At 40.4% G+C, this 230,686-nt stretch carries 174 protein-coding genes, 4 tRNA genes and 1 riboswitch (2 of these 179 cut by a window edge); of the genes, 81 read left to right on the forward strand and 97 right to left on the reverse strand.

Annotation, left to right across the window (positions count from 1 at the left end):
* The 3 genes in view from araA to K2F45_RS24960 are tightly spaced (at most 42 nt apart) and all read right to left on the reverse strand, a layout consistent with a single transcriptional unit that may run on beyond the window.
* Positions 1–187: the beginning of an L-arabinose isomerase gene (gene araA / locus K2F45_RS24950; protein WP_248932617.1), read on the reverse strand. The gene continues 1,316 nt to the left of window position 1, outside the view; 187 of the gene's 1,503 nt are visible here — the first part of the coding sequence; the start codon lies at positions 185–187; the stop codon falls past the left edge of the window.
* Positions 188–229: 42 nt separating this feature from the next.
* Positions 230–922: an L-ribulose-5-phosphate 4-epimerase gene (locus tag K2F45_RS24955; protein WP_088163099.1), complete on the reverse strand. Its 693-nt coding sequence runs from the start codon at positions 920–922 to the stop codon at positions 230–232.
* A 17-nt stretch (positions 923–939) separates the two neighbouring features.
* Complete coding sequence (locus K2F45_RS24960; RefSeq protein ID WP_248932618.1) at positions 940–2,628, reverse strand: ribulokinase; 1,689 nt, start codon at positions 2,626–2,628, stop codon at positions 940–942.
* 330 nt (positions 2,629–2,958) lie between these two features.
* Here K2F45_RS24960 and K2F45_RS24965 point away from each other — a divergent pair, with 330 nt between their 5' ends.
* The 17 genes from K2F45_RS24965 (at position 2,959) to K2F45_RS25045 (ending at position 22,232) form a co-directional block, all read left to right on the forward strand.
* On the forward strand, positions 2,959–3,666 hold the full coding sequence (locus tag K2F45_RS24965; protein ID WP_237241856.1) for an NUDIX hydrolase: 708 nt from the start codon (positions 2,959–2,961) through the stop codon (positions 3,664–3,666).
* Positions 3,667–3,813: 147 nt separating this feature from the next.
* Complete coding sequence (locus K2F45_RS24970) at positions 3,814–4,464, forward strand: hypothetical protein (RefSeq protein WP_075994360.1); 651 nt, start codon at positions 3,814–3,816, stop codon at positions 4,462–4,464.
* Positions 4,465–4,830: 366 nt separating this feature from the next.
* The gene (atpD, locus tag K2F45_RS24975; RefSeq protein ID WP_075994361.1) at positions 4,831–6,333 is read left to right on the forward strand and encodes a F0F1 ATP synthase subunit beta; all 1,503 of its coding nucleotides are present in this window, start codon (positions 4,831–4,833) and stop codon (positions 6,331–6,333) included.
* A 21-nt stretch (positions 6,334–6,354) separates the two neighbouring features.
* A complete protein-coding gene (gene atpC / locus K2F45_RS24980; protein ID WP_075994362.1) occupies positions 6,355–6,603 on the forward strand; it encodes an ATP synthase F1 subunit epsilon in 249 nt (82 codons plus the stop codon).
* Between the two features lie 398 nt (positions 6,604–7,001).
* Entirely contained in the window at positions 7,002–7,892 is an 891-nt protein-coding gene (locus K2F45_RS24985; RefSeq protein WP_075994363.1) for a branched-chain amino acid transaminase, read from the forward strand.
* Positions 7,876–9,576 carry a dihydroxy-acid dehydratase gene (gene ilvD, locus K2F45_RS24990; RefSeq protein WP_075994364.1) on the forward strand — a complete coding sequence of 567 codons (1,701 nt, stop codon included), beginning with the start codon at positions 7,876–7,878 and terminating at the stop codon, positions 9,574–9,576. Before K2F45_RS24985 ends, ilvD begins: the two co-directional genes overlap by 17 nt.
* A 118-nt stretch (positions 9,577–9,694) precedes the next feature.
* A complete protein-coding gene (gene ilvB, locus K2F45_RS24995; protein ID WP_075994365.1) occupies positions 9,695–11,437 on the forward strand; it encodes a biosynthetic-type acetolactate synthase large subunit in 1,743 nt (580 codons plus the stop codon).
* Positions 11,438–11,445: 8 nt separating this feature from the next.
* Positions 11,446–12,036, forward strand: a complete 591-nt coding sequence (ilvN, locus tag K2F45_RS25000; RefSeq protein WP_070570155.1) for an acetolactate synthase small subunit — start codon at positions 11,446–11,448, stop codon at positions 12,034–12,036.
* A 14-nt stretch (positions 12,037–12,050) separates the two neighbouring features.
* A complete protein-coding gene (locus K2F45_RS25005; protein WP_172840740.1) occupies positions 12,051–12,515 on the forward strand; it encodes a DinB family protein in 465 nt (154 codons plus the stop codon).
* A gap of 45 nt (positions 12,516–12,560) precedes the next feature.
* Entirely contained in the window at positions 12,561–14,042 is a 1,482-nt protein-coding gene (ilvC, locus tag K2F45_RS25010; RefSeq protein WP_075994367.1) for a ketol-acid reductoisomerase, read from the forward strand.
* Between the two features lie 134 nt (positions 14,043–14,176).
* Entirely contained in the window at positions 14,177–15,574 is a 1,398-nt protein-coding gene (gene leuC / locus K2F45_RS25015) for a 3-isopropylmalate dehydratase large subunit (protein WP_075994368.1), read from the forward strand.
* Positions 15,575–15,584: 10 nt separating this feature from the next.
* The gene (gene leuD, locus K2F45_RS25020; RefSeq protein ID WP_075994369.1) at positions 15,585–16,175 is read left to right on the forward strand and encodes a 3-isopropylmalate dehydratase small subunit; all 591 of its coding nucleotides are present in this window, start codon (positions 15,585–15,587) and stop codon (positions 16,173–16,175) included.
* Complete coding sequence (locus K2F45_RS25025) at positions 16,169–17,647, forward strand: ATP-binding cassette domain-containing protein (protein ID WP_075994370.1); 1,479 nt, start codon at positions 16,169–16,171, stop codon at positions 17,645–17,647. Before leuD ends, K2F45_RS25025 begins: the two co-directional genes overlap by 7 nt.
* A gap of 177 nt (positions 17,648–17,824) precedes the next feature.
* Positions 17,825–18,898: a 3-isopropylmalate dehydrogenase gene (leuB, locus tag K2F45_RS25030; protein ID WP_248932619.1), complete on the forward strand. Its 1,074-nt coding sequence runs from the start codon at positions 17,825–17,827 to the stop codon at positions 18,896–18,898.
* Positions 18,899–18,939: 41 nt separating this feature from the next.
* On the forward strand, positions 18,940–20,103 hold the full coding sequence (locus tag K2F45_RS25035) for a 2-isopropylmalate synthase (protein WP_120335010.1): 1,164 nt from the start codon (positions 18,940–18,942) through the stop codon (positions 20,101–20,103).
* A gap of 212 nt (positions 20,104–20,315) precedes the next feature.
* Positions 20,316–21,563, forward strand: a complete 1,248-nt coding sequence (ilvA, locus tag K2F45_RS25040) for a threonine ammonia-lyase IlvA (protein WP_075994373.1) — start codon at positions 20,316–20,318, stop codon at positions 21,561–21,563.
* Between the two features lie 153 nt (positions 21,564–21,716).
* Positions 21,717–22,232 (forward strand): DUF2911 domain-containing protein, encoded by a 516-nt coding sequence (locus K2F45_RS25045; protein ID WP_075994374.1) that lies wholly within the window; start codon positions 21,717–21,719, stop codon positions 22,230–22,232.
* A 125-nt stretch (positions 22,233–22,357) separates the two neighbouring features.
* On the opposite strand, the gene K2F45_RS25050 is transcribed toward K2F45_RS25045, so the two are convergent.
* The 9 genes from K2F45_RS25050 to K2F45_RS25090 form a co-directional block, all read right to left on the reverse strand.
* On the reverse strand, positions 22,358–24,241 hold the full coding sequence (locus K2F45_RS25050; protein ID WP_248932620.1) for a sodium:solute symporter family protein: 1,884 nt from the start codon (positions 24,239–24,241) through the stop codon (positions 22,358–22,360).
* Positions 24,242–24,283: 42 nt separating this feature from the next.
* A complete protein-coding gene (locus K2F45_RS25055) occupies positions 24,284–25,183 on the reverse strand; it encodes an endonuclease/exonuclease/phosphatase family protein (protein WP_248932621.1) in 900 nt (299 codons plus the stop codon).
* A 138-nt stretch (positions 25,184–25,321) separates the two neighbouring features.
* Complete coding sequence (locus K2F45_RS25060) at positions 25,322–26,515, reverse strand: glycoside hydrolase family 130 protein (RefSeq protein WP_248932622.1); 1,194 nt, start codon at positions 26,513–26,515, stop codon at positions 25,322–25,324.
* Between the two features lie 31 nt (positions 26,516–26,546).
* Positions 26,547–28,367, reverse strand: coding sequence for an aryl-sulfate sulfotransferase (locus K2F45_RS25065; protein ID WP_248932623.1), 1,821 nt, complete (start codon positions 28,365–28,367; stop codon positions 26,547–26,549).
* A gap of 121 nt (positions 28,368–28,488) precedes the next feature.
* Positions 28,489–28,968: a cupredoxin domain-containing protein gene (locus K2F45_RS25070; RefSeq protein WP_248932624.1), complete on the reverse strand. Its 480-nt coding sequence runs from the start codon at positions 28,966–28,968 to the stop codon at positions 28,489–28,491.
* A gap of 61 nt (positions 28,969–29,029) precedes the next feature.
* Entirely contained in the window at positions 29,030–30,652 is a 1,623-nt protein-coding gene (locus tag K2F45_RS25075) for a RagB/SusD family nutrient uptake outer membrane protein (RefSeq protein ID WP_075994378.1), read from the reverse strand.
* 41 nt (positions 30,653–30,693) lie between these two features.
* On the reverse strand, positions 30,694–33,711 hold the full coding sequence (locus K2F45_RS25080) for a SusC/RagA family TonB-linked outer membrane protein (RefSeq protein WP_248932625.1): 3,018 nt from the start codon (positions 33,709–33,711) through the stop codon (positions 30,694–30,696).
* Between the two features lie 477 nt (positions 33,712–34,188).
* Positions 34,189–35,058 (reverse strand): AraC family transcriptional regulator, encoded by an 870-nt coding sequence (locus tag K2F45_RS25085; RefSeq protein ID WP_075994380.1) that lies wholly within the window; start codon positions 35,056–35,058, stop codon positions 34,189–34,191.
* 243 nt (positions 35,059–35,301) lie between these two features.
* Positions 35,302–37,704, reverse strand: a complete 2,403-nt coding sequence (locus K2F45_RS25090) for a S9 family peptidase (RefSeq protein WP_248932626.1) — start codon at positions 37,702–37,704, stop codon at positions 35,302–35,304.
* A 461-nt stretch (positions 37,705–38,165) separates the two neighbouring features.
* Between K2F45_RS25090 and K2F45_RS25095 the strand changes: the two genes are divergently transcribed.
* The 4 genes from K2F45_RS25095 to nrdF all read left to right on the forward strand — a co-directional run bounded on the left by K2F45_RS25095 (position 38,166) and on the right by nrdF (position 42,025).
* Complete coding sequence (locus K2F45_RS25095; protein ID WP_046673718.1) at positions 38,166–38,399, forward strand: thioredoxin family protein; 234 nt, start codon at positions 38,166–38,168, stop codon at positions 38,397–38,399.
* 34 nt (positions 38,400–38,433) lie between these two features.
* Positions 38,434–38,841, forward strand: coding sequence for a class Ib ribonucleoside-diphosphate reductase assembly flavoprotein NrdI (nrdI, locus tag K2F45_RS25100; protein ID WP_053003630.1), 408 nt, complete (start codon positions 38,434–38,436; stop codon positions 38,839–38,841).
* Entirely contained in the window at positions 38,801–40,906 is a 2,106-nt protein-coding gene (nrdE, locus tag K2F45_RS25105) for a class 1b ribonucleoside-diphosphate reductase subunit alpha (RefSeq protein WP_046673717.1), read from the forward strand. Before nrdI ends, nrdE begins: the two co-directional genes overlap by 41 nt.
* Before the next feature lie 132 nt (positions 40,907–41,038).
* Positions 41,039–42,025, forward strand: coding sequence for a class 1b ribonucleoside-diphosphate reductase subunit beta (gene nrdF, locus K2F45_RS25110; RefSeq protein ID WP_070570180.1), 987 nt, complete (start codon positions 41,039–41,041; stop codon positions 42,023–42,025).
* Positions 42,026–42,094: 69 nt separating this feature from the next.
* On the opposite strand, the gene K2F45_RS25115 is transcribed toward nrdF, so the two are convergent.
* The 10 genes from K2F45_RS25115 to K2F45_RS25160 form a co-directional block, all read right to left on the reverse strand.
* Positions 42,095–42,988 (reverse strand): alkaline phosphatase family protein, encoded by an 894-nt coding sequence (locus K2F45_RS25115; RefSeq protein WP_075994382.1) that lies wholly within the window; start codon positions 42,986–42,988, stop codon positions 42,095–42,097.
* Between the two features lie 386 nt (positions 42,989–43,374).
* Entirely contained in the window at positions 43,375–44,541 is a 1,167-nt protein-coding gene (locus K2F45_RS25120; RefSeq protein ID WP_248932627.1) for a glycoside hydrolase family 76 protein, read from the reverse strand.
* A gap of 55 nt (positions 44,542–44,596) precedes the next feature.
* Positions 44,597–46,243 carry a RagB/SusD family nutrient uptake outer membrane protein gene (locus K2F45_RS25125; RefSeq protein ID WP_248932628.1) on the reverse strand — a complete coding sequence of 549 codons (1,647 nt, stop codon included), beginning with the start codon at positions 46,241–46,243 and terminating at the stop codon, positions 44,597–44,599.
* An 11-nt stretch (positions 46,244–46,254) separates the two neighbouring features.
* Positions 46,255–49,311, reverse strand: coding sequence for a SusC/RagA family TonB-linked outer membrane protein (locus tag K2F45_RS25130; RefSeq protein ID WP_248932629.1), 3,057 nt, complete (start codon positions 49,309–49,311; stop codon positions 46,255–46,257).
* A gap of 482 nt (positions 49,312–49,793) precedes the next feature.
* On the reverse strand, positions 49,794–51,356 hold the full coding sequence (locus K2F45_RS25135) for a RagB/SusD family nutrient uptake outer membrane protein (protein ID WP_075994384.1): 1,563 nt from the start codon (positions 51,354–51,356) through the stop codon (positions 49,794–49,796).
* 18 nt (positions 51,357–51,374) lie between these two features.
* Positions 51,375–54,521, reverse strand: a complete 3,147-nt coding sequence (locus K2F45_RS25140; protein ID WP_075994385.1) for a SusC/RagA family TonB-linked outer membrane protein — start codon at positions 54,519–54,521, stop codon at positions 51,375–51,377.
* Between the two features lie 437 nt (positions 54,522–54,958).
* Positions 54,959–56,674 (reverse strand): GMC oxidoreductase, encoded by a 1,716-nt coding sequence (locus tag K2F45_RS25145; RefSeq protein ID WP_075994386.1) that lies wholly within the window; start codon positions 56,672–56,674, stop codon positions 54,959–54,961.
* Positions 56,675–56,681: 7 nt separating this feature from the next.
* Positions 56,682–57,170, reverse strand: coding sequence for a gluconate 2-dehydrogenase subunit 3 family protein (locus K2F45_RS25150; RefSeq protein ID WP_070570191.1), 489 nt, complete (start codon positions 57,168–57,170; stop codon positions 56,682–56,684).
* Positions 57,171–57,257: 87 nt separating this feature from the next.
* Entirely contained in the window at positions 57,258–57,917 is a 660-nt protein-coding gene (locus tag K2F45_RS25155) for an HAD family hydrolase (protein WP_248932630.1), read from the reverse strand.
* A gap of 36 nt (positions 57,918–57,953) precedes the next feature.
* The gene (locus tag K2F45_RS25160; protein ID WP_248932631.1) at positions 57,954–58,589 is read right to left on the reverse strand and encodes a DUF6266 family protein; all 636 of its coding nucleotides are present in this window, start codon (positions 58,587–58,589) and stop codon (positions 57,954–57,956) included.
* A 482-nt stretch (positions 58,590–59,071) separates the two neighbouring features.
* Here K2F45_RS25160 and K2F45_RS25165 point away from each other — a divergent pair, with 482 nt between their 5' ends.
* The 4 genes from K2F45_RS25165 to K2F45_RS25180 all read left to right on the forward strand — a co-directional run bounded on the left by K2F45_RS25165 (position 59,072) and on the right by K2F45_RS25180 (position 63,490).
* On the forward strand, positions 59,072–59,683 hold the full coding sequence (locus K2F45_RS25165) for a fumarylacetoacetate hydrolase family protein (protein WP_075994389.1): 612 nt from the start codon (positions 59,072–59,074) through the stop codon (positions 59,681–59,683).
* Positions 59,684–59,696: 13 nt separating this feature from the next.
* Positions 59,697–61,421, forward strand: coding sequence for a M23 family metallopeptidase (locus tag K2F45_RS25170; protein WP_248932632.1), 1,725 nt, complete (start codon positions 59,697–59,699; stop codon positions 61,419–61,421).
* Positions 61,422–61,495: 74 nt separating this feature from the next.
* Positions 61,496–61,957, forward strand: coding sequence for a thioredoxin-dependent thiol peroxidase (gene bcp, locus K2F45_RS25175; protein WP_075994391.1), 462 nt, complete (start codon positions 61,496–61,498; stop codon positions 61,955–61,957).
* 63 nt (positions 61,958–62,020) lie between these two features.
* Positions 62,021–63,490, forward strand: a complete 1,470-nt coding sequence (locus tag K2F45_RS25180; protein WP_075994392.1) for a glycine--tRNA ligase — start codon at positions 62,021–62,023, stop codon at positions 63,488–63,490.
* A 92-nt stretch (positions 63,491–63,582) separates the two neighbouring features.
* Here the strand turns inward: K2F45_RS25180 and K2F45_RS25185 are convergent, their stop codons facing one another.
* The 6 genes from K2F45_RS25185 to K2F45_RS25210 all read right to left on the reverse strand — a co-directional run bounded on the left by K2F45_RS25185 (position 63,583) and on the right by K2F45_RS25210 (position 73,361).
* Positions 63,583–65,022, reverse strand: a complete 1,440-nt coding sequence (locus K2F45_RS25185) for a hypothetical protein (protein ID WP_248932633.1) — start codon at positions 65,020–65,022, stop codon at positions 63,583–63,585.
* Between the two features lie 76 nt (positions 65,023–65,098).
* Positions 65,099–66,817, reverse strand: a complete 1,719-nt coding sequence (locus K2F45_RS25190; protein ID WP_248932634.1) for a M64 family metallopeptidase — start codon at positions 66,815–66,817, stop codon at positions 65,099–65,101.
* A gap of 216 nt (positions 66,818–67,033) precedes the next feature.
* Positions 67,034–67,894, reverse strand: coding sequence for a helix-turn-helix domain-containing protein (locus K2F45_RS25195; protein ID WP_070570223.1), 861 nt, complete (start codon positions 67,892–67,894; stop codon positions 67,034–67,036).
* Between the two features lie 65 nt (positions 67,895–67,959).
* Positions 67,960–69,162, reverse strand: coding sequence for a DUF4369 domain-containing protein (locus K2F45_RS25200; RefSeq protein ID WP_248932635.1), 1,203 nt, complete (start codon positions 69,160–69,162; stop codon positions 67,960–67,962).
* Entirely contained in the window at positions 69,149–71,488 is a 2,340-nt protein-coding gene (locus K2F45_RS25205; RefSeq protein WP_248932636.1) for a glycoside hydrolase family 95 protein, read from the reverse strand. The genes K2F45_RS25200 and K2F45_RS25205 overlap by 14 nt, the downstream gene beginning before the upstream one ends.
* Positions 71,478–73,361 (reverse strand): alpha-L-fucosidase, encoded by a 1,884-nt coding sequence (locus tag K2F45_RS25210; RefSeq protein ID WP_248932637.1) that lies wholly within the window; start codon positions 73,359–73,361, stop codon positions 71,478–71,480. Before K2F45_RS25210 ends, K2F45_RS25205 begins: the two co-directional genes overlap by 11 nt.
* A 592-nt stretch (positions 73,362–73,953) precedes the next feature.
* On the opposite strand from K2F45_RS25210, the gene K2F45_RS25215 reads away from it, so the two are divergent.
* On the forward strand, positions 73,954–74,442 hold the full coding sequence (locus tag K2F45_RS25215; protein ID WP_075994997.1) for an META domain-containing protein: 489 nt from the start codon (positions 73,954–73,956) through the stop codon (positions 74,440–74,442).
* 145 nt (positions 74,443–74,587) lie between these two features.
* On the opposite strand, the gene K2F45_RS25220 is transcribed toward K2F45_RS25215, so the two are convergent.
* Positions 74,588–75,175: a hypothetical protein gene (locus K2F45_RS25220; RefSeq protein WP_248932638.1), complete on the reverse strand. Its 588-nt coding sequence runs from the start codon at positions 75,173–75,175 to the stop codon at positions 74,588–74,590.
* A gap of 223 nt (positions 75,176–75,398) precedes the next feature.
* On the opposite strand from K2F45_RS25220, the gene K2F45_RS25225 reads away from it, so the two are divergent.
* Entirely contained in the window at positions 75,399–76,571 is a 1,173-nt protein-coding gene (locus tag K2F45_RS25225; RefSeq protein WP_075994398.1) for a trans-sulfuration enzyme family protein, read from the forward strand.
* Positions 76,572–76,642: 71 nt separating this feature from the next.
* On the opposite strand, the gene tpx is transcribed toward K2F45_RS25225, so the two are convergent.
* A complete protein-coding gene (tpx, locus tag K2F45_RS25230; RefSeq protein WP_075994399.1) occupies positions 76,643–77,143 on the reverse strand; it encodes a thiol peroxidase in 501 nt (166 codons plus the stop codon).
* Between the two features lie 148 nt (positions 77,144–77,291).
* Between tpx and K2F45_RS25235 the strand changes: the two genes are divergently transcribed.
* From K2F45_RS25235 to K2F45_RS25245, 3 genes are all read left to right on the forward strand, one after another.
* The gene (locus K2F45_RS25235; RefSeq protein ID WP_075994400.1) at positions 77,292–78,518 is read left to right on the forward strand and encodes an OmpP1/FadL family transporter; all 1,227 of its coding nucleotides are present in this window, start codon (positions 77,292–77,294) and stop codon (positions 78,516–78,518) included.
* A 22-nt stretch (positions 78,519–78,540) separates the two neighbouring features.
* A complete protein-coding gene (locus K2F45_RS25240; RefSeq protein WP_075994401.1) occupies positions 78,541–79,851 on the forward strand; it encodes an SGNH/GDSL hydrolase family protein in 1,311 nt (436 codons plus the stop codon).
* A gap of 170 nt (positions 79,852–80,021) precedes the next feature.
* Positions 80,022–80,438, forward strand: coding sequence for an OsmC family protein (locus K2F45_RS25245; RefSeq protein ID WP_070570243.1), 417 nt, complete (start codon positions 80,022–80,024; stop codon positions 80,436–80,438).
* Positions 80,439–80,576: 138 nt separating this feature from the next.
* On the opposite strand, the gene K2F45_RS25250 is transcribed toward K2F45_RS25245, so the two are convergent.
* Positions 80,577–82,949 carry an outer membrane beta-barrel family protein gene (locus K2F45_RS25250; protein ID WP_248932639.1) on the reverse strand — a complete coding sequence of 791 codons (2,373 nt, stop codon included), beginning with the start codon at positions 82,947–82,949 and terminating at the stop codon, positions 80,577–80,579.
* Positions 82,950–83,188: 239 nt separating this feature from the next.
* Here K2F45_RS25250 and K2F45_RS25255 point away from each other — a divergent pair, with 239 nt between their 5' ends.
* Together K2F45_RS25255 and K2F45_RS25260 are read left to right on the forward strand one after the other, a co-directional pair.
* Positions 83,189–84,532 carry a sensor histidine kinase gene (locus K2F45_RS25255; protein WP_075994403.1) on the forward strand — a complete coding sequence of 448 codons (1,344 nt, stop codon included), beginning with the start codon at positions 83,189–83,191 and terminating at the stop codon, positions 84,530–84,532.
* Positions 84,533–84,615: 83 nt separating this feature from the next.
* Positions 84,616–85,290, forward strand: coding sequence for a response regulator transcription factor (locus K2F45_RS25260; RefSeq protein ID WP_248932640.1), 675 nt, complete (start codon positions 84,616–84,618; stop codon positions 85,288–85,290).
* A 3-nt stretch (positions 85,291–85,293) separates the two neighbouring features.
* Here K2F45_RS25260 and K2F45_RS25265 read toward each other — a convergent pair whose 3' ends face one another.
* Positions 85,294–86,349: a DUF2157 domain-containing protein gene (locus tag K2F45_RS25265; protein ID WP_070570250.1), complete on the reverse strand. Its 1,056-nt coding sequence runs from the start codon at positions 86,347–86,349 to the stop codon at positions 85,294–85,296.
* A 157-nt stretch (positions 86,350–86,506) separates the two neighbouring features.
* Between K2F45_RS25265 and uvrA the strand changes: the two genes are divergently transcribed.
* The 5 genes from uvrA to K2F45_RS25290 all read left to right on the forward strand — a co-directional run bounded on the left by uvrA (position 86,507) and on the right by K2F45_RS25290 (position 94,233).
* Positions 86,507–89,347, forward strand: coding sequence for an excinuclease ABC subunit UvrA (gene uvrA / locus K2F45_RS25270; RefSeq protein ID WP_159727395.1), 2,841 nt, complete (start codon positions 86,507–86,509; stop codon positions 89,345–89,347).
* Between the two features lie 302 nt (positions 89,348–89,649).
* Positions 89,650–91,536 carry a DNA mismatch repair endonuclease MutL gene (mutL, locus tag K2F45_RS25275; RefSeq protein ID WP_120335051.1) on the forward strand — a complete coding sequence of 629 codons (1,887 nt, stop codon included), beginning with the start codon at positions 89,650–89,652 and terminating at the stop codon, positions 91,534–91,536.
* 12 nt (positions 91,537–91,548) lie between these two features.
* Entirely contained in the window at positions 91,549–92,235 is a 687-nt protein-coding gene (locus K2F45_RS25280) for a rhomboid family intramembrane serine protease (protein ID WP_248932641.1), read from the forward strand.
* Between the two features lie 11 nt (positions 92,236–92,246).
* Complete coding sequence (locus K2F45_RS25285; protein WP_248932642.1) at positions 92,247–93,125, forward strand: rhomboid family intramembrane serine protease; 879 nt, start codon at positions 92,247–92,249, stop codon at positions 93,123–93,125.
* Positions 93,070–94,233 carry an endonuclease/exonuclease/phosphatase family protein gene (locus tag K2F45_RS25290; RefSeq protein ID WP_248932643.1) on the forward strand — a complete coding sequence of 388 codons (1,164 nt, stop codon included), beginning with the start codon at positions 93,070–93,072 and terminating at the stop codon, positions 94,231–94,233. Before K2F45_RS25285 ends, K2F45_RS25290 begins: the two co-directional genes overlap by 56 nt.
* Here K2F45_RS25290 and K2F45_RS25295 read toward each other — a convergent pair.
* Positions 94,223–95,833, reverse strand: coding sequence for a S41 family peptidase (locus K2F45_RS25295; RefSeq protein ID WP_075994410.1), 1,611 nt, complete (start codon positions 95,831–95,833; stop codon positions 94,223–94,225). The two genes, K2F45_RS25290 and K2F45_RS25295, sit on opposite strands and share 11 nt — an antisense overlap.
* 311 nt (positions 95,834–96,144) lie before the next feature.
* On the opposite strand from K2F45_RS25295, the gene K2F45_RS25300 reads away from it, so the two are divergent.
* The 5 genes from K2F45_RS25300 to K2F45_RS25320 all read left to right on the forward strand — a co-directional run bounded on the left by K2F45_RS25300 (position 96,145) and on the right by K2F45_RS25320 (position 101,014).
* A complete protein-coding gene (locus tag K2F45_RS25300; protein ID WP_248932644.1) occupies positions 96,145–96,714 on the forward strand; it encodes a hypothetical protein in 570 nt (189 codons plus the stop codon).
* A 130-nt stretch (positions 96,715–96,844) separates the two neighbouring features.
* The gene (gene fumC, locus K2F45_RS25305) at positions 96,845–98,242 is read left to right on the forward strand and encodes a class II fumarate hydratase (protein ID WP_248932645.1); all 1,398 of its coding nucleotides are present in this window, start codon (positions 96,845–96,847) and stop codon (positions 98,240–98,242) included.
* A 105-nt stretch (positions 98,243–98,347) separates the two neighbouring features.
* On the forward strand, positions 98,348–98,779 hold the full coding sequence (locus K2F45_RS25310) for a fumarate hydratase (RefSeq protein ID WP_248932646.1): 432 nt from the start codon (positions 98,348–98,350) through the stop codon (positions 98,777–98,779).
* Between the two features lie 63 nt (positions 98,780–98,842).
* A complete protein-coding gene (locus tag K2F45_RS25315; protein ID WP_248932647.1) occupies positions 98,843–99,997 on the forward strand; it encodes an MFS transporter in 1,155 nt (384 codons plus the stop codon).
* Positions 99,998–100,012: 15 nt separating this feature from the next.
* A complete protein-coding gene (locus K2F45_RS25320; RefSeq protein WP_248932648.1) occupies positions 100,013–101,014 on the forward strand; it encodes an acyltransferase in 1,002 nt (333 codons plus the stop codon).
* A 21-nt stretch (positions 101,015–101,035) separates the two neighbouring features.
* Here K2F45_RS25320 and K2F45_RS25325 read toward each other — a convergent pair whose 3' ends face one another.
* A complete protein-coding gene (locus K2F45_RS25325) occupies positions 101,036–101,500 on the reverse strand; it encodes a copper resistance protein NlpE (RefSeq protein ID WP_248932649.1) in 465 nt (154 codons plus the stop codon).
* A 195-nt stretch (positions 101,501–101,695) separates the two neighbouring features.
* Positions 101,696–102,070 (reverse strand): DUF3127 domain-containing protein, encoded by a 375-nt coding sequence (locus K2F45_RS25330; protein ID WP_075994416.1) that lies wholly within the window; start codon positions 102,068–102,070, stop codon positions 101,696–101,698.
* Positions 102,071–102,147: 77 nt separating this feature from the next.
* Between K2F45_RS25330 and K2F45_RS25335 the strand changes: the two genes are divergently transcribed.
* The 7 genes from K2F45_RS25335 to K2F45_RS25365 all read left to right on the forward strand — a co-directional run bounded on the left by K2F45_RS25335 (position 102,148) and on the right by K2F45_RS25365 (position 109,177).
* A complete protein-coding gene (locus K2F45_RS25335; protein WP_248933814.1) occupies positions 102,148–103,326 on the forward strand; it encodes a THUMP domain-containing class I SAM-dependent RNA methyltransferase in 1,179 nt (392 codons plus the stop codon).
* Positions 103,319–103,966, forward strand: a complete 648-nt coding sequence (locus K2F45_RS25340) for an HD domain-containing protein (RefSeq protein WP_248932650.1) — start codon at positions 103,319–103,321, stop codon at positions 103,964–103,966. The genes K2F45_RS25335 and K2F45_RS25340 overlap by 8 nt, the downstream gene beginning before the upstream one ends.
* A gap of 265 nt (positions 103,967–104,231) precedes the next feature.
* Entirely contained in the window at positions 104,232–104,999 is a 768-nt protein-coding gene (locus K2F45_RS25345; protein ID WP_088163159.1) for a glycerophosphodiester phosphodiesterase, read from the forward strand.
* A 102-nt stretch (positions 105,000–105,101) separates the two neighbouring features.
* Positions 105,102–105,938: an endonuclease/exonuclease/phosphatase family protein gene (locus K2F45_RS25350; RefSeq protein WP_248932651.1), complete on the forward strand. Its 837-nt coding sequence runs from the start codon at positions 105,102–105,104 to the stop codon at positions 105,936–105,938.
* A 229-nt stretch (positions 105,939–106,167) separates the two neighbouring features.
* Positions 106,168–106,986 carry a DUF4197 domain-containing protein gene (locus K2F45_RS25355; RefSeq protein WP_240199704.1) on the forward strand — a complete coding sequence of 273 codons (819 nt, stop codon included), beginning with the start codon at positions 106,168–106,170 and terminating at the stop codon, positions 106,984–106,986.
* Positions 106,987–107,333: 347 nt separating this feature from the next.
* Entirely contained in the window at positions 107,334–108,596 is a 1,263-nt protein-coding gene (gene pepT, locus K2F45_RS25360) for a peptidase T (RefSeq protein ID WP_248932652.1), read from the forward strand.
* Between the two features lie 17 nt (positions 108,597–108,613).
* Entirely contained in the window at positions 108,614–109,177 is a 564-nt protein-coding gene (locus K2F45_RS25365; RefSeq protein ID WP_075994422.1) for a nitroreductase family protein, read from the forward strand.
* Positions 109,178–109,246: 69 nt separating this feature from the next.
* Here the strand turns inward: K2F45_RS25365 and K2F45_RS25370 are convergent, their stop codons facing one another.
* The 9 genes from K2F45_RS25370 to K2F45_RS25410 all read right to left on the reverse strand — a co-directional run bounded on the left by K2F45_RS25370 (position 109,247) and on the right by K2F45_RS25410 (position 121,727).
* Positions 109,247–109,954: a hypothetical protein gene (locus tag K2F45_RS25370; protein WP_075994423.1), complete on the reverse strand. Its 708-nt coding sequence runs from the start codon at positions 109,952–109,954 to the stop codon at positions 109,247–109,249.
* Positions 109,944–110,492, reverse strand: coding sequence for an RNA polymerase sigma factor (locus tag K2F45_RS25375; protein ID WP_248932653.1), 549 nt, complete (start codon positions 110,490–110,492; stop codon positions 109,944–109,946). Before K2F45_RS25375 ends, K2F45_RS25370 begins: the two co-directional genes overlap by 11 nt.
* A gap of 144 nt (positions 110,493–110,636) precedes the next feature.
* Complete coding sequence (locus tag K2F45_RS25380; RefSeq protein WP_075995000.1) at positions 110,637–113,234, reverse strand: TonB-dependent receptor; 2,598 nt, start codon at positions 113,232–113,234, stop codon at positions 110,637–110,639.
* 772 nt (positions 113,235–114,006) lie between these two features.
* On the reverse strand, positions 114,007–115,263 hold the full coding sequence (locus tag K2F45_RS25385; RefSeq protein WP_075995001.1) for a YeiH family protein: 1,257 nt from the start codon (positions 115,261–115,263) through the stop codon (positions 114,007–114,009).
* Between the two features lie 122 nt (positions 115,264–115,385).
* The gene (locus K2F45_RS25390) at positions 115,386–117,164 is read right to left on the reverse strand and encodes an acyl-CoA dehydrogenase family protein (RefSeq protein ID WP_075994425.1); all 1,779 of its coding nucleotides are present in this window, start codon (positions 117,162–117,164) and stop codon (positions 115,386–115,388) included.
* A 54-nt stretch (positions 117,165–117,218) separates the two neighbouring features.
* A complete protein-coding gene (locus K2F45_RS25395; protein ID WP_075994426.1) occupies positions 117,219–117,578 on the reverse strand; it encodes a four helix bundle protein in 360 nt (119 codons plus the stop codon).
* A 35-nt stretch (positions 117,579–117,613) separates the two neighbouring features.
* Complete coding sequence (locus K2F45_RS25400; protein WP_075994427.1) at positions 117,614–118,786, reverse strand: acetyl-CoA C-acyltransferase; 1,173 nt, start codon at positions 118,784–118,786, stop codon at positions 117,614–117,616.
* Positions 118,787–118,816: 30 nt separating this feature from the next.
* Positions 118,817–121,246, reverse strand: a complete 2,430-nt coding sequence (locus K2F45_RS25405; protein ID WP_075994428.1) for a 3-hydroxyacyl-CoA dehydrogenase/enoyl-CoA hydratase family protein — start codon at positions 121,244–121,246, stop codon at positions 118,817–118,819.
* Between the two features lie 40 nt (positions 121,247–121,286).
* The gene (locus K2F45_RS25410; RefSeq protein ID WP_075995002.1) at positions 121,287–121,727 is read right to left on the reverse strand and encodes a MarR family winged helix-turn-helix transcriptional regulator; all 441 of its coding nucleotides are present in this window, start codon (positions 121,725–121,727) and stop codon (positions 121,287–121,289) included.
* 276 nt (positions 121,728–122,003) lie between these two features.
* On the opposite strand from K2F45_RS25410, the gene K2F45_RS25415 reads away from it, so the two are divergent.
* On the forward strand, positions 122,004–122,966 hold the full coding sequence (locus K2F45_RS25415) for an isopenicillin N synthase family dioxygenase (protein ID WP_248932654.1): 963 nt from the start codon (positions 122,004–122,006) through the stop codon (positions 122,964–122,966).
* A gap of 89 nt (positions 122,967–123,055) precedes the next feature.
* Here K2F45_RS25415 and K2F45_RS25420 read toward each other — a convergent pair whose 3' ends face one another.
* The 6 genes from K2F45_RS25420 to K2F45_RS25445 form a co-directional block, all read right to left on the reverse strand.
* Positions 123,056–123,811 carry a porin family protein gene (locus K2F45_RS25420; protein ID WP_248932655.1) on the reverse strand — a complete coding sequence of 252 codons (756 nt, stop codon included), beginning with the start codon at positions 123,809–123,811 and terminating at the stop codon, positions 123,056–123,058.
* A 5-nt stretch (positions 123,812–123,816) separates the two neighbouring features.
* Positions 123,817–125,013 carry a PCMD domain-containing protein gene (locus tag K2F45_RS25425; protein ID WP_248932656.1) on the reverse strand — a complete coding sequence of 399 codons (1,197 nt, stop codon included), beginning with the start codon at positions 125,011–125,013 and terminating at the stop codon, positions 123,817–123,819.
* Positions 125,014–125,179: 166 nt separating this feature from the next.
* On the reverse strand, positions 125,180–125,542 hold the full coding sequence (locus tag K2F45_RS25430; RefSeq protein ID WP_075994431.1) for an MmcQ/YjbR family DNA-binding protein: 363 nt from the start codon (positions 125,540–125,542) through the stop codon (positions 125,180–125,182).
* A gap of 447 nt (positions 125,543–125,989) precedes the next feature.
* Positions 125,990–126,970 carry an IS3 family transposase gene (locus K2F45_RS25435; protein WP_157698357.1) on the reverse strand — a complete coding sequence of 327 codons (981 nt, stop codon included), beginning with the start codon at positions 126,968–126,970 and terminating at the stop codon, positions 125,990–125,992.
* Positions 126,967–127,344 (reverse strand): hypothetical protein, encoded by a 378-nt coding sequence (locus tag K2F45_RS25440; RefSeq protein WP_075993755.1) that lies wholly within the window; start codon positions 127,342–127,344, stop codon positions 126,967–126,969. Before K2F45_RS25440 ends, K2F45_RS25435 begins: the two co-directional genes overlap by 4 nt.
* A gap of 203 nt (positions 127,345–127,547) precedes the next feature.
* Entirely contained in the window at positions 127,548–128,102 is a 555-nt protein-coding gene (locus tag K2F45_RS25445; RefSeq protein ID WP_248932657.1) for a thioredoxin family protein, read from the reverse strand.
* Between the two features lie 227 nt (positions 128,103–128,329).
* On the opposite strand from K2F45_RS25445, the gene K2F45_RS25450 reads away from it, so the two are divergent.
* The 3 genes from K2F45_RS25450 (at position 128,330) to dnaK (ending at position 133,931) form a co-directional block, all read left to right on the forward strand.
* The gene (locus K2F45_RS25450) at positions 128,330–131,017 is read left to right on the forward strand and encodes a TonB-dependent receptor (protein WP_248932658.1); all 2,688 of its coding nucleotides are present in this window, start codon (positions 128,330–128,332) and stop codon (positions 131,015–131,017) included.
* Positions 131,010–131,894: a GLPGLI family protein gene (locus tag K2F45_RS25455; protein WP_248932659.1), complete on the forward strand. Its 885-nt coding sequence runs from the start codon at positions 131,010–131,012 to the stop codon at positions 131,892–131,894. Before K2F45_RS25450 ends, K2F45_RS25455 begins: the two co-directional genes overlap by 8 nt.
* A 132-nt stretch (positions 131,895–132,026) precedes the next feature.
* On the forward strand, positions 132,027–133,931 hold the full coding sequence (dnaK, locus tag K2F45_RS25460; protein ID WP_075994436.1) for a molecular chaperone DnaK: 1,905 nt from the start codon (positions 132,027–132,029) through the stop codon (positions 133,929–133,931).
* A gap of 111 nt (positions 133,932–134,042) precedes the next feature.
* Here dnaK and K2F45_RS25465 read toward each other — a convergent pair whose 3' ends face one another.
* From K2F45_RS25465 to K2F45_RS25475, 3 genes are all read right to left on the reverse strand, one after another.
* A complete protein-coding gene (locus K2F45_RS25465) occupies positions 134,043–134,726 on the reverse strand; it encodes a TIGR02117 family protein (RefSeq protein WP_075994437.1) in 684 nt (227 codons plus the stop codon).
* A 98-nt stretch (positions 134,727–134,824) separates the two neighbouring features.
* The gene (locus K2F45_RS25470; protein ID WP_075994438.1) at positions 134,825–135,736 is read right to left on the reverse strand and encodes a sugar phosphate nucleotidyltransferase; all 912 of its coding nucleotides are present in this window, start codon (positions 135,734–135,736) and stop codon (positions 134,825–134,827) included.
* A 134-nt stretch (positions 135,737–135,870) separates the two neighbouring features.
* On the reverse strand, positions 135,871–137,412 hold the full coding sequence (locus K2F45_RS25475; protein ID WP_248932660.1) for a helicase HerA-like domain-containing protein: 1,542 nt from the start codon (positions 137,410–137,412) through the stop codon (positions 135,871–135,873).
* A gap of 168 nt (positions 137,413–137,580) precedes the next feature.
* Between K2F45_RS25475 and K2F45_RS25480 the strand changes: the two genes are divergently transcribed.
* The 5 genes from K2F45_RS25480 (at position 137,581) to K2F45_RS25500 (ending at position 143,532) form a co-directional block, all read left to right on the forward strand.
* The gene (locus K2F45_RS25480) at positions 137,581–137,916 is read left to right on the forward strand and encodes a hypothetical protein (RefSeq protein WP_232475633.1); all 336 of its coding nucleotides are present in this window, start codon (positions 137,581–137,583) and stop codon (positions 137,914–137,916) included.
* A 240-nt stretch (positions 137,917–138,156) separates the two neighbouring features.
* A complete protein-coding gene (locus K2F45_RS25485; protein WP_248932661.1) occupies positions 138,157–139,701 on the forward strand; it encodes a SulP family inorganic anion transporter in 1,545 nt (514 codons plus the stop codon).
* A 209-nt stretch (positions 139,702–139,910) separates the two neighbouring features.
* Positions 139,911–140,558 (forward strand): carbonic anhydrase, encoded by a 648-nt coding sequence (locus K2F45_RS25490; protein WP_075994442.1) that lies wholly within the window; start codon positions 139,911–139,913, stop codon positions 140,556–140,558.
* Positions 140,559–140,736: 178 nt separating this feature from the next.
* A complete protein-coding gene (locus K2F45_RS25495; RefSeq protein ID WP_172840742.1) occupies positions 140,737–142,407 on the forward strand; it encodes a glutamine--tRNA ligase/YqeY domain fusion protein in 1,671 nt (556 codons plus the stop codon).
* Positions 142,408–142,866: 459 nt separating this feature from the next.
* Positions 142,867–143,532 (forward strand): OmpW/AlkL family protein, encoded by a 666-nt coding sequence (locus K2F45_RS25500; protein WP_248932662.1) that lies wholly within the window; start codon positions 142,867–142,869, stop codon positions 143,530–143,532.
* Positions 143,533–143,678: 146 nt separating this feature from the next.
* Here K2F45_RS25500 and K2F45_RS25505 read toward each other — a convergent pair whose 3' ends face one another.
* The 5 genes from K2F45_RS25505 to K2F45_RS25525 form a co-directional block, all read right to left on the reverse strand.
* A complete protein-coding gene (locus K2F45_RS25505) occupies positions 143,679–146,708 on the reverse strand; it encodes a glycosyltransferase family 117 protein (RefSeq protein ID WP_248932663.1) in 3,030 nt (1,009 codons plus the stop codon).
* 249 nt (positions 146,709–146,957) lie between these two features.
* Positions 146,958–147,914: a methylenetetrahydrofolate reductase gene (locus K2F45_RS25510; protein ID WP_248932664.1), complete on the reverse strand. Its 957-nt coding sequence runs from the start codon at positions 147,912–147,914 to the stop codon at positions 146,958–146,960.
* A gap of 70 nt (positions 147,915–147,984) precedes the next feature.
* Positions 147,985–148,087: riboswitch (SAM riboswitch) on the reverse strand.
* 218 nt (positions 148,088–148,305) lie between these two features.
* Positions 148,306–149,157: a hypothetical protein gene (locus tag K2F45_RS25515; RefSeq protein ID WP_248932665.1), complete on the reverse strand. Its 852-nt coding sequence runs from the start codon at positions 149,155–149,157 to the stop codon at positions 148,306–148,308.
* A 103-nt stretch (positions 149,158–149,260) separates the two neighbouring features.
* Positions 149,261–149,785: a ribosome maturation factor RimM gene (gene rimM, locus K2F45_RS25520; protein WP_075994448.1), complete on the reverse strand. Its 525-nt coding sequence runs from the start codon at positions 149,783–149,785 to the stop codon at positions 149,261–149,263.
* Between the two features lie 119 nt (positions 149,786–149,904).
* Positions 149,905–150,426 carry a 30S ribosomal protein S16 gene (locus K2F45_RS25525; RefSeq protein WP_075994449.1) on the reverse strand — a complete coding sequence of 174 codons (522 nt, stop codon included), beginning with the start codon at positions 150,424–150,426 and terminating at the stop codon, positions 149,905–149,907.
* Positions 150,427–150,786: 360 nt separating this feature from the next.
* Here K2F45_RS25525 and K2F45_RS25530 point away from each other — a divergent pair, with 360 nt between their 5' ends.
* On the forward strand, positions 150,787–154,137 hold the full coding sequence (locus K2F45_RS25530) for a UvrD-helicase domain-containing protein (RefSeq protein WP_248932666.1): 3,351 nt from the start codon (positions 150,787–150,789) through the stop codon (positions 154,135–154,137).
* Between the two features lie 7 nt (positions 154,138–154,144).
* A complete protein-coding gene (locus tag K2F45_RS25535; protein ID WP_248932667.1) occupies positions 154,145–157,024 on the forward strand; it encodes a PD-(D/E)XK nuclease family protein in 2,880 nt (959 codons plus the stop codon).
* Between the two features lie 92 nt (positions 157,025–157,116).
* Here the strand turns inward: K2F45_RS25535 and K2F45_RS25540 are convergent, their stop codons facing one another.
* The 3 genes from K2F45_RS25540 to K2F45_RS25550 all read right to left on the reverse strand — a co-directional run bounded on the left by K2F45_RS25540 (position 157,117) and on the right by K2F45_RS25550 (position 160,174).
* The gene (locus tag K2F45_RS25540) at positions 157,117–157,986 is read right to left on the reverse strand and encodes a cupin-like domain-containing protein (RefSeq protein WP_075994452.1); all 870 of its coding nucleotides are present in this window, start codon (positions 157,984–157,986) and stop codon (positions 157,117–157,119) included.
* 431 nt (positions 157,987–158,417) lie between these two features.
* Positions 158,418–159,188: a uroporphyrinogen-III synthase gene (locus K2F45_RS25545; protein WP_075994453.1), complete on the reverse strand. Its 771-nt coding sequence runs from the start codon at positions 159,186–159,188 to the stop codon at positions 158,418–158,420.
* Positions 159,189–159,199: 11 nt separating this feature from the next.
* Positions 159,200–160,174 carry a DUF4271 domain-containing protein gene (locus K2F45_RS25550; RefSeq protein WP_145329025.1) on the reverse strand — a complete coding sequence of 325 codons (975 nt, stop codon included), beginning with the start codon at positions 160,172–160,174 and terminating at the stop codon, positions 159,200–159,202.
* A gap of 123 nt (positions 160,175–160,297) precedes the next feature.
* Between K2F45_RS25550 and K2F45_RS25555 the strand changes: the two genes are divergently transcribed.
* Complete coding sequence (locus K2F45_RS25555; protein ID WP_075995004.1) at positions 160,298–160,861, forward strand: DNA-3-methyladenine glycosylase I; 564 nt, start codon at positions 160,298–160,300, stop codon at positions 160,859–160,861.
* A gap of 105 nt (positions 160,862–160,966) precedes the next feature.
* The gene (locus tag K2F45_RS25560) at positions 160,967–161,464 is read left to right on the forward strand and encodes a hypothetical protein (RefSeq protein ID WP_075994456.1); all 498 of its coding nucleotides are present in this window, start codon (positions 160,967–160,969) and stop codon (positions 161,462–161,464) included.
* A gap of 44 nt (positions 161,465–161,508) precedes the next feature.
* Here K2F45_RS25560 and hpt read toward each other — a convergent pair whose 3' ends face one another.
* Both hpt and K2F45_RS25570 read right to left on the reverse strand, forming a co-directional pair.
* Positions 161,509–162,048 (reverse strand): hypoxanthine phosphoribosyltransferase, encoded by a 540-nt coding sequence (hpt, locus tag K2F45_RS25565; protein ID WP_075994457.1) that lies wholly within the window; start codon positions 162,046–162,048, stop codon positions 161,509–161,511.
* Positions 162,049–162,075: 27 nt separating this feature from the next.
* The gene (locus K2F45_RS25570) at positions 162,076–164,250 is read right to left on the reverse strand and encodes a transglycosylase domain-containing protein (RefSeq protein ID WP_248932668.1); all 2,175 of its coding nucleotides are present in this window, start codon (positions 164,248–164,250) and stop codon (positions 162,076–162,078) included.
* Positions 164,251–164,544: 294 nt separating this feature from the next.
* Here K2F45_RS25570 and K2F45_RS25575 point away from each other — a divergent pair, with 294 nt between their 5' ends.
* Positions 164,545–165,609 carry an Mrp/NBP35 family ATP-binding protein gene (locus K2F45_RS25575; RefSeq protein ID WP_075994459.1) on the forward strand — a complete coding sequence of 355 codons (1,065 nt, stop codon included), beginning with the start codon at positions 164,545–164,547 and terminating at the stop codon, positions 165,607–165,609.
* A gap of 85 nt (positions 165,610–165,694) precedes the next feature.
* On the opposite strand, the gene K2F45_RS25580 is transcribed toward K2F45_RS25575, so the two are convergent.
* The 5 genes from K2F45_RS25580 to K2F45_RS25600 form a co-directional block, all read right to left on the reverse strand.
* Positions 165,695–166,462, reverse strand: coding sequence for an exodeoxyribonuclease III (locus tag K2F45_RS25580; protein WP_075994460.1), 768 nt, complete (start codon positions 166,460–166,462; stop codon positions 165,695–165,697).
* A 73-nt stretch (positions 166,463–166,535) separates the two neighbouring features.
* A complete protein-coding gene (locus tag K2F45_RS25585) occupies positions 166,536–167,294 on the reverse strand; it encodes a peptidylprolyl isomerase (protein ID WP_088163194.1) in 759 nt (252 codons plus the stop codon).
* Positions 167,295–167,352: 58 nt separating this feature from the next.
* Complete coding sequence (locus K2F45_RS25590; protein ID WP_075994462.1) at positions 167,353–167,700, reverse strand: hypothetical protein; 348 nt, start codon at positions 167,698–167,700, stop codon at positions 167,353–167,355.
* Positions 167,701–167,771: 71 nt separating this feature from the next.
* Entirely contained in the window at positions 167,772–168,218 is a 447-nt protein-coding gene (locus tag K2F45_RS25595; protein WP_075994463.1) for a low molecular weight protein-tyrosine-phosphatase, read from the reverse strand.
* Between the two features lie 511 nt (positions 168,219–168,729).
* A complete protein-coding gene (locus K2F45_RS25600; protein WP_075994464.1) occupies positions 168,730–170,283 on the reverse strand; it encodes a Do family serine endopeptidase in 1,554 nt (517 codons plus the stop codon).
* 230 nt (positions 170,284–170,513) lie between these two features.
* Here K2F45_RS25600 and dapF point away from each other — a divergent pair, with 230 nt between their 5' ends.
* Together dapF and K2F45_RS25610 are read left to right on the forward strand one after the other, a co-directional pair.
* On the forward strand, positions 170,514–171,293 hold the full coding sequence (dapF, locus tag K2F45_RS25605; protein WP_248932669.1) for a diaminopimelate epimerase: 780 nt from the start codon (positions 170,514–170,516) through the stop codon (positions 171,291–171,293).
* Positions 171,294–171,545: 252 nt separating this feature from the next.
* A complete protein-coding gene (locus K2F45_RS25610) occupies positions 171,546–174,431 on the forward strand; it encodes a DEAD/DEAH box helicase (RefSeq protein WP_248932670.1) in 2,886 nt (961 codons plus the stop codon).
* Between the two features lie 9 nt (positions 174,432–174,440).
* Here K2F45_RS25610 and K2F45_RS25615 read toward each other — a convergent pair whose 3' ends face one another.
* On the reverse strand, positions 174,441–175,250 hold the full coding sequence (locus K2F45_RS25615; protein ID WP_075994467.1) for an AraC family transcriptional regulator: 810 nt from the start codon (positions 175,248–175,250) through the stop codon (positions 174,441–174,443).
* Positions 175,251–175,623: 373 nt separating this feature from the next.
* Here K2F45_RS25615 and K2F45_RS25620 point away from each other — a divergent pair, with 373 nt between their 5' ends.
* Positions 175,624–176,673 (forward strand): HlyD family secretion protein, encoded by a 1,050-nt coding sequence (locus K2F45_RS25620; RefSeq protein ID WP_248932671.1) that lies wholly within the window; start codon positions 175,624–175,626, stop codon positions 176,671–176,673.
* Positions 176,674–176,679: 6 nt separating this feature from the next.
* Complete coding sequence (locus K2F45_RS25625) at positions 176,680–178,257, forward strand: MFS transporter (RefSeq protein ID WP_248932672.1); 1,578 nt, start codon at positions 176,680–176,682, stop codon at positions 178,255–178,257.
* 223 nt (positions 178,258–178,480) lie between these two features.
* Here the strand turns inward: K2F45_RS25625 and gltX are convergent, their stop codons facing one another.
* Positions 178,481–180,001, reverse strand: coding sequence for a glutamate--tRNA ligase (gene gltX, locus K2F45_RS25630; RefSeq protein ID WP_248932673.1), 1,521 nt, complete (start codon positions 179,999–180,001; stop codon positions 178,481–178,483).
* A 121-nt stretch (positions 180,002–180,122) separates the two neighbouring features.
* Between gltX and K2F45_RS25635 the strand changes: the two genes are divergently transcribed.
* The 5 genes from K2F45_RS25635 (at position 180,123) to K2F45_RS25655 (ending at position 184,951) form a co-directional block, all read left to right on the forward strand.
* Positions 180,123–181,352 (forward strand): sensor histidine kinase, encoded by a 1,230-nt coding sequence (locus tag K2F45_RS25635; protein ID WP_075994471.1) that lies wholly within the window; start codon positions 180,123–180,125, stop codon positions 181,350–181,352.
* Positions 181,333–181,881: a DinB family protein gene (locus K2F45_RS25640; RefSeq protein ID WP_088163202.1), complete on the forward strand. Its 549-nt coding sequence runs from the start codon at positions 181,333–181,335 to the stop codon at positions 181,879–181,881. Before K2F45_RS25635 ends, K2F45_RS25640 begins: the two co-directional genes overlap by 20 nt.
* On the forward strand, positions 181,847–182,272 hold the full coding sequence (locus tag K2F45_RS25645) for a hotdog fold thioesterase (RefSeq protein ID WP_046673622.1): 426 nt from the start codon (positions 181,847–181,849) through the stop codon (positions 182,270–182,272). Before K2F45_RS25640 ends, K2F45_RS25645 begins: the two co-directional genes overlap by 35 nt.
* A gap of 302 nt (positions 182,273–182,574) precedes the next feature.
* Positions 182,575–183,867, forward strand: coding sequence for a glucose/galactose MFS transporter (gluP, locus tag K2F45_RS25650; RefSeq protein ID WP_075994474.1), 1,293 nt, complete (start codon positions 182,575–182,577; stop codon positions 183,865–183,867).
* A 238-nt stretch (positions 183,868–184,105) separates the two neighbouring features.
* A complete protein-coding gene (locus K2F45_RS25655; RefSeq protein WP_248932674.1) occupies positions 184,106–184,951 on the forward strand; it encodes a DUF2911 domain-containing protein in 846 nt (281 codons plus the stop codon).
* Between the two features lie 88 nt (positions 184,952–185,039).
* On the opposite strand, the gene cdaA is transcribed toward K2F45_RS25655, so the two are convergent.
* Entirely contained in the window at positions 185,040–185,834 is a 795-nt protein-coding gene (cdaA, locus tag K2F45_RS25660; protein WP_046672648.1) for a diadenylate cyclase CdaA, read from the reverse strand.
* A gap of 60 nt (positions 185,835–185,894) precedes the next feature.
* Between cdaA and K2F45_RS25665 the strand changes: the two genes are divergently transcribed.
* Complete coding sequence (locus K2F45_RS25665) at positions 185,895–186,611, forward strand: pyridoxine 5'-phosphate synthase (RefSeq protein ID WP_046672649.1); 717 nt, start codon at positions 185,895–185,897, stop codon at positions 186,609–186,611.
* Positions 186,612–186,763: 152 nt separating this feature from the next.
* Here K2F45_RS25665 and lepB read toward each other — a convergent pair whose 3' ends face one another.
* From lepB to K2F45_RS25690, 5 genes are all read right to left on the reverse strand, one after another.
* On the reverse strand, positions 186,764–188,332 hold the full coding sequence (gene lepB / locus K2F45_RS25670; RefSeq protein ID WP_248932675.1) for a signal peptidase I: 1,569 nt from the start codon (positions 188,330–188,332) through the stop codon (positions 186,764–186,766).
* Positions 188,333–188,348: 16 nt separating this feature from the next.
* Positions 188,349–189,092, reverse strand: a complete 744-nt coding sequence (gene dapB, locus K2F45_RS25675) for a 4-hydroxy-tetrahydrodipicolinate reductase (protein WP_075994478.1) — start codon at positions 189,090–189,092, stop codon at positions 188,349–188,351.
* A 186-nt stretch (positions 189,093–189,278) separates the two neighbouring features.
* Entirely contained in the window at positions 189,279–190,001 is a 723-nt protein-coding gene (locus K2F45_RS25680) for a DUF5683 domain-containing protein (RefSeq protein ID WP_075994479.1), read from the reverse strand.
* Position 190,002: 1 nt separating this feature from the next.
* Positions 190,003–190,938, reverse strand: a complete 936-nt coding sequence (locus K2F45_RS25685; protein ID WP_075994480.1) for a ParB/RepB/Spo0J family partition protein — start codon at positions 190,936–190,938, stop codon at positions 190,003–190,005.
* A 1-nt stretch (position 190,939) separates the two neighbouring features.
* Positions 190,940–191,737 (reverse strand): ParA family protein, encoded by a 798-nt coding sequence (locus K2F45_RS25690; protein ID WP_070561294.1) that lies wholly within the window; start codon positions 191,735–191,737, stop codon positions 190,940–190,942.
* Between the two features lie 227 nt (positions 191,738–191,964).
* Between K2F45_RS25690 and K2F45_RS25695 the strand changes: the two genes are divergently transcribed.
* Positions 191,965–192,486, forward strand: coding sequence for an NADPH-dependent FMN reductase (locus K2F45_RS25695; protein WP_075994481.1), 522 nt, complete (start codon positions 191,965–191,967; stop codon positions 192,484–192,486).
* 205 nt (positions 192,487–192,691) lie between these two features.
* Here K2F45_RS25695 and K2F45_RS25700 read toward each other — a convergent pair whose 3' ends face one another.
* The gene (locus K2F45_RS25700; protein ID WP_075994482.1) at positions 192,692–195,637 is read right to left on the reverse strand and encodes a M16 family metallopeptidase; all 2,946 of its coding nucleotides are present in this window, start codon (positions 195,635–195,637) and stop codon (positions 192,692–192,694) included.
* Positions 195,638–195,897: 260 nt separating this feature from the next.
* Between K2F45_RS25700 and K2F45_RS25705 the strand changes: the two genes are divergently transcribed.
* Complete coding sequence (locus K2F45_RS25705) at positions 195,898–197,079, forward strand: acyloxyacyl hydrolase (RefSeq protein ID WP_083663773.1); 1,182 nt, start codon at positions 195,898–195,900, stop codon at positions 197,077–197,079.
* A gap of 119 nt (positions 197,080–197,198) precedes the next feature.
* Here K2F45_RS25705 and K2F45_RS25710 read toward each other — a convergent pair.
* From K2F45_RS25710 to K2F45_RS25790, 17 genes are all read right to left on the reverse strand, one after another.
* Positions 197,199–197,273: transfer RNA gene (locus tag K2F45_RS25710), tRNA-Val, on the reverse strand.
* A gap of 34 nt (positions 197,274–197,307) precedes the next feature.
* A tRNA-Val gene (locus tag K2F45_RS25715) sits at positions 197,308–197,382 on the reverse strand.
* Positions 197,383–197,391: 9 nt separating this feature from the next.
* A tRNA-Val gene (locus K2F45_RS25720) sits at positions 197,392–197,469 on the reverse strand.
* Positions 197,470–197,479: 10 nt separating this feature from the next.
* Positions 197,480–197,557 (reverse strand) — tRNA-Val (locus K2F45_RS25725).
* 130 nt (positions 197,558–197,687) lie between these two features.
* Complete coding sequence (locus K2F45_RS25730; RefSeq protein ID WP_248932676.1) at positions 197,688–199,757, reverse strand: putative porin; 2,070 nt, start codon at positions 199,755–199,757, stop codon at positions 197,688–197,690.
* Positions 199,758–199,870: 113 nt separating this feature from the next.
* On the reverse strand, positions 199,871–200,686 hold the full coding sequence (locus K2F45_RS25735) for a purine-nucleoside phosphorylase (RefSeq protein ID WP_075994483.1): 816 nt from the start codon (positions 200,684–200,686) through the stop codon (positions 199,871–199,873).
* A gap of 119 nt (positions 200,687–200,805) precedes the next feature.
* Positions 200,806–202,296 (reverse strand): sodium:solute symporter, encoded by a 1,491-nt coding sequence (locus K2F45_RS25740; RefSeq protein ID WP_248932677.1) that lies wholly within the window; start codon positions 202,294–202,296, stop codon positions 200,806–200,808.
* Positions 202,297–202,335: 39 nt separating this feature from the next.
* The gene (gene murQ, locus K2F45_RS25745) at positions 202,336–203,148 is read right to left on the reverse strand and encodes an N-acetylmuramic acid 6-phosphate etherase (RefSeq protein ID WP_075994485.1); all 813 of its coding nucleotides are present in this window, start codon (positions 203,146–203,148) and stop codon (positions 202,336–202,338) included.
* Between the two features lie 22 nt (positions 203,149–203,170).
* Positions 203,171–203,806: a polysaccharide deacetylase family protein gene (locus tag K2F45_RS25750; RefSeq protein WP_248932678.1), complete on the reverse strand. Its 636-nt coding sequence runs from the start codon at positions 203,804–203,806 to the stop codon at positions 203,171–203,173.
* A 59-nt stretch (positions 203,807–203,865) separates the two neighbouring features.
* Positions 203,866–205,692, reverse strand: a complete 1,827-nt coding sequence (locus K2F45_RS25755; RefSeq protein ID WP_237241873.1) for a glycoside hydrolase family 9 protein — start codon at positions 205,690–205,692, stop codon at positions 203,866–203,868.
* A 42-nt stretch (positions 205,693–205,734) separates the two neighbouring features.
* Complete coding sequence (locus tag K2F45_RS25760; RefSeq protein WP_248932679.1) at positions 205,735–207,594, reverse strand: outer membrane protein assembly factor BamB family protein; 1,860 nt, start codon at positions 207,592–207,594, stop codon at positions 205,735–205,737.
* 175 nt (positions 207,595–207,769) lie between these two features.
* Positions 207,770–209,614, reverse strand: coding sequence for a RagB/SusD family nutrient uptake outer membrane protein (locus K2F45_RS25765; protein ID WP_075994487.1), 1,845 nt, complete (start codon positions 209,612–209,614; stop codon positions 207,770–207,772).
* A gap of 11 nt (positions 209,615–209,625) precedes the next feature.
* Positions 209,626–213,081 (reverse strand): SusC/RagA family TonB-linked outer membrane protein, encoded by a 3,456-nt coding sequence (locus tag K2F45_RS25770; protein ID WP_075994488.1) that lies wholly within the window; start codon positions 213,079–213,081, stop codon positions 209,626–209,628.
* A gap of 51 nt (positions 213,082–213,132) precedes the next feature.
* Positions 213,133–214,377 (reverse strand): exo-beta-N-acetylmuramidase NamZ family protein, encoded by a 1,245-nt coding sequence (locus K2F45_RS25775; protein WP_216640416.1) that lies wholly within the window; start codon positions 214,375–214,377, stop codon positions 213,133–213,135.
* A gap of 444 nt (positions 214,378–214,821) precedes the next feature.
* A complete protein-coding gene (locus K2F45_RS25780) occupies positions 214,822–215,478 on the reverse strand; it encodes an N-acetylmuramoyl-L-alanine amidase (protein WP_075994489.1) in 657 nt (218 codons plus the stop codon).
* Between the two features lie 60 nt (positions 215,479–215,538).
* Positions 215,539–217,311, reverse strand: a complete 1,773-nt coding sequence (locus K2F45_RS25785; protein WP_248932680.1) for a SusD/RagB family nutrient-binding outer membrane lipoprotein — start codon at positions 217,309–217,311, stop codon at positions 215,539–215,541.
* Positions 217,312–217,318: 7 nt separating this feature from the next.
* Positions 217,319–220,477 carry a SusC/RagA family TonB-linked outer membrane protein gene (locus K2F45_RS25790; protein ID WP_088163223.1) on the reverse strand — a complete coding sequence of 1,053 codons (3,159 nt, stop codon included), beginning with the start codon at positions 220,475–220,477 and terminating at the stop codon, positions 217,319–217,321.
* Positions 220,478–221,105: 628 nt separating this feature from the next.
* Between K2F45_RS25790 and K2F45_RS25795 the strand changes: the two genes are divergently transcribed.
* Positions 221,106–221,753 (forward strand): DUF6266 family protein, encoded by a 648-nt coding sequence (locus tag K2F45_RS25795; protein ID WP_075994491.1) that lies wholly within the window; start codon positions 221,106–221,108, stop codon positions 221,751–221,753.
* 15 nt (positions 221,754–221,768) lie between these two features.
* On the opposite strand, the gene K2F45_RS25800 is transcribed toward K2F45_RS25795, so the two are convergent.
* The 3 genes from K2F45_RS25800 to nagA all read right to left on the reverse strand — a co-directional run bounded on the left by K2F45_RS25800 (position 221,769) and on the right by nagA (position 225,251).
* Positions 221,769–222,323, reverse strand: coding sequence for an acyl-CoA thioesterase (locus K2F45_RS25800; protein ID WP_088163803.1), 555 nt, complete (start codon positions 222,321–222,323; stop codon positions 221,769–221,771).
* Positions 222,324–222,423: 100 nt separating this feature from the next.
* A complete protein-coding gene (locus K2F45_RS25805) occupies positions 222,424–224,049 on the reverse strand; it encodes a glycoside hydrolase family 10-like protein (RefSeq protein ID WP_248932681.1) in 1,626 nt (541 codons plus the stop codon).
* Between the two features lie 95 nt (positions 224,050–224,144).
* Positions 224,145–225,251 carry an N-acetylglucosamine-6-phosphate deacetylase gene (gene nagA, locus K2F45_RS25810; RefSeq protein ID WP_248932682.1) on the reverse strand — a complete coding sequence of 369 codons (1,107 nt, stop codon included), beginning with the start codon at positions 225,249–225,251 and terminating at the stop codon, positions 224,145–224,147.
* Between the two features lie 147 nt (positions 225,252–225,398).
* Between nagA and K2F45_RS27395 the strand changes: the two genes are divergently transcribed.
* The 5 genes from K2F45_RS27395 to K2F45_RS25830 form a co-directional block, all read left to right on the forward strand.
* Positions 225,399–225,530, forward strand: coding sequence for a DUF6728 family protein (locus K2F45_RS27395; RefSeq protein ID WP_312128511.1), 132 nt, complete (start codon positions 225,399–225,401; stop codon positions 225,528–225,530).
* Between the two features lie 12 nt (positions 225,531–225,542).
* Positions 225,543–225,929: a RidA family protein gene (locus tag K2F45_RS25815; protein ID WP_075994494.1), complete on the forward strand. Its 387-nt coding sequence runs from the start codon at positions 225,543–225,545 to the stop codon at positions 225,927–225,929.
* A 3-nt stretch (positions 225,930–225,932) separates the two neighbouring features.
* Positions 225,933–226,865, forward strand: coding sequence for an EamA family transporter (locus tag K2F45_RS25820; protein WP_248932683.1), 933 nt, complete (start codon positions 225,933–225,935; stop codon positions 226,863–226,865).
* 434 nt (positions 226,866–227,299) lie between these two features.
* Entirely contained in the window at positions 227,300–230,359 is a 3,060-nt protein-coding gene (locus K2F45_RS25825) for a SusC/RagA family TonB-linked outer membrane protein (protein ID WP_248932684.1), read from the forward strand.
* 96 nt (positions 230,360–230,455) lie between these two features.
* Positions 230,456–230,686, forward strand: partial view of a RagB/SusD family nutrient uptake outer membrane protein gene (locus K2F45_RS25830; protein ID WP_248932685.1) — the start only. Its footprint extends 1,440 nt past the window's final position; the window shows 231 of its 1,671 coding nt (coding positions 1–231); it begins with the start codon at positions 230,456–230,458; its stop codon lies off the right edge, out of view.

Below are 230,686 nucleotides of genomic sequence, written 5' to 3' on the forward strand. Positions count from 1 at the left end.
CATAAATCTCGTCCGTATTTTTTACGATCGGTTTATATTTTACCGCTACTGGAATCGCTGCTTGGGTATGTAAATAATTGGCTATTTCCTCAGCATGTAGGGCAACTTGCCGCAAGGTTTCTTCACCATATAGGTCTTGGCTTCCCACGACAAACCAGACCTCAAGCTCTTTTAAATTGATATTCATGTTAAATTGTAGTTTTTGCTATAGATTTTTTATTACTAAAAATTATTGACCATAATAGGCGTTGGCCCCATGCTTCCTTTCGTAATGCTTTTTGATCAGTGCAGGCTTTAATCGAGGCGCATTCGGATTGATTTGTTCTGTCAACCAAGCCATTTTAGCAACCTGTTCCAATACTGCACTGTTATAAACAGACTTTGTTCCAGTTTTACCCCAGGCAAACGGCGCGTGGTTACCAACCAGAATCATTTCCACCTCTTTATAATCCAGCTTATTTTCGGCAAAGTGATTGATAATCTGAAACCCCGTTTCATGCTCGTAGTTTCCGGCGATCATCTCATCGTGCATTGGTGGAGCACAGGGAATATCTACAGTCAAATGATCTGCATGTGTCGTTCCGAAAATGGGAATATCCCGTTGCGCCTGTGCCCATGCTGTCGCATAGGTGGAGTGCGTGTGGGTGATCCCACCGATTTCCTTCCAATGTTTATACAGTAGCGCATGAGTTTTCGTATCTGATGATGGCCGAAGATTCCCCTCAACCACCTGACCATCGAAGTCTACAATCACCATATGTTCCGGTGAAAGCTCTTCATATGGAACTCCACTTGGTTTAATCGCAAAAACTTCCTGACGACGATCGACAACGCTCACATTTCCAAATGTAAAAAGCACCAATCCCAGCTGGGGCAATTGCATATTGCAATGGTAGGCTTCTTCTTTAATTGAATTATACATGATTAAAATTTGAATGGTTAAACAGTAATGGCGAGCGATTCCTTTCCTTCGATGAAAGCTCCCAAAGCCTTGTAATATTCATAGCGTTCGGCATAGATGGTTACCCATTTTTCCTCAGGTATGTAAGTTCGTTCAAAACCTTGCCCCATTGCCTTCATAGCATCCTCAACCCGGTCATATAAACCAGCAGCTGTTGCGGCGAACATTGCTGCGCCAATGGCACAAGTCTGTTCACTTTTATGAATACGAATAGGCATATTCATCACATTGGCCATCATTTGCATAATAAAAGGTGATTTCTTTGCAACTCCGCCTAAACCGATCAAACCTCTTACCGGAATACCCTGCTCCACGAAACGGTCAACAATAGCCTTTGCGCCAAAACAGGTCGCTTCGACAATCGCTCTGAAGATCCGAGGTGCATCTGTTCCGAGGTGCAAACCTGTAATCGCTCCTTTCAAGGATTGATCCGCATCCGGAGTTCGACGACCATTGAGCCAGTCCAAAGCTAATTCAGATGTTGCCGTTACGGGAAGTAATGCAGCCTGCTCACTTAGACTGAACAAGAGTTTCTCTTCCAGAGTTGCCATCAACTGTTCACGCGTATGCGCTTCGATCTCTTCAATATCTTGTATCAAATTTTTCGTTGGCCACAGTAACACCTGTTTCAGCCAAGCGTAAGCATCTCCAAATGCCGATTGCCCAGCTTCCATACCAATCATTCCCGGTATAATTGAACCGTCTACCTGACCGCAGATTCCCCTGACCAACGTATGCTGAACCTCCTCCTTCGGAGCAACTAGCATATCACAGGTCGATGTCCCCATCACCTTACTCAGATAATATGGTTCAATTTGTCCTCCGACGGCCCCCATATGACAGTCAAATGCACCTACACCAACAACGACTGATGTTGTAAGACCTAATCGTTGCGCCCATTCTTCCGAAAGCTGACCAGCAGATTGATCAGCAGTGTATGTTTCGGAAAACAAACGATCAACCAAACCATCCAGCAATGGATCAAGTGTTGAAAAGAAAGAATTTGGAGGTAGGCCATCAAATTCTTCGGCCCAAAGCGATTTATGCCCCGCTGAACAAACCCCACGCTTCATAGCAGACACCTGTGTTCCCCCGGTCAATAGAAAAGGAATATAATCACAATGCTCAACCCAGCTATATGTGGCGGCACGGACCCTTTCATCAGCCCTAAAAACATGAAGTAATTTGGCCCAGAACCATTCCGAAGAGTATACTCCGCCCACATACTTCAAATAATCCACCGAACTATTTTGATTGTGCAGGTTAATTTCTTTGGCCTCTCCAACAGCTGTATGATCTTTCCATAAAACAAACATGGCATTGGGGTTGTCTTTAAACTCGTCCAACAACGCCAATGGAACCCCGGCTGCGTTTACGGCAACTGGAGTAGATCCCGTTGTATCCACGGAAATTGCTTTTACAGCTGCGCCAATATTGTCGATTTCCGATTTGAGCAAACAATCTTTTATTGTTGCTTCCAAGCCTTCGATATAATCCAACGGGTGTTGCCTAAACTGACTTAAAGCAGCATCACAATACTCCCCTCTTTTCCAACGCGGGTAGTAAAACACAGAAGAAGCTATCTCCTCGCCATTGTTAGCATCAACCAATACCGAACGGACCGAATCACTTCCATAGTCCACCCCAATGACATACGATTTATTCATTTTTGCTGAATTTGGTTTATAATTTATAATTGTCTCTAACGCCTTATTTTTCAATCCCCCCCTTTCTGAAGTTCGCCTTGAAAAAACAATTAGTGTCAAATAAACATTTATTTTTTTAAATATGAAAGAAAATTTTCATATTTAAAAAATAGAGCTAACTTCATAGCAGCAAATTATGGTTAACCCGAATTCCTGACATAGGCGTATAAAAGCCTTTTAAAGGAATGTATCAGACAATTATTATACTTGTTTTTAGCTATTTACTTTTTTACATAGTTTTGCTCGTGGAATAAATGGGGTGGTGTCAGATAAAAAAAGATAAAACGATAGATGATGGAATATTATAAAAAAGATTCAGGGATCCTTTTGGCAGTAGACTGTATCATATTTGGATTTAACGGCGAATCCCTTGAAGTACTTTTAATTAAACGTGATTTCGAACCCGAACGAAATAAATGGAGTCTGATGGGTGGTTTCGTTCAATCTGACGAAAGTCCGGAAGAAGCGGCGAGCCGAGTGCTCAAACAGTTAACAGGACTTGAAAATGTATATATGGAACAATGTAGTGTATTCGGTGAACCTAAGCGTGAACCTAGCGACCGGGTTGTCAGTATCTGTTATTTTGCGCTGATTGATACGCAGCAATATAAACATATCCTCAGTGACGATTACGAAGCTCAATGGTTTCCATTACAGGAGCATCCAACACTGATCTTCGATCATGATCAGATGATCGCTTCGGCACAGCACCGCCTACGCATGAAGGCAGCTTTGTATCCGATATTATTTGAATTGCTGCCTGAGAAATTCACGATTCCCCAGATTGCAGCACTCTATGAGGGTGTTTACAATATCGAGTTGGATAAGCGCAATTTCAGCCGAAAACTGCTTTCCTCAGACCTTATAATCAAACTGGAGGAAAAGGATAAGGAAAACTCAAAAAAAGGAGCATACTATTTCAAACTAAATACGGCGATCTATAAGGAAAAGATCATGTCCTTTTTACGGTATTTGCCAAGTTGGTCTATCGAATCATGATAAAGTAACGGGAAATGACCGATGGGAATTGGAATATATTTCACTTAACATTTTCGTTTTTTCAATAATTCCTTATATTTATCACAGGTATATCCTAGTTTTACAATTAGGATAAGCTAGATTAACGCATTTTATAAAATAAACAACATGAGCAAATTGAGATTAGCATTTATATTCTTTACGATTTTATTTATTTCATCACATACACTATTGAAGGCTCAAGCTCCTGCTGCGGCTCCCGCCACTACAGCAGCACAACAGAATAATGCCTTCAAGTACAGTCCGGATGGATTAAAAAAAGGAAGTTTGGCGAATCAATTTGACCACCTGAATTATATTTCGAAAAACAACTATGATTTCAAGATGGTACGAAAAACCAACCTTGATATTGTGAAACGAAATGTAATTGATACCGTAGCAAAACTCCACAAGGAAATCAGCTCTTTAAAATCATCTTCAAGCAACTATACGTCCAATACCAAAACTTTACAAGATTCAATTCAGGTTTTAAAGGATCAGTTGGCACAGGAGAAGGAAAAAACAGAAAGTTTCTCTTTCTTGGGAATCAATACATCTAAAACTTTTTACAATACTGTTGTTTGGACGATCATTGCGGTATTGGCAGTAGCAGCATTTATCTTTTTATTTTCTTATCGGAAGGCGAAAGTGGACACGGTGGAATTCCAAAAAACGGCCGAGCAATCGCAAGAGGAATTTGCTACTTTCCGCAAAAAATCCATGGAAAAGGAACAATTGCTCAAGCGTCAGTTACAGGACGAACTAAACAAAAAAATCTAGTCCTGCTTTTCATAAAATAGCAGATTTATTTCGATCGACCTGTAACGAATCCTAGAGGCACTCCGTTACAGGTCGATTTTATTTAATCAGTTTCCATTCCTAAACGAATAAAAGATTCAGCGAAGTAAAGCTGTAAACTTCAAAAATACATAGCCGGATAAAAGAGAAAAACTATATTTGCAGGTATAGAAATCGAAACATACAGAATTACAATCGATAACATTTTGACCTACATTAATAAAATTGTAATTTAATTGCAAATTCTATTTGTTTTTAAAAACGAATAACCTTATTTTTGCTGACCAAAAAAGAGGCCTTTTATGTCTCTTATATAAAATTGATTAATAAATATTTAGTCCCTATAATATGCCCAAGATTGGTAAAATAGCGCAGATTATCGGCCCAGTTGTTGACGTCAACTTCGCCGACAGTGAAAATCTACCTAAAATTTACGATGCATTGTACATTCAAAAAGAAAATGGACAACGTGTTGTATTAGAAGTTCAACAACACTTAGGTCAGGATCGTGTACGTACAATTGCCATGGACGCAACTGAAGGTTTAGTTCGCGGAATGGAAGTTGTCGATACTGGTGCTCCTATCAAAATGCCTGTTGGTGAAGAAATCAAAGGTCGTGTATTCAATGTAGTTGGTGATGCCATAGACGGGATCCAAAATTTGAATAAAGAGAATGGTCGTCCTATCCACAACGTACCTCCTAAATTCGAAGACTTGTCAACTGAATCCGAAGTACTTTTTACTGGTATCAAAGTTATTGACCTTTTAGAGCCATATGCTAAAGGTGGTAAAATTGGTTTATTCGGTGGTGCCGGTGTAGGTAAAACTGTATTAATCCAAGAATTAATCAACAATATCGCAAAAGGTCACGGTGGTCTTTCTGTATTCGCCGGTGTAGGTGAACGTACACGTGAAGGTAATGACTTATTGCGCGAGATGTTGGAGTCTGGTATCATCAAATATGGTGAGCACTTTATGGAAGGCATGGAAAAAGGCGAATGGCCTTTGGATACTGTTGACCACGAATTGATGAAAGATTCTAAATGTACTTTCGTATTCGGTCAAATGAACGAGCCTCCTGGTGCACGTGCGCGTGTTGCTTTATCAGGTTTGACAGTTGCGGAATATTTCCGTGACGGTGATGGCGAAGGTCAAGGCCGTGACGTATTATTCTTCATCGATAATATCTTCCGTTTTACACAAGCAGGTTCTGAAGTATCTGCCCTTTTGGGCCGTATGCCTTCAGCCGTAGGTTACCAACCAACATTGGCAACTGAAATGGGTTTAATGCAAGAGCGTATCACTTCAACTAAAAACGGATCAATCACTTCGGTTCAAGCTGTATATGTACCTGCCGATGACTTAACTGACCCTGCTCCAGCGACAACTTTCGCTCACTTGGACGCAACTACAGTATTGTCTCGTAAAATCGCTGAGCTAGGTATCTACCCTGCTGTGGACCCTTTGGATTCTACATCACGTATCCTTTCTCCTGCCGTTTTAGGTAACGAACACTATAATACTGCACAACGTGTAAAAGAAATTCTTCAACGTTATAAAGAATTGCAAGATATCATCGCCATCTTAGGTATGGACGAATTATCTGAGGAAGATAAACAAACTGTACACCGCGCACGTCGTGTACAACGTTTCTTATCTCAACCTTTCCACGTTGCAGAACAATTTACAGGTTTAAAAGGTGTATTGGTAGACATCAAAGATACCATCAAAGGTTTCAATATGATCATTGACGGTGAAGTAGATGAGTACCCTGAAGCTGCCTTCAACTTAGTAGGTAACATCGATGATGCTATCGAAAAAGGTAAAAAATTATTAGCAGAAGCAGTTTAATCTAGATTATATCTAAGAATAATGAAATTAACAATTATCACTCCAGACAAATTAGCATTCGAAGGCGAAGTAACATCCGTTACTGTACCGGGCACTGCGGGTTCTTTTCAAATTTTGAAAGACCACGCTGCCATCGTTTCTACTTTGGAAGATGGAAAAGTAATTATTCAACAAGGTAACGGTGGACAAGAAGTGTTCATTAAAGGTGGTGTTGTGGAAGCAAAAGACAACGTCATTACCGTGCTTGCTGAAGGAATTATCGGAGATTAAATCAAATCGATTTTATAAAATCTAAAAAGCTTCCGATAGAAATATCGGAAGCTTTTTTTTTAAAGTTTTTTTGACATTTTCTTCATTTTAGGAAGAAAATTGGCCATTGTAACAAAAAATAATTTTTTACACCTGTAGACCAATTTTAAATATGGTATACGACTAACAAAATATAAAACCGAATAAAATGAATTATTAAAAAATAAAATTTTACAAAAACATATTTAATGAAATTTTATTCTAAATACAAAATTAGCACTTTACCTATTGCCAATTATTGTAATTCCTGCTACCTTGAGGAAATGAAAATCGAAAGTTTTTATAGAAGCTTGAGATAGCATGATTTACCACCAATATTACAACAAAGGGAACTATTATACTTAGGTAAATTTTGGGTTATGAAATATTACGATAAAAACACGTTGATCTATTTAGATGGAGCTTTTGTAAAAGCTTCCGAAGCAGCATTGGATCCCTTTGCACAGTCACTGCATTATGGGTATGCGGTGTTCGATGGTCTACGTGCGTATAATACCCACAATGGACCACGTATCTTTAAAGCTGACATGCATTTCGATCGCTTAAAGAGATCGTGTGAAGCAGTTAATATTCCCTATCGTTGGAGCAACCGAGAGCTGATCGACATCTGTTATGAGCTCCTGGCCAACAACAACCTAAGAGAAGCTTATATACGTCCATTGGTATTGACCGGTTCAAATATGCACCTAACCTCATCAACCGAAGCAACCATCATGATGGCAGCATGGGAATGGGGACCATATCTTGGTCAAAACCTATTAAAGGTATGTATCTCTGATATCAAAAGACCTAATCCAAAGTCGTTTAAAATTGACTCGAAGATCTCTGGGCAATATGTAAACTCCATCCTTGCGACAACTGAAGCCATCAGGAAGGGTTACGACGAAGCGTTAATGCTCGACCACGAAGGCTACGTTGCCCAAGCATCCAGTGAAAATATTTTCATCGAAAAGGATTTCAAAATCTATACGCCGCCAGTGAAGAATATCTTCCCGGGCATTACACGTCAGACCGTAAAAAACATTTGTAAAAAATTAAACTTCGAAGTCATTGAAAAGCAATTGACGATAGAAGACATTTATACTGCTGACAGCGCTTTCTTATGCGGGACTGCGGCAGAAATTATCGGAATCAAACAAGTCGATGATGTCATCTACAAAGAAGCCTGGGAACACAGCATAGGTGCATCAATCCAAAGAAGATATAAAAATTTAGTATTAGAGAACGAAAATTATGAAGTCATCATCTAACGGCGAAAACGGAATGAACAAATACAGCCGTACATTTACACAAGACGAAACGCAACCTGCTGCAAAAGCAATGCTTTATGGTATCGGTCTTACGGATGCCGACATGGACAAAGCACAGGTCGGTATTGCCAGCATGGGATATGATGGTAATACGTGTAATATGCACTTAAATGATTTGGCACAAATCGTCAAGAAGGGCGTTTGGAACAATGATTTAGTGGGTTTGACCTTTGGAACCATTGGCGTCAGTGACGGTATGAGCAACGGTACCGATGGGATGCGTTATTCGTTGGTAAGTCGTGATGTGATCGCTGATAGTATCGAAACGATCTGTGGTGGACAGTATTATGATGGCTTGATCTCTATTCCTGGCTGTGACAAAAACATGCCCGGTGCTATTATGGCAATGGCCCGTTTGGACCGTCCTTCTTTAATGGTGTATGGCGGTACTATCGCTCCAGGCCACTATAAAGGTGAAGAATTAAACATTGTGTCTGCATTTGAAGCATTGGGACAACGCATCTGCGGCAATCTTTCCGATGAAGACTATGAAGGCATTATCAAACATACCTGCCCTGGTGCTGGTGCTTGTGGCGGAATGTATACAGCAAATACTATGGCTTCGGCAATTGAAGCCTTGGGAATGAGCTTACCATACTCATCTTCCAATCCAGCGATCTCGGAAGAAAAGAAAAATGAATGTTTAGAGGCAGGTCAACATATCCGCACGCTGCTTGAGAAAGATATCAAGCCCTCTGATATCATGACACGTAAAGCATTTGAGAATGCGCTACGTACCATTGTTATCTTGGGCGGTAGTACCAATGCTGTACTTCACTTTATCGCAATAGGCAAAGCCGTGGGCGTAGATATCACGCAAGACGACTTTCAACGCATGAGTGACGAAACCCCTGTATTAGCTGACTTCAAACCATCCGGTAAATACTTGATGCAAGATCTTCAGCAATTTGGTGGAACTCCTGCTGTCATGAAATATCTTTTAAATGAAGGTTTACTTCATGGTGACTGTATTACGGTAACAGGAAAAACGGTCGCTGAGAACTTGGCTGATGTTAAATCAATCATGGAATATGACCAACCGATTATCAAACCATTGAGCGATCCAATCAAGGCTACTGGACACTTACAGATTCTTTATGGGAACTTAGCAGAGAAAGGTTCTGTTGCCAAGATTTCCGGTAAAGAAGGTGAAAAATTCACTGGTCCTGCACGCGTATTCGATGGAGAGCATGATTTAGTGGCCGGTATTGCATCTGGTAGAATCAAACCAGGAGATGTTGTCGTAATCAAAAATGAAGGTCCTGTTGGAGCACCAGGCATGCCTGAAATGCTTAAACCAACCTCCTTGATTATTGGTGCCGGTCTTGGTAAATCTGTTGCTTTAATTACCGATGGCCGTTTCTCAGGTGGAACACATGGTTTTGTCGTAGGGCATATCACACCAGAATCTTACAAAGGCGGATTAATCGGTCTTGTACATGATGATGACGTTATCGAGATCGATGCAGTGAATAACAGCATCAATGTGCTACTTTCCGATGAAGAGATCGCGCAACGTCGCGCCGCTTGGGTACAACCAGCGTTAAAAGTTAACAAAGGAGTTTTATACAAATACGCTAAAACTGTTGCCGATGCCTCAGAAGGCTGTGTAACGGATCAGTAGAAAATAAAAACAGAGACATTAAGCAAATAGAGACCTAAACAATCGATGCTTAATGTCTCAGATCAAATATCTAAATACTAAAAAGACTGAATAATCAACAATAAAAAAAATCAACGTAATGAGTACACTGGAAATAACAGAAAATAAGGCCGCTACAGCGCAGCAAACTCCGACACAAATTTCGGGATCGAAAGCTGTATTGGAGGCCTTATTGAGCGAAGGAGTTGATACCGTATTTGGTTATCCTGGAGGCGCAATTATGCCGATCTATGATGCCCTTTATGATTATACGGATCGTCTGAAGCATATTTTAGTGCGCCATGAACAAGGTGGAATCCACGCGGCGCAAGGTTATGCAAGAACTTCAGGTCGTACAGGCGTCGTCTTTGCGACAAGTGGTCCTGGAGCAACAAACCTAGTTACTGGACTGGCTGATGCCATGATCGATAGTAACCCTATCGTCTGTGTCACAGGTCAGGTCTTTGCTTCACTCTTGGGAACAGATGCTTTTCAGGAAACAGATGTCATCAATATCACGGCACCGGTCACCAAATGGAACTACCAAGTCACCGACGCAACTGAAATTCCAGCTGCACTCGCAAAAGCATTTTATATTGCCAGCACAGGTCGTCCAGGACCGGTATTGATCGATATCACTAAAAATGCACAAATGCAATTGTTCGATTACTTTGGTTATGAAAAATGCAACCACGTACGTAGCTATAGACCTGCACCACAAGTTCGTAAAGAATATGTTGAGCAGGCAGCCGAGTTAATCAACAATGCAAAAAAACCATTTGTTCTTTTTGGACAAGGTATCATTCTTGGAAAAGCAGAGGAAGAATTCAAAGCTTTTATCGAAAAAACTGGCATTCCTTCGGCATCGACCGTAATGGGCTTAAGTGCACTTCCAACGGATCATCAACTTCACGTAGGGATGTTGGGTATGCATGGTAACTATGCGCCAAATGTCATGACCAATGAATGTGATGTTTTAATAGCCATCGGCATGCGTTTCGATGACCGTGTAACAGGTCGTTTGGACAAATATGCCAAACAGGCAAAAGTAATCCATTTGGATATAGACCCGGCAGAGATTGACAAAAACGTACAGACAACCGTACCTGTATGGGGCGACTGTAAAGAAACTCTTCCGATGCTTACAGAATTGGTAACGGCTGTGGATCACTCCGCCTGGCTTGCACAATTCCGTGAACTTGAAAAAGAAGAAATCAAAGAAGTCATCCAAAATGAACTTCACCCACAAACAGATATTATGACCATGGGTGAGGTCATCAATGTGTTGAATGAATTGACAGGTGGTGATGCGATCATTACAACGGACGTCGGTCAACACCAAATGGTAACTTGTCGCTATGCTAAATTCAACAACAGCAAATCGAATGTAACCTCAGGGGGCTTAGGAACGATGGGCTTTGGTCTTCCGGCAGCAATCGGTGCCTGGTATGGCGCGCCAGAGAAAACTGTCGTAGCGATCATCGGTGATGGTGGTATACAAATGACGATCCAGGAGCTCGGAACGATTATGCAATTTGGCGCAAAAGTCAAAATCATGATCCTCAATAATGAATTCTTGGGCATGGTACGCCAGTGGCAGCAATTATTCCACGACAGACGTTATTCATTCGTGAATATCACGAGTCCTGACTTTGTTGCTGTAGCGAAAGGCTATTACATCGACGGTCAGAAGATTTCGGAACGTAAAGACCTACGTAATGCCCTGAAAACCATGATTGATCACGACGGTGCATATCTATTGGAAGTGATGGTAGGTAAGGAAAACAATGTATTTCCAATGGTTGCACAAGGAACATCGGTATCGGAGATACGCTTAAAGTAGAATTTAACATGGAAAAACAAGAATATACCATCACCCTATATACAGAGAATTCAATCGGTCTTATCGGTCGGATCTCAACAATTTTTTCAAGAAGAAAAATCAATATTGAAAGCTTGAATACTTCTCCTTCTGAAGTAGAAGGAATACATCGTTTTACCATCGTAATTACGGAGGCTGAAGATGTTCTGCGTAAGCTTTGTCGTCAACTGGAAAAACAGATTGATATCCTCAAGGCCTATTACAACACCAATGATGAAGTGATCTGGCAAGAACAGGCGCTGTATAAAGTACCTGCGGATGTGGTCAATGAAAAAGTATATGTAGAACGTTTACTACGTCAATATGGTGCCAATGTTGTTGTGATCCGCAACGACTATATCGTCTTTGAAACTGCAGGTCACCGCGAAGAGATCGACAAGTTGACAGAAGAATTGACCAAATATGGTTTGATCGAATTTGTCCGTGGCGCACGTATCGCCATCATTAAAGATAGTGCAGGTTTCCATTCCAAATTGGTTCAGTTTGAAGCCAAGGAACCATCGATAGAAATTGTAGAAAACGAGTATCTCGACAAAAGAGATGACGTATTTACGATGTAAGTTTTAATAGTATTATGCAAGAGACATTTAAATTTATCTTAAAGTCACGTCAAAAATTCATTGAATTACTTGACGGTCTTTCCATTGAACAGCTTAACAAAATTCCCGCGGGATTTAACAACAATATCATCTGGAATTTTGCCCACATTGTCGTCAGTACACAGACCTTGGTTTATGTCCGTACAGGAATCAAGGCCGATACGAACTGGGTAAAATATAACGAAGATTATAAAAAAGACACCAAACCAACCCGCTTTGTTGAACAAGCAGAGGTTGATGAATTGAAAGAAATCGCAATCCGCAGTATTGAGCAAATTGCTGCTGACTATGAAAACGGTGTTTTCGGAGAAATCACCTCTTTTTCAACAGCAACCTATGGCTATCCAATGGATACCATTGAAGAAGTTATAGCCCTGACATCAGGACACGATAACGTTCATTTCGGTTACGCAATGGCTCAACGCAGATTAGTACAATAATTAAAATAAATAATCAACAACCCATAACAGAAAGAAAGTAAAACAATGGCAAATTATTTCAACACCTTACCGCTTAGAGAGCAGTTAGAACAATTAAGTCACGCTGAATTCATGGACAACACCGAATTCACGGATGGTGTAAACGCTTTAAAAGGTAAAAAAATCGTAATCGTAGGATGTGGTGCGCAAGGCTTGAACCAAGGTTTAAACTTAAGAGATAGCGGACTGGACGTTTCTTATGCTTTGCGTAAAGAAGCTATTGAACAAAAAAGAGATTCTTGGAAAAACGCTACGGACAACAACTTTAACGTAGGCACTTACGAAGAATTGATCCCATCTGCGGATTTAGTTATCAACTTGACTCCAGATAAACAACATACTTCAGTAATCAACGCTGTAATGCCCTTGATGAAAGAAGGCGCTACGTTATCGTATTCACACGGTTTCAACATCGTTGAAGAAGGTATGCAAATCCGTAAAGATATTACTGTCATCATGGTTGCTCCAAAATGTCCAGGTTCTGAGGTTCGTGCAGAGTACCTTCGTGGTTTTGGTGTTCCTACTTTAATCGCTGTTCACCCGGAAAATGATCCACAAGGAAAAGGCTGGGCTGAAGCAAAAGCGTACTGTGTAGGAACAGGCGGGCACAAGGCTGGTGTATTGAAATCTTCATTCGTAGCTGAGGTAAAATCAGATTTGATGGGTGAGCAAACAATTCTTTGTGGATTGTTGCAAACAGGATCGATCTTGTCTTTCGACAAAATGATCGAGAAAGGTATCGAAGCTGGTTACGCATCGAAATTGGTACAATACGGTGTAGAAGTGATTACGGAAGCCTTAAAACATGGTGGTGTAAGCGGAATGATGGACCGTTTGAGCAACCCTGCAAAAGTAAAAGCATTTGAGATCTCAGAAGAATTGAAAGACATCATGCGTCCTTTATTCCAAAAACACCAAGATGATATCATGTCAGGTCACTTTAGCAAGACCATGATGGAAGATTGGGCAAATGGTGATGCAAATTTATTGAAATGGAGAGCCGAAACAGGTGAAACTGCATTCGAAAAAACACCTGCTGGTGATGTTAAAATCAACGAACAAGAATACTTCGACAACTATACACTGATGGTTGCTTTCATCCGCGCAGGTGTTGAATTGGCATTCGAAACAATGGTTGAAGCGGGTATTAAACCTGAGTCAGCGTATTATGAATCATTGCACGAAACACCATTGATCGCTAACACAATCGCTCGCAAGAAGTTGTTCGAGATGAACCGTGTTATTTCTGACACAGCTGAATATGGTTGTTACTTATTCGATCAGGCTTGTAAACCGTTATTAGCAGACTTCATGAAAACTGTTGACACGGACTTAGTAGGTAAAAACTTCAACGAAGGCAGAGACGCTGCAGTTGACAATGCACAATTGGTTGTTATCAATGAAATTTTGCGTGATCACCCAGTAGAAATCGTTGGTCGCAAATTGCGTAAAGCGATGACTGCAATGAAAGCGATCAAAACTGTTTAAAAGTTCATACGAAATTATACATGCTCCAAAAATCATGAATATTTCGTAATTTAGTATATTGAAATCAAGGTGATATTGAGACATTTACAATATCACCTTGGTTCATATAAAAATAACATAAGAGAGAATAAAAAATGTCAAAAACATTAGTAGAAAAGATTTGGGATGCGCACGTCGTCAAGCGTGAAGAAGGGTTTCCGGATATTATATATATCGACACCCACTTGATTCATGAAGTTACTTCACCTCAAGCTTTCGATGGCTTGCGTAAAAGAGGAATCCCAGTTTTTCGTCCAAAGCAAACGGTAGCTACTGCCGACCACAACGTACCGACACTCAATCAACATTTACCGATCAAAGAAGAGCTATCCCGTTATCAAGTTGATATGCTCACCAAAAATTGTGCTGAATTTGGTATTGAATTATATGGTTTGGGGCATCCATACCAAGGGATTGTACACGTTATTGGTCCGGAGCTGGGTATCACCCTACCAGGTAAAACGATGGTCTGTGGCGATAGTCATACCTCAACACATGGTGCTTTTGGAGCTATTGCTTTTGGTATTGGAACCTCTCAAGTTGAACAGGTCTTCGCAACACAATGTTTATTGCAGTCGAAGCCAAAAACAATGAAAATTGAAGTCAACGGTACCCTTCAAAAAGGTGTTGGGGCAAAAGATATCATCCTATATATCATCTCCAAAATCTCTGCTGCCGGCGGTACAGGTTACTTTATTGAATATGCTGGTTCAGCAATCCGTTCATTAAGCATGGAAGCACGTATGACCATTTGTAACATGAGTATCGAAATGGGTGCACGTGGAGGCTTAATTGCTCCGGATCAGATCACTTTCGACTATGTAGAAGGTCGTGAATTCGCACCGAAAGGTGAAGAATGGGATAAAGCCCTAGCGTACTGGAAAACATTGTATTCTGACGAAGATGCCATCTTTGATAAAGTGTTGACTTTTGATGCTGCAGACATTGCGCCAATGATTACTTATGGTACCAATCCAGGCATGGGTATGGGTATTGCGGAGCATATTCCAGCAACTAGCGCACAAGCGGAATCAGAAAGACCATCGTACCAAAAAGCATTGGATTACATGGGCTTCAAAGATGACTCAACAGTCTTAGGCAACCGTGTTGATTATGTGTTCATCGGAAGTTGTACCAATTCCCGTATTGAAGATTTACGTGAAGTAGCTTCATTCGTTAAAGGCAAGCAAAAAGCACAAGACGTTGAAGTATGGATTGTACCGGGCTCAAAACAAGTAGAAAAACAAGCTAAAGAAGAAGGCTTGGATAAAATATTTGAAGCGGCAGGATTCCAGTTACGTGAACCAGGATGCTCGGCATGTTTAGGTATGAACGAAGATAAAATCCCTGCTGGTAAATATTGTGTTTCGACTTCAAATAGAAATTTCGAAGGGCGTCAGGGACCGAATGCCCGCACCATGCTGGTATCTCCTTTGACAGCAGCAGCTGCGGCAGTAACAGGTAAAGTAACAGATGTAAGAGAGTTGATCTAAGCAGAAAAAAATGAAAAAATTTGAAACTTTAACGTCACAGGTAGTCCCTCTACCTATCGAAAATATTGATACCGATCAAATTATTCCCGCACGCTTTCTAAAAGCAACCACGCGTGAAGGTTTTGGTGATAATTTATTCCGCGACTGGCGTTTTGATACAGACAATCAGCCTAAAACTGACTTTGTATTGAACAACCCGACCTATACAGGGAAAATATTGGTTGCCGGTAAGAATTTTGGTTGTGGTTCAAGCCGCGAACATGCCGCATGGGCTATTCAAGACTATGGTTTTGATGTGGTCATCAGCTCATTCTTTGCCGATATATTCAAAGGAAATGCCCTTAACAATGGTGTATTACCGATTCAGGTACCCGAAGAGTTTTTGGCAAAAATTTTCGAATTGGTGCACCAAAATCCGACAACAGCGATTATCGTTGATCTTGAAAAACAAACAGTCATGTTGACAGAGACAGGTGATCAATTTGAGTTTGAAATCAATCCATACAAAAAATCATGTTTGATCAATGGATATGATGACATTGATTTTATCCTTAACCAGAAAGATTCAATCGAAGCATTTGAAGCAAACAGACAATGGTAGATCCTGTCGTCCATATTGCCAATTTAACCATTCAGTACGGTAAAGATACCGTACTGCAAGACTTAAATTGGCAAATTTTTCCTGGCGAACAATGGATCTTAGGCGGTCCTAGCGGTACAGGAAAAACCACACTTGCAAAAGCGATTGCCGGGCAATTGAAGTATGAAGGCGAGATCACATTCCACCTTAATCCAACAAGCCCACTGCCAGCGAAAATTCACTACGTTTCCAATTGGTTTCAGTTTACCAATCTTGAAGGCGATCGCAATTTCTATTACCAACAGCGCTACAACAAATTTGCAAAAAACGATACATTAACGGTTTTTGCTGAGTTGAAACATTTTGCGCAAGAAGAACAGCTTTCTTTTGAAAACGTACGTTCTTACCTGAACATTTTTGGATTCGAAAATTTCAAAGATCAGCAGTTGATTGAACTTTCGAGTGGCGAACACAAAAGACTGCAATTGATCAAGGCCTTGTGGCTTCAACCTCAGGTGCTCATTATCGACCAGCCTTATACAGGACTAGATGCACAGTCTCGGGAAGATCTCAATCAGATTTTCGATCAGCTTGCGGATAAAGGAGTTACCTTGTTGTTGATAAGTAATGATGACGAACAACCGGAATGTATCAATCGTTTTGCGGAGATCCAGCATGGTAAGATTGTTATTCGCCAAAATAGCAATGCGTTATCCAGAGGCTTGCCCCGCACAAGAAAGGCACTCCCCTATTTTCTGCAACGAGCCCCTGAAGTAACTTCTCCAATCATGGTAAAAATGAACAAGATCAATATCTCCTATGGCGAAAAACAAGTCTTAAAGAATATTGACTGGGAAGTAAAAGCCGGCGAAAAATGGTTGCTACAAGGGCATAATGGTTCAGGAAAATCCACGTTGCTCAGTTTAATCAATGGCGATCATCCACAGGCCTATGCCAACGACATCCATCTTTTTGGCAAAAAAAGAGGATCTGGAGAAAGCATTTGGGATATCAAAGAACATTTGGGTATTATATCGCCAGAATTGCATTGGTACTATGATATGAATGCCAACGTTGGGCAGACTATTGCTTCTGGATTTTTTGATTCCATGAGCCTATACCAGCGATTAGGATTTGAACAACAGCAAAAGCTCGAGCAAATTCTCCATTTTTTTGACCTCAAAGAGGTTAAACACAAAACCTTGGGGTCGTTACCATTAGGCCAACAACGTTTGGTCCTATTGGCTCGCACGATCGTGAAGCATCCAGAATTGCTGATTTTGGACGAACCTTGTCAGGGCTTAGATAAAGAGCAGACCCAGTATTTCAACGATGTCATTGATGACCTCAGTAAAAGTGGCCAGACGCTCATTTATGTAGGGCACTTCCAGACACAACTACCAACCTGCATTGACAATAAAATCGTGTTGGAAAAAGGAGAAGTAAAGGCTGTATCCGAAGTTATCCACAAAAAAGAAGCTTTATCCACATGAAAAATGTGGATAACTTCAATTAATTCGAAAACAAGAACAAAAAAATAAAAAGAGAATCAAGCTATCGGCTAAACACTGGAAATCAAAAGTCAAAAATAAAGACAATACAATAGGGCTTAGGCCTATCTTCCAAAGTTTCAATATACATATCGCTGATAGCTCAATACTAAAAATACAATGAAGAAAAATATTTTAATCATACCTGGAGATGGCATCGGCCAAGAAGTAACAACTTGGGGTAAAAAAGTTTTAGAAAAAATCGGTGAAAATTATGGTCATGAATTCAGCTTTGATGAAGCTATCATGGGTCATACTGCAATTGAAGCTACGGGCAACCCTCTTCCTGATGAAACATTAGCGAAAGCAAAAGCTTCTGATGCGATCCTTTTCGGCGCCATTGGCCATATCAAGTATGATAATGATCCTTCTGCTAAAGTAAGACCTGAACAAGGCTTGTTGAAAATCCGTAAAGAACTAGGTCTTTATGCAAATCTTCGTCCAATCCTTTTATTCGACGAGTTATTGGATGCTTCGAGTTTAAAACCTGAAATTCTTCAAGGTACAGATATCCTTTTCTTCCGTGAATTGACAGGTGATGTGTATTTTGGTGAAAAAAACCGTAATGAGGACAACACCTTTGCGTCAGATCTGATGAACTACCACCGTTACGAGGTTGAACGTATCGCACGTAAAGCTTATGATGCAGCACGCACACGTAACAAAAGATTATGCTCTGTTGATAAAGCCAATGTATTGGAAACATCCCGCCTATGGAGAGAAGTGGTACAGGAAATCGCAAAAGAATATCCGGATGTTGAAACTGAGCACATGTTTATCGATAATGCAGCCATGCAATTGGTTAAAAATCCGAAGAAATTCGATGTGGTATTGACGGCAAATCTTTTTGGTGATATCTTGACAGACGAAGCGTCACAGATCGCGGGCTCGATGGGTATGTTGGCTTCTGCTTCCGTAGGTGATGGCACAGGCTTCTTCGAACCTATCCACGGCTCAGCACACGATATCGCTGGTCAAAATAAAGCAAATCCACTTGCTTCAATTTTATCCGCAGCCTTGATGCTTGATATTAGCTTTGGTCTACAGGACGAAGCTAAAGCTGTTACCAATGCTGTTGCTGAAACATTAAAAGCTGGTTGGAGAACCGGTGATATTGCCAACAACAGCACTGAATCTTCAAAAATCTTAGGTACTCAGGAAATGGGTGAAAAAGTATTGGAGTTTATTAAATAGTATACCCTTTTTAATTTGTAAATCTTTTGAATTAAGAAATTATGTTACACGATCCTAATCATCTTTACATTTTCGACACCACCTTACGTGATGGCGAACAGGTACCAGGCTGCCAATTAACTACTCCAGAGAAAATTGAGATTGCTAAAGACTTGGAAAAACTAGGGGTAGATATTATCGAAGCCGGTTTCCCAGTGTCTAGCCCTGGTGATTTTCAATCGGTGGTAGAATTATCTAAAGCGGTGAACGATGTTATTATATGTGCATTGACCCGTGCCAATCAAAACGATATTGACGTAGCTGCCGAGGCATTAAAATATGCCAAACGCCCACGTATCCATACCGGTATTGGTTCTTCGGACATGCATATCAAATATAAATTCAACAGCACAAGAGAAGAAATTTTAGAACGTGCTGTTGCGGCTGTAAAACATGCCAAATCCTATGTGGAAGATGTCGAGTTTTATGCAGAAGATGCTGGTCGCGCAGACTTGGAATTTCTAGCTAAAATGGTTGAGTCGGTGATTGCGGCTGGTGCTACGGTGGTCAACATACCTGATACAAACGGTTATTGTTTACCAGACCAATATGGTTCAAAAATCAACTACCTAAAGGAGAATGTACGCAATATCGATCAGGCAATTATTTCCGCACATTGTCACAATGACCTAGGACTTGCAACAGCAAATTCTATCGCTGCCATTCAAAATGGAGCCCGCCAGGTAGAATGTACGATCAACGGTATCGGTGAACGTGCCGGAAACACGTCTCTTGAAGAAGTAGCCATGATCCTTAAGGTGCACAACCAGTCGTTTGGAAGCTTAACATCAAACATCGATAGCCGCATGTTTACGTACTTATCGCGCAAGGTAAGTGAAATGATGAACATGCCTGTCCAACCGAATAAAGCGATCGTTGGCCGTAATGCCTTCGCGCATAGCTCAGGTATTCACCAAGATGGTTTCCTAAAACACCGCGAAAACTATGAGATCATCAGACCAGAAGATGTTGGTTTGATTGAAGCTGATATTATCTTAACTGCACGCTCAGGAAGACATGCCCTTAAACACCATTTGGAGCGTTTAGGCTTCCATCTTGAAAAAGATGATTTAGCAGATTGCTACCAACGTTTCTTGGTTTTAGCCGACGAAAAGAAAAATATTTGTGATGACGACCTAAAAAGCCTCATCCAGGAAAAAATATAAAAAAAGGAAGGCTGCAGATGCAGCCTTTTTTTATCATAAGTACATTTTTTAAAAGGATCCACATGACGCATAGCTGATTATTATTTTAGCATGTGTTCAGACGGTCTTCCATTCAAAATCAACTCAATTTAAACACTGTATAGGTAGAATCTCTCATATAACAGCGAATATCTGCGTTTTATTTGCTACCTTAACTAGGCAATCATCTAACAATGAATCTATCAACCTTAAACATCAATTCAGAAGCTACACTTGACCGCATCAAGTCTGTGGTCAACAGAACACCGCTTCAATATAATCGGCATCTGTCCGAAAAATACGGTGCCGAAGTCTATCTCAAACGGGAAGATTTACAAGTCGTACGTTCCTATAAATTACGCGGTGCCTACAATAAAATTATCTCCTTAACAGCGGAAGAGCGACAACGCGGCGTTGTATGTGCGAGTGCAGGTAACCACGCCCAAGGCGTTGCTTTCTCCTGCAATAAACTCGACATCAAAGGTGTGATATTTATGCCGGGACCGACACCACGCCAAAAGATCTCACAAACGGAAATGTGGGGTAACGGTAATGTAGAGATTATCTTGACCGGAGACACTTTTGATGACTGTCAAAAAGCGGCGTTGGCTTACACAGAAGAGCATGGCATGACTTTCATCCCGCCATTTGATGATCTCAAAGTTGTGGAAGGACAGGGTACTGTGGCCGTTGAAGCTCTACAAGATCTTCCCGATATGGATGCCATATTTATCCCAATTGGTGGCGGTGGACTTGCCGCGGGAGCGAGCTATTACCTGAAGAGTAAAAACAAAGCGATCAAATGTTATGGTGTTGAACCCGAGGGAGCTCCTTCTATGCAAGCGGCTTTGACACATGGCGCACCGATCGAGCTCGAGCATATCAACAAATTTGTTGATGGGGCCGCCGTTAAAAAGATCGGTGCAACGACATTTGAAATTGCCAAACAATTGTTGGATGATACACGCTCTATTCCTGAAGGAAAGATCTGTACCTGTATCCTAGAGCTGTATAATAAGGATGCAATTGTCGTTGAGCCCGCGGGTGCTTTATCGGTAGCTGCTCTTGAATTTCACAAAGATGAAATTAAAGGCAAGAAGGTCGTCTGCATCATATCCGGTGGAAACAACGATATCGACCGCATGAGTGAAATCAAAGAATTGTCTCTACTTTACGAAGGCTACAAACATTATTTTATCGTTCGTTTCCCACAACGCCCAGGTGCATTAAAACTCTTCGTTTCTGAAGTATTGGGACCTAAGGATGATATTACCCGTTTTGAGTTTATCAAAAAAACAGAACGCGAAAGAGGTCCAGCGCTAGTCGGCATTGAGCTCAACAAGCCTGAGGATTACGAAACATTGATTGAACGCATGAAAGAATATAAGTTTGATGTCATTGAAATCAACAAAGACCAGACACTATTTGAATATCTTGTTTAAATAATAGGTATAAATGAAAAAAGCCAGTGATTCGTATCCTGGCTTTTCTCGTTTATATAACCAAAATACCTCACCCAAAGTCTTCAAAAAAAACTAACAATTCCATAATTTAAAAATCTTATATTTAATTGTTTAATCAATAATATACGCAAAATGAGAGTACTAATTTTAACAATCCTGACCTTAATAGGTCAACTTACCTTTGCTCAGACCGACAAAAGTAAACGCCCGAGCCCTCCAGACAACACCAAAGTAACCACCACCGACGGTGTCACGATCGACATTAACTATAGCCGCCCTTCTTTGAAAGGCCGTCAGCTTGGTGTTGATATCGCCCCTATCGGCATTGTATGGCGTACTGGAGCGAATGAAGCGACCACCATCGAATTTAATAAAGATGTATTGGTTGAAGGCAAGAAATTAGCCGCTGGAAAATATGGTCTTTACAGTATCCCTGGAGAACACGAAACAACAATTATGTTTAATAAAGTGTGGAATCAGTGGGGAACAAAATATGATGCCAACGAAGATGCCCTACGTGTTTCTGTTAGCAATGCCACAGCAAGCAATTCACAGGAACAGTTTAAGATCAATGCGACTCCACAAGGAACTATTTCTTTGGAGTGGGGACAGTATGTCGTTCCATTTACGGTTAAAGCGAGCAACTAAATTAAAAACGCATTATCAATGTAATCGGTACGGTACGAGTGAACGATCTTTTAATCAAACAACAGGCCGTCCGATTACATGATTCTTCGCTTCTTTCAGCCCTATTGTAAGAACTTAATTACTTATCAATCCGCTTTATTCATTCCGTATTTTATCATAAAAGCATCATATTCAACCTCATCGCGGCACATCTTGTCATACCAGTTCTTTTTAAGAATCAGTGTGGTGATACCCAATATCAGTATACTAGTCAATAAGCCCTGTCCCTGTTGAATAACAATATACATCGGGATCAATGTCAAACAACATTGCCATACAATCCCCACCCCAACATTAAATAAATCACGCTTAAAGTGATCGTTTCTTTTAAGATCGGGGTATTTCTCCAACGCTTTTTGGTGAATTGGCCCCCAAAATCCCCATGGGCGAACACGAACATAAAAATCAACCAAAACCGATTCCTCAGTTGGCTTAGATAACCATGTTCCAAGTAAGCAGCCCAGTAAGGATAGGACAAACAAAAAAGGAAAATAATAAAGCGGCAAAGTATGTGGGAAAAACTGAGGCAGAATAATCGCACCGAATATACCGGTCAACATTCCCCAAAAAAATCCGGTTCCATTAAATCGCCACCAATGCCACTTGAGCACATTCGCGGCAATATACCCACCATAGAGTGCCGAAACGATCCACTGCAGCACCGAATTGATATTTTGGACATATAATCCGATGATCGTGCTACAGACAACCACAGAAACAGAAACAATATAACTCAAACGAATCTGTTTTTTAGGCGAAGCCGAACGATAAAAAAATTTCAGCAAGACATCATTGACCAAATACGCTTGTGCCGCATTTATCGTTGAAGCAAAAGAAGACATAAAAGCCGCCAGCAGTCCAGCCAATAATAAACCTGTCAATCCAACCTTCCCAAAACGACTAATTGCTTTGGGTAAGATGATCTCGAAATCCATATGGCTTCCCATTGCTGTAAACTCATCCCGAAAGAACACAAGCGCTAATACCGTAAAACCCATGATCATCAGATAACGCGGGATCAGCAATATAACAGATACTGAACCACTCATTAATGCGGCCTCTTTTGGTGACCTGCAAGCAAGAATCTTTTGCATATCATAGTTGGCCGCCGGCCCAGCCATACTCATGAAAATACCTTTGAAAAGCATCATCATCACAAATATGGTAAACAGGTTGTATTGATCATCGGCTATTCTGTCCATAATAGAAGGGAGTACGTTACTCCAGTCCATATCCAAATGCCAGCCAAAGAAGGGAGAGTCCCACCCCTCGGGTGTATTGGCGGCCAACAATTCAGGACTTACCTGCTGCATTGCAATCACTGCGATTGCAATGCCAGATACAATCATGATTCCAAACTTCACCATATCTGCCCAAACGATACTATGCATGCCGCCAAGCATGACATAAAATGTGGTAATAGCTGTAAAGAATATGCCATATACCTGGGGAACATACATAGGGTCAATAGTCAACGGGATGAACCGCGAGAGCTGTTCCCAGGGAAAGAATACCTCCATAAATTTACCGATTCCGATAAATCCATAACATAGAAAACCCAATACCGCTACAATGGCGTATAAAATAACGATGGTGTAAGCTCCGTCTGCCCCCTTACCATGCCCAAAACGGGTTCGGATCCATTCAGCTCCCGTCAACACATTTGAACGCCGTAGCCATACCGAAAGGTAAACCATCAGGAAAATCTGATTAAAGACAGGCCATAACCAAGGAATCCACATACTCTTGAGGCCATAGACAAAGGCAAGATAAACCATCCACATTGTGCCCGAAATATCGAACATCCCCGATGCATCAGAAATACCAAGCATATAGTAAGGAAGTGACTTCCCTCCCAAGAAATAAGAGTCGAGATCCTTAGAAGCTCGCTTTTTAAGAATCAGGCCAATGACAATCATCGTCAGCAAATAACAGACAATGATCACTATATCTATTACGGAAAGTTCCATGAATATTCTTCTCGTGGTCAACCGCAATCTACAATTATATTTCTACTTCTCCAATTGGTCAATCACGATAGAAACTGGATAATGATCTGATATTCCTTCGAGATCAGGACCATTGTGCACTTCGGCCTGCTGAACCAAAGGCGACAATCGCTCCGACAATAAGATATAATCAAGTCTTTCCGACACTTCAGCTAATCGGCTGTCGCCCCAATTCCAGCCATAAAGCGTGGCTGTCGGAAAACTGACACGCTTATTTTCCGGAAATACCATACGTCCTATACAATCATCAAAACCTGCAGCAATAAAAGTCGACAGGACACTATAGTCAAAATGCTGGCCACGCATATTGCCATATTCTGGATGTGCTTGATCCCAATTCGATAAATTCTTTCTCAGTAGTGCTTTGTGTTCCAGCCAAACTGCATCCAATGGGGAATAAGCATTGAGATCCCCCATGATCATACAGTTATTCAAGGAATTACTTTTGATATAATCCACAATCTGCTGTGCTTCTTTTAATCGATACTTCCAGGAAAAAGGGCTGAGATGCGTGACTATAATGTCAATATCTTTAATTTTAACATGCAGCATGCCATGCCAAAACTCATCCTCCTGGGCTTTGATCAGGGTAATCGGATAGCGAGATGTAATCCCTACCGGATATCCCTTCTCTTTGAGTAAAATGCTATAATGATGTCCATAGGATTTGGCAAGCTGTTGAAGATCGGCCTGTTTAAAATCGACCAGTTCTTCTAAAGCAACAATATCCGGTTGCTGTCGTTCCATCCAATGGACAAATTTATCCGATCTTGCTTTCGTATGCTCAAATCCATTCCAGATATTGTAAGAAATTATCTTTAGCGGTTGATCGGCCTGAGATTTCACGGTCAAACACAGCAAAAGTAAAGCAATCACCCCATAAAACTTGATCAGATTTTTCATTTTTACACTCCTAAAAAATATCGATTTTATAATTAATAATAAGCCTTAATAACTAAAAACAAGCTGGGCTATCCAATCTAGAATAGGAGACCGGCTTTCAATTTTCAAATCCTATTATCAGGTCCGTTTCACATCATTTCAGGAACAAATTCCAGATTCCATGGTATATAGCGCATTGCGACCAATAAGCTGGAGGACATTGTCAACCGAAGTTGCCGAGCGAAGGCCGTCGGGTGCTGTATTTAGGCAATAATCCAAAAGCTGGTCAACCGAGGATACCGCAACATGCATTCGTGTATCACTCGATGCGTAGTAGATATAAACCATACCATTGGCATCCATGATCCAACCGTTAGAAAACAACACATTGGAAACATCACCGATCCGTTCTTCTCCCTCTGGCGCCATCAGATAACCCGCAGGCTCGGCGATCAATTGGCTTGGATTATCCAGACTGGTGAGATAAAGGTAGAGCACATAACGTAACCCTGCTGCCGTCCCCCGTACGCCATGGGCAAGGTGTAGCCAGCCTTTCGCCGTTTTTAAAGGGGCAGGTCCCTCACCATTTTTCAACTCTTTAATCGTATGATAAAAACGTTTGTTGATAATTTGTTCTTCAACAACAACGGCATTTTTAATATCATCAATCAATGACCATCCAATTCCGCCACCACGTTTTGCTAGGATAAAATCATCTTGTGGTCGTGTATAGAGGGCATATTTCCCCTGTACAAATTCGGGGTGCAATACGACATTTCGCTGTTGACTGCTCGCTTTCAGATTGGGTAAACGCTCCCAGTGCTTCAAATCTTTTGATCGAATGATCCCTGCAGAAGCAACGGCACTGGAGAGATCCCCCGGAGCAGCTGCTGCATCGCGTTTTTCACTGCAAAAAATACCATACACCCAACCGTCTTCATGAGCAGTCAGCCGGATATCATATACATTTGTTTCCTCTTTATCCAAATCCGGAAGTACCATTGGCTGATCCCAAAAACGAAAATTATCCACCCCATTTTCACTTTCTGCTATCGCAAAAAATGATTTCCGGTCAGCCCCTTCAACCCGAACAAACAACAGATACTTTCCTTGCCAATAGAGTGCCCCCGCATTCATTGTTGAATTGAAGGTGATTCGCTCTAGAAAAAGCGGGTTTGTCAAGGGATTAAAATCATAACGCCAGGTCAAGGGGATATGTTCTTTGGTAACAACAGGATATAAATAACGCTTAACAATTTTTCCTGGATTAGACAGTTCAACATTAGTTCTCTCCAATAATAAGCGTTGTGATTCGATAATATAAGCTTGCTGACGTTCAAATGATTCGGCCATAAATTTAGTTCAGTTCAAAAAAAAAGTTACTTTACAAGTTTTCGGGATAAAGCGGCATACGGGTCACACGATGGAATGCCGTACCGCTACCAGTAGCGACCTCAAGATCAAATATCACTTCTTTTGTTTTCGGATCAATCTCCACAACACGTCCGCCTGAACCAATAGAAGTTGCTACCCCCATACCCGGACAAAATAAAACATGTCCAGTTTGCCCCAAATATTGCACGCCCGAAATGGCCTGTGAAAAGCCTTGCGTCCCGCGATCTTTTCCATAAGACCATACTTGCTGTACCGTTCTATTGGTCAGGTCAACCTTATATTCCACGACCCGGCTAAAGCTTTTCACCCCGGGAGCAAAATTTGATTTCCATTGCCGGTTATACCCATTGTCGAAAACTAAAATACGATCCTTGCTCAACGCGACAGGTGTATGTGGCCCCCAAGGCCAGTCAAAACCTGCAACTGCAGCATCCCCATTGATCACTGCTGGATCTGTAATTGCTGTACCATCTTCGGCAATTGGCTTTAGCAACAAGGTCTGGTATTTGGCTCCCCAATTTTTATGGGGCGATATAATCCATTGCGTCACTCCCGAATGGTTAAAACTGAAAATCCCCTGATAACGCGCCGTGGCCAATAAATCTTCGCCAATTTCTGTGATTGAATTATTATGCGCCCAGTTATTGGGGCTTTGCGAAAATGCTGGCGGTGTTATGCCATCGGGCTTGACATAACGCGTCGTATCCAGCTGCTTGGCAAGATCCCATTCATTGACTAAGACACCTGTTTGGGGGTTCAATTCGATGATAAAGTCGTTAATACGGGGGCCGCCATTAGTTAAACGTGCCGCAACTTTGGTTACATTGATCAAGAAATTACCATTGGCTGCTTCACTAACCTCATGGTGAAATCCATACCCCAGTTTCCCCAGATCCCACTGATTGATCAGATTTCCAAAAAGATCAATTTCAACGACACGTTGTTGAGACTGGTCACCCGAAATAAAGGTCCCTTTTTTGGTCCGCTTAAGACCTATCGATCCGGAAAACTTCTGTAAATCAGGCGATTTTTTCAACAGCAACAACCAACGCAATTCCCCCTCGTTATCAATCATATAAGGTAAAGAAGTATCTAGTTCACTCTGCCCCGGATAACTCACCAAATTGATCCCAGGCTCCATTTTCTCGGTTTGCCCTTTAACAATCTTCCATTGGGGAAAGTCTTGCTCTGTTAGAGCTTGTGTGATAATATGTATCGTTGTGCTACCGCGCTCGTTGCCTTCCCGGTCAGTAAAAGCAAGATCAACCACATTATCATAATCGGCATATAAGCCTAATATCGGTACGTTTTGACGTGGTGTATCATCGTTACATAAATGCGTAATAGTACCCAGTTTGCCATGCTTACCGCGTACGGTTACCCGCACACGACCATAGGTCGGTAACCATACATTTACCCTGGCCGACAGTGGATTATAACCCGAAGGATCCAGTTTAATATTTTCAACAATAAAATCGAGCGAAGTACCTTTGGTAGGTACCTCCATCTCCGATCCGTCGCTAAAGGAGAGTTTTGTACGCCAATGTGCCAGATCAGAAGTTATCTTGAGGATATCCTTTACGGGGACATTTACGGCTCCCTTCTCAAAGTTGAAAACATACTCTAGTGTATGCTGATTGACATCAAGCAACAATTCTCCTGCATCGATTTTGGATGTCAATGCCAGCTTGGAAGATAATTCATTCGTTGTTTCCCGATCTTTCTTACAGGAAAAAAACAACAGAACAAAGCATATAAGTGGCAAAATCAAAGTAGTGAAAAATCTACCCATCCGTTGTACTGCAATCATACATATTATTGTTTAAAAGAAATTTTAAAAGTATTCCGGCAGAGGCATCTACTCCCCTACCGGAAAAAACTAACACTCAACTGTGGAATCGAGAATAAATTTTTATGTGTATGCCAAGCTCTTAGTGATTTGCACAGAAAGGATAACCACTAGCTTGACTAGCAAGTATACATATGATGGAAAATTGGTCATAATCGTTAAGTTGATAATTCCCGAAGTTCGACTCCGGCCCCCCACATTTAGATCCCTTCATTGGCAATCCATAAAGATATTGGCCAGAATTCGATCCTAAAAAGAACCCTTCAACTTCGTAAGTTCCTGCTGGAATGTTCGTATAAAAGTTAACACCAGGCGCAATAGGATAATACAAAGTCATCACTATATTTCCATTTTGTTTGAGATAAACACCACAATTAGGTAATGCCGTACCGGTTGAATTATTAAGGTTTATAGAAACTGTATTAGCAAATACAAGCTTCTTTGTTTTTACATAATCCTTGCTATTTGTATTATTTTCATTTTCAATAAGTTTAGGAACAGAATAGCTACTTGCAACAAAAGCCATACAACACAATAAACATAATGTCAGATAATTTTTCATAATACTTTACAATTTTAATGATCGGTAAATTTATACGGATTAAGATTTTGACTATACTTCTTTATCGCCACAACGGATGCTGCTGAATCTTGGTGTTGGTATTAATTTCACCCTCTGGCAAAGGCAGATAATAATGCTTTGGTTGAAACTCGGCGGCACCTTGCTTTTTATTATCTACAAAAATCTGCTTCATTTGGGCATAAGGATACCAGCGTTTTAAATCGAAGAAACGATGACCTTCAAAGAAAAACTCAAGTTCGTTCTGGTGAATAATCTCTTTCATCAAATCATCCGCGTTGGTCCAAGTTTTATTGGCTAATCCTGCACGATCGCGAACGCGTTTTAAACTAGAAGCTGCCCCGGCAGTGTTACCATTCTTAGCACATGCCTCTGCATGTAAAAGTAGTACTTCTGCAAAACGTAGCAGACGGAAGTTATTGTTTGTATTTGCGGCGTCGTACATACTGTTAGCTCCGGATACATTTCTAAAGAAGTTGGTGTATTTCTTGATCAAGAATCGTCCAGGCTTATTGTCTATCGTCGGATACACAAGACCTGGATTTGCTGAAATTTTAGCCATAGACTCTGACCACAACTTATCAAAAGAAAGATTGCCGAACCAAGCGCCGTCTGTAAGACCAGTTTCATAGTCCGAATATTTCCAGTAGAAGCTGGTATACATCCGTTTGTCAAAACGGCTATCTGATCCACTTGGGCGCTCCTCTGCGATAAAATCGCGAACAACGGAAATTCCGGGCACCAACTTAAACCAAGCCCCTGTACCTGCCGGTCCCGCAAAATTGGGAATGATAAATCCTTGACGACTATTGGGATTCTCTGCCCCCCAAATACCATCTGAACCATATTTACCATCATATACCAATTCCCAAACGGATTCTTTATTTAACTTTGTATTGTCTTTAAAATTATCTTCGAAATTTTCGACAAGATCATAGTTATAAGGGGCAGTTAACAGCGTCTTCAATTCTGTTTCGGCTTCCCCGTATTGTTTAGTATACACCAATGACTTTCCTAAAAAGGCAATCGCTGCTCCTTTAGTCACTCGGCCCGCTTCTGCTGCTGGACGTGTAACAGGTAAATTTTCTTTTGCAGCCTTGAAGTCCGCGATCACTTGTTTCCAGATATCAGCTTCAGCTGTCGATGGTTTGTTTTCGGGATCAACATCTGCGGGAACCAACAATAACGGTACATCGCCATAATTTGACGCCAACAAAAAGTAATATACACCCCGTAAAAAAGTAGCCTCGGAAATCAGCTCCTTTCTCTTTGCTTCGTCCATGGAAACTTTCCCAATATTATAGAGAAGCACATTGGCTCGATTAATGCCATTATATAAACTTCCAAAATCACTTCCTCCAGTTCCCGGAGTATTTAGAAAGGTTGCATATTCCCATGTAAATCTTTCTTCACCTGCAAGGAACCAAACATCATCAGCACGATTCATCGTCTGCCATCCCGTATAGGCGCCATAATACCCTTCCATTTGCCCACGGATAGGTGAATAAACGGTTGCCATTGCCGCCTGTACTTCAGCTTCATTCGACCAGAAAATCTCCGACACCGGTTTGTTTGGGTTCGTACGATTGAGAAAATCTTTGCTGCAGCTTCCCATCAAAAGAAGAACGGCTGCTGCTGCTGTATATTTTTTAATTGAAATCTTCATCCTTTTCATTTTAAATTTAATTGTAAACTTCCTGTAATCCACTAGAAATTAGCCTGTATACCAAACATAATAGTTCGCGCCAGCGGATACCGACCATGATCTGTACCAGCCGTCATTACTCCTGTCTGGCCGACCCCATTATCGTTATTGCTTGGACCTAAATCAGGGCTATAACCTTTATATTTTGTTACGGTAAACAGGTTGTCAGCAGCCAAATAAATACGCGCATTTTTCAAGGTTACTTTATTCAACCAAGTATTAGGTAGCGTATACCCCAATTCTATTGTTTTTAAACGGAAGAACGCACCGCTTTCCAACCAGCGGTCACTGACGCGACGTACGTTACCATTGGGATCCTCACGCGTATAACGCGGGATATCGGTATTGGTATTACTTGCTGTCCACGAATTCAAAAGACTGGTAGAATAATTATGCACCTCACTTGTGCTCTCTATTCTAGCACGCGTATAATTGTATATTTTGTTACCGTACATACCATCAAAGAAGAACGCAAAATCAACGCCTTTATAATCCAGTCCACCACGGATACCGTAGGCTAATGAAGGATAAGGACTGCCCATGTATTGACGATCGTTGTTATCGATCTTTCCATCGCCATTGTAGTCCACGAACTTAATGTCCCCCGCTTTGGCAGTAGGTTGGATTACAGTACCATTCCCCGATTTGTAGGCTTGTACTTCAGCATCTGACTGGAACAATCCATCCGTTTGGATCAGCCAAAAACCGCCAATGGGATAACCAACTTTAGCCCAACTGATTACACCTTCACCCTGTGGATTATACCCCTCAAACTCCTGCTTATTTCCTACGGTAATCGCTTTCATTCTATTTTTAACGGCCGAAGCGTTGACACCGATATTGTAATTTACCTCACCAATTGCATCGCGATAGCTCGCTAAAAACTCGAAACCCTTGTTACTGATAGTACCCGCATTCATTACTGGTGAACCCGATTTTCCTGCAGAAGGTGGTTGGTTGATTGACAACAAGATATCTTTCGTATTTCGAACATAATAATCTGCACTGATTCTTAGCTTACTTTGTAAAAAAGCCAGGTCAACACCGAGGTTACTCGTCTCGGTCTCTTCCCAAGTTAGATTAGATGGCGAAACCCAGCTCGTTCCAGGGATTGCTCCTTGCCACCACGCTCCACCTTGGATATAGTTAATACCGTATCTCGTAACATTTTGTGTCGTATAATTGGCAATCTCCTGATTACCCAAGCGACCATAAGTTGCCCGGATTTTGAATTCATTGACTGAATTTTTCGCCTTTGCAAAAAAGCTTTCGTTCATGATATTCCAGCCTAGCGCCACCGATGGGAAAACCCCATAGCGATGTCCATTATCAAACTTCGAAGATCCGTCTCGACGAACCGTTGCAGTAAATAGATAACGGTTATCATACGTATACATCACACGACCAAATTGCGATATCATGGATGCTTCCTGCAGACTTCCTGAAGTTGATTGCTCTGCTGGTGATGCTGCATCAATTGCATCCGTGCCTGCTGGAATATCAAGTCTCTTGGCACCAAATCCTCTATTTGAGTTTTCCTGAGAGGAGTAACCCGCCAATAAGGAAATTGTATGCTTATCAAAAGTATTGTCGTAATGTAAGGTATTTTCAATCAGCCACTGATTATTGAAGAAAGCGCTTTCATTCAGCGAAGATTGCAAAACGGCAGTACCATCGGGACGTCGATCCGATTTGTTATAATTTCTTCCTGTGGTTCTATTAATCCCTACATTCAATCTATATTTTAATCCTTTTACAAAAAGATCTGCCTCCGCATATCCATTGAGCATGATATCTGTCTGATAGACATGGTTGGTATTGAGATTCAAATTACCAACGGGATTATCCAAATTTTTCATCCATGGTGCATAGGTTGAATATCCACCGACAACATTGGCATCATAAACCGGTAATAACGGATTTTGACGCAGGATATCTGTGATTACCAAATTGGCATATTGGCGATCCCCCGATTTAATCAATAAAGTATTTCCAACACGGAGATGATCATTGAAAAAGTTAAAGGTATTTTTGCTGCGTACATTGAAAGATTCATAACCCGTTGTTTTCAAAATACCTTTTTGATTCAGATACCCTCCGGAAACACTATAGGTCGATCGATCGCCACCACCAGCAACATCCAGATTGATCTTATTCACGGGTGCTGTTTGAAACACTTCATCTTGCCAGTCGGTATTCGCATTGAAGTCTTTGGCTTGTACTGGTAGATATCCCTTTTCGTCCACAAATTTTTTCCATTGCGGTCCATCCATCAAGCTCATTTTTTTTGGTAGACTTTGCACCCCAGTATAAGCATTTAAACTCAACGTGGCTGGACTTGCCCTTTTCCCGCCCTTCGTTGTAATAATCACCACTCCATTAGCCGCACGAGAACCATAAATAGCTGCTGCTGATGCATCTTTTAATACTTCCAATGAAGCGATATCGTTTGGATCTACCGTATTGATATCGCCAAATACACCATCAATCACATATAAAGGATTAGTACTGCCCATCGAACCTATACCACGAATATTGATATTCATTCCTGCTCCTGGCGATCCGCCAGCATTTGACACACTCACCCCAGCAACGCGCCCTTGTAAAGCGCCGGCAGCACTTTTAGCTAAATTCGATTGCAGATCCTTTCCCGTCACGGATGACACTGCACCGGTCAAATCACTTTTTTTCACCGTACCATAGCCGATCACCACAACTTCATCTAATTCCGTACTCGACTGAAGTACAATACTATAGGTTGATGCATCATTGACAAGCACCTCTTGCTCCTTCATCCCCACGTAGGTAATTTTTAAGGTTTTGCCTTTCGCAACATCAAGTGTAAAAGAACCATCGGCATCTGTTTTCGTTCCGCTGGCGCTCCCCTTGATATTGACCGTAGCTCCTGCCACTGGCTTATTATCCGCATCGAGGACTTTGCCCCTCACCTTTTGGGATTGCTGTGCAAAGGCTAAGCTCCCATAAGTGGAAAGTAAGAGTAGTAAAGCTGTTTTTCTCATATTGTGTGTATTTAAGGTTTACAATAAATAGATGGTTTGTATAATATGTCTATACTTAATTGGTATTCTTCTATTGGTTTGTTTGACGAAATTAGAGAAAAGGAGATGCCGTAAATAGCAAGATCAACTCATTTGTATTGTACTTTTCATTCATATTTCTCCTGGAAAAAACACAAAAATGTCAACACAAACGATTGCGCAAAATAGAAATAACAATAAAATAGGAAAAAAAATGAGGCAACAGAACAACATCGTAAAAACCTAAAAAACAACACATTAAAAACAAATAAAGACCATTTTATTGAACTTTAAACTCACTTGTATTGAATTATCTAGCAAGAGGAATAGGGGTAATCAATAACTAAATAGCGTTTAAACCCCACCATATTCACGGAATGGTTGACTTTTTTTAGATAGACATATATAGATCTTTCGTCTATCTAAAAAAGCGAAATGAGAAAGGAAAAAAGAAAAAAATTAGATAATCATCTGTTGCTTGCGGAGGCTATTTCTATACTCGACCGGAGTAAGGTCTTTTTTCTTTTTAAATACACGGTAGAAATACGAAACGCTGTTAAAGCCACATTGTTCGACAATATCGGCAATCAAGGTCTCTTCTTTCAGTAATCGCACGGCCATATTGATCCTAAAATCCAGCAGATAATCTGTAAAATTCATTCCTGTAGTCGATTTCAGAAAACGGGAAAATGTTGATTTGCTCATATTCATTACTGCCGCAACCATCGGAAGGCTCAATTCTCTATTTACATGGGTAACGATATATTCTTGTAGTCGTCCCATCATCAATTCGCTATTACTCAATACCGTATTGGTCGCCGTAGATAGTACACGGATATCTTCACCCTTAGACAATTCATACAGCAACACCAAAAGTTTCATAACCGAATAGAATCCGTCTCTTTCCAAAGTCAATATGCGTAACAACGGTAATACCCGATCTACTGTGTCTTTCCCAAAAACTACACCACGCGAAGCTTTGGATAATAACTGCTGTATACTTGCAAACTGCTTTTTATCCAGATACTGTTCAATTAATGAAGGATGAAACTGAATCGTGATCTCATGAATATCATTCGATTGGCAATCGCCATCTTTCCAGGCGTGTTCAAGCTCGGGGCTTGCAATTAGTACCAGATCCCGCTCGCCAATAGACTCTATCGAGTTGCCAATGATACGTTGTGCCCCCACTGCCCCCTCAACATAATTGAGCTCATATTCTGGGTGAATATGTACAGGAAACGTAAAGGAAGATTTTCTCCGATCGAAGACCACAAAGCAGTCATCGGAAGATAATGGCGATTTCTCTCTAAATATATCAGGTCTCATAATTGGATTTTCCCTCCAGTAAATTACCCAAACTTAAAAAAATATTATGTATAATCCATTGGTACTTCAGCACATTTGCCGGCTGTGCAACAGGAGCCTGCCAAAGTTGAGTCCTAACTTCGGGGTATCCAAATCAGATTAACGTACATCAAGTGGAGTACATCGATCCATTTAAGCGAAACTTGAGCAACAAAAAAGGTTGCCGTACAAGGCAACCTTTTTATATTCTTTTCGATCTTCACCTTATTTTTTAAGGTATTTTTCCAAAAATTGATCCTGCTCCCAAAGTAAATGGAAGATATTTTCTTTGGCGACATATCCATGTGCTTCACGTGGTAAAATGACCATACGCACGGGAGCTCCCAAGTTTTTCAGGGCCTGGAAATAGCGTTCTGTCTGCAGGGTGAATGTTCCGGGATTATTATCGGCTCCGCCATGAACCAACAAAAGTGGGGTTTTCATCCGATCAGCACTCACAAATGGAGACATGGTCATATACAAGGCTGGATCATCCCAGAAGTTACGTTGTTCACTCTGAAAACCAAATGGTGTTAAGGTCCGATTGTATGCTCCAGAACGCGCTATTCCTGCGGCAAACGATTTTGAATTGGACAACAGATGTGCTGTCATAAAAGCACCATAGGAATGCCCACCCACAGCAACTTTTTTCCGATCGATATAACCCAAATGATCTACCGCATCAATTGCAGCTTCGGCATTTGCCACAAGTTGTTCAATAAAGGTATCATTCGGTTCTTTTGTTCCCTCTCCAACAATAGGGAAGGCCGCATTATCCAATACAGCATACCCCTTCGATACCCAGTAGATAAAAGAACCATAACTTGGGAAGGTAAACTCTTTCGGATTGGCCGTACTTTGTCCGGCTGTATTCTTGTCCTTATATTCCCTTGGATAAGCCCACATTAGCAGAGGCAACTTCTCTTTCTTCGTAAAATCATAACCGGCAGGTAAATATAATGTTCCGGAAAGTTCGACCCCATCCTTGCGTTTGTACTTTAAAATCTCTTTATGAACTTTTTCCAAAGATTTAAACGGGTTTTCCAACGTGGTGAGCGTCACCTGTTTCCCCGATTTCATATTTTTCATGAAATAATTCGGATAAATCGATGCTGACTGAAGCGAAATCAACAAATCCCCAGTTTTAGGGTTCACGAGTTGGATGATACGTTCCTGCAGTTCAGATGCTGGAGCAGTGTAGATGCGTTTTTTCTTCAATGAATGCAGATCAAGCTCATCCACAAAAGGAAACTCACCATTTTTAGTAAACCCCTTACCTACAAACAGCACTTTATCTTTATCTATATACATCGAATAAGTGCCTAAACTATTTTTTTCCATATACACATCTCCCGGATCATTATAGACGTCCTGACTGTTCCGGTCATGCAATAGTTTAGATTCTCCCGAGGAAGGATTTACCACAAAAGTTTTTGCGTTTCTCGTATCATACCATTGCGAATTGATCAATGCATATTTATCATTCCCCCATGTTACACCAGCGTAACGGTCTTTGATTTTAAAAATAAGCTTTCCCGCACCATTGTAAGGGTAAGATAAAGTATATAAGGCATCACGAAACTCCGCAGGTTTATTCGCATCCCCGCCATCCAAGGCTTCTACATAAGCCAACGTAGCTGGCTGATCACTCCGCCAATGCCAGGCACGTTTTCCCGATCGTGTCGACGAAAAACCTTTCGGCATTACCTCTGTCAAGGCTGCCTCATTCACCAACGCTATTTCCTTGCCCGATCGATCATAAATACGAACCTGCTGTGGAAAAGACGAGACTGGAACTACGTAGGAATAAGGTTTTGTAATCGTCGTGATCATCACATACTCACCATCCGGAGAGAAACTGATCCCCGTATAAATGGCTTTATCTTTAAAGGAAGAAATCTTGCCGTCCAGATCTACAAGTTCAAGGTTGGATTGCACCAATGTTTCAAAATTCACTTCATCCTGCGGATTTTTAAGCAGATCTTGGTATGTCCTCAATTGAGACACCTTCCCATCACTTGTTGAGACAATAGGTCCTGTCGGCAAATCTTTTGAAGGATCCAACAGTGCGGCCCTATCCTTTGGCAGGCTTGTTATTATTAAACCGGAAGAATTTCTCAGCCACTGAAATGGTGCTGTCAATGTTCCGTTCAAATTGTACGCTGTCAACTGTTTGACATTTCGCGTTGCAAGATCAATGACAAATAAAGCTGTTCCGCTTTCATTTGTATTGCTAAATGCCAAACGCTTATTGTCTGGAGAGAACACAAAATTGGCCATCGCCGCTTTTTCGGGCATCCCCGTGAAGTCGGAAAATTCCATATTTTGTCCTATTTTTTTCAAGGCAATCTTATCGAAAAAGATTGTCGAACTTTCCATGTTCGTCTTCGGATTAATCCGCAATCCAGCCAGTTTCATTTCTTCCTGGCCTAAGTCTGCCAGGCTTTTATACGTAGGCCGGAATGTAAATAACATCCAATTTCTATCGCTTGAAATCTTTATCTGAGGGGGGCGCACATAATCGGCTAAGGCCAAAATTTCAGTAGAAGGTTTTTGAAAGGTAATGTTTTCCTGCGCTTGCGTCTGTAGCGACGCTAGAAGCAAGAGACCATAGAATAGTTTCTTCATAAATTTATTTTTCAAATTAGGGCAAAATAAGGTAATAAAATTTTCATAAAAAAGCAAGCTTTGTAGCTTTTTTATGACAGTAAAATTAAACTTAAATCATTTGTAAAATAGTGGTAAAATTTACTAATTTAAAGTTATCCACATTTACAAAACCAAGATAATCAACAACTTACAAACACTAATCTGCAGCAAACGCATTCTCTGACAAACTTTTACCCAAAATGTGGAAAAGTCAAACTACCGCATCGAAAGAAAATATAAGATATTTGTTAAGCTAATGAAAGAATTGGCAACTCAACGAAGTTTTTAAGTATCGAAACACAGACTTTTCTTTTTGATGAATTGTCTATTTTAAATGGCCAGATGCACCTTAAATCTGGTCTCCCCGATTAAAATTGATACCATTAACTCCGTACCGAGTTTTTCTATAAAGATTGGAATAAAAAAATAAACAAGTAAACATGGCAAGAATTATCAAATTTGAGAAAAACGATTGTGCTCCTTGTGCACAAGTATCGGCTTATTTGGATCAAAAAGGTATCCAATATGAAACGGTTAATCCTTTTGATGAACCAGACTTGGCCGCAAGATTCAAAATCCGCACAGTTCCTACGGTAATTGTGTTGGAAAATGAAGAGATTCAACACCGTATCATTGGCTTTAAACCAGAGGAATTGGCTGCCATTGCACTTTAATAAATTCAGCGTATCATTAAAATGAAACAGTGACATGATACACATTTATTATGATTCCAGAACGGGGAACGTACAACGTTTTATGGATAAAGTAGCTCAGATAACGGGTTGGCAAATTCATAAGATCACCGCCGATTTAACGGTAAAAGACCCTGGGCATTTGGTCACTTTCACCACAAATTTTGGACAGGTGCCCGAAAACACAAAAGAATTCATGAAACGCGAAGCTAAAAATATCTATTCTGTTACTTCCAGTGGCAACCGCAACTGGGGACCGAATTTTGGTCTAGCAGCTGATCGCATTTCACAGGATTTCGACATTCCACTGGCGTTCAAATTTGAACTGTCCGGAACAATGGAAGATATTAATCAATTTATTGACATCTTAAAGAACTTTTGCGATGGTAGCAAACGAAGTAGCAAAAAACTGGATATTGCTTAATAATGAAATCATGATTAAGCATGATGACGAATTCAGCTTACATAAAGATAAGGAAGCGGTTCGTGCATATTTCTTGGAATATGTAAATAAGAACACAGTGTTCTTTTATACATTAAAGGAAAAAATAGACTATTTGGTAGAAAACAACTATTATATTGACTTTTACCAATGGTTTACATTTGAAGAAATGGAAACGGTATTCAACTATGTGTATGCGAAGAAATTCCGTTTCGAATCTTTTATGGCGGCATTTAAATTCTTCCAGAGCTACGCTTTACGTGACGATTCTGGCGAGAAGTTTTTAGAGCGTTATGAAGACCGTGTAGTTGCTGTTTCCTTGTTCTTAGCAAGAGAAGAGGGTGTTCAAAAAGCAATTGAGTACGCAGAAATCATGATCAATCAAGAATATCAGCCAGCGACCCCTACATTCTTAAATGCAGGAAAGAAACGCTCGGGTGAATTGGTGTCTTGTTTCTTGGATGAAATCGGTGACAACTTAAATGGTATCGGTTACGCTGTTGATTCCGCAATGAAGTTGTCTTCTATCGGTGGTGGTGTATCGTTCAATATCTCTAAAATCCGTGCTCGCGGAGAAGCTATCAAAGGTGTTGAAGGCCGTGCCGGCGGTGTACTTCCAATCATGAAGATTATGGAAGATACATTTTCATATGCGAACCAGTTGGGACAACGTCCGGGTGCTGGTGCAGTATACCTCAATATTTTCCACTCCGACATCGAAGAATTTTTAGATTGTAAAAAAATCAACGTTGACGAGAAAGTACGTATCAAATCATTGTCTATCGGTATCATCGTTCCTGATAAATTCATGGAATTGGCAGAAAAAGATGAACCATGCTATTTGATCTACCCACATACGGTGATGCAAGAGTATGGACAATTCTTGGATGAGATGGACATGGACAAAATGTACGACGAATTGATCACGAATCCAAACGTGAAAAAGAAAAAAATCAATGCTCGTCACCTTTTAGTTAAAATTGCACAGACACAAAAAGAATCAGGATATCCTTATATTTTCTTCAAAGAGAACACCAACCGTGTCCATGCATTGAATGAAATCGGTCAAGTGAAATTCTCGAACTTGTGTACTGAAATCATGCAAGTATCTCAAGTATCCGATATTGAGATCTATGGTAAACAGGACACGATCCGTTATGGTATCTCCTGTAACTTAGGCTCCTTAAATATTGCGACTGTAATGGACAACAAACGTATCAAAGAGACCGTAAAAACGGCTATGCGTGCTTTGACTGTCGTTACAGACGTGACCAATATCGATATGGTTCCATCTATTGCAAAAGCAAACCGTGAATTGCATTCTGTAGGGCTAGGTGCAATGAACCTCCATGGTTACCTTGCAAAAAGCTTCATCATGTATGAATCTAACGAGGCACTGGATTTTGCCAATACCTTCTTTATGATGATGAACTATTATTCATTGGAAGCATCGATGGAAATTGCCAAAGAACGTGGTAAAACATTTGTTGGATTTGAAAAATCAGCCTATGCCGATGGTACATATTTCAACAATTACGTAAACCGCGATTATATGCCTAAAACAGCTAAGGTAGCGGAGTTATTTGAAGGAATACATATTCCAACTGTAGAAGATTGGTTGGAATTAAAAGCGAAAATCAAAGAACATGGTATTTATCATGCTTACCGCTTGGCTATTGCTCCAAATCAATCGACTTCGTATATCATGAATGCAACCGCATCAGTTATGCCAATCGTAGATATCATTGAGGTACGTGAGTATGGAGATAGTACAACTTACTATCCAATGCCATACTTGACAAACGATAATTATTTCTATTTCAAATCGGCTTATGATATGGATCAATTCAAGGTCTTAAAATTGATCTCGGTTATCCAACGCCATATTGATCAGGGTGTATCTACAATTTTGCATACAAACTCAAAGGATTCGACGAGAGATTTGTCTAGATATTATATCTATGCACATAAATTGGGATTGAAATCCCTTTATTATACACGGACAAGAAAATCGACCATCGACGAATGTGTCTCTTGTTCAGCTTAATTTTGAGATTTTAGTATTTGGATATATAATGGGAGAAAGTCAAAAGTTGCCTACGCCATTGGCGGCTTTTGGCTTATCTAAAATCAACAATCCAAATACGTGATAATAAATGCCTAATACTTTAAACTAAAAATGAGTAAAACATATAAAGCTGTCAACTGGAATACCCCTGAGAACGATTATGTATTGATGTTCTGGGAACAAAATATCCGTCAATTCTGGATCGATACGGAATACATTCCTTCAAAAGATATCGATAGCTGGAAACGTATCAGCCCAGAAATGAAAGATGCGTATAAAAAAGCTTTAGGAGGATTAACTTTGTTGGATACTCTTCAAAGCCACACAGGTATGCCTAAAATCATCGATCATATCGATACTTTACAGAATAAAGCTGTATTGTCGTATATGTGTATGATGGAAGCTATCCACGCAAAATCGTATTCCACTATTTTCACGACAGTTTCTACAACCGCAGAAATAAACGACATTTTCGAATGGGTTCAACAAAATAAATATCTTCAATACAAAGCAGAAACGATTGATGGTTACTACCGCGCGATCGATAAAGAAGATGCTTCGGACGAAGAGATTTATATGGCGATGGCTGCATCTGTATTATTGGAGTCATTCTTATTTTATTCTGGATTCTTCTTGCCATTATGGTTATGTGGACAAGGTGAAATGGTTGCTTCTGCCGATATCATTAAGAAAATTATTGCAGACGAATCTATTCATGGTGTATTCGTTGGATTAATAGCCCAAGATCAATTCAAAAAATTAAAAAATCAAGATCAGGTAAAAGCTCGTTTCTTGGCCTTGCTTTACAATTTGTATGAAAATGAGCTGAAATATACAGAAGAGATCTATACTGAAGTTGGCTTAACCGCAGAGGTAAAAGAATATGTTCGTTACAATGCCAACAAAGCATTGATGAATTTGGGCTTTGATCCGATCTTCGAAGTAAAACAAGTCAACCCAATCGTATTGAATGGTTTGAATACTGAAACGACACAACATGACTTCTTCTCCAAGAAATCAACTAACTACGAAAAAGCAACGGAAATTGTCCATCTAAAAGATGACGACTTCAAAATGGATGTGGTCGTAGATATATAATATTGACGATTCGTCAAACAAAAAGCCCCAAAGAAAATTCTTTGGGGCTTTTTGTTTGACGGGCAACAACTATTGTTGGAATGCTTTGATTGCCTGTCCACGCCAAGCGGCATCAAGCGGTGCACCAAGCAACCAAGTTAACGTAGGTGCGATATCATAAATCATCAAAGTTTCCTTGATTTCTTTTCCTTTTGGCACACCTGGTCCGGTCATTACCCAAGGAATCTCCACCTCGGCCAGCGATTTACCACCGTGTCCTTTTCCGGTACCACCATGATCCGCAGCAATAACAAAAATTGTTTCGTCTGCAATTCCCGCATCTTTTACAGCTTGCTGCAATGTACCAATACGTCTGTCGACCTGTTTTAGTTCGGCATAGTATTCCGGTGTATTATGCCCGATATTATGGCCTACACCATCAGGTTGGTCGAAATGCACAAAAGTAATCGTCGGTTTCTCCTTTTTTATGATATCCACGGTGGTATTCAATGTCGCTTCATCATCATCCTTGGTGTTAATGATTTTTTGCACGACTTTATTGTCGATCAAATAACCTATACCCGGCCAGCTATGCACCACAGCAAACTGTGCCTTGGGATTTTTGCTGGCAACAGCATTAAATAAGGAAGGAAACATTCCGTTTGCTGTTTTGGTTGTAGAAGGGATCTCGGGTGTCTTGCTATCCCATTCTGTATATCCATGCGCGGTAGGACCAGCGCCCATAATCATGGAAGCCCAGTTTACAGCACTAGAGGAAGGTAATACGGTACGTACATGTGTACTATATGTCCCCTCCTGCATCATCTTTTTAAGATTTGGCATTTCCGCTTTTGGTAAAGCATACGCTCCAAAACCGTCAAAACCAACTAAAACAACGTGTTTGATCTTTTTGCTCTGTGCCGACACAGCACTTGTGGATAGCCCCAGTACGATCAATGGTAATAATAGATTTTTAATTTTCATCTGTATAAATTTGTTTTTTCAATTGCGATGAAGCTATCAGATTTATTCATTCCCTAATGTGATTGAATAAATCATGATGGTTTCATAATAAAATAACTTGGTATTCAATGAGTACGCAACCTACTCAAGCTTTCTTGTATCCAAAATAGATAACCTGATGCCCCGCCTATCCAATGAATCGTTCACATGCTAGATCAAGGTTTATCGATCATATTTTACAAGTCACGCTGGTAATAAGTTGACCTATTTCAAAAATAGAAATTTTACAGTGTATATTATGTTAAGTAAACATTATTTAATCTCTCTAACCAATATGTTACAGAACAAAAAAAAGACGCTGAAAAATTATTTTCAGCGTCTTAACCTTATACCGTTTTACATCGATTTTAATACCCAGCTTTTGCCAACCGTGCGTACATTTCGACAAAAGCACATTGATCGAGCAGCCATTTCGATTTATGCTGATCTTTCAGGGTCCAGTCTGCACTAAATAATCCTTCTTTATCGCGCATATGCTGCCAGGCAAATTCAAGATTCTTTGCAAACACTGTGAGGTACTTTTTGTCGCCATTCACTACAGCGAGCTCTATGTAACCACGCATCATAACAGCATGAAACCACAAATTGCTATTTTTCAATTTTGGAAAATCCAATTTCTCCTTCGTTTCGAAAAAATAGCCGAAACATGCCTCAGCCAGCTGTTGTGCATCCGCGAGGTACCGGTTATTTTTCGTCAACTTATAAAGCAATGCAGCTGCCTGCAACATTTGTCCGGCGTTGTACGAAAACTTAGCTTTTCCAATCTTTCCATTGAGCTGCATGTTGTCCCAATATAACTTATCTTCGGGATCCTGAAGATTTCTTTTTGTCCATTCATAAAGACGCTCCCCTTCTTCCAGATAGTACCTATCATTGGTTGCCATAAATAACTTCAGTGCAAATACACTTGCTGGTGCATTCGAACACGTATTTTTAGATTCCTTTTTCTGTTCACACCAATAAATGCCACCACCTAATTTATCATCCTCCCCACTCTTTACAAAATTCCAGATCTCTTTGGCCGAAGTCAGGTAGTTTATTTTTTTTGTATGGATATAGCTATCTGTAAAATCGATACCCAACCAGATATTATCGTCATAAAAACGATCCGAGGGAGGAGCTGTATTTAAATAAGACGCATAGCCAATAGGTGACCTACTTTCATCCCTATATTCCTGTAAGCCCATCAGGACTTTTTTGTCAAGTATGAACTGAAATGCCTTTTTTGTTTTTGGTAAGTCCATCAAGGCATTTACAGCCGAGAAACTACCCGAGAAAGGCCATAGATAAGCATATTTCTTTTGTTGCGCTGCCTGTTGATTATTATCCAGATAATCAGCTTTAAAGTTTTCATCAAAGGGATATTTTTCAGCCAAGAGCTGATTCTTGGTATTTCCAAACTTGCTATAGATGCTATCTAAAGTTTGGATAGCATAGTTCTGAAAATTATTTTTTTGTGCAAATAAGGTTACACCAATAAAGTTCAAAAGAAACAACGTAAAATATCTTTTCATGTGTTTTAGGTAAAAGAATAGTAGATGCCTATGCGGCATCTACTATTCCTGAACATTAATAACCGGGGTTTTGTTTTAAATTGGGATTCATCGATATCTGTTGCTGAGGTATTGGATACACTGTTTTGCTGTCAGAAGAAGGTTTATGATCCCACCACGTTGCTGTATGAAATTTGCCGAAGCGGATTAAATCCTCCCTTCTAAATCCTTCAAAAATAAATTCGCGTCCTCGCTCTGCCAAGAGCTCGTCAAGTGTCAGTGTGCTTGTGGTATACTTTGCTTCATTCCAGTCTGCATCAGAAAAGGCTCTCTTTTTACAACTATTAATCAAATCGACAGCTTCTTGCGAAGGGCGTCCTCCATTTTTTCGCATCAATGCCTCGGCTTTCGCAAAATAGATCCAACTTAGACGATAGACGTTCCAATCTGTATTGTTATAATTTGCATTCGCAGGTATTTTAACACCGTTGACAGTACCCTCAACAGAGTTACCAAGCTTATATTTATTAAATCGGATACCACTATTCTCTTCTCCATCGCTCATGGTAGAAGACGTACCTCCAGTCTTAGCCCTTCGAATATAATCAACAAAAACAAGCTGTTCTCCCTTGTATTCCTCCGAACCTTGTACAATTTTACCATCCACAAACCTAACCATCGGCCCGCTTAAAAACCATTCTTTTTTTCGTAGGTCTTTTTCGTTATACTGGCTGAAAACACCAGGGATCAATACGATACCATTATTGCCAGTTCGTCCGCCCCCATAGATCTCGCTTTGTACGAAATGATAAAATTCCCCTGGAAATCCGGGTTCAAAGTCTGCTGTCTGATAATCGTAAGCAATTGAAAAAATAGTTTCCTTAGACATGTCATTCGTCGGCACATAGGAATCTGTTAAATTTGGATCCAATGCCATGGCACCATTCAAACCTCCTCCAGCACCCGATATCAATTTATCCGCCGCTGCAATACAATCATCCCACCGCGGTTGACCAGACCATTTTTCAGCATTTAAATACAACTCCACCAGCATAGCATAACCTGCCGCCTGCGAAACCCGACCTAACATGGCTCTCGATAATTTGGGCGCTAGATCAATATTAGCTAAAATTTCCTTTTCAATAAATTCAAAAACCTCTTTTGTAGAAGAGGGCTGAGGTAAAGGCTCCTCTGCTGAACTTGGCGCTTTGGTAGTTATTGGAATATTGCCGAATAAATCCATTAGCTTTAGATAATGTAATGCCCGTAAAAGCTTTAGTTCAGCAATAAACTCATTCTTTTCAGCATCTGTTATCCCCATGCGAGCCACGTCAGATTTTTCGAGAATATCGATGGGGCTATTACACAAACCTACTCCCCAATACATCAATACCCATGCATTGTTTAACCCACCTTCATCTACTGTCCAAGTATGATAATGCAGCCTTTTCCATTTGCCTCCATCCTCTCCATGCCGCCCTTTGGTCGGCCAGGCCAATTGATCTGCGGATAATTCTGCTGGCCGCCACCATCCATCCTGCCCTGATGGTGATATCCACGCATTTGCATGCGTGTATGGACGCAATACAGCTGATATAACCTCATTCTTATTTTTATAAAAATCGTCCGCTACAATGATATCATAAGCGTTTTCATCTAAATTTGTACAACTTGATGCATTAATTACGCAAGCTAAAAATAAAATCTTAACAATATTTTTCATAATACTATCCATTAAAAACCAAAATTTACGCCAAACAAAAACGATCTCGTATTGGGATAAGGTCCTCTACTATCAATACCTAAACGTTGTCCATTTACTTCATTACCCAGCCCCGTATCCAATACAAAATCAGGATCATTCCCTGAATACCCTGTTATTGTTGCCAGATTTTGAGCCGTCAAATATATGCGCACATTATTCACCCAAGTGTTACTTTTCAATTTAAATCGATATCCCAATGTAACTTCATCAATTTTTAAGTGATTACCACTTTCCAAATAGTAATCAGAATACATATAGGTATCATTAATATCTTTATATTTGGTGAAAGCATCTCTCAAAAGATTCTCTGACCAGACCTTATTGCCATAAGAAAGTGCCGTTGTATTTAAGATATCATAATCGAATTTACCCCGCATAAAAATTCTCAGATCAAAATTCTTATAGGAAAAATTATTCGTCCAGGAAATATAATATTTGGGGACTGCATTTCCTATTACCGCTAAATCAGAAGAATTCAAATCATCTCTTGAATTATTAATCGCATCATTGTGCACAGCTTCGCCATTTCGGTTATAAAAAAGCCATTTTCCTTCATCATCAAATCCGGCAAATCGTTTACCAAAAAATTCACCGATCTTGTGCCCTTCGTACGTTGTGAATGCATCGCCCAATGCTCCTGCTCCGCCGATTTCACCAAATGTTTTATATTTTACTTTAAATATATCATTCGAATAACTATCTAAAACATTTTTTAGCGTACTAGCTGTAAAATCCATGTTCCACTTAAAATTCTCACGGTCTATAGCACGATAGCTAAGCGCTAGCTCAATACCCTTAGAAGAAAGCGTACCTACATTGGAATATATATTATTTCTTATATAAGGAGGCTGTGGGGTAGTATATGTATCCAAAAGATCAACAGTTTTTCGTTGAAAAACATCAATTGAACCTGAAAGCTTATTGCTCAACATTGTGAAATCAACACCGATATTTGTTTCCTTCTTCGTCTCCCACCGCAAGTTTGGGTTCGGATTACGGTCGGGTCCGTAGGTTTCTCGGTAGGACTCATCAGGGAACAGATATTTTCCTCCGCCCCCCAAAGTTAATCGAGAGGCATTATTAGCAAAGCCCGTATTTCCCGTTTCGCCATAACCAGCACGTAATTTTAAATTATTTATAAAACCGATATCTTTCATAAAATCTTCATTGCTGATGTTCCACCCCACTGATACTGCCGGAAAACTCCCCCATTTGTTATTTGCTCCAAATTTAGACGAACCTTCACGCCTTAGAATAAACTGAGCCATGTACTTATCCGCGTAGGTATAATTTACCCGGCCAAAAAAAGCGATCAAAGTATTGTCATTCTTATAGCTGTCCATATTAGCCCGTCCATCCCGAAGCGCTTGTCCTTCCGACAAATTATCTTCATGGAAATTATTATTTATAAATCCCCTATTGTCTGCACTTTGTCCCTCATCTTTCTCATAACGATAACTATATCCTGCTAATGCTGTGATTGCATGTTTTTCGGCAACGGTAGTGTTATATTGAAGTGTCGGTTCAAATGCATATTTTTCATTCAATAGATTGGATTTGGAAGCATATCCCCCACCCGGATAATCTTGATCTTCTAAAGACGCTTCACTATTGAGCGCTCTATAAGCACCATCTGTATAGGAATTACGTTGTACCGACCCAAAAACACTGGCCTTTAATCCCTCAATTATATTTAAATCTGCTTTTCCGTCTAAAGAAGATGTCTGTTGTTTCCGATAACTTGTTTCAGTAAACAATCGAGCAAATTCATTTGTACTCGTTCGGTCATAACGAAAAGATCCATCATCGTTATAATTTGAGAGCGTCGGATTTTTCGTAGCTTCACTTTCCCAGCCACCACCGCCTAACAAGTTCGCATTGTTCGTATTGGTAGCGATATTGAGGAGAAAATTCAAACGATCGTTAAAGCCCTTCTGGTTTATACTCGTTCTTACTGTATATTCCTTTCTTGAATTTTCCTTTGCAATACCTTCCAAATTTCGGAAATTGACACTTCCACGATAGGTAGTTGATTCATTACCTCCAGACAGTGAAAGGTTATGGTTTTGTGAAAAATTATCTTTATTAATCAATTCATCAAAAAAATCGGTAGAATGGCCAAAATCAGTTTGTTTTAGCTCACCAGAAGCAATCTTATCCCTAAACTCTTGTGGAGTTAAAAAATCAGGTCTATTATAGACAAAATCTTTGCGAAAATAACTGGAATAGTTGAATACCGATTTACCAGGTTTTCCCCTTTTTGTCGTAATCAGAATGACACCGGCATTGGCGCTTGTTCCATAAATCGCAGCACCGGATCCATCTTTCAGCACATCTATAGACTCAATATCATCTTGTTGCAGTAGATCCGGATTACCTCCAGGTATCCCATCAATAACAAACAATGGACTTGCACTCCCAGTAACGGAAATCGCGCCCCGCAATTGAGTCGCTACACCTGAATTAGGATTTGACCCACTTCTAGACACCTGCAGTCCCGCTACCTTTCCTTGAATGAGATCCAACGGGTTTCTCGCGCCGCTTTGACGAAATTGGTCTGCACTTACATGGGCTACTGCAGAAGTAACTTCCCTTATTTTTTGCGTACCATAACCGACAACAACAACCTCTTCCAACTGACTTTGGTCTTCTTCCAATTGAACAGAAATGGTTTCACCAGAAACTGTAACTTCTTTCGCTTTATAACCAATAGAAGTGACAACCAACACGTCTCCCTGTTTAGCATCCAAAGAAAAATTACCTGACACATCTGACTGTGTCCCCTTCGATGTTCCTTTAACAGTGATGTTTACACTTGAAATTGGCTTTCCATCAGCATTCAAGACTTTTCCCTTAATTTGTTGTTGGGGCTTTTTCGATTCCGTTAGAAAAGAGTTGTTTAACATCCTTTGAGAAGAGGCAGTAGCCTGCGCATGCTGCATTGCTCCTGCGATAAAAATCAAAGATAAGAATAGCTTAGATTCTCCTTTTAATCGCACAACTGTTTTTAAATCAATTTTGCTCATATTTTTATTATGGTGATTAGTATATAAAACGATTTAGCTTATTGGCAAAGGCATTTTTATTTATTATTTATAATAGTTTCCGAAAACAGTGATTATTGTGTTATTCAATACACATCATTATATCGGAAACATTTAGTATTAAATATTAATTGAGTATCGGCACGTGATTCAAAATCGCCATCCTATATCAGCAAAATCGGTTTTGCTAAGAAAGTAAAAAAAATGGAAGCTATTTTAGAAATATACGTTGTTGATTTCCTTCTTTGGTTTATTATTTAGTTCAAGTGTATGATTCGATCGTTAAGATAGTTATTTTTAATTTTAAATCAAAAATAATTTAAAATTATTGTTTTTATGGGAATTCAGTTAAAAAGCAACTTATATCCCATAAAAAAGAACTCATGAATATTCACAAGCCCTATTTTTATACATTGATAAGATAAAGGGTAGATTGAATACCCTTTATCTTATATTAGTTATGTCTATTGATATCCTGGATTCTGAGTCAGTTTGTTATTACGCTGTATCTCATCAGGAGAAATAGGCCATAATAAGTCAGATTCTTTAAATGTTGCTCCAGAGCCATTCTTTGCACCAATCAATGGAACAAAATCTACTTTTCCAGCTTCTGTTGTAGAAATAACAGGGAACATTTTAGTTCTAACAATATCGTCCCACATTTTAAATTCCAATGGGAACTCGCGGAGACGCTCTTTCCAGCATTCTTTCACAAAATTTTCTGCTGATAATGTTTGCAATTCGGCCGTATAAGCAGCAACTGATTTTCCTTCGGTATTAGCACGAGCTTTGACCTTCGCTAAATAACCCGCTGCTTCCGCACTTACACCCGTTGATTTAGCAATACTTTCAGCGGCAGTCAATAATGCCTCGGGATAGCGGTAAAAATTCCAGTCTTTTGTACCCCTCCCTGTTGTCAGCAATGCCTGTTCATCCACATAATACCATATTCCTGCATCTGTTGATGTCCATGTTTTACCGTTAATCGGATTTGTATATGACCAATGGTAGAACTGATTTGGTTTAATCCTCAAATCTTTTTTATCATAAACATTCAAAAACTGCTTAGTAGGGCCAAAAACACGCTCAAATATCGAATAAGTAGTAAATACAGAAACTGCCGAAGAACTAAAAGCAGTCGCTGTTCGCGCACCACTATTATTAATAGTTTCATCAAACTCCTGTGCATATATAACCTCATCTAAGTCATCAGTCTTACGCAGTAAGTTATATGCACTACTCTGCTCAAGATCAATATTTTCAGTCATCTTATGCGGAGAATTCACCACAATTTTAGCTGCTGTTGCCGCATCTGCGTATTTTCCCTCTTGCAAATAAACATCAGCTAAGAGCATTGCTGCTGCATATTTAGTAATGCGATGCCCATTCTCTGCAAATTTTTTTGCAGGCAATACGTCAACCGCACTCTTTAAATCTTGCTCGATCAACTCATATATTTTCGCAGCATCTGTACGCTCTATGTAAAGTGGATCAGTCAAGTTTTCGTTAGGAAGCGTATACAACGGGAGTGCCCCGAATGTTTTGACAAGGTAAAAGTAGTTATAAGCTCTAAAGAATTTTGCCTCTGCCAACAACGTATTTTTCTTTGCCTCATTTGGCATACTTATTTCTGGAATGTACTTTATACCTGCATTGGCAATATTAATCGCTTTAAAACCTTCATCCCAGATTGTATTCATCGTGGGCGAAATGATATTTGTATTTTGTTGTCGCGTCAATTCACGGGCGAATAAACTAACACGTTCTTGTCCTTCGTAGCTATTTGTAAAATATCCAGTCAAAATAGTATTGATCGAGGCTGTAGATCCAAGGTAAGAACCGGTAGAAGAATAGCGTATTGGCGCCCCGCGACGATAAAGTGAATTTACAGTTGCTTCGGCCTGTCCTTCATTCTGATAATAACTTATTAACGATAAGTTTGAACCCGGATTTTCTTCCAAAAATTTATTACAGGATGTTGTCAATGCCATTCCGGCTAATAACAACATGATTAATTTAGTCTTCATCTTTTTAAATTCTATGAATTAAAATGTAACATTAACACCTAAAGAGAAAGTCTTCGCTCTAGGATAAGAGAAAAAGGTCATATTTTGTCCAAATTTACTCTCCCCTTGTGAGGTACTTTCTGGATCATAACCTTTAAAATCTTTTGATGTGAACAAAAATGGATTATTTGCATTTGCATAAACACGTAACCTGGATAATCCTATTCGTTTCAATGCATCAGCTTTGAATGTATATCCCAATTGCATCAAGTTTACACGAAGATAAGATCCGTCCGCAACCCAAGCATCATCCACATTGGTATCCTGTCCCGCATGCCCACCATTGGTCAGATAGATGGCCTGCTGCATGGTATTCGGATTGGAACCATTGTATGCATCTGTCAAAATTTCCTTCAGACCATTGGTAATTCCAAAACGATCATAAGTAGAATGGAAAAATTGTTGCATGACATCCACTCCTTTGACAAATTGCAGATCTAGGGTGAAATCGAAGTTCTTGTAACGGAGGTTGTTAATAAAACTACCTGTCCAATCAGGTAGTCCTTTTCCTATGATTTCCTTTTCTTTTGAACGTTTTGCACGTCCTATATCTTTTATTTCTGCATTTCCTGCGTCAACATCCGCCTGTGTATATACGCCTAATCTTCTATAGCCATAGAAACTATTTAGGTTTTCACCGACACGAATAATGCTATTGGCCCCGCCGACCCAATCATTTTGTAAGATATCAGCGTTGTTCTCGCCTAATTTCAAGACTTTATTTTTGTTATAGTTTCCGTTCAACGATGCTTTCCACTCAAAATTCTCATTGGTCACAATTGTACCTGTAATCATCATGTCTAAACCTTGATTCTGAACAGATCCTATATTCTTATAAACCGAATTAAAGCCGGTTGCTCTTGGTAGAGGCGCCTCCAACAAAAGATCTGTCGTTTTCCGACGATAATAAGAAATATCAAAGTTTAATCGATTTTTTAGTAATCCCAGTTCCACCCCAAAATCAAACTGGGCCGTTTTTTCCCATTTTAAATCCGGGTTCGAAATCGTATTCACAAATGAATATGGAGCCCTAGCATTATTCAGCAAGATTGTTCCCGCGTCGACGATTGACAACGACTTATAGGGGTCGATTTCGGAGTTACCTGTCAAACCGTAACTTGTATGTAATTTCAAATTACTGATTGTTTCGTTGCCTTGTAAAAATTCCTCATTGGACACATTCCATGCCAAACCTAGTGAAGGGAAAAATGCATATTTATTGTTCTTACCAAATTTGGATGAACCATCATAACGGCTGGTTACCGTTGCTGAATAGCGATTATCATATGAGTAAGCAGCTCTTAAGAAATATGAATTCATCGCCCATTCATTGACATTAGACTCGAGTCCAGAAGGAGTGATGCCCAATCCCATGTTATTATACTCGTAAAAATCATCCGGAAATCCCTCTGATCTCATTTTATCGTAATCATACGTTTTCTTTTGCCAAGAGAGACCTGCCATTGCATTGATCCGATGTTTATCGAATTGCTTATTATAGGTTAGATAAGTTTCTTCCTGCCAATACAATGTATTTGTATGGGTACGTTCTGCCCAGCCATTCGGCCTAGAAATATTATTTAACAGCTTTGAAGAATATCCCTTATAATCTTTTCTATGATGGTCAATCCCTAGTTGGGTTTTCAAATCCAAACCATCAGCTAGATGAAATGTTAATGCCGCATTTCCAAAAATTTGTGTATTGTAGCGCATTCGTTTTTGCAAATCTAGAATGGCGACGGGATTGGACATACCTTCAAAACCCAATTGTTCTGCTACAGTCGATGACGACGAGTTCGTATAGAGACCGTCCTTATCATAAACTGGATACCAAGGAATCATCTCAATCATGGTACGACGAGCTTCCTGTCCACCGCCGTCTTCTGGAGTATAACGTCCCCAAGTGTGATTAACGGTTAAATTAATTGCTGTAGATAACCAGGATGTAGGTTTTGCATCATAAGCCATTTTTGCATTTATCCGCTTGTTCCAGGTATTATTCATGATCCCTTGTTGGTCGGTATAATTCAAAAATGCACCAACAGAAGATTTTTCATCACCTTGTTGTACATTTAGTTGATGATTATGTGAAATAGCTGTACGTGTTGCCTCTTTCTGCCAATCCGTATCATACAGTGGATTACCATTTCCATCAAAATAGTTTTCATCATTAAACCAGGTCTTTTTATCCAAAGACCAAGATTTTCCCTGGTATTTGTTTTCATTCTCCAATCCGATCATAAAGGCATCCACCCATTCCTGTGCATTCAGCACATCCATGTAGCGTTGAGCAGAGCTCACTCCAGCTGATCCTTGATAACTAATTGTTCTAGATCCGTCTTTATTTCCACGTTTTGTTGTTACCAAGATAACGCCATTTGCACCACGTGCACCATAAATAGCTGCAGAAGAAGCATCTTTTAAGACCTCAATATTTTCGATATCATTCGGATTCAACAAATTAAAATCTTCCATCACGACTCCGTCGACAACGTAAAGAGGATTGGAAGACGAGTTGATCGTAGCCACACCACGGATAACGACTCTATTTCCGTATGCTCCAGGTTGACTGGAATTAGAAAAGATATTCACCCCCGAAGCTTTTCCCCTCAAAGCATCTAAAGGGCTAAAACTCTGATCTTTGATCATGTCCGCCCCTTTGACCATGGCGATAGAACCTGTCACATCAGATTTACGCATTGTACCGTAACCCACAACGACAACTTCGTCCAATTGGCTCTGATCATCGTCCAATTGTACAGAAACAGTTGCCCCGGAAACAGTAACTTCTTTGGCTTTGTAACCAATGGAAGAGACGACCAATACATCCCCCGCTTTAGCATCCAATGTAAAATTACCCAAGGCATCAGATTGTGTGCCCTTTGAAGTACCTTTAACGGCGATGTTAACTCCTGAAATTGGTTTTCCAGTAGCATCCAATACTTTTCCTTTAACTTGCTGCTGCACATGGTTTACTTCTTTTACGAAGGATTTGCCATCGTAATTGGCAGAAGTTCCGACTGCGGCATTGACTTGTTGGAAAGTACCAGCAATGACAGCCAATGAGAAAAATAACTTTGATTTTTTCCCAAGCTGCGCAAGTGATTTTACGTCAACTTTGCTCATATTAATAGTGATTTGGTTTATAAAAACGTTTTAGCAAAAAGATACTTAGAACGTCTAGTTTAATTTAGTTTCCCTTAATTGATAGTTTTAAAATCGATCTACTTTCTTAAAATTGCCTGCTATATTCCATTGCTTTCACTTAACAGAAAACGTCTGGGTTCAAATGTCTATGGTATTATTGCCGCATAGAATCTGCAATAAAGTCTGCTAAATCGCTTTTGCTTTTGTTGTAAAATTTTTTGGTTGCCCTATTTTGGTTTTTTAATTGCTTTTTTTGATTACTTATTGGTTCATTAATTGTTTATTCGTTATTGTTTATTCGTTATTGTTTTCCTTTTTGGTTATTCTTTCTCGGTTTTAACGTGCTATTCGGGTGGAAAGATAGCACTTTAATTTTACAGGGGAAAGATTTATTTTCAAAACCTTTCCCCGGTAAACTAAATATTTCCTTTCTTCATCTCGCTAATCGCATAATCGACAGATCGTGCCGAAAATGCCATATAGGTCAATGAAGGATTTTGTGTTGATGTCGAGGTCATACTTGCACCATCTGTGACAAAAACGTTCTTCACAGCATGCATCTGATTCCATTTATTCAATACCGAAGTTTTCGGGTCGTGCCCCATACGTGCACCGCCCATTTCATGGATGTCCAAACCTGGAGCCTGCCAGTGTGAATCCGGGCGAATGTTTGTGAAGCCAGCATCCGTAAACATCTCCGTCATGACAGCAATGTAATCCTTTTTCATTTTTTCATCATTCTCATCATAATCGACAGCAATTTTTAACAACGGGATACCCCAGTCATCTTTCTTACTGCTATCCAATGAAACCATGCCCGATTCTTTTGGTATCGTTTCCCCCATCATGTGAGATCCAACCTGCCAAACACCTAATTTAGGATTCAACAAATTGTTTTTCAGATCTAGCCCTACGCCCGAACGATCGGACTCTTTACTACGCGAAGCTCCGAAACCGGCGGCATAGCCCCTTAAAAAGTCCGTTTCCTGTTTGTGCAAGTTTCTGAAACGTGGAATATACCCTCCACCGGCGGGATTCCGCCCTTCGGCCGTAAAATCCAACATCCCTTCATACTCTGCATAAATGCGTGCACTATAGTTGTGAAAGGCAACATATTTTCCGAGCACACCACTATCATTACCCAAACCATTTGGAAAACGGTTCGATTTAGAATTCAATAAGATCAAATTAGTATTGATTGCAGCCGCATTGACAAAAATCAGTTTGGCATAAAAATCAATTTCCTCTTTTGTATTGGTATCTATAACACGTACACCGACTGCTTTTCCTTTTTGTTCATCATAGAGAATCGAATGAACAACCGAAAATGGGCGTAGCGTCATATTTCCGGTTTTGGCCGCCCAAGGAATTGTCGTTGCATTGGAACTGAAATATCCACCAAAAGGACATCCTCGCTGACAAAGTACGCGATTCTGACACTGTACACGTCCTTGTTCGATGTGAATCTGATTTGGTTTAGATAAGTGTGCACAACGTGCTGAAATCACTTTGCGCTCCGGAAATTTCTTTTGGACGCTTTCTTTAAAATACTTCTCGACAATATTTAAGGGGTACCCTGGCAGAAACTCGCCGTCTGGCAATTCAGGAAGTCCATCGTGATTACCGGCAATACCAGCAAATTTTTCGACATAAGCATACCAAGGCGCCAAATCAGCATAACGTATCGGCCAATCTACTGCAAAACCATCTCTCGCTGGCCCTTCGAAATCAAAGTCAGACCAACGTTGCGTCTGTCTCGCCCATAATAACGACTTGCCGCCAACTTGATAGCCTCTGATCCAGTCAAAAGGTTTCTCTTGAATATAAGGATGTTCCTTGTCTTTTACAAAAAAATGGGCCGCATCTTCATGGAATGCATAACATTTGCTGACAATCGGATTTTCTTCTTTTACTTTGAAAGGCATTTCATTCCGATGTTCAAACTCCCAAGGCATCATATTGGTGGTTGGGTAATCCTTGATATGTTGTACATCACGTCCACGTTCCAAAACCAATGTTTTCAAGCCCTTCTCGCACAACTCTTTTGCGGACCAACCGCCACTAATTCCCGAACCGATCACGATCGCATCGTAGGTTCTGTTTTTTTCACTGTCAATATTTAGATTTGCCATCTGCTATTTATGCCTTAACTTTTACCGCACCATTGTACGGACCCGGAATAAGTTTATAGATCACCTTATTCTTCATCACGTATTCTGAGTTCATATACCCCTGAATTGCACGCGATTTGAAGGTCTCAAAAAAAGCCTTCTCGTCGGTTTGGTCTTTTAACCCCGCCAAAGTGGTCTCAGTCTCTTTGTTATTTTTTAAATTCAACTGTTTTCGCAACTTGTTGAAACCAGCGACAAATTTAGCCTGATTTTCTGGCGACTCACAGTCATCTACCATTTTGATGACGAAAAGATGCAGGTTCAGATCCTTTCCTCCCGGTGTATCCGATTTCGGAATCAGGATGTTAGCCAGATCGCCCAAAAATTGCTCATCTTCCGCCGAAATCTTCAGCTTATTTAATACAATTGATGCACCTCCATCATTCAGACAGGACGACAAAATTGTCAGTCCGCCAGCTATAATGAAAAATTGCTTTATTGCGGTTCTACGGTTCATAATCAGAGTTCCCTTTACAATTCGGTAATATTACATATATCCGAATAAAAATACAAATGCTAAAACGATTAAATTATTTTACAACCCTCAAATCCATTGCGCCAACAGGGCTTTCGCCTCAGATAAGTTTTCCACAATGTTATCAACAGCTGTTAGTCTAGCACGTTCTACCTCTTGCTTCGTAACTGCAATCAACTGCGTGCCTGCTCCCAATGCCGATGTACTTCCTGTTGACGTATCCTCAATAGCCACACAGCGGTCGGCTGGTAGACCCAGATGTGTCAATGCCAAACGATAAGGTTCCGGATTGGGTTTTGGCAGCTCCACACACTCACGCGTGACAAAAAACTCAAAATAATCCAAAAGCTCGTGCTTGCCCAAAACAGTATCGACTGTGCTTCTATAACTCGAGGTCACAAGCCCAATACGGATATCTTCTGCTTTCAAAAAAGCTAAAATTTCTCGTGCTCCAGGCATCAATTCAATATCGCTCATGTTAGAATCGGCATAAGCCGCACGTGTACGCTTCCACATATGTTCTTCCGTCACTTCGTAGCCATAGTCCTCGGTAAGACGCTTGACATTATGTGCTAAAGTATGTCCAGCAAAATCGCGAATCCAATCTTCATAGTTGATCTGAAGGTTAAATTCCTGTTTTAATATAGGTGCCCAGTTTTTGAAATAGAAATATTCCGAATCAATTAACGTACCGTCCAGATCGAACAATACCGCCAGTATTTTATTCATAGTGTTAAAGATACACAAGTAGGTGGAAAAATCCTATTAAATGACGCCACAATAGGTAGAATTTGAGAATGCACCATGATAGGTATCCCAAAAACCGATGTAGACATGATAATCAAATTTATCCTTTCTAAATGCCGCGATGTCAACCGTACATTCCCCCTGCGCCGCATCCGCGATGGCCATTTTGAGGTCGCCCTCCCGATCTAAACTGACTAAGGCCAAATTTAATTTAAACATGCTATCCCCGTATTTCGGATTCGGTATCCACGATAATTTCAACAGATCATCTTCCCAACGAGCCTGAACACCTTCGGGTGAGACGAGCTCTCCGACAAATACCTGCACTTTTTCCATATTAATAACAGGTTTATTTTCGACATCCACATCAAGCGCATTTTTGAAAATATGCTGCTGTGCAAGTTGAAATTTCCCCCGCCCGGAGTTTTTAGTTTCTTCAAATTGATACCCAAAGTTGACAATAGGCTTTATCCAGCCACAAAACTTACTTACCAATTTTATTTTCTGACGATGTGCCAATTGCGCGGCAGTTGGTGGTTTCGTACTTTTCTTCCTCGCCCCCCGTATAACACATTTTCCATTGAGATTGTAGCCATATACTGAACCTACTTTACCTCGAAAACCACCATTTGGACCATCTTCTAATATTGCCATTTTCTAACCTTTTTATTGTAATTGCGGGATCTATTTTACACCCTAACAAATAATAGTTATCAATGTTTGATTTAGTTTAGCAATAAATTAGAATTTAGCTAGGTTTAAGTTAGGGTTTAATTAGGTTATACCTAAACAAACCCTAACTAAACCCTAAGCTAACCCTAACTAAACCCTATGTAAATAGTTACTTTGATAGTACGTACAAAAGCAGTTGTTTTCCTTCATTTTTGGATAAGCTTTGGACATTTATTAAGTTTGTTGTGGTAAACGAAAACTAATGTATACCGAGTATGAATGCACGACAAGCTTTTAGAAGATAGCCATTACGTTTGTTAGCATAGCGCATTCCGGCCAAGTGTAGGTAATTCACAAATAGCATATAGTACTTTCTAATACCGCCTCAAATGTACACGCGATGAAAACCGAGCTCATGAGTTCGCAAGAAATCTGAAAGCTTCATTGCCTTAAAAATTTATATAATGAAAATAATTGCAATCGGTCGCAATTACATCGACCACGCGAAAGAGCTCAATAATCCAGTCCCAGAGAATCCCATTATATTTTTAAAACCTGATACTGCGGTATTAAAGGATAACAAAGATTTCTATTACCCGGAATTCTCCAAAAATATTCAGTTCGAAACCGAAGTTGTCCTCCGGGTCTGTAAAGAAGGAAAACATGTGACACCAAAATTTGCATCAACATACTTCGATGCAATCGGCCTGGGAATTGACTTCACCGCAAGGGATGTGCAGCAAGAACTAAAAGCAAAAAGCCTTCCCTGGGAATTGGCAAAAGCATTTGACCATTCTGCAGTAATCAGCAACTTGATTCCTAAAGAGGAGCTTGTGGATGTGAATTCGATTGATTTCTCCCTGCAGCAAAATGGGCAAACAGTTCAGCAGGGAAATACCAAGGACATGATTTTCTCCTACGAAGATCTGATTGTGTATACTTCCAAATTTATTACCCTCCGCAAAGGGGACCTTATTTACACGGGTACGCCTGTGGGTGTCGGTTCGGTAGCCATCGGCGATTTATTGGAAGGTTTCATCGGCGAACAGAAGATGTTTAGCTGTAAAATTAAATAAGCTGGGACATCTTATGACAAAAAAAAGAATAGCATTACTGGCCCTCCTCACTTGTATGGCAGGCCTAAGCCAAGGGCAAGATATTATCAAAAGCCGCAATTATCCACAAAACTATTTTGTACGGCCCATGGACATTGCGCCTCAGGCTTCAGGATCGTTCGGCGAATTGCGCGCAACGCATTTCCATGGCGGAGACGATTACCGGACACAACAACGCATTAATATTCCTGTGCATGCAGCGGCGGAAGGTTTTGTATCCCGTGTCAGGGTACAGATAGGTGGTGGTGGTAATTATGTTTATATTGATCACCCCAATGGTTACACCTCGGTATACATGCACCTAGAGAGTTTCAATTCGGATCTTGCTAAAATCATCAAAGATGAGCAGTACAAGCAGAAACGTTTTGATGTCGATGTATTCCTCAAACCAAATCAGGTCCCGGTGAAAAAAGGTGAGTTTATTGCTAATTCGGGCAATACAGGCGGGTCTGCAGGTCCGCATCTTCATTTTGAAATCCGTGATACAAAAGCCCAACTGCCACTCAATCCACAATTGTTCGGACTACTCTTTCCGGATGGTGTAAAACCGATCATCCGCGGCATGACGGTCTATGATTTAGGCTCCGAACTGTTTGATGAAAATACGCCCCGCAGACATCAAACGATCAAATCCGTTGGTAGTGGCAATTATAGTTTAGCAACAAACGCCCCCATCTCTGTGAATGGCACCTTTGGGCTAGGCATTAATACGGTTGATAAACGCAGTGGTATCTCATTTACGTATGGTGTCTACTCGATCGAACTTTTCTTGGACAACAAAAACATCAGTACGGTGCTGTTTGAATCAATCCCTTTTGATCAGACCCGTGCGATCCAGTCTTACGTAGACTACCCTTACTTAAAAAAATCCGGTGTACGCGTTCAAAAAAGTTTTAAAGACCCAAACAATCCGATCAACATCTATAAACACCTGGATAACCTGGGGAAAATCGAATTGAAAGACAATGAGGTCCATGATGTCAAATATGTTGTCAAGGATGTTCAAGGGAATACGAGCGAATTGAATTTTAAGGTGCAGAATAACCCTTCACTTTCCATCAGCCGTACAGGTGCTACAGGCCTCAAAATGTTCCACTATGCTGACGAGAACAAATATGAAGCGGAGAATGCCCGGGTTTATATGAGCAAAAATATATTGTATGACGACCTTTACTTCAATTATTCGCAGGGAGCAAAACCTGCAAAAGGCTACTCTGCAATGCACTATATCCACAACGCTTATACACCAGTCTTTGGATATTACAAACTCATGATCAAACCAGACTACAGCTTGTCTGAAAATCTTTATGACAAGGCTTTGATTGTTTCTTCCGACGGCGGAGCACAGGGAGGTAAATATGAGAACGGTTGGGTCGTGGCCAATGTACGCGAGTTTGGCGGTTTTTATGTTGCTGTTGACACCATTGCACCGAATATTGTGGCACGTAACCTGACCGACGGAAAGAATGTGAGTGGACAGCAATCCATTGACTTTACAATCAGCGACAATCTCTCTGGAATAGATACTTTTGACGCTTATATTGATGGAAAATGGGCCTTGATGAAATATGACCCTAAAACGAGACATATCTGGCACGACTTCGAACCCGACTTAAGCAGTGGCCGACATGCGTTTAAACTCGAAGTGAAAGACAACAAAGGGAATTTAAAGACATACGAAGCTTCTTTTATAAGGTAGTCCTCTAATTTTTGGCAATAAATCAGGGGGTTCAAGAGATTAATCGTATCTTAATCGACTAAATACAATGTAATATGGCAACACTAGAAATAGGACAAAAAGCACCGGATTTTAGTGCAAAAAATCAAAATGGTGAAACAGTCCATCTTTCAGATTTTAAAGGAAAAAAAGTTATTTTATATTTTTATCCAAAAGACAATACCCCAGGCTGCACCACGGAGGCCTGCAATTTCAGAGACAATTATCAGTCTTTGAAAAAAGATGGTTTTGAAATCATAGGCGTAAGTGTGGATGGCGAGGCATCGCACCAAAAATTCATCAGCAAACATGAGCTTCCTTTTCAGCTGCTTGTAGATGAAGACAAGAGCCTTGTAGAGGCTTATGGTGTATGGGTCGAAAAGAACATGTATGGCAAAAAGTATATGGGCACAGCACGCACCACTTTTGTGATTGATGCAGATGGCATTATCCAGCATATCATCAAAAAAGTAGATAACAAAAATGCGTCCCAGCAGATCCGTGATTTAGGCATTTAAAGAATACCTCTTATCAAGAATCTTATATCTAAAATCTAAAACTAATATCTATATTTGCCACTTATGAGCAAACAGACAGACGACTTTTTCAAAAGTGTAGTATCACACGCGAAGGAATACGGTTTTGTATTTCAATCGAGCGAAATATATGACGGATTAAGTGCCGTCTACGATTACGGTCAATTAGGTTCGGAATTAAAAAACAACCTAAAGACTTATTGGTGGAAATCCATGGTGCAATTGCACGAAAACATTGTTGGTATTGATGCCGCAATTTTCATGCACCCTACGACATGGAAAGCCTCTGGTCACGTTGATGGCTTTAACGACCCGATGATCGACAATAAGGATTCAAAAAAACGCTACCGTGCTGATCAATTGATCGAAGATAAGATTGCACGTTATGAGGCAGATGGTAAGACAGCTGAAGCTGCTGCATTATTAGACGCTTTGAATACCGCATTGAATGCCGACGATTTAGCTGGACTAAAAACCATCATTGAAGAACATAATATCGTATGTCCGGTTTCAGGCACCAAAAATTGGACTGAAGTACGTCAATTTAATTTGATGTTTGCAACTCAGATGGGTGCTATGGCAGATGGAGCAGATCAAGTTTATCTTCGCCCTGAAACTGCACAAGGTATTTTCGTCAACTTCCTGAACGTTCAAAAGACAGGACGTATGAAAATTCCGTTTGGTATTGCACAAATTGGTAAAGCTTTCCGTAACGAAGTAATTGCACGTCAGTTTATCATGCGTATGCGTGAATTCGAGCAAATGGAAATGCAATTTTTCTGCCGCCCGGGTACTGAATTGGAATGGTATAACAAATGGAAAGAGACACGCTTGAAATGGCACTTGGCCTTGGGCTTCGATCCATCAAACTACCGTTACCACGATCACGATAAATTAGCGCATTACGCAAATGCTGCAGTTGATATTGAATTCAACTTCCCATTCGGATTCAAAGAAGTTGAAGGTATCCACTCGCGTACAGATTTTGACTTGAAACAACATCAGGAATTTTCTAAAAAGAAAATGCAATATTTTGATCCTGAAATCAATCAAAACTACATTCCATATGTAATTGAAACTTCAATTGGATTGGATCGCCTTTTCTTAACAGTATTATGCAACTCTTTGGTAACGGAAGATCTTTCTACTGCAGAAAAACAAGATTCTCGTGTTGTATTGAAATTTCCACCAGCATTGGCACCGGTAAAAGCTGCAATTTTACCATTGACCAAAAAAGATGGTTTACCAGAAAAAGCACGTGAGATCCTAAATACGTTAAAATTGGATTACAACGTTCAATATGACGAAAAAGATGCCATTGGAAAACGTTACCGTCGTCAAGACGCAATCGGAACACCAATCTGTATTACAGTCGATTACGATTCACTGGAAGACAACACCGTTACCATCCGTCACCGCGATACGATGGCACAGGAACGTGTTGCCATTGCCGATCTTGAAAAAATATTGAATGACTTGGCTGGTTGGAATACCTTGCTAAAAAAATTGATATAGCCAATCCGCTATCACAGAAAAGGTGTCCATTGCTGGACACCTTTTTGTTTTAATAGATGTAGGGCGGCTAGATGCTAAGTACAATAACTGTGCTAGTATTCTATCACAATATGATCGTCCCAATGTTCGTTCTTCACGACCTGAAAGCCCAAATTCCCATTGGCAGTCTCCAGCAATTTGCCCTTAAACTGTATTTGAACATTATTTCGGATTTCGCTTCCCAGTTCAAATGTACGCAGTAATTGGCCGTCTTTGAAAACTCGAAACTGATACCGAATAACCTTGTTATCAAGATAATAGCCCATAAATTGGTTAAACGAAAAACTTTGATCAGCTACCGTAAAATGTGGGACAACAGTCAACACACTTTTATCGAACTGATCGCTACTTCGCGTCATAAAAGGATAATAATGAAATACAGGATGAAGTTGCTCCACCTGAATACTATCAATTGCGCTCAGATCTTCGCTGTCTGTAAAGGTCAACTTGACCTCACTGTAGATCCGGTTTAACTTCAGTACCCGCTCTAGCGCCCCGTTAACCTCAAAGGTATCCCGACCTGCAAACAACTCCGCAGATTGTTCAGAAAAAGCATTCCTAGCATAAAAGTGTTCAAAATCCACAGCCTCTGCCATAATCAGCGGCAATATTGAATTTTTAGCAATCAGGCTCAGATAATAGGTTCCATTCGGCAATTCAACATCGAAAGTTTCCTGCGAATTAAGTACGCCCGATTTGATCATGGCCTTCGATTTTGCATCGAACACATGATAGTAAAACTTGCTTGGTAAAGCGGCCGGGTTGACTTGTCCGTAAACCATTAAGTTATCCATCTTAAAGGTACCTGTCGTTGGACTGTAACCCGCTCCTCCATCCCTGCTACCCGCAAATAATGAAATTTTCAGCCAGAGCTCTTTGCTATTACCAAGAGGAATATTCGCCAACGATACACTCACAGGGATTTTGGCTGAAAGTGACACATTCGATGGATACTTGATTGTGTCCGAGAGCGCCAAAAAACTATTCCCCTCATCCAGCGAATAACTCAAAAGCAGCGCCCTTGGTCCTGTACTCGAACTATTGCCATCAAACGTCCAGCTGCCTAAGGATTGAATACCTTTGGTAGGGATTTTGATTAGGATCTCTTTCCCGCCCTTAAAACTTATGGCTTTTCCCGTTGCGGGCCAACCGCCCAAAAAATCATAGTCTGTCTTTCCATTGTTGTAATCGATCAAAACAGCGGCATCGAGTGCGCCTTCTGGAACAGTGTTGCTATTATCAAACGTCCAGTGGTACAGCAATTCGTTTTCGGAAGCAGCTCCGCTCAGCGCTGCTCGTTTTGCCGTGGTTGATTGTTTTTTTAGAGGAGTAACAATCGCTTCAAAATCCTTGACTTTGAATTTTACCGCATGAATTGTTTCATCGTTTTCATCGGGAAGTTTTGCATGCTTTTTGCACGAAGGCATTGCGGCTAAAACCAGGATGAATACACATGAAAGAATTCCCCAAGTTGACTTGGATTTTCTTTTCATAAATATAAATGATTTATAAGTTAATTAACCGGCAGACTAAAATTAACTTATAAATCATTTCACTCCAACAGTATAACTAAAAAGTTACAATCGTTTTCTCACTTTTACAAGTGGTCTCTTTATCTATTTTTTGAACGTATATCTTTCCAGAAGAGGTTGTTAATTTCATTTTAAGCACATTGTTCACCCCTGTTGGACGTACATACTCGCCATTAAATTCGTCCCATTCATAGATCGGATTACCTTCTTCGTTCAACCAGATATAGTTATAACGCGCATCGACTTTATCTTTTACCGTCAATTGTACTGTGTTTTTCTTCTTGTCGATTTTAACCTGAATATTCTTTGGCTTATCAATTTTGTCCAATATGTTAATGTAAACTTTTGTTTTCTCGGAAACCCGGTCATCCCAAATACCACGGACGAGGTATACTTTTGACTCCACAATATTTTGCAAAAAAATATTATTGCCCGTCTCTTCCCAAAATCCTGTGGCGGCATCATACCAGCGATATTCAAGTCCGGCAATAGGATGCTTTACTGTAAGCACCTGAGCACCACCATAACAGGTTTCCAATGTATCGCCCCATGTGGTCGATGGTTTCGCTAAATCAATCAATTTTACCTGATTAAATGTCCATACAACCGAGTCTCGATGGTTGACATAGGATGGATTACGTAATAGATTTGTCGTATCTTGAATCATCACCTTCAAGGTATTCGCTCCAACGCTTAGCATTCCCGGATCAAGGTAAATCGAATCAATGTCGGTCGCAATTGTTTGATCATTCAACAACCAGGACATTTTAAAGGTGTTCGGAGAAGGTTTTGCCAGACGTAGCGAAAACTTCTGAACACTATCTAAGGTAATCGGGTTATCGAGGGCAGGTTTTACCTGAATAAATGGACTTGACTTCTTCTTGATGGAAGCAACAAATTGCTCTTGACAAACGGGACAAAATGGAGCTACCAGGTATTGCATTTTACAATATTCATGTGGTCTAAACCAGTTAGAGGGCGAACCTTTACCACCATAAGAGTAAATACCAACTCCGTCTTTTCCAAGCCAGTATTTCCAGGGGACCTGCTTTGCATCTGCCGATTGCGAGCGGTTTACAGACTCAATAGCATATTGATTACCAGCCCAATACTCATCCGCAAGCTGGGCAAAAGAATGTCCAATTTCGTGCACCGCGATGTCATTGCTCTTAAAATTAACAGTAGAAGTTGCCCATTTTCCTCCTGAACCACCATAAAATGGGGAATTGACCAGCACAACGACCTGTGTATAATTTGGGGTATGCATTTTCAATACCTCTTCAATACGATCATTTTTCTGCGGTACAACCAAACGATGTAAACCACCATTGTCAAAGCTGCTTCCAAAAATCGTGTTCGGATGAGCAATCGGAACAGCATGATCCCGTGTAAACTTATTGTAACGGGGGGGATATTTACTCAGATCGGTTTCACCATGTACACAGTCACCCGCTTTGCAGTCGTGCGCTGCACCAGATTCCTCGGATACCGTACGAATAGCAAACACATTAAAAAAACTGCTGTATTGTTTGAAGGGTTCGATCGAGAAAAAATAGTTGGTAAACTGCTTGGCATCGGCAGCGTAGTCATCCAGCTGTGCTTTGGTGTAACCGTCCCCCAAAATGACCAAATTGACAATATGCTTATCCGTTCCTTGGTATTGCAGCGTATCGATCTTAAAAAGAGAAGATTGGGCCCGGAGCTGCAGCGCAGATATACATAAAACTAGGAGTGCAATAAATAGATTTTTATTCATCGGAATGGTTATCGTTAGAACTCAAAAATACCATTTTAGCACCTGCTATTTTTAAATTTTATTGACGAGTCTTTCTCCGATATTGTCAACAAAACCATTCTTCCGATTTCCGCGGAGGCGAGCCTACCAAAAATCAACGGCATGAGGATCCAGCTATAGCTCGGAAATCCCCATAGACTATTCCATTAAACGGCATAGTAACATCCGCCAAACAGCCTAGTCGCGCATACGATGTTCCTGTACATATTCACTCGGCGAAAGTTTGGTTATTTTCTTGAACACCCGATTGAAATTGACAACATTGTTAAACCCTGTTTTAAAAGCGATATTAGAAACACTTTCCGAAGATTCGTCAATCAACATTTTACAGGCGCGTTCAATCCGGATTTCATTGAGGAAGGTAACATAGGTTTTCCGGGTATGTTTCTTAAAATACTTGCAAAATGCGTGTGGTGTCATGTGTGCTACCGCAGCTATATCTTCCAAGGAAATCTTGTCTCCAAAATGCTGGAAAGTATATTGGAATATTTCATTGATTCGCAATCCTTCGGCATCTGAGAACTTCTTTTGTGGAATACCTGTATACAGCGAAGTCCATTGATCCACTTTTTTACTTAAAAAATTAATCAGCTTCACAAACGAGAGGAGACGATCTATGCCCGCACTCACGTTAATCTGTACAAATTTTTCTTTCAACGCGACGGAGTGCTCTGCATCCAATTTTTTACTGACGTTGATGTGTTCCAGGAAATACTTAACATCATCGAATTCAGGGAAATCCAGAAAGGGTTTAAAATGTTCGTAGTCGAAAAAAATATGGATGGCATGAATGCCATCCCTTATATCTTCCCCCGTTTTGAACATATGCGGTTCATCCGCATCAACGATATAGATCTCGTCCTCTTCAAAACTATGTGTAAAGTTGCCAATCATAAAGGTTCCCCGCCCTTTCAGGATGTAGGTCAGTTGGATTTCCTTGTGTCGGTGATAGTTGCTATAGAATGAAGGCAGAATGTCTTCCTGCACACAAATAGATCCTTGGTAAACAACCGGAACTGTAAATTGAACGACTTTCATTATGTATTGAAATAACAAATATTAAACAGTTAATTCAAATGTAAGATTTTTTAAGACAATAATCGTTAATTTTTAGCAAGAAATTCCTTTACCTTTCCTAAAAACTGTGGCATTGCTGGATCCTCACCACTCAAGGATAAAATTTGGAAGGTCTGCGGATTTATCCATAGATAACTTGGCGTACGATCTATACCAAAATCATTTTCCATCGTTGCCTGGTCATTATAATTCAAAAAGTAGCTCTGCTTGCCTAGCGCCAGCTCCTTACTTGATTTGATCCATTTATCCAGATCCTTATCCAGCGAAAAATAGATAACCCTTACCCCCATAGCGTTCAATTGAGATTCTTTTTTCCGTAACATCTCCATATCGGCCTTGCTATTTGTATTGGAAGTTCTCCAAAACGCGGCAATCAGCATTTTAGCCTTTGAAATATTCTTTAAATTCAAACTATCCCGTTCCACATTCATGGGGCTAATAGCAGGAAATACAGGCATATTTTCATAGAAGTCTTTCACCCTATCGACCTTTTCGCGGGCAAATTTAAAATAAGGATGCTTCTGCAAATCCGTATTAAAACTCAGCAATGCGGCATCGAATTTTTTATAATTCGTCTGATCCAAGGAGATGTATTTAAAAAAATAAGGCAATACTAAGGATGAACGGTGGGTACTATCGAGAATAAAATCGGCGTATAGTGTGCGTGGATTAAATGCGGCATTACCGCTTAAGCGCTGTATTTCATCCACTGTTTTCTCATAGGAACCATCATTTCTTGCAGCCATCGAAGGCAACTGACTCTCCAGCTGCCTTACCCGTTGGCTTTTATTTGCTGTTTTATTTTTTTCCTCCTCTTCACGCTGTTTATAGTTCGCATTGAACTGTATGAAATCCTTGGCATTCTGCGAAGAGGTTGTCAAGGTAAACTTACCCTGATTTTCACTCAGATCATAGTCACTCCCGCCTTCGACAAATAATGTATAGGCCTCCATACCCTTTATCTGAATATCATAAAATCCGGCCATGGCTAGTTCGCCTTCCAAAACAAATTGCCCATTAGCAACCTGTGTTTTTACAAATTGCTGCAGTTTATTGTCGTGATCGACGAGGCTCACCTGAGTCCCGTCCCCGGCAGTGGTTTTTCCAGTTATCTTATAGCTAAAGCTATTCAATAAGGCGGCTGTCTTCGCCGATTCGGACTTTTGGATACAGGCTGTCGTACCCAAGGCCAGCACAGAAATCAAGCAAAAATAGTTAACGAACTTCATAATCTTTATAGTTTCCGTTTTCAAATAGACGAAGCTTTCCTTTTTTACCTTTAATCTGCACGGCGGAAACCTTTCCATTTTCCCATTTGATGTCTACGGTATAGTTTCCACGGGTTTTAAGTCCCTTAACTTCACCCTTTGACCAGGCTTTAGGCAGAGCAGGTAATAGATGGATATAACCATTGTGGCTCTGTATCAACATCTCGGCAATCCCGGCTGCACCGCCAAAGTTTCCGTCTATCTGAAAAGGCGGATGCGCACAGAACAAATTAGGGTAGGTACCTGCCCCGACTCCCTGATAGGTTGTTTCATTGGTAAAAGCAGGTTTAAGCAACTGCCTTAGAATTTCGAGTGCATGATCACCATCCTGTAATCTCGCCCAAAACAATATTTTCCAGGCTCTAGACCAGCCGGTTCCTTCATCGCCACGTACAGCTAAAGTCTTACGTGCTGCGTCAGCCCATTCAGGTGTCGTCTGTGGCGAGATAAATGCCGCAGGATACAGACCATATAAATGCGATACATGCCGATGTTTAGGTTCAACTTCCTGATAGTCCTCGAGCCATTCCATCACACGCCCCGATGGGCTAACGACTACAGGCGGAGGGACATCCCTCAGCTTCGCTTTCAAGGCGCCGGCAAAACTATCGTTCGTCGCAAGGATAGAATCAGCTTTGATCACCGCCTGGTATAACTCACGTACGATCTGGTTATCAATGGTAGGTCCCATCACAACCGCAGCAACTTTTCCATTGGCCATTCGGAAAGCATTTTCCGGCGACACCGACGGTGAAGTGACCCACCATTCTGTTTTAGGGTCCTGAACCAATGTATGATCGTAGAACTCTGCCGCTCCTTTGAGTATCGGATAAATCTCTTTGAGGTAATTTTTATCCCCGGTAAACAGATAATGTTCCCAGAGATGGTTACATAGCCAGCCTGATGCCGTACTCGCTCCCCAGGAAGCCTGCTCACCCGGAGCGGAATACCCCCAGATATTCGTCATCATATAGACCACCCAACCCGGTGCGTTATAGTAAGCCTTTGCTGTCTGCTCGCCAGTTTTTGCAATCCGCTTTATCATTTCAATAAAAGGCTTATGATATTCGCTCAGGTTATTGACCTCCACGCCCCAATGATTCATCTGTGCATTGATATTGAGATGATAGTCACCATTCCAAGGTGTATTGATCTGATTAGCCCATAGTCCCTGCAGATTTGGCGGCAGAGAATTTGTATTTTTAGGAGCAGCACTTGAAATATTCAAATACCTTCCATACTGATAATAAATCGTGGCCAGATCAGGGTCCTGAACTGGATTTTTATAGAAATTGGCAATCCGTTCATTGGTAGGGATAGCGTTATTCGCCTTATTTCCAAACAAATTAAGATTTACCCGATTAAAGATTTCTTGATAGGCAGCAAGATGGTTTTTATATATTTTCTGTTCGTCAGCAGTTTTTGCGGCTGCAACAGCCGCTTTGACAACAGGTAAAGGATCCTTCCCATAATAGGAAGTACTTGCTGAGAAATAGACCGTGAGACCACCTTTTGCAGACAGCTCTAAGGTTTTATCCTTTTTGCTGATCTGCAGATTTTTACCTTTAATCTGAATTAATCCAACGAATTTCAGATTTTTACCTCCCTTTCCATCAGGCAAAGATCCCTCGATCAGAATCCCATCGTCCAACAAGGTATAACGATCAATATTTTCCTGGCGCTGGAATGATATGCCTAACTGCTGTACCTCATCATTATGTTGACTTAATTGGATAACACCTACATTATTGTCAAAAGAAGTATAATAACGACGTTGGAACTGTTGTCCGTTAATCTTGAATGAAGTTTGTGCCGAGGCTGTCGCTAAGTCCAAGGAACGCTTGTAATCTCCGATCGTTCCCGTGGGCAATTTATAATCCAGTAAAAGGTCGCCGAATAGCTGATAACAGCCATAGGGAACCTTTGCACCATTACCAAAACCAGACCCCTTGCCTTTGGTCACAAAAGTTTCATTGACCAGTTTTTCGGCTTCATCATTTTTACCAGCTTTAAGCAGTGCCTGAATGGCTTCAACATTTTTGTAGGCTTCATAATTATTGGGATCTTCTGGACTGCCCGACCACATACTGATCTCGTTGAGCACGATCTTTTCCTGACTAGGATTTCCATCTGGCATCATGCCGATGAGTCCATTTCCCAATGGCAGAGTTTCTTCCCAAACCTTCGCGGGCTTATTATACCAAAGTACGAGTGGATTTTGTTGGGCAAAAAGCAAAGTGGTATGACATATACATACCACGATAAGCATTAAAAATTTATTTGCCATACAATTCAAGTTCCGCTATGGCCAATTCATTGCCGTCGATAAATTGTTTTGGTTCAAATTTGATAAACTTGGTTGCGCTGTTCGTATCAAAAAACACCTGTTGCAAAATTGGATTTGCCTTAATATTGGAAAACTCGCCCTCTTTAACAAGGGTCCATGTTTTTCCGTCGGTACTGGTTGATATTTTATAATGTGTTGGTGTCCCTATGTTCTTTCCATCCTGACGAGGAAGGAAGCCGATACCAGAAACAGGTTTGTCTGTAGCGACAACGATTACACCTTGATCGGCAACAGTGGCATAAGTACTTGTTTTTCCGTCAGATATATAAGCATTATTATTGGATCTACCTGTCGAAATCTTAAATCCAGTCAGCTTTTTCACCTCTTTGGTATTAAATGCAAAAGGCTCGTTATACTCCTTGAACAATCCAAAATCACTGAGCGTAATCGCTACAGGAGCATAAACATGAAGACGTAATTTACTTGCAGTTTGAGGTTGCTCGAGTTTGATGAGGCGGTTTGCGCCGATACTTGTTGCTTTGGCCAAAGGCTTCCAGCTGTTATTTTCCCAACGTTCAATCGAAACACTATCGATACGTTGTCCCAACTTAATATTTTCTCTCAACTGAATAAGGTCGAACTTCGCTGGGGATTTTAATTTTATTTCCAATGTAGCCGATGTTTTGGAATCGTCTGTTGCCCAATAACTATAGCGGTCGTTATCGGTAATAAATGAAGTACCATAGGATTTTGAATCACCGTTACGGACATTGGATGCCGTGATGGTCGCTCCTTTGGCTAAATTGGTACGGAAAGTTTCCTTCACTTTTTTCCCAAAAGCCTGCAGCGACTTCACATCATTCTCATGTAATGTACCAGAAGGCATCGGTGCTAAGCCAAGATTCATGCATGCTCCTCTTCCAACGGATTTTAAATAGATCTCAAAAAGCTGATTTGGTGTTTTTACACGGCTATCTTGTTCTTCATGATAAAACCATCCCGGACGTTGTGGCACGTCACATTCAGCAGGTATCCAATATTTACCATTACGGTCACCTGTTTCGGCATTATGTGATTCTGTCGCTCCGGGTACAGCGACTTTTCCGTTTAAGCCAATCGGCGTAAATGTTGCCCATGAAGTTTCAGCAGCAAATCCTTTTTCATTACCCACCCAACGCATATCGGGACCGATATCTGAGAAAATAACCGCTTCAGGCTGTAATTTTCGTACAATTGGCCAGGTTTTTTCATGCCACTCATAGTAAGTTGTTCGATCGATGATACGCTTTCCTTCATGGCCACCATAAAAGCCATCACCACCATTTGCTCCATCATGCCAGGATGTAAACAAAGGGCCATAATTGCTCATCAATTCAGTCAGCTGCTGTCTGTAGGCTTCAGCATAGGCCGGAGTACCGTAACGTTCATCGTGACGATCCCAAGCAGAAAGATATACACCAAATTTCATCCCATTTCGATGGGTCGCTTGCATAAAATCTTTGACCATATCACCTTTTCCATTTTCCCATGGCGAAGAAGCGATACTATAGGATGTTGTCTTGGTTGGCCACAAACAGAATCCATCATGGTGTTTTGCCACACTAATTAAGCCCCTGAAACCACCCGCTGCCGCTGCCTTAGCAATTTGATTTGCATCAAAAGCCGAAGGATTAAACAATGAGGGCTGTGCATCACCATAACCCCACTCCTTATTTTGGAAAGTTGTCGGCGTATAATGAATCAAACAATACGTTTCCATCTCTTGCCACTTTAATTGACGCTCGGTTGGCAGAGCCCCGTAAGCTTTTAAAGTATCTGATTTGGCTACAGGCCCGCTGGAAAGTAAAATGGAGGATAACAAGATTGTCAACATAGTCTATATTTATGTGCTAGAAAATTAGGTTGTAAAGCCCTAAGATAAGAAGTTTTGCAAAATGCTGTATGTAACATTTGCGTACAAAACCGACCGATGCTCAGCTCCAATAGGATAAATCCCAGGTCAAATCGTATTTTTTGTTTTAATCAATCGATTGATTAAAACAAGAATTCCAATTTATCAATGGTACTATTTACAGCCAGTTATTTAACTTTTCGTATACCGGCATAAGCGATTTTTTATCTTCAACACCAAAGAAAAACATGCTTTACCTCGATTGATATGCTATATCAAACCAAAACTGTCCTTTTTTCACCCTAATTTCCCCAAAAATCAGATTCTTTCGCTTGTCGGTCAAACAAAAATCATCCATAAGTTATTAATAGAGGATAAAGTAGTTAACAGCATTCAAATAGATGCTCCATTGGGCTATACCTGAGATTGGCATGATAATTATAAGTATAGGGCAGAAAAAGGAACGTTTTTTCTAAAAGTGTCTGTCTTTATTGACCAAAAAGAACCTTCAGGTTGTTTTCATGGTTTTTGATGCTGAAGAAATAATGAAAGTTTAATATTATTAAAAATGATTATGAGAGGTAATTTAATGATTTTAGCGGTTGCATTGGCGTTTTCAACAATCGCATGTAACACAACTGGAAAAAAAGCTGAGGCAACAGGTAGCGGCGACACTGCGACTACGGTTCAAAAACCAAGCACAGTGGACAATGCGTCTCTGGAAGGCACCTGGGAACTTAAATCCCTGACCACACCAGAAACTGCAGGAAAACAACTTAAGGATTTATTTAAGGACAAAATTCCAACATTGACTTTCAATACAAAAGACCACAAAGTAGATGGTAACAACGGCTGTAATGGTATTGGTGGAACTTACGAAAGCGAAAAAGGCAATTCGATCAAAATCGGTGATAAATTGGTTTCAACCATGATGCACTGTGAGAATGCGGCTTACAACGAATTTATGAATGGTTTAAAGTCTACGACAAACTTTGATGTACGGGATAATGAATTGACATTTATTTCTGGAGATATCGTCGTGATGCAATTCGTCAAAAAATAAGTTAGTTTAATGATATAAGAGAGGCCGGTACATATACCGGCTTTTTTCATTTAGGAGTCGAGGTTATCCACCAGGTTATACTTCGGATAACATTCACAACTATTGATTCATCCCAAAGCATAAAGTTTAATAGTGTTATGTTTCATTAATTGAAAAGGCTTGCGTCCCATTTTTTCTCATTGGGCGCAGTTCGTTGGCCATTTTCAAAGATCGTTACAGTAGTTTTTTTCAAATAATTATTTTTGGACAGTGCCCTCGGCATAAGATCTTCAAGTACTGTAAGTCCTCTCACCTTATTTTCTTGTGTATCATAATTACTAAATATTTCTACTGTCTTGGAGGTAACATAGGAAAATTCAGATACAATACTGTCCAAATTTTGTTTTTGATTAAAATAAAACGTCTTGTCGGTATATAATTTACCATCAACATATCGATATTCTTTTTTCAACTGGTTCCCCTCATATTCATAGCTATAGAAATTAGTGGGGACATCTTTTTGAACGATTGTTCTTTCAACAATCAACTTATTCCGATACAATAATTCATGCGTTTCAGTAAAAGCCATCATTGCATTGGTACTCTTTTTTTTCAATATTGCTCGATTGCCACTTAAGTTAACATCCCAATAAATTTCATCGGTAAAATAAGGCTTGTAACCTGTTGCCAAAGGTAATGGCATCACATCACCGGTAATGCGCGTAAGTTTATTCCCTTTATAGGTCAGTTTCATCTCGCTCAATGGAGATATTAGCTCTCTATCTATATAAGAGTTTAAATAAAAAATCGCAATTTTTTTCGGTTTGTTCCCTAAGTCCATTTCTTTTTCCTTTGAACAGGAAAAGCAAAGCACTAGGATTATAGTACAAGGCAAAAGCCAATTTTTTTTCATAAAATGGGTTATTTCGATGCTAATTATACAAATATAAAATTTTCATCTCGTACCTTTACACATCATGAAACAAGATCAATCTAAAATCATACGTGAACAGGTCGATCGTTCAGCACTTCGCGAACATTCGACTCCTTTATACCTTACATCAAGTTTTATCTTCGACAGCGCTGAACAAGGTCGGGCGGTCTTTGCTGGCGAAGAGGATGCAATGATTTATTCCCGCTATGCCAATCCAAATACTTCAGAATTCATCAACAAAGTTTGTATTCTTGAAGGTGCAGAAGCAGGATTGTCTTTTGCATCAGGTATGGCAGCAGTATTTGCCTCCTTTGCAGGAATTATCGAAAGTGGAGACCATATCGTTTCTTCACGTGCAATATTCGGTTCTACACATCAGTTATTTACAGAACTCTTCCCACGTTGGGGTGTTACAACAACTTACGTAGACGCAGCTAATCCGGAAGAATGGGAAAAAGCGATTCAGCCAAATACGAAAATCATCTTTTTAGAGTCACCTTCTAACCCTGGTCTGGAATTGGTTGATTTGGAATGGTTGGGTAAATTCAAGGAGAAATATCCTCATATCATTCTGTCGATCGACAACTGCTTTGCCACACCTTATCTTCAGAAACCGATTCAATATGGATTTGACCTGGTTATCCATTCGGCGACCAAATATATGGATGGACAGGGTCGTGTTTTGGGTGGAATTGTTGTCGGGAAACAAGAGCTAATCGATAAATTGATGTTCTTTATCCGTCATACAGGCCCCGCATTATCGCCATTCAATGCCTGGATCATATCAAAAAGTTTAGACACGTTGGGCATCCGTATGGACCGTCATTGTTCTAACGCATTGGCTTTGGCCGAGGCATTGGAAAATCATGCGGAAATTGAGGATGTAAAATATCCATTTTTACCAAGCCATCCACAATATGAGCTGGCCAAGAAACAAATGAAAGCTGGTGGCGGTATTGTAACCTTTGTTGTCAAAGGTGGTTTTGAGCGAGCAAAAGCCTTTGTGGATCATTTGGAAATGATTTTATATACCTCTAATTTAGGAGATTCAAGATCAATCGCAACGCATCCAGCCTCCACCACACACTCAAAATTGTCGGAAGATGAACGCCTGAACTTAGGCATCAAACCGGGCAGTATCCGCCTGTCTGTGGGTCTGGAAGATCAACAAGATATCATCAACGACATCTTGCAAGCATTAGAAAAAACAAAATAACAACAAGAAGACATATTAAATAAAAAAGCCTTTGCATAAGCAAAGGCTTTTTTTATTCACTCGCATCCTTCTTAATTCAACGATGCGATCGCTGCAGCATAATTTGGCTCATCAGCAATTTCTGCGACTTGCTCTTCGTACAATACTTTTCCATTTTCATCCAATGTGATGACAACACGGCTCAATAAACCCGCCAAAGGTCCATCAGCGATAGCCAATTGATAAGCATCTGAAAAGTTTGAATCTTTATACTCTGATAATGTCACTACGTTATTTAGCCCCTCTGCTGCACAAAAGCGTCCTTGTGCAAAAGGCAAATCTTTCGATATACATAACACAATAGTGTTATCCAACTGCGATGCTTCTTTATTAAATGCACGTACGGAAGCAGCACAAGTTCCGGTATCTACACTAGGAAAAATATTTAATACAATTTTTTTTCCTTTGAAATCTGTAAGAGACTTATCGGAAAGATCGCCTGCAGTTAATTTAAAATCAGGAGCTTGCTCGCCAACCTGTGGTAAACTGCCTTTCGTGTTTACTGGATTGCCTTTAAAAGTGATTGTAGCCATATAATATGATCGTTTAATTTTTAGTATCCTTGCACTTAAAGGTACGAGCAAAAAAAATATTACACAACATTTATTAATTTTAGTCAAACATTTATTATGTTAGCATTGTATTTGAAAGAGGAATGTTAACCAAACAATAAACACTAGTATGAAGAAACTACTATTCTCAATACTTTGTGCAAGTCCGTCACTCTTGTTTGCACAAGGATCACAAGTGAATCTACAAAGTCCCAAGGCAGTGGGAATGGGAGGAGCAGGCTCTGCTTACTTTTTAGATGAATCTTCCATTTTCTATAGCCCGGGTGCTTTAGCAAAAATGGACCATAATGCTATTTCAGTTGCAGGTAATGCCGTAATGTACAAATCTGCATTTCAAGAGGTTGGAAGTACAGTTGTTTATCATACTAGAAATCAGATTTCAACTCCTTTTTCATTATTTGCCGCATTCGGCCCTAAAAATTCCTGGTGGAAAGCCGGTATTGGAGTCTACACACCTTATGGTGGAGCCGTCGATTGGGGGAAAGATTGGGTGGGTAAATTCAGTTTGGTTAGCCTTTCGCTACGTGCAATCTATATTCAGCCCACATTAAGTTTCAAACTAACTGAAAATTTTAGTGTTGGGGGTGGTTTTGTATACAACATTGGTACCGTAGACCTCGAAAATTCTGTTCCTGTATTCTATCCGGACGGTCACGCCGGATTGGCAACCTTAAAAGGAACTGGAACTGGAACGGGGTATAACGTGGGTATACATTATAACCTAGAAGACGAATTTGCCATATCGGTAAGTTACCGCTCTAAAGTCGTCACCAAACTTAAAAATGGGGATGCAAATTTTGACGTACCTGAATCCGTCGCAAGCAACTTCCCTGCGGGCAACAAATTCAGTGCTGAATTACCGCTACCATCCACATTTGCCGCAGGCATCGCCTTCCCTATTTCGGAGAAATTGAAGATGGCTCTTGATGCAACGCTCATCAACTACGACATATATAAAGCGCTAGATTTCGATTACAAAGAAAACACGCCCGTATTGCAAGATACGCATTCACCAAAAAAATACGATAAAGCAGGATCCGTCAAAGCAGGATTGGAATATATTGCTTCCGACCGCTTGCAATTACGTATAGGTGGCGGTGTGATCGCAACACCGGTGCAACAGAGCGCCTATGTTTATCCCGAGACACCAGACAACACCAGATACTTAATATCGGGAGGTTTTACAATAAAACCATCACCAAAATTTGACGTCACAGGTTCCTTTGCGTATCAACGGATTGTGGCTCGCCAGTCAACCAACGTGGAGAGCCATCTATCAGGTACTTATGCAACAAATATTTTTGCTCCTGGTATTGGTGTAAGCTATAAATGGTAATTAACAGCCAAATTTGACTAAGATGAAAAAAAACAAACTTTATATAGCTGCGGCGTTAGCACTTTTAGCGATCGCCTCATGTAAACCGACCTTGGACGAATATACGCCTTCGGCTGGATCGCTTAATTTTTCAAAATATGTTGCCATCGGTAATTCATTGACAGCAGGATATGCCGATGGCGGACTCTACTTAGAGGGCCAAAAGGTGGCTTACCCCAATTTAATTGCGGAACAATTGAAACAAGTGGGTGGAGGTGAGTTCAAATCGCCATTTTTCAGTGAAGATCAAGCCAATGGTTCTGGCTATATTACGCTTACAGCACTTGTCAATGGACAGCCTGTGACGGCACAGGTAACCGATAAATTAGCTTATCGCTCGGCTTCACCAAAATTATTGACCAAATATACCGACCCGATCAACAACCTTGGTGTACCAGGCATGCGTATGGATATGGCTTTTGTAGCTGGGATAGGGTCACAGGCCGGAAACATGTATTTCGAACGCTTACTACCTGACGCGGATGCGATGAAAACATATTTTGCCTATTCAACGACGCAAAACCATACCTTCTTTAGTTTTGCTTTAGGCAATAACGATGCTCTAGGCTGGGCGACTAACGGTGGTGTAGAAGATGGACCAACATCAACATTGACTTCTACTGCGCTCTTCACGTCTTTATTGGGCAACTATGTAACGACATTAACAGCAGGAGGTCAAAAAGGCGTACTGGCCACAATTCCAGATGTAACAGCAACACCTTATTTTACGACGGTAACCCGTGCTGCTTTATTGGCAGCTGTGAATGCAACAAATCCGCCGACACCGGTAACAAATATCTACATTGCAACAAAGTCAGGTCCTCGTGCAGCTACTGATCAAGATTATTTTGTTCTCCCTTTCTCTTCAACAGGATTATTGGGGAAACCAAATGCGGCACAAATTCCGTACGGCTTACACCCACTGAATCCTGTGGAAGACAAATACGTGCTTGATGTAAGCGAAACGGCAACAGTTGTACAACGTATCAACGAGTATAATGCGGCCATCAAAGCTGCTGCGGACTCAAAAGGCCTGGCTCTAGCGGATGTACATGAGTTCTTGAATAATGTAAAAGATGGTGTTCGTATCAACGGACTAGCGGTTAGTGCAAAATATATCACTGGAAATGCTTTCTCTTTGGATGGTATCCACCTAACGCCAATTGGAAATGCCCTAATGGCCAACATCTTCATCAGTGCGATCAATTCAAAATATGGATCGAAGATCCCACAAGTTGACGTAGCAAAATATCGCGGTGTTAAACTGCCAGATACTGCCCCTGCTTCAAACTAGTTAATGATCTACATACTGACAAAAGGCAGACGAATATTCGTCTGCCTTTTTTGTATATTTGTTTAGTATAGATTGAACTACAAAGCCCTCGTATGGTTTGAAAAAAGGAAGTGAAGTATCATATCATGTCCCACAGCCTAAACGAGCAAAAAAGAATAAAATAAAATAAGATGAAAATCAAATTAAACCGTGTCAACCAAGCTGTGCATTTCGAAGCCAGCAGTGAATTATCCCCTGTCAAAGTCAACATTGATGGCTCGGAAGCTATCGGCGGTGAAGGTAAAGGTGTTCGTCCAATGGAATTGGTTTTAATGGCACTGGGTTCTTGCAGCGTCTTTGACCTCCATAGCATACTTGTAAAACAACGCCAGCAAATTGACGATATCCAGGTCGAAGTAGAAGGTAAACGCCGGGAAGAAATTCCACAAGTATTTACAGATATTCACATTAATTTTTTCCTAAAAGGTGAAATTGATGAGGTAAAAGCAGCCAAAGCGGCTGAATTAGCCGTTAAAAAGTATTGCTCAGTACACGATATGCTTGCCGCTGGTGGTATTAATATCACATATTCTTTGAAAATAAACTAAGAAAATACTTTCTGGGCATCTGATAATCCTCCACATGCGATGTGGAGGATTATTGTTTTATCCGTGTTGCATTCATTCCCATTTACCGACAGACAATAGAATCTGTAGCAGGATTTAACTTTACTAAGGTTAACTGATTTACAAACGATTCTGTTCTTCTGTTCTAGTGGGCTGATTACTGCTTTTGACTTTCTGATTTCCAAAATGATACCGCAGCGTCAGATTTACTTTTCTAGTATCCCGATAGTCCCTATAAAAATTATTTTGATCGCCGTACTTGGATGATATCGTCATTTTCTCTGTTTTGAAAATATCCATAAATGATAGATTTACTTCAAATTTCTTTTTAAAGAATTTTCGATTTGTCATCACATAGGTACTTGAATACCCTGTAATATGAAATGGCCCCTGTATCGTGGGCGATGTAAATGTATTACCCAGTTCAAGGTTCCAACCGGCATCCTTATTCAGCACATAGTTGGTGCTTACGTTTCCGTTGCCGATATACACATCATTCTTGTGCAATACGTCATCAGTACCCATAAAGTAATTCTGGTTATACATCCCCTCTAGCTGCAGATTCAATCCCCAGCGCCCGGTCAGCTGAAAACTCTTTCCTAAGTCTATCCCTGCCCCTTGTCCTTTCTTGATATTGGTATATTGGAAAATAAGTTGGTGATTGTTGTTATCTTGGCGGGAAATTTCCATATTGGGCCACTTTTCAAATCGGTAGAAGAGATCGATATTCCAGTTGTTTTTTGTCCAGGTCAGATTCAGGTTATGAACGATCGTCGCCCTTAAACGTGGGTCTCCCTGAAAATAAGAAAAACGATTGTAATAGGATTTTGCGGGATTAAGCCAAGAGTAAGAAGGTCGGCTGATACGCTTCCCATAAGAAAAACCAAACTGCTGATCGTCAGTCAAGGCATATTGCATGTAAAATGTCGGAAAGAGCACAAAATAATCACGCTTATTGATATCAGCTGGTTCGGATACAATACCTTCCAAATCGGTATATTCTCCCCTTAAACCTGCTTTCCAGCTCCATTTTTTCCAGGCATAGTCCAATGAGCCATACAAAGCCACATTACGTTCTTTGTAATCAAACACACTACTCTTATCAGGCCTTTGCTCGAGCTCTCCTGATTCATCATCAAAGAAAGCAAGGGTACTCGTCGTTTTCACATCGCTAAATTTTCCACCAAACTCCATCCCCAGCTTCTTTATTTTTCCGGTGAAATCTATCTGGGAAGAAAAAAGCCGATTTTTATTTCCATTATTACTAATAAATCGGGTATCTGTCGGTTCCTCCCCCTTAAATCGCAGCGCTGTCAGTACATCCTGATCATTTGTCGAATGATTGTCAGTGAAGTAGGATGACCAATTTATGCTCCACCTGGAATTAAGCTTCTTTGTTACCTGAAGGTAGAGGTTATTCGTTTTTGTCGATCGTTGATGATCATTGGTGGTAAAATAACTGGACTCCTGTACATGATTTTTATCGTATATAATGGTGGGCACCTCATAAATACCATAGGTTTTCGGTCCGTAATATCCATTTAGTCCAGCATTAACCGCCCAGGTTGTATCGGGTGTATAGTCTATCGAAAACACATAGCTGTTCTGACTGTTATTGGTATCAAATCGATCCATGACACCTTCCCATGAGGTTTGCTCATTTGGATAATAAACATAATTCGTTTCATAGCGTGCGTAAGTCCCTCGTCCGAAATTATACGTACCTCGAAGATTGAATTTTTCATTTTTATAATACTGGGTTAGTCCAAACAGTTGCTTCCAGGTACTGCTTTTTTCGGCCAATGCAACCACCGTGCCTCTATAGCCATATAGGTTGGATTTGGAAAGTTTAATATTGATAATCGTACTTCCCTCAGCTTCATATTTTGCAGGTGGATTGGTAATAACCTCTATCGATTGCACGTCGCTACCTGCTGTATTCTCCAGATAGGTTTTCAGTTCGTCCCCCGTGAGCATCACTTTTCGGTCATTAATGAGGACAACAATATTTTTGTTTCCACGGACCATTAAATCCGCACCATTCACCATCACCAATGGCGTACGCTTCAAAATATCCCAGCTATTCAGTGCTGAAAGATTGGAATTCTGAACGTTGAACTCTAAGCGATCCAACCTACGGATCAATCGGGGAGCTCGACCCACGACCTGCGCTTCTTCAAGTACCTTTGCTTCGGGAATAAGTTCAAGTAACAAAGGGCGTGAAATGGTATCGCTGCGAAAAAAAAGTTCCTGAGACTTGAAGTTCAGATAGCTTGTCCGTAGATAGTATCCACTAGGATGATCCAGCGTAAGTAAGAATTTTCCAAAATGGTCAGTCTTTACTTCACGGATCTCTTGATAGTTGCTATCCAATAGCATAACAGTCGCTCCCGCCAGCACAATTTTGTTTGCATCCTGTACTTGTCCCCCGATTTGCTTGGTCTGTGCCGAAAGCAACAAGGGGAAAGCCAGAAAAAATAGGATCAATTTCATGTACAAATAATTAGTATTTTAATAGTAGTATAGCTTATCCGCATTATTCTATTTGTTAGAATTTATGTTTTGTAATACGTAGGCCAGTTTGTGGTCATACCTATTTGACAATCGCGGCCATTTCATACGCTGATATTCTATGCTTCAAAAGTGTCTATAGTGACGGCAAATAATGGTTAATAAAGGGTTAATACTGGGTTAAGGTATATTATCTTAGCCCTCAGCAGTTATATTTGTGTATGGAATTGAAACCCAAAAGTTATATCGTCCTCTTCGCGTTATTTTTTGCCGTACTTATTGGCATACAGGGGTATCAATTGTACAATACTTATCAGCTCAAACAGCGTGATATTTTTGCCACTGTGAAAAGCAAGCTGGGCAAGCTTCATGACAACGACAAGCTTTTTGATGATGATTTAATGAGCAAAGACATTGCTAGAGATTACTACATCAAATTGGTTAAACATGAGATAACGGCCGAAAAATTAAAGGAGTTATACCATGCAAACGCCCATAAAACATCCCAAAGGCTCACGCGATATGTCGACAGCTTATTTCAACCCTTGGGAATGGATGTCATCCTGAAAAAGGAAATTTTGGGTATTTACTTCAAGAACCTAGAAAAACAAATCGCAGCGGGGCCTATCACTGTCTACATAACAAATGGAACGTTTCGTCAACCCGTAGAACTCTCTTCAAGCGAATGGATAACAGAAAAAACAGAAACACAGAAAATCAAAGACAGTATCCAAAGCCGAGAGATCTTGTACACCTTTTTTGTACATCGGAAAACTTCCTTTGAGGTAACGAATCTCAACTGGATATTGTTCAAAGAACTTACTTCGCTCCTATTGAGCACCTTATTTATTCTAGCCGCTTTTCTTTGGCTTTTTTATAGAACCATTCAGAATCTCCGAAAACAGCAGAAACAGATCACCGTACTGCACGATGTCGTCGACAATATTTCACATGAACTCAAAACACCTATTGCAACCCTGAAGATTGCCGCTAAAACACTTCGAAAATCAACAGACGAAAACATTATAACGGTTATTGAGCGACAAGTAAATCGCTTGGAACAGACAATTGATCCCCTTAACGAGAACCTTCAAACAACTGATCAGCCTCCTGTTACCAGAGCAGAACTTCAAGCTATTTTCGACGATTTTCAATTGACCAATCCGGCTATCGCATTCCAATTAAGTCCTTTGCCTGACGGCAAACTATGCCTGAGCCCAAATGATGCGACAACATTATTTCAGAACCTGATGAACAATGCCGTAAAATATGGTGCAACTTGGATTGATATCTTTTTTGAGGATCAAAAAGGTAAACTCTCGGTTTATATACAGGATAACGGTTATGGCATGGAGGAGTCCGAGCTACCCTATATTTTCGACAAGTTTTACCGTATCCAAAAAGACAATGTTCACGACACCAAAGGCCTGGGAATCGGCCTTTTCCTTGTAAAAAAAATCGTCGATCGTTATCACGGACAGCTTACTGTAACCAGCGAACCCAATGTCGGGACTACGTTTAAAATCCAGCTGCCGCATACGCTTGTTCCATCATCGGAAATATGACCAAAAACAAGGATAAGCTGTGAAAAGACAATAGGCGGCCATAGACTAAAGCATTTATATTAACTCAACTACTGAAAACAAAAATGAATAAAATATTACTCGTTGAAGATGATCCAGATTTTGGTTATATGCTTAAGCAGTACCTTGAGCTATCCACATTTGCCATAGACTGGATAGCGCAGCCCAATGATCTGACGGAAAATTTCCAGCTGCTAGCCGATTACGATCTGGTTATACTGGATGTTATGCTTCCTCAAATCAGTGGTTTTAGCCTCGCCAAAGAAATCAATGCACTATACCCTGCTTTACCCTTTATCTTCTTAACAGCAAAGGAGCAAAAAATAGATAAGCTCACGGGACTAAAAATCGGTGCAGATGATTATGTCACTAAACCTTGTGATCCCGAGGAACTATTGCTTCGCATACAAAATATATTAAAGCGGAATCAGAAAAATAGTACTCCAAAATCGATCGCCATCGGGAGCTATCTATTCCATCCTGAACAATTATTATTAAGCCATACTTTGGAACAATTTAAGCTCACTGAACGTGAAGCACAACTTCTCCTCTTTCTATGGCAACACAATGGTCAGCTTGTCACACGTGAAGAAATCCTTGAAAAGGTATGGGGAAATGCAGATTTCTTTACAGGAAGGAGCATGGATGTCTTTATTACGCGAATCCGCAAATATTTAAGTCTGGATCCCAATCTGAGCATCAGTTCGAATAGAGGTATCGGATTTACGATTCAATTTTAAGAGTTATCCAGCAATCTCTTCCTTCCGTTTGTTCCATAATTTCTCTGCCCAACGGCCGACAAACCAAAAGGACACGGCCAAAATTAAAAAGAACACTGCTCTATTGATATTATCCCAGAGATACTCGACATAGCGGGTATAGATATTGAGCACTAAAAATACAAAGCCTACTTCTCTGCTGACGTTATCTTTCGCTTTTAAGCCGTAGACAACCAGGAATACCGACACGGCAGTGGATAAAATACCCCAATAGAACATATGGTATTGACGTACAGTCGTCCATTCATAGAAATCAGCATAATTTCCAAAAATAGAAAGGGTCCACAAGGATACCATCAGATAGATCAATCCGACAATATAACTGATGGGCTGAAAGATTTGTAGCCGTTCAAACCTGGGTTGAACCCAAACAGCCAACGCGGTTATCAGTGCCCCAAAAATGGTAAAACGCAGCGGATAGTTCATCCCCCAAAACTTAAATCCCCAATTGCTATGGTAGGCGGTCTCGGTCGCAAACCATACGCCCAAGGCCAAAAGCATAAACGTCCAAATCAGCTTACTCTCGAGCTTAACGGCAAGAAAGCCATAAATCGCCACGGAGAGTAAAAATAACAGGGAATAGTGCATCGTATCTTTATCCAATACTTTACCCATAAACCCGATACAGGCCGCAGTTCCGAAAACCCCAATCAGCATCATGGTTTCCGTGGATAGATTTTTATAAGGATAGCGTTTCTTATACCGAAAACCCAGCGTATAGAATAATACAGCCACGGCAGCGAAAAAGAAGCAAAATAGGATATTAGGTGCTTCGTAGAGGGTATCCACAAAGGCCAAGAATGATGCATCTGTAAACAACGAAAAAACAGCGAAGACCAGAGATGCCAAGGCAATCCAAAAGGCATATCTAGCCAGTTGTCCCCAATCAAAACTTTTCACGTCTAAACTATCCATCAGCTCGTTCGCTTTTTGTTCATCCAATAAGTTCTCTTTCTTCCAAAATTGGACAATATCGTCGATCGATTGTTTCTCTTGTTTGCTGACGTCGTATTTTCGCATAAATTTAGATTTACTGTGCAAGGTACATTATTTTTTTAAATCACTTGTATATCACATTTTGTTCCAAAAGTCAGATAGGCTCGCATAATTCCTTTAAAATCTGTAATTTTGCATGTTTTGCATTTAATCCCTCACACGGGGACCTTAAGGAGTTTTCATGGCAGTAAAAAGAAGCCCAGATTTGGGCGAACAAAGTGAAGTTCAGGTATTTGGAGCGCGTGCGCATAATCTAAAAAATATAGATGTTTCTTTTCCGAGAAATGAATTGGTTGTTATCACAGGTTTAAGTGGCAGCGGAAAGTCTTCCTTGGCTTTTGACACCATTTATGCCGAAGGACAACGTCGGTATATGGAGACATTCAGTGCCTACAGCCGTCAGTTTTTGGGTGGCATGGAACGTCCGGATGTGGACAAGATATCGGGCTTAAGCCCAGTGATCTCCATTGAGCAGAAAACCACCAGCAAAAACCCGAGGTCCACTGTTGGAACCATTACTGAGGTGTATGATTTTATGCGTCTACTATTTGCCCGAGCAGGAGAAGCTTTCTCCTATGTGACCGGGAAGAAAATGGAGCGTATGTCGGACGATCAGGTTATCGAACGGATTTTGACTGAGTTTGAAGGACAGGCCCTGAACATCCTGGCACCAGTGGTTAAGGGACGTAAAGGCCACTACCGTGAGTTGTTTGAACAAATCCGTAAGCAAGGTTATGTGAAGGTACGTGTGGATGGAGAAATATTGGACCTTGTTCCAAAAATGCAGGTCGACCGCTACAAAATACACGATATTGAAATCGTCGTAGATCGTTTGAAAGTAGAGCGTGAAGATAAAAAGCGCTTACAAACTTCCGTGATGCAGGCGATGAAAACAGCGAAAGGTATCATCAAGGTCTCCACGAAAGATAATCAGGAGCAATTCTATAGCCGTTATCTCATGGATGCCGAATCGGGGATCTCTTATGATGAGCCACAGCCAAATACCTTCTCATTCAATTCCCCATACGGTGCGTGTCCTACATGTGATGGTTTGGGCTATATTTTTGAAATTGATAAGAATGCCGTTATCCCGGATAAAAAACTAAGTATTCAAAAAGGTGGTTTGGCCCCTTTGGGACCTACCCGGGAAAATTGGACTTCGGAAGTATTGAAAGCTGTCGCAAAAAAATTAGATTTTACCATTACGACACCGCTTGAAAAACTAACTGAAGAACAGATTGACCAGCTTTTATTTGGCAATAAGGAAGAGCCTATCGTTGTCACTGTATCTTATGGAAGTTATGGCACGCGTGAATATCGTGTTGAATTTGAAGGAATCTTTAAGATGCTGGAAGAGTTTTCGGGAAAATCATCGGATGAGGCGCCTTCTTTAGATGACTTCAGAACGAAAGTGACCTGTCCAACCTGTGCGGGAGCACGTCTAAAAAAAGAGTCTTTACATTTTAAAATTGCGGATAAAAATATCCATGAGCTCTCAACGATGGACATTACATCCATCAAAGAATGGTTTGATCAGGTTGAAAGCAAACTTGATGAACGCCAGCTCATTATTGCAACGGAGATATTAAAGGAAATCCGCGCACGTTTAGGCTTCCTGCTGGATGTCGGCCTAAATTACTTGACTTTAGACCGTACTGCTAAAACACTTTCAGGTGGTGAAGCACAGCGGATCCGTCTGGCCACACAGATTGGTTCCCAACTGGTGAATGTACTTTATATTCTGGATGAACCGAGTATTGGGCTCCATCAGCGGGATAACGAACGTTTGATCAATGCACTTAAAAACCTACGCGATATTGGCAATTCGGTCCTTGTTGTAGAACATGATAAAGACATGATCCTACATGCCGACCATGTTATCGACATGGGACCTGCTGCAGGCGTTCATGGTGGGACTGTGGTTGCCGAAGGTACACCAACAGAAATCTTAAAATCAAACTCTTTAACAGCAGCTTACCTCAACGGGACAAAAGAGGTTAAGATTCCTGAGAAACGCCGTGAGGGCAATGGAAAAACATTGTCATTACATGGAGCAACCGGACATAACTTAAAAAATCTGTCTGTCTCTTTTCCATTAGGAAAACTCATTGTTGTATCGGGTGTTTCAGGTTCGGGTAAATCAAGCCTAATCACAGGTACTTTATACCCGATTTTGAATAAACATTTTTTCAGAGCCAAAGCAATTCCACTGCCTTTCAAAAAAATTGAAGGGTTAGAACATATTGACAAAGTCATCGAGATCGACCAAAGTCCTATCGGCCGTACACCGCGGTCAAACCCATCGACCTATACTGGTGTATTTTCGGATATCAGAACCTTATTTGTTCAGCTTCCAGAAGCTAAGATCAGAGGCTATAAGCCCGGAAGATTCTCCTTTAACGTCAAAGGTGGTCGTTGTGAAACCTGTCAGGGAGCCGGATTGAAAGTCATTGAAATGAATTTCCTCCCCGATGTACAGGTTCCTTGTGAAACATGTCACGGAAAACGCTACAACCGAGAAACTTTAGAGGTACGCTACAAAGGAAAATCCATTTCCGATGTACTTGATATGAGCATCAACGATGCTGTGGATTTCTTCGAAAATGTACCGAGTATTTACCGAAAGATCAAAACACTGCAGGATGTAGGTTTGGGTTATATCACCTTAGGACAGTCCTCGACAACCTTATCCGGAGGTGAGGCACAACGGGTAAAATTGGCTACTGAACTTTCTAAAAAAGACACTGGAAATACATTCTATATCCTTGATGAACCGACAACAGGTCTTCACTTTGAAGATGTCAATGTCCTTATGGGCGTTATCAATCGCCTGGTCGGGCGCGGGAATACCATTTTGATTATTGAGCATAACCTTGATGTCGTTAAATCGGCCGATTGGGTCATTGATATCGGTCCCGAAGGTGGCAAAGACGGTGGGCAGGTTCTATTTGAAGGAACACCTGAAAACTTAATTAAAAATAATAAAAGCGAAACAGCACGTTTCTTAAAATTGGAAATGTAATGCCTTTGAAACGGCAGCCGCGAAGTATTATGTTTCACGGCTGCTGTTTGCCCGGGATGGCTCGGTTATTGCGCAGGAATGTTTTCCAACTCCTTGAGCTTTGTCTTACAGGGGGCAATAGATATCGCACACTGATTGACGGCCGAGGAATAGGGCGCAACTATTTATCAATGCCATCCATTTTCATTTGTATAAATGAACACATTAAAGGTTTTTGCTTTTAAAGAACATACGGAATGTCCAGTTGATTTTCATCAGTGTTTATACGCTGTAAATATGGATATTTCTTAACTTTGTATTATATGTCGGATATTATTCAATTACTTCCAGATAATGTTGCTAATCAGATTGCGGCGGGAGAAGTGGTGCAGCGACCAGCGTCTGCCATTAAAGAATTGATTGAGAATGCTATTGATGCTGGAGCTGACAAAATAAAACTTATTGTTAAAGATGCAGGCAAGTCATTGATCCAGGTCATTGACAATGGCTGTGGCATGAGCGTAACTGATGCTCGTCTTTGTTTTGAACGTCACGCAACATCGAAAATTCGTAAGGCTGAAGACTTATTCGCTATCCGCACAATGGGTTTCCGTGGTGAAGCAATGGCCTCCATTGCTGCGATTGCACAGGTAGAGCTCAAAACACGCCGCATCGAAGATGAACTGGGTACAGTTGTTGAGATAGAGGGATCAAAAGTTGTCAACCAATACCCGGAAGCTGTTGCTGCCGGAACAAATATTTTAGTTAAAAATCTTTTTTACAATATTCCTGCGCGAAGGAACTTTCTAAAGAGTAACTCCGTAGAAATGCGTCATATTATTGATGAATTTCAACGTATTGCCTTATCAAATCCACAGATTTTCCTATCCTTGCATAGCGACGGAAATGAGATCTACCATTTGCCGGCTGAGACGCTGAAACAACGTATTGTCCATATTTTTGGCAACAATTACAATCAGCGACTTGTCCCTGTGGAAGAAGATACGTCGATCATCAAGGTAGAAGGTTTTGTTGGGAAACCTGAATTTGCAAAAAAAACACGTGGTGAACAGTTTTTCTTTGTCAACAAACGCTTTGTACGTGATCCATACCTGCATCATGCAGTCATGAATGCTTATGAAGATATTTTACAGGCCGAAACATTCCCTTTCTATGTCTTATTTATCGACATAGATCCTGCACGCATCGATATCAACGTACACCCTACCAAGACAGAAATTAAGTATGAAGACGATAAGGCTATTTACGCCATTATCCGTTCAGCCGTAAAAAGATCGTTGGGACGGTACAATATTATGCCATCTTTGGATTTTGAACAGGAAACGAGCTTCACCAATCTCATTACAAAAAAGGCATTGGATGAAATTATCGTTCCAACGGTAACTTTTAATCCGGACTTCAATCCATTTGATACAGACAAATCAAAATCTGGCTCGAGCTACACGCGCTCAGAAAGCTACGCTGAAGGACTCAGTAAGAAAACAGGTGGCATACCCAGCAATTGGGATTCCTTGTACCAAATCGTCGAAAAGGAGGAATCTGTTCAGCTGCCATTGCATGCGGAGCCGGAATTGCATACGGATAGCTCACAGGTCATTCAGGTCGAAGACAAGTCATCCTCAAAGCTCTTTTTTCAGCTCCATAATAAATATATTGTTTCTCAGATTCACTCTGGATTTATTCTAATCGATCAACAGGCTGCACATGAACGCATTCTCTTTGAGCAATTTCTTGCGCAACTGGACCAACATAAAGGTCTGAGTCAACAAAGTTTGTTTCCACAGACTTTGGACCTGAATGCTGCAGATAATGAATTAATGAAAGACCTTCTGGAGGACATCAATGGCTTAGGCTTTCAAATTCGTGAATTTGGAAAAAATTCCTATATTATTGACGGAATTCCTGCAGACTTAGGGACAGGATTCGACGAAATAAAGATGATTGAGAAAATATTGGAGGATTACAAAAACAATCAATCTGAGTATAAGCTCGCTAAGCGCGAAAATCTTGCTAAGAGCCTTGCCCGTAATGCGGCCATTAAGCCTGGTACCGCGTTGGACAATACAGCAATGGCAGAGCTTGTGGACAGACTATTTGCCTGTCACTCACCCAATATCTCCATCTATGGCAACCCTGTAATTGTAACATTTACATTGCAAGAGTTAGCGGAAAAATTTGGCAAAAATTAGAAGATAAAATATATGTTTCCACAACTGACACCTGTTATCAAGAATTTATTGATCATCAATATCATATTTTATATTGGATCACAACTTGTACCTGTAGCATATGATTATCTTGCGGTCTATTATCCGGACTCCCCTTATTTTAAAATCTGGCAGGTGATCACGCATATGTTTATGCACGACAAGAAAGATATTAGCCATATCTTCTTCAATATGTTTTCATTGGTTATGTTCGGTCCTATGATTGAGCAGGTACTTGGGTCAAAACGTTTTTTAAATTTCTACCTAGTTTCGGGAATCGGTGCCTGGTTTCTTTATACAGCAGTGAATGGTATACAACTCTATAATGCGACAGGTTCTTTCGCTCCACTTCACGGCATAAGCGGAAACGAACTTATTGCCATAGCCAATACCGGAAATAATGAAGCCCTAACTTACCTCATTCCGATGTTGGGGGCCTCAGGAGCGATTTATGGTGTTCTATTAGCATTTGCCTACCTTTTTCCAAACATACCGCTTCAATTTTTGTTTATTCCTGTACCAGTCAAAGCAAAGTATATGATCGGTGGATTTATCCTCATCGAAATTTATATGAGCTTGTCTAGACCAGGGGATTCTGTGGCTCACCTGGCTCATGTCGGTGGTGCACTATTTGGCTATCTACTGCTTAAACTGTGGAAGATTAGAAAAGGAATTTATTAATATCGTGCGCAATGAATAACATCGGTTTAAAAGATTTTTGGAGACAAACCTATAAAACTGGCTCACCTGTACCTTTGGTGATCAGTATTCAGGTCTGTTTATTTGTCCTCATTTATTTTTTAGACCTGCTCTTCGAATTAAAAATTGTACCACAAAGCTTTTTGGAGCCTATTGTACGTCGATTAAGTTTACCGAGTAATTTCTCAGCATTTATCGCACAACCTTGGTCATTAATCACATCAAATTTCGTTTACGTCAAGCTTCTGACTATACTTTTTGATAGTCTTTGGCTCTATTGGGTCGGTCAGATCTTTTTTACCTTCTTAAACAAGAGGCAATTTCTATTTGTTTATATTGCTTCGTGGTTGCTCGGCAGCATTCTTTATGTGGGCTTTGGATCACTTATTCCCGTTTCTGATAGCGTGCAGCTCATGGGCGGTTCTCTCCCGTTGGCAGCAGTATTAGCCGCGATTGTGACTTTGATTCCCAAGTACGAATTACGCTTTCTCCTTATTGGTACTGTTAAGCTAAAATTAGTGGCTATTATTTATTTTGGACTGGAATTCCTTACCCTTACCATGACCAATCGACCTGCTGCCATTTCGTATTTTGCAGTTATACTTTTCGGAATGGGATTCACTTATGCGCTAAAATCGGGGATGGACTGGTCCACAATTTTCCAGAAAAAACAAAAGAAGCCTGCAAAAATGAAAGTCGTTGTAGGTAACAATATTCCGACAAATCGGAAACATCGTTATGACTTACCCAATCAGGACGAAATCGATGCTATCTTAGATAAAATTTCTGTTTCTGGCTACGACAGTCTAACGAACCATGAAAAAGAAACGCTCTTTAGGGCAAGCAATAGTGGTGACAAGGTTGATGGATAAAAGGACATTTTTAAGAAGAAAACTGGGCTTTATAAGTAAAACAATGTTCCTGGCAAATGTGCTTGCGATCGTTGCATTGCTTATGAGCTATTCGGCGACCTTCATTAATCCTAAATCTTTTTGGCCAATTGCATTTATGGGCCTGGGCTACCTTCCAATTCTCCTTATCAATATTGGATTTATCTTTTATTGGCTACTCCGCAAACGGAAAATTGCTCTTTATTCACTCGTCACAATCCTCATTGGATGGCCTTTTTTGACTAAACATTGGAACATTCGCAAAGAGAATGCCCCTGTTTCTTCCGAGACACGTACCCTGCGCATCATGACCTTCAATGCTCATTTATTCAAAAAAGTAAACGATGAGAAAAAAAACTTTAAAGCCGACGTGGTCCGAATTATCGACAGCATATCTCCCGATGTGATCTGCTTTCAGGAATATATTAGCAAGATCAAAGGAAAACATGTGTTCTCCGAAGAATTCAAGGATAAACTGGGCTATGATTATTTTTTCTTTGAACCTAGTTCTAAAAACGATTACGAGGCTTATGGAATGGCTGTCCTATCCCGCTTCCCAATCTATGATTCAGGTACCATCAGAGACAACGATTACGGAATCAACCGGATTAGTTATGTAGATATCAAAAAACAGGATACACTGATTCGCATCTATAATATACATCTCCGTTCTTTTGCCCTTCAAAATGAAGACAAGGAATTTATCCAAAATCTGTCGAATAATAATGAATCGGATAATTCGAGGACACGTAAATTGAGTCGCAAACTTAAGAATGCCTTCGAGCTTCGTAGCGAACAGGCGCATTCGTTAAAGAAACACATGAATGAATGTCAATATCCTTATATTGCTGTAGGTGATTTCAATGATACTCCAATGAGCTACTCGGTCAATCTAATTGGAGACGGGCTGTATAATGCATTTAAGGAGAAAGGTAATGGCTGGGGAGTAACCCATCATGCCCTGCTTCCGATATTCCAGATCGATTATATTTTTGCCAGCCAGAAATTTCAGGTGATGAACTATCAGATTGTCAAACAAAAATTGTCGGATCATTATCCTGTATGGTCTGATCTTAGACTTAAACCTTAGGCATTTGATACCCCAACGTTTTAAGACCTATTTCAATAAATTTATCTCTTCGGTTTTTGATTTTGTAATACGCTTCACGACCAAAATAATACCGACCTACCAAGGCCTCAATATCGGATTGAATTAAATCATGTAAGTTTTTTGCTTCTTTGGCTGTGACCGCGATCCGCTTTTGGCTATTAAGATATGAAATGAATAGATCAAATTCTGTTGCTGGCAAGTGATAACCACTAATGAAATTCTCGATAGAATATGCCGGCAGATGTTTCGTGAAGCGATCATAAACAAACTCTTCGATTGCATTGGAATGAAATATCTCGCGGTACTTGGCACTGGTTTCATTGGTGTCAATCGGGATAGTCACGTCCGGAAGAATACCGCCACCGCCGAATACAAGCTTTCCTTTGCTGGTTGTAAACATTTCCTTTTGGCTGAATTCGGTATCCATTGTCCATAGATCAAAGCCTGTCATGTATTTTGCTGCATCAAAATTCGCCCGTGCATATTTTCGCTGAATACATCTTCCAAGCGGTGTATAGTAGCGAGCCACAGTCAGATTGATTGCAGAACCGTCTGAAAAATCAAATTGCTCTTGCACCAAACCTTTGCCATAGGATCTGCGGCCGACAATAGTTGCCCGATCCAAATCCTGAAGAGCACCGCTCAGTATTTCGCTCGCTGATGCTGTGCTTTCATTGATCAGCACAATGACCCGGCCATCACCAAAATCACCCGCCTTCTCAGAATAGAAATCCTGGCGCAGTTCATTCGCACCCTCGGTATACATCAACAGTCTCTTTTCTTTGAAAAATTGACCAGCCAGATCAATTGCCGTATGTACAAATCCGCCACCATTATTACGTAGGTCCAAAATAAGATCTTGAGCTCCGCTTTTTCGTAAGTCAATGAGTGACTGGCGGAATTCATCTGCTGTCTTATGTCCAAATCTTCGAATTTTCACATAAGCTGTTTTCGGAGCGATCATATACGATGCATCTAAACTCGAAACATTTACCTGATCACGAATGACTTTTATTGGATTGCCCAATACTACTCCATTGCGTTGAATGGAGATCAATACAGCTGTTCCTTTCTTTCCGCGGATCAGTTTTTCAATTTCGGATTCGGCAACCTTTCTTCCGACAAGATCCTTATTACCGATCTTTAAAATGCGGTCGCCGATACGCATACCTGCTTTCTCAGCGGGACCAGCTGCAACCATCCCAACAACAAGTAGCGTATCTTTCAGGCGAAAGTACTCTACTCCGATACCATCAAATGTTCCCTCAAGCGTTTCCTGCTTTGCTAGCACTTGATTGGGTTTCAAAAAGGTGGAAAAAGGATCCAGGCGGGAAACAACATGCTCAATGGCTTCATCCTGCACGGTGTCTATACTGACATTGTCGACGTAATTCTCGGAAATTAACTGAATGAGATATTGTAATTTATCGGAATTGCCATTGGAGCGCAAACTTGAAAAGGTGGTTTTCTGGTTACTTCCCTGTTCCTCGGCATAATTTTGTCCCAACAGCAAGCCGAGAAGCAATACTGCAGCATATGTAGCGGCTACAAAAATATTTCGTTTAATACTTTTCTGCATGGGAAATCTTCATGAATTACCGAAGATGAGACAAACTATTCAACAATTAATTACTTTATCAAAAATAGCAAGTTTATTCGGTTAAACGAGTTTTTGAACCCATATTTTTACATTAAAAACAAAAAGTTCACGACCTGGTTTTGGTCAAGGAACAAAGCTTGTCCATGATTAAAAGTCTTTATCAAAAATCATAACCAAACAGCTCGTAGGAGTGCCAAACATTTAATTTCAATACATGACAATGATCTCTATAATTTAACTTGCAAATTCGCGTAAATTTATCTTAGTTTGAATTAAAAAGATTCCACTTTATGCACGAAATCGAACCTTATTACAATTGGCGGGACTATTACATCGCCGCTGAAGATGAACAATCCCCATTTTATGGTACAGTCTACAGCGAATTCGATTTTGACAAACAGATCTATAATTTTCTTTTGCACCCACAATGGGATGAATTCGGTTCGCTTACCTTATATCTGAAAATACTGTTTGTAGACTATGAGAAACAGTACTGTATTATCGAACTGATTGGTGAATGGAATGATGCAATCTACAATGACATCATGTTGCTCAAGCGAGAGATTATTGATGTATTGATCAGTCAAGGGATCAAGTATTTTATTCTAATCGGAGAGAATGTACTGAATTTTCATGCTTCAGACGACTCTTACTATGAGGAATGGTTTCAGGATATCGAGGACGGATGGATTGCGGGCATTGGTTTCCGTGAGCATGTTATTGAAGAATTCCAGCAGCAAAATATAGATTATTACATTAATTTCGGTGGTACATTGAACGTGATCCCCTGGCGGACGTTAAAACCGAAACAGGTTTTCCACCATGTAAATGATTTCTTGACAAAACGTCTTGGTTTTTAAAGCCTGCTTATTGTGTCTTTATGCTTTAATCCTTGTTCTTTACTGTATTATCCTGTAACTTTGTGAGTGATGTATGATGTGCTTTGCACATATGCTTTTAATTTTTACGTTTTACTTATACTTACATACTATGTCATTCAGAATTGAAAAAGACACAATGGGTGAAGTTCAAGTACCTGCAGACAAATACTGGGGTGCACAAACAGAGCGTTCACGCAAAAACTTTAAAATCGGACCGGCAGCTTCTATGCCACACGAAATCATCGCAGGCTTTGCTTATTTGAAAAAAGCAGCTGCTTATGCTAACCACGAGTTGGGGGTATTACCTGTAGAGAAACGTGATGCGATCGCTACAGTATGTGATGAGATCTTGGCGGGCAAATTGGATGACCAATTTCCATTGGTTATTTGGCAAACGGGCTCGGGTACACAATCCAACATGAATGTGAATGAGGTTGTCGCAAACCGTGCACAAGTATTGGCTGGACATAAAATTGGTGAAGGTGAACCTGTGTTAAAAGCAAATGATGATGTAAACAAATCACAATCATCTAACGATACTTTCCCTACAGGAATGCATATTGCGGCTTACAAAGCTGTTGCTGAAGTTACCATTCCAGGTGTAGAAAAATTGCGTGACACATTGGCAAAAAAAGCTGAGGAGTTTAAAAACGTAGTTAAAATTGGCCGTACACACTTAATGGATGCTACCCCATTGACTCTAGGTCAAGAGATTTCAGGTTATGTTGCTCAATTGAACCATGGTCTGAAAGCTTTAAGAAATACACTTTCGCATTTGTCAGAACTTGCATTGGGAGGTACTGCTGTAGGGACAGGATTAAATACACCAAACGGCTATGACGTTGTCGTTGCTAAATATATCGCTGAATTTACTGGCCTACCTTTCGTAACCGCTGAAAATAAATTTGAGGCATTGGCTGCTCACGACGCAATCGTTGAAACACACGGTGCATTGAAGCAATTGGCTGTTTCATTAAATAAAATTGCAAATGATATCCGTATGTTGGCTTCTGGCCCACGTTCAGGTATCGGTGAAATCTTGATCCCTGAGAACGAACCAGGATCATCGATTATGCCAGGTAAAGTTAATCCAACGCAATGTGAAGCATTGACAATGGTCGCGGCGCAAGTGATGGGTAATGATGTGGCTATTACAATTGGTGGAACGCAAGGTCACTATGAACTAAACGTGTTCAAACCATTGATGGCCGCAAACTTCTTACAGTCTGCTCGCCTATTGGGTGATGCTTGTGTTTCATTTGAAGAGCACTGTGCAGCTGGTATTGAACCGAACTACAAACGCATCAAAGAATTGGTAGACAACTCATTGATGTTAGTAACGGCACTGAACACAAAAATTGGTTACTACAAATCAGCAGAAATCGCACAAACAGCACATAAAAATGGTACTACGCTTAAAGAAGAAGCCGTACGCTTAGGTTATGTGACTCCTGAAGATTTCGATGCCTGGGTAAAACCAGAAGATATGGTTGGAAGTTTAAAATAAGCTGTGACTTTTATTTCAATAAAAAACATACGAACAAAGACATACCTATTGGCACTTGCCATAGGTATGTTTTTCTTTTTTACTGCCTGCAAATTCAATTCGGATATGCAGAACGAAGGCGCACCCTTTTTACAGGGAGAATGGGTCCAAGACAGTATTCCAGGACAACAGCAGATGATGCAATATACCTTGACCGATTTCAAGTTTACCTGTGATTCTGTTTACGCGACCATGCACGTCAACAATAAGGTACAAACAATTCCGGATAGCTGTTACAAAAATGGATCCTGGACAGAACATGCAAAGGGTATTTATGTTTTGCGTGGAGACTCCATCATTGTCGATGGTATTTATACCAAAGAGAATGGCAAGCAGAAAATTTCAGGCTGCTATCTTTCCGGACAGTATATCCCCCGCTTTAAAGTTGTTTATCATGCTGCGGATTCGGTGGTACTGGAAAGCAGATTAGATCAACGTCAGATCATCTTAAGAAAGACTAAAAATGTTACTTGTGTCCCTCAAAAAAGGTATCAATAATTTTTAGTACAATCTATTTATTATCTTCGTACCATTATCGTACAACCTCAACCTTAAAATACAATGAACAAAGGAATTATCGCTTTGGCATTTGGCGGACTTGCCATCGGAATGACCGAATTCACGATGATGGGTATCTTGCCTGATATTGCCAAAGATCTTCATATCGAGATCCCTACCGCCGCGCACCTGATTGCACTATACGCACTGGGTGTTGTTGTAGGTGCCCCAACATTAGTCCTATTTACGGGAAAATATCCGCCAAAGAAGGTATTACTTTTTTTAATGTTGCTCTTCTTTATTTTCAACGGCCTATTTAGTATTGCTCCAGGTCAATTTTTGATCAGCCTCTCCCGTTTTATGGCCGGGCTTCCGCATGGTGCATTTTTTGGTGTTGGATCTGTTGTTGCTGCTCGGTTGGCACCAAAGGGAAAAGAAGCCCAGGCTATATCTATCATGTTCACAGGAATGACCATTGCCAATTTGGCTGGAGTACCGCTAGGAACCTACCTCGGCCATCATTATTCATGGCGTTTGACGTATGGTATCATCAGTATATTGGGATTAATCACTTTTGCAGCAATTTATGCTTGGATGCCAAAAATTGAAGCTTCCAAAGGGAATAACATCTTTAGCCAGCTCAATTTCTTCAACAAAAAAATTGCCTGGCTATTAATGGCTATTATCGCCATCGGTACCGGTGGACTTTTTGCATGGATCAGTTACATCGCGCCTTTAGTAACCAATGTGTCGGGCATCGCTGCTGATCGTGTACCGTTGATTATGGTCCTGATCGGTGTTGGTATGTTTTTCGGGAATCTTATCGGCGGAAAATTGGCAGATACAATCTCCCCAACTAAAGCTGCGATCGCTAGTTTTTCTGCCATGGCGCTATGCCTTGTGATGGTTTACTTTATATCGCCTTTGGGTTGGACAGCCTATCCTTTGGCATTTATTACTGGACTGGTATCCTTTACCATTGGTTCGCCGACACAACTGATGTTAATTCGCGCTTCAAAAGAAGCTGCAACACTGGCTGCGGCAGGTGGTCAGGCCGCCTTTAACCTTGGCAATACCTTAGGTGCATTTTTAGGTGGCATTCCAATAACCTTACATTTTGCGTACAATACACCGTCCCTTGTTGGTGTGGGTATGGCGAGCATTGGCGCACTCCTAACCCTGCTGTATTTGAAAGCCTACGACAGTAAAAGTCAATAAAAACAGCATAATCAAATGGCGCGAACCAGTTATATCAGTGTACTACGTATTGTTGCGATATTCCTCGTTATCTTGATTCATTCCTCTTCGGGCTACCTAAACAGCAATGAATTTGAGTCATTCGACTGGAGTTATGCCAATTGGATCAATAGCTTCTCGCGCTTTGCCGTACCCCTGTTTGTCATTATTTCAGGCGCTCTGCTGCTACAGAAAGACGAAAGCACGGGACAATTTTATCGGAAACGTCTGTTAAAAATTGTCCCGCCCTTTCTTTTTTGGACGATCGTCTATCTTCTCTATTATTTTATTCGGTACATTGATTTTGACTACATTGGTTTTCCACAAGTTATTAACATTGTGTTAATTCGCTTAAAATCAGGAACAAATGCACACCTTTGGTATCTTTACATGATACTTGGGCTCTACCTTGCAGTTCCTTTCATACGCAAAATTGTTGGCAACTGCAGTAAAAGGGAGCTTGAGATCTTTTTGGGATTGTGGTTTGCAGCGTTATTTTTTACAAATAAATGGTTCAATAGTTACCTACCTAATTTTGACCTGACCTTTTTCTCAGGGTATGCGGGTTACCTTGTCTTGGGGCATTATTTGCGTAATTATCCAATCCAAATGATCAAATTATCAAGTTTTACGTTTTTTCTGATCTGTTGTTTAATTACGGCTTCGGGGACATCGCATTTGAGTGCTTCTCGCGGAGAGTTTGACCCGACACTTTACAACTATCTTTCGCCAAATATCGCATTGAGTGCAGGCTTTTTATTCATCTTCGTGCAAGGCCTTAAACTCCCAGAACAGCTCAACGCCTTCTGGGAATTTATCGACATTCACAGCTTTGGCATTTACTTATGCCATATTTTATTGCTGAATTATATTCATCCTTTGCTTCCATTATCCACTTTGTGGAAAATCCCGGCAGCAACGGTTCTCACCCTGTTGGCGAGTGCCTTACTGACGTATCTTCTCCGAAAAGTTCCCTACGGTAAATACATCAGCGGCTAATTCTGTTATCGGAGCTTCGTTTTACAGTTTCTCTCCTTCGACCTTATTGTACACATAGAGATGTGCATTGGGACCATCGATCGCATGGCCTTCCTGATCTAGTCCAATCAGCTTATTTTCGCCGACCTTCAATTTCATATTTGTCTCTTTCCCTGTGAGATGAACAACGGATCCGTTGTCATGCCACATGACTTTGCCAGTATCCTCAACCTTGGTATTTTTATTAATATATTCACTGACGATGGCAAAGGTATTATCATTCTTTAAGGTAATATTGGTTTTGATACCTTCACAATCTGCACAGGGAATAGTAGCTTCATAGGTACCAGCCCAATCCAGTGAGTTTTGCGATGTATGGGCAGTATCTACTGCCGCGGTCTCATGTACTGAAGAATCTCCTGTAGCATGCGGACTCTCTTTTGAAGTTTGATTGCATGCACTTAGCGAAACTGCTGCTAAGCAAAGAAATAATACGGATAATTTCATATCTATTGTTTTTTGATGTACGACACCGTATAGCAAGCAATTTCAGCGCCAAGAAAAATCAGGTGCCCATGCTGATGCTATGAAAGAAAAAAGGCTTCTTGAAGAAGCCTTTCTATTGTAAATAACTGAATTGTTTACAGTTCAAATAATCTATTGGCTACCGCAAGGGCGATAGTGCATAAAATCCTATTCAGATTAGAATGGTAGATCATCATCATCTGATGAACCAGCCAAATCTACAGGAGCAGGCATATCCGCGTAACCTGGAGAAGATGGTGCTGGAGCAGCATTACCTAATTTTGTTACACGCCATGCGACCAATGAATTGAAATAAGTTGTTACGCCATCTTTATTAGTCCAAGGACGACCACGAAGATTAAAAGATACTTCTACCTCTTCACCAATTGCTAGGTTATCAAAAATTGACGTTCTGTCTTGTGTTGATTCAAAACGGATATACTCAACAAATTGTGGGTTTTCGGCATAAGCTACAATCATATCGCGTTTTTTGAATGATTCTGTCACTTGTTGTGTCGCTCCTATCTCGTGTACTTTTCCTCTAATTTCCATAATCAAAAAAATAAATATTAAAGCGTAAAATTAAGCAATTTTTGAGGAAGAGTTTAATTAACTTTGTACAAAATATGATGGAAGTTTTCAACACCCCCAATAAAGTTATTATAACGTGCAATAAGCGCTTATCACCTTATTTGCAACAGGAAGTTAAAGAGTTAGGTTTTGACATTGTCAGGGCATTTCCTACAGGAGTAGAATTAAAGGTCAGTATAAACGATACGATCAAGCTCAATCTGAACCTGCGCACAGCATCTCAGATTTTGTATTCGTTAAAAGAGTTTACGGCCAATAATCCGACGGAGCTCTATGACGAATTGAGTCAAATCGCATGGGAAGAACTCATTCAATTTGACGGATACTTCTCTGTCAGCTCCAATGTGGACAATGAGACAATCAGTACACCATTATTTGCAAACGTCAAGGTTAAAGATGCAATCGTAGACCGTATCAAGGAAAAAAAGGGTATGCGCCCTAATTCAGGTCCGGACAATAATAAAGCGGTTGTGCACTTGTACTGGAAAGATGACCGTGCTGAAATTTTTCTAGATACCTCAGGTGAAACACTAGCGAAACATGGCTATCGGAAGATCCCGGGAAAAGCGCCCATGTTGGAAGCCCTGGCAGCCTCTACTATTATTGCGTCCAAATGGGATGGTAATTCTCCTTTTGTAAACCCGATGTGTGGATCCGGAACCTTAGCTATTGAGGCAGCTCTGATTGCAACAAACAGAAAACCTGGATTATTACGCATGAACTATTCATTTATGCATTTCATAGGTTATGATGAAACAGTTTTCTTCCAGGAGCGTCGCGTACTTAAAGATCAGATCAATAAAAAAGTGGCTCCGCAAATTATCGCAAGTGATATTTCGGAAGAGGCAATCAACGTCTCCAAGATGAACGCAAGAACTGCTGGTGTAGAGCAATTAATTTCATTTGAAGTATGCGATTTTGCCGAAACACACGTTCCTAAAGAAGGAGGTGTCATTTTATTCAATCCTGAATATGGTGAACGTTTGGGCACACACAGCAAGCTAGAAATTACCTATAAGCGTATGGGAGATTTCATGAAACAGGAATGCAAAGGTTATAGAGGCTATATATTTACTGGAAATCCAGATCTGGCAAAGAAAATCGGGTTGCGCGCATCCCGACGTATAGAATTTTATAATGGTAAATTAGATTGTAGATTATTAGAATACGAATTATACGAGGGTACTCGCGAAAAAACAAAAGTATTGTATGAATAACATTATTGAGCGCACAGTAGCATTTGTGCAAGACCGGTTGAAATTTGCAGAAGCAGGCCACGATTGGTCGCATATTCAACGCGTATGGAACAATACGAAGTTAATTTTAGAAGATGAAGAAGCAGATGTTATGGTGTGCGAATTGGCGGCGCTATTACATGACATCGCTGACAGTAAATTCCATGATGGCGACGAAACAATTGGCCCTCGTGTTGCCGGAGAGTTTTTGGCAAGTCTAGAAATTTCGCCTGAGATCATTGACCATGTCAAGAAAATCATCTTCAACATGTCTTTCAAAGCAAGTTTAGGTGAAGTTTCATTCCATTCAAAAGAGATGGAGATCGTGCAAGATGCTGACCGTCTAGACGCTATTGGCGCAATAGGTATTGCCCGCGCGTTTAGCTTTGGCGGAAACAAAGGCCGTGAGATGTATAATCCCAATGTTCCCGTTCAGGAATATAAGGATAAGGAAGCGTACAAGCATTCGGAGGCTCCTACAATCAATCACTTCTACGAAAAGCTACTATTGTTAAAGAATAAGATGAATACAGAAGCTGCGAAAAGAATCGCAGCGCATCGCCATGATTATATGCTCAGCTTCCTAGATGAGTTCATGTCCGAATGGAACGGTAAAAAATAAATTACACTTAACAATTCCTAAATATAAAAGTGGTACTTTAGATCTTGTACATCGAGATAAAAAGTACCACTTTTTTTGTCCTATGTAAAATCAGCTTTTAAACAGATTTGTAAGAAACGATCCTATCATAAGGGGTCGATTTTTTACCACAAACATCTTAATCGGTAATATAAATGCCCAAAAAGAGAAATAGAATAGGAATAAATCAACGAGTGAAACGTGCAAATTATGCCGTTGAAAACAAACACTCATACATAATTATCACATGAAAAAACATATTTTTAGCTGTCTGACTCTAGCCATGGTGATCTCATCGTCGGCATTATTTGCACAAACTAAGGCCATTGCACATCGTGGCGTATGGAAAAACAGCCATCTTCCACAAAATTCCATTGCTTCTTTAACAGCAGCCCACGACCTTAAGCTCTTCGGATCCGAATTTGATGTGCATTTGACCAAAGACAATATTCTTGTGGTCAACCATGATAATGATTTCTATGGTATCGATATTGCCACAGCAACGTACAAGGAGCTCTTAGAAAAGAAGCATCCTAACGGTGAATCTATTCCCACCTTGGAAGAATATCTTAACGCTGGAAAAAAATTGAAAGGTTTACGTCTTATCCTTGAATTGAAAATCAATAAACTAGGCGTAGAACGTACACTTGAAGCGACAACAAAAACGGTGGAAATGGTTAAAAACTTGAAAGCAGAGAAAGTCACTGATTATATTTCCTTTAGCTTTGAAGCTTGTCAGAAGATTCACGAACTGGCGCCTAAGGCCAATATTCAATACCTCACAGGCGATAAAACTCCTGCTGAGGTGAAGGCTGCAGGAATAAATGGTTTGGATTATCACTTTTCGGTTTTCAAAAAGAATGCGACATGGCTGAAAGATGCACATCAACTTGGCATGAAAGTGAATGCGTGGACAGTAAACACAGAAGAGGAAATGACAAATCTAATTAATCAGAAAATTGATTTTATTACAACTGACGAACCTGAATTGTTGCTCCGTGTATTAAAGAAATAACAATACCGTTGAAATAGTCATGGTTCCTAATCAGTCGACCACTTATCAGGCCGACTTAATGAGCATGACCGTTTCAGTACCTTTTTAAAAACTAGATTCTAAATGAAAAAAAGTATTATTCTCGCTTTAGCGCTCTGCCTATCCTTTCTGTCTTATGCACAGGAATTTATTGCAGCCAGCTATAATATCCGTCAAAGAAATACCGTTGATGTTGACAATATGTGGAACGACCGCAAAGTTCCGCTAACCAATCTGATTAAATACCATGGCTTTGATATCTTTGGTATCCAAGAAGGTTTTTTTGATCAGGTTCAAGATCTTAAAAAGCTCCTCCCTGGATTTGATTACGTGGGTGTTGGTCGCGACGATGGTGCACAAGAGGGCGAGCACTCGGCTATTTATTACAATACAAATCGCTTTAAAGCAATAAAGAGCGGAACTTTCTGGCTTTCGGCAACAGATACCGAACACCCAAATAAAGGCTGGGATGCAGCACTACCGCGGATTTGTACCTGGGGTATTTTTGAAGACAAGGCCAACAAAAAACGCTTCATCTTCATGAACACGCACTTTGACCATATCGGCCGTACTGCACGCACCGAGAGTGCCAAGTTGATTCTAGAAAAAGCAAAAGAGTTTGCCAAAGACCTACCTTTGATTTTAACCGGCGACTTCAATGTGGATGAAAAAGATGAGGCTTATTTCACATTAGCCAATAGCAAAATAGTCACTGACGTACATGAACTGGCAACATTCAAATATGAACCCAATTCTTCCTTCAATGGCTGGGGCAAAAGCATCAGACCAACAGGCCGCATTGATCATATTTTTATTACCAAACCTTTCCAGGTTAAAAAATATGGTATCCTGACGGACACGTATATGAATAAATTCCCCTCAGATCACTTTCCAGTAGCAACGACGCTCTCCTGGAAATAATATCATGTTAATTACAACAACCCTATAACACAAACAGCAGGTTCGCTTAGAATCTGCTGTTTTATTTTGTGGAACAGCTTTTTATTTATACCGCATCAGGGATAGCGATTCAGCACGGTGTAGCGCATCTGCTACGATTCTTGACAATAGCTATGGTTCCTAGCAATTGCTTTAAACTTTCACATAAATTAACAGTCGATATGTTTAATTTTGACAGCAAAACAATAACATGATGAAATTTCCACTATTATATTGTACACTATTTGTCTCAGGACTACTTTACTCCAATGCAAGCGAAGCACAGATTTTTAAGAAAATCAGTGAAACACTGACAAAAGCAAGTCAGGGCCAAACCGACAGTACTAAAACGACGACAGCATCAAATACTAAAGCAACAGCATCAAAATCCAACACCTTGACGTCTTTATCCAACAAAGATGCTTCATTGGGGATCAAACAGGCTTTAAGCAATGGTTTAAATCTGAGTATCGAATCTTTAGCCAAGAAGGATGGTTTTTTGGGTGATGCGGCAGTAAAGATTTTGATGCCTGCCGAAGCACAGAAAGTAGAAAAAACACTTCGTGCTGTTGGTATGGGAAAATTATGCGATCAGTTTATACAGAGCATGAACAGAGCTGCTGAGGGAGCCGTCAAAGAGGCTGCCCCCGTATTTGTCAATGCACTTTCAAAGATGACAATTACAGATGCGACCAATATTCTTCTAGGCAGCAAAGAAGACGCCGCGACAACGTTTTTTAAAACAAATACATCGACAGAGTTAACGAACAAATTTAGTCCAGTTATCAAATCTGCCATGGGTACTAACAATGTGGACCAGTATTGGACACAATTGACCTCAGCTTATAACAACCTCCCATTAGGCAATAAAGTGGAGACAAATCTTACTGCCTACGTTACGCAGAAAGCAATTGATGGTCTTTTCATCAAAGTTGCCGACCAGGAGTCAAAAATTAGACAGAACATAGGCGGCAGCAGAAATACCAATATTTTACAGAAAGTATTTGGTTACGCAGACGAAAAGAAATAGAGAACGATACAATAAAAAGAGGACCTGTCAACGATTTGATAGGTCTTTTTTTTAATGTGGGATCATCCAAGATTTCTGTTCACATATCTATGGGTAAAACTTTACTGTTCAAAAGCGCTACAGCACATTGTATGTAGCAATAAATTATAGATAACAATAAATTCCTTTCAGCGGGAATTGGGGGCGTGCCCCCTCCTATGAGTTTCAGTTATTGTCAGTTTGTTAACAAATAGAATCAAACCTGTAGAGTAGGGACAAATTGTTTGTAAATGCAACCAAATTAAATTGCAAATAAAAAGCAATTTATCTAAGTTTGACCACCCTTATCACATTAAGGCTATTAGAAAATGAGCACATTTGAGATCAACAACATAAGTGATTTTTCGGTATCCGAAAGATTTCAACGCTATGTACAGATTGACACACAATCTGATGCAAATTCACCAACATGTCCTTCTACGGAAAAGCAAAAGAACCTTGGAAAGTTACTTGTAGCGGAGTTGCTGGAATTGGGTATTTCGGACGCGGCAATGGATGAAAATGGCTATATCTATGCAACTATTCCATCCAATACTGCCAAGCAAGTTCCTGTTATCTGCTTCTGTTCTCATATGGATACATCTCCGGACTCTTCTGGAAAAGATGTTAAACCACTGGTTCATCCTAATTATCAGGGCCAGGATCTTGTGCTTCCTGACGACAAGAGTATTATTATCAAATACGCCGAACATCCCGATCTAGCCAATCAAATTGGCAATGATATCATTACAGCGAGTGGCACCACTTTGTTGGGTGCAGATGACAAAGCAGGTGTGGCCGAAATCATGGATGCTGCCCGTTTATTGATGAAACATCCTGAAATCAAACATGGCGATATCAAAATTCTTTTCACACCAGATGAGGAGATTGGAAGAGGTGTTGATAAAGCAGATTTGAAACGTTTAGCAGCAGATTTTGCTTATACAATGGATGGCGAAAAAGCGGGAACCATTGAGGATGAAACATTTTCAGCGGATGGAGCTACATTAACTATTCATGGTGTATCCGTACATCCGGGCTTTGCTAAGGGTAAAATGCAAAGCGCCATCAAAATCGCCAGTGCGGTAATTGATGCACTACCAAAAGATCGACTTTCACCTGAAAGCACCAACAAAAAAGACGGCTTTGTACACCCCGTTCATATCAGTGGATCTGTGGAAAAAGCTGAAATTCAATTTATCGTACGCGACCACGTTACAGCCAATCTAAAGAAACATGAAGATGAGCTGGAAGGCATCGCAAAATCGATTGTCGAACAATATCCAAACTGCACCTATACTTTTGTCGTAAAAGAACAATACCGTAACATGAAAGAAGTGCTGGATCAGCATCCTGAAATTATGGAAATCGGTATGGAAGCCATCAACCGTGCAGGAATGGTGGCCGAAAGAAGAAGTATCCGCGGTGGAACAGATGGCTCCCGCCTTTCATTTATGGGCTTACCTTGTCCAAATATTTTTGCTGGAGGGCATGCTTTCCACGGAAAACAAGAGTGGGTAGCTGTACAAGATATGGAAAAAGCCGTCAAAACAATTTTGCATGTTGTATCTTTATGGGAAGAAAAAGCATAAAGGAAAAATAAATTATAATGAAAAACGACGTATTAAAAGCAATACACTACAGAAGATCCGTATTTCAAGCTTCCTTTACTGAAGAAGAAGTCAGTAAAGAAGATATCTTGAGTATCTTGGAAGCGGCCAATGCTGCTCCAACACACAAAAGAACACAACCTTGGCGTTTTGTGATCTTCCGCAAAGAAGGATTAGAACGTTTAGGCACCGAATTATCACGTATCTACAAATCGGTAACACCTACAGAGAAATATACTGAAGCAACTGAAATAACAATGGGCAAAAAAGCAACACAGTCAAACGTTGCCATTGCGATTGTTGTCAATTATACGGGTGAAGTTCCTGAATGGGAAGAATTAGCTTGTACAGCTGCTGCAGTTGAAAACATGTGGTTGGCTGCGCACTCGCTAAATATCGGTGGATACTGGGCGACTCCAGGTTTAATCAATCACTTGGGTGGTTTCTTAAATCTCGAGGAAAATCAAAAATGTATCGGTCTATTCTACTTAGGACACCACCAATCTGAGGCGCGTGAACCTAACCGTACACCCATTGCAGATAAAATTCGTTGGGAAGAATAAACTTTATATCCTCTCTTATAGAATAACAGCCCATTTATTACAAAATGGGCTGTTATTTAAAACCGATCTCTATTTCTTCTCAATTCCAAAACAATGCGGAGGTTTAATGACAGCTGCTTGTGCCGTATTATTTTCCGCTTTAACGGGGAAAACAATCTTTAAACGGCCTTTTGTTCCCTGCCATTTTGGTCCATTCTGTAGAAGGTGAACCGTTTCATTAAAGAGTAACTGATCGGGTTGCCCTTCGGCAGCAATATTGGTGGGCACTCCATTTTTGTCGATCGTAAAATTGACAATAATTTCGCCACCTCCTGCAGGCGCTACCGACTTCTGATTGAGGTACTGTTCAAAAATTTTCCATCCTTCACGGGGTGTTGCATCCCCCCCGTCCAGCAAAGGTTGAACAGATACCCTATTTTCAGGTTCACTTAATTCTACATCCGTTGTACGCTCAGCTTTGCCGCTAAAATGTTTAAAATATAGCAGGGCCAATAAAGTCACAAACAGTACACCTGCGGTAGCACCTATGGCCAAACGCTGCCATGTGAAATACTGGGCGTGTCTTGTTGCAACAGTATCTTCCACCCTACGATTGAGGCGTTGTTGCAATAGGCTCAATTGCCGGGCATCCACACCATTTTGTAATCGGTAACCATCGATGGCATCTTGTAAAAAGGGATCTTCCAACGCTTCACGTTCCAACTGAAACATCTCCTCTTTACTCATCAAACCATGGATGTAATTATGGATCCTTGATAATTGATAATTATTTTCCATTTTCTTTCCTTTCCATACAGATTTTCAGATTGCGCTTTCCATTTTGAATAGCACTTTTGACCTTATTCAAATCATATCCAGTCAAATCTGCAATATCTTTATAACATTTTTGCTCGAGATAGAACAAACGTACACATTCCTCTTGTTCGCGGTTTAAAGTTTGCATACAGCCTTCCAGTTTCTCGAAATCCTTTTCTTCCCACTTCGCTTCACTGGTATCATTTAGCTTTTGTTCGCTTTCAAACAAATTGTTTTCAATATCAACCTGCGTCGTCCGCTTATCCTTACGTAATTGCATAAGGCAATAATTTTTACTGTAAACGTGTAACCAGCTCTTAAAATTATCGACTTCATATTGACGAAGCTTCTGTATCAGCTCTTCAAATATCTGCATCACAGCATCCTGACTACGATCGGGATCCTGTAAGTATTTAAAGCACACACCATAAAGCAAAGACATATAGGGCGAATATAGTTTCCCCAGTGTAGACAAGTCACCGCTTGTTTTATAGTGTTGTAAAAGCTCTTTTTCGTTCATGCGCAAATCATTCACCTTAATGATGATTTAATATACAAATTTCCATATATAAAAAAAGGAGCTATTCAAAATTACCGAAAAAACAAAAACCGTCCCCATGATAAAATGGAGACGGTCGATAAGAATATACTATGAATTACGGATTTAATTCCCTTGTTTCCAATTGTATCGCAGTGTAACGCCGTAAGTCCTTGGATCTGCAACTACACCTGCGTATTGCCCATAACTTCCAGGTGCCGCCAGCAACTGCTCGTAGTAATCTTTATTTGTTAGATTTCTACTCCACACAAACACCGAAATACCATTCGATCCCCTGAATCCTAGCCTGGCGTTCAAGACCGAATAGGCATCAATATTTAGGTATTGGGATGGTGAAGAACTGGACGAAAATTTAGAACGGTGAAATAGGTCTGCACCTAAAAAGTAAGATCCATTAAGCCCGATCAGCTTACCGCTTTTATTCGCTTCGCCACCCAGCGACCAGGACCATTTGGAAACACCAGGAAGGACGCCACCAGAAATATCTTTAAAAGCCTGAGCTCCGCCAACCTCTTCTAAAGGGACAGGTGCATTGGTAAATTTGACATACTTGGCATCTGTATAGGCCAGTGCTCCATTCAATCGGAGAAAATGTCCGATGTTGATGTTTCCATCCAATTCAACACCCTTTACACGCACCTTCTCGGCATTGGCCAGATAACCACGGTTCACCCCTGGTTCAGGAGTCTGCACTTGGGTCTGGTAGTCTTTGATATCCGTTTGGTACACGGTCAGATTGAGCAGTGAATTGCGTGTTGGATTCGTCTTCACACCAATTTCCTTATGACGGACAGCCTCAGGTTTTACTTCGGCGAGATCCAGCAACACTGCTCCATTGGCTGTCGGCAATCCGCCGACGTTGATACCGACAGGTTTATAGCTGATGGAATACGTTGCGTAAGCATTTATCTTTGGATTGAAGCGATATCTTGCGGAGAGTTGACCAGAGAAATTGTCTGCATCCGCATTGACATCAAAAGTCTGATTGGTATATACACCGTTCTTTAAGGCAAGCAGGGCGGGATCTGAGGTCTGCAAACCACCATAGGTCTGCCTATCGTAGTTGGCCACCTTTTTATCGTAATTGTAGCGCAGCCCTGGGAGGATATGTAATTTTGGCGTCACAGCCCAATCAATCTGTGTATAGGCTGCCAAGCTTGTGCTTTTAATCCCGTAAACGGTCTTGATTCCAAAATTGTCAAATAATCCCGGTGTCTGCCACAAAGCACTGGTAGAGCTTTTTTGAAAACGCCAAAAGGCAGATCCTGTTTCTTCGGTATGTACGGGGTCTGTACCCAGATCCTGCCAAAGGCCAAATAAACCGACGACCCCGCTAACCTTTTCACTGATTTTTCCAGAGTATCTGAACTCCTGTGACCACTGGTTATGGACGGAATTACCTGCTGAAACGGTGTATACCGGAAGTCCTAAATAATCGCGGTCATTGAGCGGGACCCATGTCCATGTCCGCCACGCAGAGGTTGAGGTCAGTGTCCCTTCTCCAATCTTGATATCGGCATTCAATGCGACCCCACCCAATTTATTATCAGCTTTAGATTGCGTATCCAAATCTATCTTACGCTCGAAGGCACTTTTATAAGGCAACTCGTAGCCCAGATCTTTAATAATTGCATCAAATTGTCTATAGTCTGCACGCTGTGTTTTTACAACTCCGGCAACCGCCCAGCCGTAACCATCGGGTTTCTGTGATGAAACATCACCCGAAAGCACCAGTTTGATATTCTCGGTTGGGGTAAACAGCAATTGCCCTCTAAAGCCCAGGTTGTTGATATCATTGATCTTCCTATTGGTATGTACATTAAACAAGTTTCCATCCCGTTGTGTGCCAGAGAAAGAAGCTCTCGCAGCCAGGTTTTTGGCCAATGGCCCCGAGATTGAAGTCTTCGCCTGAATAAAACCTTGGTTTCCGTAGCTGACTTCCACATTGGCCTCTGGTGTGAATTGTGGTAAACGTGAGGTTATATTAAATGCACCTGCTGTTGTATTCTTTCCAAAGAGTGTACCTTGAGGTCCACGCAGCACCTCTATCTGGTCGATATCAATAAAGTCCAGCCAAGTCGCGGCAGGGCGGGCGATATATACACCATCAAGATAAAATCCTACACCAGGATCGATACCATCATTGGTGAGGCCATAAGTTGAGCCCAGTCCCCGGATATTAAGCGTCGTATTACGTGCATTCGATGCATATAACTGAACTGTAGGTACAAGCTCTTTTAGTCGATTAACATTAAATGCCCCTGCATCCTCCAATGCAGCGCCACGAATAATCGATACGGGAATCGGAACATCCTGTAACTGCTCCTTACGACGGCGTGCGGTGACCACTACTTGATCCAATGCTTCCAATCGTGGGGTAAGCTCAATCACTGCCGGAGAATGGTCCACCACGATATGACGGGTTTGATAACCAACAATGGATACAATCAATGAAAATGGCAATTTTTGTCCTGTTACAAACTGGAAAACGCCTTTACTGTCGGTTTTCACCTGGTGTGTAACAGCCTCCAACTGAACCGTTACGCCTTGCAGGGGCTCTTTTGTTACGGCGTCAATTACGGTACCTGTTAACGAGGCATTTATAATAGGTTTAGGGTTTTCTACTTGCGCGTAGGTATGGTAAGAACCTGTTAAAAGCAAGCTAAAAATGACGCTAATTCGAAAAATAGCATTTTTTTTCATAAATTTATTCAGTTTAATGGTGAATCTAAAACAAGTGCCAACGCCAATCGATACTTGCTTCATTGTTAAAACTTTGTAAAAGGGAAGCCTCGGCTTCCCTTTTCTAATATAAGAGAGTGTAAGAGAGAAATTTTAACAACACATTCGTTTCTTGTCACTTTTTAGGGTAACAACAGATCCTTCTACCGAAGCAACCAATAAACTTGTTTTTGGAGAGTAATTTTGTTTCATTCTTTTTATCTTGTTATTTTCTTTTATTTCCTGCTGCATAAACGAATCCGTATATGCACTTATCAGGCAGCAATTTCAAACAACTTTCATCACATTTCTTTTTTATAAAATCAATTACATGGCTAGTTCGATTCATAATCAAGTCAGTCCTTTTTGCTCGCCTTCCTATTTACCTGTAAATCAGATAACGATACAAATATATAAATATTTTTTAAAAGACTACTAATTTGATAGATTTAATGATATTTTTTTTCAAAACCCAATTAAACCTTAACTAACAGCCATTTAGATCCAAAAAAAAGGCTATTCATAGTTCCCTCAGCATGAAAAAAATCGCGAAGGCAACCATCCTACACACCAACAATCCAGCGAAAATCAAGAAGCAAGCGATTTTATAAAAAACGAAGATCTGTGCTACGAATCAGAAAAAAAATCACTCATAACCCCTTGATGAAAAAGCATAAAAAAGGCCGTCCTAGTTAGACAGCCATCTTTACAGTCATATTTTAACGATCTATTTCACCTTGAAACACTTACCGTCTTAGCGAAATAGCACCAGTGCAATCAATAAGGTGATAATAACATTAAAAGTCTGGGCAATCAGAAAAGCATATAGCGGTTTCTTGTTATCTTGAGCAAAAAGATCCTTAAAGTTCGTTTCCAAACCAATGGATGTAAATGCCAGGGTAAACCAGAGGCCCTGTAAGTTTTTCAAACTTCCTTTGACGGCATCAATCTTCTCGGGAGATATCACGAATGAAAAGAGCAGCGATGCAAATACAAATCCCAACACAAACTTCGGGAAACGTTCCCATATAATTTTTAGCGTAGGCTTATCCCGCTTGGTTTCATCATCAACCGATTTCGCATAAGTCCAATAAATACTGATTGCAAAAGCAGCCAGCCCCAACAATACGTTTTGGGAAAATTTCACAATGGTACTGATTTTCAACGCTTCTTCTCCTACCAGGGAACCTGAAGCCACGACAGCACCAGTTGTATCAATACTCCCGCCGAGCCAAGCACCGGTAACTTCTTGCGACAAGCCCATCCACTCCGCCATATAAGGCATGAAAATCATCATTGGAATCGCTGTAATAAGGACCAACGAAATGACATAGGAAAGCTTTTTGCTATCACCTTTAATTGCTCCCGAAGTTGCTATCGCTGCGGAAACACCACAAATAGATACTGCACTCGACAGCATTAGGGACATCTCCTTATCAATCTTTAATTTTTTACAGATCCAGAAAGCAAAGTACCAAACAGACAATACGACAGCCAGTGCTTGAATAAGCCCCAAGGATCCCGCTTTGAGGATATCCCCGAAGATCACTGTAGTTCCGAGCAGAATTAGGCCTATCTTGACATACAGCTCGGTACTGAGCGCCTCTTTAAACCAATTAGGCAGTTTAAAGCAATTGCTGATGACTAAACCGATAATCAAACTAAAAATTACAGCTTCGAGATTGTATTCTTTAACCGTTGCATTCCCTGCCAGCACCAATGCAAATACGGTAAGGATAAATACAACAGGAAATACAACGAATAAATGTTTTACAGATTTCCCCAAAAGAAAGGCGCCCAATATCGCGGTAACGAATACAAAAATAAACTGCTCAAAAAGCTTCATTAAATTTGTCGGGTCGAAAACCGTTGCGACGAGTTCGGCGGAATTACTCCACGAAAAACTAGGTACTGGCGCAACAATTCCTGAGAGTGCGAGAAATATGGTAGCGATCCCCAAAATGACGACTACCCAGTCTTCTGTAAATGTAAATGATCTTGAAGATGTCATATAATGGTTAGGGTTTAAAAGGTTAAATTTAGCATAATTACAGTGACTTTCTAGGATTGTAACACAAAAATGGCCGAAGATTTCTCTCCGGCCATCAACCAAAACCAATAATCTATTATCAATCAAAAACAATATTTATTCTCATCTATCAATTTCTTTGCGATTCGCTGACGTGCATCTTTCACATTAAATGGCTGTGCTTTTGTGAATCTGCGCAAACCAACCAACATCATATTCAGTTCATCACCCTCACCAAAAGAATATAATGCTTCTTTACCGGCAGCGCTGATTTTATCAATAGCGCCATACAGATAGATCTTAGCCATATCTTTTGCATAGTCTGCTTTATCAGAACCTGTATGCAGCAATTTTTCTGCGCGCAACAAAACTGACTCGGTGATATAAACATACCCGATAATATCCGCAATATTCATGAGGATTTCCTCTTCTTTGGAAAGAGACATCATCAATTTTTGCACTGCTGCTCCCGCAATCAATAATCCTGCTTTTTTAAGGTTTGCCACAATTTTCTTTTCTGCAGCAAAAGGCGCATCGTCCTCTTCACCAAAATCCGGAATAGCTAAAAGCTCTTCGGCTACAGCTTGCGCAGGTTCCATCAGTTCCACTTCACCTTTCATGGCCCGTTTTAACAGCATGTCAACGACAAGCAATCGATTCACTTCATTCGTACCTTCAAAGATCCTGTTGATCCGTGAATCCCGATAAGCGCGTTCCATTGGCGCATCTGCGGAGTACCCCATTCCACCATAAATCTGGACTCCTTCGTCTACCACATAATCCAACATCTCCGAGCACCATACTTTGATGATAGCACACTCAATTGCAAACTGCTCCACCGACTTCAATTTTGCTTTTGCTTCATCCATCCCGCCGGCAATCAATGCCTCGTAGGCATCATCAATATTTTGACCGGCACGATACGATGCCGACTCCACAGCAAACAAACGTGTTGCCATCTCAGCCAGCTTATAACGAATGGCGCCAAATTTAGAAATCGGCAGATTAAACTGCACACGTTCATTGGCATACTGCACCGCATGGTTGATCACCATACGTGCCGAACCGATCGTGGCAGCGCCCAGTTTTATACGACCAATATTCAGGATATTTACAGCAATCTTAAATCCATTTTCACGATCAGAAAGCATATTCTCTACAGGAACGGCGCAATCGTTGAAAAAGATCTGACGTGTTGAAGATCCCTTGATACCCAATTTATGTTCTTCAGGATTCATCGTGATGCCACCAAAGTCTTTCTCGACAATAAATGCCGTCAGGTTTGTATCATCATCGATTTTTGCAAATACGATGAAGATATCTGCAAAACCACCGTTTGTAATCCACATTTTTTGCCCGTTGATCAAATAATGTGTCCCCTCGGCATTTAATTTTGCGGAAGTACGACCCGAATTTGCATCCGATCCAGCATTGGGTTCTGTCAAACAATACGACGCCTTCCATTCACCCGTAGCAAGCTTTGGAACATATTTTGCCTTTTGGGCATCATTACCATAATACAAAATAGGCAGCGTACCGATTCCCGTATGAGCAGACAATGCGACAGCAAAGGAAAACCCGCCACCTACCGCATCGGCAACAAGCATAGAAGTGTTGAAATTCTTGCCGAAACCACCATATTCTTCGGGAATAGAAACACCCAACATCCCCAGTTCACCGGCCTTATCCATCAAACTAGGCATAAGTCCTTCTTCTTGCGCATCGATACGGTCCAGCTTGTTCAATACTTCCGTATCCAAGAAGTCCAAGCAGGTCTGACGAATCATTTTGGCTTCTTCATCAAATTCTTCCGGAATAAAAACGGCTGTATAGGGAGTCTCTCTAATCACGAACTCTCCGCCTTTAATTGCTTTATTGTCCATTTTGTTTAAGATTAAGGAGCAAGGAATAAAGAGTAAAGATTGACTCTCAATACCCTATTGCTTTGCTTCTATTGTTTTTAAAAATGTTGTTATTCGTTTTTGCAGTGTAACCACTTGTTCAATTATTTTGACATTATGATCTGATGGAATGTATTCGAATCTCTCTGCAAGAACCAGTTGCGTTTCTATTTCAAAGCAGGATCCCAAAGATATTTTTAAGAAATGAGCAAATTCCTTATTTGAACTACGAGAAGATCCTTCCGCAATATTTGATGGAACGGAAACCGCACAACGTCGCAATTGACTGGTTAAACCAAATTTTTCATCAACAGGGAATAATCTGGTTGTTTCTAAAAGAATTTGAGCCAAATCCATTGCTCCTTTCCAAATTTCTAAATTCCTAAAATTATGCATCTTTTATCTTTGCTCCTTGTTCTTTACTCCTAAGATCAAAGTAACTCAAAAATACCAGCAGCTCCTTGACCAGTTCCGACACACATCGTCACCATGCCGTATTTTTTGCCTCTGCGTTTCAACTCGTTTAAGACTTGGACCGTCAATTTAGCTCCTGTACATCCAAGTGGATGCCCTAAAGCTATGGCACCGCCATTGACATTTACTTTCTCTTCGTCTAATCCAAGTTCACGAATTACGGCTAGCGATTGAGAGGCGAAAGCTTCATTCAGCTCAAAGAGATCAATATCTTCCTTTTTAAGACCGGCTCTTGCCAAAGCCTTGGGTATGGCATAGATAGGTCCGATACCCATAATGCGGGGTGGAACACCTGCTACAGCAAAACTAACGAGCTTTGCTATAGGTTTTACACCAAGCTCTTTCACTTTTGCTTCAGACATCACCAAGACAAATGCTGCCCCATCAGAAGTTTGTGAGGAATTCCCTGCTGTCACGGAACCATTCGCTGCAAAAACTGGTTTTAATTTCCCTAAAGCCTCCAGGGAAGTATCAGCTCGAGGACCTTCATCCGTATCAACGACATATTCACGCGTTGCAATCTTGCCGTCCTTCAAATAATTTTCTTTTACGGTGATAGGTACGATACCATCTTTCAAATGACCATTTTGAATAGCTGCAACTGCCTTTTGATTTGATTTAAGTGCAAAAGCATCCTGATCTTCACGTGAGACATTGTAATCTTTGGCTACAGCTTCGGCAGTCAATCCCATACCCCAATACCAATCGGGATGCTCTTTTGCTACGACAGGATTAGGCACAATTTTCCAACCTCCAAAGGGCATTCCGGACATCACCTCTACCCCACCGGCGATAATAACATCTGCCATGCCAGTCTTGATCTTTGCGACCGCTGTTGCAATAGTCTCCAAACCTGAAGCGCAGTACCGATTAACGGTTACTCCCGGGACCTTATCCGTATCCAATCCCATCAGTGAAATGAAACGAGCCATATTGAGTCCCTGCTCCGCTTCCGGCATCGCATTCCCAACGATGACATCGTCTATATCTTCTTTATTTAAATTTGGCACAGTGGATACAAGATGTTTAATAACATCCGTGGCTAAATCATCCGCCCGCATGAAGCGAAATACTCCCCGCGGCGCTTTGCCTACTGCTGTACGAAATCCTGCTACTATGTATGCTTCCATTATTTTTATTTTTTTCGTGAGTAGTGATTTTTAGTTCCGTAAAGGCTTACCCTTGGTCAGCATAAATTGAATCCTTTCAAGCGTTTTGCGTTCGGCACAAAGCTCGAGGAAAGTTTTACGTTCAAGATCCAGTAGATACTGTTCCGACACTTCGGTCGGTGACGATAAATTTCCACCACACATCACCCAGCCCAGTTTTTCTGAGATCTTTCGATCATAATCAGAAATATAATTACCTTCACGCATTGATGAAGCCCCCACATACACGATCCCTAATCCTTGGTTTCCTAAAACCTTGATATCATTGCGTGGAGCAGGCTGAACATAACCCTCATCAGCCAATTCCAGTGCCTTTGCTTTGGCATCTGCCAAAAGGCGGGCACGGTTCATTGTAATTGCAAATTTATCTTTCTGCAAATAGCCGAGTTCATAGGCTTCATAAGCAGAAGTCGAAACTTTCGCCTGCCCAATGGTCAGGAATTTATCTTTCAAGGTGTTCTGAACAATCTGATCCTCCTTAAATTCCTCCGAGGCACGTAGTGTAAACTCTTTGGTTCCACCGCCGCCGGGAATAACACCGACGCCAAGTTCAACCAAGCCCATATAGGTTTCGGCGTGAGCCTGCACAAAATCAGCATGCATGGAGAATTCACAGCCCCCACCGAGGGTCATTTGAAATGGCGCAACGACTACAGGTATTGACGAATAGCGTAAGCGCATGGATGTATTTTGAAAGGCACGGACTGCCATATTCAATTCATCAAAATCCTGTTCTACGGCCATCATGAAAATCATTCCAATGTTGGCTCCAGCAGAAAAGTTTTTCCCATCATTGGACACCACTAAACCGCGATATTCCTTTTCAGCGAGATCAATAGCTTTATTCAAGCCCTGGATAACATCTCCGCCGATGGTATTCATCTTGGTATGAAATTCACAGTTAATGATACCATCACCAAGATCAATAATAGAAACCCCCGTATTTTTCCAGATTGTTTTACTTTCCCGAATATGATCCAATACGATCAGATCTTCCGTTCCGGGAATAGCTTTATAAGATTTGGTCGCAATATCATAATAGTGACGTACACCATTTTCAATTTTATAGAATGATTCACATCCCGCTTCCAACATCTCGTGTACCCAGGAAGCAACCTCCCCATCCTGACCTGGAAGTCGTTTTTCTTCGGCCTTAATTTTAGCTAAGGTCTCTCGGACACCTAGCGCATCCCACACTTCAAATGGTCCTAACTCCCAACCAAATCCAGCACGCATGGCATCATCAATGCGGAAGAAATCATCTGTAATTTCGGGAACACGACGGGACACATATTCAAACAACGGATAATGCATGGCACGGAAAAGTTCAGCGGCTTTATCGCTCCCTTGTTCATATACTTTCATCCGCTTGCGGATATCCTCCACAGGCTTGGTGGCTTCCAAAGTTGCTGATTTCACTTTTTGCTGTGAACCAAATTCCAGTGTTTTTAGATTTAGAGACAAAATCTCCGAATTACCATCGGCAGCTTTTACTTTTTCATAAAACCCTTTCTTGGTTTTCTCACCCAACCATTTATTCTCTACCATCTTACTGATGAATGTTGGAAGTTGAAAGACACCCTTGGCTTCATCTTCAGGCGCATTCTGTGCCAGCCCATTGGCAACATTCACCAGGGTATCAAGCCCTACAACATCAGCCGTACGAAAAGTTGCCGATTTGGGATGCCCCATTGCGGGACCGGTATATTTGTCGACCTCTTCCACTGTCAACCCAAGAGGTTCCACCAAATGAGTAACCGCCAACATCGAATAAACACCGATACGATTACCAATAAATGCAGGTGTATCTTTACATAATACAACCGATTTTCCCAGCATCTTATCGCCAAAATGAAGGATAAAGTCAACTACCTCGGGCTTCGTGTGCGGTGTAGGAATAACCTCCAATAAAGGAAGATAGCGCGGCGGATTGAAGAAGTGTGTACCGCAGAAATGATCTTTAAAATCTTCACTTCTGTCCGCTGTCATCAAATGAATAGGAATACCAGAAGTATTGGAAGTAATCAATGTTCCAGGCTTACGAAATTGCTCAACACGCTCAAAAACAGACTTTTTAACATCAAGTCGCTCAACAACAACCTCTATGATCCAGTCCACATGAGCAATGTCTTTTAAATTATCATCAAAATTACCTGTTTTGATACGTCTGACAAATGACTTGCTATAAATTGGCGAAGGGTTTGTTTTTAAAGCCGTTTCTAGGGAGCTGTTGACAATTCGGTCCCGAACAACCTTACTCTCCAGCGTGAGACCTTTGGCTTGTTCCGCTGGCAGCAGTTCACGTGGAACGATATCCAACAATAAAACCTCAACACCAATGTTAGCAAAATGACAAGCAATTCGCGAGCCCATAACACCCGAACCGAGAACCGCCACTTTTCTAATATTTCTGTTCATCATAACATATTTATTATGCACTTCTGTACATTTGGTTTAACTTCTAAACGATTACTTCTTCCTTGTAACTGGTTGCAAGCTCATTGAGTTTCGCTAAAGAAGCAATCAATTGATCACGTTCATTTTCTGAAAAATTATCCGCTAAGTATTGATTGAAATTACGCACCACATCCTTGGCAATTCTTCTTTTCTCCCGACCCAATTCAGTCAAGTATACTTTTACAGATCTCTTGTCGGTCTCACTCGTCTCACGGTATATAAATCCCAATGACTCCAAATTATTCAACACCCGAGACAAACTAGTTGTTTTAACTCCTGTCAAATTTGCAATCTGAGAAACAGGTGTACCCTCTTTATGAATGTTAATCAAAATATAACCTGCGGCCTGGGTAAAACCGTACTGCGAAGCAATTTGATTATATTTATTGGCAATTGTCTGCCAGCCTGTTTTTAAAAAATAGTCGATTGTCTGATTTTGGTTCATAAGCGTACTCACAAGCTATTTATTATGCTTGCATAACAAATATACCAGTTAGTAATCAGAATAACAAGATCCAAAATATAAATTTTGTCATATATTCGTCAGCATGACGCTGCTCTACATTTTTTAGCCGAAACGACCAATTACAGAAAATGTGGAAAACTTTTAAGCACTGAAATACAACCAAATAAAACAAAACACAAAACTTTTATTAACAGCTCCTGTTTAATAATCAAAATTAATTCCGTTAACTTTGTCCTGAACAAATATCAACATCGTATGGCTTTAGTAAACATACCTCGCTTGGACTTGCTACATTATACACAAGGAACCCAAGAACAACGAAATCAATTCATCCAAGATATTGGCAAGGCATTTAACGAAACGGGCTTTGTAACGATTGCAAATCATGGCTTATCAAAAGAGCTGATTGAAGAATTATATCAGGTAGTTCCTGAGTTTTTTGGTTTGCCGACCGAGACGAAGGAAAAATATGAATTTCCAGAACTTGCAGGTCAACGTGGCTATACAGCAAAAGGAAGAGAAAAAGCGAAAGATGCGAAGACTCCTGATTTAAAGGAATTTTGGCAACGCGGTCAAACGATCGTTGGTGAAGAATACTCCAAGACTGATTTTCCGGATAATCCTGAAGTAGCAGAGATCCCACGCTTTAATGGTGTGACCGCTGAGGTGTATAAAAAATTAGAAGATACAGGCCGGGAATTATTAAAAGCGATTGCTACCTACCTCGACCTGGAAGAAAATTACTTTGAAAAATATGTTATCAACGGTAATTCTATTTTACGTGCGATACATTACTTTCCAATCAGCGATCCTGACGCTTTAGCTCCTGATGCAGTACGTGCAGGAGCACACGAAGATATTAACCTCATCACCTTATTGATTGGTGCCAGTGCAGATGGACTTGAAGTATTGACAAAAGACGGAGAATGGTTCCCTATCAAAGCCAAAGGTGAAGATATTGTCATCAATGTGGGGGATATGTTGCAACGGTTAACAAACAATAAGTTGAAATCGACTACGCATCGTGTTGTAAACCCGCCGCGTGAAAAAATGGGCACTTCCCGTTTTTCTATTCCATTCTTTTTACATCCAAAATCCACCATGAGTTTGGCTTCATTAGATTCCTGCATAGATGCTGAACACCCGAAAATCTACGAAGATTATACCGCTGGTCAGTACCTGGATGAACGTTTGAGAGAAATCGGATTAAAAATGTAAAACTCCGCATCATTTAAATGAGCATAACAACATATAAAAAAGAAATGGCCGATCCTGAGATCGGCCATTTCTTTTTATAGCTCGCTAAACTATTTCAATTTATATCCTATACCGACATTCATAAAGATATTATGCAGTCCAAAACTAATACTTTCAAATCCGGTTTTCATAATATTATTGAAGCCATAATCCAACTGTGCCAACGCAAAAAATCTTTTGTCAATAGCATAATGGGCTCCCAAACTCATACCAACATCAATACTCCTAACACTTTCCGAGAAATCATAATCGGCATTATCCACAACAATTTTATTTCCAGTAGGTTCTTCATGTCTAAGATAGCCATTGTAAGCCTCGCCATAGAATTCCTTTTTTACCGCAAAAGAAATATAAGGACCTGCCTGCACATTCCAACGATTTGAAAGCTGATAAGTCGCTTGAATCGGCACAGACAGATACAGATTATGCACTTTGGTTGTAATGTCGCCTGTATAATAACCTCTCAGCTCCTCTTTAGAATCGTTCACGGCGTTGAATGTCGTCTTGTATCCCTTAACACTCGCTTTTGTATCCATTCCCTTTCCTTCGAAGACGAGTCCCAAAGACACTCCCCATTGAGGATCAATACGATAGTTTGCCCTTGCTCCGACAAAAAAGGGAACATTCGGATTATAGCTTTTAATTTTTCGGATTTCACGTGGCAATGAAAGCGGTGCGGCTCCGCCGATCTTACCGCCAACCATGACATCAAAACCCAATTTACCTTCATCCGTTGTATTTTCCTGCGCATTTGCAATAGATCCTGTCAAAACCAGCGCAAATAGTGCCATTGTATATTTTATCATTTTCATTATTTCTTCGTTACAATTTTGAGATCATCCACCGTCAGCTTACTACCGACAGCACCGATAAAATTATCACCATATTTACTCGAAGACATTACAATAGCAATGCTATAATCCAAATTGGCAACGTCCGCTTCGTTTACTTTCGCCGTGTACTTAAATGGCAATGTAAACTTGACAAAACCATCAGTTGTGGTTGCGCCACCATTTTCCAGCCTAGCTATAGCCACTATACTTGGATCTTTCAAAATATTATGTCCGGTCAAATAGGAAACTTTCTTCTTCGGATCAGGCTCCGAATCCATCAGCTGCTTGCGATTATAAAAAACCGCATAGATATCACAGGAATCTTTAGTATTGACCGGCTTCATGTTTTCGTCCGTCACCGTCGCGCCAGGACTATATTTATAGTAACCTTCCAAAACCAACGGTATCTGATTGAAAGGAAGACCAAACTGCGTTGCCGAAAGTGGATCTGTCAATACAGGCCCCGTATCAAACGCTCCTATAAAAAGATTTCCCGCAGCAATAGGTTTCTTGAACATCGCCCCAAAAGCACCGGTCAACTTCGTTTCCAATAAAGCCGCTTTCGATCCTGAATGTGCATCCGAACTCGTTTTAGTAGGATATGATTCGGGTTCCTTAGTACCTCCTCCTAAGCTCAATGTCAAGGAGAAGCTTGGATTTCCCGAAGCCCAATTATAGAAATCCTGGCCATCAATTTTATTATAAAATATGGTGTATTTATCATCCTTATCGATCGCCGTATCTTCAAAACCATATGCTGTTGGAACAAATCCACCATCTGTTTTCACAATTTTAATCAGGTAGTTCTTTGTAAACTGATGATCTTCGGACGTAACTTTATAATATACGCCGTTTTTTAGCAATTCATCAACAATTACTTTATTCATATCCTGAGTTCCGGCCGGCATTTTCAAAGAATCCTTCAAAAGCTCAATCGAGGCACCAGGAGTCAGGTCAAAAGTCATATTCAACTTGGTAAGATCATGAATATTGGGCTGAAGATAAAGTGTAACTTGCGTATTTGAGATGACCGGGTTCAGCAAGAAGACATCTTCATCGGCATGAACACCGACAATATCCGCTTCCATATTTAGCGCTTCTTCCTTTATACAACTTCCCAAACTGAAAAGAAGCATAAAACAGATTACCCACGAGTAATTTCGTGTTCGTTTCATAAAAATAATATTTAGTGTAAATTTAATAATCGATGTTATTGAGCGATACATCGAGTTAGCAAAGCTACCATTCCTCGCTCCAAAAACAGCCCTTTTAATACCTTTTATGCACCAAGCAACTAATTCTTTACACGTAAACCACTAATTCTTTACACGTAAACCACACCTAGCGTCCACTTATTTCTTGTCTAATCTTCACAGGCAGGCTTTCCACAATAAGTTGATAGCTATGCAAAATTAACTCTTCAAGCTTTCTATCATCAAGTTCCCGATTAGCAATAATGGTATTCCAATGCTTTTTATTCATATGATACCCCGGAAGCACTGTGTGTTCATGCCTTTCACGCAGTTCGATTGCCCACTCCGGATTACACTTCACATTAAACCGAAGCTCATCAACCTGATCCAGTCCCACCAATAAAAAAATCTTGCCACCTACCTTAAATACCAGTGTATCCGGACCAAATGGCGTCTCCTCCATAACTGGCCCAATAGACAAACAATATTCTCTCAGATCTTCAATGTTCATATTTTTTTGTTTTAGTTATCCTTTAAGTTAATCTGAATGCCCTTCATAAAATGGACAATAATTCATATAAAGCTAACAAAAACAGCGGATCGTTTTCCTTAAAATCTTTTAATCTTTAGCAAAGACGATATTAAACCTATTGGCAATAAAGCGATATGGATACTGAGAAAAACAAATGCGGAACAAACTGGAATTAGACAATGAAAAGTATAGGACAACTTCGGTCTTTATAGGAATTATCGACGGATATGAAGCGGTACTCATTCGGAGCTTCTTCGGTTACAAGCGAAGAAGCTCCGAATGAGTACCGAACAAGTACCGAGGAAGCACCGAACAAGCAGCGTTAAAAGGCAGAATATATTATACTGAAATAGGCTTATGTCTTATACTGAAATAGGTTTACATTTACCGAACAGATTACTATATAGATTTTACATCCTATTTTTTCTACTGGATTTGGTTGTCATTGTCCGTTTTCTGACTGTTATCGGTTGTCCTTTCCCTAACCACAGTTTCCCTAGTTTTGCTGCGGAACTTTTTTGACTCAGCGTTACGTCTTTGAAACATTTTGGGAACTTTTTGGTTCTGCAATTGCTGATGTGCCTGCTGGGGAGACATCATATTGCAGGACATATGTGGCCTAAAATGATTGTATATATTGACTGCCTTGACCAGCTGTGCAAGTGCCGTTTTGTAGTCTGGAAAGGTCTCAGCCATGCGATATTCGCTTTTTAGGATGCCATTTAGCCTTTCTGCCACGGCATTGTCGTACGGGCTTCCGGATTGTGTCATGCTTATTGTAATCCTATTTTCCTGCAATATAGTGACATAATTTGTACTGCAATACTGGATGCCGCGATCGGAGTGGTGGGTCAGATCGCTCTGTGGATACATTCTATGTGATATTGCCATCCTGAGCGCTGATATACAGGCCTGTGCTGTTGGCCTGTGCGTAAGTTTGTAGCCCACGATCTTTCGGGAATAGGCATCTGTGACCAGGCACAGGTAGATCCATTTGTCCCGGATGCGGATGTAGGTGATGTCACTTACCCATATCTGCTCGGGACGCAGGGCCTGCCTGCGCTGCACAAGGTCGGGCCACTTTTTGAAACGGTGGTCGGACTGGGTGGTGATGGCATACCTGCGTTTGCATTTGACCAAAAGGTCATTTTCGCGCAACAGTCTGAAGAAAGCGTCCCTTCCCAGTCCAACCATCGCACTACCCATTTCTTTGACCAATATGCTGCGGAGTTTAAGGGTACCCATGCGATGGGAGTCCTTCCGAATTTCACGTACCCGCGCCAGCACAAGCCCGCTGCGAACGGAGTATTCCTGTTCTCTGCCCATATATTTATAGTAGGATTGCCTTGTTCTGCCAAATAGTCCACAAAGTCTGGAGACCGAAACATTCTGGTAACACGACTTCATTTCTTGGACGATTTGGCCCCAGACTTTTTTACAAAATCAGCCCCATGGAGCTCCTCCGCTTTTTTGATCAACATCTCCAGGGCAGTAATTTTGAGGTTCGCCTGGAAGAGTTCATCCCTGAGATCCTGCTCATTTTTCACCCCAGTGTCTTCTGGCTCAACAGTCTGGGAAACTTCCAGCTCCAGATTGTTTTCCCACTGCTGGTACCATTTCATAAAATACCGCGGAGTGGCTTCCCCCGGAAGATTGTACTTCTGGGCAAGTTGCGAATAACTCAGCTTGCCCGCAAGGTATTCTCTGGAAACGAGGATCTTGAAGCTATCACTGTAAACTTGCTGTCCCCCTGATTTACGTTTTGTCATACGCTTTTTCATAATATTAAATTTAAGATTTTAATATTCGGTTTTTGTAAACCTTTTTCAGGAATGGACATTACATATACCGAGTTAAAAGCGGCTCGTTACATCGAATTCTTTCACTTTTTCAAACCATGCTCAGGAAAGACCAGGTCTACACCTGAGATGATTATCCGGTTAAACTTAAAAATTGCCAGTCTTTTATAAAGATGAATTTTTTCTTATTTGTCTAGCAAGGCCTGGATTTCCTTTTGGATTTCGGTTCCTTTATCGGCATTGTACCACTTTTGAATCTCCTCTTTGATTTCGGAGAAATCTGCCCCTTGCGCTTTCATATTCAAAAACAGCTCCTGGCAGGCTTGAGGTCTTGGGCCCCAGACAGCCAAATCCTGCCCCTGTCCATTACGTATCACTAGAATTGGAATAGATTTACCGCCGTTGGTTAAATAAGAATCGATCAGAAACGGAGCGCTGTCACGCAATTGGATATCCACCGTGATATTGGGATTTTTTGAGGCCATCTTCGCCAACATAGGCACCGAATGCGCTGCATCCCCGCACCAAGGTTCAGTAATAATGATCCATTGTTGCTTTTCAGTAATTGACTCCACAAATTGTTCAAAAGTCGACGTTGGTTCAAAGCGTTTTAACCAACGGCCCATTCTTGTCCAGTTCATTTTTGTGTACTGATAATATTCATCATCTTGATAGGTAGGGTGATTCTCAGGATGATTTAAGATATCTTCGAATTGTTGTAAGTAATTTTCAAACGTCATAATACCAATTTTGTGCAAAGGTAAATTTTACTTCCAACTTTCTCAAACAACCTTCCGCCAACAATCTGTATTGAATGCAATAAAAAAAATGATGCTCAAAAAGTACATGTATAGCAAGAAAAAATATGATTTCCTCTACATTATATACCAAAGATTTTACATTCAGAAGAGATGTTTTACATTTATTAACGATTAAGTAAATTATCTTTGAAAGATACAACCCGTACATGAAAAGATTAGTTCAATTAATACTTTTACTATTTATCGTCATCAACAGTGCTTACTCCCAAATAAACATCAAGGGGAGGATTCTAGACAAGGCGGATGACAAGCCCCTGACCAATGCTTCCATTATTTTACTGAACCGCGATTCAGTCCTCCGTTATTTTAACCGAGCCAATGAAGAGGGAAAATTCCAGGTCAAAAATATCAAACCCGGGAGCTATATTATTTTGGCCACGTACCCTAAGTTTGAACTATATAGTGATACGATCCAAATTGCAGACAAAGATCTCGATCTGCATGATATCAAAATAAATTCCCAAAGAAATGTTTTGCAGGAGGTGATTGTCACCCGACGTCTTCCAATTACACTGAAAGGCGACACCATCGAATATGATGCGGCGAGTTTTGCAACAGAAAAAAATGCGAAATTAGAAGATTTACTACGCCGTCTACCCGGTTTTACGGTTACGGGAGATGGAAGTATCACGGCTCAAGGGAAATCAGTACAGAAGGTTTTTATTGATGGGGAAGAATTTTTTGGTTATGATCCTAAAATAGCCATTCGAAATGTACGGGCAGATGCCGTTGACAAGGTACAGCTCTATGAGAAAAAATCGGAGGAGGCGGAGCTGTCGGGCATCGATGACGGAGTAAGGATCCAAACTGTTAACGTAGTACTCAAGGAAAAAGCAAGAAAGGGTGTCTTTGGAAACATGGAAGCATTGGCTGGATCAAAAGAATTGTATGCGGGAAATCTCTTTGCGGCCAAATTTAATAAGACCGAGCGGATTGGCATCACCGCGAGTCACAACAACATGGGCAGTTCAAGCGGTCGTGAAGGCTCTCTACGCATGAACAACCAAATTACGGGCGAACCTCTGAACACAAACCTTGGTGCCAATTATGAAAATCAGTTCTTCAAAAAAGCCCTAAAAGTCAATGCCAACTATGGTTACGACAACAACAGCAACAGGAATCACTCGGAGACTTACAATAAGAATGTACTGCCAGACGAGTCCATTCAGGAAAAAAACAGCAAAAACGATAATGAAAGGCATAGTCGAAGCCATGGTTTAAGGTCAAACCTTAACATGCGACTGGATTCCACGCAAACTATGGAACTTCAATCCAATGCCAATTGGGCCAACAACGCTAATCTAACCTATACAGACAGCAAAACGGGCGACGGATCAGGTAATCCGATCAGCGACTTTAGAGAGAACAATCAATCGAACTCTTCAAGCTCCAGCAATAATTTTCGGTTAAATTATAGAAAACGGTTAAAAGCGGGTCGTTCCGTCAACCTAATGGTCGGGAATAACCACAAAGAGTCAAATTCAGACAGCAAAGTCTATTCGCGAACCTATTTCTACAAAACAGGAGACAGCACAATTATTGATCAGGATCGGCACGGACGGAATAGCGGAAATGACTTCAACTCGTCAATTAACTTCAATAACCGAATCAGTGACTATATCAATCTGGCTTTAGGTTATAGCTTCAATCATTCGAAGAATACAAATACCCAAAATTCGATAGACAATATTACCCAAAAGTTTGATTCCCTTTATTCCCAAAACCAGATTGACAATAACACCAATCAGGGCGTTAATGTGAATTTTTCCTATCGCAGGGAAAAGTTGGAGATCAATTTTTCCAACCGTACGTTCTATAAGAATCAGAAGTTAAATGATAGTTATAGGTCAATCGATCTCGCCCGGAATTTTTGGGACAACAATTTAAATGTTGATGCGAATTATCGTCTTTCAAATAGCAAAAATATACGTTTAGCTTATCAAAGTTCGAATATCATTCCATCCTTTGATCAGTTACAACCGCTGCAACCTCAGACCAACCCTTTGTTTCAACAAGTTGGTAATCCTGACTTAAAACGTGCGGTGAACAATAATATTTCGGCCAACTATAATGCTTTCAGTTTATTGAAAGGAACCAACATCAATATCAACGGAAACTTATCTTTCGTAAATAATCCGATTGTCAACAAAACAACCATACTGGACAACTCTGCCCAGATCAGTACTTATGAAAATCTATCCGGCAAATCCAACTGGAATGGTGGTCTGAATATCAACCATATGCAGCCTTTGGCCAATCGACGTATCAATTTTAACAAAAGTGCAAATGTTAGATTTAACAACAGCTATAGCTACACCAAATTTGAAGGCGGACAATCCGGCGGCGAGTTTCTGCTGAACAATGCAAAGAATACCAACTTTAGCCTAGGTTCAAGCTTAAATGAACAAGACTCAGAAGGGTTCGATTTCGACCTATCTGCAAACGCCGGCTTTAATATCCAGCAAAACTCGATCAACACACAATACAACGCAACAAGTTTTCAAGGTGGGACCTCGGCCTATGTCAAATACTTTCTACCGAAGAAGTTTAATATCATGGCCAACATTTTCTATAGCTACACAGGACCTACGAAACTCTATAAGAAATCAATCAATCAATTTTATACCAATATCGAATTGGAGAAAAAAGTACTGAAAGATGAGAGCATGACACTCAGCGTAAAGGCCTTTGACCTTTTCAACACCTTCAACAACACACGCCGTAATGCGAGTGACACCAACTATTCCGAATCTGTTCAACAGGTATTGACGCAGTATTTTTTGGTCGGTGTAAAATGGGATTTCAACAAATATCTGGGGAAAGGAAATGATTAAAAAGATATATTTAACACTAATCATCTGCTGCTTGTATGGTTTAACCCTTCAGGCACAATACGCCTATTTTGGAAGTAGGGGTACCATTAGTTTTGACAAAGTTACCTACACAAAAGCACGCATACGGCAGATGTCCAACGACATGAACTCGAAAGGAATGGACAGGGGTATGGGAATGATGGAATATCTCGACAAGGTACCGGATTCACATACAGAAAAATTAAACTTCTACTTTGATGAGAATTCTACCCTGTTGATGCCCGAGGAAAGCGAGGGTACCGAAAAGCAACGTGCTGAAGTAAAAATGGCTGCACCTACGATAAGTTCGGCAAATGGCAGAAGGGGCAGATCTCAGGGTGCGGCCCGAAGCGGAGGAAACCAAAGGGGGCAGTTTAGAGCTGGCGCCAACAAGAATGGCAAGGTCCTCTACCAGGATCTGAAAGCTGGTACAGCAGACATCCAGCTTGATATCGACGAAAAATACATTCTTTCGGAAACATTGGACAGCATTACTTGGCGTTTCACCGAAGAGTTCCGCAATATTGCCGGTGTAAATTGCCGCAGAGTCAACGGTGCCACCAAAGACTCACTTTATCTGATTGCCTACTATTCGGAAGAAATCCCAGTATCGGCAGGACCAGCCTTGAGCCATGGCCTTCCGGGAATGATATTGGGTCTTGTCATCCCAGAAATGCACATTCAATATTGGGCTACAAATATCGCCTATACCAATAAACTTGTTCCTTCTGATTGGCGGGATAAGAAATCAAAAAAAATGAAACTTGCCGAATTCTCGGAAATCTTTGGCAGATATATGCCACGTAATCGTCAAAACGAGTCAGCAAAAAAAAGGATATTAGAGCAACTGGTGTATTGAAAATGTCAGTTTGGCAGTGCCTAAAGACAAATTGATGACAAATAGTGTTTTTTTTACAAAACTTTTGGATTGGCATAAGGGTTGATAATAGACTGATAGAATTTATTTAAGTAAAAAATTAAAACACAAGATATGTCTAAAATTATAGGAATTGACTTAGGTACTACAAACTCATGTGTTGCCGTAATGGAAGGTAACGAGCCTGTAGTAATTACGAACAACGAAGGTAAACGTACAACTCCTTCGATCGTAGCTTTCGTAGAAGGTGGCGAGCGCAAAGTTGGGGATCCAGCAAAGCGTCAAGCAATTACTAACCCGCATAAAACTATTTATTCCATCAAACGTTTTATGGGTCTTTCATACGATGAAGCTGTGAAAGAAGCTGAACACGTACCTTATAAAATCGTTAAAGGTGACAACAATACACCTCGTGTAGAAATTGATGACCGCAAATATACACCACAAGAGATCTCTGCCATGATTCTTCAAAAAATGAAGAAAACAGCTGAGGATTTCTTAGGTCAAGAAGTAACTGAAGCTGTTATTACAGTTCCTGCATATTTCAACGACGCACAACGTCAAGCAACAAAAGAAGCTGGTGAAATCGCTGGTTTATCTGTAAAACGTATCATCAACGAACCTACAGCTGCAGCTTTAGCTTACGGTTTAGACAAAGCACACAAAGACATGAAAATTGTTGTGTTTGACTGTGGTGGTGGTACACATGACGTTTCGGTATTAGAATTAGGTGACGGAGTATTTGAAGTTAAATCTACTGACGGTGATACACACTTAGGTGGTGATGACTTTGATAACGTAATCATCAACTGGTTGAACGAAGAATTCAAAAGTGAAAACAATGGCTTTGACTTGAAAAAAGACCCAATGGCATTGCAACGTTTGAAAGAAGCAGCTGAGAAAGCGAAAATTGAATTATCAAGCGCAACTTCTACTGAAATCAACTTGCCATATATCACTGCTGATGCAACTGGTCCAAAACACTTAGTTCGTTCATTATCACGCGCTAAATTTGAAGCTTTGGCTGCTGACTTGATCAAGAGAACAATTGCTCCTTGTGAGTCTGCATTGAAAAATGCTGGTTTCAGCAAATCTGATATTGATGAAATTATCTTAGTAGGTGGTTCTACTCGTATCCCTGCAATCGTTGATGCTGTAAAAGCATTCTTCGGAAAAGAGCCTTCTAAAGGTGTAAACCCAGATGAAGTTGTAGCTTTAGGTGCTGCTATCCAAGGTGGTGTATTGACAGGTGAAGTAAAAGACGTTTTATTATTGGATGTTACTCCACTTTCATTAGGTATTGAGACAATGGGTGGTGTGATGACTAAATTGATCGAAGCAAATACAACAATTCCAACTAAAAAATCGGAAACATTCTCTACTGCTTCAGACAATCAGCCATCTGTAGAAATTCACATCTTACAAGGTGAACGTCCTATGGCAAACCAAAACCGTACAATCGGCCGTTTCCATTTGAATGACATTCCACCAGCTCCTCGTGGCGTTCCTCAAATCGAAGTTACTTTTGATATTGATGCGAATGGTATCATCAAAGTATCTGCAAAAGATAAAGCTACTGGAAAAGAACAAAATATCCGTATCGAAGCATCTTCAGGTTTGTCTGACGACGAAATCAAACGCATGAAAGAAGAAGCTGAAGCAAATGCTGATGCTGACAAAAAAATGAAAGAAGAAGCTGACAAAGTAAATGCAGCTGACGCTTTAATCTTCTCAACTGAAAAACAATTGAAAGAATATGGCGATAAAATTTCAGCAGATAAAAAAGCGCCAATTGAAGCTGGCTTAACAAAATTAAAAGCTGCTTACGAAGCGAAAAACTTTGCTGATATCGACGCTGCTTCTGAAGAATTGCAAAATGCTTGGAATGCTGCCTCTGAAGAAATGTATGCTGCTTCTCAAGGTGGTGCACAACAACCTCAAGGTGATGCAGGTCAAGCTCAAGGTGGAAACCAAGGTGGTGATGATGTAACTGACGTAGATTACGAAGAAGTGAAGTAATCACTCCTCCTCATAAAAAAAGCTCCGGGATTAATCCTGGAGCTTTTTTTATGGCTATCATTTTCACTATCTCACTTCACATTCAACGAGATCCTGCTTATGTATTTCTAACTACTTCTTATTTTTATAGTGACTTAATATTCCTTTGTCCAATGTCGCCCATATACCTGCTGGCATAGCTGCCTTCTTTAAGGCATTATTTGTCCAGGTATTGCAGGAATAAAACATGCTATAGGCTCCCTTTGCTTCATAAAAAGCGTCTGAGTCACCATACTGTGCATCTGTTTTCACCAAAATAGTTTCCGCTTGATTTCGATCCAACGAATCTTCTATATATTTTATCAGATCCCGGTATTGGGATCTACTGATCTGATAAGCAAAACATAACTCATCCTGCTGAACCGAATTGTAATAGGTCACATGCATGGCAGACTCCCCCAATCCAAAGGCAGCAACAAAGGCCGTCGATGCTTTTAAATCCTTCCATTCTGGTGTGTCCAAATAGAATCCTTTATCACCCCAACCGATACCCACATACCGATATCCGCTATGTTTCCCAACCGTATTTCCATAAGGAAATAGTTGCGACCAATCCATCTCTTCGTTAACGACAGGCAATACAATATCGGTATGAATACCATTGGACTGAACAAAAACCTGAATCGTCTTCTCTTCGTCTATATTCTTCTTTGGAGCCGAAATTCTTGACAGACTGTATTCAGCAACAATATAGAGCACACAAAAAGACAACAATCCTAAAATAATATAACCAAACACCTTAAGAATTTTTTTCATCTAAGATCTATTTCCGCTCAATTAATCTAGCGCACAGGTAAAAAAAAACCTGTATTGCTTGACAATACAGGTGAAAGATAAGCTATTTCTTTTAGCTCTTAAAATAACTTTTCAGGATATATTCCATCAGCTACTAATTTCGAAATCGATTCTTGTACGATAGGTTTATCTTCTTTATAAGTTACGCCAAACCATTTCGAAGAAGTTGGGATCACTTTAAAATCAGCCAACTTATGTTTCACCATATAATCCGGTACGGAAGGAATGAAAAATTCTGCTTTTAAATTCGCCTTATTTTCCTCAACAAATGCAGGGAACATCGCCTGCGCCACTTCGAAAATCTTTGGTGTAAAGCCCCAAAAGTTCATCGAAACGCGGGTTTTTGGATCTAGGTCTGTTTCAACACCATTCTCTTCATAAACGATTTTGCGATCGTCACCTTCACCTTTGTAGTATATATTTGTACGTTCAGTTACACTTTCCATGTGTCCAGAAGGGGTAACCTCACATACTCCGCGTGAAACATAACCATAATCAGACATGGTATTTCCAACCTGGAAGCCCATCAATGACATTTGCTCATCAGAAACTTCGGTTGTTAAGAATTCGGCCATTTTTTGAAAAGAATCCGAGCCATAGAAATCGTCTGCATTGATTACACAAAAAGGTTCATGCACTTTATCCTTAGCGCTCATCACCGCATGGGCAGTACCCCAAGGTTTAGTTCTTTCGATAACGTGGTTAACGCCAAATTTCGTTAGGTCAAAATCTTGAAAAGCGTAATCTACTTCTATTTTACCTTTCAATTTTTCATCAAAAACTTCTTTCATTTTATCTAGGAACTCCTCCCTAATAATGAATACAACTTTTCCAAATCCTGCGCAAATGGCATCGTAAATTGAATAGTCAATAATTGTCTCGCCGTGTGGGCCAAAACTGTCGACTTGTTTTAAAGAACCATACCGGCTAGCCATTCCTGCTGCCAAAATCAAAAGGGTTGGTTTACTCATATTTAAATTGCGTTAATAGAATTTTCTTTTCGTCCGCAAACTTAGCTAAATTTGCCCTTAAAAGCAAATTTAGCTAAGTTCAGCTCCACCTTCAAAGGTATAGTATTGAAACGAAAAGAATCAAAAAATTATTGTTATTTCTTTTTTAAAAATGCGTTTAATAAACCCGTCGCTAATTTGCCCAACAACTTAACTCCTTCCCGTGCTAGCGTCGTTGTCGCAGTTCGTTGTGCAGCCTCCAAAGGCGTCTGTCTCCTGGAAGAAGGCCGACTTGCCTTCTCTGCTTCTTTTTCCTGCGCCGCACGTTGTTGTTCCTGCTCAGCGGCCTGCATTCGCTCATCTATGATTTCAGCTGCAGAACGATTTTCTTGTCGCTCCTGGTATTTAGCTTTCAAATCAGACTGATTGATAATCTGGTTGATTGTTGCATCAGCTGCAGGCCCCATCACGGCACGTGCCGGTACCAAATGCGTAGCAACAACCTCTGTAGGAATACCTTTGTCATTCAATACGGTAATCAATGCCTGTCCCGTCCCCAAAGCGGTCAACATCTGATCAATTTCATAAAAATCAGATTTTGGATACGTTTTAACGGTCTTCTTTAAGTTTTCAGCATCGTTGGGTGTAAAGGCACGCAATGCATGCTGCACCCGATTTCCCAATTGCGCCAATACAGACTCCGGCACATCGGTTGGAGACTGTGTACAGAAGAAAACACCTATCCCCTTCGAACGGATAAGACGAATAATCTGATCCACCTGTGTCAAAAAGGCTTTAGGAGCTCCGTTGAACAGCAGATGGGCTTCATCAAAGAAAAAGACCAGCTTCGGTTTATCCAGGTCGCCCACTTCGGGCATATTTTTAAACAACTGTGCCAATAAACTCAATAAGAATGTAGAATACAGTATGGGTTGATCTTGCACATCGGAAATATTCAACAGGCTAATCACCCCCCTACCATCTACTTTTTGAAACAAATCGTTGATATCAAACTCTTTCTCGCCAAAGATATGAGCCAAACCTTGCTGCTCCAAGGCGACGATCTTACGCAGGATAGTTCCCGAGCTGGCGGAACTAATCTTACCATAATCGCTTTTGATTTCTTCGCTACCAGGTCCTTCTGAAAGGTAGCTTAGCAGTTTTTTGGTATCTGAAAAATCGATCAATGGCATTTGATGATCTTGCGCATATTTAAACATTGCGGCCAATACCCCTGTTTGTGTTTCATTGAGCTCCAGGATCCGGCCCAGCAAGACCGGTCCGAAATCTTCTACGGTAATCCGCATGGGAATCCCCTTATTGCCAGAAAGTGAATACAGTTCAACGGGAAATGACGACGGCTCAAACGGCACGCCCACAGCGTTTCCCCGATCAATAAGGGCCTGATTGGTGACACCTGGTTCTGCTAAGCCTGATAAATCGCCTTTGACATCCAGCATAAATACAGGTACAGAGGCATCCGACAACTGTTCGGCGATCAATTGTAGCGTACGCGTTTTACCGGTTCCGGTCGCCCCGGCAATAAGTCCGTGACGGTTCATCATTTTCAAGGCCAAATCCACTTTTGCCTCTGCCAAAATTTCACCATTGAGCATTCCCGCTCCCAGATAGATAAATGCTCCTTTGGGATTATAGGAGGCCTGGACCTTCTCAATAAATTGTTCTTTATTTGCCATATGAAAGGCTTAATATTTATAAATCAAAAAAAATTGAAAACTTTTCAAAAAATAATCTCTTCGTCACAATTTCGTGCCAAATTTTATTTTTAGTGCACTATTCATTTGAATTTAACATAGAATTACTATTTTTACGATGTAAAACAGTAAGATTAAAGGTAATAAAAAATGTTAAATAAGCGGTTTAGATTTGTGGCAGCATTCCTTTGCGCTATCATCTTTTTCACAAAGATGGCCATCTCTATTTCGCCTATTTTTTCCAACAGCTTAGATCAAAGCACCATCTTACAGGTCGTTTTACAACTTGAAATCGAAAACAATAACGGTGCAAGTAACGATACACTTGAAACCGCCTCAAAATTTTTCAATACAAAAACAGAAGAACCTATTGTATTTGAAACCATTATCGTTGAGAACCAAGGAAAACAGAAGAATTATCTTAAAAATGAGAAAAGCATTTTAGCTTTCCATCCTACGGTTCCAACACCGCCTCCTAACTGTTAATAAAGGCATCCCTCGGGGATGTAATTCCATCGACCCGCATGCAAAAGATAATGCATGTGCGGTATCCTTGATTTTTCTGAAGTAATCGATCTGCTTTAGTTCGGTTGAATATTATCGTTGAGCTTTCTCAGCAAGACACTTTGTCAATGCTATTGAAGGACATACGATATAACGATACAAAGCTACAGCTCACTAAAGGTTGCCTGATGAAAACTTTATTTATAGATAAACACAAATTTTATGTTTGGAACTCGTACGTCGGCTTTTCTGAAACTATCGAAAAGAGACTTAAAATATGACTTCCCTGCTAGTGTTGTGGTGTTTTTGGTGGCACTTCCATTATGTTTGGGAATTGCAATGGCCTCTGGTGCGCCATTGTTTGCAGGATTATTGACTGGTGTAATTGGTGGAATCGTTGTCGCTTCAATCAGTAAATCACCACTCAGTGTAAGTGGGCCAGCTGCTGGTCTTACCGTTATTGTCTTAGGTGCTATTCAAAGCCTGGGCGCATATGAAACCTTTCTACTTGCCGTCGTGATCGCTGGTGTAGTACAGGTCATTCTTGGTATATTAAAAGCCGGGATGATCGGCAATTATTTCCCTTCAGCGGTCATTGTAGGTATGCTTGCCGCGATCGGCATCACAATTATCATGAAGCAGATTCCTTTGGCATTGGGCTTAGTGGAAACACATGCCTTCGAAATGGACAATGGACATGGTATTGGCGCCTATTTTGATACGATCGCCTCTGCGATCAACTTTGGTGCATTGATCATCTGTGCACTATCATTGGCAATCCTTATCTTCTGGCCATCTATTCCAAAGCTTAATAAGGTTCCGGCCCCATTGGTTGTCGTGATTATGGGCGTAAGCTTAGCTTATTTTTTCAACGGCTCAGCGCTCCAATTGCACGATAAACAATTTGTTTTGGTCCCTATTGTAGGTTCTTTTGCTGAATTCACAGGATTATTTACCCTACCGGACTTCACACAGATTGTCAACAAAGATGTGTGGATAGCTGCATTTACGATTGCAATTATTGCAAGTCTAGAAACCTTATTGAGTATCGAGGCGGTTGATAAAATAGACCCTTACAAAAGAAATACGCCAACCAACCGTGAACTCGTTGCACAAGGAATCGGTAATATGACCAGTGGACTTCTAGGCGGTCTACCCTTAACATCCGTTATCGTACGCTCATCAGCAAACGTCAATGCAGGTGGAAAAACGAGACAGTCTGCTATCATGCATGGTATGTGGCTATTGGTTGCTATGCTCGCTATCCCAACAATGCTGAATATGATTCCTTTGGCCTGCCTAGCGGCTATTCTTCTCCATACAGGGTATAAATTGGCTAAACCAAGTCTATTCACCTCAATGTACAAAAAAGGCCTAGATCAATTTATTCCATTTTTTGTCACCATTGTAGCGATCGTGTTTACCGACCTTCTTATGGGTGTAGGAATAGGCATTGTCGTGGCGACATTCTATATTTTGAGAGCAAATATGAAAAATGCTTTCAAATATAATATTGAAAAAGACAATGAAGAAGATAAGGCTGTCATTACATTAGCGGAGGAAGTATCCTTTTTGAACAAGGTTCCTATCCAACAGAAATTATACAGCTTACCAAAATCGATCAGTAAGATCCGCATCGATGGAACATTCAGTAAATTTATAGACAAGGATGTCATCGAAGTCATAAAAGATTTTGAGCAGAACGCGAGAAGTAAGGGAAAAGATATCGAGCTTTTGCAGGTTGTCTATAAAAAACCCTCCTCATAAGGGAAAGGTTTTCGACGTATCGCGTAAGCCATTACCTTCCATCGTTCTACCAGCAATCCTTGGTTGAAATAAGAGGAAGGATTATTGAACATCAAGAACAGATTTTCAATAAAAAATAAGTTGTTTGAAGTAAACAATGAATTTAGACATTTGTATTATTATAATAAAATCGAAACGATGCCTTTGGGCAAGAGTGAAATAAGAAGAATATGGAAAATAAAGATTTAAAAATAGGATTTGACAATATCATAAAGGGAAATAAAGAGTGGATGGAATTCGTAAAGAATGACGCTACGGGACGCTTCCAACAACTTGCTAAAGGTCAAAATCCGGAAATTCTTTGGATCGGTTGTGCAGATAGCCGTGTACCCGCAAATGAATTGACAGGTACAAAGCCGGGGGAGGTTTTCGTTCACCGTAATATTGCCAACATGGTCATTCACTCGGATATGAGTATGCTTTCCGTATTAGACTATGCCGTGAATGTGCTGAAAGTAAAACATGTGATTATCGCTGGTCACTATGGCTGCGGTGGTGTTGCGGCATCTTTAAGCCGTAAGCAGTATGGTATTATCGACAACTGGTTGGGCCATATCAAGGATGTCTATCGCTTACATAGCGCAGAGATCGATGCGATCCAAGAACATGATAAAAAAGTAAATCGCTTAATCGAGCTCAACGTACAAGAACAGGTTTTCAATCTTTGTGCGACGTCGATTATCCAAAACGCATGGAAAGAGCGTAATGATCTTGCGGTACATGGAATGATTATCAATATCGGCACGGGAGAATTGATCGATCAACACTGTACCTTTACCAATAATGATGAGCTAGGTGAAGTCTTCGCTTATAAATAGAGTAGTAACAAAAATCGGTAAAAAGGGACGAAATTTCGTCCCTTTTTTATTTCATATCCCAACGTTATTAAGTCTCTCCATTCCAACAGATACAGCTGCAATATTCAACCGCTCATGCTAAGCCGAATATCTACGATCTCCTAGCTAATATTTCACGGCGAATAATTAACTTTGTATTATGAGTGAAGAAAAATCATTAAATTTTATCGAGGAAATTGTCGAAGAGGATCTTCGTACAGGGAAGCATGGCGGACGTGTATTGACACGTTTTCCTCCTGAGCCAAATGGTTACCTCCACATTGGTCACGCCAAATCCATCTGCTTGAATTTTGGATTAGCACAGCAGTATAATGGCAAGACTAATCTACGTTTTGATGACACTAACCCTGTCACTGAGGACACTGAGTATGTTGAAAGTATCAAGAAAGATATTCAATGGCTTGGATTCCAGTGGGCAGCGGAATTATATACTTCAGATTATTTCGAGACACTATATAGTTATGCCGTTGATCTAATTAAAAAAGGTCTAGCTTATGTCGACGACAGTACTGCTGAAGAAATTGCAGCAGCAAAAGGTACCCCAACAGAACCGGGTGTTCCCACTCCCTATCGCGATAGGTCTATTGAGGAAAATCTAACCTTATTCGCGGCTATGCGTGCCGGTAAATACCAAGATGGTGAAAAAGTGCTACGTGCAAAGATTGATTTAGCTAGCCCCAATATGCATTTGCGTGATCCTTTGTTATACCGCATCAAACATGCGCATCACCACAGAACAGGGGATCAATGGTGTATCTACCCAATGTATGATTTTGCGCATGGACAATCAGATTCCATTGAGAAAATTACACATTCGATCTGTACGCTGGAATTTATTCCACACCGTCCACTTTATGATTGGTGTATTGATAAATTGGAGATTTTCCCTTCCAAACAATACGAATTTGCACGTTTGAATATGACTTATACCGTCATGAGTAAACGTAAATTGCTGCAGTTGGTCAATGAGAAGTTTGTTGAAAGCTGGGACGACCCGCGTATGCCTACGATCTCAGGATTGCGCAGAAGAGGGTACACACCTGCGAGTATCCGCAACTTCTGTGAAAAAATCGGCGTTCAAAAACGTGAAAACATGATCGATGTCAGTCTTTTGGAATTTTGTATCCGTGAGGATCTCAACAAAACGGCATGGCGCAGAATGGCTGTTCTTGATCCGATCAAATTGGTGATCACAAACTATCCTGATGGTCAGGTAGAGGATCTTGTTGGCGAGAACAATCCAGAAGTCGAAGGTGGTGAAGGGTCACGCTCCATTCCATTTTCAAAGGAGCTCTGGATAGAGCGCGATGATTTTATGGAAGATGCACCAAAAAAATTCTTCCGTTTAGGCCCTGGACTTTCTGTACGTTTGAAACATGCTTACATTGTCACCTGTCATGATTTTGTGAAAGATGAAAATGGCCATGTAACGGAAGTTCATTGTACGTATGTTCCAAACTCAAAATCGGGAGAAGACACTTCGGGATTAAAAGTAAAAGGAACAATCCACTGGATCTCTGTTCCACATGCAAAAGAAGCCGAAGTGAGACTGTACGACAGATTGTTCAATGATGAAAATCCTGCCGCTGCAGAAGATTTTAAAGCATCGATAAATCCTGAAAGCCTACATATCATTGAACGTGCTTACATTGAACCGGATCTTGCAAATGCAACCCCGGGGAAAGGATATCAATTTATACGATTGGGGTATTTTACCTTAGATACACATTCAACTCCAGCTCATTTAGTCTTTAACCGTACGGTTACATTAAAAGATTCTTGGGGTAAGGAAGTAAAGAAAAACGCGTAAAATCGTAACCCATAAAAAGAAGAGGTTGGAAGTGATTCCAACCTCTTCTTTTTATAGTGTATTCTTATCCCCAATATTCTCCAACATGCCGGATTTATATCCCCATTAACATTGCTAAACTACACTTCAATCAACCTCTTGAACTATCAGTTTTCATAGCATAAAACTTCGCACAGGATCCACTCCTGCTCGAAAATGACCACCTTTTATCAGGTTAGCTCGTTCTCAATCCAGATAACTGCTTGAAAACTGCCTGCCCGTTTACTTTCTTCGAACTGAAAAACTACAAGAGAAGATTTATGCTTTCCCGTACTTCTCTTTTTTTACAGCAGTAATTTATAAAGGTACATCATCTGCAATAAGAAAAACATCGTATCATTCATTTTTCAACCTGATTATCGTCACTCTTTTGCCGTGATTTTAGCAATAGTTTTACAGCAAACAAATACCCTTAATGATATGAAAAAGCTACTTTTAATTGCACTAACACTCACCCTAGGCGCACTAAGTTTACAGGCACAAACAATCCCTAATCAACGCTGGCAAATGAGACTCAGAGGTGTGACAGTCATGCCAAACGAATCGGCCAATATTAATACTATAGGCGGAGACGTCGACATCAATACGAAATTTATCCCTGAACTGGACTTCACCTATTTCTTCACAAAAAACATTGCGGCGGAATTGATCCTTGGGACTACAAAACATAAAGTCAATACAACAGGTTCAAATTTAACTGCCATTGGTGGAAGTTCATCCAGCAATGTCGATCTTGGCAGTGTATGGCTCCTTCCTCCGACACTGACAGCTCAGTATCATTTCTTCCCCGATGGTGCCATTAAACCTTATATAGGTGCAGGAATAAATTATACAATATTCTATAACGTCAACGCGGGACAAACGGTAAAAAATGTAAAATACGATAATGCTTTCGGTTTTGCGACTCAGCTGGGAATTGATTTTAAGCTATCTAAAAAATATTTCGTGAATTTGGATGCGAAGTACATTCTTTTAAAAACAGATGTCAATGTTGATGCATCAAATCTTGCACCTAACTTATCCATACCGGCAAAAGTTGACATCAATCCCTTCCTGCTCGGCTTTGGAGTCGGCATGAAATTCTAATCATTTGGCTCATTCCCTATCCTATATGTATCGAGGCCTCTTCCAATATTTTAGAAGAGGCCTCATCTGGTTTTTTTACCTCAAGTATAGCAGTCAATTTACCATTTAGGCAGACCGCGTAAATTTGGTTCATTGTGTCATCAAAATTATTCTACTCCGTACCAATTTTGATATTGCTGTCTCAAGCGCTCAACACGTGCCAATCGCTTGGTATCTTTTGCTTCCAATAAAATAGCCTGGTACCGGTCTACAGAATCCAAACCGGTCTGAATATCATTCCACTCGAAGCTCAGGTTTTTCTTATCCGACACCAACTGATGTAGATACTCCATATTTTCAGCCACATAATCAAGGTTTCGGTCCATCATCCTGTTGGCTAGCTGAGGTTGTCCCGAACGATATAGACTATCGATAATATCGGCATAATTGATGGCATCTGACATCGCATATACGCGATCGGGTAATTGATCGTATGCTTTTTTCGCTACTTCCCCAGCTTGTTTGACCTGACCATTGGCCAAGAGCATCCGGGCGGCTTTCCCAAATATATCACGGGCGTACATACTTGTAAAGCGAAACGAATCGGTATCCAAATACTGTGCATTTTTAACATTACCCCACTGATACGTATGCATAATATTGTTATATAATGCTTCCATATTAACTAGGCCGGCCTGCTCATTTCGTTTTCCTGTCGACTGATCTGTAGCAGCGACAGGCATCAATCGGGAAGTAAAGCCCTCATTGACCAGGTATTTATCCAGGCCCAATTTAATGTCACTTGGCAGCATGTTCGAAAAATATATCGGTCTGTCCCAATGGTTATTTTCAAGCACCGATAACAGGGTTAAATCCGCCCTGGTCAGATGATCATTCGGAATTTCCCATTCCATTGCAGAAACAATAGCACTCTGAAAATAAGCCGGAACCGCATTTTTCTTAACCACCTCCTCTTTATCAACGCGCAATTGGACTTTCTTGGAAGGGAAATAGTTTTCCATATCACCTGAATTCAGCTGAACTTTATACTCCGGATCATCCGATGTGACAAACTGCAATAATTGCTGTATATCCACGGCATTATCAAGTTGTCTATCCACAAAAGGGATATAATCACGAACGCCTTTTTTCGTCTTTTCAGCTGGGATCGTCACGGGAAGACCTGCCGCTTGATACGTCGGCTGCTTGGCCTGCTGCATATACCAATCGCCAGTCAGATAACTTAATACCACAACCCGAACATCCGGACGTACTCCTTCCACTTCTTGCAAATACCATACAGGAAATGTATCATGATCTCCATAGGTAAATAGAATAGCATTTGGAGCGCAGGATTCTAAATAATTACGTGCCATATCCCTGGCCAGCGATTTTTCAGAACGATTATGATCATCCCAATTTTGATGGGCCAAAATAATGGGACCGCCCAATAAAGCGAAAGAAATACCTGTCGCTAACGCATACCGTGTTTGTACAAAACGATTGAGAAACCGAACAAATGCTATTGCTCCCAGTCCGATCCAGATCGCAAACGCATAAAAAGACCCTACGTAAGCATAATCTCGTTCCCGAGGTTGCATAGGAGTTTGGTTGAGATAAACAACGATCGCTATTCCCGTAAACACAAACAGTAAGGTCAAGACCAAGGTATAAGGTTTATTGTTTCGGTACAACCAGATCGCGCCGGCTATTCCCAGTAGCAATGGAAGGAAAAAATAGGTATTCCGGCTCGGGTCATGCTCCTGTGATTGGGATATTTTATCTTGCCCCCCTAAACGCCAATTATCCAATGGTTTAATCCCCGACAACCAGTTGCCGTCACTATAGGTCCCATACCCTTGCCTGTCATTCTGTCTACCGACAAAATTCCATAAGAAATATCGGGTATACATATCGCCCAGTTGAAAATTAAAAAAGAACTTAAAATTATCCGAGAATTGTGGCTGCTGCCCCTCCATCAAATTGAGGTAACTCCTATAATAAGCCTGATGGGCTCCATCTTGACTATATATGCGGGGAAAGAAGGTTTCCTTATCAAACGTATACTTATCGACCTGACTAAAAGGAATATACCCTGATTCATCTTTGCGATAACCGGTTTTGCTCTCTACACCAACGACTTGTGAATCATAGTTGGGTCCTTTGAGTAAAGGCTCCCGGATATATTGCTCTCGGCTCAGATAACCCAAAAAAGAAAACACATTGTCCGGCGCATTATTGTTTAACGACGGATTGGCTTTTCCACGGATCAAAACCATGGTATAGGAACTATACCCAAATAGAATAAAACAAAAAACCAATAGCCCGGTGTGAAGTGTGTATTGCCGCTTTTTATAAGAATAATATAACCCATAAATGAGGAAGCTCCCCAACAGCAGACAAAAGAAGAAGATGCCTGAGCCAAAGCCCAAACCTAATGAATTTACAAATAAGAGGTCTACCTTAGCTGCGAGACCGACCAACCATTGAATAATTCCCCACAAAACGGCCCCCAAGATCAGCACTCCTACCAAGAAAGCTTTTATTGTACCTTTCGCACTAACCTGTCCTGCTCTCCTGAAATAGACAACCATCGCTATAGCCGGAATTGCCAACAGATTTAATAGGTGCACTCCGATCGAAAGGCCCATAACAAAAGCAATAAACACCAGCCAACGATCGCTACCTTCCTCATCTGCACGGACTTCCCACTTTAAAATTGCCCAAAAAACAATCGCAGTACACAATGAAGACATCGCATATACCTCGGATTCAACAGCCGAATACCAAAATGAATCACTAAAGCAGAAAGCCATTGCACCAACTAAACCCGCAGCAAAAATTTGGAAATAATTCGATAATTGAACTTTCGCTTGCCTGTTGAGTATCTTTTTGGCAATTGCTGTTATCGTCCAGAATAAAAATGTAACAGTAAGCCCACTGCAGATTGCGGATCCAATATTCATCCAATAGGCGATTTTACCTGCATTACCCAAAGCCAGGTTGGAAAATATATTCTGAATAAGAAGAAATAATGGTGCTCCCGGCTGGTGTGCCACTTCCAGCTTGTAGGCACAGGCAATAAATTCACCACAATCCCACCAGCTTACCGTCTTTTCAACGGTGGCGATATATACACATGTAGCAATTAGTCCGCAAGAAAAGCCGAGTAGAGAATTTAGTCTAGTGTACGTCATAAGGTCAATTTGGTCTATTGTTAAAATCCTTTTTAGCACTTTAAGTTAAAAAGTTATCCTGACTCCAATAAGTTAATTAACACTATTTAACACAAGTGCCTGACTATAAACAGGCTATTAACCCCTGAATATAGCGATCGACCTAAACTACACTATCAAAATTCTGGACATATTTTAGGCTTTCACAACGAATACTAACATAAAAAAAAAGGGAGCTTATGCGCTCCCTTTTCGTATTACTTTTACGAGTTAGGCTAGTTTTTCAACAATCTTCTTTGTTGGACCAGGATTACTCATCGTATAGAAATGTAAAACCGGAGCGCCAAATTTAATCAGCTCCTGACATTGTTGCACCAACCACTCTTCACCTACTTGTCTGACGTCGGCATTCGTTTTACATGCTGAAACAGCATCACTCAGTTCCTCCGGAATATCTAAATGAAATATCCTTGGTAGGGTAACCAACTGTTTTTTCGTTGTCAGTGGTTTTAATCCTGGAATAATAGGCACATGGATTCCATTGTCCCTACATTTTGTTACAAACTCCTTGTATTTTTCAACATTAAAGAACATCTGAGTCACAATAAACTCTGCTCCCATATCGACTTTTTGTTTCAGATATTTAAAATGAGTATTGAAATTTGGCGATTCAAAATGCTTTTCGGGATAGCCCGCTACTCCGATGCAAAAATCAGTCTTTTCCGATGTGATAATGTCTTCATGCAGATACTTTCCTTTATTCATATCAGTTACCTGTTCCAGTAGGTCTGTTGCAAAAGCATGTCCACCATCGGTCGGTATAAAATCGGCATCGCCCTTACGTGCATCGCCCCGCAATACCAAGACGTTATCTATGCCCAGGAAGTTCAAATCGATCAATGCATTTTCAGTTTCCTCTTTTGTAAAACCACCACATATCAAATGGGGCACCGCATCTACTTTATATTTATTCATGATTGCAGCACATATCGCCACTGTCCCAGGACGTTTACGATAGGAAACGCGTTCCAGTAATCCACTCGCATGCTCTTTATAGATATAATCTTCCCGATGGTAGGTTACGTCGATAAAAGGAGGTTTAAACTCCATCAGTTCATCCATGGTTTTAAAAATACTTTGGATGCCCTGCCCTTTCGCCGGTGGCAATAGCTCAAAAGAAAACAATGTTTTTCCTTTGGCATTCTGGATATGATCGATAATCTTCATTAAAAAACTGTTTTTAGTTTGGTTGGCTTACATCGAAACGCACACGTCGAGGAATCGTTTATCTACATGTAACTTATCTTTCCCACATGGAGTAGGGTAGAATTTAGCACCTTGAACAATACAGGTTGCTAAGGCTTCAACGGGTCTAGTCCCTCGGCCTTTCTCTATAAGCGTTGCTAATATCGTTTTAAAAAATCAAACGACAAAAATATTTTTTCGAAAAGGCAAAAATAGCGACAAAAAGACTGTAATAAATACGGCTTCAGGTTTATTCCCAGGCAATAATAGGAATTTACGCTCCCCCAAAAGTAAAAGACTTAAAAAAACAGATAAAATTAACGATCGAGGACCATCGGCAACGAAGAGACTGACTACGTCACAACAGGATCGGCTAAAGATTCGTTGCTAGGGAATTCCGTAGATTTTTGAGATAAAATGTAATCAGTAAGAGTCCAGTAACATGGTACTCCTCTTTCGATCCATATTTAAAACCATCAAATAAATATTTGTAGGCGACTAATGCATTTTTTTCGTTGTAAAATAACTCTTTCCAAGAATCGGGAACATCTGCCCATGCCTTGAGCACAATGCCATTCTCAGCATAAATAATGGGTGATTCAACACCATCCATTCGATAATCGTGATGTGTGCCTGAACTTGATATGTGCTGGAAATAAGCGATAGAATAATCTACAAAATTCAATGCCCTGGCTTTTATCTCCATTTCACTTTCTGATTTTACAGGGGCATTTCGCCATAGATTCACCTGGCTATCAAATTTGCTCGGGGTCTCCCGGATAGGGGTTTTATCTAACGCAAAGTTGATATAAAGTTTTTCACTTGTGGGGACACGTGCTGAGCTAAACTGTGAAAAATCACCTCTCAGCTGAACAAAATCGTTTTTTACCTTAACAATATCCAAAGCGAGACTACCCTTTTTCTCATCGGTCAATTCTAATCGATCGCCGTCGAATCTATACTTACCGTAGAGTAAGATATCATCGATCGCCATCACAAACTTATCTTTATCACGGAGGGAGAGAAAGGACCGATATATCGTCGGGTCATTACCATAGACATCTGCCTCCACATTTTGGGGTGATTCTCTTTTTACTTTATGATACTCCTCATTTGAATAGCCCAATATCATTTGGTAATTGCCTTCAGGAAAGTCCTTTTTCTTCCCAAAGAAAGCACAAGAAGACAACGAGAATAGGAATAGCAGCAGTAATAACGGTTTCAAAATAAATCAATAATTATGGCCAGTAATAATATACAGACCAAGATAAGAAATTACTGCAATAGTTCGTATACCGCTATTTATTTGAATAAGCTTGGGGATATGCTTATTCTTTATAAAGATCCACCAAGCCCTCTGGCAATTCAACTTCAATGATCTCCTCTTCGCCATCGATTCCTAAGATTAAATCATCGGACAATGGGAACATCAGTTCTTTACCGTCCATATTTACCGAAGCGACAAATTGCTGTGGGAATTCCTGAACATCTGTTATTTGCCCCAATTCACCATGGTTTTCATCAATCACTAAAAAACCGATTAAATCAGTATATCTAAAATCATCTGGATCGCGCTCGGGCATCTTATCATTGGAAAGATATAGCTTTTTACGTACAAGTACTTGAGCCTTATCGATATGATCCACATCCTCAAATGTCACATACGCTGTACTATTTTTTTGAAATTTAATGGTATCAACAAAATAAGGAACAAGCTTTTTGTTCACTTCCACAAAGACAACATCGATATTCAAACTCTCGTATTCCTCGAATTCAAAAAATAGTTGTACTTCTCCTTTAAGACCTCTTGTTTTACTGATGTAACCGATGTAAAAGCTTTGATCAATAGTCATATATTTCGTATTTAGCGATTAGCTGTGAGACATGATTTGGCAAACCATTAGCCTATTGGCTGTTTCAAAAAAAGCCGGCTCAAGATTGAGTCGGCTTTCTCGAATACTTTATGAAAGAATTAACCTTCAGTTTCTTCTGATGCAGGAGCTTCAGTCTCTTCAGCAGCAGTTTCTTCCGCTACAGGAGCATTTTTAGCAGCTACAGCAGCAGCTTTTTCTTCTTTTTTCTTAGCTTCAGCCACTAAAGCAGCTTTTTTAGCTTCAGCTTTAGTTTGTGCTAAACCATCTTTTTTACCAGAGATTCTTGCATCATTAGCTTCAGTCCAAGCTGTAAATTTAGCTTCAGCAGCAGCTTCATCAAAAGCACCTTTTTTCACACCACCTTGCAAGTGTTTTTTGTAAAGAACACCTTTGTAAGAAAGGATAGCGCGAGCAGTGTCAGTTGGTTGAGCACCTTTATTCATCCAATCCAAAGCTTTTTCAAAATCCAAAACGATAGTTGCTGGATTTGTGTTTGGGTTGTAAGAACCAATACGTTCGATGAATTTACCGTCACGTGGAGCGCGAGAATCCGCTACGACTACGTGGTAAAAAGGACGTCCTTTTTTACCGTGTCTTTGCAATCTGATTTTAGTTGCCATTTTTTAATTTTATTTTATGTATTCAACATATCCCCCGAGCTTCATACTAGAGGGGATGCAAAGATAGTTATTTTTTTCTAATCATCATTATAATTTAATAAAACTTCACTGAAAACGACAGGGTTAGCTCTTTCAACAAGCTCTTTCAACCGTAATACCTGCCCCTTAGACCTTCATCTTTTCTTGCTTCCATACGGAAGCTACAACAAACTTTTCAAAAATCAAGACAAAAAACAGTTCCTTCCTTCAAAAGGACATCTTTACCAAATCGGTAAGCAGGATGAACCGTTTGGGTACAGTACCTTCGAAATAGTCATCGACATTTTTGCCAATTCACTTTTTACTTTCTACCTTCATTCTATGAAATCTGTTGCGCCATTAAAAATACTAAAAGCTTCGGCCGGTTCGGGAAAAACCTTTAGCTTGACTTTACACTATCTCACACTCCTACTCTCCAACGAGAATAGCTATAAGGAGATTTTGGCGGTGACATTCACCAATAAGGCAACCGCCGAGATGAAAGAACGTATCCTCTCGGTACTCCATGGCTTGGCAACAGGCGATCCTAACCCTAAAATTGAAGATTTCAGAAAGCTTTTACTCCAGCAGCAGCCAGACTGGAATCCGCATCTGGTACAAGAGAAAGCTTTTCGGGTGTATCGACGTATCCTACATGACTACAGTCATTTTACCATAAGTACAATTGATGGATTTTCCCAAAAAGTCATTCGTGCATTTACGTATGAACTCAATCTTGATGCTGCTTATAAGATTGAAATGAATGTCAATAAAGTGAAAAATGACCTGACAGTCATGCTTAATCAATTGCTGGATGAACGACCCGACCTACTGGATTGGATTATCGCTTATGCGGAAAAGAAAATAGCAAAAAATGAAAATTGGAACTACCGCCAACAACTAATGGGTTTGGCAAGTCTTATTTTCTCTGAAAATTTTCAGGAATTTGATGGCTACATCAATTCTGCCAATCCAAAGGAGGTTTTTAATCTCCTCAATCAGGAAGTTGAACAGAAGATAAACTCCTTCACGGAAGCACTCTCCATGACAATTGAAGCCTTTAGTGAAACATTCAGGAATTTTAATATCTCCGAAAGTGACCTGAAAGGTAAATCGCGCAATAAAATAATCTCCGCTAGCAAAACCAATAAAAAAACGGAAAAGCTGAGCGCTTCCGAAATTGCCAAGGTACTGGAAAAGTATCTCCAGTTGATCGACAATGAAGATGCTTTTACAGATAGTGACAAAAATATACGGCATGATCTTATCGCCGCACTCAGCCCCATTCTGGCATCGTTCCAAAAGCTACACGATAATCTATCGGCTTACATTGCTTATCAAGCGGTACAAAGTAATCTCTATTACCTACGCCTGCTTAAGGAAATGAGCGACTTACTGACGCAATGGCGGCGGGACAATGGCGCTCAATTAATTTCCGACTCGCAGATTTTATTAAACAAACTCGGACTTGATGAAAATAGCGACCCAACATTTATCTGGGAGAAAATCGGCAATCGTTTTAACTACTTTTTGTTTGACGAATTTCAGGATACCTCGCGTATTCAGTGGAAAAATTATAGCCCACTACTGATCAATGCATTGGCAGATGCCAAAGGCACAATCAGCGAACACCTGATCGTTGGGGACGTCAAACAGAGTATTTATCGCTGGCGAAATGGGGATTGGCGTATACTCCTGCAACAGGTAGAACAACAGGTTGGTCACACCTTTCACTTAGACGAGGATAGCAAAACCACCTTTATCGAAAACGGAAGCCTTGACACCAATTTTAGAAGTCTTCCAAATATCATCCATTTAAACAATTACCTCTTTAGCAGTATTCCCCAGCATCTGCAACAGGTATTGAATGAAAAAGTATTCGAAAGCCTTGATGAAGAAGGTAAACAGTGGTGGATTTCTACTGGCAATGACACGATGCTGGTCAAAGCTTATGAAAACAGCCAACAGGAAATACCTGAACATAAAAAAGGGAAACTTGAGCAATTAGGATCTATCGAAATCTCCTACATTCCTGTCACTGATGGACGCTACAGAAGAAATCAGGTTATTGAAGAATCGCTACTACAACTATGTCAAAAAATAGGCGACTGGCTCGGTAGTGGACGATATCAGGCGCAGCAGATCGGTATCCTGGTACGGAGTAATGTGCAGGCTAAATTGGTCATCCAAAAGCTCATGGACTTCAAAAAAGAGCAGCAGCTTACATTTGAAGTGATATCTGGTGATGCATTATCCTTAGCAAGCAATGATGCTGTACTATTGTTGATCGAAACGTTGAAGGCTTTAGTCTATAATTCGGATAAACATACCATCCATAAAGCAAAGATGGTCTATCTATACCAGCATATTCAAAACAAGACAATCGATCAGAATGCATGGTTAAAATTTGCCAGCAATGACATCCGCGCACTTAAAGATTATCTCCCCGAGGCGCTGATTGACTCCTGGGAAATGGCGCAGAAACAGCCTTTAGTTCATTTAATTGAAAAACTCATTGAAATCTACGGTTTCACAACCACAGACAATATCCACCTCCCTTACCTCTTGGCGTTCAAAGATATGATCTCAGCTTTCTCCACCAATGGCGAACGTGGCATTATACAGTTCCTGGAGTTTTGGGAAGAAGATGGCAACCGGGCGGTGCTCCCTTCCAACGGAGAAATTAATGCGATCGAGGTAACAACAATCCACAAATCAAAAGGTCTGGCCTATGACGTTGTGATGATTCCATTCTGTTCCTGGGATCTCGATGGCATGATCAATGGCGATTTTTGGATAGAGACCTCGGATACTCCTTTTGCCCAATTGGGAAAAATTCCAATAAAATATACATCTACAGTCGGCAAATCTGTATTTTTCAAGCAATATTTTGAAGAGATGCTGTTCAACTACATGGACGCCCTCAACACATTCTATGTAGCAACAACACGTGCTGTTGAACACCTCTATATTACGGCTCCTTCCTTTAAAGAATCTGTTGACAAAAAAACGGGTGAAATTACAGGATATGATATTAAAGACGAATATATCAGCGATGTGCTCTATCAAGTCTTGGATAGCCCCATAGCTCCGTTTGCACTGGAAGAAAAAGGTGTACACATCGATCAAACGATCGAACAAAAAAAACATCAGGCTCAGAAAGACAATATTATTTCCCTTCGCCATTACCCCATTTCCAAAGAATTGGAAATGGCCTTAGAAAAATCGAGTACGCGTAACATCAATGATATTATGATGCTGGAAAAAGCCGCGCAGTACGGCATATTGGCCCACGATATTATGGCTCAAATTTCAAAGGAAGAAGACATCCATAAACTGGTACGCCAACTGATCCAGGAAGGAATCCTTTCCAAAGAGGAAGAGCCTTTTCTCATGCAGGAGATCAATCAGATCTGGAAGCACCCCCTAATCAATAAATGGCTCACCGGGAACTATAAAATCTGGAATGAAGCAAGCATTATTACCGCCAAGGGTGAGACCATTCGTCCAGATAAGGTCTTCACCTCCGTGGAAGAAACAATCGTTCTGGATTTTAAATTCACACAGACAGACTATATTGGGCACAAGTACCAAGTCGACAACTATAAAAAGAATTTGGAGAACCTTGGTTATAACAACGTTAAAGCCTATCTCTATTATGCGAAATCAAATCAATTAACTGAAGTAAAATAATAGCACGATGCAGACAGCCTTTCTAAAATTAGTAGCAGCAGACATTCAAAAACGTTTTGGAAACGATCTGAGTGAAATTGCCATCGTGTTTAATAATAAACGGCCGATTACCTACCTCAAAAAACATCTCTCTGAAGTGTATGGCCAGGCGATCTGGTCGCCGCAGTTTTTTACGATTCAGGAATTTTTCAGACTTTCGACCGATGATACCGAAGCCAGTCCTTTAACCCAATTTTTTCATCTGTTTAATATTCATAATGAGTTATTGGTGGCTGAGGGCAGGCAACCAGAAACGCTGGAAGAGTTCTATCCCATTGCCGAAATTATATTGAGTGACTTCGGTCAACTGGATTATGATCTCGTTCCCATCGAGCAGATCTATTTAGAACTTTATGACAATACCAAAATCGACATTGCTTTCCAACATCTCACGCAAGAACAGCAAGGGTTTATCCGTCAATTTTGGCAGTCTTTTTCTATTGCGGGGCATAGTGGAGTACAAGAGCGCTTTCTTCAACTTTGGAAAAGACTGCCGGTATTATATGATCGATTCAAAGAAAAGCTTAAAACAGAAGGCCAAACCAACTATCCAACAATCTACCGTGATCTGGTTGAAGGCAAGGCTACAAATCAGCAGTTTGCATCTTCCTTTCAGCATATCCTTTTTGTCGGTTTCAATGCTTTAAATAAAGTTGAGGCAAAATTATTTAGACAATGGCAGGACAAAGGCAGCGCACTATTCTATTTTGATGCCGATGCCTATTACCTGGAGGACACTATGCAGGAGGCGGGACTTTTTATCCGTCGAAATATTTTTCAAACAGGTTTGGTCAATGCGCTTGGCGATAGCCCGAACATTATAGGCAATAGAACCTCAACCGTAAATCTATATGCCAGCACCGGAAAAATCAGCCAAACAAAATTGCTCTATGATATCCTCGAACAGCACCATAAAGCGGAACAGACCTCTGCCATTCTTCTAGCAGATGAAAACCTACTGGTTCCTTTGCTACAGAGTCTACCCGATGTCAACCCCAACATCACAACGGGATATCCACTGACGCAGTCTCCCATTTTCGGTATCCTGGACCTATGGATGGATGTACATTTGGAGATATCACAGTTCAAGAGGCGGAAGATTCCTTATCAGGTCATAGAGACCTTTATCAACCATCCGCTCAGCATGGTTTCTTTAGCAGATAAACTTCAGATCCAAAAAGAGATTGCCGACAAACAGCTCTTTGAGATCGCATTGGAGGAACTTCATCTCAAAAGCTCCCTGCCTCAGTTTTTTGTGCCAATCGAAAATTCGGCACATTTGATCCCTGCGCTCATTCTGATCGTCGATGACCTATTGCATAGCATCTCTTCTCAGGAGCGCATCCGCCAAATTGACAACAACCTTTTGATCGAAACAAAGAAAACGTTAAATCAGCTGCTACTGGGCTTTGAAACAGTTGCGCCCTTAAGCATCAGCTTCCAGATTGGCCTGATTAAAAAAGCAATCGCTCCAATAAATTCAGCGATAGAAGGAGATCCGCTAGAAGGAATTCAGATTATGGGACTCTTGGAGAGCCGTTGTTTAAATTTTGACAACGTATATATTTTAGGCGCAAATGAAGGCATTCTACCCAAAACGTCCAATTCACCGACCTTTATACCTAATAGCCTGAGAAGCGCTTATGGCCTTCCCATATTGGAGAATCAGGATGCACTGTCAGCTTATTTATTCTATCGCCATTTTCAATACAGTGAAGGAATACATATTTTCTACAATGGCTTAGTAGACGAAAGCTCTACCGGCGAAGAAAGTCGCTTTATCAAACAGCTGGAGTTTGAAAGTAAATTTCAGTTTGACCGAAAAATTCAACAACAGACCATCCAATTTGCGGATAAGGCGCAAGAGATTGTCATCGAGAAACGTGGTCAAGTCTGGGAAAAGATGTATCAGGATTTTATCGTCAACCAGAAAAGGATATCTGCAACGGCACTAACAACTTACCTGCAATCCCCGCTACAGTTTTTTTTAAAACATATTGCCGGTATCAAAGAACCACCTTCAATCTCTCAGGAATTTGAGATGAATAAACTGGGAACTGTCATCCATAATGTCATGGAGAAGATATTCCTACCTTTCAAGGGGCAGCAGGACTTTACACCGACAACTGTCTTACGGCACGAGATCGACAAAATAGAAGCACAGGTGATTCGTGAAATAGGCCTGCAATATCAGATCGAATTAAAGACAACACATGACTTAAACAGCCTGCAGCGGATCATGCTGAAGATTGCCTGCGAGTATGTCAAGATGTATCTTGAATATGACATCAACAACTACAAAGCATTTCGGATTATTGAACTCGAGAATGACAACGATTATGTACTGCCCTTTCCTATTGAGATCAATGGAGAAGAACAACAGGTCACACTTTACGGCATCATTGACCGTGTAGATGAGGTCGTAACACACGACGATCGTATTATCAGTAGAATTGTTGATTACAAGACTGGTGGAGACTCGATCATATTCAAAGAAATCGACCAGGTATTTGCGCCAAATACCGAAAATAAAGCCATGGTGCAGACGCTATTCTATGCCTATGTATTCGAACAAAAGACAGGAAGGAAACAACTCGAACCTCATCTCTATGTCGCCCGTAAAATGCGGGAAGAAGGGACATTATTCAGTGGTAAATCGGGAATATTGACTGATGAATTCCTTGCTTTCCAGAAAGAAAATTTTGTCAGATTCCTGCGAGATATTCTTCAGGAAATCTTTAACCCAGATGTTCCATTTCGGCATAACCCGGACGCAATGATTTACCCAAGCGACCCTTATACACTATTCTACCGGGAAGCTAGCAAATGGGACGATACAGAAGAATAAAAAAGCCTTATTGCAGTGTGAGGGTAAGCTAGGTTTGATACATAAAATACGCTAAAAAACAAAAGGGGACATTTTACTGTCCCCTTTCTATATTAACGTTTGTTTCTTTTAATTGCTTTATTGGCTCGACGCTTTGCTGTATTAATTTTATAATGGAACCAATGGTCTTTGAAGATCTTTCGCATCGTATTGTCAAAATGCCTTGTGATAAACAGATTACGCGCCCCCTGCAATTTCTCACTGATCGAATTTGCTAACGCCCTAACAGAAATCGAATAGCCCTCTGTCTCATACTGAATATAGTGCCACCAGCCTGCTGGCATATATAAGGTCTCTCCAGGATGAATGACAGCTTCATAACCATCTAGGTACTTTATCCCGGGATATTCCTCTTCACTACTATATTTGGGGTTTGCAATACTATGAAAATTGTATGGCAATTTGTACATCAAATCAGATTGATCATTCGGAAAAAGCCAAATACGTTTTAATCCTTGAAATTGAGAAATAAACACGTGTGACATATCAATATCGAAATGATTACGGGTACTTGACCCCTCTCCACCAAAGAACATAAACGGCAACCATTGCAATACCTTACCGCCTGTAACATCGTTATAAATAACATCGTGTTTCAGTTCAGGACGTATCTTGAGTAGATTGAACAAAAACAACCGTAACTCTGTAGGCTCTTTTGTGATCAGATCCAAATATTCTGCAAATGTCATATGGCCAACAGGAGCACTGGCAGCACGGTCCATTGATTCTTCCTCTTTTCCATAGACATCTATCTTTATATCTCCTGCGATTTCCTTAAAGTAATCATAACTCCATTTCTTCCACGCTGGACTTTCTGCACTGATAAAATCTGATATGATTACAGGAAAACCTGGTTTCAGATAATTCTTTAAAAAGTCCTCTGATTGAATGCCCGAAATTTTATCAACTTGCTTTAACTTCACGACTGACTAATTTTGCTTAATTACAAACATAAAAAAAATATTTCTATCAAATTTTAAAAATACTGCCTATGCTTTATTTTTAATTGGAATAAATTACTCCAAGCAATTTAATAGAAATATACTTAAAATCTCAATGACCATCGTCACTTTTATTACATTTTAACATCATCGATTCGACTCGCCACCATTTCTATACCCCTACAGATAAAAATACGATTCATCTATCTTTCATACAAGATGAACATACCCCACAAATTGATCATCCGGCCAATTCGTAAAATTGTCATCGTACCATTCCCGATTCGGAATGATAAAACTCAACAGCAACGCCCGTAAAAGTCTTTACAGATCCTTGCCGATCTTAAACTGCACACATAACAAAAAAAGGGTCTTAAGAACCCTTTTTTTGTTATTTACCTTATGTTAGGCTATTACTTATTTACCTTTTTGATATATTCTTCAACAGCCATCGTCATACTAGGCGCTTTTGGTGTTGGAGCAGGGATATCTAAAATCAATCCGTGATCTAAAAGAGCCTGTTGAGTAGAAGCACCAAATGCTGCAATCCTTGTATTATTCTGCTTAAAGTCAGGGAAGTTATCATATAAGGACTGTACACTTGAAGGACTAAAGAACACGATAACATCGTAGAAAACATCTTTCAAATCAGTCAAATCGCTTACAACAGTTCTAAAAAGCACAGCCGGTGTAAATTTATAGCCGTTTTGTTGTAACCAATTACTTGTTTCCTCATTGGCTACATCCGAACAAGGGAACAAGAAATTCTCCCCTTTGTGTTTTTTCAATACCTCTTCAAGGTCTTTCGCGGTCTGTTTACCAAAGAAAATCTTCCGTTTTCTATATTGGATATACTTTTGAAGATAGAGGGCAATCGTCTCTGAAATACAGAAATATTTCATTTCTGCAGACACTTCAAATCGCATCTCTTCACAAATTCTAAAATAATGATCTACAGCATTTCTGCTCGTAAATATTACAGCAGAATAATCTGCTAAATTAACCTTATCCCTACGCACATCTTTGGCAGGAACTCCTTCTACGTGTATAAAACCTCGAAAGTCTAATTTTAACCCGTATTTCTTTGCTAAATCATAATAAGGGGACTTATCGTTTTCAGGTTTTGGTAAAGTCACCAGTACACTTTTTACCTTCTTTGCTCTTTCTACGTCTGAAGTTTGCATATTAACCAGTTTTAGCTCAATAATCTTAACAGTATTAATATTGGTGCTATTTCTAGGCAACAAAGGTACAAAATTAAATAGGAAATTGAAAATTTATACATAGACATAATATGAGTCGCTGTCTTAAGAAACCGATAGAAAAAGAGTAAGGCCGCTCCAACAATAGCCAAATGCAGTACAACTCCGACCGATGTCAAAGGCACAAGACTCAAAATTAATAGTACAGGAAGCATTAAAAAAAGTGTATTGAAATAAATCAGATACAGCACGGTCACATATTCCTTTACCAACTTTCTAATTTGAAAAACAAAGGATAGGAATCGGATAAATCCGATTTTTAACGCAAACAAAGCACCAACCATTCCCGCAGTCTTCATATAATTGGGAAAAGTAATAAAATCGAATCTATTTAATTCATATGCATAAAATAGACTTACAAATAAGCCTATTGCCCCAGAAAATAATATAAATAGAAAAATAAATGGCCAAGATGTCAGGATCGTATCCTCTTTGCTTACAGACAATAAGACCCTATCATCCCAGTACCCCTGAAAAACCAATTTAATATCAGAAGGGAAAAATACCCGAATCAACCCAACACCAAAAATTAATGCGAGAACTGTAAATAAAATCCAGTTTTCACGATGAGCCTTGAGCGTTCCATATTGCCGATCCAAATTGCTACTTCTTAATTTGCTCTGAAAATACTGCTGAACATCAAAATTATAAATGTTATGAATCCTTAAACCTTCCCCGTTCACTGTTACGATCCGATATTGATTCTGTAACGCAGGATTCAAGGATGCCAAAACTTTCTGGTTTGGCGATTCAACAGAATCCTTTACGATATTTAGACTATCAGTACTAACTGTACTGCTGTCCTGTACAACCGTCCGAAAAGTCCGCCGCTGCGCATTCAATCCCGTAATTGAAAACAGCAGTAGTACTACAAATAGAATATGATATTTGAAGATAGTTACGCTCATTAAAATGAATTGTCTCTTAACGGTAATGAAATGCTCATGAACCGTCTATATTCGAAACTCTTTAATTGTGGTCGTAAAGTTAGGATAAAAAGTTATATTGCATTCAAAAAATCTTCAGAGAACATGTACAAAGAAATCATACGTTGTCAATGGTGCGGATCTGATCCGCAATATGTCGATTATCACGATAAAGAATGGGGACGACAAGTCCACGATGACAAAACTTTATTTGAATTTTTGATCTTAGAGTCTGCACAAGCCGGCTTAAGCTGGATTACGATTCTTCGGCGAAGAAAGGCATACCAAGAAGCTTTTGCCAATTTTGATGTTGATCAAGTCGCTGCTTATACCAACGAACATGTTGCTAGACTTTTGGTCGATTCGGGAATTATCAAACACAGGAATAAAATTGAATCCACCATTACCAATGCACAGCATTTTAAGAAAATCCAAGCAGAATATGGTAGCTTCTACGACTATTTATACACCTTTTTGCCTGAAAAAAAACCGATCGTCAACCACTGGACCAGTCTGCAACAGGTACCTGCAACTACAGCTATTTCTGATAAAATAGCAAAAGACATGAAGAAAAGGGGATTCAAATTTTTCGGTTCTACCATCTGTTATGCTTATATGCAGGCCGTTGGAATGGTGAACGACCATATCGAAACCTGTTCGTTTAAATAAGTTAACCATTAAAATGCGCATAGGTTTCGCAAACACCAATTTATAGGAATCAAAACCGGTTCTCTACACCATAAAAACAGACCGATAAGAACAGCAATACAACATATGAATCAAATCGACCTAAAACAAAACCAATTGGTATTAAAAGAAAAAAGGGGGCCTCTAATTGCCAGACTATTCATCTATTTACTTACCATATTTTCTATAATTCTACCCCTTGGTGGCGTCACTGTCAATGTATCCAATAGCGGGCTGACAATTGTGAGTGTTATCATGCTTGGCTTATTTGGATTAATAGCATACTATATGCTCCGTGTTTCATTATGGAATACCTATGGCGCTGAAATTATTGAATTTCAAAAAAACAAAATCAACTACACCGCCGACTACCAATGGTTTAAAGGGGGTCAAAAAGAATTTGATTTTGAAAAGATAGACTTTACAATACAAAAATCGGGCTATGAGGAAGATAACAAAGGTGTTTTAGTCATTAAATTTGATGAAAAGGAAATACTTGAAACTGTCTCCAAACTACCGTTATCAGATTTAGAAATTTTACGCATAAATCTGAAAGAATTATACAACGATCAAACACCTGAATAGATCAAAATTCTATAGTTAAAATCTAATGATCACTTGTTAGTACATTAGACTGCTACGTTTTTATAAATATCAGGGAGATTCCGACAAAGACCATTAAAATCCATACCATACCCAACTACAAATTCTTTACTTATTTCAAAGCCAACATAGGTCAATTCCTCGAAATGATACTGCAGCGCCTCAGGTTTCACCAAAAGTGCACAGGCAATCACACTTGCTGGATTTAATTTTTTTACGGCATCCAAGGTATACTTCAGGGAATGCCCGGAGTCGACAATATCTTCTACAATAATCACATCACGGCCTTCAAGATCGATACCAAGTCCTAAAAGCTCGTTTAATTCAGATTGCCCGGTTCCAATATAAGAAGCCAACTTAATAAACGACATCTCACAAGGAACATCAATTTGCTTAAGCAAATCTGCCATAAACATAAAACATCCATTCAAGACGCCTATAAAAACAGGCTGTTTGTGTTCATAACGCAGGCTTATATCAATCCCCATCAAGCGCACTCGTTTCTGAATTTGCTCCTCTTCAAATAAAGGTTCGAAAAGCAGTCCGTCAATTTCTATCTTTTTCATGCTAATATTCTTCTTTCAGCACAGGCACTATTTGTGTGTGTCGTTTTCTTTTTCCTCTTTTTTACGCCCTAATATCTTGTCAAATAGCGATCGTTTTGGTTTCTCCTGCTCGCTAGCCTCCTCATCTTTCTTTTCTGTTAGATCCATTTGTTTTAGCTTCTTCGGAACAGATACATGCTCAAGATTGTCGGCAGGAGAACTACTTTCGAGACGATCGAACAACAATGGATCATCTCCCATATCTAATACATCAACAGAATCTACCACAGCAGGTCTTGCTGCCCGCAGATGCGGCTGCAGAACAACTTCATAAAAACCATAATTTGAAGTTGTTGAATCCACACTAATCTGCCCTGTTTTGGTCATAATATGACCATAGGTATTAAAATAGCGCAACATATTCCCTTTCAGGTGCCCTGTCCAGTCAAAAAAGTTGAGTCCCTTTTTAGGCCGTGGAACAATGCTCGACAAAAATATACTTTCTCCAAGCCCTAATTGCGCCGGTGTTTTCCCAAAATAATAGCGTGCAGCTTCGGTAATTCCATATATATTATTTCCCCACTCGATGACATTCAGGTAAACCTCGTACATGCGTTTTTTACTCACTTGCTGCGAGCGTTCCATCAGCCATACCAGCAAAATTTCCTCCAGCTTCCGTACAACCGTCTTATTGCGATTTAGAAAAACATTTTTCACCAGTTGCATTGATATCGTACTCGCCCCGCGCTTAAATCCTTTTTCCTTAATGTTTGTAGCAATAGAGAGTTTAAAAGCTTTCTCCTCAAAGCCCTTGTGCTTAAAGAAAAATGGATCTTCGGTATTGATCAAACTAATCTGCATATAACGGGATATTTGATCTATAGGTGTAAAATTAGGATTTTGAGGTCCGACAACAATTTCCCGCATCGGCTTACCATCTTCATAGGCTGTATACGTGAATGGTGTATTTAACATCGCAATATCGGCCTCCCCCCATTTGACAACTTTTAAATCCCTATCATCCATTTTGGAAGAGAAAAGAAGCTTTTCGGGCTTTTTGATTTCGAGAGCAAAGTTCAGATCGTATTGAATATGCCCCTCCACCTGAATACCGTCTAAGCCAGGAAATAATCCAACTGGCATGGCATCAAAAAAGTGCTGAGCCTCTATCCTATCGGTATGAATGGCGAGGAAGAGTTCTTTTTCCGGCTTGTGCACATATTTGATATAAGGAGAAAACACGAAATCTTTGACCTGAACGGTACTTTCTTTGCTCACTTCAATCGATGATGCTCCAATATTCAATGCCCCCTGCATGATGGCCTCAGGAAAAATAACATCTTTACTAGAAATACGCCAGTGATTTACTTTCAGATTTTTAAATCCCCATTGCCCATGCAACTCCAGCAACTCCTTATTTCTTCGATGAGCCTTGTCCAATCGGAAGGATATTTCATCAAAACTTACCGCGAGACCAAATTTGCGCTGTAATAGTGGAAGATTTACCTCTTTTTTATCGGAAAAAAGACGAAGGTCACATTCTTGATTATCTGAATCAATCGTTCCGGTCAGATTCCAGGCTGCCTCATGGTCATTTAACAGAAACTTGGTTTCCATATCTCCGCCGTCTATCACAGCAGAAGGAATTGCAATGCGTTGTGAAGTACTGTCGTCACGATAGGAAAACTCAAGGTTCTTGAGATCGAGGTCATTTGGAATCTTAAAAAATACATTTTTCAACAATCGATCTGCCAAGGCCGCCAGATTCTGCTTTGGGTTATCATTTTCAATAGTATCCTTTTTCTGCTTCTTGAACAGGAAATCGTAGTTACTGATCGAATCCTTTTTAACAAGAGAAACCTTCCCATTATCTAAAAGAACTTGTCCTAACTTCACATCCCCAAATAACAAAGGCCACAATTTTACAGACACTGTCAAATCATTGATTTGAGCCAGTTGATCCCTATTTTTGGGCAATAACTGTATATTCTTAAACTGTACGGCATTAATCCCCTGGAAAGCATAATATTGAATCTTCAATTCCATATCATACTTTTCAAGCAACTTCGCTTTCGCTTTGTTGATCGCTCCCATGAGCATGGCATCTCTTTTCTGATAAGCATAGGTGCCTACTGCGATCGCCAAAACCAAAATAGCAGCTAAAGCGATATAAAGCCATCGCCATTTGCGGGACTTAAAAGATGTTATAAATCGATTGGACATAATTATTACTTAATGCAAATTCGTGCATATCAACAGTCAAACTTAGATAAATTTGGCTGCATATACAATTATAATTCACTGAAACCAGGATGGCCTTTATCCCTTTCTACAGTCCGACAAAATTATTTAGAAAACAGGTTGGTTACCCGAAAACGAAAATGGACTGGATAACGGATCTTTCCTAAAGATTAGGAGTACGATACAGTAATCTTAATCCCATTAAAAACAAAGAAATGACATGAAATTGATCCGCAATGAGTAGTTTTGTAATCCATGATTACAAATGAATATTAGATGGTTACCAAAGAACAAATATTAAATGCATTATCCTATGTTGAAGAGCCTGATTTAAAAAAGGATCTTGTAACATTGAATATGATTCAAAATATCGAGATCGAAGGTGAAAAAATTTCTTTCGATGTCATTTTAACTACTCCAGCTTGCCCGCTTAAGGACCATATTGAACATGCCTGCCGAAACGCCATAGCCCATTTCATAGACAAAAACCTAGAAGTCAACATCAATATGACTTCCAATGTGATCGGGAAACAAGGCGCGCAAGTGTCGGGTATTAAAAACATCATCCTGGTATCTTCAGGCAAAGGTGGAGTTGGTAAATCTACTGTCGCTGCAAATCTTGCTCTTGCACTCCATGCGAAAGGAGCTAAAACAGGACTTTTAGACGCCGATATCTATGGGCCATCGCTTCCGATTATGTTTGGCCTAGAAGGTGCCAAACCGGGTTCCATAGAAATGCCAAACGGCCAGGTTAAAATTGAACCGCTTGAAAAATTTGGACTGAAATTACTTTCAATAGGATTTTTCACTGATCCAAACCAGCCTATTCCATGGCGTGGACCGATGACAACCTCGGCCATCAAGCAGCTTTTTAACGATGCCCATTGGGGTGAGCTGGATTACTTGGTTGTTGATATGCCTCCAGGCACTGGTGACATCCATATCACCGTATCACAGACATTCCCTATCGCGGGAGCCGTGATTGTCACAACCCCGCAGCACGTTGCCCTGGCTGACGCTGTCAAAGGAATTGGAATGTTCTTAATGGATAGCATCAATATTCCATTATTGGGTGTCGTGGAAAATATGGCCTATTTTACACCAGCTGAACTGCCAGAGAATAAATATTATATTTTTGGTAAAGATGGTGGAAAACGTCTTGCAGAAGAATATAAAGTTCCTTTCCTTGGTGAAATCCCTTTGTTAAAAGGCATTTCTGACGCAGGAGATAATGGTTTCCCTGTTGCCATAGACACCGAAGATCCTGTAACGAAATCATTTTTAACGATCGCAGAGAAAGTTGCCCAGCAACTTTCCATTATCCATAGCCAAGGGAGATAGTTAGTTAATAGTACGCTCTTGCGCTTCACCATAAAAAAGGCTTTCATACGTATGAAAGCCTTTTTTATGAAATGTCATCTAATGATTAGATAGCAAGCTCCAGCAATACCGGGCAATGATCGGAATGTACCGCATCCGGCATTATACTGGACGATTTGATTTGTTCCGCCAAAGGTTTTGAAACCATATTATAATCAATACGCCAGCCCAAATTCTTTGCACGAGCCCCTGCGCGATAGCTCCACCAACTGTAGTGGTGTGGATCAGGATTTAAATGGCGGAAAGAGTCAATATAACCCGAATTAATAAAATTCTCCATCCATTCGCGCTCTTCCGGAAGAAATCCCGAAGAATTTGCATTTGATTTTGGATTGTGAATATCGATGGCACGGTGACAAATATTATAATCACCACAAACGACCAAATTCGGTTTTTCGATCAAAAGCTTATCGCTATATGACTGAAAATCCTCCAAAAAACGGTATTTAAAATCCTGTCTCACATCTCCTGTTGTACCTGATGGGAAATAGGTACTCATCACGGAGACCTGATCAAAATCAGCACGGATAATACGTCCTTCAAAATCATAATCTTCATGGCCGCAACCATACTCAATATGCTTAGGTGTGATCCGCGTAAACAAGGCGACTCCGCTATAGCCCTTTTTTTGAGCTGGATACCAGTAATGCTCATAGCCCATCTGCTCCAACAAAGCAATTTCGGGAATCTGATCCGGTGTAGCTTTAATCTCCTGAAGACATATGACATCCGCATTTACAGTTTTCAACCAGCCTAACCAATCTTTCTTCAAGGCTGCACGTAAACCATTCACATTATAGGTTACTATTTTCATTTTTTGAGTATTGAGATTCTAAATAATAGGGAAAAAAGCACTTCAATCCCTGATTTACGGCTTCATAAAAACATTAATAATCCTTAGAAGAGAACAGATCACCGATTTTAGAAAAGATACCAGTCTGAGGTTTTAGACCTTTCAGTTCCCGCTCTAAGTTTAACGCTTCTCGCCGCGTTAGCACATGCATGTTCATCTTTTGGTCGACTTCTGGTCTATCGTGCTTATCTGTTTTCACAGCTGCAATCTGATCGATAACATCTACTCCCTTGACCAACTCACCAAATACAGTATAATTCCAATCCAAATGAGGTGCGCCACCAATAGTTGTATAAGCCTGACGCTGTGCTTCCGAAAATTTCTTACCATTCATCCGTGTTTGCTCCAAACGATTAAGATCTTCAGGTGTGAATACCTTTCCCTGAACAAGATAAAACTGAGAGCCCGAAGAAGCTTTTGCAGGGTTGTTATCCCTAGCCGCTCCAATGGTCCCTTTTTTATGGAATAAACCGTCCTGAATCTCTGCAGGAATGGTATACCCTGGTCCTCCATTACCCAGCTGTGCTCCTCCAACAGCATTTCTTGAGTCAGGATCGCCTCCCTGGATCATAAAATTCTGGATGACGCGATGGAACAAGGTTCCGTCGTAGTATTTACTTTTTGCTAATTTCACGAAGTTATCCCGATGTTTTGGTGTCTCATTATACAACCGCAGCACACAGGTCCCCTTGTCAGTAACGATCTGTACGTATTTAAACTCGGGTTTAGCCGCAAATGCCAAAACCTGTAAAAAGCAGAATACTGCTATTAAACTAGCCTTTAAAAATCTCATCTGTTAATAATTATATGTTCCCATTTAGAACGTCCTGTCTTTTCAATTGTGTTATCTTCTAGATAACGTTTAATTCCTCAAAATAATTTATGATCAAGGACTTCATAATTAGTTCCTGTTCCAAAAGAGTATAGTTAGGAATAGGTTTTACCAATTCCCAATGTGGCCACCCTTCTTCATCCAGACCTTTCAGATTATAAAATCCCATAGCACTGAAAAGACGACACGTCGCAATGTGCATCAATTCTTCTTTTTCTCGTTTTGAGAATTTTTGGGCACCTTTGCCCAATTCCTGAACACCAATAAGGAATAAACAGACCTTGATGTCAGGCTTTTCCATATCGAATAGCGAAGCAATTTCATCCTGTAGGATGTTCCACTTCTTGTTTACTTCTGCTGCCTTCATTTTTTTGTTTTAAACAAACTAAGATAAATTTACGATGATTTGCAAGCAAATTAACGCACAGATAAATATAGTTATGCTGTTGGATTCCCTCCTTTGGCAATAACCTCTGCACAACGTTGATCAATCATCTGAAACACGGGATCGAACAAATTATCATCAAAATACGGATCAGGAACAACATCATCTCCCAAAAACAATTTAACTTTGTGCAGATCTTCCTTATCAATCACCTGAGCGCATACATCTGCATAGTTTTGTCTATCCATTACAAATATAAGATCGTATTCGGAAAAAAATTGCGGTTTGAAATGCCGAGCCCGCTGACCGGAAATATCGACACCATATTTCTTTGCAATTGCTATAGCTCTACGATCGGGGGCTTCACCAATATGCCAGTCACCTGTACCCGCCGATTCAACGACCCAGTTTAATTGATTATCTGCTGCTTTTTGTTTCAATATACCATGTGCAAGGGGAGAACGACAGATATTTCCCAAACAAACCATTAAAATCTTCATCTCTATAATTTTTAAAAGCTATCAAAGAGTAGCCATACCACGCTATGATCCAACTAAACGGTGCAAAGAACGCGATTAGCCGACATAATCAGGTTTTCATGCTTGTCAATAGCAAAATATGTAATAAATCACAAGGCCAGAAAGGCCCAGCATAAAAAGTGCTGGAGCTGTATCGGCACTTCATTCCGCAAAATAGCTAAACTAAAATGATTAAGGAAACAACCGGCTTAAAATTGACTTACTTCTTACCAAGTGTCCTAGCTTTCCCATAAAGTCATTCTGATTCCGTATCCACCAACAGCAATGAAAACAGACTGGAGAACGTTGCTTTCCAATAACCAAGTTCAATGAAGCCAATGAGACTAAACACCTTTCATTAAACCAAGCGTAGCGAGCTGAATGATATCGTCATAAAAAATACGATCAATAACACAAAGCATAAAAAAGGTGGCCTAACCTTACGGTTAGAACCACCTAAACTATATTAATCAACCAATTCTTAATTCAATGTTTAATATTCTACCGGGAAGCTCAATTGAACAGCGCCACCTTGCGGAGATACACCTTTCAATCGTACAATATTGCGTTGTGTTGCGCCGAGAGCAGCTTCAACATCATCTACTGTATTTACAGCTTTTCCATTCACCTCCGTAATGACCAGTCCACGCTCTACACCGAAATAATCAAAGATACCACCACGGTTCACTTGGGTTACAACAACTCCAGAGTTTACACCCAGTTCCTTTTTCTTCTGAGCAGAAGCAGGAATAAAGCTTGCTCCTAATTTATTGTAAATCTCCGTTGCACTTTTAGAAGCTTTTCCGCTAGCGCTTGCAGTCTTTAAGGATTCTTCGCCTTTTAACGTCAACGACACTTGTTTTTCCTTACCATCACGTTTGTAGGTGATATTCACTTTATCACCAGGACGCAGACGACCTATTGTCTCTCCTAAAACTGGCGATCCTGTAATTACTTTGCCATTAATTTTAGTCAAGATATCTCCTTTTTTGATACCGGCAGCTTCTGCTGCACCACCAGCTACAACATCTTCGACAAATAACCCGTTCACGTCCGTAATACCTCTTTCTTTAGCTAACTCAGACGTGACTGGTTGGTAATTAATACCAATATAACCTCGTTTTACATTCCCAAATTCCACAAAGTCATCAGCAATTTTTTTCACTAAGTTCACAGGAATTGCAAAACCATACCCCGCATACACACCTGTTGGAGAAGCAATAGCAGAGTTAATACCAATCAATTCACCAGCAGCATTTGTCAATGCTCCACCGCTATTCCCCTTATTAATAACTGCATCAGTTTGGATAAAGGATTCAATAGCCGAACTTGCTAGAGGCTGATTCGTATTTCCTCCAAAAGGATTACCGCGTTGTTGCTGACCTTCTCTTAAGATACCAATATCACGGCCAGTAGCACTAACGATACCTGCTGTTACAGTAGATTGCAATCCAAGTGGATAACCAAAAGCCAATACCCATTCACCAACATTAACATTATCTGAATTACCTAATTTAACAACAGGAAGGCCTTTTCCAGCAACCTTTAACAGAGCAATATCTGTATTCGGATCCCGGCCAATTAATTTAGCTTCAAACGTACGCTTGTCTGTTAGTACCACTTCAATTTTATCTGCATCTTCCACCACGTGATTGTTGGTTACAATATAACCATCATCTGAAATAATTACACCTGATCCGGATGCTTGTATAGGCTGGGACTGCATCTGACGACGTCCGCCACCCTGTGGCATGCCAAAAAACTCCTCAAACATATCGAATGGAGAACCCTGTGATTCCTGAGATCCCTTACGCGTGTACGTTGTTTTGATATGTACTACGCCCGGAGAAACGGCAGCAGCAGCCTGGGTAAAATCAGGATTACCTGTCGAAGACATGGCTCCTACTGGGTTGTTCGCAAAATAAACTTTTTGTTTGTCTTCGAAAGACTTACCATCAAACTTCTTATTCTCAATAAGCTTGTAACCACCTAATGCTACCGCTCCACCGAAAACAGCCGTTAATAGCGTTAAACCGACCTTATTCATAAACTTATTTTTATTTTAAAATGTCTTAATATAAGCTGATAATTTTTGCTCTTAAAATTACCGATTTTATTCGGATATGTTCAAATGTAATACCATTTCGAAGCCTTCGGAAAATCCGACACGTTAAAAAATGTTAATTACTAGACAAATGTAATCATTTTAACAAATCTTAACTTTTCTCCGTTTTTTTGTAACAAAAAAACGTACTTTTGTTACTACAAATCAACGTAATGGCATCAAAAGTAAGATTTTCAAAATATCAGGGGGCAGGCAATGACTTCATTTTAGTAGACAATCGCAACAAAGCATTTGACCGCGCAGATGAAGCATTGGTAGAAAAGCTCTGTAACCGCCGGTTTGGCATTGGTGCCGATGGTCTAATGCTCTTACAAACCACAGAAAATTACGATTTTGAGATGATTTATTATAATGCCGACGGCAGAGAAGGCAGCATGTGTGGTAATGGGGGCCGTTGTATCGTCGCTTTTGCACGCGACTTAGGCATTATTACTGACAGAACTGTCTTTTTGGCAGTAGATGGCATACACCATGCCTCTTTATCAGCAGACCTTGTCAATCTCCAGATGATCGATGTAACGGATTTTACCCGTGATGGAGAAGCCTATCTGTTACAAACAGGTTCTCCACATTATGTTGAGTTTGTAAAAAATCTGCAGGATAAGAATGTCTTCCAAGATGGCTACGCAATTCGCAATAACGCTACTTATGGAAAAGAAGGCATCAATGTAAATTTCATTGAAGCTGAAGGAGATGGTTATTTCCTCCGCACATTTGAGCGCGGTGTTGAAGATGAAACCTATGCCTGCGGCACTGGAGCAACTGCAGCGGCCATGGCTGTCGCCTTGCAGCAAAATTTAGAAGGTGATATCAATATTCCTATCCGAGTATTAGGAGGACAGCTGTATATCTCCTTCCATAAGAAAGGCTCCCATTTCTCAGAGGTGTTCTTAAAGGGCCCGGCACAGTTTGTCTTTGAAGGGAACTATTAGGTTTTTATTCCTATAGCGATCAAGGCTAATTGCAACCCAAATTTTCAATCCAAGCAAATCAAGCCGTGAAATAGGGCCTACGCCCTTTGATATTTAACGACACCTGTACACAACCTCATAATGAAGGTTAGTACGAGATCTTCACTAGCTATCCCTTAAAATCGATTTTAAAAATTTCAACGCGCAAATTGCGATTAATGGTATATTTTATTGTATATTAGAAACCTTTATTTATAAGGTCCGCTATTTTTAATGCAACAGTCAAAGTCATTTCCAGTATATAAAATCGTTTATTCTATATGTGAGCACCCCTATCTTGGCTATCTTATTGAGCCACACATGGTCAAACTCAATCCCAATGGGACTTACTCACTACGCTATCAACGTATATTTAGCAATACTGTAGATGCTTACGCCGCTGAATTGGATGAATTAGATTACAAACTAATTCGATTGCTCGATGAAATCGAACAAACTCACCTCATTAAAAAATACTACAAAAAAGCAATTAGACCTGTCGATTTCTTTTCCAAAGTTTTCGATAAAAAGCTACATGAGCTTCTTCGTCCTAAAATTGATGAAAAAATGATCCAATTTTTTGAAGCTGTTGGAGACAAACCGCTTTTCATGATGAGCAAAGATGGTTATCCAGCAGATCAAGAAATTAAATTGGCAACCTCCGCGGCATCGATTCTATTTCATTTTCGACGAAACGAAGAAGAAACACGTTATTTCCCGACAATCAAATACGAAAATCAGCGTCTGGAGTTTATGTTCAAAAATGCCATTGTCTTGACCAATGTACAAGCATGGTTACTTCTAAACAATACCCTATATTATTTCGATCAGGCACTTGAGGGCAAGAAACTCAGCCCTTTCCTAAATAAACGTTACATTTCTGTCGGTAGAAGTACCGAAAAAAAATATTTCGAAACCTTTGTATGTGGACTGATTGAACGCTATCATGTCTATGCCGAAGGATTTGAAATTCAAACCCACCAACACCAAGCAATTCCACTCCTCCATTTGATTTATATTGAAGATGGGGCGTCGCAATTACAACTGCAATTCAAGTACGGACCGCACACCTTTACCGCAGGAGCCGAGAATAAAGTTACTGTTCGTATGGAATATAATGAGAAAGATGATCAGTATATATTCCACCGTGTAAAACGATCTTTGCAATGGGAAGAACAACAACATGAAAGCTTAAAAAAATTGGGCCTACAGGATGTCGACCTCCAACTCGGTTTATTAACGCCAACTACCCATACTGGGAAACGGCTTTCAGTATTTGACTGGATGAACAACCATCAAGAACAACTTGAGACTCTAGGATTCCACATTATACAAAATAGTGAAGAAAAACGCTTCTTCATAGGGCACACCTCCTTAGATATCTCCATTGATGAAGACAATGATTGGTTTGATATAAGTGCTATCGCAAAATTTGGCCCCTATGAGATTCCATTTATCCAGCTGCGCAACCATATCCTTAATAACATTAAGGAATTTACCTTACCTAATGGAGAAATTGCCATGATTCCGGAAGAATGGTTTGCAAAATACAATCATCTCTTCCAGTTTTCTGCAGATCGGCATGAGCTCAAACTAAATAAGGTACATATTGGTCTACTCTTTGAAATTAGTGAGCATACACAGCTGGTATTTACACGAAAACTACAGAATCTAGCCAATTTTGAAGAGATTGCTGATATTCCCGAGCCAAAACATTTCAAGGGAAATCTTCGCCCATACCAGAAAGCAGGGTACAATTGGTTTAATTTTTTGAAGCAGTATAAATTTGGCGGCTGTCTTGCAGATGATATGGGTTTGGGTAAAACCATACAGACTTTAGCCCTATTGCAACAGCAAAAAGAACAACTCCAAGACGAACAGGATATCCGTACCTCACTTTTGGTTTTGCCAACATCATTGGTATACAACTGGCAGAAAGAAGCACAGCAATTTGCCCCACAGCTTAATATCCACCTTCATACCGGAAACAACCGCATCAAAGATGCTGCTCTTTTCGCCAAATATGATTTGGTAATTACCACATACGGAATTGCCCGTATTGACGAAGAAACCTTGAATGGCTTTTATTTTAATTACATTATCCTCGATGAGAGCCAGAATATCAAAAACCCAACTTCCAAATCGTTTAAAGCCATCAAAAGCCTAAAAAGCAAAAACAAATTGGCTTTGAGTGGAACTCCTGTAGAAAATTCCGTTTCGGATCTTTGGGCACAGATGCACTTCACCAATCCAGGACTACTAGGCAGCTATACTTATTTTCAAAAGGAATTTGTACAGCCCATAGAAAAGAAAAAAGATGAAGAAAAAGCACAGCGTCTTCAAGCGATTGTCAAACCATTTATATTAAGACGTACAAAAGATCAGGTGGCAACAGAATTACCGCCAAAAACTGAACAGATCCTTTATTGTGAAATGACTGAAAAACAATCCGAGTTGTACGAAAAAGTCAAATCTGAATATCGCAATGCAATTCTTGACGGACAATTGGACAGCAAGCCTAAATCTACGCAAATTGCGTTGTTGCAAGGCTTGACAAAGCTCCGACAATTAGCCAATCATCCCAGAATGGTGGATGAGAAATTCTCGGGTGATTCCGGCAAGTTTGAAGCTGTCATTGAAACGCTTGAGATGGTTATGCGAAGAGGCAACAAAGTGCTGATTTTCTCCCAGTTCGTAAAACAGCTGAATATTTTCCGTCAGTATTTCGATCATAAAGGAACAAATTATGCCTACCTGGATGGCGGCACAAAGAATCGGGATGAAGCCGTCAGCCAATTCCGTAAAAACAACGATACCAAGTTATTTCTTATATCGATAAAAGCAGGGGGGGTGGGACTCAATCTGATTGAAGCTGACTATGTTTTTATTCTGGATCCGTGGTGGAACCCAGCTGTGGAACAACAGGCTGTAGACCGTTCACACCGCATCGGTCAAACGCGCAACGTGTTTATCTATAAATTTATCAGTAAAGATACCGTCGAAGAAAAGATATTAGCTTTACAGAATAAAAAGAAGTCGATTGCACAAAGCCTGATCACGACAGAAGAAAGCTTCATCAAGTCACTATCACAGGAAGATCTGCAGGAACTTTTGGCCTAAATAAAAACATTACTGTTTATATTCATTAATCTTCGCCATATATATCGATGGACGGATACCCGTTACACGCGTAAAAATATTGCTAAAAGAAGACAGCTCATTGTACCCTACACGCATGGCTATTTCTAGAATGGAATAGCTATTCTCAGACATCAGTTCCAGGGCTTTCGCAATTCGTATGGCTCTTAAAAAACGGATATAACTAATCCCCATATCTTCTTTAAACAACCGTGACAACGAGCGGCTGCTCATACCAAAGCGCACAGCAACCTGTTCAATGGTAAATGCTTGATCAATATTGCTATTCAGATATCTCGCTACGCTCCTGAGTTTTTCACTTTTAGGATAAGGATGCTGCATCGGAAAAGCATCTATTGGTGAACTCGTATCCGGAATAATCGCCATCATCGCACGCAAGAGACAGTACTTTGAATAATCAGCCGTTTTGCTGATCCCTCCGCTCCAATCCTGAGCAAATAAAAACATTTCACGCACCAGATCATTGCTTAGAAATATATTTGGCGTTGAAAGTACGGACGGCATATGCTGCTTCTCCTTGAAATAAAAACTATATAGCGGAATACGAGAGCTTGTACTTTCCAGATGATAAGTTGTATTTGCCGGAATCCACATATAAAACCTTGCTGGCAAATACCAGTGCTTTGTTGTTGTAAACACATGAATAATACCACCGTCAGCATAGAGCAGCCGCGCCTTTTTATGTTTGTACTCACGAGAATCGATACGATCGACATACATATGGTCTACATAAAAATCATATTGGTCAGCATCAATAGCTACAAGTTTTTCCTCTTCCATAACTTAAAATTACACTTTTCCTACAACATGGCGCAAATGAACATATATCCGTCCGACTATACAAAACAAAACGTTTCTATTCCACAGTATCTTTGTACAGCCATATGCTCATGCTCTCAGAGGAAGTTTGCTCGTATTCCGGTTAATTCTGATTAAGTAACACAGAAAAATTGCTACTCCGAGTACATCATAAGCGGAACTGAATACTGGCACAACAGACTTTAATTAAATTTTTAAAAGTCTCCTACAACATCGGATCAAATAAAAAGGCTCAACTGTAAATTTAGATGATGCTAAAAGTACACAGTTCGCCTGTGTTGACACACTATAAACACATAAAGCAGACTATTAAAATTACGCAATCAAAATAACAATGAATAAAGAAGATAAAAAAGACAAAACAAAAGGATTTAATAAAATGCTCGTCATATTTGCCAGCCTATTATTATTGACCGGTATTGGCGTCTTAGTCAGACACCTTATTTTTACCAATCAATATGTAACAACAAATGACGCACAAATTGATCAATACTTGACACCTATTGCCAGTAGGGTCTCTGGTTTTATCAAGGAGGTGCGATTTGAGGAAAACCAATATGTACATCGGGGCGATACCTTATTAATTATAGACGCCAGTGAGTATCAAACCAAGGTCGATATGGCGAATGCCGAACTCCAAAGTAGCCAGAGCAATGCTGAGGTAATCAGCAAAACAGCCAATGCAATAGCCAATAGCATTTCTGTTCAAAAGGCAAGATTAGAAGCGGCAAAAGTAAGTGTATGGCAGACCGAACAGGATTACAAGCGATTCAAGAATTTATTTGAAGCAGAGGCTGCGACCCAACAACAGTACGATAATGCCAAAGCAGCATATGATATAGCATTGGCACAACTGCACACCATAACCGAAGAATATAATTCAGCCCAACTAAACACCAACAAAGAAAAAGCAAGCGAACTACCGGCAAGAGCCAATATCAATATTAAAAAGGCCGCAAAAACAAATGCACAGCTTTTTCTTTCGTATACCGTAGTTACAGCACCTTATGATGGCTTTGTTGGAAAACGAACCATCCAAGCAGGTCAGTATGTAAAGGAAGGTCAGACACTTACCAATGTCATTAGTGAAGAGAAATGGATCAACGCTAACTTTAGGGAAACTCAACTCGAAAATCTTGCAGAAGGCACTATCGTTACTATACAGGTCGACGCTTTTCCCAAACTCAGTTTTAAAGGAAGAATCCACTCATTTTCTCCAGCATCAGGTTCCAAATTTGCCCTGATACCACAAGACAATGCAACCGGAAATTTCGTAAAGATTGAGCAACGGATTCCCATTAAAATTGTATTTGATCCAAAACAGGACCTCAAGAAATTACGCGCAGGTATGAATGTCGTTGTCCATGCCGCCCATCAATCCTAATCGCCCATGAGTACAAACAAATCTTTATACTACAGCTGGGTACCCGAATGGATAAAACTCCCGCTAATGATCGTAGCGATGTTCCCACATCTCATGCTAATGTCGCTCTTCCATTCCAATACGGCATTTACCGCTTCGGCACTGGATATTGAAGCTGAGGATATTCAGTATTTTCTATCCTTGATGTATGGCGCCATTGTCGTTACCTTACTCATATTTCAACGGCTGTTTTCGTTTTTTAGAGTAAGGACATACATACTCTTGACTTGTAGCCTCTCCATCCTGATTCTACTCGGTATTTCACTTACAAGAGACCCCTTCCTTATTGGCATTCTCCGCGTGATCGAAGGTATTTTCTGTGTACTGGAAGGTGCATGCTTTCTTCCACTGCTTATGATGCAGATTAAGCATACCAAAAGCCGAACGATCGCCTATTTTTTCCTATATACCTTTATGCTTACAGGATCAACTTTGACGACATCCTTACTCAAAGAAAGCATAATGGACTATGGATGGCAAGATATGATCCATGTCGTACTCTATTGGCATTTGATAGTGATTGCAATAGCCTTGCTGTTACTCAACAATAATCGCTTGGGTAAAAAGTTCCCACTCTATCAACTGGATCTGGCCAGCTGTCTATTTTTATTGATATCATTGAGCTGCGGGGCCTACGTTTTAATTTATGGTCGCAAATACTATTGGTTTGCATGCTCCACGATCACCATCAACTTCGCACTTTTCCTTATTTTCGGAGCACTTTTCATCATTAAACAGCGGATGGTCAAAAGACCGCTTTTTCATTTTGAGATCCTCAGATACAAAAATGTGATCTTTGGTGTTATACTGTTTTTTCTCTTTTATATTATTCGCAGCTGTCTCAATAATGTATACACAGTGATGGCTACCGTATGGAAGTGGCCCTGGCATTATATTGTTGATGTACAGTACATCAATGTTCTTGGTACAATATTGGGTGTTGGCAGTTCAGGATTCTTACTCCTCCGCGATGTATCTCCTAAATATATCTTTGGTTTTGGCTTTTTGATATTGGCGACTTCATGTTTTTTATTTGTACCTACATTTTACCCTGATACCACAATCTGGGCAATCGGTCTTCCTTTGTTTATTCAAGGAATCGGACAAGGATGGCTTTTTACACCACTGGTTATTTATATTTTGACAGGTGTAGAATCCCATCATGCTGGCAATGCAGGCCTCATGGGCACAACCGTTCGGTTTTGGGGTACGAATGTCGGATTTGCACTTATTCAAAATGCTAGCTATACACTAAATCAAAAGCATTATATTCAACTCGAACAGACACTGAATACAAGCAACCCACTGACAATAAACTATTGGAATACATTAATGGACAAATATACCGGAATATATGGCGATCACATAGCAGGGCGTATTGCAAGCAAAAGTATTTCGGGAACCCTAAGTCAGCAAGCATCTCTAATCAGTAACATGGAGATATTTACTTATCTGGGAATCCTGGGAATGCTGGTAACAGGGCTAATATTTTTATTCGGCCCAGCCAAAACACTTTTCATGCGCCTAAGAATCCCATACTTGTAAATGAGGCAGCTAAATCTCCTATATACAACTTTCATGCTTTCGCAAGCAGCAACAGCAATGAAAGCGAACCGAAGATTCTTTCGGCCTAATAAACCAAGTATCACGAGCTCATTGATGCCTTCATAAAAACAATACGCATCAATTAAACTGGTTCTTTCAAAAAAAGGGGCTGTTTGCAAATCAATGCAGACAACCCCTCTTTGGTATCTCGTACTTAATCTATTTAAGCATCAAATTCTTTAAGAGCTTTTTTCACACGTGCTATGACCTCGTTTTTACCGAGCAATTCAACAATCTGAAAGACATCTGGTCCAAATTTACCGCCTACCAACATAATCCGGAATGGCATCATCAGCTCACCCATTTTCATTCCCGATGCCTGAATCGCATCTTTGAAGAAAGGCTCCAATTCAGCAGCTTTCCACGTATCAAATCCTTCGAATGACTGGCTTATACCCTCAAAAAATGCTGTTTTTTCAGCAGTCCACTTAGGCTTCACAGCATTCAAATCATATTCCGCAGGTTGCAAAAAGAAGAAAGACGCCTGACTCCAAAAGTCCTCAACAAAAGTTAAACGCTCTTTCACAGCATCCAATACCCTGCTCACGTAAGCTTCATCGGCATCTACTTGATGATGTTCCAATACTGTTTTGATCTTTGGCAACAAGGATTCTGTCGACGAGCGTTTAATCCATTCATGGTTGAACCATTTTGCTTTTTCAAAATCAAATTTCGCACCGGCTTTACTGATACGGTCAACACCAAATTTCTGAATCAATTCATCTAAGGAGAAAAGCTCCTGTTCGGTGCCATCATTCCAACCTAACACGCCGAGCATATTGACAAAAGCCTCGGGTAAGAAGCCCATCTCACGGAATCCTTTTGTTGTATCGCCAGATTTAGCATCGGTCCAGTTCATAGCATAAACAGGGAATCCCAAACGATCACCGTCACGCTTGCTTAGTTTACCGTTTCCATCCGGTTTAAGGATCAATGGAAGGTGCGCCCAGCCTGGCATACTATCCCCCCAACCAAGGTATTCCCACAATAAGATGTGGATAGGTGCCGAAGGCAACCACTCTTCACCACGGAATACATGTGATATTTCCATGGCCTTATCATCTACAACAACAGCGAGGTGATAAGTCGGCATGCCATCTGCCTTAAGCAATACCTTATCATCGACAAGATTTGTATCAAAAGCAACCTTTCCACGGATCATATCAGTGAACGATACCGTTTCATCAGTTGGAATCTTTATACGGATGGTGTGCGGTGTGCCCGCATCCAATAATTGTTGAGTTTCAGCGGCAGACAAACTCAATGAATTACGTAATTGAAGTCTGTTCTCGTGACTATATCGAAAATTAGGCTGCAACTTACGCTGCTCATCCAGCTCCTCTGCTGTGTCAAAAGCATAGTAAGCATAACCATTCTCAATCAGCTGTTCAGCATATTTCCGGTAAGATGGTTTTCGCTCACTTTGACGGTAAGGTCCGTACTCGCCTCCTTTTAATGGGCTTTCATCTGGAGTCAAACCACACCATGCTAAGCATTCGTTGATATATTCCTCAGCACCTGGGACAAAACGAGTTTGGTCCGTATCCTCGACACGTAAAATAAAATCTCCCTGATGCTGACGCGCATAGAGAAAATTAAACAAAGCTGTACGTACCCCACCAAGGTGAAGACCACCTGTCGGGCTTGGTGCAAAACGCACTCTTACTTTTCTTTCTGAACTCATGCCGCAAAATTACCACAAAATTTTTGATTTGGGCGGCACGATAACCTCATCAATGAAATAAAAGTGCAGAAAACAGACATTTATTCAGTAATTTGCAAATGAAGGACACGAATACGGAATCATGAAACCCTATCAGATTAGCCAGCAACGCTGGAAATTTATCTTGCTTATCTTTGCAGCAGTCATTGCTGTCGCCTCCCTGGTTTACACCAATTACCTCGTTCGAAATCTTGCACATGCCGAACGTTCGAAGGCTGAGGTATGGGCCATGAGTACCAAAAATATCATGACCATGCCCGACGTTGATGATGAATTCATTACATTTATTTACGCCGTAAGAGACAGTCTAAATTTACCCGCAATTATTACTGACGACAAAGAAGACATTATTTTTTGGCGTAACCTCGATTCAACAAAGACAAATATTAAACCCGGACACAACGACAGTGTTACAAAGCATCTCGATTATGATCCCGTTTATTTTCAAAAACAGCTTGCGTTTATGAAGAAAAGCCATCCGCCTATTACGTTGGAATTGGAAAATGGGCAAAAATGGCATGTGTATTATAAAGATTCATGGTTTTTGCAACAGTTAAGGGTGTTTCCTTATGTACAACTATCGCTGATTGCCCTCTTTCTCATTATTGCTTATACCGTTTTCAATTCTATCCGGAAATCCGAACAAAATCTCGTTTGGGTAGGACTAACAAAAGAAGCCGCACATCAATTGGGTACCCCTATTTCGTCGTTGATGGGTTGGTTAGAATTGATTCGCATAAAATTTGATGCCGAAGAAGATGACACCCTAAATGAAATGGAAAATGACATTAAGCGACTTGAAATCGTTGCTGATCGCTTTTCGAAAATAGGATCTACTCCCGTGCTGACTAACCATAACCTGTATGATGTCATCAAAAATTACATGGATTATTTTCGCATACGAACCAGTAATAAAATTGCTTTCGAATTAAAAGGGGACACACATCTTGAAGCACAGCTTAATATTCCACTCTTTGATTGGATTATCGAAAATTTATTGAAAAACGGAGTAAATGCCATTGGTACAGAAGGAAAGATAACTGTTAATATTTCAGAAAATATTGCGAAAGAAGAAATTTTTATAGACATTAGTGATACGGGCAAAGGAATTCCGAGATCTAATTTTGAATCTGTTTTCCAGCCGGGGTTCACAACACGGAAAAGAGGTTGGGGGCTTGGCCTTAGTCTGACAAAAAGAATGGTGCGGTACCACCAGGGGCAAATTTTTGTAAAAGAATCTGAAGTAGGTAAAGGAACAACATTTCGAATAATCTTAAAAAGCAACTTAAAATATGAAGCCACTCAAATCTGACGAATATCCAGCGGTCTACGCGCCTTATATTGAGACTGTCGTCGATAACGTGTTCGATGCACTAGAAGAACAAACGCTCTCCTTTCCAGCATTTCTGGACACGATACCAGAGGAAAGAGGTAATTTTAAATACGCTGAAGATAAGTGGACAATCAAAGAAGTTGTTGGCCACGTCATCGATAACGAGCGTATCATGGCTTATCGGGCATTGCGTTTTTCACGTAATGACCTTAAAGAGCTCGCTGGATACGACCAAGACTACTTCATTCAGTATTCCCGTTACAACGATCGCACTTTAGAAAGCCTGAGTAAAGAATTTACTTTTCTTCGTAAAGCGAACATGATGCTTTTCAACAGTTTTAATGAGGTTGAATTGGAACGTAAAGGGATGGCATCTGAACGGCTAACAAGTGTAAAAGCACTCTTGTATGTCATTGCTGGTCACCTCAATCATCATCGCATCATTATTCAAGAACGTTATTTAAACTCAGACGATGTCAAAAATTTGGTTTCAGCATTACAGCATTGAGGAAATAAACGTATTTTTCAACAAATACCTATCGGGTCTGCTCGAGATTCAAGCGACAGAAATTGATGACAACTCCATCACGGCGACCATGCCGGTAACAGATAAAGTCAAGCAACCACATGGTATTTTACATGGCGGCGCTTCTGTCGTTCTGGCGGAGTCTTTGGGAAGTATCGCATCTAACCTCGTGGTTGATCCAGAAAAATACCGCGGAGTTGGACTTGAAGTAAACGCCAATCATATACGTCCGGTAAGTAGCGGCGTAATAACAGCAAAATGTAGCCCAATACACATTGGTCGATCCACACATATTTGGGAAATAAAAATGTACGATCGCTTCAACAAATTAAATTGTATCTCAAGACTTACAGTAGCTATCGTTCCAAAATAACGATAACTATACGACTCTTGCTAACTCGATTTATCACCTCGCTCCAATTACAATTCGACAATATTTATACGCAAAGAAGGATAAATTTCACAATTTATCCTTCTTTTTTTTGTCAATTAATTATCAAAATCCCCCAAAAATATGCCTTTATTTATTTCCGATATTCAAGAAATTTAAGTAGTCTTGTAGGATGGATACTTTAAAAATCAGTAATTATGAAGCGCAATCGTTTGTTCATTCCTTATTCCTACTGATTTACCAATCCTCGAACGATAACTTAACTAAATATAATAAAACAAAACATGACCACTAATCCTAACGTTGGTAAAACAGCTTTTCGCCCTATGGCCATCTGCTGTGGTTTATTTTTTATCCTCGGTTTTATTACCTGGGCAAACGGAACTCTAATTCCATTCTTAAAAATTGCTTGTAACCTCGAAACAGATTTGCAAGCTTTCTTCGTAACCTTTGCTTCCTATATTGCTTATTTTTTCCTAGCACTTCCCAGCTCAGTCATCATTAAAAAAATTGGTTTCCAAAATGGTTTAGTTGTCAGTCTTATTATATTAGGTTTAGGATCTTTGATCTTTATTCCTGCGGCAGATAATAGAAGCTACGGCCTATTTTTAACAGGAATCTTCATCCAAGGTTCAGGAATGGCATTATTACAAACAGCCGTTAACCCTTACTTAAGTATTATTGGTCCCATTGATAGCGCTGCACAACGTATTTCAATAGCTGGATTTTTCAATAAATCGGCTGGTATCATTGTACCTATCCTTTTTGGAACACTCTTTTTAAAAGATGCTCAAAAAGTAACAGCAAAATTAGAAGCAACAACGGATCTTGTCCAAAAGAATGCGATATTAGATGATCTTCTTCAACGCGTGCACACTCCATACATCTCTCTTGCAATTATATTCGTTGCCTTCGCAATATTCTTAAAGTTCACACACCTGCCTGAGGTCGATGTGGATGCCGAAGAAGAAACCAGCGCAGAAAGCGGAACTGTGGCAGCAAAGAAAACATCGATATTTCAATATCCACATTTGTTCTTGGGGGCTTTGGCAATTTTCTTCTGTGTGGCCGTCGAAGTTATGGCAGGCGATATCATTGGCGTCTATGCACGCGAACTGAAAGTTGATCCCTTCTTTACAACCTATGCAACAGCATTTACACTCGCTTGTATGTTGATCGGTTATATTATTGGTATTATTTCTATTCCGAGATTTGTATCACAACAAATGGCCCTGCGCATTTGCACAATCATTGGCATCACATTCACCATTATTTCTGTTTTTACGACTGGTACAACTTCATTTATATTCGTTGCCTTGTTAGGAATCGCTAACTCCCTCATGTGGCCAGCTATCTTCCCGCTAGGAATTAAAGGCCTCGGAAAGTTCACGAAAACAGGGTCAGCTATCATGATTATGGGTATTGCAGGTGGTGCTATATGGCCTTTGATCTACGGATTATTAAAAGATCATTTACATATTGATTTTCAACACGCATTCTTATATGCAATGATTCCGGGCTATCTATACATTATGTTTTTCTCTATAGTAGGCCATAAAGTTGGCAAAACGAATTAATGTAAATCAATCTTATATTTTAAGAAAAAAAGGCATCTAAAGATAGATGCCTTTTTTTCTTAAAATTCTTCCTATTTTTAGGAGATAGATGCTGTAAGAGCCATTAAATATTACAGCCATACTATAATCAGATTTTCTGTTTTTTCAACAGGAGAAATGGAAAGCATGATCAAATGCATATCAAGAGCATATTGAGCCACAAGATTAAGCATACAACAACAAACAAACAATAATACAGATGAAAAAGAATCTTTTTGCAATTGCCATTGCCGCAACAATGATTTTTACGGCCAACGAATCTTTTGCTCAGTTAAAACTACCTGCAGCAAGTAGCTCACAGACAGTTACACAAGGATTAGGTATTGAAAACGTAACCCTTAATTACAGCAGACCTAGCATGAACGGTCGTAAGATTTTTGGTGATCTTGTTCCTTACAACGAAGTATGGCGTACAGGTGCAAATACAAATACCACATTAACCTTTGAAGGGGATGTTGAGCTGAATGGACATAAGCTCTCCGCCGGAACCTATGCTCTTTTCACGATCCCGAACAAATCAGAGTGGACCATCATCATCAGTAAAAACACAAAACAATGGGGCGCCTATACCTATAAACAAAGTGAAGATGCTTTACGCTTCAATGTGAAACCTCATACCCTGGCAAATCCAGTAGAAACTTTCAGCATTTCTTTCGACAATGTTACGCCTACAGGTGCTGTATTGAGTTTGGCTTGGGAAAAAACGTCAGTAAAGGTTGATCTCAAAGTCAATCAACAGGCTAAAATATTAGCCTCCATCGACGAAGCTATGAAGGGCGAGAAAAAACCTTATTTTGCCGCAGCCCAATATTACTTCAGTAATAACTTAGATCTAAATAAAGCGCTAAACTGGTATGACGAAGCCGCCAAAGCTCAACCCAAAGCTGCTCACGTCCTTTATTGGAAAGCAAAAGCTCAATTAAAAGCTGGAGATAAAAAAGGTGCAATAGAAACTGCAACGAAAGGTCTTGAAGTTGCCACAGCAGATAAAAATAGTGAATACATCAAATTGAACACCCAAGTTATCAACGCTGCAAAGAAATAGGTATTTATAGCTAAAAATGCCCCCAGAAAGTATCTCACTTTTTGGGGGCATTGCATTTAAAGCCTTTTTTATAACTCGGCCTTTAGTTTTATAGCTCGTCTTTTAGCAATTGCTCAAGTTCTTCTGGTGAAACGTTCATATTGACATTTCCGTCTTTCGCAAAAGAGATCTCTCCGGTCTCTTCAGAGACAATAACAGCAATCGCATCCGAGATTTCCGTCACCCCAATAGCAGCGCGATGGCGTAGTCCGAATTGCAGCGGCAAATCCTCACTATCCGACAATGGTAGCACACAAGATGCTGTCATAATCTTAAAATCAACAATAACGACTGCTCCATCATGCAAAGGACTATTTTTATGAAAGATACTTTCAATCAGGCGCTTCGATATATGGGCATCGATATACTCACCACTGCTCTGATAATACTCCTCATCAAAATATTTTGAAAAAACCAATAAAGCACCTGTCCGTGTACGCGACATGCTTCTACAAGCTTCAATAACCGGTTTTAAGTCTTCCGTCAAATCCTTTTGTATAGCTTTCTTATTCCCGATAAATGACCAAAAAACTTTTTTCCGTTTCATGGATATGTTCTTTCCAACGTGCAGTAAGAATCGCCTGATTTCCTGTTGGAACACGACAATCAATGCGATGGACCCTACAGATATAAAACCGCCGAATATCTCGGTCAGTAAACGCATGTGCATCTGCTTAACGACTATATAAACACCATAAAACAGTGCTACACCAATCAGGATATTAACAGCAATGGTCCCTCTAATCAAACTATAGATATAGTAGATAATAATCGCTACCAATATGATATCAATAACGTCCAATAGGCGAAAGCCGCTAAACAGGCTATAGTCGATTCCATCCATATATGCAAGTTAAAAAAAAATAGATATTATTTGTATTTTTACAACATAACATACAGGAAAATGACTAGACTTTCAGTAAATATCAATAAAATCGCAACGCTCAGAAATTCCAGAGGTGGCAATAATCCTAATCTAGTATCTGCGGCATTAGCCTGTGAACGTTTTGGAGCACAGGGTATCACTGTCCACCCGAGACCTGATGAAAGACATATTCGATATCAGGATGTCTTTGACTTAAAAGCAGAAATCCAGACCGAACTCAATATTGAAGGAAATTGCCAGGAACAGAAATTTATTGACCTTGTATTGGCCAATAAACCAGCACAAGTAACCTTAGTGCCAGATACCGAAGGACAATTGACCTCGAATCATGGCTGGGATACCATTAAGAACAAAGCCTACCTACAAGATATGTGCAAATTGTTCAAAGATGCAGGTATACGTGTTTCTATTTTTGTTGATCCGGTTGAAGAAATGGTAGAGGCTGCGGCAGAAACAGGAACAGATCGCATTGAACTTTACACAGAAGGTTTTGCCACGGAATATGGCTTCGACAAGGAACTCGCTATAAAACCGTATTTCAAAGCTGCATTAAAAGCACGTGAAGTCGGTTTAGGTCTAAATGCGGGCCATGACTTAGATCTCAACAATTTGCAATATTTCAACCAACATATCCCTGAACTCCTAGAAGTAAGTATAGGCCATGCCCTCATCTCTGATGCGCTATACCTAGGACTCGAAGAAACCATCAAACGTTATCTGGCTTGTTTAAAATAATAGCATGTTCTGCGAAGAGCGCTAACTTTATAAATGAGCTTATTGTAATCTAGCGAATTGCACAAAAATGCATAAATAGAAAAGGGCTTTCGTGTAAGAAAGCCCTTTTTATTACCCCAAAAATAGCGGTACTATTGCTGAACTTGCAATTATTAATGAATTCCTTTAAAGATACGGTTCCAACGAATTTTCGAAAGTCCGGTACCAATGTCATCCCAGCTCATCCAAGTAAATAAAGCCTTTCCGACAACATGATCTTCGGGAACAAATCCCCAGCCCCTTGAATCCAAAGAATTATGGCGATTATCACCCATCATCCAAAAGTAATCCATTTTAAACGTATAATGGTCTGCTTTCACATCATTGATATAGATCCCATCCGAACGTTTTTCTAACTTGTTATTCTCGTAAACACGGATAGCTCTTTCATAAATGGGCAGAGTCTGTGCATTTAATGCCACTGTCCATCCTTTCTTCGGGATTAAAATCGGTCCAAAATTATCAAAATTCCATTTGTATTGTGGATCATACGGATAAGCTCCTTCTCCAACAGGATTTCTTCTGATTTCTTTGACATTCGACCAAGATTTTACAATGGCCAGTTCATCTTTTGTCATGAACAACTGATAAACACCAGGCTGCTGATCGCTACCGACCGCTTCTATTCTCAACTCCCGTAACCTATCCATATTTAATGGGGTACCATCCGTTAATACGAGATAGTCCAATTGGCTTTCTGGAGGATCAAATCCTGGTTGATCGTTCACAAAGAGTTTGGCATCTTTCATGAAAATTTTATCGCCAGGCAATCCAACACAGCGTTTAATATAGTTCTCCCTCTTATCGATAGGTCTTGCCTGGATTGTAAACTGAGAATTGATAGTCTGCCAACCATAAACTCGAACAAGATCATAATAACTTGAATTTTGGTTTTCAAGCGCAACAGTGTCACCCGCAGGAAAATTGAAAACAACGACATCATTACGTTCAATTTTTTGAAATCCTGGCAAACGTTTATAAGGAAGCTCAATCAATTCAGAATACGCTTTTCCGCCAGTGATGGGCATCGTATGATGCGCAAAAGGAAAGGCAATCGGCGTATTAGGAACACGGGGGCCATAATTTAACTTGCTCACAAATAAGAAATCCCCGATCAACAAGGTACGCTCCATAGATCCTGTTGGAATCATATAAGCTTCGATCAGGAAGCCACGAATAAGCGATGCCGCTACGGTTGCAAATACAATGGCATCTGCCCATTCGCGTACCATCGATTTCTTGTACGGATATTTAATTTTATAGTCTTTATAAGATTCAAGTGCAATTTCGGCACGCTTCTCTTCAGTCAATTCAAGACCTTCTTGGCTTGCAGCCTTTAAATTCTTAGCATATAAGCCATTCAAAAAACGTACGTTATTGTCCTTTGCCCACATTGGCAAAACAATAAAAGGCACTAAAACTGCAGCAGCATTCTCCCAAAAACGGCGTTTTCCAAAACAATGGATAAAGTCAAGGTAAAGATTATAGAAAACAAAGACATTGACAATCGGTACGAGCAATAAAACTACCCACCATGTAGGTCTTCCTGTCAATTTCGCCTGAATATACTGGCTATAAAAAGGTACGATTGCTTCCCAGCCATTTCTGCCCGCTTTAACAAACAATTGCCACAGTCCATATCCCGATATTGCTGTTAAAACCGCAAATATAATTAAGCCCATAATCTACTTATTAATACTATTTATTAAAATCAAAAATTTCAGTAACCTGATAGAAACCTTTTTTGCCATTCAACCATTCAGCAGCAACTACAGCTCCTAAGGCAAATCCATCGCGGCTATGTGCGGTATGCTTAAACTCTATTTGGTCAACCTCAGAACTATAAAGTACCGTATGTGTTCCCGGAACCTCTTCGATACGATGACTTTCAATTAAAAGCTCCTGTGGTTTTGGAATAATTTCATCCTGATCACCAATAACAGTATTCACCCAGTTGGTTTTCACATCGCTATTATCCAATATCCCCTCAGCAATCGTAATTGCTGTACCACTCGGTGCATCCAGTTTGTGAATGTGATGTATCTCCTCTACCTGGACATCATATTGTTTGTACGGCTGTAGGGCCTTCGCCAACATTCTATTGATATGGAAGAATACATTCACTCCGATGGAAAAGTTAGATCCATACAAAATGGAACCATCAGCCTCCAAACACTTCGCCTTAACTTCCTCCAGTTGATCATACCAACCGGTTGTTCCGACGACAATAGGTACACCTGCCTCAAGGCAAAGATTCATATTATCCAGTGCCGCGAAAGGTACACTAAAGTCTATTGCGACATCAGCCCCTTTGATATCATCAGCAGTCAGGTTAGGACGATTATGTTCATCGACAACTAAAAAAATTTGATGGCCTCTTTTCAGTGCGTATCTTTCGATAATCTGCCCCATTTTGCCATATCCCAAGAGAATGATGTTCATATATTTAGAAAAAAAAGTATAGTTTATTTTTAAAATTAAAAAATTCCAATGAAATACCCATGTTTAAAAACCACAAACATCAATCTGAACGAGCAGTGTATATGCAATATTCACTAAAAGACAAATTAGATAACCCCTGATCAACAATCATTTCCAATCGAAATATCCACCTTAGGAATACGGAAGTTAATTGAATTTCATGGTCAATTTAAGTCCTACAGTAGGTTTCAATGAATAAGTTCCCGACGCGAGACTCGCATCCATTAAAGTAGGTCCAATTAAGAAAGCAGTCTTTTTGGGTTTATCGTCGCCAATGCTCCAGCGATATTTAAGCATCGAGTCAATATAAGCCTCTGCGACATTCAGGCCATAAACACCTAACGTAAGCAGCACCATGAGGTCTCGATTTCGCCGCGCATTATCTTTTGCTCGGATGATAGATTGGTCTGAGATTCCGATGTAATAAGGATCAATAGGCTTACCAAGAGCTTTGTCCTGTAACACCCCCAGTAATTCCTTATAATAACGGTTATTAAAATCAAAAACAAGTACGGTTGTTATTAAGCCGCCATAGATTGCAGGCACTTTTATCCACCAAACGCCACCGTTGGTATATTGTCCCCAGCCTGGAAGGACCAAAGAACGTTTCCAAGCCTGTTTATTTTTTGCTTCAATAGCCAAGCGTGTCGAATCCTTGAATACAACCTTCTCTTTCGCCTTAGCCTCCTCCTTCTCCCGTTTTTTACGTTCCTTCCGAGATTCCTTCTTTACGGTATCCTGTACCGATTTTTGCTTTATGCTATCTATTTTGACGGGTGTTATTTGTTTCTTAGGAATTGTATCCACAGTCTGTCCATGTACCACCGACAGTGTAAACACCGCAAATATCAAGCTTATTAACTTGGCCATATTACCAATCTAACAATTCAAGAATGCGACTTAAATCATCTTCCGATTCAAAAGGGATCTCAATTGCTCCTTTTCCTTTTGTGCTCTTCAGATTCAATTTGACGCGAGAAGAAAATTTCGAAGCCAGATCATCTTCAATCTTCTGCAATTGAAAAGACATCGGAGCTTTATCTTTCCCGGCTTTTTTCTTACCGCCTTTTTGTAACTCACGAACCAACTCCTCCGCCTTACGAACGGATAAACCTTGATCAATAATCAACTTAAAGATATAAAGCTGTTTATCAACCTCAGGAATATTAATCAAGGCACGAGCATGTCCCATGGTCAATGCTCCATCACGTATTGCCGCTTGAATGACAGGTGGGAGTTTTAATAAACGGAGATAATTTGTAACAGTAGAACGGTTTTTACTGACTCGCTCCCCCAATTCTTCCTGTTTTAGATTACATTCCTCAATCATGCGCTGAAAGCTCAAGGCTACTTCAATCGCATTTAGGTTCTCCCGCTGAATATTCTCAATCAGGGCCATTTCCAGCATCTGCTGGTCGTTGGCGGTACGGATATACGCTGGGATTTCGGTAATACCGGCCAAGCGAGAAGCGCGGAGACGTCGCTCCCCGGAGATCAACTGATAATTACCGTCCGAAATTTTACGTACGGTAATCGGCTGAATTAATCCTTGTAAAATAATTGATTCCGATAACTCCTGTAAGGCAACCGGATCAAATTCCGTACGCGGCTGAAAAGGGTTGACAGATATTTCTTCTACACGAACATGGCTGATACTGCCATTCTCTTTTGTTGTTTTTACAGCAGTTGATGTAACTAGAGGAGCCTCTTCCACTTGCTGATTACTTTTAGCAGGAACTTCTACACTATCGTTTAATAGCGCACCTAAACCTCTTCCCAGTCCTGTTTTACGCTGATGTGCTGCCATATTATGCGGTTACTGTTTTATTCATTTCATTAAGATGCCCGTTTTTCTGTAAAATCTCGCGTGCCAAATTCAAATAATTAATTGCCCCTTTGCAGGACGCATCATGCATGATAACAGAAATTCCAAAGCTTGGAGCTTCGCTCAAACGGGTATTTCGCTGAATAATCGTATCAAAAACTAAATCTGTGAAATGTGTTTTTACTTCCTCGACCACCTGATTTGACAATCTTAAACGAACATCATACATGGTCAACAAAATTCCTTCGATCTCCAAACTTGTATTTAAACGGTTTTGAACGATTTTAATTGTGTTCAACAACTTACCAAGTCCTTCTAGCGCAAAGTATTCGCACTGTACCGGAATGATGACTGAGTCTGAAGCAGATAGTGCATTGATTGTAATTAAGCCTAAGGAAGGCGAACAATCGATGATAATAAAATCATAATCCTGTTTCACCTGATCCAAGATCTTTTTCATCTTGTACTCCCTTTCGTGCATATTGATCATCTCAATTTCTGCCCCAACCAAATCAATATGAGCGGGTAAAAGATCCAAATTTGGTGTTTCTGTTGATTGAATCGCCTCACGAGGATCCAAATCATTTACCAAACATTCGTATACACTTGCGCTGATTGTACGAGGGTCAAAGCCAATCCCAGAAGTAGAGTTTGCTTGGGGATCTGCATCGACCAACAATGTTTTATATTCTAAAACCGCCAAACTAGCCGCCAAATTAATTGACGTTGTGGTTTTTCCGACCCCACCCTTTTGATTTGCGATTGCAATTACTTTTCCCATCTTGAATGAAAACCTTTCTTAATTAAAATGTCTTTTTATACTACATTTCACTTTTTTGAAGATCAATTTGCCAAATTTTTTATCCGTAATTCAAATTAACAAAACAAATTCAGCATATTTCGTACTTTTGATTGATCGAAAGCACATATCCTCAGGATGCTAAGATACAAAAAATCAAGATATGTATCCACTTTGAAACTGCGCTTTTTATAAGTATCAACAACACAATGATTTTAATAATATCCGGAACAAACCGTCCCAATAGTAAGACGTTAAAAATAGCAAAGTGCTACCAGCAATTACTTGACCGTAAGTCAATTGAAAGTGACATCTTTTCGTTGGAAGATCTACCAGCAAACATTTTAGAAACAGATCTTTATGGCAAAAGAAGTACAGCATTTGAACCTATCCAAGAAAAGATCAGTAAAGCGGAGCTGTTTATTTTTATCGCACCAGAATACAACGGAAGTATACCAGGAGCACTCAAGCTTTTTATCGATTGCTGCACTTTTCCGATCAGCTTTTATCACAAGAAAGTTGCATTGGTCGGACTATCTTCGGGACGCTATGGCAACCTCCGCGGCATCGATCATCTGACCGGCATATGCCACTACTTAAGAATGCACGTGCTTCCCCTCAAGATCTTTCTACCCAATGTTCAGAACGAACTGAATGATGAAGGGCAGTTATTCAAAGAAGATACGCTGCAATTTATCAACGAACAGATTGAGGAGATTATCCGGTTTTAATATGCTAGTTTTAGTAGCCATGATAGCGAATTCACCCTAAAACTAATCCTACTCACGAACAGTGAAACAAGGATTCCGTAGCGTGAACAAGCATAAAAAAAACAAAGGGCATCACAAAACCTTATACAAAAAAAGCCTCCGGCAAACACCGGAGGCTTCTTAATTTCATACGCTAATCTAATTCTTAAGACAAGCAATCCGATATCTAGTAGCCGAAGATCTCTTTAAGATCCAGCTTTTTAACCTCGCCCAGTTTCGCAAGATCTTCTGGCTTAAGACTTTCTTCCTTCGCTACAATACAGTAAACGTACGGCTTTTGACTCATTTCTTTCTTGTGGAAAGTATTTAGGTCGCCATAGGTTAATTTTGGCGCTTGCTCATAGACAACTTTACGAATATCAGTTGCATTTCCCAAACGCTGTGCAGCCAGATAACTACCTAAGATAGAAGCATTCAACACACGTTCACTGGCAATTGATTTTTGCAGACTTACTTTCGCAATATCCAGCCCCTTAGCACTTTCAGGCAGCACATCCAGCAACTCATTCATGCCTTTAATCGCGTCGTTAAATTTATCAGCCTGCGTTCCTACATAGGCTCCGACCGTATAGTGATTTTCCTTTTTATAAGGCTGTCCGTAATAAGCATAAGTTGAATAAGCCAATGCTTTTGATTCACGGATAGTCTGGAAGACAATACTTCCCATTCCGCCACCAAAGTAATTATTGAACAATGAAACAGTTGGTGTTAAGGCACTGTTGTATACTCCTGAACTTCTATACCAAAACACTTCAGCCTGCTTCATATCGAAATTAGCAAAAAGGACCTGGTTCTTGCTTGTTGGCAATTCTGCAAATACGACCGCCTTTTTTGCCTGAACATATTCTCCAGCACCTTGTTTCAACGGCTTCGCTTTCGCTACAAATTCCGAGGCAGTTAACGGTCCAAAATAAAGCATCGTATGTTTCATATTAGCCAAATCGTGCAATGCCTTCACCAAATCCTCCGCTTTTAAAGCATCCAATTCCGCATCTGTAAACACATTATTAAACGGATTTTTAGCGCCGTATTTAGCATAAGATTTTAGGCCTTCCATGATCGCGCCCTTGTTTTCTTTCGCATTTGCTCTCGCTTTTTTAAGACGGGCAATATACATTTTGAAAGCCTCCTGATCAGCAACACAATTACGCAACAAATCCTGAATCAAGTTCAATGTAGCCGTAAAGTTGGAATTCAAACCTGAAATCGACACCATGGTTTCCTCATTTCCTGCAGACACCGAAAAATCAGAAGCCAATTGATAGAAATCCTTGCTGAATTGCTCACTGGATTTGTCTTTTGTACCCAAAAACTCAAGATAGCCCGCAGCCAATGAAAGTAACTTATTGCTCCATTTTCCACCATCAAAACGATAAGACAGCGAAAACAGCTCATTATCTGAGTTCTTTACAGCAAGTACTGGTAAACCGTTCGCTGTAGCTTTCTGAATATCTTTATTATAATCGACCCATACCGGTTGGATTTTATCCTCTGGCATTGCTTCAACCTGCTTCAAGAACTCAGACTGATCGTCGCGATTGACCGTTACAGGAGTAATCTCAGGTTTAACAACTTTAACAACATTATTATCAACGCCCTTACGCTTATAAACAACGACGTAATTATTATCGTTCAAATATTTGTTAGCAAAATCCACCACATCTTGCTTGGTGATTTTATTCAATTCATCCGAATATCCCACAACAGACGCCCAATCCTGACCCGAAGTAAAGGCATCCATCAATGATTCAGCCCGGTCACCATAACTTTCGTTCTGTTTAATTTCGTCTTTCTTCGCGTTGTTGACAATGGCTGTTATCAAATCATCCGAGAATTCACCTTTTCTCAATTTTGCCAATTCTTGCAACAGCAGCTGTTGCACCTCTTCCAAGCTCTGTCCCTGACCAGGATTACCCTGCAACAGGAGCAAAGAGTAGTCTTTTAACACATAAGGAAAAGCACCTGCACCTAATAATTTTTGATTCTTCACCAAATCCAGATCAATCAGACCAGCAGAACCATTTGTCAAGATCTGACTCATCAAATTGAGCATACGGGCATCCTTTGTCGCAGCGCCAGGAAAACGGAATCCCATTAACATAAATTCAGCATCCGGACCTTTCACCTCGCGGACAACAGGAGTTAAAATTGGTTTCTCCGCATCAAAAGTATAGGCCGGAACTTCTTTCGCCTGCATAAAAGCAAAAGTCTTATCCACCTTTTTCACCACCTCGGTAGGATCAAAATCCCCCGACATAATAACCCCCATATTATTAGGGACATAATAGGTATGAAAATATTCACGAATCGCTTTCAAAGACGGATTTTTAAGGTGCTCTACCGTACCAATTGTCGTCTGCTTTCCGTAATTATTATTGGGAAACGCTGCTGAAAACATCGACTCTACAGCCTTACGATTATCTTTATCCAAGCTGATATTTTTCTCTTCATACACAGCTTCCAGCTCAGTATGGAACAGACGCAATACCGGATATCTAAATCGTTCTGCCTGTACAGCAAGGTACTTATCCATTACATTACTAGGAATTTGCTCCTGATAAACAGTCTGCTCAAACGAAGTGAAAGCATTGGTACCTTCCGCTCCCATTGATGCCATCAATTTATCATACTCATTCGCAATGGCATATTTCGCAGCTTCTCCAGATACTTTATCGATTTCCTTATAGATTGCTTTCCGTTCGGTTTCGTCTGTTGTACCATTGTATTTCTCATAGAGCGCATCAATCTGATCTAACAAAGGTTTCTCCTTTGCCCAGTCTTTAGAGCCAAATTTATCCGTTCCTTTGAACAACATATGCTCGAGGTAATGGGCCAAACCGGTGTGATCTTTCGGATCTGTTTTACTCCCCGCTTTTGTTGCAATGTAAGTTTGAATACGTGGTTCTTTTTTGGTCGGGCTCAAAATCACAGTTAAGCCATTTTTTAGCTTATAAAACCGTGAATGTGTAGGATCGTTGGTTACGTACTTGTAGGTGTACCCCCCCTCAGATGCTTCTTTCCAATCAAATTTGGTGTTTTGGGCAAACAAAGCACACCCTGCTGTTGTTAGTGCAAACGTAACAGCAGTAATTCTAAATAGGTTTTTAATCATATTTCCTTTTTCTTTTCACCTCAAACTTAGATAAATTGCTTTTTATATGCAATACAATTAAAGACATAAACAATAATTATTTACCCATTTGACATCCTGATGGTTAAGCCGCCCAATTTCTCTCACCACCAACCGACAAGATGTGGCTGAAAAATGGCATTTTTTACGACTAGATTTCGCTACTGTTTAAATACTATTGTTACAATGATATATCATTCTTATTTTTGCAAAAATTTTAAAAAACGCTAACGTTTTATTTCATGAGATCAAGAATACTTGCTTTTGTGACCCTGGCACTACTCTCCTTTCGTGCCACAGCACAGGTCACACCCCGAATAGAGAATCCGAAAGACACTTTACAAAGCCGTACCCCAGCCAAGACGAGACTTATATTTCAACTTGAACATGAAAGCGGGGGCGAACTCAAATTCAATGAGCGCTCCAAAGAAACCCTTGCTGACTCATACTATAGTGGACTAAATTTCAGAGTCGGTTTTCAAACTCAGTTTCAAGACTCATTAAAGAGCATTTACAATGAAATATACAACTATCCGATATACGGCATCGGAATCTACAGTAGTACTTTTGGTCAGGAACACCTCGGACGACCTTTCGCGGCCTATGGCTTTGTCGCCATTCCCATTAGACCAAAAGTAAACTCGAGATGGAATTTCAACTATCGGATTGCACTCGGTCTCTCTGGCAGATTCAACCCCTATAATGAAGAAGACAATCCTTTCAACCTACTTATTGGCAGCAAAAACAATGTATTTATTGATCTTGGACTTCAGGCCAACTACCGTCTAAATAAAAACTTCCAGGTAGGGGCCGGCGCAGCCTTTCATCACTTCAGCAATGGAGCCCTGGCATTACCGAACACCGGGATAAACCTCGTCCCCTTGAGCCTATCTGTTTCGTATACACCAACAAACAAACCTTTTGATTACAGAAAAACAAGTATTCCACAACTGGAGAAAACAGAGGAACTCCATTTCAACTATGCCTTTGGCTTCAAACAGATTGACCGCGAACACGATGGCCAATATTTTAAATCTACATTAGGCGCATACTACAGCAGGCATTTCGGCTACAAATGGCGGCTTGGCGCTGGCTTCGATGCATTTTATTCAGCTAGCGGAAACGATGAGAAGGTTGCCGGCGATAAAGCCGGGAAATTCTCCGCCCTATTTTCTTACGGCCCAGCATTCTACATTGATCATGTGTTAAATTCACGTCTATACATCAACGGAAATGTAGGAGTCTACCTTCATCGCAACGAATTCAATGGCGAAAGCATGCCCGTGTATTTAAGAGCAGGTGTACGTTATAAAGTATACAAAGATTTCTTTGCCGGTGTTTCCATTAAAGCCCATGGCGGTAAAGCTGATTTTATTGAATGGACGACAGGTTACGGAATTAAACTAGGTAAGAAACGGAAATAGTAAGAAAATAAACACGAGAGATTCCCGAGACAGATTGAATACCGGATCGGGGACTTTCAAATTTACAGCGCATTCAGCCCATAAAAAAAAGCGTTCATGAAGAACGCTTTTTTTTATCGTGGGGATTACTGGGTTCGAACCAGTGACCCCTACCTTGTCGAGGTAGTGCTCTAAACCAGCTGAGCTAAACCCCCTAACGAAAAAAAAGCACCATTTGATGATGCTTTGTGGAGGCTACAGGATTCGAACCTGTGACCCTCTGCTTGTAAGGCAGATGCTCTGAACCAGCTGAGCTAAGCCTCCGTTTTGGATTGGTGGAGAATACTGGATTCGAACCAGTGACCCTCTGCTTGTAAGGCAGATGCTCTGAACCAGCTGAGCTAATTCTCCGACTTTTGTATGGTGGAGGCTACAGGATTCGAACCTGTGACCCTCTGCTTGTAAGGCAGATGCTCTGAACCAGCTGAGCTAAGCCTCCATACTTTTTTAAAGAACGCCGTTCCCTAATTGCGTGTGCAAATATAGCTTAAAAATTCTATTCTCAAAATTATTTTATAAGATTTTATGCCTTTAATATCACAACAAGCTAAGAAACACCGAAATAATTTTTAATCATAGAACTTCCAAGAAATACCAAACCTAAAATTAGCACTATTCATCGGATAACGTCTGACTGTATAGTAACCATGCGGATAAAAGTTCTGATTTAAAAAATTATAACTCAAAAACATATTTACACGTTGTATATTCGCTGTAATCCATAAATCCATGATCGGATATGTCGAAAACTCAATCTGTTTGTAAGCATTGTAAAACTGTCCTGTCCCAATCGAATAATTCGGATTGGCATAGGGTGTGTTGAACTTTGCGTCCAGACCGATACTATAATCAATAACTTTATAAAACAGGTTACTGTAATACAAACTATGCCAGGTATACAGCTCCGGAACAGCCAGTGTGTTCTGTTGATCTGTCTTTTGATAGACCACAAGATTATCGAAGGTAAAATGGTTTAATTTAAATTTTTGTCCAACGGTTACCTTTAACAAATTAGCTTTATCCAATTGTGCAGGAACAATCCATTTATCTTTCTTCGGATCGTTCTGTGGATTCGACAACTCTTCGAAATAGGTATAATTGTTCATCAGAAAATACTCCACCTTGCCATGGAAACCAAGCATCGGATTGGCATATTGAAAACCCAGATTCTGAATTTTCGTCTTTTTAAGATCTAAATCATTCCATTTTCCGTAGGTATAATTCAAATTCTCGAAAACCATCTCCGGGGATTTGTTCTGTGAATAAGCTGACAACGTCACCTTTCCGATTTTATCCCCCATCGAGATATCCGCTTTAGCCTCATACAAGAAATCTCCAAAGTTGTGGCCAAATAAGATTTGATTCGCTTTTAAACTAAAATCAAGTCGATCTGAAAACTTATACCCTAATTCACCTTTCACGATCCCGTTCTGATAAAAACGATCAAATGTCGTGCTATCCGGTAGTTTCTTTAGCGGCTGTGGATAAGCTGAAGTATTGTTATAATACCGCATGGAGTCCAACTGATTCTGCTCCACCCAGTTCATGTCGTGCTGAAAAGCCAAATTCAACTTTGCCTCATTCTTAAAGACCGACTTCCCTCTGAGAAAAAAGTTATATTCAAATTCATTTGAAACATTCGTGATCAGCGTCTTATCATTGTTTAGCGCCAATGCCCTATTATTGTATGGCAAAGCTGCATTTTGGTCATCCATGTTCTTGAAGAAACTATAAGTCTGCCTTCGGATGCGGGTATTATGTGCCATGCTATTCGTTGGACGAATCTCCATCGTAGGCTTACCTTTATCGATCGTATCCAATCGTCCCAAATAAAGTGACTGTCTCAGAAAAAATGAATTATCCCACCATTTAGACCGAGGTATATTTGTATTACTCGCATCATAGAATTTTGGTATAAACCGGTCCGGCGATTGTCTATTTCCAGGCGCAAATGGAAGATCTTCCGTAATAGAACCATTCTCCATGGCATCCAAACGATTAAATACCGCATTAATTAACAAATTATAGCGGTTATTTTTCGATTCATACCAAGAAGCAACTGAAGCCTTTAAATCTGAATAATTCTGTCCAAGGTAAAACCCATCCGTTTTGGTGGAATGGAAATCGACATTCATATTCCATTGGGAATTGATATTCTGGGCCACCCGAGCCCTAAAAACCTGATCATTAAAAAAGAATCCTACCGCAGACAATTCGGAGTACCTCGCACGGGCCCTAAAATATTGGACCGAATCGGGGTTCAATAAATAACGTTCCAATGCTGTAAAACCAGACTGAAAGCCAATGGTCTTTTTAGGCTGGAACAATAGATCCCGTGTGGCAAGCCCATAGGCTCCAAGGTTCACACTGGGATTCCAGGGTAAATTCTGCGGATTATAATATTGATAATTATGATGTGACGTATCAATCTGCCGTGTATAAGTGCCTTTTTTTAGCATATCCAATGTTGCATATCGGATATACTTTGCAGACAGGATAACAGAATCCTTCTTTCCATCCTCCTTGGCTCTCGCCGAATCCAATGCACTGCTCCAATCCTCTTTGCTCTGCGCAATGACATCCACGGAATAAATAAATAAAACACACCATGCGGCAAGTATGCGTACGATCAACTTCATCTAAAATTATATAAAAACCAAAAAAGCTAAATTCACCTGAATGAACCAATTACACTTCACCCCACACAAATCCAACAACCTTCTCCCTCACCGGTGTTACATGAAGATGCAATTTATTGCAAAGCTATTAATTCTTTCAAAATTAATGTCATTTTAGGTTCCGCTTTCTCCGCAACAGTGACAATTTCCTGCAACGACACAGGTTTAAGTTGTTCATGAAAGCCCTCATCCGTAACAACAGAAATAGCAAATACCGGAAGAGCCATATGATTAGCGACAATAACCTCAGGAACGGTACTCATGCCCACTACATCGCCACCAATAAGCCGCATATAGCGATACTCAGCTTTTGTCTCCAAATTTGGACCTGCAGAAGAAACATAAACAACTTTTCGCGCAGCAATAGCATGTTTGGCTGCAATTTCAAGAGCCTGCTCGATCATCTTTCGGTTATAAGGCTCACTCATATCCGGAAATCGTGGTCCAAACTCAGCCAAATTTTGTCCACGAAGCGGATTATCCGGCAATAAATTGATATGATCTTCAATAATTCCAAGGTCACCTTTTTTCACATCAGGATTCAGGGATCCCGCAGCGTTGGAAACAAACAATTTCTGCACCCCCAAAACCTTCATGATCCGGATCGGAAATGTAATCTGCTGCATATCATAACCTTCATAGTAATGCAACCTTCCCTGCATAGCGACCACATTGCGTCCGCTCAACTTTCCAAAAATAAGCTTACCAGAATGAAATTCAACAGTTGAAATAGGGAAATTAGGTATATTGGAATACATCAGCTGATACTCGACTTCAATTTCATCAACCAACTTACCTAAACCAGTACCTAGGATGATACCGAATTCTGGAGCAAAATCTCCAATTTTTCTACGGATAAATTCCGTAGTCTCATTTATGCTATGATACATACGTACAGAAAAACTAAGTATATCAAACTTAACTTAATTTTTCTGTACGTACAAATCAAAATCAATACTTGTATTTACATCTTCTCACCAATGGAGAAACTTTTTATAACTGAAATGCATTAATTGTGGGCCAATGCTTTTTCACTTGCTTTACCTGGAGAACTGATCAAAAGCATTACAAACGTGAGAAAACCATTTATAATGATCAAATCCAATCCGATAACATACGGTGTATACACCTCAATAACATAGGTTTTAAGCAAAAATAATACGGTAGGCGAAAGCACACAGATATAAGGCACAGCATTATCCCGCACGGCATATTTTGTGAATATCCCAAAAACAAATAAACCCAGTAAAGGTCCGTACGTATAACTCGCTGCCGTAAAGATTGCATTGACGACCGAATCATCGTTGATCAGCTTAAAGACCAGAATAACCAACAACATCACAATGGAAAAGCCAAAATGGACATAGTTACGCTGTTTGATCAAAGCTGGATCATTGGGGTTTTCTTTTTTATTGAAGTTTAAAAAGTCTACGCAGAAAGATGTCGTCAGGGCAGTTAGCGCACTATCTGTCGTTGCAAAAGTAGCCGCCGTAAGTCCCATCATAAAGATGATTGCAGGAACAATAGCCAAGTGGTTTAATGCAATTTCTGGATACAAATAGTCGCGTGTTGCCAGTTGAGTGACATCAATCCCGTTTTTAGCCGCATAGATATACAGCAAAGCACCGACAGCTAAAAAGAAAATATTAATGACCACAAAAACACTTGTAAACGTAATCATGTTCTTTTGGGCTTCTTTAATGGTCCCCATCGATAAGTTCTTTTGCATCAGATCCTGATCAAGCCCCGTCATTGCAATGGTCACAAAAATCCCTCCCAAGAATTGTTTCCAAAAATTTGCTTTACTGCCAACAAAATCATCCCAGAAAAAGATCTTGGAGTAACTACTTTCTTTCACAGCTTCGAAAGTATCCACAATACCAAAATCTAATCCTTTTGCCATAAAATAAATGGAAAGAATGACTGCAGTCACTAAAAAGGTAGTCTGTAGGGTATCTGTCACAATGATCGTCTTTAAACCGCCCTTATTTGTATACATCCAGATCAATACCAAACATATAACGACCGTAATCGCGAAAGGCACATTCCAGGCATCAAAAATAAAATGCTGCAATACGATTGCCACCAAATAAAGACGAAATGCCGAACCGATCGTACGGGAAACCAAAAAAATAGCAGCACCTGTTTTGTACGTGGTATGCCCAAAACGTTCTTCCAAATAGGTATAGATGGAAGTCAAGTTCATTCTATAATAGAGCGGAAGCAATACATAGGCAATAATGACAAAACCAACGGCATTCCCAAGAACAAATTGAAAATAGCTAAATTCAGACGCACCTACTGCGCCGGGAACCGAAATAAAAGTCACGCCGGAGAGCGCGGTACCGATCATCCCAAAGGCGACCATATACCATTTAGAGTTCCGGTTTGCGACAAAAAAAGTAGAGTTATCGGAAGCCCCCTTCGAGGTGAAGTGAGCTACAGCAAGCAGAACTGCAAAATAGATTATTATAAAAGATAATAATATTACTGGTGACATAGTTTGTTTTTAAAATAGGTGATTTTTAGTAGGTTATACTCAATGGGCAGCCTGATAAGCTTCAATTGCCTGTCTTACATTACCAAATTGTTCAAGTAAAGCCGCAGCCTCTTCTTCCAGCGCCCCGGTTTGATCCATAATGATACGTACACCACGACCGACCAGCTTATGGTTTGACAATTGCATATCGACCATCTTATTCCCTTTTACCCTGCCCAATTGGATCATCACTGCAGTACTGAACATATTTAACACAAGTTTCTGTGCTGTACCTGACTTCATCCGCGTAGACCCCGTAACGAATTCCGGTCCAACAATAACTTCAACCGGATACTGCGCTACTTCAGCAATCGGAGAACCGCCATTACAGACAATACATCCCGTAACAAGTCCCTTCTCATTTGCGGTTTTTAATCCGCCAATAACATAAGGTGTGGTTCCAGAGGCCGCAATACCGATAACAACATCGTTTTCATCAATATCATAGGCTTCCATATCTTTCCAGGCTTGCTCCAGATCATCTTCTGCAAATTCGACTGCTTTTCGAATTGCAGTATCACCACCAGCAATCAGTCCAATGATCCATTCAAATGGAACGCCGTAAGTCGGAGGTAATTCTGACGCATCCAACACGCCCAAACGACCACTTGTACCAGCGCCGATATAAAAAGTTCGACCACCAGCCTTCATTTTCTCCACAGTCACTTTGACCAATGCTTCAATCTGAGGGATAGCCTGCTCTACAGCAAGTGGCACAGATTTATCCTCATTATTGATATTTGTCAATAACTCATGCACAGACATCTTGTCTAAATCCTGATAATTCGAATCTTTCTCCGTTGTATTTACCATTATTAGTATATATTGTATTTCTTTATTTCAATAAATCGGGCACATCCACAAGTTGATACCCTTTTCCCTTTAATATGCTAATGATATCATCCAAATGATGATACAGTTTATCTTTCCGCCGATCATCGGTTCCCATATGAATCAATATCAGAAATCCATTGAGCCCATACCGAGCTTCGTAAGACCAGAGATTGTCGAGAATCGCTGTCGACGATACATAACGAGTCCCCATTTCAGGATAGGTATAATCAGCCGCAGTCCGTATTCCCGGCGTATAATTAACCGAATGTAGACCTACTGCTTTTGCCCAATCGACCGTTTCACTATTATACCACTCGTATGAAGGAATATAATAGGACAAATTCCCGATGTCAATACCCCCACTTTCCAATGCTTTCAGATTTGCCTTTAGATCCGCGACAAAAGAGTTACGTTTCACCAAAAGCAGGTCCCTACTCCCCCAGTCACTCACCAGAAGATGTTTATCCGAATGCCCCGAAATCCAATGACCATCGTTTATCATCTGATGGACATAGGATTTAAAACCCGGTGTTCTGAGATAATCTCCTGTCAGGAAAAAAGAACCTTTAACGCCGTTACGTTTTAGACTTGCCAACACCTCTCCTGTACCTTCAGATAAATCATGACCTGTAAACATCAAAGCTACCTGCCGTTTTGTCGAGTCGCCCCGGACAATAGCCCCAAAAACATCCCGTGTTACTTTTTTCCGGCCGGCTCCTCCAAGGCCTTACCTTCTTTTGAAGCCAGCAGATAAATCAACGAAGCGGTACCATCCATTGTCGGCTCATTGGTACTATAATCTCCATAGTCGTCATGATAGACCGCCAAATCACTTTGAAACTCCGCATAGCTATCTGGATTATTCAACTTGATACCGATCAGATTGCGGTACGTAGATGCCATAATGGGCCCATCAACCAAACCGCCATCGATCGGATGTTTACCCAGAAAGGTAAAAGCCGAATGCGGATCAACAGGTGTATCGCCCCACGACGGAAGACCATATACCATACTCGTGCCCCAAGGGTTCGTTCCAAACAACCAGTCAAAATTAGCCTGAGCAAGTTCATCGAAATGCGCATCTCCCGTCAATTCTTTATACCATAGACATTGAATCGCGAAGGATACCGTTAAGTTGTTGCTACACCAAATAAAGGGAACTCCACGAAAAAATGCATTTTTTTCGGCTCTCCGATTGACTTCCTCAATCCCCTGTTTATAATAAGAAACAATCTCCTCGCGATCTTGTCCTTTTAATCCTTTTGCCAATTCATAATGCCCAAGATTAATAAAAGGGTACCACTGATAATGTGCAGCAGTATCGCTTACCATCCAAGGTGTAATCTTTTCTTGCCGTGCGTAGCCTAAGGCTTCTCGAGCAAACTTTTCTTTTTTTGTCACCGAAAACCCCATTGCAGCGGCCAACTGCATATCGTCCACCCAATTATCTTCGGCATAAATATAAGGCGATTTCACAGAAACTGTCTGTGTCACGCCTGGTTTTATATTGGCATAAGCATAGGCCGTTTCCGATTTCTTCGAAAGCAGCTTTGCATATTTACCATCCTCTTTGTCAAACAACATCGCCCCCAGGCGAAAAGCACTACTAAATTTACCAGCAGTAGAGCTCGTCCCCGTCGTATTATTCATAAACTTACCACGCTGTTGTGGTTCGCCATCGATAAAATACACCGGTCTTTCAAATCCACGACCATAATAGGGATCTTCCTTTGGCATCCGCATGCTTGCATGGTCCCGGTCATCACCAATCTGGTTGTACATCTGATTGGCTTTAGGATGCATTTTCAACAACCAATCCAGGCCCCATTTTGCTTCATCCAGTACATCGGCACGACCGTTTTTTCCGTCAAGACCATTTGCTTGCTTTAGATCACCAAATACCTTTGGAAAATCGCGGTAAGCCGCTAGCAGATGAAATGTCGCATTTGCCGACGTAGTCGCATATTGCAAATAATCAGAAGCATCATGCCAACCTCCGCCAGCATCGATGCGGGAGCTATCGGGAATACCAACCTTTCCTGCATAAAGCGCAAACCCATCGTGTGTGTGGCAGCTATCTTTCAGAAAAGGGTTGAACAATGTCCGTTGTTGCCGCATATAACGCAGTACAAAATCGGCCGCTCCTTTGTAAACGTCCCGAGCAATTCGGAATGTTGGAGACTTCACATCTCCAGCCTGAATAAAAAAGCGTCCTGTATCCTGCATAGAAGAGAAATCCAAACGAAAGCTCTGAACAAAAGGACCATAAGCCCCATAATCTTTTCCGACAGGATGCACATACACTGTTTTACCCGTTTGTGCGTTTTTAATTTCAAAAGAACGAAGCTGCCTGATTGATTTCCCGCCCCATACCGCGACCTTCTTGCCCGCCGGGGTATAGCCCAATTGGTTTATTCTAATCCAAGCATTTTGCTGTGCTTTCGCAAAGTTACAAACAAAACATGCAAAAACAAGCAAAAAAGCTTGACGTAAATTTAAGAAGTTTAGACATTTTTTTATCATATCAAGGCATTTATTTTCAAAAAGATCAATTCAATCGATTGCTTAAAACTCTAATGAAACTATTTTGCCATCCATCGTACTCGCTATCACCTTGTTTCGGCCGTTTAGCGCAACAGGATTAACCATTCCATTGGATATTTTATATTGCCATACTACCGCGCCTGTTTTTACGTCAACCCCGGATAGCAAACCCGAATGACTCGGCACAAATACCAATTTGCCATTGGATATAATCGCAGAAGGTGCCAATTCATAAGGCAATTTAAGCTTGGACTTCCAGGCAACATCCATACGATCAGCAGCAACTGAAATACCCAAAAGATCCCCATCCATCGTCTTCACATAAACCAATTTATGATCTGCCGCCAGCCCCATAGACTCGCGCACCCGAATGGTATCTTTCTTTTCCCGCCAAATGACCGCCCCCGTTTTCGCATCCAGTGCTGTCATAAAACGATCCGGTGCAACTACAAAAACACGATTATTTACGCCCACTGGATTACATGCCGCCGCTGAAAACATCCGATTAGCCTGTCCGTTATTCCATTCCCACGCCAGCTTACCTGTATTGACATTCAAAGCATAGAATCCATTACTCCAGGAGCCAAAAATTACATTCCCCAAATAATACGTTGGCAGGGTCGATACAAATCCTTTGACCTGATCAAAACTCCATTTTACAACCCCAGTCTTGATGTCCAGTGCGCTAAACTTACCATCCGAACCACCGATAAAAGCCACGCCATTATGTAGCAGGGGCGAACCCAAAACCGCCTTTTCAGTCTGTACCTTCCACAACAACTTGCCATTACGGGCATCTACCGCATAAATTGCATGATCCGATGATCCCGCCACGACAATCCCCTTCCACACAGCTGGCGTAGAATAAACTTTACCACCGGTGCGGAATGCCCATAGCTTTTTACCCGTTTTTAAATCAAGCGCAAAAATATCGCCCGCGGTATTTGATGTAATCACGCTATTTTTGTAAACAGCTAGTCCCGCCCCAATATCACTAGCATCTTCAAACGTCCAATTGACTTTAACCTGATCTGCATATTTTGCATTCACAGCATAACTTGGTCTCGGGTAGCTTACCGTTTCATTTTCATAGTGATGATTAAATAGAGGGACAACAACCCAAGATTTCTCCTGCATCCCTACACCGGGATTACGCTCCTGATAACTCGCTTTACCATCGGCGATGGTCACAATATTATAGCCGCCAACCGCTTTATTCGCACGCAGGTTTGACCGCCCCATTACCCCCGGAATCCCTTCCCAATCGTATAATTTATTGGCATGGCCATGTCCGCAAAGCGCCAATTGGACATTCCGCGTTTTAACTCTTTTCAATGCGTCAAACCAGTTATTTAGCGAAGAATCCTGTGGATAATGATTAATATAGATCAATGGCAGCTGCTTATCCGGATTCGCTGCAAAAATGGAATCCATCCAGACCAGGTTCTCACGAGGAATCTGACCAGGGCTCATCCGCATATTTGGTCCTGAATTGGTTCCAATGAATGCGTAACCTTTATGCTTAAAGAAAAAGGTTTCACCACCAAAAACGGTGCGAAACGTATTGGCTCCATTTTCAGACCAATTTCCATCGTGATTTCCCGGAATCACATACCAAGGCAGCTGCAAACTATCTAAGATGCGCTTTGCCAGCTTCAACTCATGGTCAGCGCCAAACTCGGTGATATCCCCAGAAAGTATAACGAAATCAATATCTTTCAATGTATTCAGGTCCTTTACAGTACGTCGCAAATCCTCCTCTCCTGTTGCACCACCGACATGCGTGTCTGTTACGTGGGCAAATTTGAAGGGCTGCTGCGCCATCACAACGTTAAAAACGCAGGATAATGCAATAAAAAAGGTGATAATTGGAAACCTCATGCGTAATGTTTTCTTAAAAATAGCGTTTTTATGCATAATAATAAAATAAAAATGCGTTTTTATGCAAAGTATTTTAGATATAGATTTAGGTTTGTTTTCGACAGCCTCGGCTATCATGGACATAAAAAAGCCTTGTCTAAAAACATAGACAAGGCCTCATAATATGTGGATTAAATTACCACCCTTTAGTTTGTGTTAATTTATATCCTCTTTGCTCATAGTCAACAATTTGCGCTTTACCCACTGGAGCTAAATAAAATTTATCATCCACGGCATTTCTATTTGCTGCATTTTGAACCACTATAAAACCAACCATATCGGCAGCATTAGAACCATTATAAGTCACTACGGTTCCATCCGCTTTCCTCACTTTGGTGACGCCAACATAGTTAGATTTTAAGAAATCCGGAGCCTGTTTTGCTACATCAACCCAAATTCCCGTAAAATAATCCGTACTTTTCGAAAAGTCCATATAACCCAGCTTTTTCCATCTCTTTAAATCCAGCAATCGCGAGTATTCAAACACGAATTCCATCCGGCGCTCACGACGTATTTCCCACATTAGCGGTGTTACATCTGCATCTCTAGCTGGATCATTGGCAATTGAACCAATCTGTAACGGCGCAGTCTTTGTCACTCCTTTAGCTATAGCAACCTCGTCAAGCGGTCTATTTCTTACTGCATTGATTGACTTATCGAGATCTGTTTGTGTAACAGCTGCACCACCAAAGTTTTCGGCTAAAATTTGCTTTGCTTCAATCCAGTTTAACACAACTTCTCCATAACGAATAACAGGAGCGTCTGATGTATTGGTATTTGAATTCCACTTAGCATAATCAGGATTTGCACTTGTTATCTTATAACCATTGCGAGCGACATACTTTGTTCCATAGACAAATGTTGAAGCCTTGGAGTTCAAATCCGTATCAAAGGAAGCCTCAAAACGTGGGTCACGAGAGGTCGCCAACTTGCTCAACGAAAAATCCGTAGCACTAGCAAGTGATGATGAAGAATAAGGCTTACCATCAACACAGATAAATTCCTTGATCAATTTTAAATTTGGAGCGGTGGCCTGTGCCTCAACGCCATTTTGATAAGATCCGATTGCATGCAGCACACTAACGGATGCATCGTATTTACGATACATAATCACTTCTTTGTTGGTAGCTAAATCCTGGGAAGAAAACAAACTTTTGAAATCAGCAGTAAATGAATACTTACCTGAACTCATAACAACCTCCGCTGCACTTTGGGCAAGCTCCAAATATTTCTTTGCTCTTGCCTGATCAAGACCGTGGTATTTCTGCCAAGAACCTTCAAACAACATCAAACGTGATATAAAAGACGCTGCAATATACTTATTCAACACATTTGCACCATCATCGGCTTTCATATTCTGTAATACATATACAAAGTCATCGTACACATGATCCATCACGACACCACGATTATCACGATCTTTATATTGCGTATCAAAATCAGAAGCAGCTACTTCAGATTCAAAATATGGAACATCCCCGAAAACAGAGACCAACCTCGAATACTCAAAAGCTTTAAAGAATTTCGCAACAGCAGTCCAGTGATTATATTGAGCCGTGGTTAAGTTCGGCTTAGCAATAGTCTCTATTCTATTCAAGAAAATATTGGATTTGCGAACCCACGAATAATTCCATGTGGGACCAGCATACGTATCAAGCCATGCCGCAACTTCAGATGTGGATGAACGCGTATCAGGTATAGCATTTTCAAAATTAGCTTGTTGACCACTAAAAGTCAAATCGTCTGAAAAGGTATACCCCCTTACTGGCGTATAATCCGTCGTAAAGGAACTATTGTAGCCGTTGAAATATTGCGTATAAAAACCGTTCGCAAATAACCTCAGGTCATTTTCATCCCTCCAATAAAGCCCCGAACCATCTGTAATCTGATCCAAAGACGGGCGATCTAACAAGCTGTTACAGCTTGACAACACCATTGAGGAACCTAATAATATATATAAGAATTTTGTTTTAATTTTCATGATAATTTCAATTAAAATGTCAATTGAACGCCAAAAGAAGCAGATTTGAACGTTGGCGTTCCAACACCAATACGGCCACTATTGTAATTATTCAAGCTCTGATCAACAAACATATTCACCCCAACAACAGCTTCAGGGTCGATAGGCAAGCCATTAAGTTTATCCCATGTAAAGAAGTTTTCCAAAGCAGTGTATATACGTAAATTGCTTACTCCGATTCGACTCAACGTTCCCTTCGGAAGAGTGTAACCCAAGGTTAAGTTCTTAATACGCAAATAGGACATATCCAACAAATAGCGACTTTGTATCTGCATATTATTAATATTGTCTGTTCCACCGTTGCTGTATGCTGCTGGATAAAATGCGCCCGTATTATTTTCAGTCCAATAATCTGAAGACATAACTGCAGGCATTGCTCCATCTGATGCATTAAAGCCGGCCTGTGCCAAGAACCCTTTTCCCCAAACTTGACGGCTACCTACACCTTGGAAGAACGCAGAGAAGTCAAAACCCTTGAAATCAGCCCCTAAACGAAATCCATATTCATACCTCGGCGTCGAATTACCGATCACAGAAAGGTCACCATGATCTGAAATTGTCCCCTTTCCGTTATCTATAGCACCATCTCCGTTTAAATCCTTAAACTTAACATCACCGGGACCATAAAGGAAGGTAGATGAATTTTGAACCCAAGATTGGTAAGCTCCATTTGGATCAGACAACTTGTTCATTGTCTTACCATTGACGGTTGTCGTAACTAGTTTTCCATTTTCATAAACGAAATCACTTTTTTGATACAGACGATCCGTTTCATAACCCCAAATTTCACCGAATGTCTTACCGTTATAGTATCCATCCACTAAAGTTGTTGTACCGTATTCTGTGATGACAGATTTTGCATCCGATACGTTTGCACGTAGATTAATCCCCAAACCATTTTCGAAACGGTGGTTAAAATCAACTGCTAGCTCCCAACCTCTCGTACGTAAAGCGCCAAAATTACCTTTAGGAGCCTCAGCACCAAAAGTCGCAGCAACACCTTCCATCGGCACTAGCATATTTTTAGTATCGCGTTGATACCAATCGAATACAAGCCCCAGTTTATTCTTGAGGAATCTTGCGTCAAGTCCAAAATCCAAGGTCTGGATATCTTGCCAGCCCACCTGAGATAAAACGGCGGCAGGAGATCCTACATACCAATCCTTATTTCCTGAGCTGTTAATCCAGTTAGATTGGGCATTCGTCATATAACTTGTATACAAATTGTTCGGAACAGCCTGATCTCCAATCGAGCCCCATGAACCGCGGATTTTAAATTGATTTACGAACTCACGTGACCAGTCCATAAAAGATTCTTGCGATACCACCCAACCTGCAGAGAACGACGGATACCATTTCCAGCGCAAGCTTGTCGGAAATTTAGACGATCCATCACGACGTAAATTTGCTTCAAACAAATATTTATCCTTATAAGCATAGTTCACCCGGCCAAAAAAACCAATCTGAGATTCCCATTTTTTATAACCGGAACCAGTCACTGTTCCCGATCCAAACGTTAATTGTGGATTCTTGATATCCAGCAGGTTTGTAATTTGTGTCCAAGAATTTTCAGTTTGTTCCGCGACACGGTTTAAACCTGCCATAAATTTAAACTCATGCCCACCATCCAAGCTCAAATTGTAAGTAGAGAAGGCATTGATCGTATGGCGCAAGAAATTCTCATCTTCCTTACGGTAATGGTCAGGATTAGAGCCTGCAGCTGTATATTGGAAATAATCTAGATCATATGCAGCCATCGCTCCCGCAGCAGATGCGTCCACATAGCTTCCATTTGCATCGACATACATCTGGTTTCCATTTGCATCCTTTTTCGCTACTGGATTTCCCCAGGAATTGCCTGCCGTAAAACGTGTACCCGGCTTATTCCAGATCATCTCCTGATTGGTCAATGTGTAATCAAAATCCAATTTCCAATTCTTCGTGAAATTTACAGTAGCACCACCATTGAAATTCATATAGTTTTTTAACTGGCTCGCCACGTTTGCCGCACCAGTCTCATAAGCTGGACTACGAATTGGGTCCCCGTCTCCATCATTTCCAAACGGATACAGCGAGCTCCAACGGTACATATATAACCATGGATCTGCTGTTGTCGAATTCGTTGCATACGGATATTGTTTATTCGTACGGGAATAAATAGCTCCTGCCCTCGCTGTAATGTATTTGTTAATCTCATGAGAAACCCGTACTGAAGCATTATATCTCGAGAACTTGTCCGTATTAGTCTTCAACATACCAGACTGATCAAGCAACCCTAATCCTACATTATAAGAAGTTTTACCTGACTTACCCGATAGCGATAAATTATGTTGTTGTGTAGGAGCCCATTCACGAACCATATAGTCATAAGGATCATACGTACGTACGCCATATTTATAACCTGTTGCAGGATCATAATACCAGTCACGTCCATACAACGTTGGATCATCTTTACCGACCGAGCTACCATATTTATCCTGCCATTCAACCGATTTTTGATAACTTTCTTCATTTATTTTATAGAAAGCTCCAGTAAAATTGCTACCAACGCGCAAAGCTGCATCCAACGAATATCTCAACGCATCAACCGTCCCCATTTCGTATTTCTTGAATGGGTTTTGAAAGGAGAAATTATTAGAATAATTTACTGACACCTGATCAGTTTTAGCTCCCTGTTTTGTTGTAATTAAAATAACACCATACGCGGCTTTAGCTCCGTAAATAGATGATGCTGCGGCATCCTTTAAAACTGAAATAGATTCAATATCATCGGGATTCACAATATTGATACTCGGAATCTCCACATTATCCAGTAATATCAATGGATTATTGGATCCAGTTATTGAACCTATTTGACCGCGAATTTTGATCGTTGGATCAGATCCCACCTCTCCACTCGGGATAACGATACTCAATCCTGGTGTCGTACCCTGCATGGCACGTCCTGCATCAGCAATAGGACGTCCTTGCATTGTCTCTTTGATATTAACTGACGCAACAGCACCTGTTAAGTTACTCTTTTTCTGCGTACCGTATCCAACAACAACGACTTCATTCAACGTTTGATTATCATCGACCAAAGTTACATTTAGCGAATTCGAAGTCACAGGAACCTCTCGTGTAATATAACCTACGGATGAAAAACGCAACTTGCTCCCCACGGCAGCTGTAATTTTAAAATGCCCCTGCGCATCGGTCTTCGTTGATGCATTACCACCAATTACAGACACGCTTACTTCAGAGACTGGACCTTTTCCATCCGTTACAGTACCTTGCACTGTATTTTGAACCGCACTTTTTGCAGAAGAACTTAAAAGAACGCTTGTTGAATTAACGTTCTTCAAAGAGCCTTCCTTTTTTGCAAAAGAATAGGATTCAGAAGGAAAACTCAATCCAAGAGCAACAGAAAATAGTACAAATTTTCTCATTGATTATAGAGTTTTAAAATAAATGATTCTAGTTAATATTGTTAGTTATTGCTATTCAAAATCAGTATACAACAAATACTTCTTACGCATTTGTTTATAGTTTTTCAAGTCATCCGACCAGGAAGCGCGAATCTGTGCCTCGGATTTACCTGCAAGAATCTGCTTACGCAACTGATCAGTGCCTGCGAGCTTGTCAAAAAATTCAGGCCTCGCAAAGAAAGTCGATTTATCAGGCGTCTTTTGATAAAAATCCAGGACATATTTTAGTGTGAATTTTTGCTTTTCAGGATCCAGGGCACGTAGATCTATACCATAATTCGTCGCACCTTTCCCCTCCACATGCTTGGACATACCATGACGTTCACCCGGAGTAAACGTAAAGGAGCCGTACACCGGATTTGTATACCCCAAAACTTGGAATGGCCAATCCGTCCCACGCCCTACCGAAATATCAGTTCCTTCGAAAAGGCATAATGAAAGATACAATCGTACAGAAAGCTGATTGGGTAGACTTGGTGAGGGAATTACCGGCAAATCGTACATCGTTTTGTGATCCCAGTTTTGTACTTTTACAACCTGCACATCTGCCTGACGACCATTTTCCAACCAGTGTTCCCCATTGATCATCTGTGCCAGCTCACCAATTGTCAAACCGTGGATCATTGCTATTTTATGCCAAGAAACATCGGATTTAAACTTATCGTCATGCCTTACTGGACCGTCGACCTGATCTCCATTTGGATTTGGGCGATCTAATACAATTAATTTTTTGTTATGCTTTGCACAAAGCTCCATCACACGATGTAAAGAAGTGATATAAGTGTAAAAACGCGCTCCGACATCCTGTAGATCGAAAATCATAACATCGATGGAATTGACAATCGAATCCTGTTTCTTATTTCCACCATATAATGTAAATAGTGGTAAACCTGTTTTCTGATCAATATCATTTCCAAACTTCTCGCCACGCTCCACATTACCACGGAAGCCATGCTCAGGAGCAAAGGCAAATTTTAAGTCAACTTTATTATCCATTAAAACATCAACGAGATGTTTTTTATCGGAACCAACAATCGATGTCTGATTTCCCATAACACCTACTTTCTTACCTTTTAATTGCGGCAGATATAAGGTTAACTGATCTGCCCCTGGCACAATAGCTTTGTTCGTTACATTACCAGAAATGCTGTTTCCGGCTTTTTCATTAGTCTGAGCAGACTTCAACGAACTTCCACAAGAAATACAGGTGACAATCGCAACCAAAAAGGTCAAATTTAGTAAGGTAGTTTTCATCATAAATAGACTTTTAGCTCGTGCATAAATGCAGTTTTATGCATGAATAATTGAAAATCAGAATAAAAGTAAGTAGAACTTTTCGTTTTTAAAACTAAAAACTACACAAAAACGCAAAAGAAAGTAAGTGTTCACTTATATAATAAGCAGACAGAACTAGCAAAATTGATTAATAAACAATAAACAATTTGTTTTAAAAAAAATATGAAAAGCTAGTTATCAGAACTTTACTGTAAAACAAAACAAAGGATAAAGAAATAGAAAGTGTACAAATAACAATACATTGTAACATATAAGATACAATTAACACATCATTAACAACACAGCAAAATACAGCAAATCAGCAGGATCAATACGATTACCTTCCAATAAACAATAGCTATGAAATACATTCGCTCAACATCAGCTGTTAATCCGACAGGCATCAAAAAAAAATATCACACCTTCCTAAGGGAGCGGATTCAATTTTAAGTCAGTCAAATTTTTTCTCAAGTTATTCATAAATCTATCTCCCGGGTCATCTTTACCCGTGATATAATTGGGATCCGTTTCTTTCCACCAACTTGTTTTCTTAAATCGTTGGTACTCATGATGACCCAATACAAATTCGATGGGATATTTTTTACTGAGATAGCGGATCAGTTCTTCATTGGCTTTTAGCTGCGCATCGGTCAGTGGATTCTGGCGGCTACCTATATTCTCAATACCGATTGCGCAATAATTGAGACCAATCGTATGCCGTGCAAAAATAGAATCGGGCAGAAACTGGTAAATAGTCCCATCCCGATCAATGACAAATTGCGAAGACACGTTCAATGGACTGGCCTTGGTCAGTTCCGGACGCCCCGGAAGTCGTACGGGATTAAAGGTGTTAAAAGTCGCCTTTACACTGTTATTGGCCGTCCAATGTACCACCACCATTTTAGGATGGATAATCGGTGTTGACTGCGTCAGACCATGTCTATTTTTCAAATAATCCAAAGACAGCTGAATACGTTCTTGATTCCAAGTAATCGGTTTTTGAACAATCTTGGGTGATTGTGCAAATCCTACAGATGCCAACAGCAACGCAACAGCTGTCGTTAAATAATTAGTGAATTTCATACGTTAAAATTACAAAAACAAAGCCGTTAAAAAACGGCTTTGTACAATACATATTTTATATTATTCGGCAATATCCCACCATACTGGATAAGACCAAATATCATCACTTAAAGCATTAGGATGTGATGCCATTAGGCTTTGCGCATTGTAGTTGATCTCATGCGACACTTGTCTAACACGTCTAAATTGTTTACCATCGGGTATTTTAGTTTTCGCGGCCGCTGTAACCGTGTACTCATAGGGAACGCTCCAGCCAGGATATACATTAGCACTAAAATCATAACGCCGCATATCATTCCAGTTCTGTTGCGTAAAAGACATCGCTATAAACTTTTGTGTCATAATTTTCGGCAGTGTAATATCTGCAGCAGTTCCAATACCTTTATTGATAAATTCATCAATTTTACTTTGAGCCATTGGAGATTTGCTCTGATTGACGTTGCCATAAGTAGCCAACTTAAGATTCATTAAGTCAATATGCCCTTGTATAGCAGTTTTATAAGCAGCAAAAGCACCTGCCTTATCACCTTTTTTAAATAACACCTCCGCTTTAATAAAATTCATTTCAACAGATGTTAAGAGATGAGTCGGTGCATCGGGTCGCGAATAAAAAGTTCCACTTGCAGCAACAACACCGTCGTCCCATTTATAAATATCCGGTGTTTTCTCGGCCTTTGCATTCGAGGTGCTCCTAAACGAAACATATACGGTGTCACCCCAGCGGGCAGTGTTCGCTGAATTGATATACCAACTATGCGGAGCCACCGAACGATTATTACTTTCAATAGCAACATCTTTCGCGTTATATGAAGCCACAATAGGACCAGATTTCATACGGATATCAGACTGCATATCAACCCCTTTAGAACGTACCATTTTCTTCGGAATACCATATTCAGCCCATGGAATCAACTTATCTGCCCTTGGATCTTCGACATTTTTGTTATCAAAATTGGTCAATAAATTCTCGTACCATTTGGTCACCAAAATATTGGAGTTCATCCCCACATTATCATAAACAATGGAGGTCTTAACTGGATCTGCAAACAAAATATCGCCAAGATTATCCCCCTGTACGTCAACATGATTTACAATTGTACTTTCATTAATGGATAGTGGCGCATTATTTAATGCTGCCAAAATATCATCAGGTTTGTACAAACTTGATTTTTTCGATAAGTTATTTAACCAGCGCGCTTTTACCCCATAACACATCTTTATCCATTTCGAAACATCCCCACCGTTCCAGCTATCTCCCGCAGACAAAGCCGTCGCTGTGGCAGGTTGCTCCATCTTGAGATAAGCAATAGCTTCATCAATTTCCTTTAGGCAACCTTCAAAAATAGTTTTTCCATCATCAAATTTGGGGGTGATAACATCTCCCAATGCCTCTGTATAAGGCATTTCCCCATACCAATCTGTCATCAGCATAAAACCCATGGCACGAATTGCCTTCATCGCACCAATATAATGATAGGCATTTTCTGCTTTGGCTTTTGCCTCTAAATCAGAGAAATTGGCCCCTGCTCCTACAAAAAAGAACTGATAAGGTGTCGTCGACATCCCTGCAATGGGGTTCCACCCAGCAATCATACTGTTGGAAGCAGTACCATTCGTAAAACTCAACTGTTGTGTCACATACCCCGCACGCGCCCCAGCAGTACCTTGCGCATATAAATAATAATGTTGAATCCACGCCAATCGACTATCAACCGATGCTACCGTACTAGAAGGTGTATTGGGATCCACATTGATATCCAACCAACCCTTACTACAAGAAGAAAGACTAGCCGCCCCTATCAACAAGGCCAATAAATATTTTGATTTTTTCATAATGTGCTTAGAATTTTAAATTAACACCAAAAGTTACACCTGCAGTGCTTGGCACTCCATTATAATCAATACCAACAGAACTCGAACCTGTCACTCCCGACCCTGCTGCACTAGCTTCTGGATCCAATCCTTTGTAATTAGTCAAAAGCCATAAATTCGTACCTGTCAGCGTCGCTGTCAATCCTTTAATAACTTTGGAAACATTAGATTTTTTAAGTAAAGAATTTCCGAAATCATAAGAAACGGAAACAGTGCGTAATCTCAGCCAATTGGTTTTCGTCATAAAATTGGCACTTTCTTTTATATAGTGTACCCCCCAATAGTCTTGAATGATCTTTTTACCACTTGTTTGCGCTCCACTCACCAGATAAGATTCATTTGCATTGAATGTAAATGTTTTATCCTCATAAACTGGAGCTGCAGCTGTCCCAGTATTCACAACACCAGACAATGTCAATTCATCACGCTCCAATGTACGCATGCTCAATCCATTAAGTGTCATCGCATAATCTGTTCCGTTATAAATATCACCGCCAATACGATAGTCCAACAAAAATGAGAGGTTGAAATTTTTGTAGGTTAAACTATTATTTAAACCGCCAATTAATTTCGGCTCCCGATTTCCGATATTGTACGTCGTCGCATTATCACTAGTTGGCATACCCGTATTGGCATCAAGGATTAACTTACCATCCGGAGTGCGCGCATATTTTGATCCGGAAATGCCCATAAAACTTCCACCATTGAATGATGCAGCCTTAGCATTACCAACTTGCACATCTGTTACATAAAGAATATCCACGCCAGAAATCAGGTTATCCACTGTTCCCTTATTCCGAGACATATTTAAGGTAACATCCCATTCAAAATTTTCTCTTTTTATAGGTTTACCCGTTAATGAGAGCTCCATACCTTTATTGTAAATATCACCCGCATTGACCGAGACAAAAATATAGCCCACAGACTGTCCTAAACGTGGCGAAAGGATCTGATTATACGAATTATTGGTATAATAAGCGTAATCTACGCCCAATCGACCGTTTAAGAAACGTAGTTCAGCCCCAACTTCAAAAGATCCCGTAGTTTCTGGTTTAAGATTTGGATTCCCTTTTGTCCAGCTATTTCCTGTTCCAATAATTCCGCCTAGAGATTCTCTAGGTGTCCACAGATAGGTATTTGTAGCATATGGTGTAGCGTCCTTACCTACACGGGCCCAAGAGGCACGCAACTTACCAAAGCTCAGCCAATCTAGCCCTTTATCTTTCAACAACTCCGTAAAAACAAAACTTCCTCCCACAGATGGATAAAAATAGGACTGATTTGCAACCGGAAGCGTGGATGTCCAGTCATTTCGACCGGTTACATTTAAGAAAAGGAAATTTTTATAGGAAGCCCGTAATTCACCATATAGGCCATATAACCTCTTCTTGGAGGTAACTTCATCAAAAAGCTTATTTGCTTTATCAATATTTCCAAAACTATAGAAGTTATTAACGACAAAATCATATCCCATCCTTCTATTTGTATTCACCTTGGTCTCTTCAGCAAAATAACCGACCATGGCCCCTAAATCAAAATCACCGATTTTCTTATTAAAGTTGGACATTAAATTGGAAGACCAATAGTTGAATTTCAAATCATTCTCAGACATCATACCGTTTTGCCAAAGTTGCTTAACAGCTCCGTTTTCGGCAATTAATGTAGAGTTTTTAGTTAAATAACTATCCATCCCAACACGATAAGATACATTCCACCAATCAAAAATATTCATATTGGCATTAATACTTCCTGTGATCCTTTCTGTATTATCGGTCAATTTATTTCTATTTATCGTCCAATAAGGGTTTTCAACATCATCCTGAAGCTCCTGCAAACCTTCGAACATCCGATATTTAGTTCCATCATCATTCAGATATTTCTTCATATCATCACTTCTCGACCAGCCGTAAACTGAAGAAATTGCTCCAGCTCCCCCAGAACCATACAGCCCCGCCGAGGTTAAAGTCTTATCGGTATTGGCTAAAGTATAGGCCACATTGGCTCCTACACTTAATTTCCCGAATTTTTGATCACCATTAAAGCGAAAAGCCGTTTTTCCATAACCAGTTTCTGGGATAATACCCTGCTGATCAAAACGAGATCCTGACAAATAAAAAGATCCATTCTTATTTCCCCCGGTAACATTGACTGTATTATCAAAAACGGTAGCCGTCCGAAAAAAGTCCCCAACATTATCATAAACTTCTTCCCCTGGCTTGAAAGCTTCTCCCCAAGATTGTGTTGTATAGTTATCTAAAGTCCCAGCGCTGTTATAGTACCCACGCTTGTACTTACCTTGTTGTTCAGGCAAACGATTAGCCCAATTTGCAGAAAAACGACTCGAAAAGCCTATTTCAACGCGCCCTTCACTACCACGTTTCGTCGTAATAACAACCGCTCCAGCTGCTGCACGTGATCCATATAACGCCGCTGCTGCAGGGCCTTTTAACACGGAAACATTTTCAATATCTTCGGGATTAATATCCATGACACGGTTGCTATTGGAAGTTGACGTAGCCTGCATTCCATCAAATCCACTATTCCCTCCAATGGGCGTTGAATTATCGTAGATAATACCGTCGACAACAAATAAAGGTTGGTTATCCCGCTCTAGCGAAGTACCACCGCGAAGAATAATTTGTGCACCTGCACCTGCTGCTCCCGAAGATTGTGTTACGTTTACCCCCGCAATCTTACCGGCCAATGAATTGACCACGTTGGCAGTCTTATTCTTCATCAACTCATCCGATTTAATATCCTGAACGGCATAACCGAGTGCTTTTTTTTCCTTCTTAATTCCCATTGCCGTCACAACCACCTCTTCAAGCGCCTCCTCACTGCCAGAAAGCGCAACATTGATCGTTGCATTTGTCCCGACTAATTGTTGTCTTTCCTGAGAACCTACGGCTCTAAAAATCAAAATATCACCTGGCTCTGCATTGATGGTAAAACTTCCATCAGGCTTGGTTTGTGTACTGACAGATTTACCTTTGATGCTCACGGTTACATTAGGCATTGTACCACCATCAGAGGCATTCGTCACTTTACCCGTTACAGTTTTGGTCTGTGCCCATAAACTGGTTGACAGCATCACCCCTGAACAGAATAAGAGAAATTTTTTATTCATGGTTTTTAGTTAGTTGTTAATAATTTTCCATAACGGGCGGTTCCAACCCTAGGTTTATATCAATTACTACACAATAGTATGAAAAGCTTCCTATTTTTGCAAGCTTATGCATAATTATTTGAAAAAGAAATAACAATAAACACATTAACGCACAATCTGACAACAAAAAAGCCGTCAATCCACATGAAAACAGATGCAAAAACGCACAGCACAGCAAAATAAAAACAAAAACATCTTATAAAAGCATTTAGCAAGACCTTTTCACCCCATTTGAGCACAAAAAACAAACATTAGAACTGCAAAAACACCAACAGCATGCATCATCCAACACACAACAGCGTGCTTATGCAAGGAATTATTCGATTTACACCGCCACTTTAAACTAATTAATAGCTATTGTATTCGGATGTTACTCGGCTCTTCTTCGGTCTTTATTCGGTGTTTCTTCGGTGCTTCTTCGGTACTTGTTCGGTACTCCTTCGGTGCTTCTTCGGTCTTTACCGAATAAAGTCCGACTAAGTTCCGTTTAAGCTTCGTTGTAATTCCGAAAAAAAATCGAACCTAATATTGACCAATACCTATTTATTTTGTAACTTAAAGAAAAATCAATAGCAATTAACTTAATATTATGGCAGTCATTAAAAACGGTGCCAATGGCACGCTTTCGGGCAAAGCAGGATCAGTCGTGTTTGTTACCAATGGAAATACAACCTATGCAAGGAGCCTACCAAAGAAAACCAGAAAAAAACCTTCTGCAGATCAAATTCAATCAAGGTCGCGTTTTTCCCTCATCCAGAAATTCATCTCTCCAATGCTAGGCTTATTAAGGATCGGATTTAAAAACTATAACCCCGATAAAAAGGCCTATAGTAACGCCATGTCCTACAATCTCAATCATGCGATAGAAAAAACCGCAACTGGCCATGCCATCAATTATGAAAACTTTCGCGTGAGTAAAGGGACCCCCAATCCGATTTCCACCTACACATTTCAGGTAGATAAAGAGACAAAAACATTTACACTCACCTGGGAATATGACGCAAATACCGCATCGCAATATGACATTAGCTCAAGTAATTGTCGTTTGCTGTTATACAATCCCGATGAGTGCGCTTTCACAAATGAAAGCATGAATCCCCTGACGCATAAAACACAGACAGCCACCCTAACCCGACAGCAGACCGTCGGCAACTACCATGTCTATGTATTTTTCTACAAAACAGACGGAAGCGATGAATGCACAGACAGTAAATATCTAGGAACATTTGAATGGTAAGAAAGGGAAGAAGACCTAAGAGCTCAGACTGATCTTCACATCAAAATGCGCTGTGATATAAGCTTGCTGCTCGGCAGAGTCCGTTTCCAGATCGTGAATAGCGCGATCCCTTTCTTTGTCGACCTCCATCTTCACCACACAGCGGTAGAAACGAAATACATCTTTTTCGGTCTCCAATATTAACCTTGGCACCCGGGCAGGCTTGCCTGTTTCATCTTTTGCCACCATCGTAAAGTAAGAGGAATTACAATGCTTGGTTTCACCCGTCTGAATATTCATGGCTTCGACCCGAATACCGACTTCCATGGAAGAGTTACCTACATAATTCACAGAAGCGATCAATGTCACCAATTCACCCACCTCAATAGGCTTCAAAAAATCAACCTTGCCAACTGACGCCGTTACACAATAATGTGCAGAAAATTTGGACGCCACAGCAAATGCGATCTGATCCATCAATGATAAAATATATCCGCCGTGTATTTTACCACCAAAATTAGCATTCGAGGGCAACATCAGCTGTGACATCCGAATCACAGAGTCGCTTACTGTTTTATAGATTTCTTCCATACCTATAAATTTACCTTGCATAGATTACAATTCAAAACAAAAAAGGGATATCTAAAATTCAGATATCCCTTTTTTTAAGTGTTGATGATACAACAACTCGTTATTTTATCTTCTCAGCGGCATAAGGCCCTTCGTTGCTCAGGCGGTCAACAGCCTTTACCGCAACATACTGCAGCTTTTTGTTGTTCAATGTCGCTGGAATGTCCTTACTTGTAACCCCCGGATCCAGAATCTCATATTGCCATACCCCACCGTAGTTGAGATATAGTACCCATTTTGAAACCTGATCAATTTGCTGGTGCTGCCATTTCGCAAAGATATTGCCCCCTTGAGGAGTCAGTAGCAAAGTCGGTTTCAACAAAGGATTTGCATTCAGCCAAGGACTTGTTGGCACCAATGCTTTCACCTGATAAGGACCATTCACCAAAGCTTGTGTCATGGCCGGGTTTTTGGTCAGTCCCGCCAAACTCCAGTGGATTACACCTTCTCGGTTATCAGGCAATAGTGTCCGTGCTGCCTCCACTTGATTCACAATTTCCTGAACATACTCCGGACCACGTCTGCCAACCGTATTGATGCCCGGCCAAAGGTGGCGTCCCAATGTATTTTCACTTCCCCACCATTTTAACAAAGCCGTATAACTCTGTTTGGCTGGCTGTATAGGCCAATACAACTGCGGAGCAAAATAGTCTATCCAGCCTTTGTTCAACCATAATTTAGCATCTGCATAAAGCATATCATACTGGCTAGACCCCTGAATTCCTGACGGATAACCGGGTTTCCAGATACCAAAGGGACTGATACCGAATTTCACAAAATTCTTCTCTTTCTTAATATCCTTATAAATACGTTCGATAAAGGTATTTACACTATTTCTACGGAAGTCTCCGCGTGATAGATCCCCACCATTACGTTTGTATTCATTGTAACTATCTGAATCCGGAAAATCCTGGCCACCATTATATTCCGCATAAGGATAGAAATAATCGTCGAAATGCACACCATCGATATCATAACGTTTGACAATATCCATAACTACGCGCGCTGCGTGGTCCTGTGTAGATTTTTTGGATGGATCAAACCAATAATAGCCCTGTTTCAATTTAACAACCGACTCGGGCATTTTGCGCGCCATGGAAGCTGAAGTAACCGCACCGCCAGCGGTATGGTGAGCACGATAGGGGTTCAACCAAACATGAAGCTCAATCCCTCTTTTATGCGCCTGCTCAACCCAAAAATCAAGCGGATCGTAATAAGGAGAAGGTGCTTGCCCCTCTGTACCGGTCAGAAAGTACGACCAAGGCTCAAGATCACTTTTATAAAATGCATCTGCTGATGGGCGTACCTGAAAAACAACCGCATTAAAATTATTATTTTTCAAAAAATCCAAAATGCCGATCGCTTCCTGCTGCTGCTCGGCCGTACTCAGGTTGTTTTTGCTCGGCCAATTGATATTCGCAACAGAGGCCACCCAAGCTGCGCGAAACTCGCGCGGTAACACAGGAAGATCGACAACGATTTCCTTCTTCTTTTCTGCAACTGGCTGTTCTTTTGTTTCAATTGTATTTTTCACCCGTTCGCGCTTGGGTACCGAAGGCGGATCTTTTTTTACAATTTCGACATTTGTAGTTGTGGTATTAACAGGCTCCTGTTTTTTATTTTTCTTGGATGAACAAGAAGATAAAACAAAAAGTGCTGTCGCTAAAAATAATAGGGAACGTTTCATCAATCTATAGAATAGTGTTTTTTCAAAAATAACTAACGAAGATACGGATAATATTAGTCAATCTCGGCCTGTCGGTCAATCTTCTCCGAAATGGATCAGCGCTTTAACTCTCCTTTGAAGATCACCTGCTCCAGCTTAAAGTCGTCATTAAAGACAATAACATTCGCCATACTTCCATGATTGAGATTTCCGATATCTCCTCTATTTAAAAGATTTGCGGGATACAGCGTTGCCATTCGGATCGCTTCATCGCGTGGTATCCCCACCTTTTGCACGGCATTTTTCACCCCTTCGAGCAAGGAGATTGCAGCCCCTGAAATGGTACCATCAGGTAAAGCATAATATCCATCGTTCAACACATGCTGATAAATATCTTTATCGCAACTGGCAACAGCATCAGTAATCATAAACAGCCGCTCACCCATCTGACGTTTCGCAATTTTTACCGCTTCAAAGCTTACATGATGTCCGTCGACAATAATACTTGCCTGTGCAGTCGGATGATTAAAAATTGCACCGACCAACCCAACTTCGCGATGATGTAAAGGCGACATTGCATTAAACAGGTGGGTGCTTGTTGGAATCCCCAAATCATAGCCGTGCGTACCTTCCTCAAAAGTTGCATCACTATGTCCAGCACTGAGCAGCAAATTATAGCCCTGCAAATACGTTAAGACATCGTCCGTTATACATTCAGGCGCTATCGTCATCATCTTGACAACCTGATTTCCGGCCAAAAGATCGTCAATCTTTTCCTTCGTAGGCTCGATAATTAATTCCGCAGGATGCGCACCCCGTTTTTTAGGATTTAAGAAAGGACCTTCCAAATGTAGCCCTAAAAATGCATCATGCCGGAAGCCTTCTGCCACGCGAATGGCATCCTTAAATACAGGGATGGTATTGGTCGCCAGGGTCATCATAAAAGAAGTCGTGCCTTTATTGACCAAACCCTCGGCGATGCGTTCCAAAGAGGCTACACTACGTTCGGCGGAATACAAGTCCGATCCGTCACCATACAATTGAAGGTCAATCAGCCCGGCACAAATATTAGACCCGTTAACTGGATAACTGGTATAAGCTGCAGGCACCTCCTGGTCATTGACAATCGCCACAATTTTACCGTCGCTGATCAGCAATGCTTTTTGTTCCAAAATCGACTCACCAGTGTATATTCTGCCTCCAATTAATGCTATCTTATTCATATAATTTTTTTTCGTTTACCAAGTTACCAAAATTCAAAAAAATCCGTCCACTTGTACAAGATTTTGTTTTATCGTCTACTGGGAGTTTCTTCAAAGTTTTTGATCTTTTCATTTTCACTTTCTAATTTACTGTTGTAACTTAGTTCCATGTACTTTTTTAGAAAGCGTAACGCCGATCGCCCTACAAATGGCAGCATAAAAGCTATGCATATTATTAATGCAACGGCCATTATCGTCTTTTTATTGGGCCTCATCTACAAAATATTTTTTACATCCTAAATACTGTTATCCATGTCAAAAAAAGAAATCTTAAATACCGACAAAGCTCCTGCTGCAATTGGCCCCTATAACCAGGCTATCAAAGCCGGTAATACATTATATGTCTCTGGGCAAATTCCATTGATTCCCGAAACAATGGAGTTAATTTCATCTGGAGTTAAAGACGAAGCGCACCAGGTACTGAAAAATGTTGAAGCTATCCTGACACATGCGGGGTATACTTTTGAAGATGTTGTCAAAGCTTCGATTTTCTTAAGTGATATGGGCAATTTTGCATTAGTCAATGAAGTCTATGCGGAATATTTTAAAGAAGCGCAGCCTGCACGCGAGTGTGTTGCGGTCAAAACTCTTCCCAAGAACGTCAATGTCGAAATTTCAGTCATTGCCTGGAAAGATTAATCCGTGGAAAATAGCAACGAAACAACAAGCCGCGGAAAATATCTTTTCGCGGCTTTTTTGGCCCCTTTTATCTGGGGGTTTATGTCTATCCCTGTACGCTGGATACGTGGCTATCCGGCCGAGGATATTCTGTATTTTAGAATAATAACGGCGCTCCTGATCCTCTGGATATACCTGCTGTTGTTTCGAAGAAAAACTATGCAAGCTGATATTCGGAAGTTCCAACTTCTACCTCGGGTGGGCAAGCTTCGCCAGACCTGCCTTACCCTACTCGCGTCGGCGTTCATCTTTGGAAACTGGTTTACCTATATCTATGCGGTCAACCACATCAGTATTCAGTCTGCGGCATTGGCCTACCTGACCTGCCCCTTGATCACTGCGGCGGGAGCCTACCTCATACTCAAGGAGAAGCTAACAAACTGGCAAAAAACAGCACTTTTTATTGCTTTTGGTAGCGTTTGCCTTCTTGCAAAAGGTTCGTTACACGATGTCCTCTGGGCTATTACTATTGCCACCTGCTACGCTTTTTATCTGATCGTACAACGGGTATCTACGGGTTTCGATAAACTCAATCAATTGGTGATCCAGCTCAGTATATGTGCATTGTTTGTGATCCCCAAACTGATCTACAATCATCATATAATTCCGGCAGAACCCCTATTTTGGTGCACCATAGTTCTTATCGCATCGCTATTTACGATTATCCCCCTTTTCCTGAGCATGTATGCACTCATAGGCATTTCATCAACAACGACTGGCGTTCTGCTTTATATTAATCCGCTGATCGCATTTACTTTGGCCGCGACCTATTTCCGAGAACCCGTTTCTCCAATAAAATATATTGCTTACGGAATCATACTTGTTGCAATTATCCTTTTTAATATCAAAAACATCAAGGAGTCAGTATCCACATCGAAGACGCATGCAAAACAATAGATCATTTATTATTTTCAATGAACCCTTAAATCAAGTACACTGTCTGAAATTAAACAGATTACATCTTTCGGATGATGCAAGACAATGCCGCGATCTCTACTTAAAAAAATGACAAAACATATAACAAAATAATTATCAAGGCTTTAAAAGCAAAAAACACCTTATATGTATCATTTTTGTTTCATAAAATTTTTGATTTTTCCTCAACTATAGTAAATTAGATCTTTATTAAGGAAAATCACACCGCTTTTTCTTCCTATAACTAGGTATTGAATAGCATACACACTATTACAAATAATCACTTATTTTGCCCCCCGATTATTCAATATCTTCTCTTCTAACCAAAATGCTAAATGGAATTAGCCCATTTTCATTAAAAATTTCACCGTTATGAAAATATGTATATAAAAAACTGAATATAACACATATACTATATGAATAACAAATTATACTCTACATTAAGGGTGTTAGGTATTGTTCCAACAATGCTTTTTTCAGCATCTTTATTGCACGCGCAAACCAACCAGGTAAAGGGAACGGTTGTAGACGCTAAAACCAAAGCTCCTATTCCAGGTGCCACAATCAAAGTATTGGGCACATCCAACGCAAGTTCTACGGATGGTAAAGGTGCATTTCAGATCAATGTCGACGATAAAAACCGCATACTGAACATCAGTACGGTCGGTTACGAAAATAAAACAGTCACATTGGGCCCTGGAGAAACGACAGTAACGGTGAGTTTGGAAGAACAAACCCAACAACTGGAAAGTGTGGTCGTTACTGCTTTGGGTATTAGCCGTGCACAAAAATCATTAACATACTCTACACAACAGGTCAGTGGTGACGAATTAAACAAAGTTAAAAGCACCAACTTGGCGAATAATTTAAACGGTAAAGTCGCCGGTGTTAACATTGCTTCCAGCTCTTCTGGACCGGGTGGTTCGGCAAAAGTTATTTTGCGTGGTAACAAATCGGCTTCCGGCAACAACCAGGTACTTTATGTTGTCGATGGGGTTCCAATCAATAACCAGACATTGGCAAGCCAGCCAGACAACGTTTTCGGTGGACAGCGCGATGGTGGTGACCCTATTTCATTGATCAACCCAGAAGATATCGAAAACATCTCTGTATTAAAAGGAGCATCTGCGGCGGCATTATATGGTAGCCAAGCGGCCAACGGCGTTATCTTGGTGACAACAAAATCAGGTAAACAAGGCCGTACAACGATCAACTTCTCGTCAAGTGCACAGATCGAACAAGCTGTATCTACACCTAAATTCCAAAACCAATATGGCCAAGGTTCGGGTGGTAAAAACAGTAACACCAGTGTATTTAGCTGGGGCGACAAAACCAATGGCGCCAACTATGATAACGTAGGTGAATTTTTCCGCACAGGTAGCAACTTCACCAATTCATTGACATTGTCCGGAGGTAACGAAAAAAATCAAACATACTTCTCTTATGCAAATACGCTTGCAAAAGGTATTCTTCCAGAAAATGACCTGATGCGTCACAATTTCAACCTTAAGGAGAGTGCTTCATTTTTTGATAATAAGTTAACCGTTGAAGGTAGTGCCAATTACATTACCCAAAAATTGGATAATGCGCCTACTTCAGGATTTTATTACAACCCATTGGTTGGAACCTACCTATTACCTCGAAGCTTAAATATTGCGGATTATAAAAATTTCGAAACCTTCAACACAGGCCGTAATCTTTATGATCAAAACTGGTTTACTCTTTCGGACGACGAAACTACTCAACAAAATCCTTGGTGGATCATGAACCGTAATTCAACGCGTTCAACACGTAATCGTTTACTCTTGAATGGTAGTGCGAAATACAAAATCGCACCTTGGATCAGCGTACAGGCCCGTGGTAGTGTAGACCGTACCAGCGAAGTATGGGATCGGAAAGCCTATGCCGGCACACAACACATTTTAGCGCGTGAAAATGGGGCTTATAGCTATACAAATACCACGATCACCCAACAATATGGTGATTTAACCGCCAACATGAATTTTAATATTGGCGATAAACTACAGATCACCGGATTGGTTGGAACGAGTATCACCGATTGGAAAACGGAAGGTACAGACTTCAACACCGGTAAAGATGGTTTGAAAGTTCCCAACCAGTTCTTTATCCAAAATACGACAACTCCGGTCACTTCGACACTATCTGCAAACCGAAGACAATTACAATCGGTATTTGCATCGGCTAACTTAGCCTATGACAACTGGATTTATTTGGATTTGACTTCACGTTGGGATTGGTCGAGCACATTGGCCTATACACCGCAAAATCCATACGCTTATCCATCGGTTGGCTTGGGCGTCGTATTGAACGACAAACTTAATCTTCCCGAATTTGTGAATATGGCCAAAATCCGTGGTTCCTATGCAAAAGTCGGAAATGATCTTCCGCCTTATACCACATTGCTTACCAACCGGGTAGATCCTTATGCGGTGCTAACGGTAAATGATATTGCCTTCTTGAAAGAATTAAAGCCAGAGAAAACAGCTTCTTTGGAGATTGGTACAGAATGGCGCATGTGGAATAACCGTTTGAATGTTGACGTTACGTATTACAAAACAAACACCACAAATCAATTTTTCAAAATTGCAGCTGGAAATGCATCCCTCAATAACATGTATGCGGTTAATGCCGGAGACATTCAAAATCAAGGGGTAGAAGCATTGGTATCACTGGATGCGATCAAAAATGACGATTTCAAATGGACGACCAGCCTCAACTTTACGTACAATAAAAACAAAATTGTAAAACTTGCTGACGGTATTTCTGAATTTACATTAACAGGTGAGGGACGTAATAATTTTGCATCCAAATTGCAAGTTGGTGGTTCTTTCGGAGACATCTATGGTCAAGATTTTGTACGTGACGAACAAGGAAGGATTCTTATTTCCGAGGACGGTATTCCACAGAAGAACAACACCTACACCAAACTTGGGAATTCAAACCCCATTTGGCAGATGGGCTGGAACAACAGTTTCAATTATAAAAATTTCAACTTAAGCTTCTTGATCGACGGTAAATTTGACTACCAAGTGATGTCCGTGACACAAGCATTGCTTGACGGTTACGGCGTCTCTAAAGCTAGTGGCGATGCTCGTGCCAATGGAGGTGTTAGTATCAATGGGGTTACACCAAGCGGTAAAGCCGTAACAACAGTGGACGCCGAAAAATGGTACACTTCTACGGCTGGTATGGGCCCTGTTAGCAGCCAATATATTTACGACGGAACGGTGGTGAGATTGCGTGAATTGACTTTCGGTTATGACTTCAATATTAAAGACAGTTTCTTCAAAAAACTTCGCGTAAATGCTGTCGGAAGAAACCTATTCTATATTTCGAAAAAGGCTCCTTTCGATCCTGAAGTAACGATGTCTACAGGTAATTCCTTAAGTGGTGTGGACATCTTTATGATGCCGGCAACGCGTAACTACGGTCTTACACTAAATGCAACTTTCTAAACGGCCAACAATGAAATATCCACCGCTAAAAAACACCTATATCGGTAAACATGGCGAGGGTATTTTATATAGTCTTAAAATACAAACGATTAAAAGATGAAATTTAACATAAAAAACATATCCAAGTTCTCACTCGCTTTTTTAATGCTTGGCGGCACCTTAAGTAGTTGCACCAAGAATTTTGAGGACTATAACAAAAATAACATTGGCGTTACGGATGAGGATTTAAAAGGTGATGGCCAAGATCTTGTCATTTTCTTGCGAAATGCACAGATGTCTATCTACAATTTCTCAGGCGCAGGCGATCCCAACTCTTATCAAGTACAA

This window comes from Sphingobacterium siyangense (assembly GCF_023277505.1).
Lineage (GTDB): Bacteria > Bacteroidota > Bacteroidia > Sphingobacteriales > Sphingobacteriaceae > Sphingobacterium > Sphingobacterium siyangense.

Excerpts from the sequence above, each read along its gene's own strand:
- K2F45_RS25570 (WP_248932668.1), bottom strand. The coding sequence starts at position 164,250 with ATGTCCAATCGATTTATAACATCTTTTAAGTCCCGCAAATGGCGATGG.
- murQ (WP_075994485.1), bottom strand. The coding sequence starts at position 203,148 with ATGGTAAATACAACGGAGAAAGATTCGAATTATCAGGATTTAGACAAG.
- K2F45_RS24970 (WP_075994360.1), top strand. The coding sequence starts at position 3,814 with ATGAGCAAATTGAGATTAGCATTTATATTCTTTACGATTTTATTTATT.
- K2F45_RS25025 (WP_075994370.1), top strand. The coding sequence starts at position 16,169 with ATGGTAGATCCTGTCGTCCATATTGCCAATTTAACCATTCAGTACGGT.
- K2F45_RS25085 (WP_075994380.1), bottom strand. The coding sequence starts at position 35,058 with ATGAGACCTGATATATTTAGAGAGAAATCGCCATTATCTTCCGATGAC.
- K2F45_RS25800 (WP_088163803.1), bottom strand. The coding sequence starts at position 222,323 with ATGGAAGAAATCTATAAAACAGTAAGCGACTCTGTGATTCGGATGTCA.
- K2F45_RS25135 (WP_075994384.1), bottom strand. The coding sequence starts at position 51,356 with ATGAAGACTAAATTAATCATGTTGTTATTAGCCGGAATGGCATTGACA.
- rimM (WP_075994448.1), bottom strand. The coding sequence starts at position 149,785 with ATGACTATTGATCAAAGCTTTTACATCGGTTACATCAGTAAAACAAGA.
- K2F45_RS25700 (WP_075994482.1), bottom strand. The coding sequence starts at position 195,637 with ATGATTAAAAACCTATTTAGAATTACTGCTGTTACGTTTGCACTAACA.
- lepB (WP_248932675.1), bottom strand. The coding sequence starts at position 188,332 with ATGGGCTTAATTATATTTGCGGTTTTAACAGCAATATCGGGATATGGA.
- K2F45_RS25300 (WP_248932644.1), top strand. The coding sequence starts at position 96,145 with ATGCACGAAATCGAACCTTATTACAATTGGCGGGACTATTACATCGCC.
- K2F45_RS25805 (WP_248932681.1), bottom strand. The coding sequence starts at position 224,049 with ATGAAACGTTCCCTATTATTTTTAGCGACAGCACTTTTTGTTTTATCT.
- K2F45_RS25525 (WP_075994449.1), bottom strand. The coding sequence starts at position 150,426 with ATGGCAACTAAAATCAGATTGCAAAGACACGGTAAAAAAGGACGTCCT.
- K2F45_RS25245 (WP_070570243.1), top strand. The coding sequence starts at position 80,022 with ATGAAAATCAAATTAAACCGTGTCAACCAAGCTGTGCATTTCGAAGCC.
- K2F45_RS25435 (WP_157698357.1), bottom strand. The coding sequence starts at position 126,970 with ATGAAGTCGTGTTACCAGAATGTTTCGGTCTCCAGACTTTGTGGACTA.
- K2F45_RS25155 (WP_248932630.1), bottom strand. The coding sequence starts at position 57,917 with ATGAATAAAATACTGGCGGTATTGTTCGATCTGGACGGTACGTTAATT.
- K2F45_RS25585 (WP_088163194.1), bottom strand. The coding sequence starts at position 167,294 with ATGAGATTTTTAAAGGCTAGTTTAATAGCAGTATTCTGCTTTTTACAG.
- K2F45_RS25035 (WP_120335010.1), top strand. The coding sequence starts at position 18,940 with ATGTTACACGATCCTAATCATCTTTACATTTTCGACACCACCTTACGT.
- K2F45_RS25665 (WP_046672649.1), top strand. The coding sequence starts at position 185,895 with ATGACTAGACTTTCAGTAAATATCAATAAAATCGCAACGCTCAGAAAT.
- K2F45_RS25740 (WP_248932677.1), bottom strand. The coding sequence starts at position 202,296 with ATGTCACCAGTAATATTATTATCTTTTATAATAATCTATTTTGCAGTT.
- tpx (WP_075994399.1), bottom strand. The coding sequence starts at position 77,143 with ATGGCTACAATCACTTTTAAAGGCAATCCAGTAAACACGAAAGGCAGT.
- atpC (WP_075994362.1), top strand. The coding sequence starts at position 6,355 with ATGAAATTAACAATTATCACTCCAGACAAATTAGCATTCGAAGGCGAA.
- K2F45_RS25065 (WP_248932623.1), bottom strand. The coding sequence starts at position 28,367 with ATGATTGCAGTACAACGGATGGGTAGATTTTTCACTACTTTGATTTTG.
- K2F45_RS25050 (WP_248932620.1), bottom strand. The coding sequence starts at position 24,241 with ATGGAACTTTCCGTAATAGATATAGTGATCATTGTCTGTTATTTGCTG.
- uvrA (WP_159727395.1), top strand. The coding sequence starts at position 86,507 with ATGGCAGTAAAAAGAAGCCCAGATTTGGGCGAACAAAGTGAAGTTCAG.
- K2F45_RS25220 (WP_248932638.1), bottom strand. The coding sequence starts at position 75,175 with ATGAAACTGACCTATAAAGGGAATAAACTTACGCGCATTACCGGTGAT.
- K2F45_RS25450 (WP_248932658.1), top strand. The coding sequence starts at position 128,330 with ATGAAAAGATTAGTTCAATTAATACTTTTACTATTTATCGTCATCAAC.
- K2F45_RS25705 (WP_083663773.1), top strand. The coding sequence starts at position 195,898 with ATGAGATCAAGAATACTTGCTTTTGTGACCCTGGCACTACTCTCCTTT.
- K2F45_RS25775 (WP_216640416.1), bottom strand. The coding sequence starts at position 214,377 with ATGATGAAAACTACCTTACTAAATTTGACCTTTTTGGTTGCGATTGTC.
- bcp (WP_075994391.1), top strand. The coding sequence starts at position 61,496 with ATGGCAACACTAGAAATAGGACAAAAAGCACCGGATTTTAGTGCAAAA.
- K2F45_RS25550 (WP_145329025.1), bottom strand. The coding sequence starts at position 160,174 with ATGAGCGTAACTATCTTCAAATATCATATTCTATTTGTAGTACTACTG.
- K2F45_RS25615 (WP_075994467.1), bottom strand. The coding sequence starts at position 175,250 with ATGGAAGAGGAAAAACTTGTAGCTATTGATGCTGACCAATATGATTTT.
- K2F45_RS25075 (WP_075994378.1), bottom strand. The coding sequence starts at position 30,652 with ATGAAGATTTCAATTAAAAAATATACAGCAGCAGCAGCCGTTCTTCTT.
- K2F45_RS25350 (WP_248932651.1), top strand. The coding sequence starts at position 105,102 with ATGAAAAAAAGTATTATTCTCGCTTTAGCGCTCTGCCTATCCTTTCTG.
- K2F45_RS24955 (WP_088163099.1), bottom strand. The coding sequence starts at position 922 with ATGTATAATTCAATTAAAGAAGAAGCCTACCATTGCAATATGCAATTG.
- cdaA (WP_046672648.1), bottom strand. The coding sequence starts at position 185,834 with ATGGATGGAATCGACTATAGCCTGTTTAGCGGCTTTCGCCTATTGGAC.
- K2F45_RS25770 (WP_075994488.1), bottom strand. The coding sequence starts at position 213,081 with ATGAGAAAATTTGTACTATTTTCTGTTGCTCTTGGATTGAGTTTTCCT.
- K2F45_RS25120 (WP_248932627.1), bottom strand. The coding sequence starts at position 44,541 with ATGAAAAGATATTTTACGTTGTTTCTTTTGAACTTTATTGGTGTAACC.
- nrdI (WP_053003630.1), top strand. The coding sequence starts at position 38,434 with ATGATACACATTTATTATGATTCCAGAACGGGGAACGTACAACGTTTT.
- K2F45_RS25200 (WP_248932635.1), bottom strand. The coding sequence starts at position 69,162 with ATGAAGTTCGTTAACTATTTTTGCTTGATTTCTGTGCTGGCCTTGGGT.
- K2F45_RS25055 (WP_248932621.1), bottom strand. The coding sequence starts at position 25,183 with ATGAAAAATCTGATCAAGTTTTATGGGGTGATTGCTTTACTTTTGCTG.
- K2F45_RS25490 (WP_075994442.1), top strand. The coding sequence starts at position 139,911 with ATGGAAAATAAAGATTTAAAAATAGGATTTGACAATATCATAAAGGGA.
- K2F45_RS25205 (WP_248932636.1), bottom strand. The coding sequence starts at position 71,488 with ATGGCAAATAAATTTTTAATGCTTATCGTGGTATGTATATGTCATACC.
- K2F45_RS25115 (WP_075994382.1), bottom strand. The coding sequence starts at position 42,988 with ATGAAAATTAAAAATCTATTATTACCATTGATCGTACTGGGGCTATCC.
- K2F45_RS25045 (WP_075994374.1), top strand. The coding sequence starts at position 21,717 with ATGAGAGTACTAATTTTAACAATCCTGACCTTAATAGGTCAACTTACC.
- ilvN (WP_070570155.1), top strand. The coding sequence starts at position 11,446 with ATGGAAAAACAAGAATATACCATCACCCTATATACAGAGAATTCAATC.
- K2F45_RS25420 (WP_248932655.1), bottom strand. The coding sequence starts at position 123,811 with ATGATAAAATATACAATGGCACTATTTGCGCTGGTTTTGACAGGATCT.
- K2F45_RS25335 (WP_248933814.1), top strand. The coding sequence starts at position 102,148 with ATGGAAGTTTTCAACACCCCCAATAAAGTTATTATAACGTGCAATAAG.
- K2F45_RS25235 (WP_075994400.1), top strand. The coding sequence starts at position 77,292 with ATGAAGAAACTACTATTCTCAATACTTTGTGCAAGTCCGTCACTCTTG.
- K2F45_RS25580 (WP_075994460.1), bottom strand. The coding sequence starts at position 166,462 with ATGAAAATAGTAACCTATAATGTGAATGGTTTACGTGCAGCCTTGAAG.
- K2F45_RS25690 (WP_070561294.1), bottom strand. The coding sequence starts at position 191,737 with ATGGGAAAAGTAATTGCAATCGCAAATCAAAAGGGTGGGGTCGGAAAA.
- K2F45_RS25635 (WP_075994471.1), top strand. The coding sequence starts at position 180,123 with ATGAAACCCTATCAGATTAGCCAGCAACGCTGGAAATTTATCTTGCTT.
- K2F45_RS25280 (WP_248932641.1), top strand. The coding sequence starts at position 91,549 with ATGTTTCCACAACTGACACCTGTTATCAAGAATTTATTGATCATCAAT.
- K2F45_RS25480 (WP_232475633.1), top strand. The coding sequence starts at position 137,581 with ATGTTAAATAAGCGGTTTAGATTTGTGGCAGCATTCCTTTGCGCTATC.
- K2F45_RS25215 (WP_075994997.1), top strand. The coding sequence starts at position 73,954 with ATGAGAGGTAATTTAATGATTTTAGCGGTTGCATTGGCGTTTTCAACA.
- K2F45_RS27395 (WP_312128511.1), top strand. The coding sequence starts at position 225,399 with ATGTACTTTTTTAGAAAGCGTAACGCCGATCGCCCTACAAATGGCAGC.
- pepT (WP_248932652.1), top strand. The coding sequence starts at position 107,334 with ATGAGCACATTTGAGATCAACAACATAAGTGATTTTTCGGTATCCGAA.
- K2F45_RS25080 (WP_248932625.1), bottom strand. The coding sequence starts at position 33,711 with ATGAGAAAAACAGCTTTACTACTCTTACTTTCCACTTATGGGAGCTTA.
- K2F45_RS25530 (WP_248932666.1), top strand. The coding sequence starts at position 150,787 with ATGAAATCTGTTGCGCCATTAAAAATACTAAAAGCTTCGGCCGGTTCG.
- K2F45_RS25395 (WP_075994426.1), bottom strand. The coding sequence starts at position 117,578 with ATGCATAATTTTAGGAATTTAGAAATTTGGAAAGGAGCAATGGATTTG.
- K2F45_RS25295 (WP_075994410.1), bottom strand. The coding sequence starts at position 95,833 with ATGCAGAAAAGTATTAAACGAAATATTTTTGTAGCCGCTACATATGCT.
- K2F45_RS25600 (WP_075994464.1), bottom strand. The coding sequence starts at position 170,283 with ATGAATAAGGTCGGTTTAACGCTATTAACGGCTGTTTTCGGTGGAGCG.
- K2F45_RS25405 (WP_075994428.1), bottom strand. The coding sequence starts at position 121,246 with ATGATGAACAGAAATATTAGAAAAGTGGCGGTTCTCGGTTCGGGTGTT.
- K2F45_RS25090 (WP_248932626.1), bottom strand. The coding sequence starts at position 37,704 with ATGAAGAAACTATTCTATGGTCTCTTGCTTCTAGCGTCGCTACAGACG.
- K2F45_RS25330 (WP_075994416.1), bottom strand. The coding sequence starts at position 102,070 with ATGGAAATTAGAGGAAAAGTACACGAGATAGGAGCGACACAACAAGTG.
- K2F45_RS25320 (WP_248932648.1), top strand. The coding sequence starts at position 100,013 with ATGGCGCGAACCAGTTATATCAGTGTACTACGTATTGTTGCGATATTC.
- K2F45_RS25610 (WP_248932670.1), top strand. The coding sequence starts at position 171,546 with ATGCAACAGTCAAAGTCATTTCCAGTATATAAAATCGTTTATTCTATA.
- leuC (WP_075994368.1), top strand. The coding sequence starts at position 14,177 with ATGTCAAAAACATTAGTAGAAAAGATTTGGGATGCGCACGTCGTCAAG.
- K2F45_RS25430 (WP_075994431.1), bottom strand. The coding sequence starts at position 125,542 with ATGAACATTGAAGATCTGAGAGAATATTGTTTGTCTATTGGGCCAGTT.
- K2F45_RS25505 (WP_248932663.1), bottom strand. The coding sequence starts at position 146,708 with ATGACGTACACTAGACTAAATTCTCTACTCGGCTTTTCTTGCGGACTA.
- K2F45_RS25575 (WP_075994459.1), top strand. The coding sequence starts at position 164,545 with ATGGTTACCAAAGAACAAATATTAAATGCATTATCCTATGTTGAAGAG.
- K2F45_RS25500 (WP_248932662.1), top strand. The coding sequence starts at position 142,867 with ATGAAAAAGCTACTTTTAATTGCACTAACACTCACCCTAGGCGCACTA.
- K2F45_RS25765 (WP_075994487.1), bottom strand. The coding sequence starts at position 209,614 with ATGAAAATTAAAACAAAATTCTTATATATATTATTAGGTTCCTCAATG.
- K2F45_RS25095 (WP_046673718.1), top strand. The coding sequence starts at position 38,166 with ATGGCAAGAATTATCAAATTTGAGAAAAACGATTGTGCTCCTTGTGCA.
- K2F45_RS25595 (WP_075994463.1), bottom strand. The coding sequence starts at position 168,218 with ATGAAGATTTTAATGGTTTGTTTGGGAAATATCTGTCGTTCTCCCCTT.
- nrdE (WP_046673717.1), top strand. The coding sequence starts at position 38,801 with ATGGTAGCAAACGAAGTAGCAAAAAACTGGATATTGCTTAATAATGAA.
- K2F45_RS25475 (WP_248932660.1), bottom strand. The coding sequence starts at position 137,412 with ATGGCAAATAAAGAACAATTTATTGAGAAGGTCCAGGCCTCCTATAAT.
- K2F45_RS25425 (WP_248932656.1), bottom strand. The coding sequence starts at position 125,013 with ATGAAACGAACACGAAATTACTCGTGGGTAATCTGTTTTATGCTTCTT.
- K2F45_RS25310 (WP_248932646.1), top strand. The coding sequence starts at position 98,348 with ATGCAGAACGAAGGCGCACCCTTTTTACAGGGAGAATGGGTCCAAGAC.
- K2F45_RS25680 (WP_075994479.1), bottom strand. The coding sequence starts at position 190,001 with ATGGCCAAGTTAATAAGCTTGATATTTGCGGTGTTTACACTGTCGGTG.
- K2F45_RS25340 (WP_248932650.1), top strand. The coding sequence starts at position 103,319 with ATGAATAACATTATTGAGCGCACAGTAGCATTTGTGCAAGACCGGTTG.
- K2F45_RS25315 (WP_248932647.1), top strand. The coding sequence starts at position 98,843 with ATGAACAAAGGAATTATCGCTTTGGCATTTGGCGGACTTGCCATCGGA.
- hpt (WP_075994457.1), bottom strand. The coding sequence starts at position 162,048 with ATGAAAAAGATAGAAATTGACGGACTGCTTTTCGAACCTTTATTTGAA.
- ilvC (WP_075994367.1), top strand. The coding sequence starts at position 12,561 with ATGGCAAATTATTTCAACACCTTACCGCTTAGAGAGCAGTTAGAACAA.
- nrdF (WP_070570180.1), top strand. The coding sequence starts at position 41,039 with ATGAGTAAAACATATAAAGCTGTCAACTGGAATACCCCTGAGAACGAT.
- K2F45_RS25755 (WP_237241873.1), bottom strand. The coding sequence starts at position 205,692 with ATGATAAAAAAATGTCTAAACTTCTTAAATTTACGTCAAGCTTTTTTG.
- K2F45_RS25165 (WP_075994389.1), top strand. The coding sequence starts at position 59,072 with ATGAAAATAATTGCAATCGGTCGCAATTACATCGACCACGCGAAAGAG.
- K2F45_RS25470 (WP_075994438.1), bottom strand. The coding sequence starts at position 135,736 with ATGAGTAAACCAACCCTTTTGATTTTGGCAGCAGGAATGGCTAGCCGG.
- fumC (WP_248932645.1), top strand. The coding sequence starts at position 96,845 with ATGTCATTCAGAATTGAAAAAGACACAATGGGTGAAGTTCAAGTACCT.
- K2F45_RS24960 (WP_248932618.1), bottom strand. The coding sequence starts at position 2,628 with ATGAATAAATCGTATGTCATTGGGGTGGACTATGGAAGTGATTCGGTC.
- leuD (WP_075994369.1), top strand. The coding sequence starts at position 15,585 with ATGAAAAAATTTGAAACTTTAACGTCACAGGTAGTCCCTCTACCTATC.
- K2F45_RS25210 (WP_248932637.1), bottom strand. The coding sequence starts at position 73,361 with ATGTTGACAATCTTGTTATCCTCCATTTTACTTTCCAGCGGGCCTGTA.
- K2F45_RS25410 (WP_075995002.1), bottom strand. The coding sequence starts at position 121,727 with ATGAACCAAAATCAGACAATCGACTATTTTTTAAAAACAGGCTGGCAG.
- K2F45_RS25555 (WP_075995004.1), top strand. The coding sequence starts at position 160,298 with ATGTACAAAGAAATCATACGTTGTCAATGGTGCGGATCTGATCCGCAA.
- gltX (WP_248932673.1), bottom strand. The coding sequence starts at position 180,001 with ATGAGTTCAGAAAGAAAAGTAAGAGTGCGTTTTGCACCAAGCCCGACA.
- K2F45_RS25735 (WP_075994483.1), bottom strand. The coding sequence starts at position 200,686 with ATGTATCATAGCATAAATGAGACTACGGAATTTATCCGTAGAAAAATT.
- gluP (WP_075994474.1), top strand. The coding sequence starts at position 182,575 with ATGACCACTAATCCTAACGTTGGTAAAACAGCTTTTCGCCCTATGGCC.
- K2F45_RS25620 (WP_248932671.1), top strand. The coding sequence starts at position 175,624 with ATGAATAAAGAAGATAAAAAAGACAAAACAAAAGGATTTAATAAAATG.
- K2F45_RS25625 (WP_248932672.1), top strand. The coding sequence starts at position 176,680 with ATGAGTACAAACAAATCTTTATACTACAGCTGGGTACCCGAATGGATA.
- K2F45_RS25190 (WP_248932634.1), bottom strand. The coding sequence starts at position 66,817 with ATGAATAAAAATCTATTTATTGCACTCCTAGTTTTATGTATATCTGCG.
- K2F45_RS24965 (WP_237241856.1), top strand. The coding sequence starts at position 2,959 with ATGATGGAATATTATAAAAAAGATTCAGGGATCCTTTTGGCAGTAGAC.
- dapB (WP_075994478.1), bottom strand. The coding sequence starts at position 189,092 with ATGAACATCATTCTCTTGGGATATGGCAAAATGGGGCAGATTATCGAA.
- K2F45_RS24985 (WP_075994363.1), top strand. The coding sequence starts at position 7,002 with ATGAAATATTACGATAAAAACACGTTGATCTATTTAGATGGAGCTTTT.
- K2F45_RS25370 (WP_075994423.1), bottom strand. The coding sequence starts at position 109,954 with ATGGAAAATAATTATCAATTATCAAGGATCCATAATTACATCCATGGT.
- K2F45_RS25785 (WP_248932680.1), bottom strand. The coding sequence starts at position 217,311 with ATGAAAAAATCAAAATATTTATTGGCCTTGTTGATAGGGGCGGCTAGT.
- K2F45_RS25695 (WP_075994481.1), top strand. The coding sequence starts at position 191,965 with ATGATTTTAATAATATCCGGAACAAACCGTCCCAATAGTAAGACGTTA.
- K2F45_RS25355 (WP_240199704.1), top strand. The coding sequence starts at position 106,168 with ATGATGAAATTTCCACTATTATATTGTACACTATTTGTCTCAGGACTA.
- K2F45_RS25535 (WP_248932667.1), top strand. The coding sequence starts at position 154,145 with ATGCAGACAGCCTTTCTAAAATTAGTAGCAGCAGACATTCAAAAACGT.
- dnaK (WP_075994436.1), top strand. The coding sequence starts at position 132,027 with ATGTCTAAAATTATAGGAATTGACTTAGGTACTACAAACTCATGTGTT.
- K2F45_RS25815 (WP_075994494.1), top strand. The coding sequence starts at position 225,543 with ATGTCAAAAAAAGAAATCTTAAATACCGACAAAGCTCCTGCTGCAATT.
- K2F45_RS25130 (WP_248932629.1), bottom strand. The coding sequence starts at position 49,311 with ATGAGCAAAATTGATTTAAAAACAGTTGTGCGATTAAAAGGAGAATCT.
- K2F45_RS25150 (WP_070570191.1), bottom strand. The coding sequence starts at position 57,170 with ATGAACCGTAGAACCGCAATAAAGCAATTTTTCATTATAGCTGGCGGA.
- K2F45_RS25005 (WP_172840740.1), top strand. The coding sequence starts at position 12,051 with ATGCAAGAGACATTTAAATTTATCTTAAAGTCACGTCAAAAATTCATT.
- K2F45_RS25465 (WP_075994437.1), bottom strand. The coding sequence starts at position 134,726 with ATGAAAAAAATTCTTAAGGTGTTTGGTTATATTATTTTAGGATTGTTG.
- K2F45_RS25590 (WP_075994462.1), bottom strand. The coding sequence starts at position 167,700 with ATGAAGGCAGCAGAAGTAAACAAGAAGTGGAACATCCTACAGGATGAA.
- K2F45_RS25325 (WP_248932649.1), bottom strand. The coding sequence starts at position 101,500 with ATGAAATTATCCGTATTATTTCTTTGCTTAGCAGCAGTTTCGCTAAGT.
- nagA (WP_248932682.1), bottom strand. The coding sequence starts at position 225,251 with ATGAATAAGATAGCATTAATTGGAGGCAGAATATACACTGGTGAGTCG.
- K2F45_RS25545 (WP_075994453.1), bottom strand. The coding sequence starts at position 159,188 with ATGCAAACTTCAGACGTAGAAAGAGCAAAGAAGGTAAAAAGTGTACTG.
- K2F45_RS25250 (WP_248932639.1), bottom strand. The coding sequence starts at position 82,949 with ATGAAATTGATCCTATTTTTTCTGGCTTTCCCCTTGTTGCTTTCGGCA.
- K2F45_RS25760 (WP_248932679.1), bottom strand. The coding sequence starts at position 207,594 with ATGAGGTTTCCAATTATCACCTTTTTTATTGCATTATCCTGCGTTTTT.
- K2F45_RS25225 (WP_075994398.1), top strand. The coding sequence starts at position 75,399 with ATGAAACAAGATCAATCTAAAATCATACGTGAACAGGTCGATCGTTCA.
- K2F45_RS25685 (WP_075994480.1), bottom strand. The coding sequence starts at position 190,938 with ATGGCAGCACATCAGCGTAAAACAGGACTGGGAAGAGGTTTAGGTGCG.
- ilvD (WP_075994364.1), top strand. The coding sequence starts at position 7,876 with ATGAAGTCATCATCTAACGGCGAAAACGGAATGAACAAATACAGCCGT.
- K2F45_RS25260 (WP_248932640.1), top strand. The coding sequence starts at position 84,616 with ATGAATAAAATATTACTCGTTGAAGATGATCCAGATTTTGGTTATATG.
- K2F45_RS25390 (WP_075994425.1), bottom strand. The coding sequence starts at position 117,164 with ATGGACAATAAAGCAATTAAAGGCGGAGAGTTCGTGATTAGAGAGACT.
- K2F45_RS25560 (WP_075994456.1), top strand. The coding sequence starts at position 160,967 with ATGAATCAAATCGACCTAAAACAAAACCAATTGGTATTAAAAGAAAAA.
- K2F45_RS25455 (WP_248932659.1), top strand. The coding sequence starts at position 131,010 with ATGATTAAAAAGATATATTTAACACTAATCATCTGCTGCTTGTATGGT.
- K2F45_RS25645 (WP_046673622.1), top strand. The coding sequence starts at position 181,847 with ATGTCAAAAATTTGGTTTCAGCATTACAGCATTGAGGAAATAAACGTA.
- K2F45_RS25780 (WP_075994489.1), bottom strand. The coding sequence starts at position 215,478 with ATGAAATTCACTAATTATTTAACGACAGCTGTTGCGTTGCTGTTGGCA.
- K2F45_RS25790 (WP_088163223.1), bottom strand. The coding sequence starts at position 220,477 with ATGAATAAAAAATTTCTCTTATTCTGTTCAGGGGTGATGCTGTCAACC.
- K2F45_RS25415 (WP_248932654.1), top strand. The coding sequence starts at position 122,004 with ATGGCTTTAGTAAACATACCTCGCTTGGACTTGCTACATTATACACAA.
- ilvA (WP_075994373.1), top strand. The coding sequence starts at position 20,316 with ATGAATCTATCAACCTTAAACATCAATTCAGAAGCTACACTTGACCGC.
- K2F45_RS25255 (WP_075994403.1), top strand. The coding sequence starts at position 83,189 with ATGGAATTGAAACCCAAAAGTTATATCGTCCTCTTCGCGTTATTTTTT.
- K2F45_RS25285 (WP_248932642.1), top strand. The coding sequence starts at position 92,247 with ATGAATAACATCGGTTTAAAAGATTTTTGGAGACAAACCTATAAAACT.
- K2F45_RS25375 (WP_248932653.1), bottom strand. The coding sequence starts at position 110,492 with ATGAACGAAAAAGAGCTTTTACAACACTATAAAACAAGCGGTGACTTG.
- K2F45_RS25825 (WP_248932684.1), top strand. The coding sequence starts at position 227,300 with ATGAATAACAAATTATACTCTACATTAAGGGTGTTAGGTATTGTTCCA.
- K2F45_RS25730 (WP_248932676.1), bottom strand. The coding sequence starts at position 199,757 with ATGAAGTTGATCGTACGCATACTTGCCGCATGGTGTGTTTTATTTATT.
- K2F45_RS25445 (WP_248932657.1), bottom strand. The coding sequence starts at position 128,102 with ATGACGTTTGAAAATTACTTACAACAATTCGAAGATATCTTAAATCAT.
- K2F45_RS25750 (WP_248932678.1), bottom strand. The coding sequence starts at position 203,806 with ATGTTTACAGGTCATGATTTATCTGAAGGTACAGGAGAGGTGTTGGCA.
- K2F45_RS25180 (WP_075994392.1), top strand. The coding sequence starts at position 62,021 with ATGAGCAAACAGACAGACGACTTTTTCAAAAGTGTAGTATCACACGCG.
- ilvB (WP_075994365.1), top strand. The coding sequence starts at position 9,695 with ATGAGTACACTGGAAATAACAGAAAATAAGGCCGCTACAGCGCAGCAA.
- K2F45_RS25140 (WP_075994385.1), bottom strand. The coding sequence starts at position 54,521 with ATGAGCAAAGTTGACGTAAAATCACTTGCGCAGCTTGGGAAAAAATCA.
- K2F45_RS25160 (WP_248932631.1), bottom strand. The coding sequence starts at position 58,589 with ATGGCAATATTAGAAGATGGTCCAAATGGTGGTTTTCGAGGTAAAGTA.
- K2F45_RS25385 (WP_075995001.1), bottom strand. The coding sequence starts at position 115,263 with ATGACATCTTCAAGATCATTTACATTTACAGAAGACTGGGTAGTCGTC.
- K2F45_RS25145 (WP_075994386.1), bottom strand. The coding sequence starts at position 56,674 with ATGGCAAATCTAAATATTGACAGTGAAAAAAACAGAACCTACGATGCG.
- K2F45_RS25240 (WP_075994401.1), top strand. The coding sequence starts at position 78,541 with ATGAAAAAAAACAAACTTTATATAGCTGCGGCGTTAGCACTTTTAGCG.
- K2F45_RS25060 (WP_248932622.1), bottom strand. The coding sequence starts at position 26,515 with ATGGCCGAATCATTTGAACGTCAGCAAGCTTATATTATCGAATCACAA.
- K2F45_RS25170 (WP_248932632.1), top strand. The coding sequence starts at position 59,697 with ATGACAAAAAAAAGAATAGCATTACTGGCCCTCCTCACTTGTATGGCA.
- K2F45_RS25290 (WP_248932643.1), top strand. The coding sequence starts at position 93,070 with ATGAAAAAGAAACGCTCTTTAGGGCAAGCAATAGTGGTGACAAGGTTG.
- K2F45_RS25795 (WP_075994491.1), top strand. The coding sequence starts at position 221,106 with ATGGCAGTCATTAAAAACGGTGCCAATGGCACGCTTTCGGGCAAAGCA.
- K2F45_RS25510 (WP_248932664.1), bottom strand. The coding sequence starts at position 147,914 with ATGAAGATTATCGATCATATCCAGAATGCCAAAGGAAAAACATTGTTT.
- K2F45_RS25185 (WP_248932633.1), bottom strand. The coding sequence starts at position 65,022 with ATGAAAAGAAAATCCAAGTCAACTTGGGGAATTCTTTCATGTGTATTC.
- K2F45_RS25400 (WP_075994427.1), bottom strand. The coding sequence starts at position 118,786 with ATGGAAGCATACATAGTAGCAGGATTTCGTACAGCAGTAGGCAAAGCG.
- K2F45_RS25265 (WP_070570250.1), bottom strand. The coding sequence starts at position 86,349 with ATGCGAAAATACGACGTCAGCAAACAAGAGAAACAATCGATCGACGAT.
- atpD (WP_075994361.1), top strand. The coding sequence starts at position 4,831 with ATGCCCAAGATTGGTAAAATAGCGCAGATTATCGGCCCAGTTGTTGAC.
- K2F45_RS25640 (WP_088163202.1), top strand. The coding sequence starts at position 181,333 with ATGAAGCCACTCAAATCTGACGAATATCCAGCGGTCTACGCGCCTTAT.
- dapF (WP_248932669.1), top strand. The coding sequence starts at position 170,514 with ATGGCATCAAAAGTAAGATTTTCAAAATATCAGGGGGCAGGCAATGAC.
- K2F45_RS25125 (WP_248932628.1), bottom strand. The coding sequence starts at position 46,243 with ATGAAAAATATTGTTAAGATTTTATTTTTAGCTTGCGTAATTAATGCA.
- K2F45_RS25495 (WP_172840742.1), top strand. The coding sequence starts at position 140,737 with ATGAGTGAAGAAAAATCATTAAATTTTATCGAGGAAATTGTCGAAGAG.
- mutL (WP_120335051.1), top strand. The coding sequence starts at position 89,650 with ATGTCGGATATTATTCAATTACTTCCAGATAATGTTGCTAATCAGATT.
- K2F45_RS25380 (WP_075995000.1), bottom strand. The coding sequence starts at position 113,234 with ATGAAAAAAAATGCTATTTTTCGAATTAGCGTCATTTTTAGCTTGCTT.
- leuB (WP_248932619.1), top strand. The coding sequence starts at position 17,825 with ATGAAGAAAAATATTTTAATCATACCTGGAGATGGCATCGGCCAAGAA.
- K2F45_RS25655 (WP_248932674.1), top strand. The coding sequence starts at position 184,106 with ATGAAAAAGAATCTTTTTGCAATTGCCATTGCCGCAACAATGATTTTT.
- K2F45_RS25195 (WP_070570223.1), bottom strand. The coding sequence starts at position 67,894 with ATGAAAGTCGTTCAATTTACAGTTCCGGTTGTTTACCAAGGATCTATT.
- K2F45_RS25485 (WP_248932661.1), top strand. The coding sequence starts at position 138,157 with ATGTTTGGAACTCGTACGTCGGCTTTTCTGAAACTATCGAAAAGAGAC.
- K2F45_RS25440 (WP_075993755.1), bottom strand. The coding sequence starts at position 127,344 with ATGAAAAAGCGTATGACAAAACGTAAATCAGGGGGACAGCAAGTTTAC.
- K2F45_RS25345 (WP_088163159.1), top strand. The coding sequence starts at position 104,232 with ATGAAAAAACATATTTTTAGCTGTCTGACTCTAGCCATGGTGATCTCA.
- K2F45_RS25070 (WP_248932624.1), bottom strand. The coding sequence starts at position 28,968 with ATGAAAAATTATCTGACATTATGTTTATTGTGTTGTATGGCTTTTGTT.
- K2F45_RS25365 (WP_075994422.1), top strand. The coding sequence starts at position 108,614 with ATGAAAAACGACGTATTAAAAGCAATACACTACAGAAGATCCGTATTT.